Source organism: Streptomyces sp. Inha503 (genome assembly GCF_047215865.1).
Classification (GTDB): Bacteria; Actinomycetota; Actinomycetes; order Streptomycetales; family Streptomycetaceae; genus Streptomyces; species Streptomyces lycopersici.
Genome location: NZ_CP178360.1, coordinates 56,014 through 286,699 on the forward strand (window position 1 = coordinate 56,014; position 230,686 = coordinate 286,699).

At 69.8% G+C, this 230,686-nt stretch carries 166 protein-coding genes and 20 pseudogenes (2 of these 186 running past the window's edge); 84 read left to right on the plus strand and 102 right to left on the minus strand.

Annotated elements, in window-relative coordinates:
* On the plus strand, nucleotides 1-193 hold the 3' end of the coding sequence (locus ACJX2R_RS00310; protein WP_413098174.1) for an NmrA/HSCARG family protein. 725 nt of this gene lie to the left of the window's left edge; 193 of the gene's 918 nt are visible here — the last part of the coding sequence; its start codon lies off the left edge, out of view; its stop codon occupies nucleotides 191-193.
* Between the two features lie 501 nt (nucleotides 194-694).
* Here the strand turns inward: ACJX2R_RS00310 and ACJX2R_RS00315 are convergent.
* The 3 genes from ACJX2R_RS00315 to ACJX2R_RS00325 all read right to left on the minus strand — a co-directional run bounded on the left by ACJX2R_RS00315 (nucleotide 695) and on the right by ACJX2R_RS00325 (nucleotide 8,783).
* Nucleotides 695-2,458 (minus strand): sulfatase, encoded by a 1,764-nt coding sequence (locus tag ACJX2R_RS00315; RefSeq protein WP_413098175.1) that lies wholly within the window; start codon nucleotides 2,456-2,458, stop codon nucleotides 695-697.
* Between the two features lie 30 nt (nucleotides 2,459-2,488).
* Entirely contained in the window at nucleotides 2,489-3,808 is a 1,320-nt protein-coding gene (locus ACJX2R_RS00320; RefSeq protein WP_413098176.1) for a hypothetical protein, read from the minus strand.
* A gap of 1,375 nt (nucleotides 3,809-5,183) precedes the next feature.
* Nucleotides 5,184-8,783 (minus strand): SDR family NAD(P)-dependent oxidoreductase, encoded by a 3,600-nt coding sequence (locus ACJX2R_RS00325; protein WP_413098177.1) that lies wholly within the window; start codon nucleotides 8,781-8,783, stop codon nucleotides 5,184-5,186.
* Between ACJX2R_RS00325 and ACJX2R_RS00330 the strand changes: the two genes are divergently transcribed.
* Complete coding sequence (locus ACJX2R_RS00330; RefSeq protein ID WP_413098178.1) at nucleotides 8,782-9,480, plus strand: ABC transporter ATP-binding protein; 699 nt, start codon at nucleotides 8,782-8,784, stop codon at nucleotides 9,478-9,480. The two genes, ACJX2R_RS00325 and ACJX2R_RS00330, sit on opposite strands and share 2 nt — an antisense overlap.
* Nucleotides 9,480-11,999 (plus strand): FtsX-like permease family protein, encoded by a 2,520-nt coding sequence (locus ACJX2R_RS00335; protein WP_413098179.1) that lies wholly within the window; start codon nucleotides 9,480-9,482, stop codon nucleotides 11,997-11,999. Before ACJX2R_RS00330 ends, ACJX2R_RS00335 begins: the two co-directional genes overlap by 1 nt.
* Before the next feature lie 157 nt (nucleotides 12,000-12,156).
* On the opposite strand, the pseudogene ACJX2R_RS00340 reads toward ACJX2R_RS00335, so the two are convergent.
* Nucleotides 12,157-12,546, minus strand: a pseudogene (locus ACJX2R_RS00340) (transposase); the annotation flags it as partial.
* A gap of 822 nt (nucleotides 12,547-13,368) precedes the next feature.
* On the opposite strand from ACJX2R_RS00340, the gene ACJX2R_RS00345 reads away from it, so the two are divergent.
* The 3 genes from ACJX2R_RS00345 (at nucleotide 13,369) to aac(3) (ending at nucleotide 15,163) form a co-directional block, all read left to right on the plus strand.
* Nucleotides 13,369-13,536 (plus strand): hypothetical protein, encoded by a 168-nt coding sequence (locus ACJX2R_RS00345; protein ID WP_413098180.1) that lies wholly within the window; start codon nucleotides 13,369-13,371, stop codon nucleotides 13,534-13,536.
* Nucleotides 13,537-13,891: 355 nt separating this feature from the next.
* Nucleotides 13,892-14,059: a hypothetical protein gene (locus ACJX2R_RS00350; protein ID WP_413098181.1), complete on the plus strand. Its 168-nt coding sequence runs from the start codon at nucleotides 13,892-13,894 to the stop codon at nucleotides 14,057-14,059.
* Between the two features lie 255 nt (nucleotides 14,060-14,314).
* On the plus strand, nucleotides 14,315-15,163 hold the full coding sequence (gene aac(3), locus ACJX2R_RS00355) for an aminoglycoside 3-N-acetyltransferase (RefSeq protein WP_413098182.1): 849 nt from the start codon (nucleotides 14,315-14,317) through the stop codon (nucleotides 15,161-15,163).
* Nucleotides 15,164-15,558: 395 nt separating this feature from the next.
* Here aac(3) and ACJX2R_RS00360 read toward each other — a convergent pair.
* The 3 genes and pseudogenes from ACJX2R_RS00360 to ACJX2R_RS00370 form a co-directional block, all read right to left on the minus strand.
* A pseudogene (locus ACJX2R_RS00360) lies at nucleotides 15,559-16,456 on the minus strand (transposase family protein).
* A 713-nt stretch (nucleotides 16,457-17,169) separates the two neighbouring features.
* Nucleotides 17,170-17,730, minus strand: a complete 561-nt coding sequence (locus ACJX2R_RS00365) for an isochorismatase family protein (RefSeq protein WP_413098183.1) — start codon at nucleotides 17,728-17,730, stop codon at nucleotides 17,170-17,172.
* Between the two features lie 278 nt (nucleotides 17,731-18,008).
* Complete coding sequence (locus ACJX2R_RS00370; RefSeq protein ID WP_413098184.1) at nucleotides 18,009-18,260, minus strand: hypothetical protein; 252 nt, start codon at nucleotides 18,258-18,260, stop codon at nucleotides 18,009-18,011.
* Between the two features lie 578 nt (nucleotides 18,261-18,838).
* Between ACJX2R_RS00370 and ACJX2R_RS00375 the strand changes: the two are divergent.
* Nucleotides 18,839-19,294: pseudogene (locus ACJX2R_RS00375) on the plus strand (Ku protein); the annotation flags it as partial.
* Between the two features lie 111 nt (nucleotides 19,295-19,405).
* On the opposite strand, the gene ACJX2R_RS00380 reads toward ACJX2R_RS00375, so the two are convergent.
* The 5 genes from ACJX2R_RS00380 to ACJX2R_RS00400 all read right to left on the minus strand — a co-directional run bounded on the left by ACJX2R_RS00380 (nucleotide 19,406) and on the right by ACJX2R_RS00400 (nucleotide 21,863).
* Complete coding sequence (locus tag ACJX2R_RS00380; protein WP_413098185.1) at nucleotides 19,406-20,392, minus strand: serine hydrolase domain-containing protein; 987 nt, start codon at nucleotides 20,390-20,392, stop codon at nucleotides 19,406-19,408.
* Entirely contained in the window at nucleotides 20,389-20,625 is a 237-nt protein-coding gene (locus tag ACJX2R_RS00385; protein ID WP_413098186.1) for a helix-turn-helix domain-containing protein, read from the minus strand. The genes ACJX2R_RS00380 and ACJX2R_RS00385 overlap by 4 nt, the downstream gene beginning before the upstream one ends.
* A gap of 31 nt (nucleotides 20,626-20,656) precedes the next feature.
* Nucleotides 20,657-21,163: a hypothetical protein gene (locus ACJX2R_RS00390; RefSeq protein WP_413098187.1), complete on the minus strand. Its 507-nt coding sequence runs from the start codon at nucleotides 21,161-21,163 to the stop codon at nucleotides 20,657-20,659.
* Between the two features lie 110 nt (nucleotides 21,164-21,273).
* The gene (locus ACJX2R_RS00395; protein ID WP_413098188.1) at nucleotides 21,274-21,642 is read right to left on the minus strand and encodes a toxin Doc; all 369 of its coding nucleotides are present in this window, start codon (nucleotides 21,640-21,642) and stop codon (nucleotides 21,274-21,276) included.
* Complete coding sequence (locus ACJX2R_RS00400; RefSeq protein WP_413098189.1) at nucleotides 21,642-21,863, minus strand: hypothetical protein; 222 nt, start codon at nucleotides 21,861-21,863, stop codon at nucleotides 21,642-21,644. Before ACJX2R_RS00400 ends, ACJX2R_RS00395 begins: the two co-directional genes overlap by 1 nt.
* Nucleotides 21,864-21,882: 19 nt before the next feature.
* On the opposite strand from ACJX2R_RS00400, the gene ACJX2R_RS00405 reads away from it, so the two are divergent.
* Nucleotides 21,883-22,404, plus strand: coding sequence for a putative quinol monooxygenase (locus ACJX2R_RS00405; protein WP_413098190.1), 522 nt, complete (start codon nucleotides 21,883-21,885; stop codon nucleotides 22,402-22,404).
* A 103-nt stretch (nucleotides 22,405-22,507) separates the two neighbouring features.
* Here the strand turns inward: ACJX2R_RS00405 and ACJX2R_RS00410 are convergent, their stop codons facing one another.
* Nucleotides 22,508-22,714 carry a hypothetical protein gene (locus ACJX2R_RS00410; RefSeq protein WP_413106172.1) on the minus strand — a complete coding sequence of 69 codons (207 nt, stop codon included), beginning with the start codon at nucleotides 22,712-22,714 and terminating at the stop codon, nucleotides 22,508-22,510.
* A 251-nt stretch (nucleotides 22,715-22,965) separates the two neighbouring features.
* Between ACJX2R_RS00410 and ACJX2R_RS00415 the strand changes: the two genes are divergently transcribed.
* Nucleotides 22,966-23,109, plus strand: coding sequence for a hypothetical protein (locus ACJX2R_RS00415; RefSeq protein ID WP_413106173.1), 144 nt, complete (start codon nucleotides 22,966-22,968; stop codon nucleotides 23,107-23,109).
* On the opposite strand, the pseudogene ACJX2R_RS00420 reads toward ACJX2R_RS00415, so the two are convergent.
* Nucleotides 23,076-23,355, minus strand: a pseudogene (locus tag ACJX2R_RS00420) (protein-L-isoaspartate O-methyltransferase); the annotation flags it as partial. The gene ACJX2R_RS00415 and the pseudogene ACJX2R_RS00420 overlap by 34 nt on opposite strands.
* Here ACJX2R_RS00420 and ACJX2R_RS00425 point away from each other — a divergent pair.
* Entirely contained in the window at nucleotides 23,300-23,440 is a 141-nt protein-coding gene (locus ACJX2R_RS00425) for a hypothetical protein (RefSeq protein WP_413106174.1), read from the plus strand. The pseudogene ACJX2R_RS00420 and the gene ACJX2R_RS00425 overlap by 56 nt on opposite strands.
* 745 nt (nucleotides 23,441-24,185) lie before the next feature.
* Here ACJX2R_RS00425 and ACJX2R_RS00430 read toward each other — a convergent pair.
* The gene (locus ACJX2R_RS00430) at nucleotides 24,186-25,619 is read right to left on the minus strand and encodes a S8 family peptidase (RefSeq protein ID WP_413098191.1); all 1,434 of its coding nucleotides are present in this window, start codon (nucleotides 25,617-25,619) and stop codon (nucleotides 24,186-24,188) included.
* A 297-nt stretch (nucleotides 25,620-25,916) separates the two neighbouring features.
* On the opposite strand from ACJX2R_RS00430, the gene ACJX2R_RS00435 reads away from it, so the two are divergent.
* The 4 genes and pseudogenes from ACJX2R_RS00435 to ACJX2R_RS00450 form a co-directional block, all read left to right on the plus strand.
* Complete coding sequence (locus tag ACJX2R_RS00435) at nucleotides 25,917-26,414, plus strand: hypothetical protein (RefSeq protein ID WP_413098192.1); 498 nt, start codon at nucleotides 25,917-25,919, stop codon at nucleotides 26,412-26,414.
* A gap of 41 nt (nucleotides 26,415-26,455) precedes the next feature.
* Nucleotides 26,456-27,127: a DUF642 domain-containing protein gene (locus tag ACJX2R_RS00440; RefSeq protein WP_413098193.1), complete on the plus strand. Its 672-nt coding sequence runs from the start codon at nucleotides 26,456-26,458 to the stop codon at nucleotides 27,125-27,127.
* 483 nt (nucleotides 27,128-27,610) lie between these two features.
* A pseudogene (locus ACJX2R_RS00445) lies at nucleotides 27,611-28,582 on the plus strand (HAD-IC family P-type ATPase); the annotation flags it as partial.
* A 3-nt stretch (nucleotides 28,583-28,585) separates the two neighbouring features.
* Nucleotides 28,586-28,800: pseudogene (locus ACJX2R_RS00450) on the plus strand (potassium-transporting ATPase subunit C); the annotation flags it as partial.
* Between the two features lie 78 nt (nucleotides 28,801-28,878).
* On the opposite strand, the pseudogene ACJX2R_RS00455 reads toward ACJX2R_RS00450, so the two are convergent.
* Both ACJX2R_RS00455 and ACJX2R_RS00460 read right to left on the minus strand, forming a co-directional pair.
* Nucleotides 28,879-29,226 (minus strand): annotated as a pseudogene (locus tag ACJX2R_RS00455) (DDE-type integrase/transposase/recombinase); the annotation flags it as partial.
* Between the two features lie 579 nt (nucleotides 29,227-29,805).
* Nucleotides 29,806-31,041 carry an alpha/beta hydrolase family protein gene (locus ACJX2R_RS00460; protein ID WP_413098194.1) on the minus strand — a complete coding sequence of 412 codons (1,236 nt, stop codon included), beginning with the start codon at nucleotides 31,039-31,041 and terminating at the stop codon, nucleotides 29,806-29,808.
* Nucleotides 31,042-31,399: 358 nt separating this feature from the next.
* Between ACJX2R_RS00460 and ACJX2R_RS00465 the strand changes: the two genes are divergently transcribed.
* Both ACJX2R_RS00465 and ACJX2R_RS00470 read left to right on the plus strand, forming a co-directional pair.
* Complete coding sequence (locus tag ACJX2R_RS00465; RefSeq protein WP_413105737.1) at nucleotides 31,400-31,975, plus strand: helix-turn-helix domain-containing protein; 576 nt, start codon at nucleotides 31,400-31,402, stop codon at nucleotides 31,973-31,975.
* Nucleotides 31,976-32,219: 244 nt separating this feature from the next.
* Nucleotides 32,220-32,444: a hypothetical protein gene (locus tag ACJX2R_RS00470; protein ID WP_413105738.1), complete on the plus strand. Its 225-nt coding sequence runs from the start codon at nucleotides 32,220-32,222 to the stop codon at nucleotides 32,442-32,444.
* 103 nt (nucleotides 32,445-32,547) lie between these two features.
* Here ACJX2R_RS00470 and ACJX2R_RS00475 read toward each other — a convergent pair whose 3' ends face one another.
* A complete protein-coding gene (locus ACJX2R_RS00475) occupies nucleotides 32,548-33,108 on the minus strand; it encodes a TetR/AcrR family transcriptional regulator C-terminal domain-containing protein (protein ID WP_413105739.1) in 561 nt (186 codons plus the stop codon).
* Nucleotides 33,109-33,187: 79 nt separating this feature from the next.
* Here ACJX2R_RS00475 and ACJX2R_RS00480 point away from each other — a divergent pair, with 79 nt between their 5' ends.
* The gene (locus ACJX2R_RS00480) at nucleotides 33,188-34,438 is read left to right on the plus strand and encodes an FAD-dependent monooxygenase (RefSeq protein WP_413098195.1); all 1,251 of its coding nucleotides are present in this window, start codon (nucleotides 33,188-33,190) and stop codon (nucleotides 34,436-34,438) included.
* Nucleotides 34,439-34,612: 174 nt separating this feature from the next.
* On the opposite strand, the gene ACJX2R_RS00485 is transcribed toward ACJX2R_RS00480, so the two are convergent.
* Nucleotides 34,613-34,741 carry a hypothetical protein gene (locus ACJX2R_RS00485; RefSeq protein ID WP_413098196.1) on the minus strand — a complete coding sequence of 43 codons (129 nt, stop codon included), beginning with the start codon at nucleotides 34,739-34,741 and terminating at the stop codon, nucleotides 34,613-34,615.
* A gap of 269 nt (nucleotides 34,742-35,010) precedes the next feature.
* Here ACJX2R_RS00485 and ACJX2R_RS00490 point away from each other — a divergent pair, with 269 nt between their 5' ends.
* Nucleotides 35,011-36,018 (plus strand): hypothetical protein, encoded by a 1,008-nt coding sequence (locus tag ACJX2R_RS00490; protein ID WP_413098197.1) that lies wholly within the window; start codon nucleotides 35,011-35,013, stop codon nucleotides 36,016-36,018.
* An 88-nt stretch (nucleotides 36,019-36,106) separates the two neighbouring features.
* Here ACJX2R_RS00490 and ACJX2R_RS00495 read toward each other — a convergent pair whose 3' ends face one another.
* Nucleotides 36,107-36,265: a hypothetical protein gene (locus ACJX2R_RS00495; protein WP_413098198.1), complete on the minus strand. Its 159-nt coding sequence runs from the start codon at nucleotides 36,263-36,265 to the stop codon at nucleotides 36,107-36,109.
* A gap of 470 nt (nucleotides 36,266-36,735) precedes the next feature.
* Between ACJX2R_RS00495 and ACJX2R_RS00500 the strand changes: the two genes are divergently transcribed.
* Nucleotides 36,736-37,227, plus strand: coding sequence for a GNAT family N-acetyltransferase (locus tag ACJX2R_RS00500; RefSeq protein ID WP_413098199.1), 492 nt, complete (start codon nucleotides 36,736-36,738; stop codon nucleotides 37,225-37,227).
* A 356-nt stretch (nucleotides 37,228-37,583) separates the two neighbouring features.
* Nucleotides 37,584-37,889, plus strand: a complete 306-nt coding sequence (locus ACJX2R_RS00505; RefSeq protein ID WP_413098200.1) for a hypothetical protein — start codon at nucleotides 37,584-37,586, stop codon at nucleotides 37,887-37,889.
* Here ACJX2R_RS00505 and ACJX2R_RS00510 read toward each other — a convergent pair.
* The 3 genes from ACJX2R_RS00510 to ACJX2R_RS00520 all read right to left on the minus strand — a co-directional run bounded on the left by ACJX2R_RS00510 (nucleotide 37,882) and on the right by ACJX2R_RS00520 (nucleotide 39,445).
* Nucleotides 37,882-38,076, minus strand: coding sequence for a hypothetical protein (locus ACJX2R_RS00510; protein ID WP_413098201.1), 195 nt, complete (start codon nucleotides 38,074-38,076; stop codon nucleotides 37,882-37,884). The genes ACJX2R_RS00505 and ACJX2R_RS00510 overlap by 8 nt on opposite strands.
* Before the next feature lie 138 nt (nucleotides 38,077-38,214).
* Nucleotides 38,215-38,505, minus strand: a complete 291-nt coding sequence (locus tag ACJX2R_RS00515) for a hypothetical protein (RefSeq protein WP_413098202.1) — start codon at nucleotides 38,503-38,505, stop codon at nucleotides 38,215-38,217.
* A 103-nt stretch (nucleotides 38,506-38,608) separates the two neighbouring features.
* Nucleotides 38,609-39,445 (minus strand): NAD(P)H-binding protein, encoded by an 837-nt coding sequence (locus ACJX2R_RS00520; RefSeq protein WP_413098203.1) that lies wholly within the window; start codon nucleotides 39,443-39,445, stop codon nucleotides 38,609-38,611.
* 35 nt (nucleotides 39,446-39,480) lie between these two features.
* Here ACJX2R_RS00520 and ACJX2R_RS00525 point away from each other — a divergent pair.
* Nucleotides 39,481-39,729: pseudogene (locus ACJX2R_RS00525) on the plus strand (cupin domain-containing protein); the annotation flags it as partial.
* Nucleotides 39,730-39,827: 98 nt separating this feature from the next.
* Nucleotides 39,828-41,069, plus strand: a complete 1,242-nt coding sequence (locus ACJX2R_RS00530) for an IS701 family transposase (protein ID WP_413098204.1) — start codon at nucleotides 39,828-39,830, stop codon at nucleotides 41,067-41,069.
* Between the two features lie 187 nt (nucleotides 41,070-41,256).
* Here ACJX2R_RS00530 and ACJX2R_RS00535 read toward each other — a convergent pair whose 3' ends face one another.
* The 4 genes from ACJX2R_RS00535 to ACJX2R_RS00550 all read right to left on the minus strand — a co-directional run bounded on the left by ACJX2R_RS00535 (nucleotide 41,257) and on the right by ACJX2R_RS00550 (nucleotide 45,469).
* Nucleotides 41,257-42,522 (minus strand): IS701 family transposase, encoded by a 1,266-nt coding sequence (locus tag ACJX2R_RS00535; protein WP_413105740.1) that lies wholly within the window; start codon nucleotides 42,520-42,522, stop codon nucleotides 41,257-41,259.
* A gap of 141 nt (nucleotides 42,523-42,663) precedes the next feature.
* Nucleotides 42,664-43,773, minus strand: coding sequence for an alkene reductase (locus ACJX2R_RS00540; protein WP_413098205.1), 1,110 nt, complete (start codon nucleotides 43,771-43,773; stop codon nucleotides 42,664-42,666).
* Nucleotides 43,774-43,838: 65 nt separating this feature from the next.
* Nucleotides 43,839-44,441, minus strand: a complete 603-nt coding sequence (locus ACJX2R_RS00545) for an NADPH-dependent F420 reductase (protein WP_413098206.1) — start codon at nucleotides 44,439-44,441, stop codon at nucleotides 43,839-43,841.
* Entirely contained in the window at nucleotides 44,441-45,469 is a 1,029-nt protein-coding gene (locus ACJX2R_RS00550; protein ID WP_413098207.1) for a zinc-binding dehydrogenase, read from the minus strand. The genes ACJX2R_RS00545 and ACJX2R_RS00550 overlap by 1 nt, the downstream gene beginning before the upstream one ends.
* Nucleotides 45,470-45,567: 98 nt before the next feature.
* On the opposite strand from ACJX2R_RS00550, the gene ACJX2R_RS00555 reads away from it, so the two are divergent.
* Nucleotides 45,568-46,167, plus strand: a complete 600-nt coding sequence (locus ACJX2R_RS00555) for a TetR/AcrR family transcriptional regulator (protein ID WP_413098208.1) — start codon at nucleotides 45,568-45,570, stop codon at nucleotides 46,165-46,167.
* A gap of 152 nt (nucleotides 46,168-46,319) precedes the next feature.
* Here the strand turns inward: ACJX2R_RS00555 and ACJX2R_RS00560 are convergent, their stop codons facing one another.
* The 3 genes from ACJX2R_RS00560 to ACJX2R_RS00570 form a co-directional block, all read right to left on the minus strand.
* A complete protein-coding gene (locus tag ACJX2R_RS00560; protein WP_413098209.1) occupies nucleotides 46,320-46,958 on the minus strand; it encodes a hypothetical protein in 639 nt (212 codons plus the stop codon).
* 306 nt (nucleotides 46,959-47,264) lie between these two features.
* On the minus strand, nucleotides 47,265-48,164 hold the full coding sequence (locus tag ACJX2R_RS00565; RefSeq protein ID WP_413098210.1) for an arginase family protein: 900 nt from the start codon (nucleotides 48,162-48,164) through the stop codon (nucleotides 47,265-47,267).
* A gap of 173 nt (nucleotides 48,165-48,337) precedes the next feature.
* Complete coding sequence (locus ACJX2R_RS00570; protein WP_413098211.1) at nucleotides 48,338-49,057, minus strand: HAD family hydrolase; 720 nt, start codon at nucleotides 49,055-49,057, stop codon at nucleotides 48,338-48,340.
* Nucleotides 49,058-50,322: 1,265 nt separating this feature from the next.
* Between ACJX2R_RS00570 and ACJX2R_RS00575 the strand changes: the two genes are divergently transcribed.
* The gene (locus ACJX2R_RS00575; RefSeq protein ID WP_413098212.1) at nucleotides 50,323-50,808 is read left to right on the plus strand and encodes a pyridoxamine 5'-phosphate oxidase family protein; all 486 of its coding nucleotides are present in this window, start codon (nucleotides 50,323-50,325) and stop codon (nucleotides 50,806-50,808) included.
* A gap of 173 nt (nucleotides 50,809-50,981) precedes the next feature.
* Here the strand turns inward: ACJX2R_RS00575 and ACJX2R_RS00580 are convergent, their stop codons facing one another.
* Both ACJX2R_RS00580 and ACJX2R_RS00585 read right to left on the minus strand, forming a co-directional pair.
* Entirely contained in the window at nucleotides 50,982-51,278 is a 297-nt protein-coding gene (locus tag ACJX2R_RS00580) for a type II toxin-antitoxin system Phd/YefM family antitoxin (protein WP_413105741.1), read from the minus strand.
* A gap of 237 nt (nucleotides 51,279-51,515) precedes the next feature.
* A complete protein-coding gene (locus ACJX2R_RS00585; protein WP_413098213.1) occupies nucleotides 51,516-52,352 on the minus strand; it encodes a hypothetical protein in 837 nt (278 codons plus the stop codon).
* Between the two features lie 561 nt (nucleotides 52,353-52,913).
* Between ACJX2R_RS00585 and ACJX2R_RS00590 the strand changes: the two genes are divergently transcribed.
* From ACJX2R_RS00590 to ACJX2R_RS00620, 7 genes and pseudogenes are all read left to right on the plus strand, one after another.
* Nucleotides 52,914-53,321 (plus strand): site-specific integrase, encoded by a 408-nt coding sequence (locus tag ACJX2R_RS00590; protein ID WP_413098214.1) that lies wholly within the window; start codon nucleotides 52,914-52,916, stop codon nucleotides 53,319-53,321.
* Between the two features lie 172 nt (nucleotides 53,322-53,493).
* A complete protein-coding gene (locus tag ACJX2R_RS00595) occupies nucleotides 53,494-53,991 on the plus strand; it encodes an SDR family oxidoreductase (protein WP_413098215.1) in 498 nt (165 codons plus the stop codon).
* A 71-nt stretch (nucleotides 53,992-54,062) separates the two neighbouring features.
* Nucleotides 54,063-54,347, plus strand: a complete 285-nt coding sequence (locus tag ACJX2R_RS00600; protein WP_413098216.1) for a hypothetical protein — start codon at nucleotides 54,063-54,065, stop codon at nucleotides 54,345-54,347.
* Between the two features lie 33 nt (nucleotides 54,348-54,380).
* Nucleotides 54,381-54,662 (plus strand): annotated as a pseudogene (locus ACJX2R_RS00605) (DUF6640 family protein); the annotation flags it as partial.
* Nucleotides 54,663-54,965: 303 nt separating this feature from the next.
* Nucleotides 54,966-55,756 (plus strand): annotated as a pseudogene (locus tag ACJX2R_RS00610) (integrase).
* Nucleotides 55,757-55,785: 29 nt separating this feature from the next.
* A complete protein-coding gene (locus ACJX2R_RS00615; protein WP_413098217.1) occupies nucleotides 55,786-56,043 on the plus strand; it encodes an aminotransferase class I/II-fold pyridoxal phosphate-dependent enzyme in 258 nt (85 codons plus the stop codon).
* Nucleotides 56,044-56,054: 11 nt separating this feature from the next.
* Nucleotides 56,055-56,804: pseudogene (locus tag ACJX2R_RS00620) on the plus strand (SDR family NAD(P)-dependent oxidoreductase).
* A gap of 313 nt (nucleotides 56,805-57,117) precedes the next feature.
* Here ACJX2R_RS00620 and ACJX2R_RS00625 read toward each other — a convergent pair.
* Nucleotides 57,118-59,955 (minus strand): family 78 glycoside hydrolase catalytic domain, encoded by a 2,838-nt coding sequence (locus tag ACJX2R_RS00625; RefSeq protein ID WP_413098218.1) that lies wholly within the window; start codon nucleotides 59,953-59,955, stop codon nucleotides 57,118-57,120.
* A 492-nt stretch (nucleotides 59,956-60,447) separates the two neighbouring features.
* Between ACJX2R_RS00625 and ACJX2R_RS00630 the strand changes: the two genes are divergently transcribed.
* From ACJX2R_RS00630 to ACJX2R_RS00665, 8 genes are all read left to right on the plus strand, one after another.
* Entirely contained in the window at nucleotides 60,448-61,932 is a 1,485-nt protein-coding gene (locus tag ACJX2R_RS00630) for an MFS transporter (protein WP_413098219.1), read from the plus strand.
* A 231-nt stretch (nucleotides 61,933-62,163) separates the two neighbouring features.
* Nucleotides 62,164-62,799: a TetR/AcrR family transcriptional regulator gene (locus tag ACJX2R_RS00635; protein WP_413098220.1), complete on the plus strand. Its 636-nt coding sequence runs from the start codon at nucleotides 62,164-62,166 to the stop codon at nucleotides 62,797-62,799.
* 298 nt (nucleotides 62,800-63,097) lie between these two features.
* On the plus strand, nucleotides 63,098-63,868 hold the full coding sequence (locus ACJX2R_RS00640) for an SDR family NAD(P)-dependent oxidoreductase (RefSeq protein WP_413098221.1): 771 nt from the start codon (nucleotides 63,098-63,100) through the stop codon (nucleotides 63,866-63,868).
* A gap of 433 nt (nucleotides 63,869-64,301) precedes the next feature.
* Complete coding sequence (locus ACJX2R_RS00645; RefSeq protein ID WP_413098222.1) at nucleotides 64,302-64,790, plus strand: hypothetical protein; 489 nt, start codon at nucleotides 64,302-64,304, stop codon at nucleotides 64,788-64,790.
* 165 nt (nucleotides 64,791-64,955) lie between these two features.
* Nucleotides 64,956-67,202 (plus strand): glycoside hydrolase family 3 C-terminal domain-containing protein, encoded by a 2,247-nt coding sequence (locus tag ACJX2R_RS00650; protein WP_413098223.1) that lies wholly within the window; start codon nucleotides 64,956-64,958, stop codon nucleotides 67,200-67,202.
* A 175-nt stretch (nucleotides 67,203-67,377) separates the two neighbouring features.
* Nucleotides 67,378-68,130 carry an SDR family NAD(P)-dependent oxidoreductase gene (locus tag ACJX2R_RS00655; RefSeq protein WP_413098224.1) on the plus strand — a complete coding sequence of 251 codons (753 nt, stop codon included), beginning with the start codon at nucleotides 67,378-67,380 and terminating at the stop codon, nucleotides 68,128-68,130.
* Nucleotides 68,127-68,867, plus strand: a complete 741-nt coding sequence (locus tag ACJX2R_RS00660; protein WP_413098225.1) for an LLM class flavin-dependent oxidoreductase — start codon at nucleotides 68,127-68,129, stop codon at nucleotides 68,865-68,867. Before ACJX2R_RS00655 ends, ACJX2R_RS00660 begins: the two co-directional genes overlap by 4 nt.
* 91 nt (nucleotides 68,868-68,958) lie before the next feature.
* The gene (locus ACJX2R_RS00665; protein WP_413098226.1) at nucleotides 68,959-69,426 is read left to right on the plus strand and encodes a nuclear transport factor 2 family protein; all 468 of its coding nucleotides are present in this window, start codon (nucleotides 68,959-68,961) and stop codon (nucleotides 69,424-69,426) included.
* On the opposite strand, the gene ACJX2R_RS00670 is transcribed toward ACJX2R_RS00665, so the two are convergent.
* From ACJX2R_RS00670 to ACJX2R_RS00690, 5 genes are all read right to left on the minus strand, one after another.
* Nucleotides 69,404-69,616 (minus strand): hypothetical protein, encoded by a 213-nt coding sequence (locus tag ACJX2R_RS00670; protein ID WP_413098227.1) that lies wholly within the window; start codon nucleotides 69,614-69,616, stop codon nucleotides 69,404-69,406. The genes ACJX2R_RS00665 and ACJX2R_RS00670 overlap by 23 nt on opposite strands.
* A gap of 11 nt (nucleotides 69,617-69,627) precedes the next feature.
* A complete protein-coding gene (locus ACJX2R_RS00675; protein WP_413098228.1) occupies nucleotides 69,628-70,047 on the minus strand; it encodes a hypothetical protein in 420 nt (139 codons plus the stop codon).
* 5 nt (nucleotides 70,048-70,052) lie between these two features.
* Nucleotides 70,053-71,636 (minus strand): FAD-binding protein, encoded by a 1,584-nt coding sequence (locus ACJX2R_RS00680; RefSeq protein WP_413098229.1) that lies wholly within the window; start codon nucleotides 71,634-71,636, stop codon nucleotides 70,053-70,055.
* Between the two features lie 244 nt (nucleotides 71,637-71,880).
* On the minus strand, nucleotides 71,881-73,074 hold the full coding sequence (locus tag ACJX2R_RS00685) for a flavin reductase (RefSeq protein WP_413098230.1): 1,194 nt from the start codon (nucleotides 73,072-73,074) through the stop codon (nucleotides 71,881-71,883).
* 56 nt (nucleotides 73,075-73,130) lie between these two features.
* Entirely contained in the window at nucleotides 73,131-74,411 is a 1,281-nt protein-coding gene (locus ACJX2R_RS00690) for an LLM class flavin-dependent oxidoreductase (RefSeq protein WP_413098231.1), read from the minus strand.
* A 148-nt stretch (nucleotides 74,412-74,559) separates the two neighbouring features.
* On the opposite strand from ACJX2R_RS00690, the gene ACJX2R_RS00695 reads away from it, so the two are divergent.
* Both ACJX2R_RS00695 and ACJX2R_RS00700 read left to right on the plus strand, forming a co-directional pair.
* Nucleotides 74,560-75,348, plus strand: coding sequence for an SDR family oxidoreductase (locus ACJX2R_RS00695; protein WP_413098232.1), 789 nt, complete (start codon nucleotides 74,560-74,562; stop codon nucleotides 75,346-75,348).
* 25 nt (nucleotides 75,349-75,373) lie between these two features.
* Nucleotides 75,374-76,594 (plus strand): acetyl-CoA C-acetyltransferase, encoded by a 1,221-nt coding sequence (locus tag ACJX2R_RS00700; protein ID WP_413098233.1) that lies wholly within the window; start codon nucleotides 75,374-75,376, stop codon nucleotides 76,592-76,594.
* Here the strand turns inward: ACJX2R_RS00700 and ACJX2R_RS00705 are convergent.
* A complete protein-coding gene (locus tag ACJX2R_RS00705) occupies nucleotides 76,587-78,200 on the minus strand; it encodes an AMP-binding protein (RefSeq protein WP_413098234.1) in 1,614 nt (537 codons plus the stop codon). The two genes, ACJX2R_RS00700 and ACJX2R_RS00705, sit on opposite strands and share 8 nt — an antisense overlap.
* Before the next feature lie 177 nt (nucleotides 78,201-78,377).
* On the opposite strand from ACJX2R_RS00705, the gene ACJX2R_RS00710 reads away from it, so the two are divergent.
* Entirely contained in the window at nucleotides 78,378-79,034 is a 657-nt protein-coding gene (locus tag ACJX2R_RS00710) for a TetR/AcrR family transcriptional regulator (protein ID WP_413098235.1), read from the plus strand.
* Here the strand turns inward: ACJX2R_RS00710 and ACJX2R_RS00715 are convergent.
* Both ACJX2R_RS00715 and ACJX2R_RS00720 read right to left on the minus strand, forming a co-directional pair.
* Nucleotides 79,024-79,773, minus strand: coding sequence for a CoA-transferase subunit beta (locus ACJX2R_RS00715; protein WP_413098236.1), 750 nt, complete (start codon nucleotides 79,771-79,773; stop codon nucleotides 79,024-79,026). The genes ACJX2R_RS00710 and ACJX2R_RS00715 overlap by 11 nt on opposite strands.
* A complete protein-coding gene (locus ACJX2R_RS00720; RefSeq protein ID WP_413098237.1) occupies nucleotides 79,770-80,648 on the minus strand; it encodes a CoA transferase subunit A in 879 nt (292 codons plus the stop codon). The genes ACJX2R_RS00715 and ACJX2R_RS00720 overlap by 4 nt, the downstream gene beginning before the upstream one ends.
* Nucleotides 80,649-80,795: 147 nt before the next feature.
* Here ACJX2R_RS00720 and ACJX2R_RS00725 point away from each other — a divergent pair, with 147 nt between their 5' ends.
* The 4 genes from ACJX2R_RS00725 to ACJX2R_RS00740 are packed head-to-tail and all read left to right on the plus strand — an operon-like array spanning nucleotide 80,796 to nucleotide 83,768.
* Entirely contained in the window at nucleotides 80,796-81,557 is a 762-nt protein-coding gene (locus tag ACJX2R_RS00725) for an SDR family NAD(P)-dependent oxidoreductase (protein WP_413098238.1), read from the plus strand.
* Nucleotides 81,554-82,432 (plus strand): aldo/keto reductase, encoded by an 879-nt coding sequence (locus ACJX2R_RS00730; protein WP_413098239.1) that lies wholly within the window; start codon nucleotides 81,554-81,556, stop codon nucleotides 82,430-82,432. The genes ACJX2R_RS00725 and ACJX2R_RS00730 overlap by 4 nt, the downstream gene beginning before the upstream one ends.
* A gap of 10 nt (nucleotides 82,433-82,442) precedes the next feature.
* Nucleotides 82,443-83,183 carry an SDR family NAD(P)-dependent oxidoreductase gene (locus ACJX2R_RS00735; protein WP_413098240.1) on the plus strand — a complete coding sequence of 247 codons (741 nt, stop codon included), beginning with the start codon at nucleotides 82,443-82,445 and terminating at the stop codon, nucleotides 83,181-83,183.
* A gap of 18 nt (nucleotides 83,184-83,201) precedes the next feature.
* On the plus strand, nucleotides 83,202-83,768 hold the full coding sequence (locus tag ACJX2R_RS00740) for a PaaI family thioesterase (protein ID WP_413098241.1): 567 nt from the start codon (nucleotides 83,202-83,204) through the stop codon (nucleotides 83,766-83,768).
* On the opposite strand, the gene ACJX2R_RS00745 is transcribed toward ACJX2R_RS00740, so the two are convergent.
* Nucleotides 83,746-84,867, minus strand: coding sequence for an acyl-CoA dehydrogenase family protein (locus ACJX2R_RS00745; protein ID WP_413098242.1), 1,122 nt, complete (start codon nucleotides 84,865-84,867; stop codon nucleotides 83,746-83,748). The genes ACJX2R_RS00740 and ACJX2R_RS00745 overlap by 23 nt on opposite strands.
* 46 nt (nucleotides 84,868-84,913) lie before the next feature.
* The gene (locus tag ACJX2R_RS00750; protein ID WP_413098243.1) at nucleotides 84,914-85,816 is read right to left on the minus strand and encodes an enoyl-CoA hydratase; all 903 of its coding nucleotides are present in this window, start codon (nucleotides 85,814-85,816) and stop codon (nucleotides 84,914-84,916) included.
* A 119-nt stretch (nucleotides 85,817-85,935) separates the two neighbouring features.
* Between ACJX2R_RS00750 and ACJX2R_RS00755 the strand changes: the two genes are divergently transcribed.
* From ACJX2R_RS00755 to ACJX2R_RS00765, 3 genes are read left to right on the plus strand one after another with little or no spacing between them, the layout of a single operon-like run.
* Nucleotides 85,936-87,132 (plus strand): acyl-CoA dehydrogenase family protein, encoded by a 1,197-nt coding sequence (locus ACJX2R_RS00755; protein WP_413098244.1) that lies wholly within the window; start codon nucleotides 85,936-85,938, stop codon nucleotides 87,130-87,132.
* A complete protein-coding gene (locus ACJX2R_RS00760) occupies nucleotides 87,129-87,932 on the plus strand; it encodes an SDR family oxidoreductase (RefSeq protein WP_413098245.1) in 804 nt (267 codons plus the stop codon). Before ACJX2R_RS00755 ends, ACJX2R_RS00760 begins: the two co-directional genes overlap by 4 nt.
* 29 nt (nucleotides 87,933-87,961) lie before the next feature.
* Complete coding sequence (locus ACJX2R_RS00765; RefSeq protein WP_413098246.1) at nucleotides 87,962-89,113, plus strand: acetyl-CoA C-acetyltransferase; 1,152 nt, start codon at nucleotides 87,962-87,964, stop codon at nucleotides 89,111-89,113.
* 29 nt (nucleotides 89,114-89,142) lie between these two features.
* Here ACJX2R_RS00765 and ACJX2R_RS00770 read toward each other — a convergent pair whose 3' ends face one another.
* From ACJX2R_RS00770 to ACJX2R_RS00780, 3 genes are all read right to left on the minus strand, one after another.
* The gene (locus ACJX2R_RS00770; protein ID WP_413098247.1) at nucleotides 89,143-89,937 is read right to left on the minus strand and encodes a family 1 glycosylhydrolase; all 795 of its coding nucleotides are present in this window, start codon (nucleotides 89,935-89,937) and stop codon (nucleotides 89,143-89,145) included.
* A gap of 171 nt (nucleotides 89,938-90,108) precedes the next feature.
* Nucleotides 90,109-91,158: a hypothetical protein gene (locus tag ACJX2R_RS00775; protein ID WP_413098248.1), complete on the minus strand. Its 1,050-nt coding sequence runs from the start codon at nucleotides 91,156-91,158 to the stop codon at nucleotides 90,109-90,111.
* A 33-nt stretch (nucleotides 91,159-91,191) separates the two neighbouring features.
* On the minus strand, nucleotides 91,192-91,584 hold the full coding sequence (locus ACJX2R_RS00780; protein WP_413098249.1) for a VOC family protein: 393 nt from the start codon (nucleotides 91,582-91,584) through the stop codon (nucleotides 91,192-91,194).
* Between the two features lie 369 nt (nucleotides 91,585-91,953).
* Here ACJX2R_RS00780 and ACJX2R_RS00785 point away from each other — a divergent pair, with 369 nt between their 5' ends.
* The gene (locus ACJX2R_RS00785; protein ID WP_413098250.1) at nucleotides 91,954-92,655 is read left to right on the plus strand and encodes an MFS transporter; all 702 of its coding nucleotides are present in this window, start codon (nucleotides 91,954-91,956) and stop codon (nucleotides 92,653-92,655) included.
* On the opposite strand, the gene ACJX2R_RS00790 is transcribed toward ACJX2R_RS00785, so the two are convergent.
* Nucleotides 92,630-92,785 carry a hypothetical protein gene (locus tag ACJX2R_RS00790; RefSeq protein WP_413098251.1) on the minus strand — a complete coding sequence of 52 codons (156 nt, stop codon included), beginning with the start codon at nucleotides 92,783-92,785 and terminating at the stop codon, nucleotides 92,630-92,632. The genes ACJX2R_RS00785 and ACJX2R_RS00790 overlap by 26 nt on opposite strands.
* 311 nt (nucleotides 92,786-93,096) lie before the next feature.
* Between ACJX2R_RS00790 and ACJX2R_RS00795 the strand changes: the two genes are divergently transcribed.
* The 7 genes from ACJX2R_RS00795 (at nucleotide 93,097) to ACJX2R_RS00825 (ending at nucleotide 101,179) form a co-directional block, all read left to right on the plus strand.
* Entirely contained in the window at nucleotides 93,097-94,053 is a 957-nt protein-coding gene (locus ACJX2R_RS00795) for an alpha/beta hydrolase (RefSeq protein ID WP_413098252.1), read from the plus strand.
* A 75-nt stretch (nucleotides 94,054-94,128) separates the two neighbouring features.
* Nucleotides 94,129-96,120 carry a flavin-containing monooxygenase gene (locus ACJX2R_RS00800; RefSeq protein ID WP_413098253.1) on the plus strand — a complete coding sequence of 664 codons (1,992 nt, stop codon included), beginning with the start codon at nucleotides 94,129-94,131 and terminating at the stop codon, nucleotides 96,118-96,120.
* A gap of 13 nt (nucleotides 96,121-96,133) precedes the next feature.
* Nucleotides 96,134-96,880 carry an SDR family NAD(P)-dependent oxidoreductase gene (locus tag ACJX2R_RS00805; RefSeq protein ID WP_413098254.1) on the plus strand — a complete coding sequence of 249 codons (747 nt, stop codon included), beginning with the start codon at nucleotides 96,134-96,136 and terminating at the stop codon, nucleotides 96,878-96,880.
* A gap of 43 nt (nucleotides 96,881-96,923) precedes the next feature.
* Nucleotides 96,924-98,207: a CaiB/BaiF CoA transferase family protein gene (locus ACJX2R_RS00810; protein ID WP_413098255.1), complete on the plus strand. Its 1,284-nt coding sequence runs from the start codon at nucleotides 96,924-96,926 to the stop codon at nucleotides 98,205-98,207.
* Nucleotides 98,183-98,965 (plus strand): enoyl-CoA hydratase/isomerase family protein, encoded by a 783-nt coding sequence (locus tag ACJX2R_RS00815; protein WP_413098256.1) that lies wholly within the window; start codon nucleotides 98,183-98,185, stop codon nucleotides 98,963-98,965. Before ACJX2R_RS00810 ends, ACJX2R_RS00815 begins: the two co-directional genes overlap by 25 nt.
* 73 nt (nucleotides 98,966-99,038) lie before the next feature.
* Entirely contained in the window at nucleotides 99,039-100,157 is a 1,119-nt protein-coding gene (locus ACJX2R_RS00820; RefSeq protein WP_413098257.1) for an acyl-CoA dehydrogenase family protein, read from the plus strand.
* Nucleotides 100,154-101,179 (plus strand): acyl-CoA dehydrogenase family protein, encoded by a 1,026-nt coding sequence (locus ACJX2R_RS00825; RefSeq protein ID WP_413098258.1) that lies wholly within the window; start codon nucleotides 100,154-100,156, stop codon nucleotides 101,177-101,179. The genes ACJX2R_RS00820 and ACJX2R_RS00825 overlap by 4 nt, the downstream gene beginning before the upstream one ends.
* A gap of 29 nt (nucleotides 101,180-101,208) precedes the next feature.
* Here the strand turns inward: ACJX2R_RS00825 and ACJX2R_RS00830 are convergent, their stop codons facing one another.
* The 3 genes from ACJX2R_RS00830 to ACJX2R_RS00840 all read right to left on the minus strand — a co-directional run bounded on the left by ACJX2R_RS00830 (nucleotide 101,209) and on the right by ACJX2R_RS00840 (nucleotide 104,363).
* Nucleotides 101,209-101,925: a hypothetical protein gene (locus ACJX2R_RS00830; RefSeq protein ID WP_413098259.1), complete on the minus strand. Its 717-nt coding sequence runs from the start codon at nucleotides 101,923-101,925 to the stop codon at nucleotides 101,209-101,211.
* Between the two features lie 48 nt (nucleotides 101,926-101,973).
* Complete coding sequence (locus ACJX2R_RS00835) at nucleotides 101,974-102,840, minus strand: SDR family NAD(P)-dependent oxidoreductase (RefSeq protein WP_413098260.1); 867 nt, start codon at nucleotides 102,838-102,840, stop codon at nucleotides 101,974-101,976.
* Nucleotides 102,841-102,902: 62 nt separating this feature from the next.
* Nucleotides 102,903-104,363 carry an FAD-dependent oxidoreductase gene (locus ACJX2R_RS00840; RefSeq protein WP_413098261.1) on the minus strand — a complete coding sequence of 487 codons (1,461 nt, stop codon included), beginning with the start codon at nucleotides 104,361-104,363 and terminating at the stop codon, nucleotides 102,903-102,905.
* A 273-nt stretch (nucleotides 104,364-104,636) separates the two neighbouring features.
* On the opposite strand from ACJX2R_RS00840, the gene ACJX2R_RS00845 reads away from it, so the two are divergent.
* Genes ACJX2R_RS00845 through ACJX2R_RS00870 form a run of 6 tightly spaced genes read left to right on the plus strand, consistent with a single transcriptional unit; the run spans nucleotide 104,637 to nucleotide 110,405 of the window.
* Complete coding sequence (locus tag ACJX2R_RS00845; protein ID WP_413098262.1) at nucleotides 104,637-105,464, plus strand: MaoC/PaaZ C-terminal domain-containing protein; 828 nt, start codon at nucleotides 104,637-104,639, stop codon at nucleotides 105,462-105,464.
* Nucleotides 105,461-106,543 (plus strand): NAD(P)H-dependent flavin oxidoreductase, encoded by a 1,083-nt coding sequence (locus ACJX2R_RS00850; RefSeq protein ID WP_413098263.1) that lies wholly within the window; start codon nucleotides 105,461-105,463, stop codon nucleotides 106,541-106,543. Before ACJX2R_RS00845 ends, ACJX2R_RS00850 begins: the two co-directional genes overlap by 4 nt.
* Nucleotides 106,544-106,590: 47 nt before the next feature.
* Nucleotides 106,591-107,349 (plus strand): enoyl-CoA hydratase family protein, encoded by a 759-nt coding sequence (locus ACJX2R_RS00855; protein ID WP_413098264.1) that lies wholly within the window; start codon nucleotides 106,591-106,593, stop codon nucleotides 107,347-107,349.
* A 3-nt stretch (nucleotides 107,350-107,352) separates the two neighbouring features.
* A complete protein-coding gene (locus tag ACJX2R_RS00860; protein WP_413098265.1) occupies nucleotides 107,353-108,483 on the plus strand; it encodes an acyl-CoA dehydrogenase family protein in 1,131 nt (376 codons plus the stop codon).
* 9 nt (nucleotides 108,484-108,492) lie between these two features.
* Nucleotides 108,493-109,527, plus strand: a complete 1,035-nt coding sequence (locus tag ACJX2R_RS00865; protein ID WP_413098266.1) for an acyl-CoA dehydrogenase family protein — start codon at nucleotides 108,493-108,495, stop codon at nucleotides 109,525-109,527.
* Nucleotides 109,524-110,405 (plus strand): SDR family oxidoreductase, encoded by an 882-nt coding sequence (locus tag ACJX2R_RS00870; protein WP_413098267.1) that lies wholly within the window; start codon nucleotides 109,524-109,526, stop codon nucleotides 110,403-110,405. The genes ACJX2R_RS00865 and ACJX2R_RS00870 overlap by 4 nt, the downstream gene beginning before the upstream one ends.
* Before the next feature lie 21 nt (nucleotides 110,406-110,426).
* Here ACJX2R_RS00870 and ACJX2R_RS00875 read toward each other — a convergent pair whose 3' ends face one another.
* The 4 genes from ACJX2R_RS00875 to ACJX2R_RS00890 are packed head-to-tail and all read right to left on the minus strand — an operon-like array spanning nucleotide 110,427 to nucleotide 113,434.
* The gene (locus ACJX2R_RS00875) at nucleotides 110,427-110,930 is read right to left on the minus strand and encodes a flavin reductase family protein (RefSeq protein WP_413098268.1); all 504 of its coding nucleotides are present in this window, start codon (nucleotides 110,928-110,930) and stop codon (nucleotides 110,427-110,429) included.
* Between the two features lie 34 nt (nucleotides 110,931-110,964).
* The gene (locus ACJX2R_RS00880) at nucleotides 110,965-111,993 is read right to left on the minus strand and encodes a 2Fe-2S iron-sulfur cluster-binding protein (RefSeq protein WP_413098269.1); all 1,029 of its coding nucleotides are present in this window, start codon (nucleotides 111,991-111,993) and stop codon (nucleotides 110,965-110,967) included.
* A complete protein-coding gene (locus ACJX2R_RS00885; protein WP_413098270.1) occupies nucleotides 111,990-112,220 on the minus strand; it encodes a ferredoxin in 231 nt (76 codons plus the stop codon). Before ACJX2R_RS00885 ends, ACJX2R_RS00880 begins: the two co-directional genes overlap by 4 nt.
* A 47-nt stretch (nucleotides 112,221-112,267) precedes the next feature.
* A complete protein-coding gene (locus ACJX2R_RS00890; protein WP_413098271.1) occupies nucleotides 112,268-113,434 on the minus strand; it encodes a Rieske 2Fe-2S domain-containing protein in 1,167 nt (388 codons plus the stop codon).
* A 306-nt stretch (nucleotides 113,435-113,740) separates the two neighbouring features.
* On the opposite strand from ACJX2R_RS00890, the gene ACJX2R_RS00895 reads away from it, so the two are divergent.
* The 5 genes and pseudogenes from ACJX2R_RS00895 (at nucleotide 113,741) to ACJX2R_RS00915 (ending at nucleotide 117,298) form a co-directional block, all read left to right on the plus strand.
* On the plus strand, nucleotides 113,741-114,925 hold the full coding sequence (locus tag ACJX2R_RS00895; RefSeq protein WP_413098272.1) for an acyl-CoA dehydrogenase family protein: 1,185 nt from the start codon (nucleotides 113,741-113,743) through the stop codon (nucleotides 114,923-114,925).
* A gap of 59 nt (nucleotides 114,926-114,984) precedes the next feature.
* Nucleotides 114,985-115,872 (plus strand): VOC family protein, encoded by an 888-nt coding sequence (locus tag ACJX2R_RS00900; protein WP_413098273.1) that lies wholly within the window; start codon nucleotides 114,985-114,987, stop codon nucleotides 115,870-115,872.
* Between the two features lie 100 nt (nucleotides 115,873-115,972).
* Nucleotides 115,973-116,176: an FAD-binding protein gene (locus ACJX2R_RS00905; RefSeq protein WP_413098274.1), complete on the plus strand. Its 204-nt coding sequence runs from the start codon at nucleotides 115,973-115,975 to the stop codon at nucleotides 116,174-116,176.
* Nucleotides 116,177-116,205: 29 nt separating this feature from the next.
* Nucleotides 116,206-116,625 (plus strand): annotated as a pseudogene (locus ACJX2R_RS00910) (FAD-binding protein); the annotation flags it as partial.
* A 244-nt stretch (nucleotides 116,626-116,869) separates the two neighbouring features.
* Nucleotides 116,870-117,298: an FAD-binding protein gene (locus tag ACJX2R_RS00915; protein WP_413098275.1), complete on the plus strand. Its 429-nt coding sequence runs from the start codon at nucleotides 116,870-116,872 to the stop codon at nucleotides 117,296-117,298.
* 25 nt (nucleotides 117,299-117,323) lie between these two features.
* Here the strand turns inward: ACJX2R_RS00915 and ACJX2R_RS00920 are convergent, their stop codons facing one another.
* The 10 genes from ACJX2R_RS00920 to ACJX2R_RS00965 form a co-directional block, all read right to left on the minus strand.
* Nucleotides 117,324-117,935 carry a TetR/AcrR family transcriptional regulator gene (locus ACJX2R_RS00920; RefSeq protein WP_413098276.1) on the minus strand — a complete coding sequence of 204 codons (612 nt, stop codon included), beginning with the start codon at nucleotides 117,933-117,935 and terminating at the stop codon, nucleotides 117,324-117,326.
* An 82-nt stretch (nucleotides 117,936-118,017) separates the two neighbouring features.
* Nucleotides 118,018-118,917, minus strand: a complete 900-nt coding sequence (locus ACJX2R_RS00925) for an alpha/beta fold hydrolase (RefSeq protein ID WP_413098277.1) — start codon at nucleotides 118,915-118,917, stop codon at nucleotides 118,018-118,020.
* Between the two features lie 112 nt (nucleotides 118,918-119,029).
* Nucleotides 119,030-119,908 carry an IclR family transcriptional regulator gene (locus ACJX2R_RS00930; protein ID WP_413098278.1) on the minus strand — a complete coding sequence of 293 codons (879 nt, stop codon included), beginning with the start codon at nucleotides 119,906-119,908 and terminating at the stop codon, nucleotides 119,030-119,032.
* Nucleotides 119,909-120,083: 175 nt separating this feature from the next.
* Nucleotides 120,084-121,121, minus strand: coding sequence for a 4-hydroxy-2-oxovalerate aldolase (dmpG, locus tag ACJX2R_RS00935; protein ID WP_413098279.1), 1,038 nt, complete (start codon nucleotides 121,119-121,121; stop codon nucleotides 120,084-120,086).
* Nucleotides 121,118-122,068, minus strand: a complete 951-nt coding sequence (locus ACJX2R_RS00940; protein ID WP_413098280.1) for an acetaldehyde dehydrogenase (acetylating) — start codon at nucleotides 122,066-122,068, stop codon at nucleotides 121,118-121,120. Before ACJX2R_RS00940 ends, dmpG begins: the two co-directional genes overlap by 4 nt.
* A gap of 7 nt (nucleotides 122,069-122,075) precedes the next feature.
* Nucleotides 122,076-122,897, minus strand: coding sequence for a 2-keto-4-pentenoate hydratase (locus tag ACJX2R_RS00945; RefSeq protein WP_413098281.1), 822 nt, complete (start codon nucleotides 122,895-122,897; stop codon nucleotides 122,076-122,078).
* A 218-nt stretch (nucleotides 122,898-123,115) separates the two neighbouring features.
* Entirely contained in the window at nucleotides 123,116-124,330 is a 1,215-nt protein-coding gene (locus tag ACJX2R_RS00950; protein WP_413098282.1) for a cytochrome P450, read from the minus strand.
* A gap of 120 nt (nucleotides 124,331-124,450) precedes the next feature.
* The gene (locus ACJX2R_RS00955; protein WP_413098283.1) at nucleotides 124,451-124,669 is read right to left on the minus strand and encodes a ferredoxin; all 219 of its coding nucleotides are present in this window, start codon (nucleotides 124,667-124,669) and stop codon (nucleotides 124,451-124,453) included.
* Between the two features lie 65 nt (nucleotides 124,670-124,734).
* Nucleotides 124,735-125,631, minus strand: coding sequence for an SDR family NAD(P)-dependent oxidoreductase (locus ACJX2R_RS00960; protein ID WP_413098284.1), 897 nt, complete (start codon nucleotides 125,629-125,631; stop codon nucleotides 124,735-124,737).
* Nucleotides 125,632-125,689: 58 nt separating this feature from the next.
* The gene (locus ACJX2R_RS00965) at nucleotides 125,690-126,586 is read right to left on the minus strand and encodes an SMP-30/gluconolactonase/LRE family protein (protein WP_413098285.1); all 897 of its coding nucleotides are present in this window, start codon (nucleotides 126,584-126,586) and stop codon (nucleotides 125,690-125,692) included.
* Nucleotides 126,587-126,943: 357 nt separating this feature from the next.
* Between ACJX2R_RS00965 and ACJX2R_RS00970 the strand changes: the two genes are divergently transcribed.
* Nucleotides 126,944-127,435 (plus strand): MarR family winged helix-turn-helix transcriptional regulator, encoded by a 492-nt coding sequence (locus tag ACJX2R_RS00970; protein ID WP_413098286.1) that lies wholly within the window; start codon nucleotides 126,944-126,946, stop codon nucleotides 127,433-127,435.
* A gap of 255 nt (nucleotides 127,436-127,690) precedes the next feature.
* Here the strand turns inward: ACJX2R_RS00970 and ACJX2R_RS00975 are convergent, their stop codons facing one another.
* Entirely contained in the window at nucleotides 127,691-128,614 is a 924-nt protein-coding gene (locus ACJX2R_RS00975; RefSeq protein WP_413098287.1) for a DNA methyltransferase, read from the minus strand.
* A 558-nt stretch (nucleotides 128,615-129,172) separates the two neighbouring features.
* On the opposite strand from ACJX2R_RS00975, the pseudogene ACJX2R_RS00980 reads away from it, so the two are divergent.
* Nucleotides 129,173-129,325 (plus strand): annotated as a pseudogene (locus ACJX2R_RS00980) (IS5/IS1182 family transposase); the annotation flags it as partial.
* Here ACJX2R_RS00980 and ACJX2R_RS00985 read toward each other — a convergent pair.
* Nucleotides 129,310-129,906 (minus strand): hypothetical protein, encoded by a 597-nt coding sequence (locus ACJX2R_RS00985; RefSeq protein ID WP_413098288.1) that lies wholly within the window; start codon nucleotides 129,904-129,906, stop codon nucleotides 129,310-129,312. The pseudogene ACJX2R_RS00980 and the gene ACJX2R_RS00985 overlap by 16 nt on opposite strands.
* A gap of 329 nt (nucleotides 129,907-130,235) precedes the next feature.
* Between ACJX2R_RS00985 and ACJX2R_RS00990 the strand changes: the two genes are divergently transcribed.
* Nucleotides 130,236-131,621, plus strand: a complete 1,386-nt coding sequence (locus ACJX2R_RS00990) for an MFS transporter (protein ID WP_413098289.1) — start codon at nucleotides 130,236-130,238, stop codon at nucleotides 131,619-131,621.
* Between the two features lie 83 nt (nucleotides 131,622-131,704).
* On the opposite strand, the gene ACJX2R_RS00995 is transcribed toward ACJX2R_RS00990, so the two are convergent.
* The 12 genes from ACJX2R_RS00995 to ACJX2R_RS01050 form a co-directional block, all read right to left on the minus strand.
* Nucleotides 131,705-133,210 (minus strand): PucR family transcriptional regulator, encoded by a 1,506-nt coding sequence (locus tag ACJX2R_RS00995; protein WP_413098290.1) that lies wholly within the window; start codon nucleotides 133,208-133,210, stop codon nucleotides 131,705-131,707.
* An 81-nt stretch (nucleotides 133,211-133,291) separates the two neighbouring features.
* A complete protein-coding gene (locus tag ACJX2R_RS01000; RefSeq protein ID WP_413098291.1) occupies nucleotides 133,292-133,507 on the minus strand; it encodes an acetyl-CoA carboxylase biotin carboxyl carrier protein subunit in 216 nt (71 codons plus the stop codon).
* A 21-nt stretch (nucleotides 133,508-133,528) separates the two neighbouring features.
* On the minus strand, nucleotides 133,529-134,320 hold the full coding sequence (locus tag ACJX2R_RS01005; protein WP_413098292.1) for an MBL fold metallo-hydrolase: 792 nt from the start codon (nucleotides 134,318-134,320) through the stop codon (nucleotides 133,529-133,531).
* Nucleotides 134,317-135,651 (minus strand): acetyl/propionyl/methylcrotonyl-CoA carboxylase subunit alpha, encoded by a 1,335-nt coding sequence (locus ACJX2R_RS01010; protein WP_413098293.1) that lies wholly within the window; start codon nucleotides 135,649-135,651, stop codon nucleotides 134,317-134,319. The genes ACJX2R_RS01005 and ACJX2R_RS01010 overlap by 4 nt, the downstream gene beginning before the upstream one ends.
* A 10-nt stretch (nucleotides 135,652-135,661) precedes the next feature.
* Nucleotides 135,662-136,270, minus strand: a complete 609-nt coding sequence (locus tag ACJX2R_RS01015) for an NUDIX hydrolase (RefSeq protein ID WP_413098294.1) — start codon at nucleotides 136,268-136,270, stop codon at nucleotides 135,662-135,664.
* Nucleotides 136,267-137,007 (minus strand): SDR family NAD(P)-dependent oxidoreductase, encoded by a 741-nt coding sequence (locus tag ACJX2R_RS01020; protein WP_413098295.1) that lies wholly within the window; start codon nucleotides 137,005-137,007, stop codon nucleotides 136,267-136,269. Before ACJX2R_RS01020 ends, ACJX2R_RS01015 begins: the two co-directional genes overlap by 4 nt.
* Nucleotides 137,004-137,456, minus strand: coding sequence for a MaoC family dehydratase (locus ACJX2R_RS01025; RefSeq protein ID WP_413098296.1), 453 nt, complete (start codon nucleotides 137,454-137,456; stop codon nucleotides 137,004-137,006). The genes ACJX2R_RS01020 and ACJX2R_RS01025 overlap by 4 nt, the downstream gene beginning before the upstream one ends.
* Nucleotides 137,453-137,869 carry a Zn-ribbon domain-containing OB-fold protein gene (locus ACJX2R_RS01030; protein ID WP_413098297.1) on the minus strand — a complete coding sequence of 139 codons (417 nt, stop codon included), beginning with the start codon at nucleotides 137,867-137,869 and terminating at the stop codon, nucleotides 137,453-137,455. Before ACJX2R_RS01030 ends, ACJX2R_RS01025 begins: the two co-directional genes overlap by 4 nt.
* Nucleotides 137,870-137,877: 8 nt before the next feature.
* Entirely contained in the window at nucleotides 137,878-139,050 is a 1,173-nt protein-coding gene (locus tag ACJX2R_RS01035; RefSeq protein ID WP_413098298.1) for a thiolase C-terminal domain-containing protein, read from the minus strand.
* A gap of 46 nt (nucleotides 139,051-139,096) precedes the next feature.
* Nucleotides 139,097-140,662 carry an acyl-CoA carboxylase subunit beta gene (locus ACJX2R_RS01040; RefSeq protein WP_413098299.1) on the minus strand — a complete coding sequence of 522 codons (1,566 nt, stop codon included), beginning with the start codon at nucleotides 140,660-140,662 and terminating at the stop codon, nucleotides 139,097-139,099.
* Nucleotides 140,659-142,191, minus strand: a complete 1,533-nt coding sequence (locus ACJX2R_RS01045; protein WP_413098300.1) for a class I adenylate-forming enzyme family protein — start codon at nucleotides 142,189-142,191, stop codon at nucleotides 140,659-140,661. The genes ACJX2R_RS01040 and ACJX2R_RS01045 overlap by 4 nt, the downstream gene beginning before the upstream one ends.
* Before the next feature lie 25 nt (nucleotides 142,192-142,216).
* A complete protein-coding gene (locus tag ACJX2R_RS01050) occupies nucleotides 142,217-142,885 on the minus strand; it encodes a TetR/AcrR family transcriptional regulator (protein WP_413098301.1) in 669 nt (222 codons plus the stop codon).
* A 255-nt stretch (nucleotides 142,886-143,140) separates the two neighbouring features.
* Here ACJX2R_RS01050 and ACJX2R_RS01055 point away from each other — a divergent pair, with 255 nt between their 5' ends.
* Nucleotides 143,141-143,734, plus strand: a complete 594-nt coding sequence (locus ACJX2R_RS01055; RefSeq protein WP_413098302.1) for a biotin transporter BioY — start codon at nucleotides 143,141-143,143, stop codon at nucleotides 143,732-143,734.
* Between the two features lie 93 nt (nucleotides 143,735-143,827).
* Here ACJX2R_RS01055 and ACJX2R_RS01060 read toward each other — a convergent pair whose 3' ends face one another.
* Nucleotides 143,828-144,739 (minus strand): bifunctional methylenetetrahydrofolate dehydrogenase/methenyltetrahydrofolate cyclohydrolase, encoded by a 912-nt coding sequence (locus ACJX2R_RS01060; RefSeq protein ID WP_413098303.1) that lies wholly within the window; start codon nucleotides 144,737-144,739, stop codon nucleotides 143,828-143,830.
* A gap of 272 nt (nucleotides 144,740-145,011) precedes the next feature.
* Here ACJX2R_RS01060 and ACJX2R_RS01065 point away from each other — a divergent pair, with 272 nt between their 5' ends.
* The 5 genes and pseudogenes from ACJX2R_RS01065 to ACJX2R_RS01085 all read left to right on the plus strand — a co-directional run bounded on the left by ACJX2R_RS01065 (nucleotide 145,012) and on the right by ACJX2R_RS01085 (nucleotide 149,491).
* Nucleotides 145,012-147,459, plus strand: coding sequence for a GcvT family protein (locus tag ACJX2R_RS01065; RefSeq protein ID WP_413098304.1), 2,448 nt, complete (start codon nucleotides 145,012-145,014; stop codon nucleotides 147,457-147,459).
* Nucleotides 147,459-148,310: a formyltetrahydrofolate deformylase gene (gene purU / locus ACJX2R_RS01070; RefSeq protein WP_413098305.1), complete on the plus strand. Its 852-nt coding sequence runs from the start codon at nucleotides 147,459-147,461 to the stop codon at nucleotides 148,308-148,310. Before ACJX2R_RS01065 ends, purU begins: the two co-directional genes overlap by 1 nt.
* A 95-nt stretch (nucleotides 148,311-148,405) precedes the next feature.
* Nucleotides 148,406-148,665 (plus strand): annotated as a pseudogene (locus tag ACJX2R_RS01075) (electron transfer flavoprotein subunit beta); the annotation flags it as partial.
* Entirely contained in the window at nucleotides 148,665-149,123 is a 459-nt protein-coding gene (locus ACJX2R_RS01080) for a hypothetical protein (protein ID WP_413106175.1), read from the plus strand. The pseudogene ACJX2R_RS01075 and the gene ACJX2R_RS01080, both read left to right, overlap by 1 nt.
* Before the next feature lie 212 nt (nucleotides 149,124-149,335).
* The gene (locus tag ACJX2R_RS01085) at nucleotides 149,336-149,491 is read left to right on the plus strand and encodes a hypothetical protein (RefSeq protein WP_413098306.1); all 156 of its coding nucleotides are present in this window, start codon (nucleotides 149,336-149,338) and stop codon (nucleotides 149,489-149,491) included.
* Between the two features lie 42 nt (nucleotides 149,492-149,533).
* On the opposite strand, the gene ACJX2R_RS01090 is transcribed toward ACJX2R_RS01085, so the two are convergent.
* Both ACJX2R_RS01090 and ACJX2R_RS01095 read right to left on the minus strand, forming a co-directional pair.
* On the minus strand, nucleotides 149,534-149,839 hold the full coding sequence (locus ACJX2R_RS01090) for a transposase (RefSeq protein WP_413098307.1): 306 nt from the start codon (nucleotides 149,837-149,839) through the stop codon (nucleotides 149,534-149,536).
* A gap of 19 nt (nucleotides 149,840-149,858) precedes the next feature.
* A pseudogene (locus ACJX2R_RS01095) lies at nucleotides 149,859-150,945 on the minus strand (IS110 family transposase).
* A gap of 1,050 nt (nucleotides 150,946-151,995) precedes the next feature.
* On the opposite strand from ACJX2R_RS01095, the gene pdhA reads away from it, so the two are divergent.
* From pdhA to ACJX2R_RS01110, 3 genes are read left to right on the plus strand one after another with little or no spacing between them, the layout of a single operon-like run.
* The gene (pdhA, locus tag ACJX2R_RS01100; protein WP_413098308.1) at nucleotides 151,996-153,120 is read left to right on the plus strand and encodes a pyruvate dehydrogenase (acetyl-transferring) E1 component subunit alpha; all 1,125 of its coding nucleotides are present in this window, start codon (nucleotides 151,996-151,998) and stop codon (nucleotides 153,118-153,120) included.
* A gap of 1 nt (nucleotide 153,121) precedes the next feature.
* On the plus strand, nucleotides 153,122-154,138 hold the full coding sequence (locus ACJX2R_RS01105) for an alpha-ketoacid dehydrogenase subunit beta (protein WP_413098309.1): 1,017 nt from the start codon (nucleotides 153,122-153,124) through the stop codon (nucleotides 154,136-154,138).
* Nucleotides 154,135-155,475, plus strand: a complete 1,341-nt coding sequence (locus tag ACJX2R_RS01110; protein ID WP_413098310.1) for a dihydrolipoamide acetyltransferase family protein — start codon at nucleotides 154,135-154,137, stop codon at nucleotides 155,473-155,475. The genes ACJX2R_RS01105 and ACJX2R_RS01110 overlap by 4 nt, the downstream gene beginning before the upstream one ends.
* Nucleotides 155,476-155,527: 52 nt before the next feature.
* Here the strand turns inward: ACJX2R_RS01110 and ACJX2R_RS01115 are convergent, their stop codons facing one another.
* The 15 genes and pseudogenes from ACJX2R_RS01115 to ACJX2R_RS01185 form a co-directional block, all read right to left on the minus strand.
* On the minus strand, nucleotides 155,528-156,916 hold the full coding sequence (locus tag ACJX2R_RS01115; RefSeq protein WP_413098311.1) for an FAD-dependent oxidoreductase: 1,389 nt from the start codon (nucleotides 156,914-156,916) through the stop codon (nucleotides 155,528-155,530).
* Nucleotides 156,913-161,952 (minus strand): annotated as a pseudogene (locus ACJX2R_RS01120) (beta-ketoacyl synthase N-terminal-like domain-containing protein); the annotation flags it as partial. The gene ACJX2R_RS01115 and the pseudogene ACJX2R_RS01120, both read right to left, overlap by 4 nt.
* 101 nt (nucleotides 161,953-162,053) lie before the next feature.
* The gene (locus tag ACJX2R_RS01125; RefSeq protein WP_413098312.1) at nucleotides 162,054-166,616 is read right to left on the minus strand and encodes a type I polyketide synthase; all 4,563 of its coding nucleotides are present in this window, start codon (nucleotides 166,614-166,616) and stop codon (nucleotides 162,054-162,056) included.
* 30 nt (nucleotides 166,617-166,646) lie between these two features.
* A complete protein-coding gene (locus ACJX2R_RS01130; RefSeq protein WP_413098313.1) occupies nucleotides 166,647-177,314 on the minus strand; it encodes an SDR family NAD(P)-dependent oxidoreductase in 10,668 nt (3,555 codons plus the stop codon).
* A 36-nt stretch (nucleotides 177,315-177,350) separates the two neighbouring features.
* A complete protein-coding gene (locus ACJX2R_RS01135; protein ID WP_413098314.1) occupies nucleotides 177,351-188,738 on the minus strand; it encodes an SDR family NAD(P)-dependent oxidoreductase in 11,388 nt (3,795 codons plus the stop codon).
* A gap of 279 nt (nucleotides 188,739-189,017) precedes the next feature.
* Nucleotides 189,018-204,920: pseudogene (locus ACJX2R_RS01140) on the minus strand (SDR family NAD(P)-dependent oxidoreductase); the annotation flags it as partial.
* A 42-nt stretch (nucleotides 204,921-204,962) separates the two neighbouring features.
* Nucleotides 204,963-210,470 (minus strand): annotated as a pseudogene (locus ACJX2R_RS01145) (SDR family NAD(P)-dependent oxidoreductase); the annotation flags it as partial.
* 887 nt (nucleotides 210,471-211,357) lie between these two features.
* Nucleotides 211,358-211,842, minus strand: a pseudogene (locus ACJX2R_RS01150) (transposase family protein); the annotation flags it as partial.
* A gap of 202 nt (nucleotides 211,843-212,044) precedes the next feature.
* Nucleotides 212,045-214,450, minus strand: coding sequence for a glycoside hydrolase family 44 protein (locus tag ACJX2R_RS01155; protein ID WP_413098315.1), 2,406 nt, complete (start codon nucleotides 214,448-214,450; stop codon nucleotides 212,045-212,047).
* Nucleotides 214,451-214,898: 448 nt separating this feature from the next.
* The gene (locus ACJX2R_RS01160; protein ID WP_413098316.1) at nucleotides 214,899-216,770 is read right to left on the minus strand and encodes an RICIN domain-containing protein; all 1,872 of its coding nucleotides are present in this window, start codon (nucleotides 216,768-216,770) and stop codon (nucleotides 214,899-214,901) included.
* Between the two features lie 181 nt (nucleotides 216,771-216,951).
* Nucleotides 216,952-218,715 (minus strand): amylo-alpha-1,6-glucosidase, encoded by a 1,764-nt coding sequence (locus ACJX2R_RS01165; protein WP_413098317.1) that lies wholly within the window; start codon nucleotides 218,713-218,715, stop codon nucleotides 216,952-216,954.
* Nucleotides 218,716-218,782: 67 nt separating this feature from the next.
* Nucleotides 218,783-219,607 carry a carbohydrate ABC transporter permease gene (locus tag ACJX2R_RS01170; protein ID WP_413098318.1) on the minus strand — a complete coding sequence of 275 codons (825 nt, stop codon included), beginning with the start codon at nucleotides 219,605-219,607 and terminating at the stop codon, nucleotides 218,783-218,785.
* Nucleotides 219,604-220,593 carry a carbohydrate ABC transporter permease gene (locus ACJX2R_RS01175; RefSeq protein ID WP_413098319.1) on the minus strand — a complete coding sequence of 330 codons (990 nt, stop codon included), beginning with the start codon at nucleotides 220,591-220,593 and terminating at the stop codon, nucleotides 219,604-219,606. Before ACJX2R_RS01175 ends, ACJX2R_RS01170 begins: the two co-directional genes overlap by 4 nt.
* 31 nt (nucleotides 220,594-220,624) lie before the next feature.
* On the minus strand, nucleotides 220,625-221,869 hold the full coding sequence (locus ACJX2R_RS01180) for an extracellular solute-binding protein (RefSeq protein ID WP_413098320.1): 1,245 nt from the start codon (nucleotides 221,867-221,869) through the stop codon (nucleotides 220,625-220,627).
* Nucleotides 221,870-222,039: 170 nt separating this feature from the next.
* Nucleotides 222,040-223,098, minus strand: a complete 1,059-nt coding sequence (locus ACJX2R_RS01185; protein ID WP_413098321.1) for a LacI family DNA-binding transcriptional regulator — start codon at nucleotides 223,096-223,098, stop codon at nucleotides 222,040-222,042.
* Between the two features lie 917 nt (nucleotides 223,099-224,015).
* Here ACJX2R_RS01185 and ACJX2R_RS01190 point away from each other — a divergent pair.
* Nucleotides 224,016-225,201 (plus strand): annotated as a pseudogene (locus tag ACJX2R_RS01190) (MFS transporter).
* A 41-nt stretch (nucleotides 225,202-225,242) separates the two neighbouring features.
* On the opposite strand, the gene ACJX2R_RS01195 reads toward ACJX2R_RS01190, so the two are convergent.
* The 6 genes from ACJX2R_RS01195 to ACJX2R_RS01220 all read right to left on the minus strand — a co-directional run bounded on the left by ACJX2R_RS01195 (nucleotide 225,243) and on the right by ACJX2R_RS01220 (nucleotide 229,005).
* Nucleotides 225,243-225,551, minus strand: coding sequence for a hypothetical protein (locus tag ACJX2R_RS01195; protein ID WP_413098322.1), 309 nt, complete (start codon nucleotides 225,549-225,551; stop codon nucleotides 225,243-225,245).
* Between the two features lie 203 nt (nucleotides 225,552-225,754).
* Nucleotides 225,755-225,994, minus strand: a complete 240-nt coding sequence (locus tag ACJX2R_RS01200; protein ID WP_262705091.1) for a hypothetical protein — start codon at nucleotides 225,992-225,994, stop codon at nucleotides 225,755-225,757.
* Nucleotides 225,991-226,854, minus strand: coding sequence for a prolipoprotein diacylglyceryl transferase (lgt, locus tag ACJX2R_RS01205; RefSeq protein ID WP_413098323.1), 864 nt, complete (start codon nucleotides 226,852-226,854; stop codon nucleotides 225,991-225,993). Before lgt ends, ACJX2R_RS01200 begins: the two co-directional genes overlap by 4 nt.
* Before the next feature lie 336 nt (nucleotides 226,855-227,190).
* Nucleotides 227,191-228,099 carry a M56 family metallopeptidase gene (locus ACJX2R_RS01210; RefSeq protein ID WP_413098324.1) on the minus strand — a complete coding sequence of 303 codons (909 nt, stop codon included), beginning with the start codon at nucleotides 228,097-228,099 and terminating at the stop codon, nucleotides 227,191-227,193.
* Nucleotides 228,096-228,464, minus strand: coding sequence for a BlaI/MecI/CopY family transcriptional regulator (locus ACJX2R_RS01215; protein WP_262706053.1), 369 nt, complete (start codon nucleotides 228,462-228,464; stop codon nucleotides 228,096-228,098). The genes ACJX2R_RS01210 and ACJX2R_RS01215 overlap by 4 nt, the downstream gene beginning before the upstream one ends.
* Nucleotides 228,448-229,005 (minus strand): hypothetical protein, encoded by a 558-nt coding sequence (locus tag ACJX2R_RS01220; protein ID WP_413098325.1) that lies wholly within the window; start codon nucleotides 229,003-229,005, stop codon nucleotides 228,448-228,450. The genes ACJX2R_RS01215 and ACJX2R_RS01220 overlap by 17 nt, the downstream gene beginning before the upstream one ends.
* 134 nt (nucleotides 229,006-229,139) lie before the next feature.
* On the opposite strand from ACJX2R_RS01220, the gene ACJX2R_RS01225 reads away from it, so the two are divergent.
* The 3 genes from ACJX2R_RS01225 to ACJX2R_RS01235 all read left to right on the plus strand — a co-directional run.
* Entirely contained in the window at nucleotides 229,140-229,592 is a 453-nt protein-coding gene (locus ACJX2R_RS01225) for a DUF6153 family protein (RefSeq protein ID WP_413098326.1), read from the plus strand.
* 85 nt (nucleotides 229,593-229,677) lie between these two features.
* Nucleotides 229,678-230,388 carry a DUF305 domain-containing protein gene (locus ACJX2R_RS01230; protein WP_413098327.1) on the plus strand — a complete coding sequence of 237 codons (711 nt, stop codon included), beginning with the start codon at nucleotides 229,678-229,680 and terminating at the stop codon, nucleotides 230,386-230,388.
* A gap of 134 nt (nucleotides 230,389-230,522) precedes the next feature.
* On the plus strand, nucleotides 230,523-230,686 hold the 5' end (the start) of the coding sequence (locus ACJX2R_RS01235; RefSeq protein WP_413105742.1) for a F510_1955 family glycosylhydrolase. It continues 697 nt past the right edge of the window; the window shows 164 of its 861 coding nt (coding positions 1-164); it begins with the start codon at nucleotides 230,523-230,525; the stop codon falls past the right edge of the window.

A 230,686-nucleotide genomic window follows, 5' to 3' on the forward strand; every position in this document is an offset into this window, starting at 1 on the left:
GGCACAGGACGAGGTCCTCGGCAAGTTGGCAGCACTCGTTGACGACGGCAGGCTGGCGGGAAACGCGAACCTCGACGCGTTGCGCGCGGAGTTTCCCTTCTTGCTGCGTTTCGACCGCTGGCTGGAGGGCCCTGGTGCGGGCCTCCTCGATGAGGCGCTCCGTTCCACGAACACGGGCATCGCTCCGCGCTGAACGAGGCCCTGTGTGCAATCCGGTCAGACCCGAGCGGCCGGCTTCACCTCGACCAGCGGCTCGGGGAAGGCCAACCGAGAGATACCGATCGTCGTACTCGCCACCTGCGGAGCAGGCCGTGGCGGTCCCCCAGGGAGCGGACCGCCACGGCCTCGAAGCGGCTGAGGCGGGAATCAAGACAGACCTAACGAAGTCCTACTGGCCGAGTTGGCTGACCAGCAGGACGAGAAACGGGCGGCGCCTGCTCGTCCGCAACGGCTACCACCAGCCAAGGTCGGTCACCACCGCCGCGGGAGCCGTCGAAGAGTTCGGGGCTTGAAGTAGGCGTGGGCGCATATTGCGGGCGAGCTGGGTGACCCATGCGCCTGTTCGGGCCACAGTGACGAGATCGTCGAGCGCTACGCACCCGGCAGCGCCGCCCCCGACGGACTGACGCGCCCCTGTCGGGTGCCCCCACGCGAGAGACACCCGACAGGCGCTCACCCTGCCCGCCACACCACCTCACTTCGGCTCAGGCAACTCCCGGACGTTCGTGTTGCATTCGTCGCCGGTACACCCCTGGAGCTTTGTCAGCGCCTTCTCCAGCGCCTTCCGGACCTCCGCGTACGCAGGGTCGTCGTGCTTCGAACTCATCTCGTACGGGTCGGTCTTGAGGTCGTAGAGTTCCCTTCCGCCCTTGGTATAGCGCACGTACAGATACCGCTCCGTGCGGATGGACTCGTACGCGGCGGAGTAGACCTGCCCGTGCCTGGGCGGCCGCTTCCGGGTCTTCCCGGGCGAAGCCTCACCGTCCTGGTCCAAGTCGCCCTTGGCGGCCTGCCGTCCGGACGCGGCGTCGGCGCCCGAAGACGGGGGGTTCTCGCCGACCGGACTGCGCCGCGCGCCCTCCGCCGCCTCGTGCAGGATCGGCCGGTCGGTGTGCCGACTCGGATCGCGCGCGAACGGCAGCAGAGACCGACCGTCGAGTGTGAGCCCCGGCTTGGCTCCGCCGATGTCCGCGATCGTCGCGGCGAGATCGACGTTGCTGCTCATCTCGCGCGACGGAGTGCCGCCCTCGATCCCGGGGCCGCGCAGCATCATCGGCACGTGCCCCGACGCCTCGTGCGGCAGGAACTTCCCGGTGGGCACATTGTGTTGACCGAAGAAGAAGCCGTTGTCCGAGGCGAAGAGCAGATATGTGTTGTCGAGCTGCCCTGCCTCGCGCAGCGTGGATACGAGCTTCCCGACGGCTTCGTCCACGGCGAGCAGCGCCTCCAGCCGCCCTCGGTAGCTCTGGGTGATCTCTTTCGTGGTCTCCTGGTCCTGGCCCAGCTTCGGGTAGTCGCGCAGGAACTGCGGCTTGTCGGACATGTCGCCCTCGCCGTACGCGGGCATCTCGGGCAGCGGCTCGTCGGCGAACTTGCCCTTGTGCCGCGGCGCGGGCCGGGGAGCGGGCCCCACCTGTGGCCTGTCCGCCTCCTTCGCCGCGTCCGCTTCCTCTGCCTTTTCCTCTGTCTTGCCCGGGCCCGGCTGCTTACTCCCGCCCTGCTTCTTCCTGCCGTCCAGGAGCTCCCCGTGCGGCGCGAGGAACGCCACGTCCAGGAAGAACGGCTTGCCCTGCGCCGACTTGCGCTTGATGAAGTCGGCGGCCTTGTCACGGTACACGTCCGTCTGGTACAGCTTCGGATCCTCGACGTTCGGGTTCCCGTACGTCTTGAGTTTGCCGTTCTCGTTGAGCCGGTACCCCCACATCCGGTACGTCGTCGGATCCACCGAGCCGCGCCACTCGTCCCAGCCGGGCGGCACCTCCTTGGGGTTCCTCTTGCCGTAGCCGTTCGGGTACTTGCCGATGTGCGAGGTCACATACCCGGCCTTCTGCATCCAGACCGGCAGCGTGTTCTTGTGGTTGAGCTTCGCGTAGCCGCCCTGCGGTGACGAGTTGTGCCGCACGCCGTTGTTGTGCGCGAACTGGCCGCTGAGGAACGTCGATCGCGAAGGACAGCACAGCGGCATCGACGGGTAGTACCGCTCGAACGTCACTCCCCCGTCCCCGAAGACCTCGCGCGTGCGGTCCATCACGCGCATGGACTCCAGCCACTGATCGTCGGTCATAATCATGACGACGTTGGGCTTCCGCTTCGCCTCCGAGCCCCCGTCGTCCCCGATCCCGGCCCATCCGTACCGCTCAGCGGCAAGCCCGCACGCAACCACCGCGAGAGTGGCGGCCAGCGCAACCCATATCCTCGCCCAGCTCCCCGGACCACGCCGGAAGGGCGTCCCTTCCATCCCGTTCTCCGTCCTGCGCTCCGACCGGTCCTACATGCACGCCTTTGTCGGATGCACAGGGACGCGGTCCTGTTCGCGCCGCAGAGACGTGAAGTCGTCGAAGACGGTGTAGTTGTGCGGGAGTTCGCCGCCCCCGTCGTACTGAACGGTGAGGGGGACGTACAGGCTGTTCAGCATCCAGGGCTTCTTGTCCTTGTCGATGCCCGTCACCATCGCCTTCCCCTGCATCGCACCGTACGTGGCTACGGCCAACTTGCCCGTCTCCCGGTACTTCCGCACCTCATCCCGCATGAAGTGCTTGCGACTCTCGAACCACGGGCTCATCCGCAGGAAATCGTTCCACTGCTTCTGCGTGAAGGGCTGTTCCGCGGCGAGCTTGAGAAGCTGCCACACCTTCGTCTCCCGGGTGATGTCCAGATCCTTCCCGTAGGCATCGACGAAGTCCGCGGGAATGGCCCTGGTCATCTGCTTCTCATAGTGGTTTACCAGCGAGAACTCGGTGACGAGGAACTTCTTGCCGTCGTCGAGCCTGGGAAGTACGTAGTCGAGGTACTTCTGGGCGGCCTGAGCCGACGTCACGTGCGGATGGATGTCCAGACCCTCGAGCTGTGGAGTCTCGTTGACGAACTCGATCCAGTCCCTGGTCGCGTCCGAGATCATTTGGGGATCGTCGAGGTGGTTGAGGGCTCCCATGTAGAGATGCGTCCGGCAGCCGTCAGGGAATTGCTTCTCCCGATAGGCAATGACGTGTTTGGCCACCCCCTGGTAGAAGGGGTTCAGCTTCGTCAGCCGCTCCTCCTTGTGGGTTTCGAGGAAGGGCTCGTTGCCGACGGTGAGGATGTCCACCTTGTCCAGTACGGTCTTCAACACCTCGTCAACCGCGGCCAGTTCGGCCTTCATCTCTTCCCCCGTCGGGGAAGGGACCGTCTGGTTTTCCTTGCTGAACTGGAATTTCAGCGCCAGGATCGTACCGAACCCCTGTTCGCGCAACTCAAGGAGCCTCCGGATCGCCCGCTGCTGCGACGGGTCCGCGCCGTCCTTGATGGTGTCCATCAGTACGAAGCCGCGCACCCAGGTTGCGCCGAGCGCGTTCAGCACGGTCTTGTCCACTCGGGTCGGGTCCTCATTGAAGTTTGCCCCCAGTACACCGCTCGGGCCGACGACTTCAGCGCGGTTCTGCGGGGCATCCGCAGCCTTGGTCTTCTTCGCCGAGTCCTCCTGGCTGCCTTGGCCTTCCTCCTTGCAGCCGACAGCCAGGAAGGCCCCGGCAGAGGCCCCCAGCAGCCATCGCCGCGAGATCGGGTTCCCTCCCCGGGCGGGCCGGTCCCCGGTGTCCTGGTTGATCTCCATGGCACAACTCCCTCTCGAGACAAGCGGATCCGACGGTCATCGGATCCGAAGCGGCCGTCAGCGGCGCACGAACGCCGATCAGGCGTCGGCCTGGGTCCGCTCGCGGAAGGAGAGGGCCTCGGCCTCGCCGTGTGCGGCCGGCCGATGCACCCCGTGCGGAAGGCACCCTGAAGAACACCCCGTGCTGCCCGCGCGGACTTGAGGATCCCGTCCGCGTCGTCCGCGTCGGCGTCGCCACTTGTGTGCGGCGCGACCAGCGCCTGGCGCCCAGTTACGCAGACCGCAGGTCGGGGGTCGGACGCTGACCGCAGCGCGGTTCCGCTTCCTGTGTCTGTGCGGCGTCGTGTCTGCCGGCCGACCCCTGCCACAGCCGGAGCACGTACGGCGTAGTGACGACTCGCATGCGGACAGCATGCCAAGGCCGAGGATTTTTGACAACACTCGGATATAATTCCAACCCTCGCCGGCCGTCGGCTCATGCATGGATTTCGTAGCCGGTGAACGCCCCTTGCCGGGCTGGGCCAGGGCTCCGCAGGCTGACACATTGACAGGCACTACGCCCCGACACGGCGTGGACAGCGACCGGGGCGCATATCAACGCTCGAACGAGGAACCGTTCCGCCGCCCATCCCGTCTCCATGGTCAATGCGGCACCTCGACGAGAGAAGTCTCGGGGTGCCGTGGAGGCATCCTCCACACCGTCGTCCGGGCCGACCACCGAGGCGGAGGCACTACGACAGCTTGGCCCTGCGCCTCGCGCGTGAGAACCCCGGATGGGGGTACCGCCGGATCCACGGCGAACTACTCAGCCTGGGACACGAGATCGGCGCTTCGACCGTCCGTGCTCAGACGGCGGCCTTCACTTCGTCCAGGTCACGACCGACGACGAGCGGACCTGTCCATCCCCCCCCTGTCGCACTTCGTTCTCGAAGGCCGCGTAGTCCTCGTCGCTCTCCGGCGCGGGAATGAGGTGGGTCAGCACGAGTTGGCCCACCCCGGGCCCGGTCGGCCAACGCGCCGAGGGCGACGGTGTCGGTGTGGTAGCTGAAGATGGTCTCGATAACCGGGTGTCGCCCGAGACGACGATGGTGGCGTCCGGGGTGGTCACGCGGTAGGCGACCGCCTCCTCGACGGGTTCGTCCGACCCGACACAGCAGCGCCACACCAACAACGGCCCCGCCAACACTCATCCTGCGGACACTACCCCTCCCAAACCAAGCAATCCCCGGACTCATCGACATCACCACCGACATCCCCCACCCAGCTCACCACCCGACGCAGTCAGCCCTCCCCCACCCACCGAACCACCCCCACCACTGAGGCGGCAGCAGGGGACGACGTCATGGCGTTCGACACCCGAATCTGCGCCGCCCCGTCACATCCGACTGACCGGGGCGGGCTCATCGGCTCCCCCATAGCCGAGTCGGCCCAGGACCCGATGGGCCAGGGCGTCGATCCCGCTCGCATGGGTGATCTCCATCGGCGAGAACTCGCAGCCGAACCGTCGGCGCAGCGCTTGTGCCAGCTCCGTGGCCATCAGCGAGTCGACCCCCAGCTGGTCCATCGGGCGGGACCGGTCCAGGCTGTCCTTCGGGTAGTGCAGTACGGCGGACAGCACTTCGGCCAGAGCATCACAGACCAGGGTGTGCGCCTCTTCCGGGGCGGCCTCGCCCAGAAGCCGCCGCAGGCCCTCGGGGTCCGACTGGGTGTCACCCGCCGCGTCCGACGGCAGGAGAACCGCGAAGCGCGGGGCGTCCACGGCGGGCAGCATCCAGCGCACCAGGCTCCAGTCCGAGCGATCGACGAACACCACCGAGGTGTCATCGCCGATCATCTCGTCGAGGGCGAGGAATGCTTCGTCCGTGCTGATGGGGAGCCAGCCGCGCTGTGTCATGGCGTCGAGCAGGCCTTCCCTGACCACGTAGCCCGCATCGCTGACCGGGCCGTACACCATGGCGAGCGCGGATTCACCGGCGGCACGGCGGAGGCGCATGACAGCCTCGAGGAACAGGTTGGCCGCGCCGTAGTGGGCCTGTTGCACATTGCCGATGGTTCCGGCGCCGGAGGAGTAGACGGCGAAGAAGTCCAGATTCCTGCCCCGCGTCGCCTCGTCCAGTAAGAGCCCGCCCAGCAGTTTCGGTGCCAGTACCTCGCGCAGTTGACGTTCCGAGAGCTCGGGCAGCGGTCCGTCGTCCAGCACCATGGCACCGTGCACCACGCCCTTCAGCGGATGTCCGCCGGCGTCGATGTCCCGTATGAGCGCGCGTACCTGCCGCGGGTCGGTGATGTCCACCGCATAGGCCATCGCCTTGGTGCCCATCGCGGCGAGCTCGGACAGCAGCGTGTCCGCGCCCGGGGTCTGGGCTCCGCGACGCCCCACCAGGGCCAGGTGCCGGGTGCCGGCCCGCGCCAGGTGGAGGGCAGTGGCGGCGCCGAGGCCGCCGAGTCCACCCGTGATCAGGACGGTGCCCTCCGCTCCGGTCGGCCCGGGATCCGCGCCCGCCCTGCGTACGGGTGGGGCGGCGCGCTCCAGCGGAGGTGGCGTGTCGAAGGAGAGCACGACCTTGCCCAGGTGGCGCGAGCGACGCATGGCCTGGAACGCCTCGTCGGCGCGCTCGGCCGGATAGACTTGGTGGGGCAGTGGCCGGTAGCGGCCGGCACTGATATGTGCGGCCATCTCGGCGAAGGCGGAGTCGGCGGATGGCAGTCCCCGGGTGAGCAGTTGGTGTGCGTCCACACCGAAGTAGGCGAGGTTGTTGCGGAACGGGCGCAGCATCAGGGGCGTGGCCGCGTAGATGTCGCGCTTGCCCAGTTCGATGAACCGGCCGCCGGGGCGCAACAGCTCCAGACTGCGCGGGATCGCCTCTCCTGCCAGCGAGTTGAGGACGACATCGATGCCTTCCCCTTGGGTGAGTGCGGTGATCTGATCGGCGAATTCCAGGCTCCGCGAGTCCAATACGTGGTCGGCGCCGAGCATCCGCAGCAGTTCCCGCTTGCCGGGTGTGCCCGCGGTGGCGATGACGCGGCTGCCCTGTTCGGACGCGTACTGGAGGGCGGCGAGGCCGATACCGCCGGCGGCGCCGTGTACCAGCAGCGTTTCCCCTGGGGCAAGATGCGCCAGCCGGGCCAGGCTGTGCTGGACGGTGTAGCAGACCACCGGCAGCGTGGTCGCCTGGGCGTACGTCATGCCTTCTGGAATCGGCCCCGTCTGCTCGGCACGGGCCAGCACATGGGTGCCCAGGCAGTTTGCCCCGATGGCGTAGACGCGCCGGCCCGGCGCGAGGTGTGTGACGCCCTCGCCCACGGCCGTGATCTCCCCGGCACACTCCAGGCCGAGCGCGATGCCCTCTGCGGTGACGGTCTCGCCACCCGGGGGGTAGATGCCTACGGCCATCATCACATCGCGGTAGTTCAGGGCCGCGGCGCGTACGGCGATGGCCACCTCGCCGGGGCCCGGCGGGGTCTCGGGCCGTGCCTCCCAGCGCAGCCGGTGGTGAGTGCCGGGGGTATCCACGCGCAGTGTCCGCGGCACGGTGGGGGCGCCTGTCCGCTCTCCGTGCGGCCTGGGCCGGTGATGTACGAGCCGGGACGCGAACCGGCCTCCCGGGGTGAGCAACATCTCCTCCTCCCCGTCGGGGCGCAGCAGTTCCCGGGCGAGACGTCGCGCGTCGGCGGTGGGGCCGGATCCCCTCCGCAGGGAGAGTCGGCGAACGGTGGCGCGGGGCTGTTCGTTGGCCAGCGTTCGGCATGCGCCCCAGGCCACCGCGTCCCCCGGTGCGTCGGTCGGCTCCGGGGCGGACAGGGCGCCGCTGGGCCGGGTGACCAGTGACAGGGTCGGGGTCGCGGCCGACGGCAGCTCGCGGCAGTCGGCGGCGAGGGCACGCAGCAGGTTCATACGGCGCACTGCCTGTTCCAGCACGTCCTCGGCTTGGCGGGGCGTGTCCTCGTCCAGCAGCAGTACGAGGTGCGGGGTCCGCGCCTCATGCGGCACTTGCCCAGTCCACTGCCCGGCTCGGTCGCCGGTCCCGATCACCTGCACTTGTTGTCCGGCGGCCTCGGTCAGGCAGGTGACAAGTTCTCGGGTCAGTGTGGCGGTGGGCCGCTCGGCAGCGATCAGCCAATGGTCGCTGTGGCCTTGTGGGAGGGGTTCGGGAGCGGGGAGCGGGGAATCCCCGCGGCGGGCCAGCAGTACGGAGTGGCGGCCGACTGCCGACTGGTCGTCTTCGTCCGCGTCCTCGTTCAGCCGGGTCACCTCGGCGAAGCCGCACTCCACCAGCAGTGACTCCCAGGCAGAGACCGGCAGCAGGGGCGAGGCGGTGCGCAGCTCCGTGTCGCTGAACGACCAGAAGCTGTCCAGCAGGCCAAAGCACAAGGCGAGCAGTTCGGCGTCATGGATCTCCGTGGCCAGCAGTTGCCCGCCCTGGGCGAGCAGGTCCCGGACACGGCGGAGGGTGCGGCGCAAGTCGCTCGTCGCATGCAGGACATTGGTGGCGATCACCAGGTCGAAGGCGCCTTGTGGTGTGCCCTGCTCGCCGGGGTCGAGATCCAGGTCCAGTGCCCGGTACTCGACGAAGTCATACGCCGCGAAGCGGGCCTGCGCACGGGCGAAGAAGGAGGGAGAGACGTCGCTGAAGACGTAGGTGGTGCGCTCGGGGGGCAGCAGGGGCAGCAGCACCGCTGTGGTGGCGCCGGTGCCCGCGCCCACTTCCAGCACCCGTAGCGGCCGGTCGGCCGGCCACTGTGCCACCAGAGCGCGCAGCAGGGCTGCGGAGCGCTGATGGTCGGAGTGCAGCGCCGGATAATGTCCGTAGAAGTGTTCCATCAGATGCTGGTCGGGCTCGGCGAACAGCATCTCCAAAGCGTCCTCCGCGCCCCGCAGCACGGCCGGAAGGTGCAGGCCGCACCGGGCGAAGAGCGTGGCGGCCATGGCCTGCCCCGGGTACCGCTCCACCGTGGCCCCGAGGTTGTCCAACATGGATTCCAAAGTCATCCTGCGCGGTCAAAACCTTCGCCGGGAGTTCAGCAGCGGCGATACGACGGTGACGGCGGTGAAGAACTGCACCGTGGAGATCGCCGCCCATGAGTTCGTCGCCATCGTGGGCAAGAGCGGAAGTGGCAAGTCCACATTGGTCAATCTGCTGTCGGGATTGGACGTTCCCACCTCCGGTACCGTCACCCTGCTCGGCAAGGATCTCTCCACGTTGAGTGAGAAGGAGCTGGCCGGGCTTCGGGCCAGGCATATCGGCTTCGTCCTACAGAAAGACAACCTCGTCCCCTCCCTGACCATCGAGGAAAACGTCGCCGCCCCGCTGGTGATGGGCGGTACGAGGCTGTCGGTCGCTCTCCGGCGAGCACGGGCGACCCTCGACGACGTCGGTCTCGGACACCGTGCGGACCGGTGGCCGAGCGAGGTGTCCGACGGCGAGGCACAGCGCGCCGCGGTCGCCCGGGCCTGTGCCGGTTCCCCCGCCGTGGTGTTCGCGGACGAACCCACCGGCGCACTCGACGAGGAGAACGGCAAACGGGTCCGGGAGATCTTCCGCCGGCTGACCGCAGAGCACGGTGCCGCCGGGGTGATCATCACGCACGACATGGATCTCGCCGACGAGGCCGACATCATCATCACCATCTCCAATGGTGAGACCACCGGTCGCGTGGACAGGAGGACCTGATGGCGCTCGACGCCGCACGGCTGGTCGCCCGCTCGCTGTCCCGGAGCTGGCGAGCACGGCCCGCCAAAATGGTGTCGGCGATCGCCGCGGGAGTCGGCGGGGTCCTCCTGACCACGGCCATGCTGCTGGTATCGGGGTCCGTCCTGGACGCCACGAAAGGGGCATCCATCTCGGCGATCCGCCAGGACATCATCGCGGTGGAGGCGAGGACGACCGGGGGGATGTCCGACGGCACCGTGCGACGGATCAAGGAGCGCACCGGTCGGCGAACCTCCAGTGCTCTGGTGATCAGCACGGCGGTGGGCGGTACGGGCCAGAAGATGACGCCGGCCATTGTGTACGGAGTCGAGCAGAACCTGGGAGAGTTCGTCGACGAGCGGCTCCGCGACCAGATCCGCAGGATGCCGCTCACCGAACCGGACGGGATCTATCTGACCCGGGCATGGGCCGACGCCCGCGGGCTGCGGCCCGGGGACACGCTGCGGGTGAGTTCTCCCTCCGGGGCCATCCGGTGGAAGGTCACCGGGCTGCTGGACGGGGATGTCGCCAATCATGGCTCGGTCGTCATCGCACCGCTGCCGGCGGTCGCCGCGGCGTTCGACCGAGGAACCCACATCGATGTTCTCCTGGTGGATCCAGGTGCGCACGACCCCGCCGCCGTTCGGACCGCCGCCCGGGAGGCCGCGGACGGCTCCGGAGGAGTGATGAGCCCCACCAAGCTCTTCTCCGGCTATAACAAGCAGTTCCGGACGGCGCTGATCATTCTGGCGATGTTCGTGGTGATCGCGGTAGTCACCGCGGCCGTCGTGCTCTACCTCGCCTGGCGGCTCGCGCTGAACGACGCGCGGCCCACCCTGGCGAGGATGCGACTCGTCGGAGTGCGCACAAAGGACCTGATGCTCGGCTCGGCCGCAGTGATGGTCCCGGTACTGCTGGCGAGTTACGCGATCGGCGCGGCCCTCGGCGTCCTGGTCGGCATCCGGATGAGTTCCTTCACCAAGCAGATCACCGAACTGACCCAGCAGGCAGTGGCCCCAGGGGTGCTCTGGCGAACGCCCGTCACCGGATCCTTTGTCGCGGCGCTGCTGATGTTCGGCGCGGCCTGGCTCTCCGGATTGCGCCACTTCGTCAAGATCGCTCCGATCGACGCGGTGACCGGACGGGACGAGTCGGCGCCCCGGCCCGGCGGAGCCAGATCTCCGTTGCTGACCGGAATGGCCTTCGTCGTCCTGGGCTGGGGCATCGTACTCATCGCTCCGGAAGAAATCCGGATGGCGGCGCTGCTTCCCTTACTGGGGGGCGCAGCGCTGCTCAGCATCGTCCTGCCGGTCGCCATCGGCGGCTTGCTGCGCAGCGGCGAACCGCGTGCGGTCCGTATGCTCGCCGGCCGGCAACTCCAGATCGCATGGCGGCGCAACGCGACACTGAGCGTGGCCTTCGCGGTGGCCATCATGACGGCCCTGTGCATGGCGGGCGTGGCCGGCAGCATCAAGGAAACGGTCGGGGCCTCGGTCGAACGATGGACGCCCGCACAGCTCTACGTCCAGGCGGCACGCGTCGGTCACAACCTCCAGAACGAGATGTTTCCCGCCTCCTTCGAGGAGGAGTTGCGGTCGGTGGACGGTGTGGACGCGACATGCTCCTACTCCTACTCCAACGTCGGTATCGGCGACCGGCGCGTCCAGATGTGGAGCTGGGGGGCGACAAGACCGTGCGAAGCCCTCACCGACCTGCGGGTGAGCCGAGGTTCCCGGGACTTTCTGACCAGGTTGGGGAGGGACGAGATCGCGATCTCGTCGAACTTCGCGCGGACCCGGCACATGTCCGTTGGCAGCACCGTGCGGATGCCGCTGCCCACAGGCCACCGAACGGTCACGGTCAAGGCCGTGGTCGACGACTCGGCGTCGGACGGCGGGATGATCATCGCCGGGTCGCGGCTCTACCACGAAGTGACGGCGAGCTCCGGTTCCTACGCGTTCTACGTCGCACTGCGCCCAGGCGCCGACGCCGCCAAGGTCAAGCGGTCGATCGAGAACCTCTTCGGCACACACCACCCCAGGGCAGTGGTACTCACCCAACACCAGCTGCGCACCATCTTCGCTTCCATCGTGGCGCGGCTGGTGAGCGCCTTCGAGGCGTTCGCGTGGGTGATGTTCGTGCTCGCCGTGCTGGTCGGTGCCACCACGCTCGCATCGGGTTTCGGGGAACGACAACACGCACTGGCGCTGACCCGGCTGACGGGGGCCACCGCGAAACTGGTCGGCAGACAGATCGTTCTCGAGTCCCTGCTGGTCGCGGTCGCCGCCTGGGCGGTTGCGATGCCCGTCGGTCTTCTGTCCATCAGGCCGATGCTCGACGCCCAGGCTCTGCAGAGCGGTGTGCTCCCCCCGGTCACGGTACCCATGTGGCTGACCGCCTTGAGCCTGCCGCTGGTGACCCTGTGCATCCTGCTCGCCTTGCTGATCGCCAATCCCAAGCGGGCCAATACCCCGCTCCGCGCATTACTCGCCCAGGAGTGAAGCATCGCGGGTGGGCATCCGCGCACCCCATGGGCCTTGGGAGTCCGCCGCACCGGCGACGATCCCCGAGAGGGTGCCATGATTCCTTGAACGTCGGCACCAGCCGTATCCGTCGCCGTCGGCAAAAATCTTGGCAGTTCGCCATGCGACGTAGGCGTCGCCCCAGGGCGAACCATCGGATGCCGAGCTGTTCGGCCTGTGCGGCGGCGTCGTCGCCCGGCGCCACACGCAGTGCGTCCAGTGGTGCGGTCCACGAGCTGCGGCCCGCCTCCAGCACGCAGATGATCGAGTACGGCCATCCGGGGACGGGAATGTGCTGGTTCTTGCCGCGTCCGCACATGTGGCACAGGCACAGGATCCGCTGCGGTGAGGTGTGGGCGTCGGGACGCAGCCAGCAGGGGATGTCGGCGGCCAGCACCAGCCGGCCATCCGCCGCCCGTGGCAGCGGCACCGCAGCCAGCGCCCGCCGCAGCCGGGCGATGTCCACCCGGCCCGCGGCCAGGGCGTCAAAGAGCCCGCCGTGTCCGCGGCGATACTCGCCGACCAGGAGTACGGCTTTCCCGTCTTGGGGTTGTGGGTGGTCCGGAAGGCGTCGACGGCCGCACTCATGTCGGCCAGTTGCAGCTTGTGAGGTTCTTCTCCGTCGCGACGGTCAGCGAGTCCAGCCGATGCGATTCCGGCTGCCTGGACCACGAACCGCAAGTCTATGACGGTGGGCCTTACCTGTCGCCCGTATTCCTTGGTGAGCTCTCTCAGCCACTTCTGCCGGATCACGGTGAAGTCGATGGTGCCGGTGACCGCGCGATACTGGCGGTTTTTGGCCGCGATCAGTCCGCCGGGAAGCCCGGTTCCAGGTCCAGCAGTGAGCGTAGTCCGGCAGGAAGAAGCGGGATCAGAGAACGAACTCGCCCCGGGACCAGGACGACGTCAAGCTTGTCGCCCTGGTGCAAGGCGTAGAGGATTTCGGTTCGTACTTCTGGAGACGCTGGCCGGAGGGTGAATTGCGCCTTACCGATTCCATGGTTTGGGCCGCTGTGCTGGTTGCCCCGTCGGATACCCGGTATGTGGACGGTGTCGAAGTCCTGCGGATATCCCTTGCTCCGCCGGTCATGCGTACAACCAGAGCGGTAGCTGTTGAACGATTCCACTGGTGCCAGCGCACCAGTTCAAGAAGCGGCTGATCCGCGCTAGGTAGTTCCGCTGCGTGTGGGGTGAGCGACCACGGGCCCTCAGCGGAACTGTCATCGAATACCGCACCACCGAACAGCTTCTGCAATCCCACGCCGACCTGTGGCTCACCAGATTGACGGGCCTGCGGCCCGGAATCCCCGAGAGAATCTGGGCTGATCTTCTTGAGCAGGCGCACCAGGTGCTGAGCGCCCGCATCGATGGCCATGACACCGGCGAAGACAGCCCACTGGCGAGCGTGGTGACGACGGTGGACATGGCACGCCGGTATGCCGCCGAAGGCAACCTCCAGCAGGCCACGGTCCCCCTCAGCTACGCCGAACCCTCGCCCTCCGGCTGTGACGCCTGAACGACGGAATCCTCGACACTTTCCAGCGCGCCACCTGCCTCTCTGGGGCCCCTCCAGCCGTGTTGAACCTCGGCGCCCCGGAAGCGCCTCCGGCGCGGGCCCGGGGCCGGGTTCGACGTTCGGCGAGCGCGATGTCGTGGGGAGACGACACGGAGCGAGGCAGTAGCCGACGGACACGGCCCCCTGATCCCGCAGCCCAAGGCGACCGCGGAGGAGCTACGTGCGGCGCTGGCGCAGATCGCGCCGAGCCAGGTGGCCGCATTCGATGCCGACCGGACGAAAGCTCGATGGCGGCCGCTCGTGAGCATGTGGACGCGGCGCCGATGCGGCGATTCCTGCGGCAGTGGCGTTGACCGTGGCGATCGAACGCCACCCCGCCCGCGCAGCACGCCTGCGCGAGCTGGAGGCACGCGCCGCGCAAGTGGAGGACCTGACAGAGGCCCGGACAATCGCCGCCGAGGTGTCTGCCATCCAGACCGAGGCGGCGGGCGAGGCGGGTATCGACCGGCGGGCTGGCGGTTGACCGGCGAGAGCCGGTGGCGGTGGGAGTACGAGCCCGACTTCGAGCACGTGGCGAAGGGAAGCCTGAACGCGTCATCGCTGAAGTGGAGAGACTCGCCGGACAGCTCGTCGACCTAGCCGAGATGGGGATCGACGTCACCGACATCGGAGACGGCCCGCGTCCAGGGGGTGCCGACGGCGTGCGGCGCCTTCCCCTCCTCGATGAGGCATCAATTCAGTTGCCCAGGATGCGTGGCTCAGGGATATGTTCGCGATCATGAACGAAATGGACTTACTCAAGCGCTCCGGCGGTCCTGTACTCCGAAGCCGGATCAGCCGTGACCTGACCGCGCTCGGCCTCGCAGACGGCGACATCGTCATGTTCCACACCCGCATGTCCGCCATCGGCTACGTGGCCGGAGGACCGCAGACCATCATCGGCGCTCTCCATGACGTGGTCGGAGCGCGGGGAACCCTCATGGTGACCTGCGGCTGGAATGACGCGCCCCCCTATGACTTTGCCACATGGCCACAGGGCTGGCAGTCCGCCTTGCGTGCGGAACATCCCGCTTACGACCCTGGCATCAGCGAGGCAGACCACAACAACGGCCGCCTCCCCGAAGCGCTGCGCCGCTGGCCCGGAGCCGTTCGGAGCCGTCATCCGGACGTCAGTTTCGCGGCTCTGGGAGCGGCGGCAGCCGAGCTGATGGCCGACCACCCCTGGGACGATCCCCATGGCCCGAACAGCCCCCTTGCACGGCTGGTCGCCCGCGGCGGCCGGGTCCTTCTGATCGGCGCTCCTTTGGACACCATGACGCTGCTGCACCATGCCGAGGCGCTCGCCAAGGCCCCCGGCAAGCGGTTCGTGGATTACGAACAGCCCATCCTCGTGCAGGGTCAGCGGGTCTGGCGCCGCTTCCACGACATCGACTCGGAGGACGGGGCTTTCGACTACTCGGCAGTGGTGTCCGAAGGGCAAGAGCCGTTCGAAGCGATCGCCTGGGACATGCTCGCCGCGGGAATCGGCAGGCAGGGCACGGTCGGCGCTGCCGAAAGCTATCTGTTCGAGGCCGCGGAAGTCATCGACTTCGCCACTGCCTGGATCGAGTACAAACTGAACAGGTAGAGACGCATGAGAGGTATCCGCACGTCTCCGGGCCCGCTGCGATCAAGAGGCATAGCCAGGGCAGCCAGAGCTGGTCAGCTCGCCCGAAGAGAGCCGGGCCCTTCCGGACCGCGCCTGTCAGGGACACGGACCGACAGGGCCCGGTGACACACACGCTATCGCTACCTGCGGCTTCACGATCACAGACACTCATAACCCGACGCAGACCGGGGCAGAAGTTACCCGATAGGGGTGGCCTCACTCTCATTACCAACCATGAAGCCGCGAGGATGTCAATCGCATTCACGAACGGAGCAATGCGATCCCCCTTCCCGCTGCCCGAATGGCCCTCGCCCGGCTAACGAGTTGGTGCGTGATAGCGGGTGAGGCGTGTCTCGCCTGGTCGTGGCCTGTTTTTAGGCGGTGATGGTGCGGTCGGAGACGAGGCCGGCGATGGCGCGGTAGGTGTCGGGAAGGCGGTCGCGTGGTGGGTCCAGCGCGTTAGTTGTTTCCAGCGTTTGTGGTCAGCCAGGGCGTGTTCGACCGTGATGCGGTCGGAGGAGTGCACGTGACCGTCGCGTTCCCACTGCTCGACTCTGCCGGGCAGTGCTCCCGGACGCGGTCTTCTTGGTGGTGTGATCGCTTGCCCGCGGTGGTCGCGGCTCAGGCCGAGGCAGCCGTCGTCCAGGAGGACCCCGACGTCGGGGAAGTACGGGAAGCAGATGCCGATACCCTCGTCGCGGGCGGCCGTGGCATCGTGCATACGACCAGGCCGCAGGGTGTCGGTCCATAACGTGCGGCCCCGCCGGTCAGCGATGACGGTGGCCTTCATGGTGTTCTGTTTCTTCTTCCCGGAAACAGATGCGCGCCGTCCACCGCGGCCGGCCGGTGGCCGGCGTACCTGGATCTCGGTGGCATCCAGCCGCAGCTCGATGCCTTCGGCCTGGGCGCAGGCGAACACGTCGGCCATAGTCCGTAATCGCAAGTCGGGGCGGTCGGGGACTGCGCACCCCCGCTCGGCCAGAAGCGTACGTATCTCCGCGATCGCACGGGTGACGGTGGAGCGGTCGACGCCGAACAGCAGCCCCCGTACCGAGTGCGGCAGGTCGTGCCGCAGACGGATCAGCGTGGCCACCAGCCGGTCGACGAAGACCAGCTGGTGGCGGGCGCCGGCTCCCGCGGCCCGCTTTCTGGCCCCACCTCGCGCAGCATGACGGCGACCCTCGACCCGGCTTGCCACGGCACCGCCAGCTCCTCGACCAGACACGCAAGATGACGCCGAGAGATCCCCGTGAACAGCCGGTGCGCCAGCATCGCCCGATTGACCGTGATCGCCACAGACGGATCATGCCACCGGCCAGGTACGACACCTCACCCGCTATCACGCACCAACACGTTAAAAAAACGGAACTGCGCCCTCACCTGAGAAAGTACTGGACCACCCCACCCCGGGCGAACGCGGAGTTCGCGGCCCGGATGGAAGACGTACTGGCCGTCTACGCCCAGCCTTTTGACCCGGCACGTCCGGTGGTGTGCATGGACGAGAAGTCCTACCAGCTCCTCAACCATGCCCGCGACCCGCTCCCGGCCCGCCCCGGCCACGACGCCCGCCAGGACAGCGAGTACATCCGCCGCGGCACGAGCTCAATTCGGCCATGCTGGCCAGGGCCCGGGGGCTGGCGGCGTCCTCACGCAACCGGGCGACTTCCGCCTCCAGCTCACTGATCCGTGCGACCTTGCCCTCCAACTCTTCCAGCCGGTGCCGCAACTCGTCGCTCATGCCGTCATTCTCTCAGGCCGCGCCACCATCGTGTACGGCGGCTTCCTGGCAGTTCCGGCCGACAGCCGGCTCGGCCAGGTAGAGCCAACGGCTGGCGTCACCGCCGCGCAGGCCACCCTGGATCCGGCCGTATCTGTGGTCGGGTAGCCGGATCACAACACGCGTGTGACTGAGCGGCCGAGTTGGTGAGCGCTTGAGTTGGCCCGGGTGAGCGTCGTGGCCGGTCCGCAGGGCGCAACTCAAGTCGTCAGGATGTGCCTGCGAAGACGACGTCCTTGGTCTCGACCGCCCCAGCCGTCCGCCCCGGCGCCGTCTGGTAGGTCCAGTACAGGTTCGTGTGCGCGATGACCTGGTCCGGCGGCGGCGCACCCCATGCTGTCTTGTCGCCCGTCGTGTGGGCGTCGCTGACCAGGGTCGCGTCGTACCCTCTGGCGAACGCGCCGTGGAGCGTCGAGCGGATGCACGCGTCGGTCTCCGCGCCGACGACGACGAGCCGCCCAACACCGAGGCCCGACAGCACGGTCTCCAAAGTGGTGTCCTCGAAGGAGTCGCCGTAGCTCTTCTCGACGAGCGGCTCGGCGTCCCCTGGAGTGAGCTCCGGGACGATCCGCCAATCGTCGCTCCCCCTCGTGAGCTCCTCGTCGGAGTGCTGGACCCAGACGACCGGCGCCTCTTCCTGCCGCGCCCGCTCGACGAGGCTGGCGACGTTCGCGACGACCACGTCGCGCTGGTGGACCCCTTCGACGACACCCATCTGGACGTCGACGACAAGGAGCGCGGTGTTTGGCCGACTCTCCAATGTGGTCATGATCCTCCTTTACTCGCGCTGGGCTCGTGTCTACGCACGGTAGCCCCACCCACCGACAGCGGGCCGGACGTCGACCAGCGCCGCCGCCTCGGGCTTGCGTAAACCACGCAGGTGAGCAAGGCGACCTCTGCCCTGCGGGCCAACCACGAGGCTCACCCGGGCCAACTCAACCGCTCACGGGCCATCTCAAGGACTCAGTCACAACGACACACCGGGCGTCAGCTCACCGCCCTCATCGGAAATCGAGCAGGCATATCATTCCGGGCTACGGCCAGAGCCTACGACTTCCCCCGGACCTGCTCTCCACGCAGGAAGAACTCCACCAGGTCGCCGCCGCCCTCACCGCGCTCCTCGAGGGCCTCCCGTGGCCCGTTGAGCCGCACCCGGGGCTCAGTGACCCCGACATCTGGCGCCCGCGGCAGCGCCCCGCGACCGACGGCTGGTCCGAGGAGGACCAGAAGGAGGTACATCGGCTGCGGGACCGGCAGCGGGAGCTGACCATCACCGTCGTCACCCAGCCTTCTGGGCAAACTTCGAGGGCCCGGACCTCGTCACCGTGCGGATACAGCTCAAGCACACCCATGCCGCCACCTCCGCCGCGTAGCCGTGGACGCCTTCAGCCCCGACACCCCGGACCCGGACGCCCCCGGGCCTCCGGCGTGGGTCGAGCTGGCTGACGGCCAGAGCGTCACCGCCCAGGTCGTCGACCGCCGCGGCGCCGGGGGCGGCTGGTGGTACGAGGTGCGTTTGCCCGTATGGGCCGAGGTGGAGCTGCCGAACCGCATCACGGTCGAGCCCGACACGATCGTGACGCGCATCCCCGCCCACCTGATCAGCGCCATCGAGGGCACCGACTACTCCGCCGTACCGACCCGTCGGAAACACCGGGCACTCCGACCGCCCCACTCCTCCCCCACCGCCCCGGCAGGCCGGTGGAGCGTGCAGCACCTGCCCGCGCCCGCCGGCCGCCCCGACGCAACCCAGCCGGGCCCCGCTCTAGTACCTGCGTCAGGCTGGCAGCGGGCTGAGCTGAGCACTCTGTCGCTGGCGTGCCTACGCTGGGACATCCCAGGGGGACACAGCAGGTGTCCCATGTCCCGTTTGGAGCGTGTCTGTCACCTTCGGTTTGGTGACGATTTCAGTGAAGATGTACTCAGCGACCGAGGATCACTCGATCCGGTTCCGGCAGATCCACTCGCCTGATCATGGCCTCATCCGCAACCGGAAGGTGTACGAGCTGGACGGGCAAGTCCTCGAACAGCACGAGATCGGCCGAGCCTACGAAGCGTCGAAGGACCTGCTCGTGCCCGTCACCGATGAGGACCTGGACAACCTGCCGCTGCCCACGGCCCGGGCTATCGACGTGCAGGCATTCGTTCCCGAGGAGCGTCTCGACGCCATCCGCTACGGCAAGCCGTACTACCTCGAGGGAGACGGCGCCGTCGCCGCCAAGCCGTATACCCTGCTGCGGGAAGCCCTCAAGCGCAGCGACAAAGTCGCCGTCGCGAAGTTCACCTTCCACGGACGCGAGCGCCTCGGTGCCCTCCGCGTCGTCGACGATGCTACTGGTGATGTCGGATATGGGAACTGGCTGAATGCCCTGAGACCGAGAGGCGTCTTTTAGGGGCCGACCGTAAGTGTCCGCTAATGACAGGTGTATCTTGCTCGCTTGATGTCATCGGCCGTTGTTGTTGCTGTACTCGGCCAGGAGTGAGAATCCGTGACGGTCGATCGGTGCGGCGGTGGCCGAGAGGAAGACGACGCCGGTGCCGGTGCCACGGTCGAGTCCGAGCCAGGACCGGAAGCCACCGGTACCGCCGTTGTGCCAGGTAATCGGCCGGTCTTTGACCTTGATCGTGATCCACGCGGCGCCGATGCGGGCGCCCACGCCGAATGGGGCGACCGGATCGAGCGCGGCGACGCCCGGGGCACTGCCGTCGAGCACCGCTGCTGTGAAGCGGGCCATGCTGGTGATGGAAGCCCGGACGCCGCCTGCCGGTCCGAATCCCTCGCCAGTCCAGGGTTGCCGTGGCTGTCCGCGGCGGCTTCTTCCGGTGAGCGCCCCGGGCCGAAGCTGGTCGGCCGTCCCGGGAACGTAGAAACAGTCGAGTTCCAGCGGGGTAGCGATGCGCCGGTGGACGAGCTCGGCATAGGTCGTCCCGGCGGCGTGGGCGAGGGCGTGGCCGAGAAGCTCGAAGCCGAAGTTCGAGTAGCGGGACTGCGGCTTGCCCACCGCGACACCTCGGGCCTGGTCGAGGAGCTGTTCGAGGTCCTGGCCGTAGGGGTTGATTCCGTGTCGCCACAGGGCGATGGTGCGCCGCCAGGGTCGCGCGGATTTCGGCAGACTCGGTAGGCCGGACCGATGCGTGCTCAACGAATGCAGTGTCACCCGCGCGGCGGGCGCGTCACCGAACGGCAACAGGTCGCCGAGGGTCGTGTCGGGGCCGATTTCGTCTCGTGCGAGGGCCTCGGCATACAGCAGCCCGGTGACGGCCTTCGCTATCGAACCAATCTCGAAGTCGGCATCGAGGTCGGCTCCTCGGCCGGCCACTGTCATGCCCTGAGGCGAGACCGCAGCCGCCGCGGCGACCGGGTGGCGCATGCCCAGGAGTTCGCCGAGCCTGGCAGCGAGTCGCTTGTCGCCGTGGATCGCGGCGGTCATGACCGGTCGCCGAACAGTCTCCGACCGCCGTGCTTTTTGTGGACCGCCTGCTTCGAGACGCCCAGGACAGCGGCGATCTGCGGCCACGTGGCGCCGTTGTTGCGTGCGCGGCGTACCAGCACCGCTTCGATACGTTCCATCTCGGCGCGGAGTTGCGCCACGGCACTCAACCCCACCAACGGCTCGTCATCGGCCGTCGACGTCGCGAGCTTGGTCAGCTGTTCTACATCCATGCGTCAACCGTAGTTGACCACCCATAGCTCGTCAACGAAAGTTGACGAAGGCTGCCAGAAGCCACCCCGGATTCCGTCGGCGGGCCAGGTCGGTGGCGTAGGTGGTGCGGTTGGCGGCGGCTTCGGCGGACCAGCGTTCGGCTGAGTTGATGTTCAGGCCGAGGAGGCGAGCGAGGACGACGGGCGGGAGTGCGGCGGTGAGTTCGATCAGGGTTGTGTTGCGGGCGGGTCGGGCGCGGATTCCGAGCTTGTTGAGGGAGATGGTCAGGCGGGATGCGGAGATCGGTTCTCCGGCGCTGAGTCCGGGGATCAGCCAGGGGTGGTCGGGTGTGCGGCGGAGGGTGCCGTGTCCGTGACGGCGGTCGGCGAGGTCCAGGACGAGCTGGGCCAGGGGGTCGGGCAGGGCGGTCGGCACCGGGCCGAGGGCGAGGTGGACGGTGTCGTCGGAGCGGGTGATCGTAGCCGAGCGCGGGCGGCGGCACGGGCCTGCTCCTGGCTCGCTGTGACCACCTGCGCGCAGCGTGGTGGCATCTGGCACAGGAAGAAGGCCCGATCTCCGGTGGCCCGGGGTTCGGGCCCTGCCCTCTTGAAGAAGGCGTTCAGCCGACGTTCGGGTCCTGGTCGACCAGCCGCGTGAGTACGGGCCTGTCAGATGCGCCAGGAGCGGAGGCGGTCGGCGGCGTCGAACTCGGTAGCCTTGCCGCCGGTGATCTCCCGCACGAGGTCGATCAGCCCGCCGTACGGTGCGTTGACGCCGTGGCCGGAGGCGTCCATGTAAGCGACGGCCACCATGCAGCCGTACAGCTCGTTCCGTACCGGAAGCGGGCGCAGCTGGACAATGGTGTGCAGGAGCACCGCCGCCCGCCACGGGGCGTCGGGTTCATATCCCATGGCCGGGGTGTTGACGCGATGCCTGGCCACCGCGGCCACCAGGCCGGAGTACTCACGGACCGAGACGTCCGCCATTCGCGCGGCCTGGACCTCCAACAGCCAGGGCACATCGATGTAGAGCTCCATCAGGCAGCGCGCGTTCCCGGAGCCTCTTCGGGGAACGCCTGGTCGAACTCCGCCACGTTCTCATCGTAGAAGGCGACCGCGGTGGCGAGGAACGTTCGACGCGTCCGCTCGCGCAGGCTCGCATCGCGCACGTATTCCTCAGTGGGGACACCGGCGTCCCGGGCCGCCGCCTCCAGGGCGCGCAGTTCCTGGTCGCTGAATTCCACTCGCAGCTCGGCCATGGATAGACAGTACCGGACCATGGCAGACCAGGAGGCTCGATCGGCGAGCACCCGGGGGACTCGTGTTCCCATTCGCTCGCCAGCGACCCTGCTCGTCAACAGAGAGCCCGACTTGGTCGTGCAGCATCACAGGCCGGGCGATGAGTTCCGCGGATGCCGGAAGTCCACACACGTGGGCTGCCTATTCGGCCCAGCCCCTTGCCAGGGGGCTTACGTCCCTGGGGATGCGAGAGAAGGGAAGAGCGGCGTGTCGGTGATCGTGGCCGGGAAGTTGTACGTGGACCCCAAGGACAGGGATCGCTTCGTCGAAGGGCACCGCCCTATCGTGGAGGCCGCCCGCAGTCACCCAGGATGCCTCGACTTGTCCATCTCACCCGACCCGATCGAGCCGGGCCGGGTGAACAACTTCGAGCACTGGGAGTCGCAGGAGGCCCTCGATGTCTTCCGGGCGGTGGCACCGCGCCCCTCCGTATCCGTGGACATCAAGGACGACCGGGTACTCAAGCACGAGATCTCGCATACCGGGCCGCCCTTCGACTGACGGGTCCGGCCGGCGACATCGCCCTCGCCTGTAGTGCAATCATCTGGCGAGGGCGTTTCGCTGATCCGTGGTCGCGCGCGGCATGGCCCAATGGGATCGGCTTCTATACCGCGGCCCGGCCGCGGCTCTGGATCGGCCATTGCGGCCCCGCTGCCGGGTCCCGGCACCATACGTACTGGTGCTCGGGCTCCACGGTCATCTCGAAGTCGTACAGGGTCGGCTGTCCCTCGTTCAGCCACCAGTCCCAGGCAGGCTCCAGTTCGTCGGCCAGGTTCGTCGGCCAGGCGCCGCGGGCCGCCCTGATAGGCAATGGCCTGCCCGTCGGGGAGTGTGGTGAGCGTGGCCCAGGAGGCGACGCCATCGTGGATCCACACGTTCACGCCGTCGTCGTCCACGCCCGTGCTGATGCGCACGCCGGGGAGGTGGATACGCAGCGCGAACAGCAGGTGCGCATCGTCCTTCAACGGGTGCAGGTCCCGTGCGAAGGGCCGTTCGCCGTCGGCAGGGCCGGTGCCGCGCACGTGCGGCCAGCTGCTCGCGGGCGGCGTGCCGCGGGCAGGCATGAACGTAGCCAGCCCCCGCATCCACCCCACGGCCGAGCGGTGGTCGTCGGCGACGGTCAGCGCGACGTGCCCCAGCCGCCCCCACGGGGTGACGATCCTCCCGCCCGGCCGCGTCTGCTCCACCCACACCCAGGGCACCTGATCGACGGCACACGTGGAGACCACCCGGCCATACGGCACGCCGGACAGCCAGCCGGGCCAGTTCGTCGTCCACCTCAACGCTGACCACTCGCCCAGGGTCCGCGCGCCAGGCGAGGAGGGCCGCGTTCCAGCCCGTCCCGGCCCCCAGCTCAAGGACGCGGTGGCCCGGTTCGAGCATCAGGGAGTCGAGCATGTCCACCACGATCGACGCACACGACAGGCTCGAGGAGGGCGCGCCGTCGGTGATCTGGGTGACGGCCGCGTCGAAGGGCCGGCCGTACACCGCGGCGGCCCACCGAGTGGGGTCGGCGCCGCGGTCGAGCGGCTGGTAGGCGTGGCCATCCCAGTGCCACAGCCGGTCCGGCGCGAAGGCGTGCCGCGGTACGGCGGCGACGGCCTGCCGCGTCCACGGCGAGCGGGCAGGCCACAGTCCGTGCTGGTCCATGGCCTCGTCCAGCCGCTGCCGCAAGGAGTCGTAGTCGGCCACGCGGCTACTTCCGGTGTGTCCCGGACGGCAGCGGAGGCGGCGGCACCTGCCCGTCCGAGTTGTTCGGCGGCGTCCCCTGCCCTGGATGAGGATCCGGTTTGCCGTGCTTGCTCACGACCCACTCCAGATTCCTCACTTCTGTAACCGCGTCATGATGACGCGATATCAGGCACAGCGGTAGAGCGCGCGGGAGCGCCGACCGGGGCAACGACATGGCCGCCATCGCCTGGCGTCGTCTCCCCCGTCTCCTGGCGCGTCGGCCATGCCAGCGCGCTGGGAGCCGCCGCCAGTCAGGGGCAGGTGTCGAGGTCAGTGCGGCATGTTCTTCCTCGTCCGTGGTGAGGGCGTCAGACCGCTGCCGGGCTCACGTGATGCATACCGGATGACGCACACCAGCCCGGGTGGCCCAACCCGGGCTGGTGCGAGGCGGCGCGGTGCGAGCCGCCTCGCAGTGGCTGTCCCCAGCCGCGTCACCTTCCGCTCACGTCTGCGGCCGCCGGTCGGATGGCGCCGTTGCCAGGGGCCATGGGCCGATGTGCACGGCGGCCCGGGTGGGCGATAGCGGCTCCCGGAGGGGGCCTTCGGATACGTCATGGTCGCACGGATCGGACCGCCTTGGCGGCGTCGGCGAGTCCGGCGCCGCAGTTGCTGCCGCAGCTTGGCATGGGCCGGGCGGTGGTGGTGATCGCCTGCTCGATCTGGGCCGGGGTCAGGTTGGGGTTGCGCTGGAGGAGGAGGGCGGCCAGGGCTGAGATGTGCGGGGCGGCCATGCTCGTGCCGTACAGGTACCCGTAGGTCTCACGGCCGGGATCGGTTTTCCCCTGGTTGTAGGTAGATCCGATGTCGTCGGGCCCACCGATCCCGCCTCCCTTCCCTCCGGGGGCCGTGATGTCGATGCGGCTGCCGTAGTTGGAGTACTGCGCGCGCTCGGCGTTGCGGTTACTTGCCGCGACGGTGATGACGTTGGTGCAGTTTCCGGGCGCGTAGTCGGAGGCGTTGGCGTTGTCGTTGCCCGCGGAGACCACCACGGTGACGCCACGGCGGGCCGCGGCGTTGATGGAGTCCTGGAAGAACGGGGAGCAGGGGGCCTTGTATCCCAGGCTCATATTGACGACCTTTGACGGCGCAGGGTTGTCCGGAACATCCGGTACTGATCCGCCTGAGGCCCAGATGAGGGCTTCGCCGATGTCGGCTTCCGTGCCACCGCAGGCGCCGAGCGCCCGCACGGGCTGGACTTTGGCGTCATAGGCGGTGGAGGCGACGCCTTTGCCGTTGTTCGTCTGTGCCGCGATCGTTCCGGCGACATGTGTTCCGTGCCAACTGGAAGGTACGGCGTGATCGAAGGGGGCGGGACAATAGCCTTCCAGTCTCCAGGTTCCCGGGTCGTGGTAGTTGTCGTCGCGTCCGTCGCCGTCCCGGGCGCTTTTCGGATCTGAGACGAAGTCGTAGCCGTCGACGATGTTGGCGTCGAGGTCGGAGTGTGTGGCATAGCCCGAATCGATCACCGCGACCTGGACGCCTTTGCCGGTCGACAGCGGCCAGGCGTCGGGGACGTTCATGCCGCCCCGCTCCTCGTACAGGTCCCACTGGAGGGGGTATAGCGGGTCGTCGGGGGCGGCCATGGGATACACGGTGGCGTCGGGCTGTGCGTATGCCACGTCCTTGTCGGCGGTAAGCCGTGAGGTGATCTTGTGGAGGTCGCCCGGCGCCACCGGTTCTTTGAGGTCGAGCAGTACGGCGCCGGTGGCCAGCCGCCGTTCGAATCGCACCGCCTGTTCGCCGGCTGCCTGGGGCTGAGCCTCGATGGACTTCCGGACGGCGGCATCGGAACGGGCTTGGGCCGTACCGGGCTTGTAGCCGACGATCAGCCGGCGTACTTCCGGCTGACCGTGATCGGAGCCGGGTGAGGGGGCCGCGGGTCCGGCGGGATGTGCCGTAGCAGGCGCGGCCAGTACCCCGGTGCCCAGCAGCGCGGAAAGCGCCGCTGCCAGCGCAGCCGTGCGCGTATAGCGAGAGAGATTCACGAAGATTCCTTCCTTCGCATAACAGGGGAGGCGTCGCTCAGGTGCGGCATTCCGATGAAAGTTCGGGGCGCCTCAGTACGGCTCGACGCTTGCTTGAAGAGGCCAGGAGAAAGGTTTCACTGGTGCGGAGTGATGTTTTTTCTGCTTGCACCATGGAGATTCCCGGGATAGTGCGGCCGGGTTCACCCGAGGCACGAGAGGGAAATTCGAGCGTTTTCCTTGCTGTCTTCATCTCCGACTCAAGTGGCCCGAGGGACAGACAGCCGCTTATCTCTGCGCACCCGTGGAAAGGACAGCATGTATTCCATCACCAGTATCAAGGCCGAGGTCTACACCGCCGCCGAGTCGGCCCCGACGACCACCAGCCTGGTGTTCCTCGGCTTCGGCGGCCGGGAGTTCCGTCTGGACACCGCCAGCGATGGAGACTTCACCGGCCCCGTCAACACGGTCTTCATCCTGGGCGGGCCAGGTGCCAATGTGCTCAACCCCCAGCGCAACGACCCCACACGCCCCCAGATCACCACCCGCGATCTGGAGCGGCCGGTGTACCTCCGGCTCGGCCCGGCCGGCGCCGCCCCGGAGTGGGTGCTGGAGTACGCCAAGGTCACCGCCTACGGCCCCAGCAATGAACCGCTGGCGACCTGGAACACTCCCGCGCTCCGCGACAACACCGAGCCCAAAACCCGCAAGATCTGGCTCGGCGACCCCTACGGCCTCATCTACTACCTCACCCGCGACGCCGGATCCCCCACACCGACCCCCACCCCGGAGCCTCCCGAGCCCCAGTCCGCCTGACCCGGCCAGGCGCGCCGGACCTACCGAACGAAGGACACATCGTGAAGCACACCGCCCGCACTGCCCGCACTGCCCGCACTGCCCGCACCGCCCGCACCGCCCGCCCCGCCATGCTGCTGGCCACCACCACGGTCACCTGTCTGGCCCTGGCCGACCCCGCAGCCGCCGTCGGCCCCAACCTCATCGTCAACGGCACCTTCGCCCGCCCCGCCGTCCTCGACGGACCGCTCAACTACCAGTACGTCAACGCCTTCAACAACTCCATCCTGGACGGCTGGAACGTGGTGAGGGGAGACGTCGACATCTTCAGCAAGTCCCTGGCCAAAGCACCAACCCGCCACCAGGCCGTCAACCTCTCCGGCACCGTGCCCGGCACCATCAGCCAGGACTTCCAGACCACCCCCGGCTACTGGTACACCGTCACCTGGAAGCACTCCCGCGACACCTGGCCCGCCTGCGCCTACACCCCCGACCAGCCGTATGAGGTCAGCATCATCAACGTCGATGTCCGCCGCTACCAGCCCCAAGGCGAACCCGGCGACTGGCGCACCCCGCCCCCCATCACCTTCCGGGCCACCGACTACACCCACACCCTCCAGTTCGCCTCGACCATCTCCCCGCCGTCCGTCTGCGGCGCACTGGTCACCGACGTCGACGTCCGCCAGTCCGGAGGATCGATCCCCGAGCCACCCGAGCCCGACTCCACCTCCTGACACCGCCCTCAGCACCGGGCCCCGGTCCACAGCACTCGGCCCGTCCGCCACGAGGTCGACGGGCCGTCAGCCCACGCACAGTCCCACCCCGGACAACGGCACCCAGAGGGCCGGGACAGCAGCCGGGACCCCATCCGTCGCCCATCGCAGGCGGCGGCCGTGCGTGAGGAGGAGCCGGCTTGCCGGGTTCCAGAGTCGGGTGGCCCGTTTGTGGACGCCGGGACCGGTCCCCGGCGACGTGGACGGGCTTGGGGCATGGCATGGTGGCGAGGCTCGGAGCCCGTTGCGAACCGTTTGGTGTAACGGCTCTCTTTCACGGCGTGCAGACGGTGCGACAGATTGACCCGCGCCAGTGAGACGAGCAGTGAGCGACGGAGGTGCGAGATGGAGCCGACCAGCCGAGGCACCGGCCAGGGCGTTTCCATCTCTGGCCGATGGGCCGTTACCGCATCATCAGCCTCAGCAGCTCGCTGACCGGCTGGCGTTACGTCGGCGGAGTGGGTACCCCTCACGGCCCAGACCCGCATGTCCGGCGTTGACCTCGTCGAGAACGGGGCTCACCGCAAGGTCCGCAAGGGCGCCAGCGGTTCGGTCATCTCCTGGGTCCGCGAGCGCGGCGGGAACGTACCGGAGGACGCTGCCGCCCTGGCCAACCGGATCTCCGAAGAGGGCGGCACGCCCTTGCTGGTCGCGGTCGAGGGTGCCGACGGCGCCCGGGTGCTGGGCGTGATCCACCTCAAGGACGTCGTCAAGGAGGGCATGCGGGAGCGGTTCGAGGAGCTGCGCCGGATGGGCATCAAGACCGTGATGATCACCGGTGACAATCCGCTGACCGCCAGGGCGATCGCCGAGGAGGCGGGGGTGGACGACTTCCTGGCGGAGGCCGCGCCCGAGGACAAGATGGCCCTCATCAAGCGCGAGCAGGCGGGCGGCAAGCTCGTGGCGATGACCGGCGACGGCACCAACGACGCCCCGGCGCTCGCCCAGGCCGATGTCGGCGTGGCCATGAACATCGGCACCTCGGCCGCCAAGGAGGCCGGGAACATGGTCGACCTGGACTCCAACCCCACCAAGCTCATCGAGGCCGTCGAGATCGGCAAACAGCTGCTGATCACCCGCGGAGCGCTGACCACCTTCTCGATCGCCAACGACGTCGCGAAGTACTTCGCGATCATCCCCGCGATGTTCGCCGCGGCCTACCCAAGCCCGGACAAGCTCAACATCATGGGCCTTGGCTCCGCGGAGTCCGCGATCCTGTCCGCGGTCGTCTTCAACGCACTGATCATCATCGCCCTGGTCCCGCTCGCCCTCAAAGGCGTGCAGTACCGGCCGGTGAACGCGGACAAGATGCTCCGCCGCAACCTGGGCGTCTACGGCCTCAGTGGCCTGATCGCGCCCTTCATCGGCATCAAACTCATCGACCTGCTCATCTCCTTGCTTCCCGGGATCGGGTGACCCATGAACACCTCTGTACACGGCGCTGTCCGACTGGTCTGGGCGTCGCTTCGCGCACTCCTCGTGCTGACCGTCGTGACCGGGATCGTCTACCCCTTGGCCGTCACGGGCATCGCCGAGGCAGCCTTCAACAACAAGGCCAAGGCTCGATGGTCACTGTGCAGGGCAGGGAGATCGGCTCGTCCCTGATCGGACAGAGCTGGAACATCAAAGACACCGACAAGCCGGACCCGAAGTGGTTCCAGCCGCACCCCTCCCACAGCGGCTACGATCCGCTGACCACCGTGCATGTGGTTCGCGACCTGCCAGCCGACAATCATCCGCGAGTACACGTCCAGGACGAACGCCACGTACACCCAGCCGGACCAGGTGCGCACATACGTCATGTCCGCCACCCACGCGCTCGCGGCTTTGAGGATCTCATTCGCCCGCCTCAACTCTGCTACTTCTTTGCGGAGTTGCTTCAGTTCCTCGTTCTCGGCGGTGGTCAGCCGGTCGTCGCGTTCGCCGGCGTCCGCCTCGGCCTGGCGAACCCAGCCACGCCGGGCTTCCCTGTGGATGCCCAGGTCTTTGGCGACATGCGCGATCGGCCGGCCCCGTGGTGCGGACCTCGCGGACGGCCCGCTCGCGGAGCTCGTCCGGATATTTACGTGGTGCTGGCACTGCTCGTGGTTCTCCTTCGGACCAGGATCATAAGCCTGGCTTCAGGGACTCCACGAATCCGGGGTCAGCTCAGATCGCATGCGACAGGACAACCAGATCAGCCCGTTACCTGTCACCAGCAGCACATGAAGCAGACCGGGTGTCATCGGCTCCGCCTCCCCTGCGGGTTCCTGCGCTTCCCAACAGTCTCGGCGGACAGTGCGAGAGACCAGCGTGCCAGCACTGGTGGGCCATCCGCGACGCGGTGTGGCCATCGGGGAAAGACCGCCGTGGGCGAGCGTAGCGAGTCGCGGGGGTGAGCCAGTTCCGCAACGTCGTCCGTACGGGCGAAGACGGCGCTCAGGATGCGACCGGGCCGTGCCATACGGAGGGCGACGGTCAGTGGCACCGAGACGAACGCCCCACGGCCCGGCACCGTGCGCCCGTGATGTGCGCGAACCGTCCGGCGGTTTTCCCGGTGGCGCCGACGAGATCTTCACCGTCCGGTGGCCGAGCGGCCGGCGGTTGCAGGCCCAGGCCACCACGTCAGGCACCGGCGCCGTGAGGCGTCGCCTCCCTACTCAATCGATGAAACGCACCTCCGGGTAGACGCTGGAAGGGCCGTTCAACAGGTCTTGGGGCCGGCCCCGCAGGTGTTGGTCGAAGAAGGCGGTGATGAAGGCACGCTGGGCGGCGGTACTGCGCTCGGGGTCCACCGTGCCGATGTACTGCTCGCGGAGTTGGGCGGGGACGTCCAGGCGCTCGTCCAGGGTCGGCACGAACGACTGGGCATCGGTGTAACCGAAGTGGCTGCCCTCTTCCAGGCTCAGGTCGCGTTTCCAGCCTGTCGAGTGGTGCCAGAAGGACCGCCAGGACGGCTTGTTGAGGTGCGTCTGATCGGCCTTGCCCATGAGCATGAACGGACGGTCCAGTCCGCTTCGCGCCACGGGAAGGAATTCGCTGTCGTTGAACTGAAGTGTGCCGTCCATGTTGATACCCGCGTCGATACGGCGGTCCACGCGCATGGTCTCAGCCGCGGTAACACCCCCGCCCGAATGTCCGTACATCCCGATCCGCTCCAGGTTCAGCGCCTTCCCCAGCCCCTTGGGCAGTCGGCGCCCCTCTGCGTCCGGGTTCCGCCCGCGGTGCAGCACGGCGAGCTGATTGAGAACGAAGCGCGTGTCACGCACCCGGGTGTCCACGGCCGTCTTCAGTCCTTCGACGCCGGACATCGGCTTCTGTAGTTCGACCCGGCCCTGGGGAAACTCCACCGCACGGGCCTCGTACGTGTGATCCACGGTGACGACGACATAGCCACGGCTCGCCAGCTCCACCGCTGTCGAGGTGCCGAGTGTCCGGGAAACCTTCAATCCCGGTGAGTACAGCACGACGGGCCGGCCCTCACGGTGGTCGACGGGGGCCATCGCGGCTGCCTCCGTGCGGATGCCGGCCCAGTCCACCTGGCCGGGCGCGGCCAGGCCGAAGGAGCCGGATTCGTCCACGTAACGCGCGACGCCGGGAGGCATGTACGGCTGACGCGGATACTCCTTCGCCCTACGGGCCGGGTACCAGACGCTGACCATCAGCTCCCGGTCTTTGTCGGTGACCCAGGGGTCGCGCCGATCGCGGTCGACAAGATGGAGCTCGGTGCTCCCGACCGGCTGCTGCCCCGTAGACGCCGGCAGCTCAAACCGCACACCCGCATGAGCACGGGGCGGGGGCGGAGCGGAGGGCGCGGCGGAGGCCGCAGCCCCTGCCGCGATGATCAGACAGAGGGCAAGAGGCACGGTGGTGGTCACGACCGGTTGAGTTCGCATGGCGCCCAATCTCCGCCCGGGCCGGCGCTCAGGACATCGGCCGCCAGGTGGACTCGCCCCTGGCATCCCCCCAGGAACTCCTCACCAACTCATCAGGGTCGGCCCTGCACACGGGAATCTTGAGGCAACCGCATTTCCCAGCGCCCAGTGCCGCGACCGACGCCGGCGCCTGAGAGGCGAGGGGCGTACGCCCCCGGTATACCAGCCAGCACCGCGCAGCACGCCTTGTCGTTGAGGGCACCAAGCCTGTGCTACTCCAATCGTCTGGGGCCCAGCAGCTAGTGCTGCGTTCCGCTTTTGCTGGGTATATGTCCTGATGGCGGGGTAGTTGGTGAAGCTCGGGGGCGGGTGTTTGCCGATGGTTTTACGGGCACGGCCGGGGCGTGATGAGGACGAACGAGCCGTCGTTCGCCGGTTGTCGCGGGCACGGAAGGCTCCCCGTGATGCAGTGATGCGGGCCCGGATGATCGAGCTGAGCTGGTTGGGCCTGCGGGTGCCGGCGATCGCCGTTGAGCTGAGCTGCAGCCAGAAAACTGTGCGGTGCTGGCTGCACCGCTTCAATCGCTCAGGTCTGCAAGGCCTGGACGATCTGGGCGGTCAGGGCCGCAAGCGGCGGATCACCGAAGAGCAACGCTCAAGGATCATCTCCCTGGTGAAAACCATGCTGCCGGGACGGCTGAGGTGGGAACCGGTCGGAGAGCTGTGGGCCTTCGACGAGCCCGGGCCACCCGAGTGGACCCTGGACTCCCTGACCACGGCAGCACGGGCCCAGGGGATCGAGGTGGGGCGCAGTCAGGTCCGCCGTATCCTGCTCGCCGAACGCGTGCGCTGGCGTCGCAACCGGTCCTGGACGAGGTCGAAGGACCCGGACTTCGTCCCAAAAAGACACGGATCATCGGCCTCTACACCCACCCACCCGACGACGCGACGGTGATCTGTGCCGACCAAGCTGGGGCCGGGGTCCCGCGGACCTTCCCGCCCGCACCTGCCTGGTCACCCGACGGGCACCGGATCAAAGCGGAACTCGACTACACCCGCGGACCGGAGAAGACCTGGGTCCACGGTGGTCTGCGCCCCTTTCGACGGCCAGGCCGTCACCATGACCGCTTCCTCCCGCAACAGCGTCTTCTACCAGGCAACTCCTCCAACAGCTCGAGGACGCCAACCCGCACGGGCAGATCTGGATCGTCACCGACAACCCGTCCTCCCACAACAGCCTGTCCACCCGGACCCGGCTGGAGGACCACCCCCGCATCCACCACGCCTTCATCCCCGTCGGCGCCTGCTGGCTCAACCTCCAGGAAGGCTGGTGGCGCATCTTCCGCAAAGCCGCCCTCACCGGCCGGCCATTCGCCAACCGCGACGACATCACGTACGCCACGACCCTGGCCACCGACCAGTGATGGCGCTATGTGAAAACGGCCATCCCCTGCTCGGGGTACCCCACATCTGCTCAGTGGATCTCCCCACCCATAGAGCGCCTGACCTGGAAGACCAGTCGACTCCCTACACCCCGGTGCGGTGCACCAGGCCATTCAGGATGAGGGCGAGGCCCGCCTCGAACGCCGACTCGTGATCGATCACCGGCACGTCAGCCGGTAGATCCGCGCCGTCACCGGGGCCGTCGTCCGCCTGCTCTTCCAGGACGCTGCCGACGGTGAAACGGCTGGCGGCCAGCATGGCCATCTGCGCGTCCCGCTCGGGCACGCCGGAAGTGACGAGGAAGTCCATCTTGCGGCGGATCCGGTCGAGGTCGCCGGTGGGGATGCTGCCGGCGTGGAGCCGTGCGCCGTCCCGGCGCATCAGCAGGGCGCGCCTGAAGCTGCGCGTATTGTCCGCGAACCAGTCGCGCCAGTCGTCGCCGGGTGTCGGCAGGGGCGCGGTCGCATGGGGTTCCATCGCCGCCTCCGCCATGGCGGAGAGGAGGTCCTTCTTGGTGCGGAAGTACCAGTAGAGCGACGGCTGCTCCACGTTCAGTCGCTTCGCCAGCCTTCTCGTGCTGACGGCATCCAGCCCGACCTCGTCGAGCAGACCGAGCGCCTCGGTGATGACGGCTTCGCGGTTCATCTTGGTCACGTTGACAACCTATCGCTGATAGATGACCCTCGAAAGGAATCTTTCACTGATAGATTTTTGGAGGAACGGCATGACGAAGGGATCGGGCAAGCAGCCCCTGCGGGTTCTCATCGCCGGAGGTGGAATCGCGGGGCAGGCCCTGGCCTTCTGGCTGACCCGGGGCGGACACCGGGTGACCGTCGTCGAACGCTCTCCGGAGCTGCGGGCCGCCGGGGCCCAGGTCGATCTGCGGGGGCAGGGCATCGAGGCCGTCAAGCGCATGGGGCTTCTCGACGCCGTCCGCGGCAAGCTCGTGGACGAGGCGGGCGTCGCCTTCATCGACGCCCACGGCAAGGCCAAGGCGACGATCCGGGCCAACACATCAGGGAAGGGCCGACAGACCCTCACGTCCGAGTACGAGATCATGCGCGGGGACCTGGTGCGCATCCTGCACGATGCGGCGAAGGGCGACACCGAGTACGTCTTCGGCAAGAGCGTGGACGGCTTCGAACAGGACGAACATAAGGTCGTCGCGCACTTCTCCGACGACTCCTCCGGCGAATACGACCTCCTGATCGGCGCCGACGGGCAAGGATCGCGCATCCGGCAAGCGATCCTCCCGGAGAACTTCGACCCGTACTGGCGGGTGGGCATCCACATGGCCTACTGGTTCATTCCGCGCACCGCGTCCGACAGCAACATCCGGGACACCTACATGATCCAGGGCGGCCGCCAGATCATGCGCCGCAGCCACAACCCGACCGAGACCCAGGTGTACTTCGTCATACGGGAAGAATCCGAGGAAGCCTCGGCGATGCACCGCACGCCCGTCGAGCGCCAGCACGAGTTCTGGGCGAGCAGGTTCCACGATGCCGGATGGCAGACCGAACGTTTCATCGAGGGCATGAAGACCAGCCCGTTCTTCTACTCCCAGGAGATCGTCCAGGTCCGCACCGACACCTGGTCCAAGGGCCGCGTGGTCCTGGCCGGTGACGCCGCCCACTGCGCCTCCCCCTACAGCGGCATGGGCATCTCCGGCGGCCTGGTCGGCGCCTACGTCCTAGCCGGCGAGATCAACCGCCACCCCGCCGACCTGCCGACCGCGCTAACGAATTACGACCGCGCACTGCGGCCCTTCGTCAACGAGATCCAGGGCGAAGTCAACCCGCGCCTGCTGCGCCTGGGCATGCCGATGACCCAGCGTGCGATCGATGCCTTCCAGGCCATCACGGCACTCGCCTGCTTCCTGCACGTCCCCGACCTCGCCGCGCGCGTTTCGAAGGAGGACCGCGGCGGCAACTGGCAGCTCCCCGAGAACCCAGCACCGACCAGCACCGCCTGAATGCCATCCTCCTCGCCTGCGCGTAAGCGGGGCCAGCACGGAGAGCCGCCGCAGGCGCCCATGACCGGGCGGCCCGTTCCGGTCGGTCAGGTTGCGCGGGGAATGCCTCGCCCGGGGGTGGCGGAGGCGAGGCGGCCGGGTTGCCCGCCACCGAGCGACCCGGCCTTGTAGGGGTCACATGCGGGGCGGGACCGAGGGGGTGTGCGGGTGCTTGCCCCGCACCGGCGGCGCGGCCTGGAGGAGCGGGATCAGCTGGGTGACATCGTTGCGGTTACCATCGCGGTCGGCGAGTCGATAGCCCATCACTTCCTCAGTCAGCGGACCGGGTGGCCCCGGCGCGGTAGTCGATGGCGAGCGTAGTCGTTCAATTTCCGCCTTTTCACGGCAGCAGCTCGGGGAAGCGGTCCCCTACCGTCGCCGAGATGCACCATATGGGCGAATATGTTCTTATGTGTAGAAAGAGTGAGTGCCATGTGGCCTGACGCCTCGTCGACCCCGCCTCTCGACAGGATGATGAGCAATCGCCGTCTATGGCCGTTCAAAGTGTAGTGGAATTCGAAACGGAGAAACCGATGAGTGCTGTGCATGTTCCCGTGGAACGGGCCCTGCAACTCGAAAAGGGATATACGTCGATAGCTTCCAGGCGTATGAAATGGTGGGACGGAGGCATAGAGTCCATAGTGCTGTTCTACAACAGCACCAGCGGCGAGGGGAAACGCTTTATAAGTAGTGCACTATTGGATGATCCGCCCGATCCAGGGAAAGTTGGGTCGTTTAGCATCGACAAGGGGTGGGACTTCTTCGTTCTTGTCTCGGTGGGCGGCAACTACTACGCCCAGACGTACCGTGGCGACGGTAGCCACGCCATTTACCAGGTGAAGACCGATGGTTCTCCCGACCCAGTCACTGGCCCCCTACCGGGTGGCAAAAACGACGTCTGGGGCTCTGGATGGACCTCTGTGGAGCCCTTCATGACAAGCGGACAGCAATGGCTGTTCCTCTACAACAAAGTGACCGGCGAAAGGAAGTTCCGGCGTTACAACGAGGAGCTCGGCACTGAGAACGTAGACGAAACGCAGAGCAGCAGTCAGAATTTCAAAATCGGCCCCGGATTCACGTCGATCTCGGCTGCCGAGTTTCCGGCGGACGACCCGTCTGGGACGCCCCTCATCATCCTGTACACGCAGGACGACGGCAGCAGCTTGACCTGTAAGGTGCAGCAAGTGAACGGCAAGGTGGAGTTGGCGAACGGGCCACAACCCACCAACCTCTTCCGGGAACCGAAATACACAAATCAGTTGGTCTTCGTCGACCCTGACCGTACTTATGTACTGAACTACGCGTCTGGCAGCGGCAAAGCCCGTAATTCCATCGTGTCGTTGGATAGCCGCACCCTCACCCCGAACCATATGAGAAGTGACTGGCCCCCCAACTACAGCTCATGCGTCGCTTTCGACGCATCGCCCGCATCCGACTGGCACAGTCATCGATACTCGCTCGTGCTGCTCTATGACATCAAGAGTGGCACAGCGCAAAGGTTCAATGCTGCCTTTCTGGTCAGTGAGGAAGAGCCGCCGTAGCCGCTGGCATCCTGCCGCCGCCGGAGTAACCGGGGAACCATGCGCGCCCGCGCCATCGCACTCACTACTGCCATTTTGTGCCTGCCATTCACCGCAGGTGGTCGCCTGTGGGGTCCGCTTGGCCCCATGTCTCGACGGCCACGCCGTCGGCGTGGTGGTCGTAGAGGAACCTGTCGACCAGGGCCAGGGCGTTCCCGTGCTGGTAGTCCTCACCCGGCGGAAGCACCGGGCGCCCCGACCGTCCCACTCCTCCCCCGCCGCCCCGGCGGGCCGGTGGAGCGTGCAGCACCTGCGATGGAGACAGGCCCGGGATGCGGAACGCAGCGGACTGAAGTTCGGCCAGCAGGGCCCGGCGGTCGTGATGCTGAAACCGGAGTCGTCGTCGGCAGCTGCGGCGCAAGCGGTGCCGATCAGGCCGACGGCAGCCAGGGCGATAGCGACGACTGCGGAGCGAATTCACACGGTGGGATTCCTCCTGCGAATAGCAGGGGCTCGACTACATGGAGACTCCCCTGAGATGCCGGTTGCGCTCTTGCGACAGCGCACGGCAACACCTGGCGAACAGCGTCGGCGGCGGCCACGGCCTGGTCCTCGCGCTCCGTCCGTTCCTGGGAGCCGCACGCGCAGCATCCCGGCGGGCCTGCTCCGCGGCGGCTTGCCCGTGCCGCCCTCGAAGACCTCAGCCATCGCTGCCGTCGACCGGGGACTATCAGATGCATGACACGCCCGACGCGCACCCAGCCGCCCCGGTTGTGGGCGGTGACGCCCGCCCGCTACGGCAACCCCGATGTACAGCAGCTCCTCCGGCAATTGCACGCCACTCAGCTGGAGATGTACGGCTACGCCGACGATCCCACCGATACCCCGGCCGAGGACTACGCCCCGCCCCAAGGCCTCTTCCTCCTCGCCCGGGAGGCCACCGCCCGCCCGACCGGCTGCGGTGGATGGCGCACCCTGGACGCGAGCACCGCCGAAGCCAAACGCATGTACGTGCACCCCGATACCCGCGGCCAGTCACTCGGCCGAGAACTCCTGCTCCGCCTCGAGACCGACGCCCGTCTCCGCGGATACACGCACATACGACTGGGGACCGGCGTGGCCAACGTGGCAGCCCTCACGCTCTACCGACACAGCGGCTACCTCCCCATCGCTCCATACCGCCCAGGACGAGACCCCCAGATCAACCGGGCATTACGCAAGGCGCTGTAATCGTCGAGCGCCCGAGAACAATGTGGACACTGCCGTCTGCTCACCGGGGCTCTGCCTCAGGCGCAGGTGGCGAACATGCCGTCCAAGGCCGAGCGTTCCGCTGGGTCATCATCATCGTCATGCCCACCACCGTGGCCGGGCCCGGCTACCGCGGGGCCTCACCTGAGGGGATTCACCCCACGGGTGGCTGCCTCCAGAGCTCCTCAAGCCCGGTGTGCAGAGCAGGCACACCACCGCCATGAAGAAGAATGTCGGCAGCGATCACGAAGGGGGCGCCGTGCGGCTGACGATCAACACCGAGACGGACACCTACGAGCAGACGATAGCCGCCGTCCCTGATACCCGGTGCCCGCGCGGTGCTGCGACGGATCACCGACCTGGGCGGCACCGCCTCGTTCGACGAAGTGCAACAGCACTTCGCCGACCATCCGACCACCCCGATGGAGAAAGCAAAGATCGGCGGCGGAACCCTCACCAGCATCCCGGCAGTACAGCGCCGCATCGGCCCGGCCGGCTCGGCCCGGCTGCTCCAGCGGGACGAACGGGCCCGGCTGCTCTACCACATCGACCCGGCACTGGTGGAAGGGCTCCGGCGAGCCTTCGCGATCGCCGATGCCCGGCCCGACCTGCTGCGCGCTGAACCCACGCCACGCGTCACCTGACGCGGGGGCGCCACGCCGCTCGGTTGTCGCGGGGTGGTCGGTACAGCTGGATGCGGGTGAGGACGATGTACGGCGGGTCGGCGTCAGCAACGATGACGTACTCGGCGACGCCGAGTACACCGTCCCGGCCGAGCAGCATGCCTCTTTGCTGGGGCCACTTCATCGAGGCGGTGCTGCCCGGCACCATGCCCCGCGTCTCGTTGATCTGAACCGTGGCGGCGATGATCGCCCCGAAGACCTCACCCGGCAGGATAAGTCGGCCAGCAGCGCGTCCACCTCTTCGGACAGTTCACACGGCCAGTCTCCCGGCTCCTGGCCGTGCGACTCACTCAACGGGCAGCCCAGCCGCCTGGCGGCGCGCGATGGCCGCCGCGACGCTCTTCGTGGGCAGGGTGCCGTTCAGCGCGGCCTCGGTGAGCCGGCCACCGGACGGGTCGGTGTCGAGCATCGCCTCGCACCACCAGCGGCGCAGGACCCCCTCGGCGTCCTCCGGCGCGGCCGCCAGGAGCTCGCGGTAGAACTCCATCCGCCGCTCGCCATCGAGTGCGGCCGCGATGCCCTCGATTCTGTCGCCTCCCGTACCGGTCCGTCGACCGGATCGGCGTTGCGCTGGCATTCGTGAGCCGCGTCGGTGCTCATCGCCCGCCCCTCACTGGTCGCATTCAAGCAGCGCAACGCGCGGGACACGCACAGTCCGCTGCGTAGGAGCCGCCGGGCGCTCATCGCCGCCAGGCTCCCGCCGCTGCGGCCCGCACGACATAGTCCTCAAAGGTTCGGGGCGCCCGTCCCAGCACGGTGGCGAGGTCATTGGTCGTCGCGGCGATCAGCCCGCGTTCCATCAACACGAACATCTCGGCGACGTGGCGGGCATCGTCCTCGCTCAAGCCGTCCTCGACCAGCGTCGTGGCGTACTCGGCGGGGGAGATCTGCCGGTAGGCGAGGGGCCGCCCGGACGCCCGGGAGATCAGCTCAACCGCCTCACCGAAGGTGAGCGCACGTGGTCCGGTCAGCTCGTAGACCCGTCCGGCGTGCCGACCGGGCTCGGTCAGTACCGCGGCCGCGGCGTCGGCGACGTCCTCGACGTCGATGAACGACTCGGGAACCACGCCGGCCGGGAGCGCCAGCTCCCCGGCGACCAGCGGGGCGTGGAAGACGTCCTCGTCGAAGTTCTGAGCGAAGTTCGACGGCCGCAGGACGGTCCACTCCAGCGCCGAGCCGCGCACGGCGTCCTCGGCCGACCGCATGTCCAGCCCGAACGTGGAGTCGCCCCAGGTGTCGGCGCCGCGCCCGGAGAGCAGGACCAGCCGCCGTACTCCGGCGGCCTCGGCCCGGGCCACGAACTCGTGCACCGGGCCCGGCACGCGCGGGGCCACCACGTAGGCGACGGCGATACCCCGCAGGGCCGCATCCCAGCTGCCGGGGTCGGACCAGTCGAACCGGGCCCGGCTCGACCGGGAGGCGGCACGCACCGGCGTGCCGCGCAGCCGCAGCCGGGCGGCGATCCGCCGGCCGGTCTTGCCTGTTGCGCCGAGGATGAGAGTGGTGTCGTTGCTCATGATGCCGATTGAACACCGCCGACTCGGACGATCCCATGGGTGAGAAGCCAGATCGCCTGTGTATTCGTCTAACCTTGGTGGAGTCCGACGCGTTCAGTGACCTGATCCGCGGGGTGCGAGCCCACGGCTCGTTGTTCGGCAGCTCGACCCTGTCCCCGCCCTGGTCCCTGCACTTCGTGGACGGCGCGCCGCTGACTCTGTGCACCGTCCTCACCGGGTAGGGCTGGGTGGCGCCGGAGCACCGTCTGCCCGAGCCGCTAGTACTCCAGTCGCAGATCGCTATCGTCGCTGGTCAGGAGCGTGTCTGTGAGTGTACTTGCCTGACGTTCTGTCAGGTTGTGTGAGTTCGTGACTTCGGGTGCGACGGGCCGTTGTACTGGTCATGCAAGACGATGTGCAGCTCGATGCCTGGGCGGCTGAACTGGAAGAACTGCTCGTGCGTATCGGCCACCGGTTCGGGCGGGTGGACTTACGGCGGCGGATGCGGGCGTATGTGCACGGCTTGCTAGGGCCGGTGGGCCGGAAGAACAGCTGGCAGTTGGCCGAGCATGCTGGTCACCGCACTCCCGCCGGGTTGCAGCATCTGCTGAGCCGGGCCTGCTGGGACCCCGACGAGATACGTGATGACCTGCAAGAATACGTCGCAGAGAAGCTCGGGGCTCCGACGGGGGTGCTCATTGTCGACGACACAGGGTTCCTCAAGAAAGGCACTGTCTCGGCCGGGGTCCAGCGGCAGTATTCCGGCACCGCCGGACGCACCGAGAACTGCCAGATAGGTGTCTTCGCCGCCTACGCATCACCCAAGGGCCGGGCCCTGGTGGACCGGGAGCTGTACCTGCCGAAGTCCTGGACGTCCGACGCGGGCCGCTGCCGGGCGGCGAAGATCCCCGAGGAGCGGGGGTTCGCCACCAAGGGCGAACTGGCCAAGGCGATGGTCGCCCGAGCCCTGGCCTCTCCGCTGCCGATCACGTGGGTGACCGCGGATTCGGCCTACGGCCAGGAATGGCGCTTCCGCCGCATGCTGGAGGAGGCCGGCGTCGGCTATGTCCTGGCCGTGCCGAAGTCGCAGCAGGTACACGCCCTGGGGCGCATTGACTTCGCCATCGCCCAGGCGCCCGAAGAAGCCTGGGAACGCCACTCCTGCGGCAGCGGCGCGAAGGGGCCACGTGTCTATGACTGGGCAGCGGCCCAACTGCCCGCCATCGAGGAATTCGACGGCGATCAGCCCACCCATCAACGATGGGTACTGGCCCGACGCAGCCTGGCCCGCCCGGAGGAGATCGCCTACTACCTCGCCTACGCAGCCGGCGGCACCGCCGTCGCTGAACTGGTGCGCGTCGCCGGAACTCGCTGGGCGATCGAGGAAGCCTTCCAGGCCGCGAAGAACGAGTGTGGGCTGGACCAGTACGAGGTCCGTCGGTATCCGGGCTGGTACCGGCACATCACCCTGGCCATGCTCACCCACGCCTTCCTCGCCGCCATGGCAGCCGCCGCGGGGCCGGAAAGGGGGGCCGCAGAAACGCTTCCGACTTCCTCGCACCGCTCACCGTGGCAGAAATCCGGCGACTCATGGCAGCTGGTCACTCCTCGTCGGCACACCTTCAGCACACCGGCCACGCGATGAGCTGGTCCTGGTGGCGACGCCGACACCAGGCCATCGCCCGCCACTGCCACTACCGCCGTCGCACCCGAAGTCACGAACTCACACAACCTGACAGAACGTCAGGCAAGTACACTCACAGACACGCTCCTGACCAGCGACGATAGCGATCTGCGACTGGAGTACTAGTACTCCAGTGCGGTTTCGTGATCTACCCAGTGGGTTCGCTGGTGGTCCGTCGTCGGTAGTGGCTGCGCCGGGCTGTGGCCTGGTGGCGTCTGCGCCAGATTGACCAGTGCAGGAGCCTGGCCGCTGTCACGGCCGGTGGGGTGAAGACGGCGGCGAGCAGGTGGCGGATTTCCGGGACGGTCAGCGTGATCGGATCGCGGATGTGGGCAAGGTGGTGCGTGCTGGCGGTCCGATCGGGGGCAGCGTCGGCGGCGAGGGCGGTCAGGAAGGCCAGGGCGAGCATGGCGAGGGTGATGTGCCGGTGCCATGAGGTCCAGTGCCTGACCTGGTAGTGGTCGAGTCCGACCTGGCCCTTGGCGGACTGGAAGCATTCCTCGACGCTCCAACGGACGCCGGCGACGCGGACCAGTTCGGCCAGGGGCACTTCGGTGGGTGACCAGCACAGGTAGAAGGCGAGTTCGCCGGTGATGTGGTTGCGGCGGATGAGCAGGTGGTGGCTGTCGGTGCCGAGGTGTATCCAGGCCCAGTCGTAGTGGCGCGGGCCCTTGGCGCCGTTGCCTGCGCTGTGCCGCTGCCAGGCGGTGGCGGGCAGGCGGCCGGCGACGGTGTCCGCGCGGATGGTGGTGCGGCCGTGGTTGATCCGCACCCGCGTTGAGCAGGCGACGGCCATCACGTAGCCGGTCCCACGTGCCTCCAGGGCGGCACGAAGCTGCGGGTCCTGTCCGTAGACTTCGTCGCCGGTCACCCACGATGCCTGCGCCCCGGCGTCCAGCGCGGCGGCGATCATCTCCCGGGCCAGGCGGGGTTTGGTCTGAAACCGCACCTCCTCGGGTATCCCCGCCGCGTGGCGGCGCTCGGCGTCAGCGCACCAGGAGTGCTCGGGCAGGTAGAGCCTGCGGTCGATCAGCGTCCGCCCCCGGCTGGTGACATAGGCGAGGAAGACCCCGACCTGGGAGTTCTCGATGCGGCCCGCAGTGCTGGTGTACTGGCGCTGGACGCCCGCCGAAGCCCGGCCCTTCTTCACGAAGCCGGTCTCGTCCACGATCAGCACACCGCCGTCGGCGCCGAGGTGTTCGACGGCGTAAGCGCGGATGTCGTCGCGGACAGCGTCGGCGTCCCAGCGGGCGTAGCGCAGCAGGCGCTGCATCGGCCCCGGCCGGGCCAGGCCGGCCTGTTCGGCCAGCTGCCAGCAGTTCTTCCGCTCGGCACGTGACAGCAGCCCGAGCAGATAGGAGCGGGCACTCGCCCGGGGTTCAACCCGGCCGAAATGTCCCGCGATCCGGGCCATGGCCCGGTCGAACATCGCCCGCCAGCGGGCGGGGTCTACGCTATGGCCAGCGGCCACCGCACGATCTTTGTCCACACACCAACCGATGATCACGCGGTGGCCGTACCGTTCCCGGCCGGGCACGGCCACAAGACTGGAGTATTAGGAGCCGGTCACTGTGGGGTAGTCCGTGTATCCCTCCGCGCCACCCGCGAAGTGCGTGTCGCGGTTGTCGGCGGCGAGAGGGTTGCCGTGGGTGAATCGATCGACAAGGTCTGGATTGGCGATGAAGGGGGCGCCGAAGGAGACCGCGTCGGCCAGTTGCCGTTCGAGGATCTCGTTGCCGCTCGCTTGTGTGAAGCCGAGGTTGGCGATGATGGCGCCGTGGTAGTGGGCGCGGTAGCGGGTGAATGCGGTGAGGGTGTCGGTTCCCGTGTTGGGTTCCGGGCCGAGGAGGTGGAGGTAGGCCAGGTTGCTGTCGTTGAGGCGCTTGAGGAGCTGGTCGTACTCGTCCATCGTCTCGGCATCTGCTGTGAAGGCAGGCCCGTGATTCCAGTAGGGGGAGAGTTTGATTCCGATGCGGTCGCTGCCCCACACGCTGCTGACGGCGTCCACGATGTCGAGGAGGAACTGGGCCCGCTTTTCACTGCTGCCGCCGTAGGCGTCGGTGCGCTGGTTGAGCCGTGGGTTGAGGAACTGGGCTACCAGATGGGACACCTGCGCGTGGATCTCCAGGCCGTCGAATCCGGCGTGCAGGGCGTTGGCGGCTGCCTGCCGGTAGGCGCCGATCGTGGTGGCGATCTCTGCGGCGCTCAGGGCACGTGGGGTGAGGGAGTCCTTCGGGCCGTCGGGGGTGAAGGACATCTCGTGGGGATTGATCGCCGAAGGGCCTGCGGGAAGCCTGCCGCCGTGGTGATCCGGGTGGGAGGCGGCGCCGGCGTGGCCGAGTTGCGAGACGATCCTGCCTCCCGCGGAGTGCACGGCTTCGGTGACCTTGGTCCAGCCGGCGGTCTGGGCGTCGGTGTAGATGCCGGGGACGTTGATGAAGCCGATCGCGTCCGTGCTGACCCAGGTCCCTTCGCTGATGACCAGGCCGGCGCCGGCGCGCTGCGTGTAGTAGGTGGCGTGCAGGTCGGTGGGGGCCAGTTCCTCGTTGTCGGCCCGGGAGCGCGTCATGGGAGCCATGACGACGCGGTTGGGCAGCTTGAGCGCGCCCAGTTGAACAGGCTCCAGGAGGGGCTGGGTGCCGGGTACTGAGGTCAGGTCGGACATGAACATCTCTTTCGTAATGGAAGGCGCTCCGCGCGGACACGAGGAGCACGAGCGGGTTGGTGGGATCAGTCCTGCTTGAGGGCGTGGAGGGCGGACAGGGGACCGCCGAGCTGGATGAGGCGTCCTCCCTCGCGCAGCGTTCCGAGGTCGACGGGGGCGAAGCCGAACTCGGAGGTCAGGTCTCTCACGGTGTTTTTGGCGTCGGCGTCGTCGCCGGCGAGGAACAGCACCTGCCGCCCCGCCTCGTGGCGGGGATCGGGTGCGATGAACTGCCCGTAGAGGGCGTTGAAAGCCTTGACCACGCGCGCGCCGGGAAGCAGGGAGGCCACGTATTCGCTCCCTGTGAGGTCGCCCAGGTCGGCGATCTTCAGGTTCGGGGGATAGGAGGCGAACTGGTTGGTGGCGTCGATGACGATGGTCTTGTCCAGGCGGCGGAGCCCGGCGACGGCGTCAGGGATCTGCGGCCAGGGGACCGCGAGCACGACGAGGTCCGCGACGGCGGCCTCCGCAGGGGTTGCGGCCGTCGCGAGAGCGCCGAGGTCCTTGACCAGCGGGGCCAGGGAGGCAGGTCCTCGGCTGTTGCTGAGCACGACCTCGTGGCCGTAACGGATCGCATGCCGGGCGATGGCCTGGGCGACTTCTCCAGCTCCGAGCATTCCGATCTTCATCAGGCGGCCTCGTTTCCGGAGTCGGCCGTCTGCGGTGTGGTGAGCAGGACGGTTCCGCTCTTGGCCGGGCGGCGGGCGTGCTCGACGGCCGGCTTGAAGTCGGCGAGGTCGTAGCTGGCCGCGACGTCAAGCAGGTCCGGCGTGCTCTGCGCCAGGTCCTGGGCGAAGGCGACATCCTCAGCCCGCTCCCTGGGGGTGCGGCTCATCCAGTGCAGTATCGACACTCCCCGCACCGTCAGCTCCCGCGCCATGAGAGGCAGCGCCTCAAACGGTGTCGTGCCGGAACTCAGATGTCCGTAGGAGATCAGAGTGCCGCCGTCGGCGAGCAGTTCGGCGAGGTCCTGGGTCATGGCACCGCCGACACAGTCGAGGACCACATGGACGCCCCGCTCGCCGGCATGGCGGCGGACTTGCCCCTGCCAGTCGTCGTCGCATGTCGCGATCACGGGCTGGGAGGGGTACAACGTCCGCACCTTCTCGGCACCGGAGGTGCTGCGCACGAGGTTGATCAACTGCAGGTCGTGCCGGACCGCGGCTGCGCTGACCAACCTGCCGATGGACGAGCCGGCGGCGGTCTGAAGAACCGGACCCGTCTGCCCGCGCAGGGCTTTCTCTATCGCGCGATACAGCATGCACAGCGTCAGCGGGTTGACCAGCATTAGGGCCGCGGTCTCGTCGCTGACTCCGGCTGGCACCGGCACTGCCAGATCGGCTGGGACCACGACGAAGTCGCTCCATGTTCCCGGCGCCGGGAAAACCGCCACCCGCTGACCTGGGCGCAGTGTGCGGACGTCCGCTCCGACGCTCTCGACGACGCCCATCCCCTCCACTCCGGGAGTCCGGGCCCCCGACTGCTGTTCGGGCTGCCCCGGCAGACCCTCCACACCGACCAGGTCCCCCGGATGGATGGGCCGGACCAGCATGCGGACCAGAACCTCTCCGCTGCCGGGAGTCGGCCGGCGGACCTCCTCCCTCAGGGTCAGTACCTGTGCGGCTTCCCCTTGCCGCGTGTACTCCACGGTGCGCATAAGCGCCTCCACTCACTCTTTGATGATGGACACCATTAAACAGAATGATGAGAGATAACATTGAAAACGTCAAATACTGCCGACGCAGGAGGGCGGCCATGCCGCGGATCACCAGGGAAGACAAGGCCAGGAACCGGCAGAACATCATCGAGGCGGCAGGACGCATGTTCCGATCGCAGGGCGTCGATTCCGTAGGGATCGCCGAACTGATGAAGGAAGCAGGCCTGACCCACGGCGGCTTCTACAACCACTTCGCATCCAAAGGCGATCTGGCCGCCGAGGCATGCGGTGCCTCGTTCGAAGCCTCTCTGAGCGCTCTGGACCAGGCCCTTGAGGAAGGCGCCGATCTCACCGGCCCACCGCTGAAGCGAGTGGTGGACAACTACCTTTCGGCCGCCCACCGCGACGCCCCGGACGGCGGCTGTCCCTCCGCCTCCCTGGTCACCGACGCCGGACGGCACAGCGACACGGTCCAGCGCGCCTACGCGAGCGGCGTGGAGGGATACCTCACCGGCTTCGCCCGGGAGTTCGCCCGCGAGCACGAAGGGGAGAGCACCTCACAGGAGGCGCGGGACCGTGCGGTGCTGCTGTTCAGCCGACTCGTAGGGGCAATGGCCCTCGCCCGCGCAGTGAGCCACGTCCAGCCTGAACTGTCCGACGAGATTCTGCGGACCTGCCGCGCCCACGCTCTCGACTGACCGACTGACCGACTGTCAGCTAGAGGGAGTGCTCACGCTCGTGCGCCGACTGGTGCAGGGGACAGCTGCCGAGAGGACAGCTGTCATCTTCCGCCAGGCAGCCGCTGGAGAGGGCTACTGATCTCCGGCAACCCACCACCTGGTTGCCGCTCCTACCGAGTCTTCGGTGTAGCGGGCTGCCGTCGGATGCGAGCCCCTTGAGATCGTTTGGTGCGGTGAGCCTCGCGCTTATCCGGAGCCCACGAGACCATCGTCGTGCGCGGTCCCGCGACGTTCACCTTCGTCGACGAGCCAGGCACCCGGGCCGATGAGCCTGCCCAGCCGTCACGCGTCACGAAACCGCGGTTCGGGGATGTCGGGGCAGGCCCCCTCAGCTCGGCACACGCCAGCCGGGTGTCACAGCGGTGATCCATCGTGCGAGCGGCGGCGATCACACGGCTACTGTCCGCAGCCGCCGCCCGCGCCGCCTTCGCCCGCAGCTCCTCGACCGCGGCCTGCCCCTCGCCGAAGGCTTCTTCCGGCTCGCGCAGGGAGGAGGCAACGTTCTGCTGCTCGATGGCGGCCGCGGTCCTCGGGTCGAGGACCCGTTCCGGCCTGCTGGCCTGGTGGGCTGCCAGCGCCTGCTGGTAGCCGGGCGACGCGGCCTCCCGCGTATGGACCGGCGCCTCGGGCGCGGCCGACCACAGGTCCGGGTCGGCGACCGCTGAACCGGAATCCGCGTCGCCGGGTGCGGGCGGCAGGACATATAGGATGCGCACGTTCGCGCCCGGCACCTTCGCGTTGGCCGCCACGATCAGCTTCGGCGCGCTCCATGAGCTACCCGTCGCCCGGCCGCCTGAGGGTGTGGAGGCATCGCCAGGTCGGCAGTGGCGTAGTAGCTCGGCAAGTTGGACAGGCCGAAGTCAGGTACCTGGTCGTACTTCTCCAGCATGCCGCACACCATCAAAGAGCTGTTCCAGGCGGCAAGGTCGGTCGTGTCCTCCCAGGTAGTCTCCGGAACGACGGAGTGAAAGGTACGCCACCCGAACACCGGGACGCCCGACCCATCCGGTTCAGGGTCCTCATGGAAAGACTGGAGTACTGCGCACCGTCGCCGGTCAGGGCCGGGCGAGAGCCACGACGAGCAGGTCGGCGAGCAGGGCCGCGCAGGAGCCGTCCGGGTCGAGGTCGGGGTCGTAGATGGTGACGTTGAGCCCCACGCACCGGTGCGAGCCGACCAACGTCCGCAGCAGCGGCACGAGTTCGCCGGACAGCAGCCCGCCGTCGTCGGGGCTGTCCACGGCGGGCATCACCGACGGATCCAGGACGTCGGCGTCCAGGTGCACCCAGAAGCCGTCAAGAGCAGTTGCCTCCAGCGTTCGCAGCGCCGCGTCAGCCGCCTGCTGGGGGCCGCGCTCCCGGATCTCCCCCACCGTCGTGCTCGCAATGCCCGAGTCCGTGAGTTCGGCGCGCTCCATGTCGTAGTCCCGGATGCCGAGGAGCTGGACGTCGCTCTCCCGCACGTATGGCCGCAGCCCTTCGAGGTCCGTGAGATCCGCCTGCCCGCGGCCGGTCGCGAGAGCCAGCTCCTCACCACCGGCGGCGCCGACGTGGTCGGAGTTGCCGGGGTGCCGAAAGTCGGCGGACCCGTCGATCACGGCGATCCCGTAACGCCCGATGCGGCGCAGCGCGAGCGAGGCGCCGAGCTGGATGGAGCAGTCCCCGCCCAGGACCACGGGAAAGTCCTCATCCCGCACGTGCCCTTCGATGCGGTCGGCGAGTTTGCGGGTGTACGCGGCGATGGCCCCCGCGTGGAACACTCCGTCGCCCTCTTTCCAGTCCCCGCGGTCATAACGGGGCGGCACGACGACGCCCCCTTCGTCGGCACCGAGCCGCGCCAGCAGCCGCTGTTCGCGCAGGGCACCGGCCAGCTTGTAGCACCCAGGCACGGCCCCTTCTACAGGCGGCTTGAGCCCGAGATTCGACGGGGCATCAAGGAGTACGAGACGACGGCGCATCGCCCCATTGTGACGAGGTGGCCCCCACCATTGCAGGGGCGGGGTGGGGGCCGGCTGTCAGTCGACCGCCCACCCCTCCGTCATCACCTGCGACCACGCGGCGATTCGGTACGTCCTGGACGGCACTCGACCGCATGTGATTCGGCGTTGTGACGCCACGGGGCCGAGACGCCTCACTGCGCGGCCGTCTCGCGGCGGCTCTCCGCCCCGGCAAGCCGTAGGATTGCCGTCAGTCCCCGGGGCACGCGCACGTCACGCTCGCTCGGCAGCAGGTACACCGGCAACCCAGCGCGCGCCGCCGCGCCGTCCTTGACAGGATCATCGCCAACGAACAGCACCCGTCCGGCCGAAAGGTTCAAACGCTCGCAGGCGACGCCGAAGATGGCAGGGTCGGGCTTCGCCAGCCCGACCTCGCAGGAGAGCACCACCGCGTTGAGCTGATCCAGCACACCGGTGCGCTGGAAGATCGGTCGGATATCCCAGCCGATGTTGCTCAGCACGCCCGTGCACACGCCTGCGCCACTGAGCGCCTCGAGTACCGGAAGCGTGTCGGGATACGGGAGCCAGGCGTCGTTGTCGGTCAGGCAGTCGTAGAGCGCCTCCACCAGCGGTGGCTCGAACGGTCCAGCGTCGGCGAACAGCCCCGTCCAGATCCGCCGGTGCGCCTCGGGCGAAAGGTCGCATCCTTCTTTCGCCGCGCCGCGCTCCGGCGCGTCCACGTACGCCAATGTCCGTCGGATCAGCGTCGCCGCGACCTGCTCGTCAAGCGTGATGCCGCGGTCCCAGGCCTTCGCCACCAGCCGTGGCGCCGTGAGCACGCCCGTGTCATCGAACAGTGTCCCCGCGAAGTCGAAGAGGACCCCAAGGACTCCTCCTTCGTCAGGTTCGCTCACTGGTGCACCATCCTCCTGTGTCGGTGATCTCGATGGGTCACTGCTGCACCTGAGGCGCCGCTGGGCTACCGCCCAGTTCGCCTGACCGGCAAGGTCCATCATGAGTTCCGCGGAGTCTGGCGGTGACCCGGGACGTGCCGTCGACAGGGCTGAGCACCGAACGGTGAGCGGACGGGCAGCCACGTCCTGGCGCCGCAGCACAAGGGCGGCCCTCCCTACTGAGAAGCAAGCGATGAGGCCGTCGTGAAGTATGCCCCACCATGTCGTGCCGGTCAGGCCCACAGCCGCCCGCATCCTCCGCAACCTGTACGCCTGCTTCAGCGCGGCGACTGATCACCCGAGCTCCCTGGCTCGGGCAACGATCAGGCGGCGAACAGCGGCAAGCCAGCTTGAGGGAGGGCTACGATCGAAGCGCGGATGACTCTTAAAGCATGACGCAAAGGGCCCCGATCCCGGGCTCGACCCCCGGTCTCAGGGCCCCATCCGCGATACAGCCAGTAAGCCCGGCCGTTCTGAGTCCGGCCGGGCTTACCGCTGCTGCCCGCCCCGGTACGACCGAGCCCCACACGCTCCTGTGTCAGGAGAAGCGCTGCACCACGAGGGTGGCGACGCCCGCCTCCTGGTCGTCACCATCGTCAGCGGTCGTCTGCCCTTCCACGTGAACCTCCGTAGCGTCCGAGGAGCCCAGCTGGGCCGGACCTTCACCGGGTGGTGAAGCGCCAAGACAGACGCCACGAAAGAACAGTCCCAAGCATAGAGGCGCGCTTTCCGCCCCCTGGCCTGCGTGACCACAACCCCCGTGCACCTTAGGGCCGTTGCGGAAGGTGCCCAGAGGGGAAATAGTCATCTGACCAGCAGCGAATCGACGTTTGACAGATTTAACAACTCGGCGGTGTCCCGGCCTGGCATGGCGGCCAGTCCAGGGCACGGGACCCCACCAACGAAGAGGTTGACGCAGTCTGCGATACCACTGTATGACCGTACAGTTACTTTTTGTATCCATTCGTCGCGGGTACGCTTACGCCGTTGCCGATCTCTTCGCAGGCCAGGGCGGTCCGTAAATCCGGTCCGGCCAGGGCCCTTGGGCGTCAGGTGAGGCCGGCGGAGGCGTTGTCGTCCCATCCGTCGTTCCTGGATGGCTCGGGGGCCACGAGTTGGGCGGCGAGAGACGGATTTCCGGCCGTGGTGTCGAGAACGGGGCGACGGCTCCGTCCCAGGGACATGAGCGGCCACGAGGGGCCACGTGGCAGAGGAGGGCGACGATCATGGACCCCAGGCAGGTCGAGCAGGAGCTGGCCGACGCCCACGAGCTGTTGAACCAGGCGTCCATGGCGCGGCTGGCATACAACGGACTCGACGGGTTGCCACGCGTCATCCCGATCGGCATCTTCTGGACGGGCGAGGAGATCGTCATGTCCACCGCGGCCACGGCGCCGAAGGTAAAAGCGCTGTCCGCACGCCCCGAGGTCGCCCTGACCATCGACGCCGGTGACAGCCCAGGCTCGGCCAAGACGCTGTCGGTGCGCGGCGTGGTGCACCTGACCATCGTCGACGGGGTCGTGCCGGAATACCTCGCGGCCGCGCGGAAGAATTTCGACGCCGCGTACGCGGCCGAGTTCGAGCGGAACTGCCAGGCCATGTACGACCAGATGGCGCGTATCGCGGTCGAGCCGCAGTGGGCGCGGTTCTACGACTTCGGCGCCGGCCGAGTGCCGCAGTTCCTCGCCGAACTCGCCAAGAAGTCGAGCTGACCATCCCGCGGCGGAGATTTCTGACCGCGTGATCCCTACGGTTACGGCACCAACGTCATGAGGCGACACGGCTAGATGGTCCCGGGCACGTCGGTCAGCTGGTTCGGCCGATGTGGATCTTGAGGAACCGGGCGGCGCGTTCACCGCGCCCTCGTCCCAGATGATCGTGTAGGTCAGGAAACGTGCCCCAGCCCGAGCTGGGCACGCACCTGCTCGTGCGGCACGCCGGTGGTCTCGCCGGACGCCTGCCGCGCCCGGTACTGCGCCACGGCAAGGGCGTCCTCGAGGTCGGCTAGTTCCTGCGGGTTGATCAGGACCGCCGCCGGCTGGCCATGGTCGGTGATGGTGGTGCGCTCACGGGCATGGGACGCGCCACGCATCAGCGACCCGAACCGGGCCCGCGCCTCCGTATCTACGTCGAGCGTCCCCTTCCCGGCCCCGCGCCCGGCGGCATAACGCTGACCAGCCAGTGCCGCCGTGATCACCGGGACTGGTGAGGCGCGGCGGGAGGAGGGACAGCAGAACCGGGGCAGGCGGCCCGCCCGTGACGCAAGCACCGGGGACAACGCACCGACGCCACCCGGGAGCGCGTGCCGAGGCCGGGCAGGGCCAGTCACCCGGCAAGGGGAGGGCCGTGAACCGCTGGGTCGGTATTGTGTCGCTGCGCGAGACCCCGCCGCCGACACCCGTGCACCGCATCGCGCTCGCTATCGAGGCCGCGGGGGTCGTTCGATCGCGCGGCGGGCCTTGGCTCGCTTCCTTCGGCCGGGGATCGCAGAGCAGGCTTCCGCAAGCAGGGTGTATGCAGGAGCAGTGGCCCGCGGCTCACTCGCTGGCTCTGTAGACGGGTGCGGCTCGGGCGAGGTGGCTTCTGCTGCGTTCATCTCGGTCGGCGGCTGGTCGCTCGGTGTCGGCGCTGGCGGTCGCGGCGCAGCTGGTGGGGTGGCGGGTGGTGCGGACTGGCGGGCCGTACGCCGTCGACGGGCCTCGGCCTGGGCGTGGCCGCGCTGCGCGGCCGTGACCGGGGGTGGGCAGCGTGGTGGGGTGGCCTGGTCCTCGTCGGTGGTCCAGTACGCGAGTTGCCAGTGCTCACCCGCCCACATGCGCAGCTGGGGCAGGTACCCACCGTTGAAGACTTCCCATCCGGCGCCCACGGCCAGGACGTGGGACCCTGGGGCGAGGGGTTCGATCAGGGTGGGGTGCTCGGAGCGGACTGCCACGTGGAAGGCGCCGCCGACTGCGGGCACGTCCAGCGCGAGAGCGATATAGGGGCGGCCCTGGCGGTCGCGGTTGACGCGCTGAACCGTGCCGAGAACGGCGATGGGGTAGGTGAACACCTCATCCCGGCGGCACGGCTGGAACAACTCGGCACACGACTCCGCGGTGGGCCCGTAGCAGAACCGGCCCCACGGGATCAGGCCGCCGCCGTGGGGCCGGACCTTGAAGCGCTTGACCAAGTCTCTATCGAAGTCGTGCACCATCAGCAGCTGAGCGATCTTGACCGCACTGTCCACCGCCGGCGGCAGAAAGGGCCGCACCGTCATGACGGAGTGCCGGACGACGTCGGGAACTGAGACATCCGTGTCAGATCGTGCGCCAAGCGTTCGTCGGATAACGCCCTATTATCCGCGGGAGCTTGGTTCGTCACCTGCGGTGACGTTTGCGGTGCCCATCGTCGTGCAGTTGCCGGCCGGGAAGGCGTTGACCGTCCGCGCGGCGGCCGACGCCTTCCTCGACTCGCTTCGCAACCCGAACACCGTCCGCAGCTACGCGACCGGCGTCGGCAAGACCACCGAGCGCATCGGTGAGGCTCCCCCGCTGGAGTCGGTCGCGGACGACGAGATCGGCGAGGCCCTGGGCAGGCGGTGCCGGACTCCGAGACCCCGGGCCCGCTCGAAGATGGCCGTGGACCGGCTCATCGCCCGGCGTGAGGTCTACCTGCGGGAGAAGACACTGTGGCGGATGCTCTACGAGACCGCCGCCCGCGCGGAGGAGATCCTCGGCGTGAACCTCCAGGACTTGGACCTGCCGCACGCCGCTGCCCGGTCAAGGCCAAGGGTGCCCGGAGCAAGGCCCGCCGCCGGGGCCAGGCCCGCGAGAACTTCGTGCTGGAGACCCTCTACCGGGACGCCGGCACCGCCCGGCTCCTGCCCCGCCCGCTGCGCGGCCGCACCCGCGGGCCGGTGTTCGTCGCCCACCGCCGCCCCGGCCCGGGGAAGGTCGTCAGCCCGCGCGACATGTGCCCGGACACCGGCCTGGCCCGCCTCTCCCACGAGGCCCGCGCCCTGATGGACGAGCACACGGCCGTACGCGGGCCGGGAACTGGCTGGGACCTGCACGAATACCGCCACTCCACCCTCACCCACCTCGGAGAACAGGTCACCTCCCTGCTGATGCTGATGGCCAAGTCCCGACACAAGAAGCCGGAGAACGTCCGCCGCTACTTCAAGCCGTCCCCCGAGGCGATCTCGGAGCTGACCAGCCTGCTCGCCCCGGGCAGCACGCGGCGCTGACCTGGTTGCTTCACCGGAATGTTGAGTGACTGGCCAGCAGGCTGCGGCGCGGCGGCGGGCCGATGCCGTCCGCATGCCGTATGCTCGTGGATGTCGAGGTGAAGCGTCGGAACGCCTCGATGCCGGTGTCGGCTCCATGGCGCGTAGTCCTACGCGAAGTGGAGCTTTTTCCATGTCTGACTCCAACAGCCGGCCCACCCTCGTCATGGGCGCCCGCGGCAGTATCGGGACGTACGTCCTCAGCACGCTGCGTGAGCAGGGCCTGCCGGTACGCGCCTCAGCCCGCAAACCGCAGCCGCGGCAGTTCCCGGGTGACGTCGAGGTGATCGCCGCGGACCTCGGCGACCCGGCCAGCCTGCGCACCGCCTTCGCCGGTGTGCGCCAGGTCTTCCTCTACGCCCACCACGACGGTACGGACGGTGTGATCGCTGCCGCCCGGGCCGCCGGGGTGGAACAGCTCGTGCTGATGTCCTCGGGCAGCGTGATCCACCCGACCTCGGCGGGCAACACCATCACCGAGGAGCACCGGGCGATCGAGAACGCGTTCGCGGCGGCATCCGATTTGACCGTGGTGCCGGTGCGGCCGCTGGTGCTGGCGACCAACGCGCTGAACTGGGCCTGGCCGATCAAGGCCGGCAACACCGTGGCGCTGACAAGCCCGATGCCCTGACCGCTCCGATCCACGAACGTGACATCGCCGCAGTCGCCGTCGCGGCACTGACGGGGAACACCGCGCCGCAGGTGAGCGGCCTGCTGACCGGCCCGGAGCGCATGAGCCAGCGCGATCAGGTTGCCCGGATCGCGGCCGCCACCGGCAAGGACATTACCGTAACCGAACTCTCCCGCAACGAGGCTGCGGGCCAGTTCTCGCGGTTCATGCCCGCCGAGGAGGCCGAGGCGGTGCTGCGGTTCCTCGACGACGCCGACGCCGGCAACTCGCCCGCCACCGACACCGTCACGCAGGTCACAGGCCGCCCGGCGACCGGGTTCGACGTCTGGGCGGCGGACCACGCCGCCGACTTCTGAACACGCGCCGAGGGAGTTAGGAGATTCCACAACGCGCAGACCATGAGCATGGGCGCGGCGCTGAGCGGGGCGGCTCTGGCCGCGATCTGGGGTAGGGGACCCTGGACGACGGGACGGCTCCAGGTCGCAGTCGGCGCCGCCTCCATGTACTGGGTGACACAGCTGTCCGCATCCGCGTATCCCGGTGTGGCGATGGCAGACCCGCCCGCCCGGTCCACCAGGAACGGGCCGCAGACCGCCGTCGCCGCCACCTCACTGACGCTCAATCTCGTCGCGGTACTCCTGGAACGCAGGCGGTGCCTGGGCGGCCGCTGAGAGCAGTGCCCGAGGCACCTCCCCTGCGTCGTGCTCAGAAGCTGTTGCCTTTTCGCTCTTGAGCGGTGGCAGTCGAACGCGGGTTCCCGGTCGGGTGATCCTGCCGGGGCGAGGGCATGAGGAAGGGACCTCCTGAACAGCTCGTGGGTGTCGAATCCATACAGCAACAGGAAGCCCCAGTGCCGCAGCCTTCCGTGTCGATGGCCGTGCAGTCCAACTCTGCGGGTGCCGGTAAATTATCCACGCAGGTCGGAAGCCTGATCGCGGATCTTCGGCTCTCCTTGTCATTCGCCCCAAGTGCTGATGAGCGACAAAGAGAAGGACATCGAGATCCTCGTTCTCCGGCACCAACTGCTGGTCCTACAGCGTCAGGTCGGCAAGCCGACCTTCACCGACAGCGACCGGCCATCCTCGCCGGCCTGCTCCACCACCTCCCCAAAGACAGACTGCGGCGCCTTCTGCTGCTGGTCCGCCCCGAGACGGTGTTGCGCTGGCATCGCGAGCTGCTCAGGCGGCGCCATGCCGCGGCCCGCGTACCCAGGCGACGTGGACGCCCACGCACCATCCGGTCGATCCGCGTCCTGATTCTGCGCCTGGCCAGGGAGAATGCCGCGTGGGGATACCGCCGGATCCACGGCGAACTCGCCGCGCCGGGGATCAAGGTCGCCGCCTCCACAGTCTGGGAGATCCTCCGCAATCACGGCATCCCACCCGCCCCCGAACGGCAGAACACCACCTGGACCGACTTCCTCCGCAGTCAGGCCAAGGCTCTGCTCGCCTGCGATCTGTTCGAAGTCCGCACGCTGACGGGGGGCCTGGACCTCGAAGACGCAGGCAGCAAGGCGAAGTTCCTCATCCGCGACCGCCTGCCGCACCGAACTGCTGGACCGGACCCTGATCTGGAACCAGAGCCACCTCCTCCACGCGCACCGTCCACACAGGGCCCTGACACAAGCCGCCCCTGCCGCCCGCTACCCACACCCATCACCCATCACCCATCACCCATCACCCAACAAGCCCAACTCAACCACCTCGAAGTCCGCCGACGAGACCGACTGTGCGGAACCCTCCACCAGTACCAGCACGCCGCCTGAGCTGCGCGGATGATTTATCGGCACCTGCAATGCGCAGCACGGACCCGGACGGCGGGATCTTTCTCTGGCTCACCTTCGCCGGAGCGTACGCCGGCCTCGACACGCAGAAGCTGTTCGAATCCGCCCTGCGGCACGGCGTGGCCTACATCCCCGGACCGGCGTTCTCCGCGACCGGCGCCTTCGGCGACGCGCTGCGTCTGTGCTTCGCCACCTCCTCGCCCGAGCGCATCGAAGAGGGCGTCGCCCGCCTCAGGGCCGCCGATGAGCTTCTGGGGGACCGCCCATGAACAGCGCACCGATGACGACGCCTTCTGTAGCCGTGGTCACCGGGGCGACCTCCGGTATCGGCGCGGCCACCGCCAGGCGGCTGCACCGGGACGGTTTCACCGTGGTGATCACGGGCCGCAGCGCCGAACGCGGCGAAGCCCTCGCCCGCGAACTCGGTTACCGCGCCCACTTCCTGGCGGCCGACCTCACCGACGAAGGCGAACCCGAGCGCCTGTTCCATCACATCGCGGCTCACATCGGCGATGTGAGTGCGGTGGTCAACAACACGGCCGCCGACCACACGGGTGACCTGCTGGAGGTACCGGGCAAGGAGGTGCGTGAAACCTTCGAGATCAACACGTTCTCGGCGGTCGCCATCCTACAGGCAGCAGGCCGTGCCATGCGGGAGACCGGAGGTGGTGCGATCGTCAACGTCACCTCCCGGCTGGCTTCCATCGGCGTGCCGACGATGGGCGTCTACAGCGCGAGCAAGGGCGCGATCAAGGCTCTGACCACGGCGGCGGCCGTTGAGCTGGCGCCGTAGGGCATCCGCGTCAACGCCGTCGCCCCCGGTATGACCCGCACCCCGCTGTACGAGACGTGGCTTGCCGAGCAGGAGGACTTGCAGGCCGTGGCCGGCGATGTCGTCGACGGCATTCCGCTGGCCCGCCTGGCCACGCCGGACGCTGTCGCCGGCGCGATCAGCTTCCTCGCCTCCCAGGACGCCGTGTACATCACCGGCGCCACCCTGCCCGTCGACGGCGGACACACCGCCCGCTGACCGGCCGTGAGCGCCCGCACCGCTCACACCCCCTGATCCGCGCCTCATCCGCACATCCGGGAGACACTCATGCCCAGCAACAGTCACTCCGTTCTGGACGGCCCCGCTCTGTGGAGCGCTCAGGCCCACATGCCCTCCGTTCTCGGCCGCCAACTGGTCGTTGAGCGCGCCGAAGGCTCCCATGTGTTCACCGCCGACGGCCGACGGCTGTTCGTCGCCTGCAAGCTCGCCCGCCGCCATTGGCAGCGCGAGGGCCGCACCGGTCTCCGGTCGCCTCCCGGCGCCCGGAGCGGGCGGCTCGCTGAGCCGTGGGTCAGTCGCGCCCCTCCAGGGCCGCGAATCTCTCCTCCAGATCGGCCAGGAAGCCGTCGCCACCAGGCAGCATCCCGGCGATGGCCCGGACGGTTGTGCCCGTGGGGGCGCCGGAGCCGCTCTCGATGAAGGCGGCGGCCTCCGGGACGTACGCGATGAGCAGGTCCTTGAAGGCGCGGGCAGCCTCCTCACGGCCCAGCAGCTCGTCCACGGTCATGTCCACCGACAGCGGCACCCGCTCATCGGTGTCGTTGCGGAACGGCACCGTCCAGATGTGGCGGCCCGAGCCCGCCTCGACGGTTTGGCCGTCGCCGGGCAGGATCACCTCGGCGGTCGTGTTCGGCGGGACGAGTGCCTTGACCGTGAGCTCGGTTCCGGCCAGGGACCAGGACACCTCCGCCTCACCGTAGGGGGTGCGCAAGCGGGCTTCGGTGTGGGTGAGGCCGCCGCCCGGCCGCGGCTCGATGCGCAGGCGGCGATAGCCGGGCGCGGCGGGCGCGAGACCGGCGACCGTGCGGTGCAGCCAGTCGGCGACCGCGCCCAGCGCATAGTGGTTGAAGGAGTTCATGCCGCCGGGGTTCAGAGTGCCGTCGGGCAGCAGGCTGTCCCAGCGCTCCCAGACAGTCGTGGCACCCATGGTGACCGGGTAGAGCCAGGACGGGCACTCCCGCTGGAGCAGCAGCCGGTAGGCGGTGTCGATGTGCCCGGCACGGGTGAGGGCGTCGCAGATCAGCGGGGTGCCGACGAAACCGGTTGCGATCTTGTGTCCATTGGCGCGAACCAGCTGGGCCAGCCGTTCGCCCGCCCGGGTGCGCTGGGTGTCGGACTCCAGCAGGTCGAAGCAGAGGGCGAGCGCGTACGCGGTCGGAGCGTCGGACATCATCCGGCCCGCGCCGGTGACGTACTCCGCCCGGAAGGCGGCGCGGATCCGGTCGGCCAGCGTCCGGTAGCGCTCGGCGTCCTCGGCCCGGCCCAGGAGCTCGGCGGTGCGGGCGACGATGCCGGTGGAGCGGAAGAAGTAGGCAGTGGCGACCAGTTCACCGGGGGTCGCGGCAGCATCCGGGCGGCCGGCGGGGGCCGTCGGGTCGAGCCAGTCGCCGAACTGGAAGCCGCTGTCCCACAGCAGGTCCTCCCCCGCGAGCGAGGCCACGTGATCCACCCAGGCGCGCATCGAGTCGTACTGCGTGGCGAGGATCCCGGTGTCGCCGTAGCGCTCGTACAGCACCCACGGCACGACCGTGGCCGCGTCGCCCCAGGCCGCGGTGGGGGTGTCGGCACCAGGGACGACCTTCGGCACGACGAAGGGGACGACGCCGTTCTCGCTCTGCTCTGCGGCGAGGTCCGCCAGCCAGGAGCCGAGGAAGCCCGCACTGTCGTAGAGGAACGAGGCGGTGGGCGAGAAGACCTGGATGTCGCCGGTCCAGCCCAGGCGCTCGTCACGCTGCGGGCAGTCGGTGGGGACGTCGAGGAAGTTGCCGCGCATGCCCCACAGGACGTTCTTGTGCAGGCGGTTGACCAGGTCGTCCGAGCAGGAGAAGTGGCCGGTGCGCGTGAGGTCGGAGTGGAGGACGACGGCGGTCACGGCGGTGGCCGGGTCGAAGCCGTCGGGGGCGCCGGTGATCTCGGCGTAGCGGAAGCCGTGGAAGGTGAAGCGCGGTTCGTAGACCTCGGTCCCCTGCCCGCGCAGAGTGTAGGTGTCAGTCGCGGCGGCGGTGCGCAGCGGCCGGGTGCACAGTTCGCCCTCCTCCAGGACTTCCGCGTGCCGCAGGGTGACGCGGGTGCCGGCCTCGCCGGACACGGTCAGGCGAAGCCAACCGACCAGGTTCTGCCCGAAGTCGACGACCGTCTTGCCCGACGGCGAGGTGGTCACCGCGACCGGGGAGATTTCTTCGATACGGCGCACGGGCGGCCCGTCGGGGGCCACGAGGGTGCCCAGGTCCCGTTCCAGCACGCGCACCCTGGCCCAGTCGGCGTCGTCGTGGCCGGGGTCGGACCAGCCGGAGCGCTCCAGCCGGGCGTCGTAGACCTCGCCGTCGTAGAGGCTGGAGGAGACGACCGGACCGGTGGCGGCCCGCCACGAGTCGTCGGTCACCACCCGCTGCGTCGCGCCGTCCTCGTACTCCACCTCCAGCTGGGCCAGGAAGGCCAGCTGATCGCCGTAGATGGCGCGGGTCTTGCCGTCGAAGCCGATACGGCCGCGGAACCAGCCGTCGCCGAGGACCGCGCCGAGGACGTTGCGGCCGGGGCGCAGCAGGGCGGCGACGTCGTAGGTCTGGTAGCGCAGGCGCTTGTCGTACGCCGTCCAGCCGGGCGCGAGCACGTGGTCGCCGATCCGGCCGCCGTTGAGCTCGGCCTCGTAGACGCCGAGGGCGGTGGCGTACAGACGGGCCGAGCGGACGGAACCGCGCAGCTCGAACTCGCGGCGCAGCAGCGGCGAGGGCTGGTCGGTCTGCGCGTCCTCGTCCCAGTCAGGGGTGACGAAGACAGCCGACCAGTCCGCGGGTGAGAGCAGGCCCGTCTCAACGGACGCCGGTTCACTCCACGGGGAGACCACGCCGTCGGAGTCCGTCACGCGCACCCGGACCGTGGCGCGGCTGCGGGAGGCGAGGGGCTCGAACGGCCAGGGCACGAGGACGGAGTCGGCCGAGTCGACTTCGACGGTGGTGGTGCCGTCGGTGGTCAGCTCGATCTCGTACGTCGTCTGGTGCCAGCCCTGGGCATCGGTGAGCGTCGTCCACGACAGCCGGGGGCGGTCTGTTCCGATTCCCAGCGCGTCGCGCACGTGCTCGAACCTGACATCCGTCACGGTGCCCGGCTGGTTACGGGTTTCCTGCCTCACGAAGCGTCCTCACTTATCAGGCCGGGCACGGGGTGTGCGCACGTCCATCCTGAGCCACCGGCCACTGAAACGATTCAAGTAGATGGGCCGAGATTCTTTGACTGAAACCCTAGCCATCAATCCCGAACGACGCTAGGTTTCCAGCCTGTGAACTTCGGGTTCATTCCTTGATCCGACCAGTTCAGACACCTGAGCCCAGGGATGGCCTCTCCCGCCGATCCTGCTCGCACGAGGCGAAGTCGGCCGCGGGCACAGGCTTGACACCCGGGGAGGCTCTTCCCACTGATGGCCGCCACGGAATTTGAAAGGTTCCAGCCTCCGGCCATGGGCGCTCCCCCACCACCCATTCTCCCCGGAAGCGCCGCCGCCCCCGCCGGGGCCGCTTCCGCCGGCACCGCACGTCGTTCCCGGCCGCTCCGTGGCCGACGTGGTCACCCTCGCAGGACCGCCGAGCCGCGTGGTCCTCCCCCTCCGACGAGAGGTCACATCGCTGTGTCTTCTTCCACCACCCCCACCCCGGCCACATCCGTTCCGGTCGACCCACCCGGAGGTTCCGGGCTGGGAGCCCGCCTGGCGCTCATCGCGCTCGCGCTGATGTGGCCGACCCAGTTCGTGTCCCTGGCCGGTCTGCTCGGCGGGAACGCCCAGGCCTCCGTCGCCCAGCACTTCCACACGACGGAGATCGGCTGGTTCATCCTGGTCAACGCCCTGGTCGCGGCGGTGATCACCCCGTTCGTCGTGAAGCTCGCCGACTTCTACGGCAAGCGCAACGTCATGATCGCCATCACCGTGCTGGGTCTGGTCGGCGACATCGTCGCGGCGCTGGCCACCAGCTACACCATGCTGCTGGTCGGCCGCGGCATCGCGGGCTTCTACGGCCCCATCGCAGCTCTCGCCTATGCCAGTGTCCGCGAGCTGTTCCCGCCCAAGCAGGTCGGCGCGGCCAGCGGAATGATCGGCAGCGGCATCGCCTTCGTGGCCCTCGGCGGCCCCTTCCTCACCGGCTGGCTGCTGGACACCTACGGCTTCCGTGGCGTGCTGTGGGCGCTGGCCGCCGCCACCGCCATCGGGCTGCTGCTCCTGCTCGCCGTCGTGCCCGAGACCCCGCAGCGCGTGGAGCGCACGAAGGTGAACTGGCTCGGCGGCGCCCTGCTCGGCGGCGGCTCGGCAGCTCTCACGTACGGCATCGGCAAGGGCGGCGAGTGGGGCTGGACCGACACCGGCACGCTCGCCTTCATGCTCAGTGGTGTCGCGGTCGTGCTGCTGTACGTGGTGGCCGACACGAAGAGCGCGCACCCGCTGTTCGATCTGACGATGATGACCCGGCGGTCGGTCTGGACGGTGATGCTGGCCACTTCCGTCGTCGCCGCCACTGTCTACGGCACGGGCGTCATCAGCCAGTTGCTGGTCCTCTTCCCCAAGATCCCGCAGGTCTCCGACGGTCTGGGCATGACAGCCACCCACTTCGCGGTCATCGGCATCCCCTCCAGCGTCCTCATCCTGCTCGTCGGTTTCGGCACCGGTGTCGCCCTGCGCAAGGTGGACGCCCGGCTTCCGCTGGGGCTCGGCGCCCTGCTCGCCGCCGTCGGCTTTCTGATGCAGCGGCAGTGGCACTACACCGACACCCAGCTGATGCTGCTGGGCACGGTCTCCGCCCTGGCCATGGGCATGATCGTGGCATCCGTCCCCGTGCTGATCATCGAGGCGGTGACGCCGGAGGAGCAGGCCACCGCCAACGGGCTGCAGAGCATGATCCAGGGAGTGCTGACGACAGTCATCACCCAGGTCGTGTACGTGGTCCTGGCCCAGGACAGCACAGTCGTCCAGGGCACCCGCTTCTACCTCGACGCCGGTTACAAGAACGCCATGCTCTTCGGCGCCGGCCTCGCCGTCCTCGGACTGCTCGCCGCGGTGCTCGTTCCGCGGCTGCGCCGGGCACAGGACGTCGAGGCCGGAGCGGCCGTCACCGCCTCCTGACCGCACCACTGCGGACTCCGGAACCGCCTGCGACCGCCGGCCCACCGCGGCGGCTGATCGGCTTCGCCGCAGTCGAGACGAGGCCGGACCACGGGTTCCGGAGTTCATCGGCTGCCTGTGGGGCGCTCAGCGGCGGACATACGCCTCTCACGGCCGCAGTCCCTCGGTCGTCGTGATCGCAGCCGGTGCCCCGTCAGCTCAGAGGGGTCATGGGTGAAGTACGGTCAGAGCGTGACGACACCACGTAAGCCCCGGGGTCCCTACCGCAAGGGACTCGAACGCCGACAGCAGATCCTGCGGGCGGCCCTGGAGGTCTTCAGCGAGCACGGCGAGCGCGGCGCGTCCCTCAAGGAGATCGCCGACCGTGTGGGCATGTCGCAGGCCGGGGTGCTGCACTACTTCGACTCCCGCGAGGAACTGCTGCTGGCCGTGCTCGCCGAGCGGGACGCCCTGGATGTCGAGGCGACCGCCGATGTGACGTCGCCCGGCGAGGCGGTCGCCAGGACCGCGGCCCACAACGCCCGGCAGCGGGGTCTGGTGGATCTGTTCGTCACCCTGTCCGCCGCGGCGTCGGATCCGGACCATCCCGCCCACGCGTTCTTCACCCGCCGGTACGCCGACCTGAGGGAGCGGATCGAGGACGGGCTGCGCAAGGCCCAGGAGCGGGACGAGGTCCGCACGGACGTCCGGCCCGACCACATGGCGCGGATGCTGCTCGCCCTGTCGGACGGGCTCCAGTTGCAGTGGCTGGTGGATCCGAGCGTCGACATGGCGGAGACGGTCCAGGCGTTCAACCTGATGTGCCTGGGTCCGGCCGTCACAGGCGACGGCGATACGCCGGAGGCGGCTGCCCGCGACCGCGGCTGAGCCTCCGGAGGTCTCTCCCTGCCCGCTCTTCCTGCCCTCTTGCTCCCCCGCAGACCGCGTGGTCGCCATGTGGTCCGCGAGGAATGCCCCGCGCACGCCTCCGAAGTCTTATGACATCCACACCCTCGAAAACCTAGCTTCACTCGCTTTTTGGCTTTAGAGTCGTCCGACGAAGCGTGCGCGAAGTGGCGCGCACAGCGCCGCGTCCCCACACCTGCGACGCCCGCACCGGGCGCGTCCCTTCCGCGCGCCTGCCGCGCCGGACCCCTCCCCCCTCAAGAAGTACGAGGTAACCCACATGGACCGTCTGGACGATCGACGCGTTTTCGTCACCGGCGCCGCTTCCGGCATCGGCCGTGCGACGACCCTGCGACTCCTGGCCGAGGGCGCCCGCGTCGTCGCCACCGACGTGGCCGAGGACGGGCTGGCGGAGACCGCGGCCCTCGCTGCCAAGGCCGGCGCCGGCGACCGGCTCGACACCGCCGCCCTGGACGTGTCCGACGAGACCGCGGTGAACACGGTCGTGGCGGAAGCCGTCGCCGGGCTCGGCGGCCTTGACGCCCTGGTCAACGTCGCGGGCATGCTGCGCGGCGCGCACACACACGAGTGCTCGCTCGACCTGTGGAACCGCGTCATCGCCGTGAATCTCACCGGCACGTTTCTCGTCACCCGGGCCGCGCTGCCCGCCCTGCTGGAGACGGGCAACGGCGTGGTGGTCAACTTCAGCTCCACCTCGGCGCAGTTCGCCCACCCGTTCATGGCCGCGTACTCGGCGAGCAAGGGCGGCATCCTCTCCTTCACGCACGCCATCGCCCAGGAATACGGCAAGCAGGGCCTGCGCGCCGTGAACATCAACCCGGGCAGCATCGCCAGCGGCATCACCGAGAACATCTTCTCGCTGGTGCCCGAGGACACGGACTGGAACCTCTTCACCAAGCTCACCCCCGCCCTCGGGGAGGGCTTCGGCTCCCCCGACACCGTTGCCGGCGTGGTCGCCATGCTCGTCTCGGACGACGGCGCCTTCATCACCGGCACTGAGATCCGCATCGACGGCGGCACCCACCAGTGAGCTGACCTCCGGGCACGTCCCTGTCGCGCGCCCGAACCCACCCCATCACACCACCACCTCGCACCACACATGGACGTGCCCGAACGGCCGGAGGCCGAAGCAATGTCGCGACCCGCAGTCGAATTGCCGCCTGCCGTCGAGGAGTCGAGGCCTCCGCACGACGGCCGGGCCCCGGTCGGCAACCGTTTCATCATCCTCTATGTGATCGCGTACCTGGGCCTGTACCTCGCAGTGATGACCGCGATGCTGGTGTCGTCGGCGATCCAGCTGGAGCGCGTCAACCCCGACGGCAAGGCCACCAGCCTGGGCCTGGTGGTGGGCATCGGCACCTTCGTGAGCATCGTGGGCGGGCTGGTCTTCGGCGTGCTGAGCGACAACACCACCGCCCGCCTGGGCCGACGCAAACCCTGGATCCTCGCCGGCATGCCGGCGCTTGGCGGGAGCCGTCGCGACCGGTCTGGCCTCGACGGTCTCCGGCGTGCTGGCCGGGTTCGTCGTCAGCCGGCTGGGACTCAGCGCGATCATGAATGCGCCGCTGGCGATCCTGCCCGACCAGGTTCCGGAGCGACAGCGCGGCAAGGTCTCGGGGCTGCTCGGCTTCACCGCGCAGATCGCCGGTGTCATCGGCTTCCAGCTGGCCGACCCGCTGGGGAGCTCCGGTCCGCTGCTCTTCCTCGTCCCGGCGGTAGGCCGGACCTGGGTGGGCCGGTTCCTGGTCCAGCTGAGCCTGATGTTCCTGACGACCTATCAGCTCTACTTCCTCACCGACCACCTGGGTTACGAGCTGGACGAAGTCACCCGGCTACTCGCCCTCACTGGCGGCGTGGGCCTGGTCATGCCCTGCCCCAGTCGGTCGCCCCGCTCATCGCACCGGGCCTGCCGGCGATCGGCGGTGGCGACAACTACACGCTGCTCTTCCTGACAGCGTCAGGCGTGGCGATCGCCGGCGGGTTGACGGTGCGCCCGATCCGCGGTGTCCGCTGAGCCTCACGGCCGAGACCGATGTCCGCCGCCACGCGGCGCCCTCCGCTCTCCCCACCCGCCCCCGCAAACCCGGCAATCCCGAGGAACCCGAGGAATCCACACCATGCCCCACAGCCCCGCCGACGCCCCTTCCGGCCTCGACGAGAAGACCTCGCTGCTCTCCGGCCGTGACTTGTGGTCCACCGAGGCCGACGAGAAGGCGGGCATCCCTTCCCTCGTGCTCTCCGACGGCCCGCACGGCGTCCGCCGTCAGCGGGCCGAGTCCGACCACCTCGGGCTCCACGCCAGCGAACCCGCCACCTGCTTCCCGCCCGCCGTGGCCCTCGCCTCCAGCTGGGACCCCGCCCTCCTGCGCCGCCTCGGCGAGGCGCTGGGCCGCGAGGCACGCTCGCTCGGTGTGGACGTGCTGCTGGGGCCGGGCGTCAACATCAAGCGCTCCCCGCTGTGTGGACGCAACTTCGAGTACTTCTCGGAGGATCCGCTGCTCAGCGGGGTGCTCGGGGCCGCCCACGCCCAGGGGGTGCAGAGCCAGGGCGTCGGCTCCTCGGTCAAGCACTTCGCGGCCAACACCCAGGAGACCGACCGGATGCGCGTCAGCGCCGACGTCGACGAGCGCACCCTGCGCGAGATCTACCTGCCGGCCTTCGAACGCGTGGTCACCGAAGCGCTGCCGACCACCGTCATGTGCTCCTACAACAAGGTCAACGGAGTGTACGCCGCGGAGAACCGCTGGCTGCTCACCCAGGTACTGCGCGAGGAATGGGGTTTCGAGGGCCTCGTCGTCTCCGACTGGGGTGCCGTCGGCGACCGCGTCGCCGCACTGCTCGCGGGCACCGACCTGGAGATGCCCGGCAACGGCGGCGGCACCGACGCCGAGGTGGCCGCGGCGGTGCGCGCGGGCACCCTGGACGAGGCGGTCGTGGACACCGCCGTCGCGCGACTGCGTGCGCTGGCCGCACAGGTACGGGCGGAGGCCGCCACGGCCGAGGTCGACCACGAGGCTCAGCACCGGCTCGCCCGCGAGATCGCCGCCGACTGCCTCGTACTACTGAAGAACCGGGAGCGGACCCTGCCGCTCGCGCCCACCGGCCGGGTCGCCGTCATCGGCGAGTTCGCGCAGACCCTGAGGTACCAGGGCGGTGGCAGCTCCCACGTCAACGCCACCCGTGTCGACAGTCCACTGGACGAGCTGCGCGCCCAACTCCCGGACGTCCAGGTCGACTTCGCCCAAGGGTACGACACGGCCGGGCAGCCCGACGCGGCCCAGCTGCGCGAGACGGCCGTCGCCCTCGCGGCGCAGGCCGACACCTCCGTCCTCGTCGTCGGCCTGCGCGAGGCCGACGAGTCCGAGGGGTTCGACCGCGAGCACATCCACCTCCCGGACGACCAGGTCGAGCTGATCCATGCCGTGGCCCGGGCGGCCCGGCGTACCGTCGTCGTGCTGCTCAACGGCGGTGTCGTGAGCCTGGAAGGCTGGCACGACGAGGTGGACGCCGTAGTGGAGGCGTGGCTGCCCGGCCAGGCCGGCGGCGGGGCGGTCGCGGACGTGCTCACCGGACGGGTCAACCCGTCCGGCCGCCTCGCCGAGACCATCCCGTTCCGGCTCCAGGACACCCCGTCCTTCCTCAACTTCCCCGGAGAGCAGGGGCATGTGCGCTACGGCGAGGGCGTGATGGTCGGCTATCGCTACTACGAGACCGCCGACGTCCCCGTCCGCTACCCGTTCGGCCACGGCCTGAGCTACACCACCTTCGAGCAGAGCGGCCTCCGTGCCACCGCCACCGGCCCCGACGCGGCGAGGGCCACCGTCACGGTCACCAACACCGGCGACCGTTTCGGCAAGCACGCCGTCCAGGTCTATGTGGCCGCACCCAGGCGCCCGGTCAGCAACCCGGCCCGGGAACTGCGAGGCTTCGCCAAGGTGGCACTCGCGCCCGGCGAGAGCACGGAGGTCGTCATCGAGCTCGACCGGCGGGCCTTCGCCTACTGGGACATCACCCGCGACGACTGGACCGTGGCCACGGGCCGGTACGAGGTCCAGCTGTGCGAGAACGCGCACGACGTCCTCGCCTCGATCCCGCTGGATCTGGAGGGAGACCAGGTGGCGAAGCCGCTCACCCTGGACTCCACGGTCGGCGAGTGGTTCGGCCACCCGGCGGCCGGCCCGGCCCTGACCGAGGCGATGGCAGCCGGGATGACCGAAGAGCAGGCCGCCGCCGCCTCGGAAAACGCGGACGCGATGCGCATGGTCGAGTCCATGCCCATGCGCCAGTTCCTCGGCTTCCTGCCGGTCCCGCTCCCGGACGACTTCCTGGAACAGCTCATGGACCTCAGCCGCACACCTGTGTGAGCGCAGCCGGAATCCGCGCCACTCGGCTCCGCCCCCGTACCGCTCGCCGGAGGGGGTGGAGCCTTCGCCGTACCGCGCCCCCGCACGGCACCCCGGTATCGGACTGCCCGCGCGGCACTCCCGCTGGGTGGGAAGGACGCGAGGCCGATGCCGCACGGCCCGGCACAGTGCCGAAGTGCCGGGCGGGCGCAGCCGCCCGGCGTACGGGCATCGGTGCGAGGGAGACGAGGAACGCGGTCAACCACAGCGGGAGCGGGGGCCGGGCCCGCTGCGGGCCACCGCGGACCGGGTCGCGCGGGCGCACGGCGTTCAGGTCCGCACCGTCGCGGGCGACCTGCTCGACCCGGACGTGATCCAGCGGATCCGTGGCGAGTCGGCCGACCTCGACGTCGGCACCTTCATCTACAACGCGGGGGCCAACGCCTACGGGTCCGAGTTCGTCGAGGGGGATCTCGCCGCCTTCCAGAAGGTCATCGACCTCAACATCACCCGCCAGCTGGAACTGACACGGCACTTCGGCGCCCGCCTCAAGAAGCGCGGCAAGGACGCAGTCGTCCTGATCGGTTCGCTGTCCGGATACGTCGGCCACGAGGGGATCAGCATCTACGCCGCCGCCAAGGCCTTCGAGCGGATCTTCGCCGAGGGCCTGTGGGTGGAGCTGCGGCCCCATGGCGTGCACGTGCTGCATCCGGTACTCGGTGTGACCCGTACCCCGGCGATGGAACGGCTCGGGCTGCGCATGGACCTTCCGGGACTGGACGTCGCCGACCCCGGGAACGTCGCCGAGGAGATCCTCACCCTGCTCGGCAATGGTCCCGTCCAGGTCGTGGGCGGCAACGAGGAGCGGGTCAGAGGGTCCTGCGGCCCGGACCGGGCGCGCCTGGTCACCGAGGTCGCGGAAGGCATGCGCGCGATGAGCCCGCCGTGACGGCGCGCGAACGGCCGCCGCGCCTGGGGGTGGTCAGCCCGGTCGTGCTGCGCGTGCCGGGCGCACACTCGCCGTGGGAGGCGACGGCCGGTGTCGCCGAACTGGCCACCGTCGCGCAGGCCGCCGACGAACTCGGCTACGACCATCTGACGTGCAGCGAACACGTGGCGGTCCCGGTGGAGGTGGCGAAGCGGCGCGGCGGAACGTACTGGGACCCGCTGTCCACATTCGGCTATCTCGCCGCCCGCACCCACCGACTGCTGGGCGCCGAGTTCGTAGAACGCGGCACCCGCGCCGACGACGCGCTCGCCGCGCTGCGGGCCTCCCTCTCGCGGGCCGAACCGGAGTACCACGGCAGCCACTACGACTACTCCGGCCTCCTGGTCGAACCGCACGCGGTACAGCCCCGGTTGCCCCTGTGGATCGGCGGCTCGACCCGGCGCTCACTGCGGCGTGCGCTCGAACTGGGCGACGGCTGGGCTCCGTTCGACCTCAGCTTCGCCCAGCTGAGCGGACTTCTGGACGGGGCGGAACCGCCGGACGGCTTCGAGATGGTGCTCTCTCCCGCCCGGCCCCTCGACCCCGCCTGCGATCCCGAAGGCGCCGCGCGCCTCCTCCGGCAGGCCCGGAAGGCGGGCGCCACGATCGTCGGCGTCCGCGTCGCCGCCGATTCGGCCGACCACTACTGCGCCCAGCTGGAGCACCTGGCCCAAGTGGCCGAAGCCGTCGGACCGTGACCGTGTCCGGCCCGTGTGAAGGGAACACCACGGTGACGCACACGCCCTCCGCCCCCGACCGCATCGCCCGACTGGAGCGGCGCCTGGCGAATTGGAGGACGAGCGGGCCATCGCCCGGCTTCTGGCCTCCTACGGTCCGCTCGTCGACAGCGGCAGCGCCGAGCAGGTCGCGTCGCTCTGGGAACCCCTTGGCGTATACGACGTGGACGAACTGCCGATGGACGGCCGGAAGGAGATCGTCGCGATGGTGCGCGGCGACCTCCACCAGGGCATCATCACGGGTGGCAGCGCCCACCTGCTCGGGCCGCACCAGATCACTGTGGACGGCGACACGGCGGTGGCCATCGGCCACTCGCTGCTGGTCCGCCACGAGGACGGCCGCTTCGTCATCGCCCGCGCCACGGCCCACCACTGGCGTCTGCGCCGTGGCCCGGACGGCTGGCAGGTGGTGCGCCGTGTCGCCCGTGTGCTCGACGGCCGGGCCGAGGTCCGCGCGCTGCTCGCGCTGGCGGTGGACCCGGCCGACTCCTCCCCTGTCACCAGTCCTGCCAGGGCATGATCGCGTTCAGCAGTCCTGTCACCAGTCCTGCCAGGGCGTAATCGCCCTCAGCGGTGGCGTGCCGCTGGCTGTACGCGAAGGAGAAGGTCCACCCTCCGGCCACTCCGGGGATGCTCAGAAGGCCCGGCATACCCACGCTGTCGTGCCACCGGAAGGCGCGTTCGGCGGCGAGGGAATGCGACTCCCGCACCTGGGTGAGCGTCAGCCGCACGCCCCGGCTGGGCGGAAGGGCAGCGCCTGCCCGGACACGAGGGCGCGGGGTGCCACGTATCCCTTCACCGGTGTGAAGAAGCCGAGGAACGGCCTCTCGACATAGGCGAGTTCGGGACGGCGTCCCCACTGGTAGGACTTTCGGCGAGCTGATTCCATTCGGCGACGCCGCGTTCCACCGGGGGCCCGGAACCAGTACATGGCGATGAAGTCGAGCGCCGCATAGGCCTGGTCGGCGGTGTGAGTCAGCTCGGCGCAGTCGGGGGTCCGCGCCCAGCGCTCGCCCCAGACGACTCCGGGCAGTGCCAGGTTCTCGGGGCGGTGGTCGAGTTGGTGCCACTCGTTGTAGTCGCGGTAACGGGATGGGTCCGTGAGGCGTACGAAGGAGAAGAAGGCGAGCGGCGAGAACACGGCGGCTACCTCGCTTCCCGGGATCGGCCGGCCATGTGCCGTGCGGCGAGGTGCCCGAAGACCATCGCCGAGCCGATCGGGGTGCCCGGCCCGGGGTAGAACGGGCCCGCCACCGAGGCCATGCTGTTGCCGGCCGCGTACAGGCCCTGGATCACCGACCCGTCGACCCGCAGGACGCGGGCCGACGGGTCCGTGCGCAGACCTCCCTTGGTGCCGAGGTCGCCCAGGACGAGCCGGATCGCGTGGAAGGGACCGTGCTCGATCGGTGTCAGGGCGGGGTTGGGGCCCTTCCCGTCGGCGAAGAAGGTGTCGTACGCGTCCTCGCCCCGGTGGAAGTCCGCGTCGACGCCGTCGCGCGCGTAGCCGTTGAAGACGTGGACGGTCTCCGCGAGTCCGCCCGCGTCGATCCCGGTCGCCGCGGCCAGCTCCGCAAGGGTGTCGGCGGTGTGCCAGAGGCCCGCCCCGGCATGGGACTTGCGATCCGGCGGAACCACCACGATACCGGGCGGCTCCTCGCCCCATCGCCCGTCGAAGACCCACCACACCGGCCGGTCCGGTGCGTCGCCGGCCCCGGCCTCGAGCATCGCGCGGCCCATCCGGTCGTAGGCGAGGGATTCGTTGGCGAAGCGGCGGCCGTCGCCGGTCACGAAGATTCCGCCGCGGAAACCCAGGGCGAAGTTGGCCGAGCCGTCGGGAAAGAGCACCGACGGGCACCACCAGGACTCCCCCAGCAGTGCGGTGTCCGCCCCGATCGCCCGGCCCGCCAGGATGGCGTCGCCCGTATTGCCGCCGGGCGCACCCATGGTCCAGTCGGCGCCGTGGAACCCCTGCCACTCGCGCCGCAGCGCGTGACTGGCCTCGAAGCCGCCGGCCGCGAGCAAGACACCCGCGTGTGCCCGGACGCGTAGTGCCCCTCCCTGGTCGGCGGTGCTCAGCTCGGCGCCGAGGACGGCTCCGTCGGAGCCGGTGACCAGCCGGGTGAGGGCGGTCCGCAAGAGGCACTGCCCGCGCCCGGTGGCGCGCAGCGCCGCGAGCAGCCGGGCGATCAGCGCGCGTCCGTCGGTGAAGGGCCCCTGCGGGCCGGTGATGCCGAGGCGTTGTTCCCAGGCGGTGGGCCTGACGGCCCGCAGCAGGTCGTCGTCCGCGTCAGCGGCGGGGTACTCCACCGGGAAGACGCCGCGGCCGAGCGGGAAACGGCCGGGCGCCTCGAAGTAGTCGGGAAACGGCCGGTGTTCGAAGCGGATGCGCGGGTCCTTCTCCAGGAAGGCGACGGTGGGTCCGGCATGGTCGATGTAGGCGTCCTGCGTCTCGGCCGGAGCGCTGTCGCCGACGACGGCCCGGAAGTACGTCCGGCCGAGTTCGGCCGAGTCCTCGAGCCCGGCGCGGAACTGGGCGGGGTTGCCCGGCAGCCACAGGCACGCGCCCGCGTACGCGGTGGTGCCGCCGTAGCACTCCGTCTTCTCGACGACCAGTGTGTCCAGGCCCAGGGCGGCGGCGGTGTAGGCGCCCGTGAGGCCGCCTCCCCCGGAGCCGATCACGAGGACCTCGCACTCCTCGTCCCAGTCGGATGTCGTCGCCTCGTCGGTCATCGCTCGGCGCCTCCTCGGATCGTGCGGGATGGTTGGGAAGTCGGACGTCACCAGCGGGGCGCGGTGACGCCGCGGAGCATGTGCATGCCTCCGGAAGGTGGTGCGGGCCGCCGCCGGCTCGCAGTCTGTGGTCACGGGCGCGCGGGCGCGAGAACCAGTCCCGCAGAACGGGAGGAGGCGGGTTCCGTGGGGCCGGCGGTTGCGCTCCGGGTGCGCTCGCGGGCGGGCCCAGTGCATGCTCATGTCATCTGACAGGCGTGGGGCGCCGTCCGCCGATGGCCGCCGTGACCGCGTCGGCTGTTTCGATCAGTCGCCTGCGCCATGTCTCGACCAGCGCCCAGGTCGCCCCGGGCTCCATGCCGAACAACACCAGAACCTGGACGACCGCACGGTCCGGCCCGTGGACGGGGGCGGCGATGACCCGTACGTCGTGGCGGGCGGTGGGGTCCAGGTCCACGGGTTCGTACCGGTCCAGGAGCTCGTCGAGCAGGCGGCTCACCCGCAGGTCGAGTTCGGGCGTGCGCGGGACCCCGGAAAAGCCCTCGACCTGCGTCCAGACCGCGCGGTGTCGGGGCGAGACGAGCCCGAGGGACCACTGGCGCCGGCTGACCTGTTCCACCATGCGACGGCAGTCCGCGCGGTCGGCCTCGGAGACGGGGCGCGGCAGCCGGGAGATCCATGCCTCGACGGCTCCCTCTCCCGCCCGGGCGACGAAGAGCGTGCCGTATGGCGGCATCAGGGGCAGCCTTCGGCCCACATGGACGCGCACGGCGGTTCCCCTGGCGCCCGCGGCGGCGACGACCACGAGTTCGTCTCCGGTTACCGCCTGGGCGTAGCATTCCAGGCCGAGTTCGTCCGCGAGTTTCTGCATGTGGTCGCGTGCCAGGTCCGCGAGGCGGATATGCGCCGAGAGTTCGCTCTGGAACGGCGCGACGAGGCTGCCGGCGGCGAAGGCGCCGTATCCGCCCTGGAAGAACAGCAGCGGTGAGGTCGGGTTCTGCACGCCCAGACCGGTCACCCGGCCGAGCACGATGTAATGGTCTCCGGCCTCGAAGACCTCGCCGGGCTCGCAGTCGATCCAGGCCACCGCGCCGGACAGGACGGGTGCCCCGGACGGGCCCGGCTGCCAGTCGACGCCCTCGAACTTCCGTGCCGCCTTCGAGGCGAACCGGCGGCACAGGTCCTCCTGCTCGGCCGCCAGGACGTTCACACAGAAGGTCTCGGCTGACGACAGGCGGGCGTAGGAGTTGGACTTCTTGTCGGGCAGGAACGCCACGAGCGGCGGGTCCAGGGACACCGAGGTGAAGGAGCCGACGACCATGCCGACGGGCTCGCCGTCCGGGGTGAGGGCGGTCACCACGGCCACACCCGTCGGGTAGTGGGCGAGCACGGTGCGAAAACTCTGGGAATCGAGGGGCTGAGAACCGACAGGGCTCATGATCCACGCTTCTTTCGAGGTCGACGGCGGTGCACTCGGTCACGGGCGCCCGGCCGTCAGCCGCTCAGGTGCTCGCGCAGGGTGCCGCCCTGGTACTCCTTGCGGAACAGGCCGCGGTCCTGGAGCCGCGGTACGACCTCCGCCACGAAGTCCCGCAGCCCGCCCGGGAGGTCGGCCGGTATCACGTTGAACCCGTCGGCCGCGTGCGTCTCGAACCAGTGCGCCATGTCGTCGGCGACCCGGTCGGGGGTGCCGACGAGACAGCGATGGCCGATGCTGAGGCCGACACGCTGGATCACCTGGCTGATCGTCAGCTTCTCGTCGAGAGCGGTGCTGATCAGCAGGGCCGGCCGTGAGACGCCGGCGTGTGCGGGCAGTTGCTTCCGTACGTCGGGGAACGGCTCGTCCAGGTCGTAACCGCTGAGGTCGATTCCGCCGAACGCCTGGCGCATGAACGACAGCGTCGCCTCCGGGCTGATCAACGAGCCGAGCTCACGAGCGAGTTCGCGCGCCTCGTCCTCGGTACGGCCGAGGACGGGGGTCAGGCCGGGCAGGACCTTGACGTCGTGCGGCGAGCGTCCCTTGGCCGCGGAGAGCTCCCGGACGGTGCGCACCAGCGTCCGTGCGGCGTCCGGGTCGTACTGGGTGGTGAAGACCATGTCGGCGAAGCGGGCGGCGAGGTTCAGGCCGGTGGGAGAGGATCCCGCCTGGGCGAGCAGCGGCCGGCCCTGCGGCGGACGCGGCAGGGTGAGCGGCCCGCGCACCTGGAAGTGCTTGCCCCGGTGGCCGATCTGGTGGATGCGGTCACGGTCCGCGTAGACGCCCGAGGCCCGGTCGGCGGCGATCGCGCCGGGTTCCCAGCTGTCCCAGAGTTTCAGCACGACCTCGACGAACTCCTCGCCGCGTTCGTACCGGGCCTCGTGCTCGGGCAGTTCGGCCGACCCGTAGTTTCCCGAGGCGCCGGCGATGGCGGTGGTGACGATGTTCCACCCGGCGCGGCCGTTGCTCAGGTGGTCGAGCGTGGCGAACTGGCGGGCGACGGTGAACGGGTCGTTGTACGTCGTGGAGCTGGTGCCGATGAGCCCGATCCGTGAGGTGACGGCCGAGAGCGCGGACAGGACGGACACCGGGTCCGGGCGCTCGCCCACGTCGGAGCCGATGGAGTCGGGGAGCACGAGGGCGTCGGCGACGAAGACCGCGTCCAGCTTGCCCTCTTCGGCCGTACGCGCGGTTTCGGCCCAGTGCTCCAGGGTGTGCAGCCGCCCGGGTGAGGTGCGCGGTGATTTCCAGACGGAGTGGGCGGCGCCGAGCCCCTGGGCGAACACGGCAAGGTGCATGGAACGTTGCTGGTTTCCGGATTCCACGGGTGACTCCTCATAGCAGGACGGGGCACGCGACCCGCAGTCGAGCTTAGCCAAGCAAATGCTTGGTCACCATACCGAACCGACCTAGCGTTTGATTGGTATGCGCGGCTAGGGTGTCGGTATGCCGCTCCATTTGGACATGTCGGGGAAGGTCGTCCTGGTCACCGGAGGCACCAGAGGTGTGGGCGACGGCATCGTGGAGGTGTTTCTGCGGGCGGGCGCCCAGGTGGAGGTCTGCGGCCGGACCACCCCCCGGGACGGGAGACCGGCGCGCTTCAGCCAGGTCGACGTGCGCGACCCGGAGCAGGTGGAGCGGTGGGTCGGGGAGGTCGCCGGGCGGCATGGCCGCCTCGATGTGGCGGTGAACAACGCCGGCGGCGCACCGTTCGCCGACTTCGCGGCCGCCTCCCCCCGCTTCCACCGCAAGGTCACCGACCTCAACTTCCTGGCCCCGGTCTACGTCAGCCGCGCGGTCGTCCCGGTCATGGACGCCCAGGACGACGGTGGTGTCGTCCTCAACATCACCTCCATCAGCGCCCGGCGTCCCAGCCCCGGGTCGGCGGTCTACGGCGCGGCGAAGGCCGCCCTGGAGAGCCTGACCACCACGCTGGCCGTGGAGTGGGCGCCCCGGGTGCGGGTGAACGCGGTCAGCTGCGGGCTCGTGGCGACACCGGGGTCGACGGACCACTACGGCGACGCGGAGCAGACCGCCCGGGTCGCGGCGACGATCCCGCGCGGGGTCTTCGCCCGGCCCGACGACATCGGGGCGGCCTGCCTCCTGCTCGCCTCTCCTTACGCCGCGCACATCACCGGCGCCGTGCTGAACGTGGACGGCGGCGGCGAGTGGCCGGCCTTCCTGCGGCACTCGCCGAACACCGCGGCACTGGGCACGAAGTCACCCAAGCGATGAATCCCCCGACCGAGGGAGCCTCCTCATGCCCGAAGCAGTCATCGTGTCCGCCGTCCGCTCCCCCATCGGGCGGGCGAACAAAGGATCCCTCAAGGACCTGCGGCCCGACGACATCGGCGCGCAGATCGTCCGCGCCGCGCTCGCCGGGGTAGCGGCGCTGGATCCGCCCGAGGTCGCGGACCTGATGCTGGGATGCGCCCAGCCGGCCGGCGAACAGGGCTACAACCTCGCCCGGATGACGGCCCTGCGGCTCGGGCTCGACACCGTCCCGGGCACAACGGTCCAGCGTTACTGCTCCTCGTCGATGCAGACGACACGTATGGCCTTCCACGCCATCAGGGCGGGGGAGGGGGACGCGTTCGTGTCGGCCGGGGTGGAGATGGTCTCCCGGTTCGGCAGGGGCAAGGCCGACGGGATGCCGGACACCCGCAACCCGGTGTACGCGGAGGCGGCCGAACGTACCGCGCGGCGGGCCGCGGGCGACGAGTCCGGCTGGACGGACCCGCGGGTGGCCGGTGAACTGCCCGACGTCTACGTCGGGATGGGCGACACGGCCGAGAACGTGGCGCTGATGTGCGGGGTCTCCCGGCGTGAGCAGGACGAGTTCGCCGTGCGCAGCCATCGGTTGGCCGAGGCCGCCGGCGCCCGGGGTTTCTGGAAGCGGGACATCACCCCGGTCACACTCCCGGACGGGAGCGTGGTCACCGCCGACGACGGGCCCCGCAAGGGAGTGACGCTGGAGAAGGTGTCGGCCCTGAAGCCGGTGTTCCGCCCCGAGGGCACCGTCACCGCCGCGAACTGCTGCCCGCTCAACGACGGGGCCGCGGCATTGGTCGTCATGAGCGACCGGCGCGCGGCCGAGCTGGGCATCGCCCCGCTGGCCCGGATCGTCTCCACCGGGGTGTCGGCGCTCAGCCCCGAGATCATGGGCCTGGGACCCGTCGAGGCAAGCCGTCAGGCGCTGGAGCGCGCCGGACTCACCGTGGGCGACATCGACCTGGTCGAGTTCAACGAGGCGTTCGCAGCCCAGGCGATCCCCACCGTACGGCAGCTGAAGGTGGACCCGGAGCGGGTCAACGTCAACGGCGGCGCCATCGCGCTCGGCCACCCCTTCGGCATGACGGGGGCGCGGATCACCACCACGCTGATCCACGCCCTCCAGGAGCGGGACGGGCGCTTCGGTCTGGTGGCCATGTGCGTGGCCGGCGGCCAGGGCATGGCCATGGTGATCGAACGGCTCAGCTGAGCCGTTCCCGCAGCCCGGTCTTGAGGATCTTGCCGCTGGCGTTCCGGGGCAGTTCGGCCACCACGATCACCTTGCGGGGCACCTTGAAGTTGGCCAGCCGCTCCTTGCAGTAGGCGATCAGGTCCGCCTCTACCGGATCGGCCCGGCGGCGTGGCGCCACATAGGCGCAGGGCACGGCCCCGAGCCGCGCGTCGACCATGCCGACCACAGCGGACTCGGCCACGTGCGGATGGCCGGCCAGGGTGTTCTCGACCTCGGCGGGGTACACGTTGAAGCCACCGACGATGATCACGTCCTTGATCCGGTCGGTGATCTTCAGACAGCCGTGCTCGTCGAGCCGGCCGACGTCACCGGTGCGGAACCAGCCATCGGCGTCGATGGCGGCCCGGGTCGCGGCCTCGTCCTCGAAGTAGCCGAGCATCACGTTGTCGCCGCGCAGCAGGACCTCGCCGTCCTGACCGGTGGCCACGTCCTTGCCGTCCGCGTCCACCACCCGTATCCCGATGCCCGGCACGGCGGGGCCCGTCGTCTGCTCCACATGGGCGGGATCCTCGCCGGGCCGGGACCGGGTCGCCACGGTGCACTCGGTCAGGCCGTACGCCTGCGCGACGGTGTCGAAACCCAACTCCTCGCGCATGCGCCGGAACAGCGACTCGGGGACAGTGGCGGCCCCGGCGGTCGCGAAACGCAGGGAGGACAGGTCGAACTCCGGCAGCCTCGGATGGTCCAGGAGGGAGACGAAGATCGTTGGCGCGCCGGGGAGCACGGAGATACGGGCCGACTGGATCAGCGCCAGGAGCCGGCCCGCGTCGAACGTGGCCACCGGATGGATGGTGGTGCCGGCGGTGAGCGCGGCGATCACCCCGGCCTTGTAGCCGAAGCCGTGGAAGAACGGGTTGACGATCGCGTAACGGTCGGCGGGGCTCAGCGCGGCACCCTCCGCCCAGACCTGGGCCGCCCCGATGGTCTGCCGGTGCGCGCTCATCACGCCCTTGGGCACGCCTGTGGTGCCCGAGGTGAACATGATGTCGCAGATATCGTCGGGGCCGACCGCCCGCGCGATTCGCGCCCCGTCCTTCTCTGCGACCTCGTCCGCGCGGGAGGTGAAGTCGGCCCAGGACAGGGCCTCGGCCGAGGACCGGTCGGCATCGATGTCCACCACGGTGCGCAGCCAGGGCAGTCCTGGAACGGGGCCGGTCTCGCCCGGTTCCGCCTCCTCGGCCGCGGCGGCGCGGAGCATCGCCGCGTAATCGACCCCGAGGAAGCCATTCGCGAGGACGAGCGCCGAGGCCCGTGCGCGCCTCAGGATGACGGCGGCCTCGTGGCCGCGGTAGCGGGTGTTCATGGGTACGGCGGACGCGCCCGCGCACTGCGCGCCCAGCAGGGCGAGGACGAACTCCAGGCGGTTGGGTGCCCAGACGGCGACCCGGTCCCCCGGCCGGACTCCCACGGCCGTGTAGGCCCGTGCGGTGCTCAGGGCCAGCTCCGCCAGCTGCCGGTAGCCGATCCGTGTCGGGCCGTCGACGACGGCCGGATGGTCCCCGTACCGCTCTGCCACCTGGGCCAGCAGCCGGGGAATGGTCGAGGGAGCCGGCGTAGCGCTCACGTAGGTCCTCCAAACAACCAAATGCTTGGTAGATATGCTTGGGCAGTGCAGAACTCCGGCCGATGACCCGCAAGCCGCCGTCCCGTTCAGCGGGACGGCGCCGTGGCGGATCTGTGGCAGGATTCGATCAAACGATTGCCGACCGGTGGCCGGGCCCCGGTGGAAGGGACGAACGACATGGCGGCACGACGCCCCGCCGGGGCCGCGGCTCCCACGCGGACCGCGGCCAGGAACGGCCGCGCGAAGGGCGGCAGCAGCGGTTCGGTGCGCCGGGCGGAGCTGCTGGAGATCGCCGCGGGCCTGTTCGCCACCCGAGGCTTCACCCAGACCACCGTCCGGGACATCGCCGATGAGGCGGGCATCCTGTCGGGCAGTCTCTACCACCACTTCAGCTCCAAGGAGGAGATGCTCGACGAGATCCTCCGCGACTTCCTCGGGCGGCTCCACGAGCGCTTCGCGGAGATCGAGAAGGAGGTCAAGGACCCCAAGGAGGTCCTCGACCGGCTCATCGCGCACTCCTTCACCACCATCCACGTGACGCCGCAGGCCGTCGCGCTCTACCAGAACGAGGCTGACGCGCTGAGCGGACAGCCCGGTTTCGAGTACGTCGACCAGTTGGGCAAGAAGATCGAGAAGATCTGGCTGCGGGCGCTCACCACCGGCCAGAAGTCCGGGATCTTCCGGAGCGATGTCGACGTGAACCTGACCTACCGGTTCATCCGGGACACCGTGTGGTGCACCGTGCGGTGGTACCGCCCGCGCGGCAAGTTCCGCGCCGAAGCCGTGGCCGAGCAGTACCTCCGCGTCCTGTACGGCGGTCTCGTCACCGAGTGACGGGCACCTCGCGGTCGCGCAGTCCCCGCGGGTCGACGACCTCGCGGATCAGGCGCAGTTCGGTGGCGCCGGGCAGACGGGTCTCGGTGGCGCCGGCCGTGTCGATCTCGAAGCCGGTGTTCTCCTGAACCTCCTGCGCGGTGACGCCCGGGTGCAGCGAGCGCACACGCAGCCGTCCGTCGTCCCGGTAGCCGAGGACCGCCAGGTTGGTGATCACCACGCCGAGATGGTGGAACCTCAGGCCCTGGGCCCGGTCGTTGCCGACGCCGCAAACCACGTCGACCCTCTCCACGAACACCTTCGGGGTGTGCCGGGCCACCCAGTAGTCGGTGCGGTGGTTGGCCGTATTGCCCGGTGCCCCGCGCACGCCGATCAACTGGCGCGCGGGGCGCCGCCAGTCGCCGATGAGGGAGATGTTCTGGTTGCCGTACCGGTCAAGCTGGCTGGCCCCCATCATGCTCTGCCGCCGCCCGCCGGCGACGATGTCGAAGACCCGCCGGTAGGGCACCCAGCCCTCGACGACGCCCCCGTCGGCGGCGGTCCCGCCCAGCGGCGGCGGCTCGCTCATGAAGTACGCCTCGCCGTCGGTCAGGACCAGATCCGGGCTGGTCGTCAGGCGGGCGAGCCGAGCCCCGATCGCGGGCAACACACCGACCGCGTGCGCTAGCACCTCTCCGGCACCGCGCCACGCGTCGGCGCACGCCACGGCGCACACCTCGGCTCGGGTGATGTCCGTCATCGGCCGTCCCCCTGTTCACTCCGGCGCGCGTGGAACTCGGCCACGGCCTCGTGGTATTCCTGTTCGTCGCCGTCGAGGAACGTCTTGCGGAACAGCTCCCACGGCCCGGCGCCCCGCGCCGCCGACGCGTAGTGCGCCTGGAAGACCTCGTCCCGCCCGTAGTCGGGATCGCAGGAGGTGAAGTGAGCGCCGTGGGGTGTCTCGATGACCCCGTTAACGAAGAGGCGGCTGATCAGCAGCGACTGCACGGGCCCGGCGGCGAGCAGTTCACCGGGGGCTACGATCCGCTCGGTGCTCACGTAGCAGCGGTCGGCCGCCATCGCGTACAGGTCGTCGAAGTACGGGTCCGGGCCGAGGTACTGCGCGTTGCCCGCCGCGTCGGCGCGGTTGACGTGCACCAGGGCGACGTCGAGCCGCAGGGCCTTCATCGCGACGTATTCCTCGCCGGAGTACGGGGAGGCGATGGTCGCCAGGTCGGGGTTCATGGTGAGGACGTCGGAGCCCAGGCCCGCCCGGATGGGCAGGAAGTCCAGCCGGTTCGCGGCGGCGCGCAGGCCGGTGACGAACATGCCCTCGTCGTACTCGGCGGTCTCGATGTCGCCCTTCTCCCGTACGGCACGGAAGTGCGGGTCGAGCGGGATGGTGTCCAGCGAGACGAAGCCGTAGACCAGCTTGCGGACCTTGCCCGCCGCGCACAGCAGCCCGACGTCCGGGCCGCCGAGGGTGACGACGGTCAGATCCCGCACGTCGGTCCGCAGGAGTTCACGGACCAGCGCCATCGGTTTGCGCCGCGACCCCCATCCGCCGATACCGATCGTCATGCCCGACTCGATGGTCCGGGCGAAGTCCTCCAGGGACATCGTCTTGTCCCCCATGGGTAGCTCCTCTCACACACGGAGAGCCGAATCATATGAATGCGTAACCTAGCGCTTGCTTGGCTTCCATGGGTCTACCTAGCAAGCAATTGTTAGGTTAAGTTGATCGTGCCGACAACTCCTCGGACACCGGGAATGGGTGGAACGATGGCCGACAGTGCGGGACATGCCGTGGTGACAGGTGGCAGCAGCGGTATCGGCCTGGCCGTGGTCGGCCGACTGCTCGGCAGAGGACTCGGCGTGACCGTTGTGGACACGCAGCCGATGCGTGCCCGGCCCGGGTCGGCAAGGGAAGCGGTGCTCCAGGAGTTCCTCGTGGACGTGACGGACGAGAAGGCCATGCGGGAAGCGCTCGACGAGGCCGCCGCACGGGCCGGTACGGCGCCGAACCTGCTGGTCACGAGCCACGGGATCCGGGGCGGTTTCGTACCGGCTCTCGACCTCGATCTCGCCGTCTGCCGCCGTGTGCTGGACGTCCACGCGACGGGGACGCTGGTCGCGGCCAGGTCCCTGGTGCGGTGCATGGAGCGGGCGCCCGGCGGCCCACCGCCGGGCGGCTCGATCGTGACCGTCTCGTCCACGACCGCCTACGGGGGCTGGGCGAACCAGGCCGACTACGGGGTCGCCAAGGCCGCGGTGCGCCAGCTCACCCAGAACCTCGCCGTCGAGTGGGCCCCGCGCGGGATACGGGTGAACAGCGTCGCCCCGGGCCACACGCTGACCCCCATGGTCCAGGAGATGATCGACCAGGGCTACGACGTGAGCCCCACGGAGGCCCGCACGCCGCTCGGCCGTCTCTGCACTCCGGACGAGATGGCTGCCGCCATCGAGTTCCTGCTCATGGACGCCTCGTTCTCGACGGGTGTGTGCATGCCCGTTGACGGCGGCTGGACGGCGGTGGGCAAATGAGCGAGGAAACGAAGAGGACCCGTCGGCTCGGTGATGTCGCGGTCTTCCCTGTGGGCATGGGCGCGATGACCCTGACGCAGGTTCCCGGCTACGACGAGGCGCGCGCGATCCGCACCGTCCACGCGGCCGTGGACGCCGGGGTGACGTTGTTCGACACGGCGGATGTCTACGGGCCGGGTGCCGGATACGGCGTGAACGAGTCAATGCTGGCCAAGGCGCTCGCGCGCTACCCCGGTCCGACCGACCACGTGATCGTGTCGACCAAGGGCGGGCACCTGCGGCCCGGCGACCAGACTTGGGACACCGACGGCCGGCCCGAACACCTGCGCCGCGCCTGCGAGGACTCCCTGCGCCGCCTGGGCCTGGACGCACTGCCGCTGTACCTGCACCACCGCCCCGACCCGAAGGTTCCCTACGCCGACAGCGTGGGCGCGCTGCGCGACCTCCACGAAGCCGGCCTGATCCGGTGCGCCGGGATCTCCAACGCCGATCCGGAGCAGATCCGACTCGCGCACGGAATCCTCGGCGACGCGCTGGTCGCGGTGGAGAACGCGTTCTCGCCGGGATTCCGGTCCAGCGAACCGGAGATGGAGCTCTGCGAGGATCTGGGGCTGGCCTTTCTGGCCTGGGGTCCGTTCGGCGGGATGCGCCAGGCGAAGGGCCTCGGGGCGAGGTTCGGCGCGTTCGAGGCGATCGCCCGGGAGCGGGGCGTCAGCCCGCACCGGGTGGTGCTCGCCTGGCAGTTGCACAAGTCGCCGGCGGTGATCCCGATCCCGGGGGCCAGTCGGCCGGAGTCGGTCCGGGACTCCACGGCAGCGGCCGGTCTCACCCTCACCACCGAGGAATTCGAGCGGCTGGAACGCGACGCGGAGTAAGGAGCCGGCGATGGCCGACCAGTTCATCGATCTGCGGGACAAGACCGCCTTCGTCACTGGAGCCGCCCAGGGACAGGGCGCGGCGCACGCCCGGACGCTGGCAGACCTCGGAGCACGGGTCGTTCTGACCGATCTCAGCGAGCCCGCGGTGCGGGCCGTCGCCGACGGGATCGACGGCGAGACGCTGGCCTGTTCGCTGGACGTCGGGAGCACGAGCGCGTGGGCCGAGGCGATGGGCCGGGCGGCGGACCGGTTCGGGCAGGTCGACGTGCTCGTCAACAACGCCGGCATCCTGATCAAGGAGCCGCTCACCGAGCTCACCGAGGAGAACCTGGTGGCCACCCTGCGGGTGAACCTCGTCGGGGCCATCCTGGGCATGCAGGCGGTCGTTCCCCTGATGCGCGAGCGCGGGGGGTCCATCATCAACATCGCGTCCACCGCCGGTCTCGGCGGCTACCCCGGCGGACTCGCCTACTCCGCGTCGAAGTGGGCGCTGCGCGGAGCCACCCGATCGGCCGCCGGGGAACTGGGCCCGCTCGGCATAAGGGTCAACTGTGTCTGTCCCGGCGCGATCGACACCGCGATGATCACGGACGAGACCCGGGCGGGCGGCGGAGCGGTCGCCGGGCAGCCGATTCCCCGGGTCGGCACCCCCTCCGAAGTCGCCGCGATGGTGGCCTTCCTGGCCAGTGACGCCGCGCGTTACTGCACGGGCCAGGACTTCGTCGTCGACGGCGGACAGTCGTCGTAGCGGGCCGGGAGGCGTCGGGTGAGTCACCGGGAACGGGAGCGGCTGGTCGAGGCCACCCGTGGGCTGGCCTACGCCGTGGCCGTGACGGACGTGGCCCCCGAGGAGCTGGACCGGGTCGCCCAGGCCCTCACCTTACTCACTCGGATACTGGGGAAGCAGGCCGGGACGCGGTGCGTTCCGCTGCCCGTGACGGAGACCGTGGGCGTTCCCCGGGTGCTGCTCGACCGGTTCAATCCGGTGCACGTCCCGTTGGAGGTGTCCTTTCCCGACGACGGCGGCGCCGAGGCCGCCGTCGTCATGAACGCCCTGTACGAGGGCCCCACAGACTCTGTGCACGGCGGGATCAGCGCACTGCTGATGGACAACCTGCTGGGCATCCTCGTCCAGTCCAAGGGGCTGCTGTGCGTCACCGGGACTCTGACGGTGCGCTACCTCGCCCGCACGCCCCTCAACCGGCCCCTGCGGTTGCGCTCGGAGCTCGTGGAGCGCTCCGGGCGCAAGGTCACCGTCACCGGGTGGATCGCATGCGACGGTGTGCGCACCGTCGAGGCCGACGCCGTATTCATCGAGGTGCCGCACCGATGACATGCCGGAACAGCCTCTGACGGTGCTCATGCGGCTGGCCGAACAGCTGGGACGTCGCGTGGGCCCGCTTGAACACCATCTGGGCGTCGTGTTCCCAGGTGATCGCGATCCCGCCGTGCAGCTGGACGGTCTCCGCGGCCACCTTGTTGAGCGCCTCGGAACACCAGGCCTTCGCGAGGGCCGCCCGCTCGGGCAGCTCCGGCAGCCGCTGTGCGGCGGCCCAGCACGCCGCCCAGGAAGCCGACCTGGCCGTCTCGACCTCGACCAGCATGTCGGCCATGCGGTGTTTGAGTGCCTGGAACGACCCGATGGGGCGGCCGAACTGGACGCGCTCCTTGCTGTGGGCGACCGTCATGTCCAGAGCTCGCTGAGCGGTGCCGACTTGGAGCGCGGTCACCGCGACGGCGGCGATGTCGTGCAGGGTCCCGAGCAGGCCGGCCACGTCGAGCGCCAGCGGGGTGCCCGGGACGCCGTCGAACTCCACCCTGGCCAGGCTCACGGTGGTGTCCATCGCCGGCGTGGGCGTGACGCGAACCCGGCCGTCGGCCGGGTCCACCTCGAAGAGGCCCACCGGTCCCGGCCCCGTCCCGGCGACGACCAGGAGGGTGCGGGCCGCCATGCCGTCGAGGACCAGGGTGGCGGATCCGGACAGGGCCCACGTGCCCCCTCCCGTGGCGCGTACATCACTGCGGTCGGTCCGCCAGCGGCCGTCCGCTCCGGCCCAGCAGACGGCCGCCACCCGGGTGCCGTCGGCGATACCGGGCAACAGCCGCGCGCACGCCTCCTCGTTCCCGCTCAGCAGCAGCGCCTGGGCGGCGAGCACGCCCGAGCCGAGCAGCGGCGAAGGCGTGAGCGCCGCACCCAGCTGCTCCAGCACGACATGTGTCTCGACCAGGGTGAACCCGGCGCCGCCGTACCGCTCGGGGATCGCCAGGCTCGCCACGCCCACCTGGTCGCACAGCGTGCGCCACAGGCTCTCGTCGTAGCCCGGCGCCCGCGCGACGGCCCGGCGCACCGCGCCGCTGTCGCTGCGCCGGGCGAGCAGGTGCCGTACGGTCGCGGCCAGTTCGTCCTGTTCTTCGGTGAGCGCGAACGTCATCTGATCGCCCTTCTGGGAGATTCCTCAGTCGGACGGGTGCCGGATCTCACGCGCTGCCCGCGGACGCCTGCCGTCCCGAGTCCCGCATCGCCCGTGCGTCCATACCCGCCAGGGAGTCGACGCCGACCTCGGCGTTGTGGGAGTGCGCGGCGTGGTGCAGGCCGAAGACCGAGTCCATGCCCGTGCGCATGCCCTGTAGGTCCTCGGCCTGGTTGATCGCCCTCTTGGCCAGCGCCAGGCCGAAGCGGGGCATCGCGCTGATCCGCTCGGCCAGCGCGAACACCGTCGACTCCAGCTCCTCGCGGGGCACCACGTGGTTGACCATGCCGAGCTGATGGGCCCGCTGCGCGCTGAAGCGGTCCCCGGTGTACAGGAACTCCTTGGCGGCGCGCGGGTTCATCACCCACGGGTGAGCGAAGAACTCGACGCCTGGGATGCCCATCCGCACGACCGGATCGCAGAAGTACGCGTCCTGAGAGGCGACGATGAAGTCGCAGGACCAGGCCAGCATCAGCCCTCCCGCGATGCATGCACCCTGCACCATCGCGATCATCGGCTTGGGAATCTCGCGCCAGCGGCGGCACATCCCCAGGTAGACCTCGGACTCGCGGGCGAGGCGGGAGTCGACGCCCTGTTTGCCGGTGTGGTCCCACATGATGACGGCCTTGCGTTCGAAGCTCTCGTGGATGTCCCGGCCCGGTGTGCCGATGTCGTGACCACCGCTGAAGTGCTCGCCGCTGCCCGCCAGGACGACGACCTTCACCGCGTCGTCGTCGACCGCCCGGGCGAAGGCGGCGTCGAGGGCGTACGTCACCTTCGAGTTCTGGGCGTTGCGATACCGGGGGCGGTTCACCGTCACCACGGCGACGGGGCCGCGGACTTCGTAGATGACGACCTGCTCCTCGACCTGCACGACTTCCTCGGCGGGACGGCTCTCCGCAGCGGACATGCCGGCTCCTTCACTGGGCCCCTGGGCATTTACCAAACAAGTGCTTGGTGGGGTAGTGTAGGCGACGCCCCAGCTCCCGACCAGCACCACAGAACCGACGCCCACTTCGAGGGGGATTCGTGGACCTGGCCCGCTCTTCAGAGGACGAAGCTTTCCGGCGGGAGGTACGGGACTGGCTCGAAACGCATCTGTACGGCGACTTCTCCGGCATCCGCGGACTGGGCGGCTCGGGCCGCGAACACGAGGCCTACGAGGAACGGCTCGCCTGGGACCGGCACCTGGCCGCGCACGGCTGGACCTGTGTCGGCTGGCCCGAGGAGTACGGCGGCCGAGGGCTGACCCTGACACAGCAGGTGATCTTCCACGAGGAGTACGCCAGGGCCGACGGGCCCGCCCGCGTCAACCACCTGGGCGAGGAGCTGCTCGGCCCCACCCTCATCGCCTTCGGCACCCAGGAGCAGAAGGACCGGTTCCTGCCGAAGATCCGCCTGGTCGAGGAGCTGTGGTGCCAGGGCTACTCCGAGCCCGGCGCCGGCTCCGACCTGGCGTCCGTGTCCACCCGGGCCCGTCTGGAGCGAGCCACGGGCCCGGACCTGCCGGACCAGTGGGTGATCGACGGCCAGAAGGTGTGGACATCGCTGGCGCACTTGGCCGACTGGTGTTTCGTGGTCGCCCGGACCGAGCCGGGCTCCGTGCGGCACGCCGGGCTGTCCTATCTGCTGGTGCCGATGCGGCAGGACGGCGTCGACGTACGGCCCATCCGGCAGCTCACCGGCACCTCGGAGTTCAACGAGGTGTTCTTCGACGGCGCCAGGACCGACGCCTCACTCGTCGTCGGCGCCCTGGGCGACGGTTGGAAGGTCGCCATGGCCACACTCGGGTTCGAACGGGGCGTCTCCACACTCGGCCAGCAGATCGGCTTCGCCCGCGAGTTGGAGCAGGTGGTGGCGCTGGCCCGGCACACCGGAGCGATCGACGATCCCGCGATCCAGGATCGGATCACCCGTGCCCACATGGGGCTTGAAGTGATCAGGTTGAACGCGCTGCGCATGCTCGCCGGTCAGGGTTCCCTCAGACCCGAGGTCTCCATCGCCAAGCTGCTGTGGGGAACCTGGCACCGAGCCCTCGGCGAGCTGGCCATGGAGGTGGCGGGTGCCTCCTCGCTCACCGCCCAGGCACCGCCGTACGAACTCGACGCGTTCCAGCGCCTGTTCCTCTTCAGCCGGGCCGACACCGTCTACGGCGGTTCGAACGAGATCCAGCGCAACATCATCGCCGAGCGGGTGCTCGGCCTGCCCAGGGAGCCGAAGGGATGAGCATGAGAAGAGCCGAGCAGGCTCCGCCCGACTACGTGCCCGGACACGGTCTGCTCACGGACCGGACCGTGGTCGTCACCGCGGCGGCCGGGGCGGGGATCGGCTCCGCGGTCGTGCGCCGGTGTCTTGAGGAAGGGGCGCGTGCCGTAGTGCTCGGCGACGTCCACGAGCGCCGGCTCGACGAGGCCCGGGAGGAGTTGGCCATGGAGTTCGGGGCTGACCGGGTGGCCGCGGTCGTCTGCGACGTGACCCGCGAGGAACAGGTGCACGCCCTGCTGGACGCGGCAGAGCCGTTCGGCGGGGTGGACGTGATGGTCAACAACGCGGGCCTCGGCGGCACCCGCTCCGTGCTGGAGATGACCGACGAGGAGTGGTCCAGGGTCCTGGACATCACCCTCACCGGCACCTTCCGCTGCGTACGCGCCGCCGGCAACCGAATGGTCCGCGCCGGCCGCAAAGGCGTCATCGTCAACAACGCCTCGGTGGTCGGCTGGCGGGCTCAGGAGGGGCAGGCGCACTACGCGGCTGCCAAGGCCGGGGTCATGGCTCTGACCCGCAGCGCCGCCGCGGACCTCGCCGCCCACGGGATACGGGTCAACGCGGTCTCGCCGAGCCTGGCCCTCCACCCGTTCCTGGCGAAGGTCACCACCGAGGAGTTCCTCGACGAGCTCAAGGGCCGGGAGGCGTTCGGACGGGCCGCGGAACCCTGGGAGGTCGCCAACGCCATGGTGTTCCTCGCCAGCGCCTACTCGTCCTACATGACCGGCGAGGTCGTGTCCGTGAGCAGCCAGCACGCCTGAGAGCGACACCCCCGAGAAGGAGGCAGACCGTGGCGGAGGCCTACATCATCGACGCCGTGCGCACACCTGTGGGGCGTCGCGGCGGATCCCTGTCCGCCGTCCACTCGGCCGACCTGGCGGCCCACGCGATCGGCGCACTGATGCGGCGGTCGGGTGTCGACCCGGCCGCCGTCGACGATGTCATCCTGGGCTGCAACGACGCCATCGGTTCCCAGGCCGGTGACATCGCCCGCACCGCCTGGCTGGTGGCCGGTCTGCCCGACCACGTCCCGGGCGTGACGATCGACCGGCAGTGCGGCTCCAGCCAGCAGGCGGTGCACTTCGCGGCACAGGGGGTGATGTCCGGCACCGCCGACCTCGTCGTCGCCGGCGGCGTGCAGAACATGTCCGCCGTTCCGATCTCCGCCTCCATGACCCTCGGCGAGCAGTACGGCTTCACCACACCGTTCGCCGAGTCGCCGGGCTGGCTCGCACGCTACGGCGACCAGGAGGTCTCGCAGTTCCGAGCCGCCGAGATGATCGCGGAGAAGTGGCGGCTGCCGCGTGAGGAGATGGAGTCCTTCGCGCTGCGCAGCCACCGGCGGGCGGTGACCGCGATCGAGCAGGGGCGGTTCAAGGGCGAGATCGAGCCGGTCGGGGACTTCGACAGCGACGAGTGCCCGCGCCGTGACACCTCACCTCAGAAGATGGCCGCCCTCGCCCCCCTGCGCGAGGGCGGCCGGATCACCGCCGCGCTGGCCTCCCAGATCAGCGATGCGGCCTCGGCCGTGCTGGTGGCCTCCGAGCGGGCGGTGCGCGAGCACGGTCTCGCCCCGCGCGCCCGCGTCCACCATCTGTCGGTGTACGCCGACGACCCGGTGTGGATGCTGACCGGCCCCATCGCCGCCACCCGCCGTGCCCTGGGCAGGGCCGGGATGACCATCGACGACATCGACCTGTTCGAGGTGAACGAGGCCTTCGCCTCCGTCGTGCTGGCCTGGGCCGCGGTGACCGGCGCGGACCCGGACAAGATCAACGTCAACGGCGGCGCCATCGCCCTCGGCCACCCCATCGGCGCCACCGGCACCCGGCTGCTGACCACGCTCCTGAACGAACTGGAGCGCACCGGCGGCCGCTACGGGCTACAGACGATGTGTGAGGGCGGCGGTCAGTCCAACGTGACCATCATCGAACGGCTCTGATCAGCGGCCGGAGGGCCTGGTCGCCCCCGTTACACCTCGGCGCCGTTACCACGAGCGATGCCGCCCAGCCGGGCGAGGCTGGGTTTGGGGGTGCGCTCAAAAGTGGTGCGGTCGACAGCGATGAGGCCGAACGTCATGGCGTAGCCCGAGTGCCATTCGAAGTTGTCGAGCAGGAACTGGGACCCACCGGCTTCGCGGACGTGGTCGACGATTTCTTCTCCGCCCTCTGCTGCCTGGAAATCGATGAGGGCGAGCGTCCAGCCGACCTTCGCGGATGGTGCGGTGCCCGGTGCGCCGCCGACCCGCCGGGCGAAGTCGTCCTTGACGTTCGGGCTGACGCGGGCGACGGCGCCGATGTCCTCCATCGCGGCCGTGGGGACCGTGTCGCCCATGGTCATCAGCGCGCCGAGGTTGGGCTCGTTCAGGGTGCAGTGCCAGGTGACGGCGTCACCGAAGTGGGCCGCGACGGTCCCGCAGCAGCGGGCGAACACCGCAGGCGCATCCGGGCTGCCCCAGGCGCCGTCACGAGCAAACCACGCGGCCACGGGGAAGTGGTTGAGGGTCACCACCGGGGTGACACCCGCGTCCCGGCACGTGGCGGCCATGCGCAGGTAGTGGTCAAGTTCCGCGCGCGAGAACACGCCCGGCTCCGATTCGATCCGCACCCACTCGACGCTGAACCGATATGTGTCCAGCCCGGCCCCGGCCAGCAGCGCGATGTCCTCGCCGTGCGTGTTGTTGCCCTCGATCTGGTGAGCGGCTGTCGCGGCTCCCCACAGGAAGCCCCCGGGGAACACGGTCGCGGCGGTGCGTGGGGAGGTCAAGGCGCGCCTTCCGGATCGGGTGCTGAATCGCTCGCCGAGACCAGAAGCAAAAGCCGAACATGCAAGGTTTTCACTCAAGGGTGGCTTCTCGCGCGCCCTCGCCGCGGCATACTTACAGAGCCCACCCGAATGGCCACGCCGTGGCACCCCGTCCGACCGGCCACCGCCAAATCATGCGGCGCGGACGTCCAACGGCGCCTCGGCCGGGTAGACGCGAGGGGCCATGGCGTAGGTGTCCGTGAGCAGGGCGACGAAGCCACGGTCGGTCATCGGGTCGGACGGCTCGCGGAACCGCACCCCGCGCGCCCGGAGGTCGGCCATCAGCACCTCGAAGACCTTGTCGAAGGTGAGGTCGTCGGTGTGATCCAGATAGCGGGTCACATCGGCCAGGTCGTCGAAGGCCAGCGCGGTGTAGTGGAACAGCGTCCGTGTGTCGCGGTGCGGGAACCGTGCGATCTCCGTGTCGCCGTCCTTGACGACCCACTCGTCCTCGCCGTCCGCCGACAGCAGCGAGCCCATGGTCAGAGCCGGGAGGTCGCGCCGGTCACGCGGACCGTTGGCCTCGCGGCGGTGGTACATCCGGGAGTTGTCGGAGACGACCGCCGTGTTGTGGAACGGTGCCGGAAGCCGGCGCGGGGGCAGTTCCGGGCCATCGGGCCAGTAGGTGAATCCGCCGTCCAGGCCGGAGTCGTAGAAGTAGGTGATCACCTGCCCGGACTTGACCTCCCATGCGTCGAACAGGCCCGACTTGGCCATGATGCTCATCAGCCATGTCGGGGCGTTGACCGAACTGATCCCGCGCCAGTTGCCGCTGTCGAAGTGCCCGGCGTCGAAACTGTTCGAGGGCCCGCACAGGTTGAAGAGCATGTGGTGGGCGAAGCCGTAGCGGGCCTTGTGCAACCGCAGGACGGGGTCGAGGAGCATGCGGCTGAAGTAGAGGTCGTGGACGTCGGCGTGGAGCACCGCGCCTTCCCTGGCGAGGTAGCCGCGGAAGACGGGAGCGGTGAAGTCGGAGAGCCGGGCGTCGGGGCAGCGGTCCTTCGCCCCGGAGACCGCGAGGTACTCCTCGGCGGAGGCGAAGTGGTGCGCGAGCACGAGCCGCCAGGGGCCGTCCCGGCGCACGACCCCGAACAGGGTGTCGACCTCCTGGGGCGTGTAGAAGTCCTGGATGACCTGGGGCGGGGCAGCAGGTGTCAGTGGATGGGGTTTCACGGCGGCCATCGGCAGTCCCTTCCGAGGTAGGTGGGTGGGCCCTCACAGCGACTGGACGAGTTCGAGCCGATGGCCCTCGGGATCGAGCACGAAGGCCACCTTGATGGCGAACTCGGTTACGCCCACGGGCGGCTGGGCGACGGTGCCACCTGCCTCGACGGCCCGGCGCACGGTGTCCTCCAGGTCGGGCACGCTGAAACCGAGGACGGCCTCCCCGGGCGCCGGCTTGGGCCGGTTCAGGTAGTGCAGCAGGACCAGTGTGGGATCGCCGCCACCGGCCGAGGTCATGATGATCTCCTCCAGGGTGTCGTCCCCCTCGCCGTGGCGGAACCGGTACTTCTCCGCCATCCCCAGCACCGAGGAGTAGAAGGCGAACTGGGACTCGGTGTCGGTCACGAGGATCTTGCTGAAGTGGAAACGGGCGTCGTGGGTCATGGCAGCCCCTCCTTCCCTGCGGAGTATGGCCATCATTCTTGAGCGTAAACAAGCACTTGCTCGGTTTTCGTCCGAGCCGTTGACGCCCGATGGCCCCGACCTGAAACTGACCAAGTGCTTGATTGGTAAGCGGTTGAGCACGCTGAAACCGCCTTCGTCACCCCCCTCACCGCTCCGTGCCGTTCCACCTCGGCAAGGGCCCTGACGCGCCTCGGCCGCGAAGCCCGCCGACCGGCGATCCGGAGCGGACCTGCTCTCTCCCCCCTGCCGCGGACCGGCGCGGCGCGATCGGACTGCCGGACATCGCCGCGGAGTTCCGCACGACGCAGGTCGTGCTGGTGATGACGGTGGTGTTCGTGGCCTCCCCTGGTGTTTTTGCCGGTCACCGGCAGGCTCGCGGACCTTTACGGCAAGAAACGGGCCGGCTACGGCCTCATGCGGGACATCCTGCCCGCGCGGCTGGTGCCTCTGGGCGTCGGCGGCATCGGGATCGGCACCGGGGTCTCCGTCCTCGTCGGGCCGCTGCTGGGCGGATACCTCATCGACCACCACGGCTTCCGCAGCGCCTTCTGGTTCGAGCTGTGCTACGCGGTCGTGGCGGCGCTGCTCGTCCTGCTGGCGGTCCCGGAGAGCCGGGTGCGCGAGCGGAGCCGCGTCGACGTCCTCGGCGGTGTGCTGCTCGGCCCGGGCATGGCGGCGGTGGTGTACGCCGTGGTGGAGACGGCCCTGCTGCCGGTCCTGGTCCCGTTGGGTGCCGCGCTCCTGGCGCTGTTCGCCGTGGTCGACCGGCGGCGCGAAGAGCCGCTGGTGAGCATGCGGCTACTGGGCAGCCCACGGGTGTGGTGGCCGCTGCTCGCCGCCGGCACCGGCATGTACGCGTTGACGGCCGGCACCACGCTCCTGTCCGAGATGGTGTCCCTCACGTACCCGGCGTCGCCGACCGCGGCCTCGGCTGGACGGCCCTGGAGTTCGGGCTGTACGTGGGCGCTCCGTACGGGCTCGTCGGCGCGCCGACCGGGCTCCCGGCGGGCTGGGTGTGCCGCCGTCACTCGCCCCGCGCCGCACTGCTGACCGCGGTGCCGGCGACGACGGCCGGGCTCGTGGTGCTGCTGGCCGCCTCGGCGTGGCGAACGGGATCGGCTCGGCCGTCATCAGCACCATCACCGCACGGCACACCCAACTCGCCCAGGGCGGTGGCCATGAGGTGGTCACCGGTGACACCGGTTTCGAGTTGTCGTTGCTCGCACTGCTCGCGGGAGGTGTCGTCTCCGTCGTACTGGCCCTGATCAGGCGGCCTGAGCGCAGCCGGAGCCTTCCGCTCGGTCCCGGTCAGCGGGAGCTCTGGTCCGTGTGCCGCGCCGCAGTGGATCAGACTGCGGAACGGGACCCACGAGACCGCTCGGCGCCGTCACGCCGAGCGAGTGGGCGAGGTCCACCGCGGTCCGTGAGCGCACAGGACACGGTCCCGACCGGTCTCCCGTGTGTTCAGCCTTGATACGGAGGGGTTCGACGATGTCCCGGTACGTTCCCGAGCCCGACCCGGATGCCGCCGCGTTGTACGAGCTGCGGCGTGCGCAACGCCGGGGCGGCATGCGCGAGACGGGGCTGGAAGCCATGCGCGCCGTGCTGGAGGCCATGCCGCATCCGCCCGAGACGCCGAAGATGGCCGCCGTGGAGGACATGGAGATCCCGTGCGGGCACGGTCTTCTGCCGATCCGCGTGTACAGCCCCACCGCGGACGCCGAACTGCCGGCGATCGTGTACTTCCACGGCGGCGGCATGGTCATGGGCAGCAACCACTCCTTTGAGCCGTTCGCGCGGGCGATCGCCGAGTACACGGGGCACCGGGTGTGCGCCGTCGACTACCACCTCGCCCCCGAGCACCCACCGCCAGGGCAGATCGACGACGCCTGGGCGGCCACCGAGTGGGTGGCAGGGCACGCCTCGGAGCTGGGCGTGCTCCCCGACCGGATCTCGGTCGCCGGCGACAGCGCGGGCGGGACCCTCGCGGCGCTCGTCGCGCTGCGGGCCCGCGACCGCGGCGGTCCCCGGCTGTTCTGCCAGATCCTGATGTACGGCGGGCTCGACCGAGACATGGCCGCCGCCTCGGTGCGGGAGCTGGCCGACGCGCCCGGGCTGACCCGCGACGACATCGTCTTCCTGTGGGGCCTCGCCAGGGCGGACCGGCCGGAGCCGCGTGGCTCCGACGAGGTCCCCGCCTACGCCGAGGACCTCGTAGGGCTCCCTCCCGCGATCATCGCCGTGGGTGGGCTCGACCCGACGCGTGACTGGTCGGAGCACTATGCGGCGCGGCTCCGCGACGCGGGTGTGCAGACCACGCTGACCCGGTACCCCGGAGTGGGCCATGGCTTCCTCATGCAGCTGTACCACCTCGCACGTGGCCGGCAGGCGCTGGCCGAGATCGGCGGCCTGCTGCGGGCCAAGGTGGCGCACCCGCTGTCCTGGTGAGTGACCCGCCCGGAACCGCCGCCACCGCGCCGCGCTCCCCGAGCCTCCCGCCCACTCTCCCCGATGCGAGGACCCATGACCACGTCCGTCATCCCCGATGACCGGCCGACCCGGGTGGTGCACTCGGTGCACGACGCGGATCCCGCACAGTTGCGTGCCGCGATCGACGCCGTGGAGCCGGGCCCCCTGCTGATGACGCTGGTGCACGCGACCGGCGACCGCTCGCTGCTCACCGAGTTCCGGGGCCGCCTCGCCGCGGCCAAGGCGACCCGGCCCGAGCGGAGGCTCCCGGCCGGCCAGTACCCGAAGGAGGTCGCCGACGAGGTGCGCCGACGCGCCCACGACATCCTGCCCAGCGGACTGGCCCCCGCGCTGCCGATCCCGGACGAGGACCTTTTCCTCGAGATGGCGCGGGTGGCCACCGACGACGCGATCGGCCCGGAGTACGAGCCCTATCTGCGGGAGCAGGCCGGGTTCGCCTGCCTTCCCGAGCCCGCCTTGAGCCACCGGCCGGTACCGCCGGGTTTCCGGGTCGCGGTGGTGGGCGCCGGGATGATCGGCATCAACGCGGCGGTGAAGCTGGCCGAGGCCGGGTTCGAGTACCGGGTATTCGAGGCGGGTGACGACATCGGCGGGACGTGGGCGCGCAACACCTACCCGGGCGCGGCCGTGGACACCCCGAGCCACTTCTACTCGTACTCCTTCGAACTCAACCCGGACTGGTCGAAGTTCTATCCGACGGGCCCTGAGTACCTGCGCTATCTGCACCATGTCGTGGACAAGTACGGGATCCGGGACAACATCGCCCTGTCCCACCGGGTGCTCGGCTGCGTCTGGGTCGACGAGCGGCAGATGTGGCGGGTCAGTGTGGCGGGGCCCGACGGGGCTACCGAGGTGTACGAGGCGAACGCGGTGATCACCGCGACCGGGATTCTCAACAGCCCGTCCATCCCCGAGGTACCGGGTCTGGAATCGTTCGCCGGTGCCACGATGCACACCGCCGAGTGGGACGACTCCGTCGACCTGGACGGCAGGCGTTTGGTGGTGCTCGGCACCGGATGCACCTCGGTACAGGTCGTGGCGAGCCTCGCCGGCCGGGCCGCACACCTGGACGTCGTCTTCCGCCAGCCGCACTGGATCGCCCCCGAGCGGACCGTGGTGAGCGGGGTCGACGACGCCACCCGGTGGGCCATGCGGCACATCCCCTACTACCAGCAGTGGTACCGGCTGGTCACGCACTGGTTCACCGCCGACAAGAGTTTCGCGATCCCCAGGATCGACGAGGAGTGGTACGCCACCCATGTCTCCGCCTCACCGGCCAACGACGCCCTGATGCAGATCTGCCTGGCGCACCTGCGCGAGGAACTGGGCGACCGGCCGGACCTGGTGGAGATGCTCACCCCCGACTTCCCGCCGTTCGCCAAGCGCATCGTGAAGGACCCGGGTTTCCTGGCCGCGGTCCGCCGCGACGACGTGGCGCTGCACCGCGCGTCGTTCGAGCGGATCGAGCCGGACGGGGTGCGCCTGACGAACGGGGAGTTCCTCCCGGCGGACGTGATCATCTGGGCCACCGGGTTCCGGCTGGAGTACCTCGGCTTCCTCGACATCATCGGCCGCGACGGGGGCACGCTGGCCGAGCGGTGGGACGGCGGCCGCGACCCGCGCGCGTACCTGGGTATCACCGTTCCCGGCTTCCCCAACTTCTTCGCCACCGCGGGGCCGAACGCCGCCCCCAACCACGGCGGCGGGCACAACGTGACCAGCGAGGAACACGTCCACTACGCCGTCGAGTGCCTTCGCTACCTGGTGGACCACCGATACACGGCGATGGAGCCGACGCCGGAGGCGACCCGGGAGTACAACGAGCGGGTCGACGCCGAACTGGACCGGACGGTGTGGCAACACCCCGGCACCGCGAACGGCTACTACCGCAACGCCGCCGGACGCGCCTGGGTCACCTGCCCCTGGCGACTCGTCGACTACTGGTCGATGCTGCGCGCGCCCGATCCCGACGCCCTGTTGCTGCACCGGGGGCCGACCGCACCGGCTGCCCGCGAAAGGGGATGACCAGGAGATGACGATGTTCGACCTCACGGGCCATGTGGCCCTGGTGACCGGAGCGGGCCAGAACGCCGGGGCCGGGATCGCCCGCGCGCTGGCGGAGCAGGGCGCCGCGGTCGCGGTCAACGACCTCCGCCCCGAGCGGGCCGGGGCGACGTGTGCCGAGATCGAGAAGGCTGGGCGCACCGCCACGCCGGTGCCGTTCGACGTCACCGACCTCGACGCCGTACGGAAAGGGGTCGCCCGGGCCCGGGACGCGCTGGGCGGGCCCGTCGACATCCTGGTGAACAACGCCGGGATCCCGGGCGACATGGGCTACGGGCCGTTCCGGGACATCGAGCCCGGACGGTGGCACGGGCCGGTCGAGATCAACCTGTTCGGGGCGATGAACTGCGTGCACAGCGTCCTGCCCGGCATGCGTGAGGTGAGCTGGGGACGCATCGTGCAGATCTCCTCGGGCGCCGGCCGGACCGGCCTGTCGATCGGGGTGTCGCTCTACGGATCCGGCAAGAGCGGCGTCGAGGGCTTCATCCGGCACATCTCCCAGGAGGAGGCGACTGCCGGGATCACCGCGAACACGCTGGCGCTCGGGCTGATGCAGAGCGCGGGCGGGCCGGGCGTCGCCGACATCGCGGCGGGCATTCCCGTCGGGCGCCTCGGCCGGCCCGAGGACGTGGGGGCGGCCGTCGCCTTCCTCGCCTCGCCCGAGGCGTCCTGGTTGACCGGTCAGACGATCGATCTCAACGGCGGCAGCGTCACCCGCTGAGCGTCCGGGCGTCACGGACCGACCGGAAGAAGGGCCAGGGACTGTGGGGTTCCCGCTGGCAGGCGTACGCGTCATCGACGTGAGTTCCACGTTCATGGGGCCGTACTGCACGATGCTCCTCGCCCAGTGGGGAGCCGAGGTGATCAAGGTGGAGGCGCCGGGCGGCGATGTGGTCAGGAAGATCGGGGACGTACGCGGCACCTCCATGGGCCCGGTCTTCCTCAACGTCAACCGGGGCAAGCGCAGCGTGCTGCTCGACCTGAAGCAGGACGGCGGGCGCGCGGTTCTGGAGCGCCTGGTGGCGGGCGCGGACGTCGTGGTGCACAACCTCAGGCCGGAGGCCGCCGAGCGCCTGGGCCTGTCGGCGGACGCCGTCCTGCGGGCCAACCCGCGTGCCGTGCACTGTGCGTTCCGCGGCTTCGCCGCCGGCGGTCCGTACGCGGACCGGCCCGCTTACGACGACGTCATCCAGGCGGCCAGTGGCATGGCCGCCGTGCAGGGGGGAGCCGGTGGCGCGGAGTACGTCCGCACCGCCGCGGCGGACAAGACCGTCGGTCTGATGGGGGCGGCGGCCGTACTGGCGGCGCTGCGGGGCCGCGACGCCACGGGCGAGGGCCAGGTGGTGGAGGTACCCATGCTGGAGACCATGGCCGGCTTCATGCTGCTCGAACAGCAGGGCGGCTGGGTGTTCGACCCGCCAGCCGGTCCGGCGGGATACGCCCGCACGGCCTCGCCGCATCGCAGGCCCTGCCGGACCAAGGATGGGCATCTGGCCGTGATGATCTACACGGATGCCCAGTGGCGCGCGTTCTTCGCATGCATAGGCCGGCCGGAACTCGCCGGCGAACCCAAATACCGCACCATCCGTGAGCGCACCGAGCACATCGACGAGCTGTACGCGCTTCTCAACGCCGAGATGGCGACCAGGACGACCGACGAGTGGCTGGCCGAGTTGGAGCGGCGGGACGTCCCCGCCGCCCGGGTCAACACGGTCACCGACCTGTTCACCGACCCGCATCTGACGGCCACCGGCTTCTTCGAGAAAGTCGACCATCCCAGCGAAGGTCCCCTCCGGCTGCCACGACAGCCCGTGCGCTTCGGCCCCGCCCCGTTCCCGGGAGACCACGGCGAGCGCATGCCGCACGCGCCGCTGCTGGGCGAGCACAGCCTCGACGTGGCGCGCGAGGCCGGTCTCGACGAGCACGAGATCGAACGCCTCGTCACCTCGGGGGCGCTGGGCGTGCCCGGCAGGGGGCGGCACACGCAGGACACCGGTGAGACGAACGGCGGACAAGGACGACGATGGCAGACCTGGAATACTCCGTGAAGGACCACATCGCCACGATTCTGCTGAATCGACCGCACCGCAGGAACGCGTTCACCCTGGCCATGGTCGACGCCTGGGCGGACTGCCTGCGCCGGGCCGAGGACGATCCTCAGGTGCGCGTCATCGTCGTCACCGGTGCGGGCGGCGCCTTCTGTTCCGGGGTGGACCTCTCCGACTTCAAGGGGGAGCGGCGCGATCCGCTGGGCGAGAAGGAACTGCTGACCCGGCGGGTGCACCGGGTGGCGCTGACGCTGGAGGACGTCTCCAAGCCAGTGCTCGCCGCGGTCGACGGCCCGGCCGTGGGCGCCGGGATGGACATGGCGCTGCTGTGCGACATGCGGTTCGCGTCGCGCGCCGCACGGTTCAGCGAGGGCTACATCAGGGTCGGGCTCCTCCCGGGTGACGGCGGGTGCTGGCTGCTGCCGCGCGCGGTCGGCACCTCGACGGCGTTGCGCCTGCTGTGGACCGGCGACTTCGTGGCGGCCGAGGAGGCACTGCGGATCGGGCTCGTCGAGGAGGTGTTCGAGGTGGACGAACTCCTCGACGCCGTGTACGCCTTCGCCGGACGCCTCGTCGAACGGCCTCCGGCCGCCATCCAGTTGATCAAGCGTGCGGTGCGGCAGGGCGCCCGCCACGACCTGCGGACCGCGCTCGACCTCATCTCCTCCCACCAGGCCGTGATCACGTCGACCCGGGACTCGGCCGAGGCGTACACCGCCTTCCGGGAGAAGCGGCCGGGGCTCTTCACCGGCCGCTGATCGCAGCGCCCTGCGGCCCCCTTCGCCGTACGCCCCGACGCCCCCGTCGTACATCCCCATGAAAGGCCCCGCCATGAACCGATCCGCGCCCCTGGAGGGCTGCGCCGAACTGCGGACCCGGGTCAGGGAGCTCACCGCGTCCTGGCGGTCCGCCGGCCGGTACGTGCCGCGCAGCGACTCCTGGCTGCGCTCGTTCGACCCGGAGTTCAGCAAGGCGCTCGCCGCGGACGGACTGATCGCCATGACGTTTCCGAGGGAGTTCGGTGGCGCGGGGCGCAGCAATCTCGAGCGGCTGGCCGTCACCGAGGAGCTGCTGCGAGCGGGGGCGCCCGTCGCGGCGCACTGGATCGGCGACCGGCAGATCGGACCGGCGGTCCTGCGGCACGGCAGCCGTGCGCTACAGGAGGAGATCCTGCCGGCGATCGCGTCCGCCGAGGCCGTGTTCTGCCTGGGGATGAGCGAGCCCGAGGCCGGCTCGGACCTCGCCGCCGTACGGACGTCCGCGACCGCGGTCGACGGGGGATGGCTGATCTCCGGGCACAAGATCTGGACGAGTCACGCGCACCGGGCGACGCACGCCTACGTGCTGGCGCGGACCGCGCGGACGGAGCGCAAGCACGAAGGGCTGACCGAGTTCGTCCTCGACATGCACGCCGACGGCGTCTCCACGACACCGATCGTGGACCTCGCCGGTGAACACCACTTCAACGAGGTGCGCTTCGAGGAGGTGTTCGTCCCTGCGCACCGGGTGATCGGCGAGGTCGGCAACGGCTGGCGGCAGGTGGTCGAGCAGCTGTCGTTCGAGCGGGGCGGCGCAGAACGGGTCCTGTCCAGCTATCCCGTCCTCGTCGAGCTGATCGCCCACGCCGCCGAGGGGGATGACAGGGAACTCAGGTCGCTCCTGGGATCGTTGGTGGCCCGGCTGGCGGTGCTGCGGCGCCTGTGCTGGGACGTGGCCGGGTCCATGGATGCGGGGAGGGCGCCGGTGCGGGAGGCAGCCGCGCTGAAGTACCTGGGGAACGCCTTCGAGCACGACGTCATCGAAGCGTTGCGCCGCACCGGTTCCTGCCGCGAGCCCTCCCCCGACGGCGTCTACGGACAGGCGCTGCTCGCCTCTCCCGGCTTTGGGTTGCGCGGCGGCGCGGCCGAGGTCCTGCTGTCCCTCATCGCCCGTGAGGAGAACCGGTCATGAGCGAGTACACCACGGAACTGCGCGAACTGGTGGGATCCGTCGTCCCGGACGACGGCAGTACGCCGACCCCCGGCCGGGCGAGGGAGGTGTGGGCCCGGCTGCGCGAACTGGGGCTGCCGAGGATCGGCACGCCCGAGGACTGCGGCGGATCGGGCGGCACCCTGGACGACCTGCTGGTGGTCGTCCAGGCGCTGGCCGCACGCGGCGTCGGCGTGCCGGTGGTCGAGGCCTCGGTGGCGGATTGGGTAATCGGCCACGTCCGGCCGCTGGACGACGCACTCGCCACCGTGGCCCTGGAGAACCCGTCGCGGGCGGTCTCGGTGGACACCGACGGGAGGATCATGGGGGAACTCAGGGCCGTGCCCTGGGCGCGGGACGCGACACTCCTCGTGGTCGCCGGGCAGGGACGGGAGACGATGCTCGTCGACCTGCGGCACGAGTCGGTGACCGTGGAGGAGGGCGAGAACCTGGCCGGGGAGCCACGGGACACGGTGCTGCTGGACGGCGCTCCGGCCACGCCTGTCGCCTCCGGCCCCGGGTACGAGGCGGTCCGCTCGCGCCTGGCCCTGCTGTGGTCGGCCGCCGTGACCGGCGCCGCGCACGGCGCGTACCGGCTGACCAAGGCCTACGTCTCCGGGCGGCGGCAGTTCGACGCACCCTTGCTGCGGCTCCCGGCGGTGTCCTCCGGGCTGGCGCTGATGAGGGTTCAGCTGGTGCAGGCGGACGCGGCCCTGGCGCTGGCCCGGGACGCGGTGGCGACGGCCGGCGCCGGGGATGCGGCCGTGGCCTCGGCCCGCGTCACCACGGCCCGGACCGCGTCCGAGGCGGCCCGCCTGGCACACCAGTTGCACGGCGCCATGGGCGTCACCCAGGAGTACCCACTGCACCACTTCACCCGTCGGCTGTGGGCGTGGCGCGATGCTGTGGCGGCCGAACACGAGTGGGCCGGTGAACTCGGCACAGTGGCCGCGGAGTCGGGCGAGGATGCCGTCTGGACCCGGCTGACCGCCACCGGCAGGTGAGAAGCCGCGCTTGTCCCGCTCCGGCGAGGCTAGGAAATGGGTGAGTTGAACGCGTTGCGCTCGCGGCCCGGACCGGTGAAGACGAAGTCCAGCTCCACCACCGAGCCGAACAGGCTGAGCCCCGTGGCGAACAGATCGGTGCGGATGTGTACCTGGACGCCGTGCCGCCCGTAGGCGTACTCCTCCGTCCGGGAGAACACCTCGGAGGCCGCCATGCGCTCGTCGATCTCCCGGTCGCCGTCCTCGCCACGGGCCTTGAGAATCTGCATGCCCTGGATGCGGGAGCCGAACTCGGCCTTCGATGCCATCTCCGCGTGCAGCCCGGTCACCGCGGCCTCCAGGTCCTCCAGCCGGCCGTAGTGGAGGCCGAAGTGCAGGTACGACTCCGGCCATTGGGCCCGCTGGTCGAGGAAGGCGGTCAGCGCCGGGTGCGGGGCGTGGGTGCCGAGGCCCAGTTGCTTCGCGATGACGGCCTCCAGTTCGAGCTGGGCGGGCTTCAGCGCGAAGAGGTAGACGATGTTGTCGGCGCGGGCCGGGGTGTCCCGGTCCATCGCGATGACGTACAGCGGTTCGTCGGAGAACTGGTTGGGGAACTCCTGGACCCGGGCGCCGAGCAGTTCGAAGAACCGGGTCGCGAGGGCCCGCTCGCCCGGCCGGAAGTGGAGGGCGAGGTGGCCCAGGCTCGTGCTGGGCAGGGGTACGGTCGCTGCCGGTGTGCGCTCGGGCGCGGTGTTCGGCGACGTCATGGCGTGGTCATCTCCTCGTGACGCGGGTGCGCGGCGGGCGGGGCTGGTTCACTTCGGCCGCGGGGCGGTGAAGCGGCTGCGGGCGGCGGCCGGCGACCGCCGCGCGGCCAGTTGTTCCGCGCGGGCGCGCATGGCGGCCAGGACCGATCCGGGCTGGGTGACGATGTAGAACTCGCCGTCCGCGGCCTGTTGCAGGATGGTCTCGGCCGCCTCCTGCGGGCTGATGGCCCGCTCACGGACCTGGAACATGGCCTCCCGCTCTTGTTCGGCGGCGGTCAGGTCGCCGCTGTCGACCCCGCCCGCGTCGTCGAAGATGCGGGAGGTCACGGCCCCGGGCAGCACGGCGCTCACGTGGATGTGCCGGGCGCCGGCCAGGGCGACCTCCTGGTGCAGGCACTCGGTCATGGAGAGGACGGCGTGCTTGCTCATGATGTACGGCGTCTGTAGCGGCCACGCGGTGACGGCGCCGATGGACGCCATGTTCAGGACCCACGCCGGTTCGGACTGGGTCAACAGGTGGGGCATGAAGGCCCGGATGCCGTGGAAGACACCGTTGATGTTGATCGCCACGAGACGTTCCCAGTTGACCACCGGGGTGTCCCAGAGGTAGCCGAACTGGAGCACGCCCGCGTTGTTGACGAGCAGGCGGAGCGGCCCCGACTCCTTGGTCACGCGGTCCGCCAGATTCTGTACGGCGGCCGCGTCCCGTACGTCGACGACCGCGGGGGTAGCGCGTCCGCCGTCGTCCGTTATATCCGAACACGTCCGCTCCAGAGCGGTCTCGTCGACATCGGCGAGCACGACGTTCATCCCGAGCGCCAGTGCGGCGTGCCGGGCGAGTCCCGCTCCCACACCGGCGGCCGCGCCGGTGATCACCGCTGTGCCGCCGCCGAACACCTCGGCCGATCCCGCCATCGTCTCCCCTTTCCCCTCTCCTGACGTGTCTCCGCACGACGAGCGCCACCGCGCCTGGTGTGTCACCGTCGCGCCGCCGCCCGTCCGGCTCTGCGGCCGAAGAAGCTCCCGTCGCCCAGGGAGATGCCGCTGGCGTACCCGCCAGCGGCGACACCGGCGGTCGTACGGCCCGCCGCGTACAGGCCCGCGATCGGCTCGCCGTCGACGTCGAGGACGGCGCCGTCGACGTCGGTGCGCAGCCCGCCGAGGGTGAACCCGGACGTCTGGCCGCGCAGGTCGTAGACGCCGTAGGGCGGGCGCAGCGGCCGTACCCACGCGGCCGCCTTGTGGTGCACCGGGTCGTGGCCCTCTGCGGCGTGCCGGTTGTACAGGGCGAGCGTCGCCGCCAGCGCGCCGGACGGCACCTCCATGGCCTCCTCCAGTTCGGCCGGGTCGTCGCTCACCCAGCGGGGCTGGGGCGGTGGCAGCGTCGCCGACGGCGCCCGGCCGGCCGTCGCGGCCTCGGCGCCCTCCTCGTCGACGACGGCGAAGCCCTGGCTGCCGTGGCGCATCAGCAGTTCCTGGCCGATCCGGCCCGGGTACGTGTCCTCGTTGATCACGCGCTCGCCCCTGGCATTGACCACGATCCCCCGGATCATCAGGCCGGGGTCGGTGTGGACGGCGGCCTCGCAGGACCACAGGTGGGCGACGTCCGCACCGAGGGCCTGAGCGGCGCGGATCGCGCGGCCGTCGTGCTGCTCCACGGCCGAGCCGGGCCGCCCGCTGAGCGCCGGAACGTGCCGGGCGATCATGTCGGCGTCGTAGGTGAAGCCTCCGGCCGCGAGCACGACACCGCGCCGCGCCCGGATCGCCACCTCTTCGCCGAGGCCGCGGGCGATCACCCCGCACACCCGTCCGTCGTCGGCCACGACGAGCCGCTGGAAGCGGGTGTCGTAGCGGACGCGGGCGCCGGACTCCTCGGCGGTGGTGGCCAGGTGCAGCATGAGCAGGTATCCGGCGCCGCGTTCGCCGGTGCGTTTGTCCGCCATCCGCGGCAGGTGTCCGCGGGGCGCGGGCGGGGCGATGTCGGCGAACGGGTGCGCGTTCTCCCCGCCGGAGTACATCAGCCCCTCGTCCCCGGGAGGCTCCCACGCCGGCCGGTCGAAGAAGGCCGCGCGGAACGGTACTCCGCACCGCACCAGCCAGTCGAAGTGTTCGACGCTGCGCTCGGCGTAGACCGCGATCTTCGCGGCGTCGGCCGCGGGGCCCATGGCCGCGGTCAGGAAACGGTGCATGGCCTCCGGGGTGTCGTGGAATCCGCAGGCCCGTTGCAGTCCGGTGCCGCCGCCGAGGTAGATGAATCCGCCCGCGAGGGCGGCGGCGCCGCCCCAGCCCCCGGTGTGTTCCACGACGAGCACGTCCGCGCCCTCGGCCGCGGCGCCGATCGCGGCGGCCGCTCCGGCGACGCCGTATCCGACGACCACGACCTCGGCCTCATCAGCCCACTCGCGGACCCCGGCGGCGCGCAGCGGTCGCGCGGTCATGCCGACCGCCCTGGCGCGCCGACCGCCGAAGGTCCCCGTCTCGTCCGGCGGGGGTTGTGCCGACGCTCCAGAGCGATCCGCATCTCCGGCTCCCTTCTCCACCGCACCTCCCTACCGTGCACGTCCGGGCGGAGGCATCGACGGATCTCGCTGAGCGGGAGCCGGGCGGGAGCCGGGGGCGCTCACCGACCTGGCGGCGGCGCCATTGACTCGTGCCGAGCTCGTTCCCTACGCTCCATCAACCAAGCGAGCGCTTGATTGGGAGAGGGTGCGATGGACCAGCAGGAACTGGAGCCGGCCGGCCGATGGCGGGGCCGTGAACTCGGCAGCAGGGCGGTCTCGTACGACGAGCGGGACGCGATGCTCTACGCCCTGGCCGTGGGCGCCCACCCGGTCGACGACCTGGACCTGGTCTTCGAACGCGAACTGCGCGTACTGCCCACCTTCGCCCTGACCCTCGCCCAATGGGCACCGGACGTGCTGGCGAGCCGGGGGGCTTTCGGCGACGCCGCCGCGCTGCACGGCGCACAGCGACTGACGGTCCACAAGCCGCTGCCACCGTCCGGTGAGGTGACGTGCTCGGCCACCGTTGCCGAGGTGTGGGACAAGGGTGGGGCCGCGGTGTTCGACGTGGCGGTGGACAGCGCGTACTTCCACGCGGTGTGGTCGGTCTTCGCCCCGGGCCGCGGCGGATTCGGCGGCGTGCGGGGGCCGGGCCGTCCGTCCGCACCCGAGCAAGTCCCCACCCACCGGGTGCGGTTGGAGACCATTCCCGCCCAGGCGGCCCTGTACCGGCTCACCGGGGACCGGCACCTCATCCACATCGACCCCACAGCCGCCGCGGCCATCGGGCAGCCGCGCCCGATCCTGCACGGACTGTGCACCCTGGCCGGCACCGCACTGCGGCTCGCCGACGCCCTCGGCGCCCACCCCGCCGAACTGGCCGAGTTGGAGGGTCGGTTCGCCGCACCGGTCCTGCCGGGTGACACGCTCGACATCACCGCCTGGCAGGACGGGGACCGAGCCGCCTTCGAGGTCGCGCGGGCGGGCGAAATTGTGCTGTCCGGGGGCCGGATCCGCTTCCAGGGAGACTCGGCATGACCGCCCCCATCCACCCCGCCCTGCACACACCCCTGTGCGACCTGGTCGGCGTCCGCTACCCGATCGTGCAGACCGGTATGGGATATGTCTCCGGCCCCGAGCTCACCGCGGCCACCGCGGCGGCCGGCGGCCTGGGCATCCTGGCCAGTGCGACCCTCACCCTGGAGCAGACCCGCGACGCGATCCGCGCCGTCCGGGAGCGCACCGACGCGCCGTTCGGTGTGAACATGCGAGGTGACGCGCCCGACGTCCTGGAGCGCGGAGACCTCCTGGTGCGCGAGGGTGTGAAGATCGCGTCCTTCGCGCTGGCGCCCAACGAATACGTCATCCGCAAGCTGAAGGACTCCGGTCTGGTCGTCATCCCGTCCATCGGCGCCCGCCGTCACGCCGAGAAGGTTCAGGCGTGGGGGGTGGACGCCGTCGTCGTGCAGGGCGGCGAAGGCGGCGGCCACACCGGCGGCGTGCCGACCTCGATCCTGGTCCCCCAGATCGTGGACGCGGTCGACATCCCGGTCATCGCGGCCGGCGGCTTCCGGGACGGCCGCGGACTGGTCGCCGCGCTCGCGCAGGGCGCCGTGGGTATCGCGATGGGCACCCGCTTCCTGCTGACCAGCGACAGCATCGTGCGCGACTCGGTCAAGGCCGAGTACCTGGGGCGCGGAGTCACCGACACCGTCGTCACCCCGGTCCTCGACGGCATCCCGCAGCGCGTGCTGCGCACCGCGCCGGTGGAACGGCTGCTGAAGGAACGGGCACCGGCTCGCCTCGCCCGTTCGCTGCGGCACGCGATCGCCTTCCGGAAGGTGTCCGGCATCCCGTGGCCCGACATGGTCCGCGAGGGGCTCGCCATGCGCCGCGGCCACGGCCTGGGCTGGTCCCAGGTACTGATGGCGGCGAACACCCCGATGATGCTGCGCGCCAGCATGGTCGACGGCAGAACGGACCTGGGCACCCTGGCCTCCGGGCAGGTGGTGGGCGTGATCGAGGACCTGCCCAGCTGCAAGGAGCTCATCGAGCGCATCATCGCCGAGGCCGACGCCGTCCTCACCCGCCTGACCAACGCCGGAGCCGAGCGGTGACCGCCACCGACCGGTCCGCGCCGCCGCCCGTGGCACCAGGAGATCGTATGGGCCCCGAATTCATCAGGACCGCCGTCGACGAGCGCGGCATCGCCGAGGTCGTCGTCGACTGCCCACCGGTCAACGCCCTGCCGGTGGCGGGCTGGTACCGGCTGGCGGCGACGATCGGGCGACTCGGCGCCGACCCGGACGTGCGGGTGGTGCTGCTGCGCGCCGAAGGCCGCGGCTTCAACGCCGGCGTGGACATCAAGGAACTCCAGGCCGACAGCGGCCACACCGCCATTATCGGCGTGAACCGCGGCTGCTTCGCCGCCTTCGCCGCCATCTACGACTGCGCGGTGCCGGTCGTCTCCGCGGTGCACGGCTTCTGCCTGGGCGGCGGAATCGGTCTGGTCGGCAACTCGGATGTGATCGTCGCGTCCGAGGACGCCTACTTCGGGCTGCCCGAGGTGGACCGCGGCGCGCTGGGCGCCGCAACGCACCTGTCCCGGCTCGTCCCCCAGCACAAGGCCCGCGCCATGATGTACACCTGCGCCACCGCGAGCGCCGCCGAACTGCACGCCTTCGGATCCGTCCTGGACGTCGTATCGAACGACCGGTTGCGCGAGCGGGCCCTCGACGTCGCGCGCGAGATCGCCGAAAAGAATCCGGCGGTGATCCGCGCCGCCAAGGAGGCCTTCAACGGCATCGACCTGTGGGACGTCAAGCGCAGTTACCGCTACGAGCAGGGCTTCACCTTCGAGATCAACCTCTCCGGCGTGGCGCACCAGGTCCGGGACAGCTTCGGACGGAGCGGGGAGGCATAGGCGATGGACCTCACCTGGAGTCCCGAGGAGGAGGCGTTCCGCGAGGAGGCACGGGAATGGCTCGCGCGCAACGTACCGAAGAACCCGCTCCCGTCGGGCGACACCCGTGAGGGGTTCGCCGCCCACCTGGAGTGGGAGCGCGCGCTTTTCGAGGCCCGCTGGTCGGTCGTGTCCTGGCCCGAGGAGTACGGCGGTCGGGACGCGTCCCTGTGGCAGTGGCTGATCTTCGAAGACGAGTACTACCGCGCCGGCGCTCCCGCCAGGGTCACGCAGAACGGCATCTTCCTGCTGGCTCCCACCCTCTTCGCTTTCGGTACCGAGGAGCAGCAGCGCCGCATCCTGCCGCGGATGGCCGCCGCCCAGGACCTGTGGGCGCAGGGCTGGTCGGAGCCCGGGGCCGGCAGCGACCTGGCCGCCACCCGCAGCCGCGCGGTCCGCGACGAGGCCGCCGACGGCTGGCGACTGACCGGCCAGAAGACCTGGACGACCCGCGGGGCCTTCTGCACCCACCTGTTCGGCCTCTTCCGCACCGACCCGGACGCCGGACGCCACCGCGGCCTCACCTACTTCCTCCTCCCCCTGGACGCCCCCGGTGTCACGGTCCGGGGCTTCGAACGCCTCGACGGCGACGAGGGGTTCGCCGACGTGTTCCTCGACGACGTCTTCGTCCCCGACGCCGACGTGCTCGGCGAGGTCGGGGAGGGCTGGCGGGTGGCCATGGCGACGACCGGGTCCGAGCGCGGGCTGACCCTGCGCTCCCCCGGCCGCTTCCTGCACTCCGCCGACCGGCTGCTCGACCTGGCGCGGGCGAAGGGGCCGGGGGCACACCGGGACCGGGTCGTGCAGTCGTGGATCGAGGCGCAGGCGTACGAGCTGTTCACCCTGGAGCAGGTCACCTCGATCGTCGAGGGACGGCAGGTCGGCGCGGAGTCCAGCCTGAACAAGCTGTTCTGGTCCCAGCTCGACATCGCCCTGCACGAGACAGCCGTCGACCTGCTGGGGCCGGAAGCCGAGTTGGACGGCCCATGGAGCCGCGGCTTCCTCTTCTCCCTGGCAGGCCCCATCTACGCCGGGTCGAACGAGATCCAGCGCAACATCGTCGCCGAGCGGCTGCTCGGCCTGCCGAGGAGGTGACCGGAAGCGATGCGCTTCGCCGTAGCCGAACAGGACACGGCCCTTGCCGAGGCGGCCGGCGAAATACTGGCCAAGCGGGCGGGCTCCGAGCAGATCAGGGCCGGCTGGCCCGGCGGCCGTACCGAAGACCTCGACGCCGTGTGGCGCACCCTCGCCCAGGTCGGGATCACCGCCACCCTGGTCCCCGAGGGTCCGGGCGGCCTCGGACTCGACGAGAATGCCTTGCCCCCGCTGATGGAGGCCCTGGGCCGCAGTGGCCTTCCGGTGCCCGCCGCGGAGACGGTGGCCGTGGGCGCTCCGCTGCTGGCCGCCGCCGAAGCGCCCCAACTGTCCTCTGTGCTGGACGGATCAGCGCTTCTCACGGTTTCCCTCAGCTCCGACGCCCCGGTCCCCTTCGCCGCCCGCGCCGATCTGATCGCCGTACTGGACCACGACAGGTTGCGGCTGTTCACCCGCGACGAGGTGCACATCGAACCGCTCGACTCGGTAGACGGCTCCCGTGGGTCGGCCCGGGTCGCCCCCCGAGTCGGCGGAGGACTGTTGCTGGCCGAAGGGCCGGAGGCACTGGCCGTCGCACGGCGACGCGGTGTGCTGGCCACGTCCGCCCTGCTGGTCGGGCTCAGTGAACGGATGCTCGAACTGACCGTGACCTACGTCCAGCAGCGCCACCAGTTCGGGGTACCGGTCGGCTCGTTCCAGGCGGTCAAGCACGCCCTGGCCGACGTGGAGCTGGCGGTGCGGTTCGCCCGCCCGGCGGTCCTCGCGGCGGGCTGGGCGCAGGCGGCCGGGGATCCGGAGGCAGCCGTGCGTACGTCGATGGCCAAGGTGCTCGCCTCGGACGCGGCCCGCGAGGCGGCCCGTACGGCGATCCAGTGCCACGGTGCCATGGGCTACACCACCGAGTACGACCTCCACCTGTACGCCAAGCGGGCCTGGGCGCTGGCGGCGGACTGGGGCGGCCCGGCGGAGCACCGGGAGTTCATCGCGCGGCGGCTCGGTCTCGCCGACGCGGCCGGCATTGTCAGCGAAGGAGCGGTAACGTGAGCGGAATCTGTCGGGACCGGGTCGTCGTCGTGACCGGAGCGGGCCAGGGTCTGGGCCGCGAACACGCCCTCGCGCTGGCCGCGGAGGGGGCCCTGGTTGTGGTCAACGACCTCGGCGAGTCGGCGAAGGCCGTGGCCGAGGAGATCAACGCGGCTGGTGGCACCGCTGTCGCCGATCTCGGCGACGTCAGCGACTGGGGTTACGCAAAGGAGCTGATCGGCGGTGCCATCAGCAGGTTCGGCACCCTGGACGCGCTGGTGAACAACGCGGGCATCAACCGCGACCGGATGCTGGTGTCCATGACCGAGGCCGAGTGGGACCTGGTCCTGAAGGTCAACCTCAAGGGGCACGCCGCACCGCTGCGGCACGCCGCCGCGTACTGGCGCGAGCGGAGCAAGCAGGGCCACCCGGTGGACGCCCGCATCGTCAACACCAGTTCCGGCGCCGGGCTGATGGGCAGCGTCGGCCAGGGCAACTACGGTGCCGCGAAGGCCGGCATCACCACGCTCACTGTGATCGCGGCCGCCGAACTGGCCCGGTACGGCGTCACGGTGAACGCGATCGCCCCTTCCGCCCGCACCCCGATGACCGAGGCGGTCGGGGCGTTCGCCGAGAAGATGCGCGTGCCGGAGTCCGGCTTCGACGCCATGCACCCGGGCAATGTCTCGCCGCTCGTCGTGTGGCTGGCCTCCGCCGACTCGGGCGAGGTCACCGGGCGGGTCTTCGAGGCCGAGGGGGGTGTGATCAGCGTCGCCGACGGCTGGCAGCACGGGCCGCGGCGGGTCCGCGAGCGCCGCTGGTCTCCCGCCGAGGTCGGCCCGGCCGTGCGGGAGATGCTCACCGAAGCACCCGCTCAGGCCCCGGTCTACGGGGCCTGAGCGGGGCATGGGCACACGCGCTCAGCGTCGGCTCGGTGTGAGCGCCGCAACCGGTACGTCGTGGCCGCCCCGGAAATAGAGCAGAGGTCCGTCCTGCCGCTCGACGCGTAGCTCCCGCACCCGGCCCACGACGATGTCGTGGTCGCCGCCGTCGTACACGGCCTCGATCGTGCAGCCGAGCCACGCCAGGACGCCGTCGAGCACGACGGTCCCACCGGGCGTGCGGCGGGAGCCGACCGCGTCGAACTTGGGCGCGGACGTGCTGCCGAACGCCTCACAGACCTCGCGCTGGTCCTCGGCCAGGACGTTGACCCCGAAGCGGCCGGAGCGGCGGATGCGCGGCCAACTCGTGGAGGCCCGCCCCGGGCAGAACAGCACCAGGGGCGGGTCGAGGGACAGCGACGAGAACGCCTGGCAGGCCAGGCCGAGCTGATCGTCGCCGTCGAGGCCGGTGATCACGGTGACTCCGGTGGCGAACTGCCCCAGGGCGGTGCGGAACACCGTCGCGTTCACGCTGGGCAGCATCGGACCTCCTTCGGTGGGCGGTGAGCCGGTCGGCTCAGTCGTAGACGACCTCGACGTGTTCCGTGAGCGGTACCGCCTGGCAGGCCAGGACGTAACCCTCGGCGAGGTCTTCGTCTTCCAGCACGGTGTTGCGCAGCAGCTTCACCTCGCCGTCGACGACCCGGCAGGCGCAGGCGCTGCACGCGCCCTCCCGGCAGGAGAACGGGGCGTCGAGGTCCTGGGCGCGCAGCAGGTCGAGCAGGGTGGTGCGGGCCGGCCACGGGAACGTCCGCCGCTCACCGTCGAGCTCGACGGTCACGGTCGTGGCGCCCGCCTGGTCGGAGGGCGGCTCCTGAGGCGCCGCGGCCAGGCTCACGAACGGGTCCGACGCGAGCGACCGATACTCCTCGGTCAGCACCCTGGCCCGGTCCATTCCCAGCTGCCGAAGCGCCTCGTCCGACACCCGCATGAAGGGGGCCGGTCCGCAGAGCATCGCGGCGTCGGCCCCGGCCCAGGAGCGGACCAGGGCCGCCAGCCGGTTCGCGTCGGGCAGGCCGTAAAGCGTCTCCAGCCAGTGGACCACCTGGATCCGGTCCGGATACTCCTCGGTCAGGCGCCGCAGTCCGGCCGCGAAGATCACCGACCGTTCGTCGCGGTTGGCGTACACCAGCACGGCCTTCCCGCCCTCGCGGGCCCGCGCCCGCAGGATCGACATCACCGGGGTGATGCCGCTGCCCGCCGCGAACAGCAGCAGGTCGCGGTGGCCGGGCGCGGGCGTGAACCGGCCGGCCGGGGGCAGCACGTCGATCGTGTCACCGGGGCGGAGCCGGTCGCAGATCCAGTTCGACGCCACGCCGCCGGGCACCCGTTTGACCGTGACGGTCGGGCGGGCGTCCCCCGGAGCGCTGGACAGCGAGTAGCAGCGGGCCGCCCAGCCATCCGGCGCCGGAACACGCAGGGTCAGGAACTGGCCGGGCCGGTAGAGGAGTTCGCCGCTCTCCTCGGCGTGGAAGGCGACGGACACCGCGTCGTCCGTCTCCGGTGTCACCTCGGCCACGCGCAGCGTGCGGATCGGGCCGGTCACTGATCGACCACCGCCAGCTCCCCCGCGCTCACCGCGCGTTCGATCGCCGCCCGCAGCCGGGTGCAGGTCGGGATCACTGCGGTCCTGGGCGGCCCGTCGACGGCGAGGGCTTCGGTGAACTCCACGCAGCCCTCGGCCCCGTCGGGCCACTGCACGGAGGTCTGCGCCAGGCTGCTCTTGCGCACCAGTACGGTGGTGGCGCAGCGCTCGCACGACACGGGGTGCACATGGGACGTCCTTTCCGGGTCCGCCAGCGGGGCCCGCTCGCTCACGCTCACGCGGGTCGGAGCGGCACGCCGCCCTGGCGCTTGAGGTTGTCCTCGACCTCACGGGTCCAGAACTCCACGGCGCGGTCCGTGTCCAGCTCGAACTCGAAGCGGTTGGTCATCTCCGGGGTGACGTCCTCGACATCGACGTAGAACTGCTCGTACCAGCGCCTGAGTTGATAGACGGGACCGTCTTCCTCGCACAGCAGCGGGTTGTCGATCCTGGTCTTGTTCCGCCAGATCTCGACGTCCTGGAGGAAGCCGGCCTCGACGCCCTTGGCGGTGGCCGCGGCGATCTGCTGGGCCGCCTCGTCCGACTGGCCCGGCTGCTTCTTGACGATGCAGCCCCATTGGAGGACGAAGCCGGTCGGGCTCACCGGGTAGTGGCAATTGATCAGGACGGTCTCGGTGTCGATGAGCCCATTGGAGCCGTACAGCCAGTCGATCATGTACGAGGGTCCGAAGTACGTCGCCTCGGACCGGCTCGTGCGCTTCTGCTCGCCCTCGGCCGTGGAGTAGTTCGTGCCGAAGCTGACGTCGTCACGGGCGGTGGAACGCATGTACTGGGTCGCGAGGTGGCCCTCGAAGACGTTCTTGAAGTACACGGGGAAGGAGTAGTGCACGTAGAAGAAGTGGGCCATGTCGACCACGTTGTCCACGATCTCGCGGCAGTGGGAGCCCTCGATCAGGAGCGAGTTCCACGTCCAGTCCGACCATTCGTCACAGAAGGCGGCGTCGATCCGCGGGATCTCCAGTTCGGGCGGCGGCGGGTTGCCCTGGGGGTCGTGGTAGACGAACAGCTGCCGGTTCTGCTCCAGGACCGGCCAGGCCTTCGTCCGCGCTCGCGGGGGTACGCGCCGCGAGTACGGGATGCTCGCGCAGCGACCGTTGCCGGACCAGCGCCAGTCGTGGAAGGGGCAGGCGACCTCGTCGCCCTTCACGGTGCCCTGGGTCAGGTCGCCGCCCATGTGCGGGCAGTAGCCGTCGAGGACCTTCAGTTCGCCGGTGCTGTCGGCGAAGACCACGAGTTTGGTGCCGAACGCCTGGACGGCGTGCGGCTTGCCGTCCCGGAACGTGTCGGCGAGGCCCAGGCAGTGCCAGCCCCGCGCGTACCGGGTAGGGGGCGCTCCGGCCTCGATGACACGGACACCGTCGTCCGACTCGACTGTTGCCATCGCTCCTCCATGTGTGCGTGGCAGTGGCTCTTCACTCGGTGGCGACGTCGCGGCCCGTCGGCTCCCGGGCGTCGCTCCCGGCCGTCATCGTGCGAACCGGACGGCTGCGCCGGGAAAGCGGGCTCCCGCTGACCGGGACGGATGGACCGCGAGCCGTCGTGGACCGCGTGCGGCCGCCTCACACGGCCGACGGTCCCGGTCACCGGGAGCACCCGTGCGCGGTCCGGGTCGGCCCCGCCTAGCGTCGGGCCGACCGGGGCGACGGCACCGCGAGGGCCGGTTCGCGGCGAGGATCGGAGGTTGTGGATGGCGCACGAAGTGGTCCGCCGGGTCGAAGAGGTCTCGACGCTCCTTGCGGCGACGGCCGAGGAGACGGAGGGCCTGGGCAGGCTCTCGGACGAGAGCGTCAAACTCATCCGTCAGGCGGGGGTCATGCGGCTGTTGCAGCCGACGGACTTCGGCGGTTACGCGGCCCACCCGCGGGACTTCGCCGAAGCCGTCATGGCAGTGGCCCGGCACTGCGGGTCCACCGGCTGGGTGTGCGGCGTCGGCGGCGTGCACCCGTGGGAGATGGCGTTGATGGACCGCAGGCTACAGACCGAGGTGTGGGGCAGCGACCCCGACACCTGGATCGCCTCGCCGTACGCGCCCCAGGGCATCGCCACGCCGGTCGACGGCGGCTACACCTTGAAGGGGCGCTGGAACTTCTCCTCCGGCACCGACCACTGTGACTGGATCTTCCTCGGTGCGCTGGTCGGCGGCCCCGACGGCAGGCCGCAACAGCCGGTGAGGGGGCTGCACGTCGTGCTGCCCCGCTCCGACTACACAATCGTGCCGGACTCCTGGGACGTGATCGGCCTGAGCGGAACCGGCAGCAAGGACGTCGTCGTGGACGGAGCCTTCGTCCCCGCCTACCGCACCATCGACGGCGCGGAGGTCGCCGAGGGCGAGAAGGCGGCGGAACGCGCGGGCCGCTCGGACACCGTGTACCGGCTGCCGTTCTGGGCGATGTTCCCGCTCGGCATCACCGCGGCCGTGGTCGGCATCGCCGAGGGCGCGCTCGCCGCCCATCTCGACTACCAGCGCGAGCGCGTCACGGCCATGGGCGCGAGGATCAAGGACGACCCGTACGTCATGTCCGCCATCTCGGAGGCGGCCGCCGAGATCGGCGCCTCGCGCATCCAGCTCCTCGACGGCATCAGCCGGCTGTACGACAAGGCCGACGCCGGGGGGCCGATCACCTTCGATGACCGGGCAGTCATACGGCGCAACCAGACCCGGTGCGCCTGGCGCGCGGTGGCCGCCGTCGACGAGATCTTCGCCCGCTCCGGCGGGAACGCGGTGCGCCGGCACAACGTGATGCAGCGCTTCTGGCGCGATGCCCACGTCGGCCTCCAGCACGCCATCCACACCCCCGGCTCGATCTACCACGCCTCCGCGCTCACCTCCATGGGCATCGAGCCCGAGGGACCGCTGCGCGCCCTGATCTGACCTGGGGCGCCCCCTACAGACCGACCGACGTGCACAGAACAGGAACAGAGGGGAACACCATGGGCGACATCAGCTCGCTGGGCTACGTCAGGGTCCTGGCCGCCGACATGACGGCCTGGCGCGCCTTCGCCTTCGAGACGGCCGGCTTCGCCGAGGGCAGCGGCCCGGAGCCGGGGGCGCTGTACCTGCGCATGGACGAGCGCAACGGCCGGATCGTGATCCGGCCCGGCGAGGAGGACCGGGTCGAGGCGGTCGGCTGGGAGGTACGCGACCATCTGGCGCTCGGCCGAGTGCGGCGGGCCGTCGAGGCGGCGGGTATCGCGACCAAGCCGCTGGCGCAGGAGGACTGCGACCTGCGCCGGGTGGAGGCGGCCTTCGCGTTCGAGGCACCGGGCGGTACGCCGGTCGAGATCTTCCACGGCCCCGCTCTGGACCACAGCCCGCTCGCCACGCCTTACGGCAACCGCTTCGTCACCGGCAAGCTGGGCGCGGGCCACGTCGTGGTCCCCGTAGGCGACCTGGACGGCGCCTTCGGCTTCTACACCGAGACGCTCGGCTTCCTGCCACGCGGCGCGTTCCGGCTGCCCGCCCCGCCCGAATCCGGCCCGGTCCGGCTGCGCTTCCTCGGTGTGGGCGCCCGCCACCACAGCCTCGCCCTGCTGCCCTCGCCGGAGCTCAAGGCGCCCGCGCTGGTGCACATCATGGTCGAGTGCGAGACCCTCGACGAGGTCGGACGCGCCCTGGACCGGGTCCTCAAGGCGGGTTACCACCTGTCGTCCACGCTGGGCCGGCACACGAACGACAAGATGATCTCCTTCTACGTACGCACGCCCGGCGGCTGGGACCTGGAGATCGGCTGCGAGGGACTGCTGGTCGACGAGACCGCGTACACCGCCGAGGAGATCACCGCCGACAGCTACTGGGGGCACAGCTGGGACTTCAGCTGACCCGAGGACGCGGTTCCGTTGACCGGGATTGCGCCTCGCCCGAACGGCCGGAACCGCCGAGGCCCGAGCGGCAACAGGCTCACACTCATTCGGAGGTTCCATGTCCGCCACGCCTTCCGCTCCCGGCCCCGGCCCGAAGGAACCGGACACCACCCCCTGGGACGAGGTGGTGGACATCCTCGTGGCCGGCAGCGGCGCGGCCGGCATGGTCGGTGCCATCACCGCGCACGACGCCGGACTGTCCTCGCTCGTCGTGGAGAAGGCTGCTGTGTTCGGCGGTTCGACCGCGCCGGGCCCGAGGTGATGGAGATGCCGCACCGCGTGAGCCGGCACATGGAGTTCAGTTGGTGTCCCGGCTACTCGGACTACCACCCCGAGGAGCCCGGCGGACGACCGCTGGGCCGCACCATCGAGCCCCGGCCCATCGACGCCCGGCTGCTCGGCGAGGACGAACAGTATCTGAAGGGCATGGACGTACCCACGCCGATGGGCCTGTGGCTCACCGGGTACGAGGCACGGGTGCTGATGATGCTGCGGCGCGACCCGAAGTCCTGGCGGATGCTCCCCCTCGCGGGCTGGCGCGTGGTGTCCAACCTCTTCCGCCGCCGCATGAAGACACTCGGCGCGGCACTGATCGCCCGTCTGCGCCTGACCATGAAGGACCTCGGCATCCCCCTGTGGCTGCGGGCACCGGTGACACGTCTCGTCGTCGAGGACGGGCGGGTGACCGGCGCCGTCATCGAGCGCGACGGCCGCGCACTTCGCGTGTGGGCCCGGCACGGCGTACTGCTCGCCACGGGGGCTTCGACCACGACACGGCCATGCGCGAGGCCCACCTGCCCTCGCACGGCCGACCCGACCACAGCATGGGCGCGCCCTCGAACACGGGAGACGGCCACCGCCTGGGCGAACAGGTGGGGGCCGCCCGAAGGAGTGGTACGACTCCGGCCTGGTCATCAAGGCGGGGACGCTGACCGGGCTCGCCCGGGCGATCGGCGTGCCCGCGGACACGCTGAAGCAGACCGTGGAGCGCTTCAACACGTCCGCCCGCGAGGGCAAGGACCGGGACTTCGGGCGCGGCGGCAGCGCGTACGACCACTACTACGGCGATCCCACACTGCCCAACCCGGTGCTCGACACCATCGACGGCGGGCCGTACTACGCGGTCCGTCTGGAGGCGGGAGACCTCGGAACCAAGGGAGGGCTAGTCACCGACGCCGCCGGACGGGTACTGCGCCCGGACGGCGGGGTGGTCGAGGACCTGTACGCGTCCGGTAACGTGTCCGCCTCCGTCATGGGGAACGACTACGCGGGCGCGGGCGCCACGATCGGCCCCGCGATGGTGTTCGCCCATCTCGCTGTCCGGGATGTGGCCGAGCACGCGCTCCGGACGGCACCGGTGAACGGGCAGGCTCCTGCCTCCTAGGATCTGGTCCCCTGCCGCCCCGTGCTCACCCCGCCGGCGTGTCCCGCGCCAACAGCAGCCGCGCGGCCAGCGCGATCTGATACCGCGCCTCGGCGGCAGAGGTCCGCCCGCTCAGGTTGGAGAAGAGCACGCCCCACCAGCCGTACACGAGCATCCGGACGGCCGTGACCCGCTCTTGCCCCGGATCGTCCTCGCCGAGCGTGCGCAGGATCGCGCGGTACAAGTGGGACTCGGCCACCGGCGCCTGCGGCTGCGACGGGTCGGCGTAGTCGGCCGCGGCCGCCCGGACCATCGACCCGCACAGCAGCGGCTGCTCCATGAGACGGCGGGTCAGGGCCACCAGCCGCTCTCCCACGATCTCGACGGCGTCCCCGTCCTCGGCCGGCCACTCCTCCTTGACGAAGAGCTCGACGCGCGCCACGTACACGGCGGCGAAGAGCTGCACCTTGGACGGGAAGTATCGGTAGAGCGTAGTGAGCGACACGTCGGCCGCCTTGGCGACCTCCTGCATCTGCACGTGTTCGTACGCGGTCCGGGCCCCCAGCTCGGCCGCCACCTCCAGAATGCGGTCCCAGCGTGCGACCTGGCGTTGTGAAGAGGGTGACGCGGGCTTGCGCGCCTCGGTGAGTCGTGGCACCGGTCCGCTCTCCCAACCTTCTGTGATCCGTTCCCTCCAGGATAAGGGCGGCCCGGCCCACATCCGGTGGTGTTCCACGCAGTCAGGAGTCCTCACCCGGCCGAGTGAGGAAGGCCAGCACGGCGCTCTCCCAGGCCTCCTTCTGCTCGATCATCACCCAGTGCCCGCATTCGGGGAGCACGTGCAGCTCCGCCTTGGGCATGGTGCGCATGGGCAGCAGCGCCATGTCCAGGGGACTGACCCGGTCGTCGCGCCCCCAGGTGATGAGGGTCGGTGCGGTGATCCGGTGCAGCAGCGCCCAGTACGGCGGCTGCTCACCGGCCTGGGCCGCCGCCATGCTCGCGGCCAGCGCCTTGCGTCCGTACATCCGGCGGGCGGCTGCCAGCGTCTCCGCGTCGGTGGCCTGGGCCCAGCGTTCCGCCACCATCTCGTCCGTGACGATCACGGGGTCGTACACCATCGCGTGCATCCATCGCACCAGGGCTTCGCGGGTCGGGTTCTCCGTGAAATCCATGAGCAGGTTGATGCCCTCGCCGGGGGCCGGGCTGAGCAGGCTGTGCCCCAGGCCCCCCACCGTCACGATGCGCCGGAACAGTCCGGGTCGGAGGATCGCCAGATTCGCCGCGACGATGCCGCCCATCGAGTTGCCCACCACGTCCACCCGGTCCAGGCCCAGCCCGGCCAGGAAGCCCAGGACGGCCTTCGGCGCGACCGCCATCGGGTGCTCCTCGGTCGGGTCGCTGACTCCGAAACCCGGGAACTCCAGGACGAGGCAGCGGAAGTGGCGGGCGAACGCGGCGAGGTTGCCTCCGTAGTTGCGCCAGCCGGTCACCCCGGGACCCGAGCCGTGGAGCAGCAGCAGAGGCGGCCCGTCGCCGACCTCGTGGTAGCGCAGTACGCCCTGGTCCGTCGACAGTTCGCGCAGTGTCTCGGTGTAGCCGGGCAGCTCGGCCGCCTCGGCCCCCTGGAACGACTCGGTCATGGTCCTCGCCACCTCTGTCTCGGGAACACGGTCGCACCGGAAACTAACGACGGTCACGGGAGCCCGCCTCGGCACATCCCGGACAGCGGGACCTGGGAGCAGCCGGTACGGACTACTCGCGTCCGTCGGCGCGTGCCGATGCCATCGCCGGCGCCCTGCGCTCCGCCACCTGGATCCGCCCAGGTGCCGCGTCGATCCCCAACCGCCATGATCTGGAGGCGAGTTCGTCCATGACGCCGCGGGCGGCACTGAGCGCGAGGGGCGCCAGCCGCTCCAAGGGCGCGCGCATCTCCCCCACCAGGGAGAGCGCGCCGATGGGGCCGGACGGCCCGCGCAGGGCGATGCCGATACAGCCGATGCCCCCGAAGCACTCGCCCCGCTCATAGGCCAGTCCATGACGGGCCCGGATCCGGCCGAGCTCCTCGTGGAGCTGCATACGCCCGGCGATGCTGCGCACCGTGCGCGAAGGGATGCCGGTCGCATAGCCTTCGTCGACGCGCTCGGGCTCGAGCCAGGCGAGCATGGCCTTGCCCAGGGCGGTGCAATGAGCCGGCGCACGCCCGCCGACGCGTGAAGGGACGTCCACAGCGGACCTGCCGCCCACTTTGTCGAGGTAGTAGACCTCGGTCTCCTCCAGCACCGCGAGGTGCACCACCAGTCCGGTACGGATGGCCAGTTCGTGCAGCGTCGGGGCCGCGGCGGCGCGTAGCGTGGCGTGGCTTGCCTCCCTGCCACCGAGCCCGAGGGCACGCCGTCCGAGCCGGTAGCCCGCCGTCATGTGCTCGAGCCAGCGCATGCCCACCAGTTGGTCGAGGATCCGGTGCGCCGTGGAACGCGGCAGACCGGTGCGGTCCGAGATCTCCTCCAGGGTCAGCCGTATCTGCGGATACTCGAAGAGATCCATGATCAACGTGATCCGCTCGACCATCGACGGGGGCGGCGCCTCCCGCTGAGGCGTGGACCCGGCAATCCGACTCAGCTCTGAGTTCATGCCAGTACCTCTCGGCGAAACCAGAATGAAATCCAGTTTTCACGCTAGCAGCGAGCTCAGCGGCTGAAAAGGTTCCGGTGAGCAGGAAGTCGGTGAACTCACGCGCAAGCGGCGCGGGGCGGGAAGGCGCCCCGTAGAGCCCTTCCCGCCCCGCGCTCGGCAGGCCGCGGCCTGTTCACCCCACGCGCTGCGCCCCGGCGAGGTCCAGGGCGATGTCCACGATCATGTCCTCCTGGCCGCCCACCAGCCCGCGCCGCCCGACCTCCAGGAGGATCGTGCGGGCATCGAGCCCGTAGCGTGCGGCCGCGGATTCGGCGTGGCGCAGGAAACTGGAGTAGGCGCCCGCGTACCCGAGCGTGAGTGTTTCCCGGTCGACGCGCACGGGCCGGTCCTGCAACGGCCGTACGAGGTCGTCGGCGGCGTCCTGTAGGGCGAACAGGTCGCAGTCATGCTTCCAGCCGTAGAGGCTCGCCACCGCGACGAACGGCTCGATCGGACAGTTCCCCGCCCCGGCCCCCTGCCCGGCGAGGGAGGCATCCACGCGGATCGCTCCCTCCTCCACCGCCACCACGGAGTTGGCGACCGACAGGGAGAGGTTCTCGTGGGCGTGGATGCCGATCTGGGTCGTCTCGTCCAGTACGTCGCGGTAGGCGCGGATCCGGTCGCGGACGCCCCGCATGGTGAGGCGTCCGCCGGAGTCCGTGACGTACACGCAGTGGGCGCCGTAGGACTCCATCAGGGCAGCCTGGCGGGCCAGTTCGGCCGGAAGCGCCATATGGGCCATCATCAGGAATCCGGAGACGTCCATGCCCAGTTCGCGTGCCGTGGCGATGTGCTGGGCCGCGACGTCCGCCTCGGTGCAGTGGGTGGCCACCCGCACCGAGCGCACGCCGAGGGCGTAGGCCTGTTCGAGTTCGGCGATCGTGCCGATGCCGGGCAGCAGCAGGGAGGTGAGGACCGCGTTCTCGACGGCGCCCGCCGCGGCCTCGATCCACTCCCAGTCGCTGTGGCTGCCGGGGCCGTAGTTGAGGCTGCCGCCGGCCAGTCCGTCGCCGTGGGCCACTTCGATGGCGTCCACGCCGGCGGCGTCGAGGGCACGCACGATGCGGGTGACGTCGGCGGGCTGGATCCGGTGCCGGATGGCGTGCATGCCGTCCCGCAGGGTGACGTCCTGAACGTAGAGGCGGGGCGCGGGCTCGGTGGCGTCGGTCATCGGGTCACCTCGGTGAGGACACGCTCGGCGACGCGCTCGCCGACGCGGAGGGCGGCGGAGGTCATGATGTCGAGGTTGCCGGCGTAGGCGGGCAGGTAGTGGGCCGCGCCCTCGACCTCCAGGAAGACGGTGACCTTGGTGGTGACCTCGGGCGCGCCAGGCGGCAGCAGGGTGTGCACGGGCTCGCCCGGCGGCACCGGGGTGAACTGGACCTCCTGCTTGAGCCGGTAGCCGGGCACGTACTCGGCGACGGCCGCCACCATGGCGGTGACGGAGCCGGCGACCGCCTGCTCGTCCACATCACCGGTCAGGCAGTAGACGGTGTCCCGCATGATCAGGGGTGGTTCTGCGGGGTTGAGGACGATGACCGCCTTGCCGCGCAGGGCGCCCCCGACGGAGGCGATGGCGGCGGAGGTGGTCTCGGTGAACTCGTCGATGTTGGCGCGGGTGCCCGGTCCCGCCGAGCGGGAGGCGATCGACGCGACGATCTCCGCGTAGGCGACCGGGGTGATCCGGCTGATGGCATGCACGATGGGAATGGTGGCCTGGCCCCCGCAGGTCACCATGTTGAGGTTCGTCGCGGACCTCTCCAGGTGTTCGTCCAGGTTGACCGGCGGCACCACGTACGGGCCGAGGGCGGACGGGGTGAGGTCCACCAGAACCTTGCCGTGGGGTGCGAGCCGCTTGGCGTTCTCGACGTGGGCCTTGGCGGAGGTGGCGTCGAAAACGATGCCGATGTCCTCGAACCCCTCCATCGTGATCAGGCCGTCCACCCCCTCGGCGGTCGTGGGCACCTTGAGCCGGGCGGCACGGGCGAGCCCGTCCGAGGCGGGATCGATCCCCACCGTGGCGGCCATCTCCAGGCGGTCGGAGAGCCGCATCACTTTGATCATCAGGTCGGTGCCGATGTTCCCCGAACCGATGACGGCGACCTTGGTCTTCTTCACCTCGACCTCACTGAGTGCTGGTGAACGTGGCTGACACGGAACCGAGCGCGGAGATCTCGGCGTGCACGACGGCTCCCGGGCCGACCGGCACCAGAGGGCCGAGCGCCCCCGAGAGCACGACCTGCCCGGCGCGCAGCGGATCCCCGAACTCGCGCGCGGTGCGCGCGAGCCAGAGCAGGGCTTCGAGCGGGTCGCCCAGACAGGCAGCCCCGTCGCCCGTCGAGGCCTCGTGGCCGTCGAGGGTCATCGCCATGGAGACCTCGCGCGGCTCGAAGCGGTCCAGCGGGACCCGCTCGGGGCCCAGGACGAAGAGGCCGGACGAGGCGTTGTCGGCGACCGTGTCCGTGATGGCGATGTCCCATCCGGCGATCCGGCTGTCGACGATCTCCAGGGCCGCGCGGGCGTGGTCGACCGCCCCACGCACCTGGCCCAGGTCCAGGCCCGCCATGTCCAGGTCCGCGCCGAGGACGAAGGCGATCTCGGCCTCGACCCGGGGCTGGAGCAGCCGCTCGCTGGGCACGGCGGCGGCCCGGTCCGACACGTCCATGTCGTCGAAGAGCATCCCGAAGTCCGGCCGGTCCACGCCCACTTGGCGCTGCACCGCCGCCGAGGTCAGGCCGATCTTACGGCCGGCCACCCGTGCGCCGCGGGCCAGCCTGTCCTGGGCGAGGCGCTGCTGCGCCGCGTACGCGGCGGCGATGTCCGTCGGCCCGAGGAGGTCCCGGACGGGGGCGCAGGGGCGGCGCTCCGCCTCGGCGCGGGCCAGCCGCGCGGACACCGCGGACACCGCGGCCCGGTCCGCCACGGCCACTTGCACACGTTCTGCCATCCGGCTCCTCTTCCTCCCAGCTCGGCGTCGGCCCTCGGGTCGGGACGTCCTGCTCCGCGCGGCCCAGACTGATCGCCGCCGCCGTGGCGGGCCATGCGAGGTTTCGCTCAGTGGGACCGGGCACGGAGCAGGACGCACGAGCCGCAGCTCAGCTCACGCCGTCGGCCGGGAGCCGACAACCGCCACGCGCCGGGGCAGGACATTCGGCGACAGCGCGCTCACCAGGCCACGGGCAGGCTGCTGGTGCCGCCGGTCAGGGTCTCCGTGATGTCGACGGCCGCGCCCGTCAGCCGCAGGGTGGGCAGGCGGCGGAAGACGGTGGACAGGGCCACCTGGAGCTCCATCCTGGCCAGGGGTGCGCCCAGGCAGTGGTGCAGGCCGTGGCTGAGCGTCAGGTGCGGGTTGGGCTTGCGTGTGATGTCGAAGGCGTGCGGGGTCTCGAAGACGTTCTCGTCGTGGTTGGCCGCCGAGATGTCGACGAGCACGCACTCGCCCTCGCGGATCAGCTGTCCGTCGATCTCGACGTCCTCGCTCGCCATATGCGGGGGCAGGCCCGCCCCGCCGGCGACCGGCTGCCCCTGCACGAAGCCACCGTGGCGGAGAGTCTCCTCGACCAGGGTGGGGGTGATCGTGTCGATGTCCGTCAGGAGCAGCTTGAGGTGCTCGGGGTTGTGCAGCATCGACGTGACGCCGAGGGTGATGAAGTTGGCGGTGTTGTCGAAGCCTCCCACCAGGATGAGCATCGCGATGGGGAGGATCTCCTCGTCCGTGAGCGAGTCGTCCTTCTGCTCGGCCGCGGCCAACGTGCTCAGCAGATCCTCCTGCGGCTCGGCGCGGCGCTGTGCGATCAGGGCCGCGAGGTAGCCGTACAGTTCGGCACTGCTCTGAGTGATCTGCTCCTCCGTCATCCCGGAGACCGCCAGCAGGGCATGCGACCAGGTGATGAACTTGTCCCGGTCGTCCTCGGGAACGCCGATCAGCTCGCACAGGACCCGGATCGGGAAAGGAATGGCGAACTCCTTCGCGAAGTCACCCTCGCCGCGCCCGTCGGCGGTCATCCGGTCGAGCAGTGAGTCAGCCATCTCCTGTGCCCGCAGGCGGAGTTGCTTGACCCGGCGGGCGGTGAACGCGCGGGCCACCAGGCGGCGCAGCCGGGTGTGCTCGGGCGGATCGGCCCACTGAAACGTCTGCAACAGGAAGGGCGGGAACTGAACGAAGTAGGGCACTTCGCGCTCGCGGAAGGGCCGGCGGACGAAGCGGCGGTCCTCCAGCATCCGTTTGGCCGCGGCGTGCCGGTGGATCACCCACACGTCGCCGCCGTACGGCATGGTCATCTTGGTCATCGGCCGGTCCGCGCGCACCTTGCGGAAGGCTTCCAGCGCCTCCTCCGGCGGCAGGGGCGGGAACGGGAACGGCGGGGTCTCACTGGTCATCGGGCGTCTCCTCCGACGGATGCCGATACGGATCACGGGTATGGACGGGTATGCGGGGAGCGAGTGGCGAGGCTCTACGGGCATCCCGTCAGACGGCTCGGCGGCCCCGGCAGAGGGGGCTCATTCGACGAACTCGCCGTTCTCGTCATGGACGAGGACGGCCGCCGCGGGGCACAGGGCGACCACGTCCCGCAGTTCCTCCGCGGGCTCCACGCGACCGGCGAGGGGACGGGACGTGCCGTTCTCGACGACGAAGTGCGCGGGGGCGATGGACACGCAGACGCCGGAGCCGAGACAGGCCGCGCCGTCCACCTCCACGGTCCATGTCTCGTCGGCCATGGGGCTTCCGGCTTCCTTCCTGATGCGGGGGTGGCGGGGTTGTGGACGTACGGAATCGGCGGCCGTCAGGAATCCGGCTGGGGCGGCATCAGCTCGGCGGGACGGGCGCCGTCGGGGCTGAGAATCTCGTCGATCCGCTCGGCGACCGTCTCGGGGGTGAGGCCCGGGTCGGTGATGCCCGTGGTGTTGACCATGACCATGCGGTTCACTTGGCCGCCCGCGACGTTGAAGACCTCTCCGTTGACCGCGCAGGTCTCGTGGGCCAGGTACGCCGCGACCGGCGAAACCAGCTCGGGGGGCATGCTGGTCATCATGTACTCGAGCATCCCGGGCGGCAGGGTGTCGCCGGTGAGCTCGGCCATACGGGTCCCGGCCCCGGGAGCCACCGCGTTCACCTTGATGCCGGCTGCCTGGCCGACGACAGCGAGATTGCGGGTCAGGCCATAGACGGCGCCCTTGGCGGAGCCGTAGTGGACCATGTCGGGCACGCCCAGCAGGGAGGCCGACACGGTGTTGACGATGCGTCCGTGGCCGGAGGCCGCCAGGTGCGGCCAGGCGGCGCGGGTGACCAGGAGGCTCCCGAGGTAGTGAACGTCCAGGTAGCGCCGGTACGTCTCGGGCGTGGCCTCGTCGAAGGGGATCGGCCGGAAGATGCCGGCGTTGTTGATCACGGCGTCCAGCCGGCCGAAGGAGTCCACGGCAGCCTGGACGATCGCGGCGGCGCCCTCCTCGGTGGCGACCGACTCGGCCGAGGCCACGGCGGTGCCACCGGCCTCGGCGATCTCCTTGACGACCTCCTCCGCCGGTCCCGCCGAGGGGTTCTCTCCGTCGGTGTCGCCACCGGGGTCGCAGACGACCACCGCGGCACCCCGTGCGGCCAGCAGCTTGGCGTGCGCGCGGCCTATACCGCGCCCGGCGCCGGTGACGATGACCGCGCGTCCGGTGAAGTCGAGTCGTGCCATGGCGTACCTCGTCGCTCTCGTCGTTGAGTCGGGGTGGGGGCGGCACTCCGGTTGACGTTCAGGGCCGCGTGGTGCCGCCGGGCACGTCGACGTGGGCGGTCCAGATCGAACCGCGGCCCTCGGCACGGGACTTCTCACGGTCGAAGACCTCGACCCCACAGGCGATGAACAGGGTCCTGCGGTCCGAGCCGCCGAGCGCGCACGCGACGCCCATGCCCGCCTGTTCCGCGGGCAGTTTGACGGAGGCCATGACCGGGCCGCTCTCGACGACCCTCAGTACCCCGCTGATGGGGGACGCACCCCAGACCGCGCCCTCGGCGTCGACGCACATCCCGTCCATCATGATCTGGTCGTCGAAGAAGGTTCGGCGGGCTCCGAGCGAACCGTCGCCCTTGATCTCCAGAGCGGTCAGGCGCATACCGTCGACTTCGGCGGTGATCAAGGTTCGGCCGTCCGCCGTGATGCCCATGCCGTTGGCCCCGTCGAAGAGGCCGCCCTCCTCGGCGACACGCGGGGTACCGTCCGGCTCCACGACCAGCAGCGGGGCCTTGGCCGGGGTCTCTCCGGCGAAGAGGTTGTAACCGAGCTGGCTGATGTAGGCGCGACCGTGGGCGTCCACCACCATGTCGTTGATGGGGCTCGCGGCCAGGTCCCGCAGGTCGGCGTACACCTCGGTGGTGCTGCCGTCGTGCACCAGGACGACCTGCTCCCACATGGAGTTGACAAGCAGGCGGCCGTCCGGCAGGAAGCCGGCACCGGCGCAGACGACCTCCTCGTCGACCAGGCTCCTGCGGCCGTTCAGGTCGAGGAAGGTGTCGGCCTGCCCGTCCTCGGTGACGGTCACGACACGGTGGTTGTACATGTCTGAGAAGTAGAAGCGCCCGTCGTGCCAGCGAGGACATTCGGTCCAGCTGTAGCCGGTGATCAGCCGCTGGGCCTCGTATGTGACGGTCATGCGTACCTCCATGGGATGAGGACGGGTTGCGGGTCGTGCGCGGGTGGCGCAGCCGCCTGCTCGACGCAGCGCGCATGACGTTCACGAAGGGGTGGTGCCTGGTTCCGCGGTGGGTGCCCGCGCCGCCGCACACGGGCCTCCGCCCCCAGACGCGGCTGCGGGAGACCGGGGCCATTTGCTGTCCAGAGGACATTAAAACTGACGCGCACCCACGGCAAGAGGGGCGTCACGACGAGATGGCACAACTCTCTCTCCGGGTCCGCTGTACCTTCGCGCGACCGGGTGGGATCATGTCCGGACGACAGCTCTACTGGACGACGACCACCACCGGACGGCAGAGGAAGGACACGGGGAGACATGGCACGGGCGACCACCCGCAAGATCACGGGCGCAACGGACGCCGCGGAACTGACGTCGATCCACGACTCCTTCTCCAGCATCCTGACCCGGTGGTCCGCGGCCAGCATCCAGGACGTGATCCTCGTCCGCGCCCGGGCGGACATCGACCCTGCGGCGATGACCGTCCTCAACGTCCTGGTGCGCTCCGGCGGTTCGGCCCGTCCGTCCTACGTCGCCCGGCAGACCGGGACGGGCGCCTCGAACGTCAGCAAGGTCCTGGCGAGGATGGAGGCCCAGGGCCTGGTCGTGCGGGCGACGGACCCGGCGGACCAGCGGGCCACCAGCATCACGGTGACACCGGCCGGGCAGCGTGTCCACCACGCCATCGTGGACACGTCGAACGCCATGCTGGCCGAGATCTTGCACGACTGGTCCAGCGCGGACGTCAAGCAGTTCAGTACCCTGCTGGCCCGCTACGCCGGGACCCTACAGGACGCGGTCTTTCGCTGACCGTTCACATCCCGCGGCGCTCCACCGAGCGCAGGGCGGGGCGCGCCCGACGAGGGACGTTCCGCCCCCGGAGCACCAGGCACCCCGTCCAGCGAGCAGGCGGCCCGCGCGCCACGACGGCCCGCGTTCAGCCGTTGGCCGCAGTGGTGGTGAGGGTGATGGTCGTGCGGCCGCTGCGGGTGCCGGTGAATGTTCCACGCAGGTGAGAGCCTGTTCAGAGATCTTCGACCTCGGCCGACGCTCACCCCGGCATCTTCACCTGCACAAGGCCCCGACGGCGCGCCAGTTCTTCGGATGGCTCGGCCGCAAACATGCGGCACCGGGTGGAAGGAGCTCCGTCGCCGCTACTGCGACGGCGGATGGTTGCCACACGACGGGAACGTCGTTCTGTTCCACCCGGGCTCGGTAGTCACCATGCGATACCGGCCCAGGGGAACGACCATTCCGTCGCGCCGACCCAGCACGACCTGAGGGGATCGCAAAGCTGCACGAGCTCGTCGCGAAGCACGGCAGCGAGGACGTTGACCCCGCCGAAATGAACGTGGGGATCACATGTCCCGGCAAGTCGAGCAGATCGTCGCGGCTGTGGCGTCGCGGGAGCACGACGATCACATGGCTGCCGGGTCGCATCAGCGGCTGGCACCGGGCCAGTAGTGCATGGAGGCGATCCGCGGCCGCGTCCTCCTCAGTGTCCGTGCCGGTGCTCGTATCGAGCTCTTCTACTGGGTACGCGCGGGGGCGCCGGGTGGGGCGCCAGGTGGTCAGGAGCAGGTCACTGCGGCCGGCCAACCCGGCATGGTGCGTGGCGGTGTCGTCGGGTGGATGGTCGAGCACCGTTGCATCCGACACAGCGCCATCGCGTTTGGCGGCGGTGATGTTGGCGCAGGCGATGGGCCTCCACTGACGGTGTCCGGTGATCCCGATGGTGTGTCGTCCGGCACGCAGGGCCTCAACCAGGACGGTGCCGGCGCCGCAGTCGGGATCGAGCACCGTATCACCGGGGCGGGTATACGCAGCGATGGCGTAGGCGGCGATCGCCGGGGGGATGCGGGCCGCGTCCTGGAGTGTGGCGGGAACGTAGGGGCCTCGTGCGAGTTGGAGGTGCCCGTCGTGCTGCCCGGTGGTCCACACCGAGAGCGGCGGACCCACCCAGCACAGCGGCGGGAATTGGCGGGTCATCGGCGCGTCTCCCCAGCCGCGGTGTGCGCCTCGGTACGAGGGCGCGTGAACAAGTACAGGTCGGAGTGGACGCGGACATGGTGTGTCCCCACGCCGTCGCTCCGGGAGTGCCGGGGCATGGCCGCCGCGCGGGTTCGAGGGGTAGTCAGGGTGCCGTGACGAACGGGGACCTCGAGCAGCACGACATGGTCCAGGACGATGAGCCCCTCACAGTGCACGGTGTGCGTCAGCAGGCTGCTGGGGTCGATCAGGCACCCAAGGTCGTAGCGCTCCGGACCGACTGCGATCGAGTTCGGGTCCGCAGGCAGATCGGTGTGAGTCGGTGTCGGGTCGTCGCGGGCTTGCCGGGCGGGCGCGGCCATGAGGGCATCGGGGGCTGCGCCCACAGGTGGCGGCCTGGACCGTAGCGGCCGACGGTCGCCGTCAGCCAGGCGAACCAGGTCCGCTCGCCGGGCCGGCCCCTGCCGAACTTGCCGTTGTCGCCAGTGTCCAGGGCACCGGGAGGGAGCACGTTGCCCTGGACCGGGGTCGTCATGCGGACCAGCAGCCCCGCATGGCGTCCTGCCCCGCAGGTGGATCGTTGAGAGAACGCTGGCCTGGATCATGCACGCCCGCCGTCACGCCCGCGACTACGAACGGCTCGTCCAGCACTCCGAGACCTTGATCACCTGTGGGAGCTGGAGGGGCGTCCGGCGTTACTGCCGGGAGTGAGGTGATGAGTCGTCCAACGGCGGCGGATCGTCGTGCAGGACGGTGCCGATGCCAGGGGCGTCCCAGCAGGCCTGCCCGATCTGCGCACGGGCCGGAGCCGTCGTGAGAAGGCACCCCTTGTCCGCGGCCTGACCGGTCACGAGTTCGAAGTCGACCAGCCCGCCCGAACGGAAGCGTTCAGTCTTGCTTGAGCAGATGCAGTGCCGACAAGGGCCTACCGTCTGCGTCGTCTCCGACCAGGAACAGCACCTGGCAGCCCGCGGACATGATGTGGATCCAGCCTCGGACGTCTGGGCAAGGAGTTCGTCGGCGCCGAGATGCGCCCGGCGCTCGAGGCCAGCCGCGACCGCGACATCCGGCGGGATTCCCGTCTGGCTCAGCCCGATGAGTCGACCAGCACCGCCGTCCCCGGCGTCGGCGGGTGCGCATACGCGACGCTCCACCGCCAACAGCTTCACCGCGGCGTCGATGTCACACAGGTCGGCGGCGTCAATCCGGCGCCACTGCCTGGTGCACCGCCCCTCGGACGGCCGTTGCGGCGGCGTGCGGTCTCGCGCGGAATGTTCCTGTGTGTTCTCCACCAGCTGGTCGTGATCTTGAACACCATCCCCCCGCTCGTCCACACGGCAGTTCCGTGATCTACGGCTCGGCGGTCTGGCAACTGTGGGGAATCGAGCCGAAGGCCGCCTGACGCATCGCACAGGGCCACACCGTGGTGTTGCGCGATCTGCGGATAGAAGCTGCACGCGCATGGCCGCCACAGTTGTGACCCACCCCTGACGGGGTTGATGTCGAGGCCATGCGGCAGTAACCGGAGATGCCGGGGCGGTGTTCGTTTCTGCGCTGGTCGGCGTGCTCGTCGTGGTGCTTCGGCGACGAATCTCTGATCGCCGGATCGAGGAGGAACCTTTTGCCACGCAACGTTATCGACGATGCGCCGATGAGCTCATTCCACTGGCGGGTATCGCTGCTTTCTGCGGGCGGCCCCTTCCTCGACGGATGGGTGCTCAGCATCATCGGCATCGTCCTCATCCAGGCCGAGCCAGCGCTCGACATGTCCAGCCTTGACGTGGCGCTCACCGGCTCGATGGCACTGGCGGGCATGCTCGTGGGCGGCTTCTTCGGCGGCTACCTGTGCGACCGGCTGGGCAGGAAGACCACCTACACCATTGACCTTGTCGCCTTCCTCGTCTGCTCCGTCTTGTCAGCGATGGTGACCGATGCCTGGCAGCTCATCACCCTGCGCTTCATCGTCGGTATGGCCGTGGGAGCCGATTACCCCATCGCGGCGTCTCTGCTGGCCGAGTTCGTACCGCGCCGCCGCCGCGGAGCACTGCTCGCCTCGCTGGTCACGGCATGGTTTGTCGGTTCGACCGTGTCCTACGCGATCGGCTACTGGCTCGCGGGCTTTGGTGACAGCAGCTGGCGGTGGATGCTCTTCAGCGCTGCCGTACCCGCCCTGGTGATCGTCCTGCTGCGCACCAGCATCCCGGAGTCGCCACGGTGGCTGCTCAGCCGTGGGCGTCGGAAGGAGGCCGAAGAGGTCCTCAAGCGGGTTTTCGGTCCTCAGGCCAGTGTCGACGATATGGACGAGCCCGCGGCGAGCGCCTCCATCGGCCGTGTCTTGCGGCGCAACGGGTATTCGGGACGCATACTCTTCGTCATCGCCTTTCAGACCGCGCAGATCGTTCCGCTCTATGCCATCTACGCGTACCTCCCGCGGATGCTGGAGGATTTCGGATTCTCCGGTGACGACATCAGCTACGTCGGAGGCATCCTCTCCAGCATCGTCATCCTGATCGGCGCGATCGCCGGCAGCCTCGTCATGGACAGGTGGGGGCGCCGACCGGTGCTCATTCTGCCCTTCATCCCCATGGTCGGTGCTCTGCTGCTCCTGGGAGTCGCCCCGAACAGTGCAACGGCGGCCATCGTCGTCGGTCTCGGTGTCTACTGCCTCTTCTCCGGGATTACCGGACTGCTGGTGTGGCCCTATCCCGGTGAGCTGTTCCCCACAGAGGTGCGCAGCACCGCGATCGGCCTGATCACGGCGATCACGAGGATCGGGGCCGCAGGCGGCACCTTCCTGGCGCCGCTGTCGATGTCCGGCTTGGGGATCCACATCACCATGATCATCGGGGCCGGCATCACCGCGGCAGGCCTGGTCGTCAGCATCATCTGGGCCCCCGAGACGAAGGGACGTTCCCTGGCGGAGACGTCCGCGCCGGGCGCGCTGCGTCAGCGGCCGGAGACAGATCAGGGCACCGCCATCGTCTCGGCGGGCGACCCTGCACCCTGAGTGCGGCTCCCACAGTGGGGTTGGGCGGGCGGCCTCTATCGCCGCCCGCCCAACCCCGTCGCCCCGAGCGGGGAAACCGATCCTCAGCTGGTCTGAAGCAGCTTCCAGGTGCGCAGAGCGTAGAAGAGCTCCGCCTGGCTGGCGAAGTCGTGCAAGTCCATGGACGTCAGTGCTTCGATCTTCTTCATCCGGTAGGCGAGGGTCTGCTTGTGCACGCCGAGCCTCTTCGCACCTTCCTGCCATGACCTGTTGGCCTCGAAGAACACCGAAAGAGAGTGCAGGAGGTCCGTGTCGTTGCGGTCGTCGTACTCGAGCAGGGGGCCGAGCAGCCGCGCTACGACCGCCTCACCTTCGGCCACCGTCCTGGGCATGAAGGACGAGCCGTGTGCTCCGTAGACCGCGAAGCGGTTCTGTGTCTCACGAGCGCCCTCCAGAGCCCAGCGGGCCTCTCGGAAGGCGTCCGGGAAACGTGACGGCGACGAAACGGGCCGACTCACACCGACCACTGCGGGCGGTGCGGGGATGACGTCCTGCAGTGGCTCGGCGAACTCCTGCTCGCGGAGCAGGACCATGTGTGTCTCCTCGGCCGCGGCGTAGGCGCTGCGCATGTCGAGGACGGCCAGCGCTCGGGCAAGATCCTCCCCGTTGGCCGCATCGGCACATTCCCAGGCGCTGATCCTCCATGGCCCACCCCCCAGCCCGAGGGACGAGAGCTGCGCGCTTGCCGCTTCCGGGGCGAGGCTGCCTTCCAACAGGCGACGGGCCAGCGTCGCACGCTGTTCTCGTTCTCGCGACGCCTGCGCTTCGCAACGCTCGACCTCCATCTCGACGATCATGGCTGCGTGCTGGGCGAGGACCGGGTCCGGCTGTTCGTCGGCCCCCCTCGCGCAGACGACGAGGGCGGCTGCAACGTCCCGGCCTACCGGCAGGACCAGCGCCGGGACCTGCCCCGAGCCAACCCGGCTGAATGCCGGCAGCTGTCCCTTGTGCTCGTCGATCCTGGCAAGCGCCTCGGATCTGAGCTCGTCGCGCAGCCTGTGACGCGTGGGCAGGAGCTCGCGCCCTCGAACCGTGTCGATGACGTGCAGCTCTCCTCGGATGGCCCCTGCCAGCTCATCGAGCAACGTCGACGACGCGGTACGGCGCAGGTTGGCACGCCGCAGGACGTCGTAGAGCCGGAGGACCTGGGTGAGCCGCATGCTCGACCGGCTGTTGTTGCTGTCGGCGACGAAGCGAGCCACCGATACGAACGGCACGTTCCGCGCGGTGGTCAGGACCGGGAAGGCCAGCTCGTCGGCTACGGCCATGGCCTCCGCCGTCACCTCGGGCGCGACCAGTCCCTCGGCTACGGCGAGTCCTGCGATATCGGCTCTGGCCAGGTTGCGGATGAGCTCGGCCTGCGCGTCGGCGCCCGGCGGCAGGCCGTAGCCCGCCGTCATCAGCAGGTCACCGCTGCCGAGCCAGTTCCACGGATCGCCCAGTTCGCAGGTGTGCGCCCAGGTGACGAGGCGCTCCGCACCTGCGTGCCCCGCGATGATGCGCGTGCGCAGCATCGGGTCCTCGACCAGCGATTGGATGGTGAGGCTCATTGCGTCCTCCCGGGTCTAGACGAAGCAAGGATCACCGCACGGCACGCCCCGATGGAGTCGTATCGTGCGGTGCCGTGAACTTCAGCTCAGCGTCAGCAGGACGTGATCGGCCTCTACGCTGTCTCCCTCCACGATGTTGATCTCACCGACGGTGCCGGCCGAGGGCGAGACAACAGGGATCTCCATCTTCATGGACTCCAGCAGGATCAGTGGCTGGGCGTCGTCGACCTGCTCGCCTGCTTCGACGAGCACGCGGTAGACGGTGCCGACGACCTCCGACTTGATCTCGACGGACATAATGCTTCTCCTCTTCTTCACTCAGCAGCCGTGACTCGTCTGACGGGCTGCCAGGAATGCCCGGGCGGCCGCGGTGTTCTGAAGGGCACCTTCACGCAGCGCAGGGGTGATTCCTGGGTAGATGACGTCGACGAGTTCCTCGTCCGTCCGGGTGCGCTCAAGCAGCAATTGCTCGACTTGGCCGAGGCGCTCCCTCCGCCGGGCGGCGACGGCTTGGACGTCCCCGATCACATCGGTGCACACATGCCCATGGCCCGGCAGAATCCACTGCACGGACTCAGCGACTGCCGTGTCACGCAGCGTCTCCAGCGACGAGAGATAGCTGTCGAGCGATCCGTCGGGGAAGTCGAGCATGGTGGTCGAACCGCCCAGGACCGTGTCGCCGGTGAGTACGGCACGCGCCGACGGCGCGTAGAAGGACACCGAGTCCGAGGTGTGGCCCGGCGTATAGATGCAGTGGAGTTCCGCTTTACCGCTGCCGACGACGCTCCCTCCACGCAGTAGCGGCGCGTTCCGGCAGTGTCGGGCATCATGCGCATGGACCGGCACGTCCCATCGGCGGTGCGCGGCATCCACGGCGTCTGAGTGGTCGTCGTGGCCGTGCGTGACCACGATCGCCTCCAGACGGACTGCATGCAGCGCGAGCTGCTGATCGATGGCGCGGAGGTGGGCCGGGTCGTGAGGGCCGGGGTCCACCAGGACGGCGCAGCCACGACGGGTGTCCATCACGATCCAGGTGTTCGTGCCCGCGAGTGTGTACTGGTCGCTGTTGTCGGCTATGACAAGCGCGACATTGCCAGGTCCGGGTGTCACATGCGCTCCAGCGTGGTCGTGTCATAGTCCCCGCTGATCATGGCGGGGTTGTCCAGCAGGGACAGCAAGGTGGTCGCATTGGTCTTCACACCCTCGACCACGACCTCTGCCATGGCCGTACGAGCACGCTGTAGTGCCTCGGTCCTGTCGGAGCCGTAGGCGCAGATCTTGGCCAGCAGAGGGTCGTAGTGGGGGGACACCTGGTCGCCGGGCCGGTAGCCCGCGTCGACCCGCACCCCGGCTCCCTGCGGCATGTGCCACGCCGTGAGTGTTCCAGGCGAGGGGACGAAGGTTTTGGGGTCTTCGGCGTACAGACGCAATTCGAAGGCGTGTCCGGTGCTGTGCACGCTCTCGGTCTCGAACCCCGGCGCCTGGCCGGCGGCGATGCGAAGCTGTTCGGCCACCAGGTCGACGTCGTGTGTGAGCTCGGTGATCGGATGCTCCACCTGAAGACGGGTGTTCATCTCCAGGAAGACGAACTCCTGCGTGACCGGATTGACGAGAAACTCGACCGTGCCCGCGCCCCTGTAGCCGATGGCGCGGGCGGCCTCCCGGGCCGCCTGGGCCATCTTGGCTCGCGTGGCCGGACTGACACCCGGCGAGGGGGACTCCTCCAGCACCTTCTGGTGCCTGCGCTGGATGGAGCAGTCGCGGTCGCCGAGGGAGACGACCCTGCCGTCGCCCAGGCCGAGGATCTGCACCTCGACGTGACGGGCGGGCGAAATCAGTTGCTCCAGCAGAATGCTGGGATCGCCGAAGAATCGCTGCGCCCGGCTTCGGGCACCTTCGAACGCCCGCTCCAGCTCGTCAGCCGTGTGCACCGCGCTCATTCCGATTCCGCCGCCACCGGCGGCGGACTTCACCATCAGCGGATAGCCCACGTGCTCAGCACGGGCGAGGGCATCCGCCACATCGAGCACCGGCTGATCGGTGCCGCGGGCCACGGGAATACCCGCCTTCGCCATCAGATTGCGGGCCTGGATCTTGTCTCCCATCTGCTCGATGGCAGCGGCGGACGGGCCGACCCAGGCGATGCCGCGTGCGGTCACTTCCTCGGCGAACGACGCGTTCTCGGAGAGGAAGCCGTACCCGGGATGAATCGCGTCGGCCCCCTTCTCGACCGCTGCGGAAAGGACCGCACCGGCGTCGAGGTACGACTCGCGCGCCGGGGCAGGGCCTACACGCACCGCCTCGTCGGCCCACTCGACGTGAGCGGCGTCGCGGTCGGCGTCGGAGTAGATGGCGATCGTCCTGATGCCGAGGCTGCGGGCCGTGCGCATCACGCGAAGCGCGATCTCGCCACGGTTGGCGATCAGAAGTGAAGTGAACATGCGTGTCCTTTCACGGCGCGGCGTCGTCGGCGACGAAGGCTGGCGGGGCGACGTGGGAGACGCGCCTGACCCTCCCGTGAAGGGCCCAGTGCAGGAACTGCTCCACGATGGCACCGGTGGGGGCGAACAGATGGAAGGCGTCGAGCGCCAGTGCTTGGGCCATTCCGGCACTGGGGGCACCGAAGGGCTGTTGCTCAGGGCGGAACCAGGAGGCACTCGGCGCTTGCGCGGGCATTCGCACGACGAACACCTCGGCGACCTCGTCGTCGTTGCGCTGGAAGGCGGGACGCTCGTGCGCCACCAACACCACGGGCGTGATGACCATCTCCGCACTGAGTGGGTAGTCGTCGAGCATGTCCGCCACCTGCCACGCGTCGGAGGCCACGCCGACTTCTTCGTGCGTTTCCCGCAGCGCTGACTGGGCCGGGTCCTCGCCGGGCTCGCACCGGCCACCCGGCAGTGCAAGCTGCCCTGCGTGCTGGCGCATGCCTTTGCTGCGCTGGGTGAGCACGAACCCGTACCCGTCTCCGTCAGGCACCACGGCCACGGCGACGGCAGCGCGCTGGGTACCGGAGACGATGCGGCGGGGGAACGGCCGGCCCGGAACGGCGAGGTTCACGTGGAGCCCCCGTCGACTGCCAGCAGTTGCCCGGTGATGTAGCTGCTGTCCTCGGACAGCAGGAAGGTTATGGCGGCAGCCACTTCTTCCGGCCGGCCCAGGCGGGACAGAGGGATGGAGGGCAGCCAGGACTCGCGGATGTGCTCAGGCACGGCCTGCACCATGGGGGTGTCGATCGATCCGGGTGCCACAGCGTTGCATCGGATCTGGTGCCTGGCGTGCTCCTTCGCAACAGTCTTCGTCAGACCAACGACGCCGGCCTTGGCGGCGGCATAGTTGACCTGACCGAACTCCCCGTTGCGCGACTCCGAGGACAGGTTGACGATCGACCCCCCGCCGTTCCGCTTCAGCACGGGAACGAGATGCTGGCAGCCGAGCCACACACCGGTGAGGTTGACGTTCAGCGCCAGGTGCCAGTCCTCGTCGCTCATCTTCACCAGCGTGCGGTCCCTTGTCACACCGGCGTTGTTGACCAACCCGTGGACGGCTCCCCACTCGTCCAGGACTCGCTTGCGCAGCGCTTCCCAGCCGTCCCGACTGGTGACGTCGAGGCCGATGTGACCGGCTCGTCCTCCCGTGCGACGGACTTCGTTCGCGACCGCACTGGCGCTTTCCTCGTCGATGTCGGCGACGATGGGCACACCACCGTCCCGCCCGATGCGCACGGCGGTGGCGCGGCCGATGCCCGATCCGCCACCCGTCACAACGATGACGCGGGCTTCCAGCCGCTTGCTCACGGCGCCACCCCCTCGCCGCCGACCAGGTAGGTGTCCTTGCCTTCCTGTAGCACCTCTCCGCGATGGTTGATGACCTGCGAGCTCACGACGACGATGCCGGTGCCGGGCCGGGACCGGCTCGCTCGCAGGGACTCGATCCACGACCGCTGGTGGATGGTGTCGCCTGGATACGCGGGTGCGAGCATCTTCCGCTCGACGTTCAGGTAGGCGAGAATCGCCCACTCGTCCAGCCCGGGGGTGCGCAGGCCGCTGGTGACGGCCAGCACCAGCAGACCGTGGGCGATTCTGCCGTCGAACTCGGTGTTGGACCGTACCCACGTCTCGTCGATGTGCAGCGGGTTGTAGTCACCGCTGAGGCCAGCGAAGGACATGATGTCAGCTTCCGTGAGGGTGCGCCCGCTTGAGCGATAGCGCGCACCTTCCTTGAGATCGCCGAAGTGGAAGCTCATGTTTGCTCCTCGGCAGGCTCGAAGTACGGCAGCACCGTCTCGCCGTCGTGCACGAAGACGACGCGTACGCGCTGCTCGCAGTGCACCTGGTGGGGGTCGGTATTCACGATGCGGGTGGTCACCCGGGGGCCTTCGGCCAGCTCCACTACTGCGAGTACGTAGGGGCAGTCGTCGGCGAACTCGGCGTTGGCGGTGCGGTGCACGACGGTGAAGGTGTGCACGGTGCCGAAACCGCTCGCCTCCACCCAGCTCACGCCGCAGTCGAGCGTTCCCAGGGCGTGTCCGCGCGGGTACCATTGCAGCCCACCGTCGTGATCACGCCTCTGGATCAGGAATCGTCCTTCACGTGCCGCGTCGAACCACTCCTGGGAGAGCGTGTCGACGATGGGACGTGGCTTTTCGACCTGCGTCATACGACGAGTCACACTCCCAAGATCATGGTGGCGGTGGCGGACAGCGAGCCTCCGGTGGCGCTGACCAGGCAGTTCTCCAGGCTGTCGATCTGTGCTCCGGGGGACTCGCCACGCAGCAGCCGAACTCCCTCGATGGTGGCCAGAGCACCCCGGCGGCCGGGGTGGTTGGAGGACAGGCCGCCGCCGTCGGTGTTAATCGGCAGTCGGCCGGTTGGCGCGATGTTCCCGTCCTGGACGTAGCCTCCGACCTCCCCCTTGGGCACGAACCCCAGGTCTTCCAGGGCCATGGCCACGGTGATGGTGAAGGAGTCGTACAGCTGGGCGGCCTGGATGTCCTGAGGGCCCATGCCCGCAGCGGCGTATGCGTCCGCTCCCGACCGCTTGGTCGCGGTGGAGGTGAAGTCGGGCATCTGATTCATCTGGACCTGCCCGACCGCTTCTCCGAAGCCCAGCACCCGTACGGGCCGTTTGGGCAGGTCCCTGGCCCGCTCGGTGGCAGCGAGTACGAATGCGCCGCCCGAGTCGGTGACTACGCAGCAGTCGAATTTGTGCAATGGAGAGGAGATCATGCTCGAGCTGACGACGTCCTCGACCGTGAGAGGACCGCGGTAGCGGGCGTGCTCGTTCTTGGACGCGTTCTCCCGACACTGGACGGCGATGGCGGCGAGCTGCTCTGATGTGGTGCCGTATTCGTGCATGTGCCGCTGAGCGGCCAGCGCATAGGTCGAGACGGTGGACGGGCCGAATGGGACCTCCCATTGGCCGGGCCCGGTGGCGTTGGTGTTGTAGTCCGGGTAGGGCAGCGGGCCGGAACGTCCGCACGCCCCGTAGCTGACGACGGCGACCTCGCACAGCCCGGCCTCGATAGCGGCCACGGCGTGGCCTGCGTGGGCCACGAATGCCGCGCCTCCCAGGTCGGTCGAGTCGAACCACCTGGGTTGCAGGCCGACGTACTCGGCGACCTCGGCGATCGACAATTGCCAGCCGGCTTCCGGCGGGAACGTCGCCGTGGTGGCGAATCCGTCCACGTCGGCCACGGACAGACCCGCGTCGGAAAGCGCCCCGGCGATCACCTCGGCGTGGATCTGGAAGGGGTGGATACCCGGTGCCTTACGGCGCGGGGATTCGTATGCGCCGACGATCGAGACCCTGCCGCTGGGGAAGCGGCGTGATTGAGGCATTGTTCCTCCCGGTGTTGATGTGCATGCCGACGGACCGCCGGATGATTCATGGACGTACGCTCGGGCCGGTCTTGGGTCCCGGACGAGAGGTCTGACGGGCGACCTTGAGCAGCCGACCGAGGTACCGGCGGGTGTCGCGGGGGTCGATCATCTCCTCGACCCCGAACTTCTCCACGGTGCGCCAGGCCGAGGTCTGCTCGGCGAAGCGTTCGAGGAGTTCCCGCCGCTTGGCGGCCGGATCCTCCGCGGCGGCGATCTCCTGGCGGAAGGCCGATTCGACGCCGCCCTGCACGGGCATGTCGCCCCACGTGCCGCTCGGCCAGGCGAGCCGGATGCTGCGCTTGTTGGGCGACCCGGTGGCCTGGCCGGCCAGGCCGTAGGAGCGGCGGACCTGCACCGTGTAGACCGGCACGGTCGCGCGGTGGATGGACTCCACGGCGCGGGCTCCCTTACGCAGGACGCCCGCGCGTTCCGCGTCCGGCCCGATCATGAAGCCGGGCACGTCGACGAAGTACACGATCGGCAGGTTGAAGGTGTCGCATATCTCGACGAAACGGGTCTGCTTCTCTGAAGAGTGCTCGTCCATCGCCCCGGCCAGGTGCCGGTTGTCGGTGGCGAGGACTCCGACGGGATGGCCGTCGATCCGGGCAAGGCCGGACCTGATCGACCGTCCGTAGTCGGGCGTCATCTCGAAGAAGGAATCGTCGTCGACGACGGAGCAGATGAGCGCGTGTGCGTCGTAGGCCCGGCGACCGTTCGGGGAGACGATCGCGAGGATGTCGTCCGAGCCGCGCTCCGCGGAATCCTCCCCTGCGATCCGAGGCGGCAGTTCGTCCACGTTCGACGGCAGGTAGGACAGGAAGGTCCGCAACTGATCGATCGCTTCCTGTTCGGTCTCCACCGCGTTGTCGATCAGGCCTGACTGACGCGCGTGGACCTGCCACCCGCCGAGCTCCATCTTGTCGACCTCCAGGCCCAGTGACTGCTTGACCAGAGGAGGACCGCCGGCGAAGAGGCAGCCGTTGTCCTTCGTCATGACCGAGAAGTGCGAGATGGCCGCCCGGGCAGCACTACTGCCCGCCGTCGGCCCCAGCACCGCCGTCACCACGGGGACGGAGGACATCAGGTCGAAGACCGGGAAAACGGGCACCGTCGCCAGCAGCTCGGGGTAGCCCTTCTCCTGCTGCAACTCGACGCTGCCTCCCACCCCCTGCATCAGCAGCACCAGGGGGATGCCGTAGCCGAGCGCGGTCTCTTCGATAAAGCCGCCCCACGAGCCCTTGTAGCGGGCCAGGTGGATTCCTACACCGCCGCCCTGGACCGTGAAGTCTTCGGCACCCACCGCAACCGGCCGGCCGTCGATTTCCGCCAGACCGCACAGGAAGGTGGCCGGCAGAGCGCTGCCGCCCTCGCCGGGGGTGGTGACGAAGGTGCCGAACTCCAAGAAGGTGCCTGGATCAGCCAGTGCGTCGATACGCTCCCGGGCGGTCATACGCCCTGCATCGCGCTCACGCCGCACGCGGCGCTCGCCACCGCCTGACAGTGCGGCACGGCGCCGGCTCTCCAGGTCATCGAGCAGCGTTTCCCACTGCGCGTCGGGCTTGGCCTTCACGACACACCTCCGGTGTGCTGCCCCACAACCTGGGACAGCTCGGCTTTGACGACTTTCCCGGACGGGTTTCTGGGCAGTTCGGAGAGGAACACCACATGCTTGGGCTTCTTGTACGAGGCCAACCGGGCTCTGACGAAGTCCCGGACGTCGTCGGCCGCCAGTGCCGCGCCCGGCTTGGGCACCACGCAGGCGCACACCGCTTCGCCGGCCTCGGCGTCGGGGACGCCCACCACAGCTGCGTCGAGGATGTCCGTGTGCTCGCTCAGGGCGATCTCGATCTCCGCCGGGTACACGTTCTGTCCCTTGGAGATGATCACGTCCTTGGAACGGCCTTCGATGTAGAGGTAGCCACCAGAATCGATACGTCCGAGATCACCCATTTTCAGCCAGCCGTGAGTGAAGGCCGACTGTGTCAGCTCGGGCGCGTTCCAGTAGCCGCTCACCACGGACGGCCCACACGTGACGACTTCGCCGACGGTGCCTACAGGAGCGATTCGCCCCAGATTGTCGACCACCGCGAACGTCTGGCCGCCGGCCGGCCGACCGACCGAGCCGGGACGTTCCCATATCTCGTCGTCGCTGAGCAGGGAGACGATCCCGGATTCGGTCGATCCGTACGCCACGAACAGGTGCGGCTTCGGCCAGCGGTCCTTGAATCGCCGCAACAGCGGCGCAGGACAACTCTCGCCGCCGGTGACGACGCACCGCAGCGAGCCGAGCGGGAGCGGAGCGAGGTCGTCGGCTGCCAGCATCGGCTCCATCATCGAGGGATAGATCAACGCGTGCGTGACCTGCCACCGGCTCATCAGCTCGGCCATGCGCGCGGGCTTCCAACCCCGGCTGGGCATGATGGTCACTGTGCCGCCGGCCAGGAACGTGGGGATGCTCTGCTCGTTGAGCGCGGCGGTGTTGTACATGGGGCCGGTGAGCATCGTCACCGGTGCGCCGGCCATCCCGGTGTAGAGAACGGACTGCTGCATTGCGCACCACATGATGTTTCGGTGACGCATCTCCACCCCCTTGGGGCGGCCTGTCGTGCCCGACGTGTACAGCAGCATCTGGATCTCGCTGAAGCCGTACGCGGCGAGGGAGGCGTCGGCCAGTAGCCGCTCGTAGAGCGGCCCGCACGCCTTCGCCTCCAGCTCCACGACGGTGGGGCGCGGCGACGAGGAGCGCTCCAGACCGGCTTCGAGTGCCGGTCGCAGCTCGGGCTCGGTGAACACCACAGCCGGAGCGCTGTCGTCGTGCACGAAGCCGATCTCCCGCTCCGTGAAGCGGAAGTTGACTGGCGCCATCACGAGGCCCGCATAGGCGCAGGCGAAGTAGATCTCGAAGGTCTCGCCGCGGTTGAACAGGTGGACGCCCACCCGGTCGCCTGCTTTCAGTCCCAGGTCACGTAGCCCTGCCGCAAGCCGAAGCGCGCGATCGCGCAGTTCCCCGTAGGTGCGTCGGCCGTCGGGCCACTCAAGCGCCAACGCCTGCGGGTCGATGTGGCCTGGCAGTGTGTGGTTCCCCAGGAGCCAGGACACGTTGACGGATGGGTTGGGGAGCGAATCAGCCGTTATCATCGTCTTCCTCCTGAATGGCCCAAGTCCTGCCGGGCACGGATACCGCGGTGCCGGTCTCGCGCCCGCCGGGTGCGAGACGGTTGACCCACTCCCGGATCGGGGAGCCCCTGCGCAGCCTCTCCAAGGACGACTGGTTGAAGATGGCGTGGATGCTCAGCCCATCGGTGAGCGCTACGAGATCCGCCGCTGCCGCGTCGGCATCGAGCGTCGGGTCGAGGTCGCCGAGCTGTTGCGCGGCCCGGACCGCGCGGGCCGTCTGTCGGCGCCAGGCCGCAAGGTAGCCGTCGATCTCCGTCATTACCGCCGAGTCCGTCGCGGCTTCGGCGTAGAAGAAGACGAAGATCCTGGTCAGCGCGAGCCGCCGACGGTCGAGGGGAAGCTCCTCCTCGAGGATCGCTTCCACCGACTGCCGACCCACCATGGTGCGGCTGATGGCGCGCTGCCGCTCGGCAGCAATCTCGCTGGCCCGCCTCAGCCCGCCCAAAAGGAGGTCGTCGCGGTTCTTGAAGTAGTGTCCGAGAACTCCGGTGGACCAACCGCTTCGGTCGGCGACCGCCCGGAAGGTGACGGCGTTGGTGCCGCTCTCCGCCACGATGTCCAGCAGGGCTTCGGCGATCTCCCGCCGCCGTGCTTGACGGTCGACGACCTTCGGCATGGATCCTCCTTCGCAGCCGGCCAGAGCACGCCGGCGAGCCGCCTTCTTTTTGAGACGCATGTAATTTTTAACTACAGTCGGCGACTCTGCCAAGAGGTGATTTCGACCTTCTCTCCCGGACGGCCGCCTGTCGACCCACCAGTCAGCACGCGAGAACGGTCGAATCGGAGGACGCGGGAAGACCTTGACAGTCTCGGCAAGGGTCACTGACGCTGCAACTACACGAGACATGTGTCTTAAAAAGAGGGAGACTCCATGAGTATCACCGCACTGACCCCAGGCCTCAGGCCGGGCGTGCTCGCCGACCGCGTCCCGGGCGCAGCCATGCTGGGAGACGCGCTGACGATAGCCGCTGGTGCTGGAGCCACCGGCCTCTGCGCGCAGATCGCCCTTCTCACTCCGCTGAGCCCGGTGCCGTTCACCTTGCAGACTTTCGCCGTGCTGGTCGTCGGCGCGGCACTCGGCCCCATGCGCGGGGTGGCCGCCATGCTCCTGTACGTGGGTGTGGGAACCTTGGGCCTCCCATGGTTTGCGGGCCAGTCCGGTGGCTGGCACGGGCACACCTTCGGATATCTCCTCGGTTCGGTACTGGCCGCCGCGCTTGTCGGGGAGTCGGCCCGCCGGGGTCACGACCGAAGTGTCGGCCGTACGCTCGCGGCGATGGCCACAGGCCATGCCGTCATCTACGCAGTCGGCGCGCTTTGGCTGTCCGCCAGTCTCCACGTCGGGCTGGGCCAGTCGCTCACCCAGGGCGTTGTGCCGTTCCTCGTCACGGACAGCCTCAAGATCGCGGCAGCAGCGGGGATCCTCCCGCTCGTCTGGCGCATCTTGCAGCGGGGCGGCCGCTGACCGCCGCAGCGACGCCGGTGCGGGAGTGGGCCGCGGCTCCACGCAGCCTCACTCCCGCCCGGGTTCAGTCCAGCGCCGACGGCACATGGGCTGTCAGGAAACGGCGACGCGCTCGATGCTGGCGTCCGGGGCCACACTCGTCCGATTGATGTCCGCCCGCCGCTCCGCCAGCTCCACGACGTTCTTGAGCAGCATCGCGCGCGTCATAGGGCCTACGCCGCCGGTCGCGCGCGTCCATTTGCCGGCCACGTGCTCGACGCCCGGGTGCACATCGCCCAGGATGCCCTCGACTGTGCGGGTGATGCCGACGGACAGCACGGTCGCACCGGGCCTCACCCAGTACGGCTGTACCAGATGCGCCACACCCGCAGCAGCGATCACCACGTCGGCGACCCGTGTGTGGGCGGCCACATCCACCGTGGCCTCGTGGCACATCGTCACCGTCGCGTGCTCCGTCGGGCGGGTCAGCATCAGGCCGAGCGGACGCCCGACCGTGATGCCACAGCCGATCACGCAGAACTGCGCGCCGCGGACCGGCACCTCCTCCCGGCGCAGCAGATCCAGGATCCCTCGCGGGGTGCACGGCAGCGGTGCCGACCTCCCCAGCACCAGTCGGCCCAGGTTCGACGGATGCAGGCCGTCAGCGTCCTTGTCCGGGTCGATTGTTTCAAGCACCGCAGCGGTATCGATGTGGGCGGGTAGCGGCAGTTGCACGATGAACCCCGTACAGCGGGGATCGGCATTCATGCTCCGGACTTCTTCAAGGAGCCGGTCCTGAGATATGTCGGCCGGAAGATCTACCCGGATGGAATCGATTCCGACCTGCGCACAGTCACGGTGCTTGCCCGCCACGTAGGTGCGGGATGCCGGATCGTCACCCACGAGGACCGTGCCCAGGCCGGGCCTGATCCCTTGGGCTGCCAACCGCTCGATGCGGCACCTGATCTCCCCTTTCACCTCCTGGGCCGCGAGATTGCCGTCGATGACAGCCGCTGTGTGATGCACCGGTCCTTCCCTTCGTATGCAGTCGTGAGGACACTTCCGCGCCCAGCGTGGGCCGACCATGTCAAGCCGCGGCTCCATTCGGTATTGGCCGATGACATGACACGAGGCCGGCGAGTACGGGGATCGTCCAGGTCGTGGCCGGGGGCGCCTGATCGCGCAGTTCTTCCCCGGCTGAGCGATCTACCAGGAGCTCGCAGCCGGTTTGGTTCATCGGCGCATGGAATGCGCAGGACCCGCGGAACGACAGTGGTACCCGAACGGAAGGTGATCACATGGCAGTTACACCACCCGAACGCGCACAGGTCGTCATTGTCGGCGGTGGAATCATCGGCACCAGTACCGCTTATCACCTCGCTCGGCGGGGCTGGACGGATGTGGTGCTGCTGGAGCAGAACACCCTGACCTCGGGCACCACGTGGCACGCGGCCGGCCTGGTGGCCCAGATGCGCGCCACTCATGGCACGCGCGAAGTCGTGCGACGCAGTGTGGAGATCTTCAAGTCCCTCGAGCAGGACACCGGATTCTCCACCGGATTCGTGGAGACGGGGACTCTGCACCTGGCCACGTCGGCTGACCGGCTCGAGGAGCTGAAACGGCAGGGTGCTGCGGCCGCCGTCAACGGCATCGAGACCCATGTCCTTGATGTGGCGGAAACTCTGGCCAGGCATCCGCTGCTCGACGGCGAGGGGCTGCACGGCAGCCTCTTCTTCCCCACAGACGGCCGCGGAAGCGCCACCGACACGACGATCTCACTGGCCCGTGGTGCCGGCGGCCGCGGTGTCCGCATCCTCGAGGGCATCAGCGTCGATGACGTGATCGTCCACAACGGCAAGGCGACGGGTGTACGCACCGCACAAGGCGACATCGAAGCCGAGTACGTCGTCAACGCCACCGGGATGTGGGGGCGCGAATTCGGCGCCAGAGCAGGCGTTGAAGTGCCGCTCCAGGCCTTGGCCCACTATTACGTCGTCACCGAGGCCATCGAGGGGCTGCAACGAAACCTGCCGACCATCAAGAGCGGCGATGAGCACGCCTACGTAAAGGACGAGGCGGGAGCCCTCATGGTGGGGTTCTTCGAGCCCGGCAGCTACGCCTGGGGCGCGAAGGGGATCCCGCAGAATAAGGGCTTCGTCCACCTTCCCGAGGACTGGGACCACCTGGGCCCGTACTACGAGCGAATGCTGCGGCGGCTGCCTGTGCTGGAAGACGTCGGCATCCGGCTGCACTTCTGCGGGCCCGAGAGCTTCACGCCCGACGGGCAGTTCCACCTCGGCGAGGCCCCGCTCCTGCGCAATTACTTCGTGGCAGCCGGCTTCAACTCCGTCGGCTTCCTCTCCGGCCCCGGTGCGGGATCGGTCCTGGCGGACTGGATCATCGACGGCCACAACCCGGTGGACATGCCCGAGACCGAACCATCCCGAGTGCAGAGGCACGAAACCAACCGCAGGTTCCTTGAGCGGCGCGTCGTGGAGACACTGGACCTCGCGTACGCCCTTCACTACCCCTTCGAGCAGCGGACCACCGCCCGTCCCCTGCGGATCAGCCCTCTGCACAACAAGACACAGGCCGCCGGCGCCGTCTTCGGCGAGCTGGCGGGATGGGAACGAGCCAACTGGTACGCGCCGGAAGGGGTGCCGCGCCGCTACGACTACTCCTTTGCCCGCCAAAACTGGTTCGAGCACTCCGCGGCGGAGCACCGCGCCGTCCGGGAGCGGGTAGGCGTGATCGACACCTCGTCGTTCGGCAAGCTGCTCGTCCAGGGCCGGGACGCGATGCAGGTCCTTCAGCGCCTCTCAACCAACGACATCGACACCGCCCCAGGCCGCATCACGTACACGCAGTGGCTCAACGAGCTAGGCGGAATCGAGAGCGACGTCACCATCACCCGGCTTGCGCGTGACGAGTTCCTCGTCCTTTCCGGGCCGACGACCATCCGCCGGGACCTTGCCCACCTGCGGCGTCACATCGGTCAGGACGAGTTCTGCACAGTCGCCGACCAAACGGGGACCATGGCGATGCTCGCGGTGATGGGTCCCGATACCCGCCGTCTCCTGCAACCGCTCACGGACGTGGACCTGTCGAACGAGGCGTTTCCCTTCGGCACGTCCGCCGAGATCGATCTGGGGTTCGGCTTTGTCCGGGCGACACGCGTGACCTATGTCGGTGAACTGGGCTGGGAGCTGCTGATACCCACCGACATTGCCCACCACGTCTGGGATGTTCTGTTTGAGGCCGGTGCGCCACTCGGCCTCAAACCGGTCGGCTATCACGCTCTCAACTCCTTGCGTCTGGAGAAGGCGTTCCGCAGCTGGGGCCATGACGTGTCCTCCAGGGACAACTTGCTCGAGGCAGGGCTTGGCTTCACTGCCAAGTGGGACAAGCCGGGCGGTTTCATCGGCCGGGAGTCCCTGCTGAAGGCTAAGGAGGCGGGTATCTCGCGACGCCTCGTGCAGTTCGTCCTCGACGATCCGGAGCCGCTGCTGTTCCACGACGAGCCCGTCTACCGTGACGGCCGCCTCGTCGGACGGGTTGCTTCCGCGCAGTACGGACACACCCTGGGTGCCTCGGCCGCTCTCGGCTGGGTCACCGCCCCCGACGTGGTCGGTCGTGACTGGTTCACGGAGGGCTCCTACGCCATCGACGTCGCCGGACTGCACGTACCGGCGACGGCATCGCTGCGCCCCCTGTACGACCCGAAGTCTGAAAGGACGAAGTCCTGATGAGCAGCGTCGTCGTGACCCTCTCGTGCGAGGACCGGCCCGGCATCGTCGCATCCGTCGCCGGATTCCTCACGGACCGTGGCTTCAGCATCCGCTCCAGCCAGCAGTTCGGCGACGAGGAGACCGGTCTGTTCTTCATGCGCGTGCACGCGGCCACCGAGGAGACCGTCGACCTGACGCACCTGAGAACGCAGTTCCGATCCATCACCGAGCCGATGGCCATGGACGCTGCAATGCACGACCATGACGAGCCACACCGGCTGCTCGTCATGGTCTCCAAGCAGGGCCACTGCCTCAACGACCTGCTCCACCGCGCCCGCACGGGATCGCTGCCCGCCCAGATTGCCGCCGTCGTCTCCAACCATGACGACCTGCGCGGGCTCGTGGAATGGCACGGCATCCCCTACCACCATGTACCCGTAGGACCAAAGACGAAGGCGGCCGCCGAAGAAGAGCTCCTCAAACTCGTCGCCACCTACGATGCCGACACGGTCGTGCTCGCCCGATACATGCAGATCCTCTCGGATCGGCTGTGCCAGGAACTGCGCGGACGCGCCATCAATATCCACCACAGCCTTCTACCGAGCTTCAAGGGCGCACGACCCTACTTCCAAGCCCACGCCCGCGGCGTGAAGGTCGTCGGTGCCACAGCTCACTACGTCACCGCCGACCTCGATGAAGGACCCATCATCGAGCAGGAGTTCGCCAGGGTCCACCACAGCGATTCCGTGGCCGATCTCACCGAGATCGGGAAGGACTTGGAAGCGCTCGCGCTCGCCCGCGGGGTATCGGCCCACGCAGAACACAGAGTGATCATCAACGGCGGCAAGACCGTCGTCTTCCGCCGATGAAGGATGACCGGCAGTGACAAGAGCGTCATCGGCGCCGCTTTCCGCGTGCAGTCGATGCCGCACGATCAAAACTACTCTCAGGAGCCTCGGACGGAATGCTCAGGATCGTTGTCTGTGTGAAGTACGTGCCCGACGTCACCAGCGACCGCCATTTCCCGGAGGACCTGACGACCGGCCGGGAGGCCGTGAACGGTCTGCTGTCGGAGCTGGACGAGTACGCGTCGAGCAGGCGTTGCAGATCGCCGACGAGGCGGACGACACGGAGATCACTGAGCTGACCGTGGGTCCGGGGGACGCCCGGGACGCGCTGCGTAAGGCGCTGTCGACGGGCGCGGACAAAGCGGTGCGGTTGGAGTGGACTCGGTCGCTGTTGCCGAAGCCCGGCTTCAGGCCGCTCAAGATCGTCTGGCGCGCGAGAAGGCTGCCAAACGTGAGCAGATCGAAGCCATGCGAGAAAGAATCCGGCTCTTCGAGGCCGGCCACGGACCCAAGCCTGTACTCGGTCCGTTCAGCTTCGACGAGGACCGTGGACGCGAGGTCGCCCGCGCCAAGCGGTGGGTGGTGCGGGCCGAGAACGAACTGGCAAGGGCGCGCTCGGCCCAGGCCAACGCCATGGACCAGCACGCTACGACTACCGCGCAGGTCACACCCGGCGGCGGCAAACGTGGACCACGGGACAACACTGTCAAAGACAAGCCGCCGCAGGTCCGGCGCAACGTCACCGATCCCGACAGCCGACAGAGGCAAGGGGCCGACGGCGGCGCCCTGCGCAGGGTTACAACGCCCAGCTGGCCGTCGGGGCCGACGGATTGATCCTGGCCTGCGAACTTGTCCAGGACCGCAATGACCGGCGACAGCTCAAGCCGATGATGCCCGTGGCCGTCGAGGCAGCCCTCGCCGTCCACCAGGCCCGCTGCCTGCGTCAATGCCCGGATCCGGGCGGGTGCTGCATCGAAGCGTTCGCATCGCTTACAGGCGCTGGGGTCTTATCCGCAACCGGGTGCGGTCAGACGTCGTGCCCATGCGTGACGGACTGGATCGGCACGTTCTTGTTCGCCAACGGCTACTGGAGGCAGGAAAACCTGAACGCCCCCGGGCCCGACCGCCTCATCGCGCCGGGAAAGGCCCGGGACCTGCCGCAGGTGGATCACACCGCGAAGCCCCCGCCCCTGGCTGCCTGAGGGGAATCCAACCGACAGGAAGACCAGTACCGGCGTCTGCATTTACCGGGACGGACAGCCATGCGCCGGAGACGCCCAGGGCATCCAGGTTGGAAACGGCGCCCCATCGTTGCTGCGCAGCCCGAACGAAAACGCAACAGGCTCCGTGCCCGCCCGGGTGTCCCACTCACGCGGGCGGTAGCCGTTGCGGTGGTTGACGCGCTCCTCGCTGACCTGGCCGTACTCGGCACCGCATACGGCATCGGCGTCGGCGGACATCAGTGCGTCGGCGAATGTTTTGACCATCGCGCGGAGTAGATCTGGACTCGCCGAAGCGAGATTGTCCTCGGTCAGGGCGTGCAGAGGCACACTGATGCCCCTATGGATGTCAACCGGTGGTCGTCGGCAGCTGTGTGCGGATGATGATTGGGTAAAGCTCGCGGGCGATGTAGCGCTTGAGGCACCGGATGACTTCGCGGCGGGTTTTACCTTGGGCGACGCGTTGCTGCATGTAGATCTGGGTGCGGGAATCCCAGCGCAAGCGGCTGAGCACGATGGTGTAGAGAGCGGCGTTGGCTTGTCGGTCGCCGCCCCGGTTGAGCCTGCGGCGCTGGGTTTTCCCAGATGAGGCGTCGACAGGACTGACGCCGGCCAGCGCGGCGAACGCGGCCTTGCTGTGGAGACGCTCAGGGTTGTCGCCCGCGGCAATGAGCAGGGTGGCTGCGGTGTCGGGGCCCACACCGTGCTGGTTCAGCAGGGCAGGCGCCGCGGCTCGTACTACCTCCTTCATCCGGGTGTTGAGCTCCTCGATCTCTTCGCTGAGGGCATGAATGCGGCGGGCAAGCAGCCGCAGCGTGTGCCGCGTCGCAGGCAGTGGAGACAGTGCCGGGGTCGAGCACGGCGCACTCGCGGATGAGGCGTGGGGTGCTCAGGGCGGACAAGTGCTCTCGCAGCGCGGGTTCAGTGGCGACGAGGACGGCCTTCAGCTGATTGATCGCTTGAGTGCGCGACTTGATGGCGGATGCCTTGGCCAGTTTGAACAGGCGGAGCATCTCCGCGGGACCGCCGCTGGTCTTCGCGGTGGCAGTCGCCCGGCCGGACAGGACGGCCTGTGCGGCCGCTTGGGCGTCGACAGCGTCGGACTTGCCATGGCGGCGGCGGGCCTGCCGGTCTGGCCGATTGACTTCCGTGACCGTGATGCCTTCGGTGTGCAAGTAGCGGGTCAGGGCGGCGCCGTAGGAACCGGTGCATTCCACTCCTGCACGTTGCAAATCTCCGAACGAACGTGCCCAGGCGAGGAGCTGCTGGTAGCCGTCGGCCGTGGCCGGGAAGTCTTGAGTGGCCAGCACAGCCCCAAGGGCGGTAACGACGGCCGCGACATGGGCATCCTTATGGGTATCCACACCGAGCACGACCTCCTCCGAAGCCGAAAGGGCGCTGGTGAGGACGGGGTGATCGTGGGCCGTGCTGAGCACATTCGCCTGCCTTCATCGCGGGAGCACAGGTGACTGCCGTCAAGCTGGAAGCGGTCAGGACTGTGACGGTGCCTGTTGCGAAAGCCCCTATTGGGACACGTCCACCAGTCCGGCGGCAGCAAGTCGCGCCCCGGTCAGCGGCCGACGGATCAGTGTCAGGACACGGAGCCAGTCAGGTGCCGGGTCAGGCCGCCTTCCGGGATGCCGTCACATCCTCACAGTCAGGTGCGGTCATCGTGCTGATCTCCTTCAAGATCTTCGTCTTCTCGAAGGATCAGCCGGTGGCCGTCTGTCTATACGGGCCCTCACCCCGACGCCGAGGAAAACCCCCGGATCAGGCGGAACCCGGTCCACCAATTCCAAAGACGCAACCCCCGCCGGTCGCAGAATCCGCAGGTCAACCGTCAAAAGCTGCTCACTTCCAGGAGAGCCGCAACAGCCGCAACCGCCAATCCTTCCGGTTCAGGCGCCATTTGATCCTGCTGCCGATCACTCCGATGACACTTCCCGTGCACACGGCGGCCGTTGACGCGCGATCGCGATCGATGTAAGGATCCGAGCGGGCTGGACAAGCCACTCGGGGGAGGCATTATGGACACGTTCCAGTTCAGCGGTTCCGGCGAAGCCGTCCCGGTCTTCCGGGCATCTCGCGCCCAGCGAAGAATGCTCTTCCTGGAGGAGATCGCAGCGGGTGCGCCGACTTCTCACAACCCTATCCGCCGTCGGCTGAACCTCGTGCCGGTCAGCTCGGCCGGGCAACCGGGGTGGACTGTGGGGGATGTCCGGTCCGCCGAGACGGCGCATGCGCGATGGGTCACCGAGCCGCTCACCATGACCATGTACCGCAGCGTCGTGGACGGCCGGTCGCTGGGCGTTCTCCTCGGAGCGCCGGCCCGGGGACACTGACGTGCCCTGGCCGGTCGGTAGCGACGACCCTGGCCGTTGATCTCCCCGTCGTCCGTTCCCGAGCCCGCTCGGGAACGGACGACCCCCGCACGCACCTGGCGACCAGTCACCCGACCGTTCACGCCACAGAGAGCGAGCCCCTTCATGTCCGGCACGGCCGCAGCGTCCGTACCCCGTCTCCGACCAGCGGCGGAAGCGCTGCTGCCGTCGTCGGTCCCCGTACAGCTCGTTACCGAGGCCGGTCGGGCGTCCCCGGCGCCCTCGGACTACCCCGAACCCCCGGCGGAGCAACTGCGCGAGACATACCGGCAGATGGTGGTGGGCCGACGCTTCGACCAGCAGGCGTCCGCGCTGGCCCGGCAGGGGCGGCTCGCCGTCTACCCCTCGAGTCGGGGTCAGGAGGCCTGCCAGATCGCCGGAGTCCTCGCGCTGCGGGAGCAGGACTGGCTTTTTCCCACCTACCGGGACACGGTGGCCATGGTGGCGCGCGGCGTGGACCCGGTGGAGGCCCTGACCCTGCTGCGCGGTGACTGGCACTGCGGCTTCGATCCCGTGGTGGCCCGGGTAGCGCCCCCGTGCACACCGCTGGCCACCCAGCTGCTGCACGCCACGGGGATGGCGGACGCCCTGCGCCGCAAGGACGAGAACGGGGTGGTGATGGCCTTCGTCGGGGACGGCGGAACGAGTGAGGGCGACTTCCACGAGGCGCTGAACTTCGCGGCGGTGTTCCGGGCGCCCGTCGTCTTCCTCATCCAGAACAATCAGTACGCGATCTCCGTACCGCTCGACAGGCAGACCGCCTCACCGGCCCTGGCGTACAAGGGCGTCGGCCACGGAATGCGTTCCGAGCAAGTGGACGGCAACGATCCGGTGGCCACGCTCTCGGTGCTGACCGCTGCTGTCGAGCACGCCCGGTCCGGACGCGGTCCCTTCCTCGTGGAGGCCCACACCTACCGGGTGGACGGGCACACCAACGCCGACGATCCCCGGCGCTACCGGACCGACGACGAGGTGCGGCGGCGGAGCGCGGCGGACCCGGTGCCGCGTCTGGAGACCTATCTGCGTGACCGGGGTGTCCTCACGGACCAGGACGTCGACGCCGTACGGGCGGAGGCCGAGGAACGGGCCGCCGCTCTGCGGACCCGCATGGCCGCCGAGAGCCCGCTGGACCCGCTCGAACTCTTCGAGCACGTCTACGCCGAGCCCACACCCCAACTGCTGGAGCAGCGCGATCAGTTGGCCGCCGAACTGAAGGGCACCGAGAGCTGACATGGGTACGGCCACGATGGCGCAGGCCCTCAACACGGCCCTGCGCGACGCGCTGCGCGAAGACGAGCACGTGCTGGTGTTCGGGGAGGACGTCGGCCGCCTCGGCGGTGTCTTCCGCATCACCGACGGGCTGACGGACGCGTTCGGGGAACAGCGCTGCTTCGACACGCCACTCGCCGAGTCCGGTCTCGTCGGGCTCGCGGTGGGCCTGGCGATGGGCGGGTTCCGCCCGGTGGTGGAGATCCAGTTCGACGCCTTCGCGTATCCGGCGTTCGAGCAGATCACCTCGCATGTGGCGAAGATGCGCAACCGCACCCGGGGTCGCGTGGCGCTGCCGATGGTGCTGCGCATCCCGTACGGCGGCGGGATCGGCGGCGTCGAGCACCACAGCGACTCCAGCGAGGCGTACTACGCCCACACCCCGGGGTTGAAGGTCGTCACCCCGGCCACCGTCGAGGATGCCTACTGGCTCCTGCGGGATGCCGTACGCGATCCGGACCCGGTCGTGTTCCTGGAGCCCAAGAAGCTGTACTGGTCCAAGCAGGACATCGACTTGGAGCGACGGGGCACGGCGGCCCTCGGCCGGGCGGTGGTGCGGCGCCCGGGACGCGATGCCACGCTGGTCGCCTACGGTCCCTCGGTTCCGGTCGCGCTCGACGCGGCGGCCGAGGCGGCGCGGGAAGGACTCGACCTGGAAGTCGTGGACCTGCGCACGCTCGTGCCGTTCGACGACGAGACGGTGGTGGCGTCGGTGCGGCGGACCGGCCGGTGCGTGGTCGTCCAGGAGGCGCAGGGGTTCGCGGCGGCCGGTGCCGAGATCGTCGCGCGTGTGCAGGAGCGTTGCTTCCACTCATTGGCCGCTCCCGTCCTGCGCGTCGCCGGCTTCGACATCCCGTACCCGCCGCCCAAGTTGGAGCATGTCCATCTGCCCGGCGTGGACCGGGTGCTGGCGGCGGTGCACCGACTCCAGTACGACGACGAGCCGGACACCCGGCATCTCGCTCGGGGGGTCGCATGACCACCGCCCCGGAACGCCGGGTCTTCACCCTGCCCGACCTCGGCGAAGGGCTCACCGAGGCGGAGGTCGTCGCGTGGCGAGTGGCCGTGGGTTCCACCGTCGACGTCGATCAGGTGGTGGTGGAGGTCGAGACCGCGAAGGCGACCGTCGAGGTGCCGGTGCCGTACGCCGGGACCGTGCTGGAACTGCACGCCGACGTGGGGGCGGTGCTGGCGGTCGGCGCGCCACTCATCTCCGTGGGACGGGTGGCCCCGTCCGGCGCCGCCCGAGGGGAACCACCGGCTCGCCAGGACGACGGGGAACACCACGGGACCGGGAGCGGCCATGTCCTCGTCGGATACGGAACGGACCATGCCCCGGCCGGCCGACGCCGACGCGCCAGAAGTGCCGCCGTGCCGTCCGGGCGGACCGGGCCGACCGGTGGCGCGCCTGCGCAGGCTGAGCGGCCCGATGGCGCCGGCCGGGCGGCCGCACCGTTGGTGATCTCCCCTCTGGTCCGCTCGCTCGCGCGGAAACACGGTGTCGATGTCGCCCGGCTCTCGCCCAGCGGGCCGCACGGAATCGTCCTGCGCCGCGACGTCGAGCAAGCCATGGCGCAGGCCGCCCAACCCGCCACGGCAGACACCCCCGCGGCACAGGCGCCCGACAGCGTGATGCGCATCCCCCTGAAAGGCCGGCTGAGAACCGCGGCCGAGAAGCTGTCCCGCAGCGGCGCAGCCCCGTGTGTCACCACGTGGGTGGATGTGGACGCGACCGGTCTGCTGCGGATGCGCGAGAACCTCCGAGCCTCGGAACCCGGCCAGCACATCGGTCTCATGGCGCTTCTGGCACGTATCTGCGTCGTGGGGCTCTCCAGGTTCCCGGAACTGAACTCGACGGTGGACGAGGAGCGGGGCGAGATCGTCCGCTTCTCCGGCATAGGCTTGGGCTTCGCCGCTCAGACCGAACGCGGTCTCGTCGTCCCCGTGGTACGCGACGCGCATCGGATGACGATGGCCGAACTGGCGGCCGAACTCACCCGCCTGACCGGGGAGGCGCGCTCCGGCGGCCTGCGGCCCCAGGCGTTGACCGGAGGAACGTTCACGCTCAACAATTACGGCGTCTTCGGCGTCGACGGTTCCACACCGCTCCTCAACCACCCCGAAGCGGCGATGCTGGGCGTCGGCCGCATCGCCGACAAACCCTGGGCGGTCGACGGAAGGCTCGCCGTCCGCAAGGTGACCCAGCTCTCCCTGACTTTCGACCACCGTGTCTGCGACGGCGGCACCGCAGGTGGTTTCCTGCGCTACGTCGCGGACTGCGTGAAGCGCCCCGCGAATCTCCCGGCGGAGCCGTGACCCGGCATGTGACCCCACCCCCGTCGGCGCGGTCACCTGATCGGGCGGGGCCTCATGCGCGGCTGTCAGCACATCCGGCAGACGGGAGTTCGCCGGGTTTGATCGGCGGTTCCGCCGGCGGCTCGGGCACGGGCCCGCGCCGGGCGTCGAGAATTCTCGAAGAGATGACACCGGCCGGGGATTCCGACAGTGTGTTGATGGCATACGATGCCGCGCTGACGACCGGGTCGACGAGCGCCAGTCTTTCCAGCGCGTCGGAGATCCCCGAGGACACGTCCGGGCTTCGATCCGCCAACTGGACGCGAGCTCCCGGATAGCGGATGTCCTGCCGCGTCGCGAGGGCCCACGCGTCCCGCACCCCCTCGGCGACGGCCTGTTGTGCCTTTCTCGCGACAGTGCCCCCTTCAGGGTCGGCGGCCAGCACCCGTTCCAGAGCCCTGGCCCCGATGGCCGCGCAGCTCATTCCGTGGCCGTAGACGGGGTTGAAGGCCGCGAGCGCGTCACCGAGCACGAGCAGGCCTTCCGGCCAGCGGCTGACGCGGTCGTAGTGCACCCGCCGGTTCACCGTGCTGCGTGACGAATAGATCCCGGTCAGCGGTTCGGCGTCCTCGATGAGCTCGCCGATGAGCGAATGCCGGAGACTGTGCGCGAACGTGAGGAACCCGGCCTCGTCGACGGGGGGTTCCCCGCCCCGCGTGCCGGAGACCGTGACGATCCACTGGCCGTTCTCAACGGGCAGCAGTACGCCGTTGCGGCCTGGTTCGGCCGAGTCCGGGGCCGACATGATGGTGATGAGGGGAAAGGTGTGCGGTGTTCCCTCGGGCGCCTGGAATATCCGGGTCGCATAGACGAGACCGGAGTCCACCGAGTCACTCCTGACCGGCGGGATTCCCAGGCCCAGCAGCCAGTTCCGGGCCCGCGACGCGCGACCTGTCGTGTCCACGACTAGATCCGCGGACACGGTTTCGCCGCCGTTTTCCCCGCGTACATCGGCACCGGTGACACGGGACGCGTCGCCGAGCAGGCGCACGGTTTCGGTACCGGTGCGGACCACGATGCGTTCGTCGCGGAGTACCTGCCGGCGGACCACCCAGTCCAGCAGCGGCCTGCCGCAGGAAACCAGGAAATGGGAGGCGGGGAACCGGGTCTGCCAGCCGTGCGCGGTGAGCGCAACCAGGTCCTCCGGCAGCCCGATCCGCCGTGCTCCGGCCTCGTACAGGGCGGCCAGGGTGCCCGGCACCAGCTCGTCGACGGCCTGCGCCCCGCCTGCCATCAGCAGGTGGGCGTGATGCGCCTGCGGGGTGCCCTTGCGGGGCAGCGGTCCGTCGGGCAGCCGGTCCCGCTCCACGACCGTCACCGCGGCGCAGTGGCGCGCGAGTGCGGCGGCGGTGAGCATCCCGGCGAGACCGCCGCCCAGAACCAACGCGTGGTCGAACTTCACTTCTTCTCCCCCTCAGTCCCGTGCGGTCCGAGCCACTCGTGGATCACTCGTGCTGTGTGCCCGGCGTGGTCTTCCAGCACGGTGAAGTGGTCACCGGGGACGTCGATGGTGACATCCATCAGGTTCCACGGTGCCAGCCCTGCGAGAGAAGCCTCCCCGCCCAGCGGCTCGGACGCGCGGACCAGCAGTGCAGGCGCGCCGACCCGGCCCGGTGCCCAGTCGAAGGAGAGGTACCGGGCCATCGCACCGATCCAGGCGTCGCCCCAGAGGTCTCCCGGCTCACCCCCCAGGCTGTTGTTGCGGCGCACCAGCTCCGGCAGCAGACGGACGAAAACACCGGTGTCCCGTTTTCCCGGCGCCCACTCCGGCAGATGGCTGTCGATCGCGACCACTCCCGTGAGCGCGGCATCCGAAGGTTCGAGGCGCTGGGCGACCGCGTGCGCCACGATTCCGCCCGAGGAATGTCCCAGCAACGCGAACGGCCGTCCGCGGGCGGCTGAGAGGACACTTTCGGCGTGGGCGGCCACAAGCGCGTCGAGGCTCCCGGGAAGCCGCTCGCCCCGGCGGAAGCCCGGTTGCGGCAGGACGATGACCTCGCGGATCCCCCGCAGCGAGCCCGCGATGCGCGCGAACTGATGGGCGCCCGACCGGCCGACGATCGCCGGGAAACAGATCAGCACCGTGTCCTCAGTGCCATCGGGGCCCTCGGCCAGCCGGACCGGCTCGACGGCCCCGCCTTCCTCGAAGGACGACCGGAAGTGCGAAAGCTGGTCGATCGCGGTGAGGAACCGCTCGGCCTCGCCGTCCTCCGCCGCTTTCACGAACATGGCCTCCAGTCCGTCCGCCTGCTCTCGCGCGGGGCCCTCCGGTTGCCGCGACGTCATCAGCGGCAGGAGGTACTTCGCCACGGCCGCGGGGGTCGGGTGGTTGAACACCAGCGTCCTCGGCAGTGTCAGCCCGGTCGCCCTGCCCAGCACCGTGCCGAGCTCCGTACCGGTCAGCGAGTCGAATCCGATCTCGAGGAACAACGAATCCGGCCGCACCGGAGCGGTGGACCGGTGCCCGAGCACGGAAGCCGCGCAGGCGCACACGAAGTCCGTCAGCCGCCCCTCCTGCTCGGCTTCCGGCAGGCCGTCCAGTGAAGGCGCGCCCGTTCCGGCGCTCTCCGGCGCGTCGACCAGCTCGTCGAACACCCGCAGGCCGCGGTCCGCGGCGAGGCGGGACCAGTCGGCATCGGCGATCAGGACGTCCGTCTCGCCGAGGTCCAGCGTGCGCTGGAATGCCTCGACCGCCGAGGGCACCGGGATCGGCCGGAGGGCTTCGCCCGGACCGTCTCCCGGGCCCCAGATGAGCAGGGTGGCGGGAAGGCCGAGGGCCTCGCGGCGCCGGACGAGCGCGGCGTGCGACTCGTGCACCGTCGCCGCGGGGCCGGTTCCCCACACGCCTTCGCCGGAGGAGACCAGAAGGAACAGGTCGAGATCGAGCCCGGCGGTGAGCTCGTGCAAAAGCTCAGCGGTCGCTTCGGGCCGTTCGGCGAGATGGACGACGCCGGTCAGCGGACAGTCGGCCGGCAGGGCAGCGAGTACGTGCGAGAGCTCCGCACCGTCGGCTTCGGTGCTCGGCACCCCGGCTTCCGCCAGCTCGGCATGGACCTCCTTCGCCGGTTCCCCGGCGAGCACGAGGTGTTCCGCGCCGGCACCGGCCAGCCAGCGCGCCACCGCCTGGGCGAGCGCGCTGTCGGCGCCGGACAGCAGGACCGTCCCACGTGCCTGCCACGGCGCGGTGAGCGAGCGCTCCGGCACCGGCGCGGGCACGACCCGGCGGACGAACGAGCCCGGACCGCGCACCAGGAACCGCCGCTCGCCGGCCGGCGCGGCCACCGCGGCCGCCACCCGGTCGGCCACCAGATCGTCCACGGCCTCCGGCAGCTCGATCACACCGCCGGTCGGGGGCGCGGGTTCGCCCGCGTTCCTGGTCAGCCGCCAGACCGGCGCTCCCGCAGCGCTGTTCTCCCCGCTGGTCATCTCTCGTGCCGAGAGAATCCCGTCCACGGGTTCCTCCGGCAGACCCGGCTCCCGGTACCGGACGACGGCACCGTGGCGCTCCATTGCTCGCGCGCACGCCGCGATCCCGTCGTCGCCCGGGTCCGCGTCGATCAGCCAGGTTCCGCCGAGGATCGGGGGGCCCGCGATGAAGCGGCGCCACTCGACGCGGTACCGCAGCGCGTCCGCGGTCCGCCGGTCCGCCTGCCGCTGCCGCCAGGCCGTCAAGGCGGGCAGGGCTTCGCGGAACGGCCGGTCGAGGTCGAAGTCCAGTGCGTTGCGCAACGCCTCAACGTCTTCCCGGTCGATGGCGTCCCAGAGCGGAGAGTCGGCCGTGTGACCTCCGGCCCGGGGATCGGGGCCGTCCACCCAGTAGCGCTCGCGCTGGAACGCGTACGTCGGCAGCTCCACATCGCGGCCCCGGCCCACCACCGCGGGCCAGTCCACGAACGCCCCGGCCACGAATGCCTCCGACAGCGAGGCCAGGAACCGCGCCCGCTCGTTCTCCTCGCGGCGCAGAGTACCCACGGCGGTGGCCTCGGCGCCCGCGGCGGCCGCCGTGTCCGCGAGGCTCATGGTCAGCACCGGATGCGGCGATACCTCGACGAACATCGTGTGCCCGTCCGCCAGCAGCGCGCGGGTCACCCGCTCGAACTCGATCGGCCGCCGTGCGTTCTCGTACCAGTATTCGGTGTCCAGTGCCGCGGGTTCCAGCGGGCCGCCGGTCACCGTCGAGTAGAACCGGACCTCCCCGCCTTCGCACGGCACGATCGGGCCGAGCAGATCGAGCAGCCGCTCCCGCAGGGGCTCGACCTGGGCGCAGTGCGAAGCTACGGTCGTCGATACGACACGCGCCCGCGCTCCCTCGGCCACGCATGATTCGACGAACCGCTCCAGCGCCGGAACCGTCCCGGCCACCGTGCACGCGCCAGGACCGTTGACCCCGGCGACGACCAGGCCCTCGTCCCCGCGGGCCAGCCGCTCCCGCACCCAGTCCGCACCGGCGCCCACCGAGGCGATCGCCCCCTTGCCGGCCAGTTCCTCGGCGAACAGCCGGCTGCGCACCGCGATCACCCGGACCGCGTCCTCCAGCGTGAGCAGACCGGCCACGCGGGCCGCCGCCACCTCGCCCTGCGAGTGCCCCACCACCGCGGCCACCCGGACACCGCAGGAGCGCCACAGCGCGGCCAGCGAGACCATGACCGCGAACAGCGCGGGTTGCAGCACCTCGATCCGGTCCAGTCCCGGGGCCCCGGGCTCGCCGCGGATCACGTCCACCACCGACCACGACGCGTACTGCCGGAACGCCGCGTCGCAGGCCGCCATCTCGGCCGCGAACACCTCGGAGCTGTCGAGCAGCCCCGCGGCCATCCCGGCCCACTGGGTGCCTTGTCCGGGAAAGACCATGACCACACCGTCCCGGCCGGTCCCCGAAACCCCGCTGACCGCGGCGGCGTCCGGGGTCCCGGTGGCGACCGAGGCCAGCCCGGCGAGCAGGCCCTCCCGATCGGCGCCAGTGACCACCGCCCGGTGCTCGAACACGCCGCGCGTGGTCGCCAGCGAGTGTGCGATGTCCACGGAGGACACATCCGGACGGGCGAGAGCGAACGCCCGCAACCGGGCCGCCTGTGCCCGCAGCGCCCCGGCCGAACGCGCCGAGACCACCCACGGCACCGGTCCGCCGGGTCCGTCCGCACCATCGGCACCTGCGGCCTCCGGCGCCTGTTCGAGGATCACATGGGCATTGGTGCCGCTGATCCCGAACGACGAGACGCCCGCGCGCCGCGGGCGCCCGGTCTCCGGCCACGTGGCTTCCTCGGCCGCCACCTCGACCGAACCGGTGCTCCAGTCCACTTCGGTGCTCGGCTCACGCACGTGCAGCGTGCGCGGGACGACTCCGTGCTGGAGCGCCAGCACGGTCTTGATCACCCCGGCGGCTCCGGCGGCGGCCTGGGTGTGCCCGATGTTCGACTTCAGCGAGCCCAGCAGCAACGGCCGCTCCCGGCCCTGCCCGTAGGTCGCCAGCAACGCCTGCGCCTCGATCGGGTCGCCCAGCCGCGTACCCGTGCCGTGCGCCTCCGCAACGTCCACATCGCGCGCTTCCACCCGTGCGTCCTCGAGAGCCTGCCGTATCACCCGTTGCTGCGCGGGGCCGCTGGGTGCGGTCAACCCGTTCGAGGAACCGTCCTGGTTCACCGCGGAACCGCGCACCACTGCCAGAATCCGGTGGCCACGGCTGACCGCGTCGGACAGCCGCTCGACCAGCAACAACGCGACACCTTCGGACAGGCCGGTGCCGTCCGCGCCATCCGCGAAGGCCTTGCACCGGGCGTCCCTGGCAATACCGCGCTGACGGCAGAATTCGACGAAGGTGGCGGGCGTCGACATCACCGTTACACCGCCGGCGAGCGCAAGGTCGCATTCCCCGGAGCGCAGCGAGCGGACGGCCAGGTGCAGCGCCACCAGCGACGAGGAGCACGCGGTGTCCACGGTGACCGCGGGCCCTTCCAGCCCCAGCGTGTAGGCCAGCCTGCCGGAGAGCACACTGGCCGAGGTCCCGGTGCCCAGCAGCCCGGCGAGGGAGTCCGGCACCTCGGTCAGCCACGAACCGTAGTCCTGGTAGTTACTGCCCACGAAGACCCCGGTGCCGCTCCCCCTCAGCGACGGCGGCTTCAGCCCGGCCCTTTCCAGCGTCTCCCACGACGTTTCCAGCAGCAGCCGTTGCTGCGGGTCCATCGCCAGTGCCTCGCGCGGGGAGACACCGAAGAAGCCCGCGTCGAAGTCGCCCGCCTGGTGCAGGAACCCGCCTTCCCGGACGTAGCAGGTGCCGACGCTCTCAGGGTCCGGGTCATACAGCGACTTCAGGTCCCAGCCGCGATCATCCGGGAAGTCCGAGATCGCGTCGCCGCCGGAGGACAGCAACCGCCACAGCTCGTCCGGCGTGGACACCCCGCCGGGCAGCCGGCAGCCCATGCCGATGATCGCGACGGGCTCCTGTGCACGCTCTTCGAGTGCGCGCACCCGCCGGTTGGCGGTCATCAGATCGGCGGTCACCTCCTTGAGGTAATGCCGCAGGGTCTCCTCGGTGGTCCCGCTCATCGTTCCCCCAACTCTTTGGTGATCAACGCGATCAACTCGTCGTCGTCGGCGTCGTGGACCATCGCCACGTCGGCGGCCGCATCCGCTGCGCCGGGGTCCCGCAACTGGTCGACCACGCTCTCCAGCCGCTTCCGCAGCCGGGTCCTCGTCTCCTGGTCCACATCCGGCTCGAGCACGTCCCTGGCCAGTGCGTCGACCGCGGCCAGCAGCCGCCCGCTCCCGTCCTCCGCCACCAGCCGGGTGGCCAGGTGCTTCGCCAGCTCGGCGGCCGACGGGTGGTCGAAGGCGAGCGTGGCGGGCAGTTTCAGGCCGGTGGCAGCGGCCAGCCCGTTGCGCAGTTCCACCGCCCGCACCGAGTCGAAGCCGATGTCCTGGAAGGCGCGTCCTGGCTCGGGGCTTTCGCCCGCCGGGTAGCCGAGCACCCTCGCCACCTGCGTGCGGACCAGGTCGAGGATCGCCTGCCGCTGCTCGCTCCTGGACAACCGGGCGAGCCGCTCGGCGAACGCAACCTCCGTGGCAGGCTCATCGGGACGGCGGGATTCCGCGATCAGCTCGAACATCCGTGTGGGCCGGGCGGCCACCGGACTGCGCGTCCAGTCGATGTCGACCACCAGTGGCGCGGGTTCCTCGCCCCCCACCGCCGGGGCGAGCACGGTGATCGCAAGCTCGGGATCCATCGCGGGCGCGCCACGGCGTTTCAGGTCGTCGGCCACCGCGACCGCCATACCCGCGTTGGCCCAGTGTCCCCAGGCCACCGAAGTGGCGGGCAGCCCGTCGGCGCGCCGGTGTGCGGCCAAGGCGTCGAGGTAGGCGTTGCCGGGGGCGTAGTTCCCCTGACCGGGGCCGCCGAGGACGCCCGCGGCGGAGGAGAAGAGCACGAACGCCTCGACCTCCCCGACCAGCTCGTGCAGGTTCCGCGCCCCGTCGACCTTGGGGCGCAGCGCGGTTTCGACCTGGTCCGGGGTCAGCGCGTGCAGCATGGCGTCGTCGAGCACGCCGGCCGTGTGCACCACGGCGGTCAGCTCCCCCGGCAGTTCGGCCAGCAGTTGGGCCACCTCATCGCGGTTGGCCACGTCGCACTCCGCCACGGACACTCCGGTGCCCATGGTGGACAGCTCTTCGCACAGTGCGGCGGCGCCCTCGGCGCGGGTGCCGTGCCTGCTGGTGAGCACCACGTGCGCGGCGCCGTTGGCCGCGAGCCAGCGGGCCACCCGCGCTCCCAGCCCGCCCGTGCCTCCGGTGACAAGCACAGTGCCTCGCGGGGTCCACTCCGCGCCCGGTGTATGCCGCGCCCGGCGGAGGCGACAGCCGAACACGCCGGTGGAGCGGATCGCGAGCTGGTCTTCGCCGATGTCCCCGGACAGGGCGGCGGCCAGGCGCCGCCCGGCCTGTTCGTCGACCTCGGCGGGGATGTCGACCAGCCCGCCCCAGCGGTCGGGGTGCTCCAGCGCGGCGATCCGGCCCATGCCCCACAGCAGGGCCTGCTCCGGCTGGGACACCGGTTCCGTGCGGTTGACGGCCACCGCACCCGAGGTCACGCACCACAGCGGCGCCCGGACACCGGCGTCGCCGAGCGCCTGCAAGAGGGTCACGGTCTCGGCCAGCGCCGCGCGACCGCGGCAGCCGAGCAGCGAGACCACGCCGCGCACGTTCCCCGGTACCTCGCGCAGCCTGGCAGCGAGCCGCTCACGGTCGGTACCGCCGACGGTCAGTCGCGTCACCTCGGCGCCCGCCATGGCCGCGGCAACCGCCGACGGCCATGTGACGTCCGGGTCTTCGGGGGTCAGGACGAGCCAGGTTCCGGAGAGCACCGGCGCCACGGGTTCGGGCACCGGCGTCCAGCCGACGCGGTAGAGCCAGGAGTCGGCCGCGGACCGGGCGTTCGGCACCGAGTCGGTGATTTCCGGCCAGTAACGCCTGCGCTGAAAGGCGTACGTCGGAAGGTCGGCCATGGCGCCCCCGCCGGCCACGCGTGGCCAGTCCACCGCCGCACCCGCGCCGAAGAGTTGGGCGAGAGCGCCGAGAAACCGCGGGCCTTCGTCCTCGTCCCGGCGCAACGTGCCGACAACAACCGCTTCGGTGCCCTCCGCGACCTGCTCGATCGCGGGGGTGAGCACCGGATGGGCGGACACCTCGACGAACGCGGTACGGCCGTCCGTCAAGGCGCCTGAGATGGCCTGCTGGAAGAGCACGGTCTGCCGGAGGTTGCGATACCAGTAGTCCGCATCCAGCCCCTCGGTATCGAGCACTCCCCCGGTCACCGTGGAATAGAACGGAATCTCACCCCGGACCGGCCGGATACCGGCCAGTTCCTCCCGCAACCGCCCCGCCAACACCTCGACCTGGTCCGAATGCGACGCGTAATCCACCGCAATCCGCCGCGCTCGCACCCCCTCCGCCTCCCAACGCACCAGCAACTCGGCCAGAACCTCGTCCTCCCCGGACACGATCACCGAACCCGGCCCATTCACCGCGGCAACACCCACCCCACCACCGAGCACCCCACGCACCACATCCTCGGAAAGCGAGACCGACACCATCCCACCACAGCCCGACAACGACTCCCCCACCAGACGACTGCGCACCACCACAACCCGCACCGCATCCTCCAACGACAACGCCCCCGCCACATAAGCAGCCGCCACCTCACCCTGCGAATGACCCACCACCCCCGCAACCCGCACACCACACGCCCGCCACAAAGCCGCCAACGACACCATCACCGCAAACAACACCGGCTGAAGAACCTCAACCCGATCCAGCCCCCAACCACCCCGCAACACATCCCGCACCGACCACGACACATACGCCGACAACACCACATCACACGCTGCCAACTCGGCAGCAAAAACCTCACACGAATCCAACAACCCAGCAGCCATACCCACCCACTGCGAACCCTGACCCGGGAACACCAACACCACACCATCACGCGCCGACCCACACGGCTCCACCACCGCCAACGAATCCAAACCCCGCAACAAGGCATCACGCCCAGCACCCACCACGACCGCACGATGCTCGAACACCGAACGCAACGCGAGCGCGCGGCCGACCTCTGCGGGCGTCAGCTCCGGATGCGCCACCACGTGGTCCCGCAGCCGGAGTGCTTGTGCGCGCAGCCCATCCCGGGACTTCGCCGACACCACCCACGGCACGACCCCCGCGACCAACGGCGCCCGTGTGTCCGTCTCGGACCGGACGTCCTCGGGTGCTTCGAGGACGACGTGGGCGTTGGTACCGCTGATCCCGAACGAGGACACCGCAGCGCGCCGCACCCGGCCCGACTCCGGCCAGGGCATCGGCTCCGCCGCCAGCGCCACCGCACCCGCGGACCAGTCGACCTCGGGCGACGGCTCGTCCACGTGCAGGGTCGGCGGCACCACACCGTGCCGCATCGCAAGCACCATCTTGAGCACACCCGCCACACCCGCGGCCGCCTGGGTGTGGCCGAGATTGGACTTCACCGAGCCGACCAGCAGCGGCCGCTCCCGATCCTGCCCGTAGGTCGCCAGCAACGCCTGGGCCTCGATCGGATCACCCAGTTTCGTGCCGGTTCCATGTGCCTCCACAACGTCCACATCGGACGGTTTCAGTTCCGCGTTCCGCAGAGCCTGCCGGATCACTCGCTGCTGTGACGGGCCGTTCGGCGCGGTCAACCCGTTCGACGCACCGTCCTGGTTCACCGCCGAACCCCGCACCACCGCCAGCACCCGATGCCCCTTGCGCCGGGCGACCGACAATCGCTCCACCACCAGTACGCCCACGCCCTCGCCCCAGCCGGTGCCGTCGGCCGCCGCCGCGAACGCCTTGCACCGGCCGTCGGCGGCCAGCCCGCCCTGCCGGGAGAACTCGAGGAACCCGCCCGGCGTGGACATCACCGTCACCCCACCCGCCAGCGCCAGGTCACACTCGCCCGAACGCAGTGCCTGCGCCGCCAGGTGCAATGCCACCAGCGAGGACGAACACGCGGTGTCCACAGTCACCGCGGGACCTTCGAGGCCCAGGGTGTAGGCGACCCGGCCGGAGATCACGCTGCTGGCATTGGTCGCCAGGTATCCGAATCCCTGGTCCGGGGTGTGCATCAGCAGGTTCGAGTAGTCCTGGCTGTTCACCCCGGCGAACACTCCGGTGGAACTTCCTTTGAGCGCCGTCGGGTCGATGCCCGAGCGTTCCAGTGCCTCCCAGGAAGCCTCCAGCAGCAGCCGCTGCTGCGGGTCCATCGCGGTCGCCTCGCGCGGCGAGATCCCGAAGAACCCCGCGTCGAAATCCGCCGCGTCGTAGACGAACCCGCCCTCTTGCGTGCTGGATACGTACTGCTCGAACCCGGCCACGTCCCAGCCGCGGTCCACCGGGAACCCCGCGATGGCGTCGCCACCCGACGACAGCAGTTGCCACAGCTCCTCCGGTGAAGCCACTCCGCCTGGCAGGCGGCAGGCCATGCCCACGATCGCCACCGGTTCCGGGGTGGCCGACTCCATCAGGCGCAGCCGGCGCCGGGCTTCGTACAGCTCGCTGGTGACCCATTTCAGGTGAGTCCGCAGCTCTTTCTCGCTCATGACGCATGACCCATCTCGTCGGCCGGGACTTCACGTGTCGTTTTTGAACTCGCTCTGGATGAAGCTGAACAGCTCGTCGTCGCTGGCCTCGTCCAGCATCGACCGGACGGCGCCAGACTCCTCCTGCTCGCCACCGGACCTGGACAGGATCAGGCCGGCCATCCGCCGCGCCTGTTCCCAGGCCGGGTCGTCGTCCGGCAGCGCCGCGAGTTTCTCTTCCAGCTGCCGCAAGACATCCGCCACTGCGAGCGGCGACGCCTGCGGGGGAGCGACCAGCTCGATGAGATAGTCGCTCAGCGCGACCGCGGTCGGGTAGTCGAAGAGCAGGGTCGCAGACAGCTTGAGCCCGGTCGCGGTGGTTATCCGATTGCGGAGCTCCACGGCGGTCACCGAGTCGAACCCGAGGTCCTTGAAGGGCCGGTCCGGCTCGATGGTCTGGTCCGGACGGTAACCGAGTACTTCGGCAACGTGGCCGGTCACCACCTCCAACAGAACCCTCTGCCGTTCGGCCTCGCCGAGCGGGGCGAGACGTTCGGCGAGCTTCGGGCCCTCGTCCGCCCTGGCCTCCCTGCGCGCGGCCCGCCGCGCTTCGGGCAGGCGGTCGACCAGCGGGCCCAAGTTCGCCAGTACCGAGGAACCCCAGTCCACGTCGATCACGACCGGGGCCGGGTCCCCCGCCGCGACCGCGTCTCCCAGTGCCGTGGTGGCCAGGTCCGGCGGCATCGCCGGCACGCCGCGGCGCAGCAGGTCTTCGGTGAGCGTCCCGGCCATTCCCGCGCCCGCCCAGTTTCCCCAGGCGATCGAGGTGGCCGGGAGGCCGAGGCCACGCCGGTGCACCGCCAGTGCGTCGAGGAAGGCGTTCGCGGCGGCGTAGTTGCCCTGGCCCGCGTTGCCGAAAACCCCGGCTGCGGAGGAGAACAGCACGAACGCCGACAGGTCCATCCCGGCGGTCAGCTCGTGCAGATTCCACGCGCCGTCTGCCTTGGGGCGCAGCACGGTGTCCACCTGCTCGGCGGTGAGCGAGTCCAGCACCCCGTCCTCGAGCACACCCGCGGCGTGCACGACGGCGGTCAACGGCACGTCCTCGGGAATCAGCGCCAACAATTCGGCCACCGCGGCACGGTCGGCCACGTCGCACGCGGTGATGGTGACGCGCACCCCGAGTGCGGCGAGCTCATCCCGAAGTTCGGCCGCGCCGCGCGCCGACATGCCCTGACGGCTTGTCAGCAGCAGGTGCTCGGCCCCATTGGCGGCCAGCCACCTGGCGACGTGCGGCCCGAGTCCGCCGGTGGCACCGGTGAGCAGCACGGTGCCGGACGGTGTCCACCGGGGTGCGCCGTCCGCCGGAACCACGCGGACCAGGCGACAGCCGAACAGACCCGCCTGCCGTATCGCGAGCTGGTTTTCCCCACTCGTACCGGATACCGCGGCAGCGAACCGCCGGAGGGCCTTCGCGTCCGCGTTCGCGGGCAGATCCACCAGCCCGCCCCAGCGGTCCGGCAACTCGATCGCGGCGACCCTGCCGAGCCCCCAGAGCAGCGCCTGCTCCGGATCGTCGACCCGGTCGGTGAGTCCGGTCGCGACGGCGCCGCGCGTGACGCACCACAGCGGTGCCCGGAGGCGCGTTTCGGCCAGGGTACGCAGCAACACCAGGGTGCCGTTCACGGCGGGGCGTCCCCAGTCGGCGAGCCACGACACGACCCCGGCGACCTCGGAGACGCCGGCCGCCGCCGCACGCACACGTTCGGCCACCGAAGCCTCGTCGGCGGAGTCGACCTCCACGCGCACCACATGGGCACCGGCCTCTGTGAGTGCCGCCACCTCGGTCTCCTCGTCGAACTCGTGCGGCACCACGGCCAGCCAGGTGCCGGTGAGCACGGATGCGCCGGGGTCGGCCAGCGGCACCCAGTCGATCCGGTACCGCCAGTGGTCCACGACCGAACCCGCCACACCGGCGGGCACAGCGGGAGGCTCCTGGTCCAGCCAGTGCCTGCTGCGCTGGAAGGCGTAGGTCGGCAGGTCGACCCGGGCGCCCGCGTCGATCACGGTCGTCCAGTCGAGGTCGATCCCGCCGCCGGCGAACGCCGTTCCCACCCCGGTGAGCACACTGCCGGCTTCGGGCTCGTCCGGGCAGAGCAACGGGACGGCCAGCGCGTCTTCGACTCCGCACTCGGCGACCAGGTTGGTCAGCACGGCGCCGGGCCCGGCCTCGAGGAAGGTCCGCACGCCGCGGTCCGCCAGGCAGGCCAGGCCGTCGGCGAACCGCACGGTTTCCCGGACATGCCTGCCCCAGTACTCCGGCGTGCGGATCTCGTCCCCGGCGACCGTGCCGGTCACGTTCGAAATCACCGGGATGCGCGGCGCGTCGAGCGAAAGCCCGGCCACGGCCCTGGTGAACGGGTCGACCACCGGGTCCATCAGCACCGAGTGGAACCCGTACCGCGTGCTCAGCCGCCGCACGCGGCGTCCTTGCCCACGCCACCACTGCTCGATCTCGGCCACGGCCGCTTCGTGGCCGGACACCACCACGGACGCCGGGCCGTTCACGGCCGCCACGTCCGCCCGGCCGGTGAACCCGGCCAGCATTTCCCGGACCTCGGCGTCGGTGGCCTCCACCGCCAGCATCGCGCCGGGTTCGGCGTCCTCGCTCATCATCCGCCCACGGGCGGCGACCAGGGCACAGGCATCGGCGAGGGAGAGCACACCCGAGACGTGGGCGGCGGCGATCTCACCGATCGAATGCCCCAGCACATAGTCCGGCCGGACACCCCAGGACTCCAGAAGCCGGAACAGGGCCACCTCGACGGCGAACAAACCGGCCTGTGCGTACATGGTCTCGTCGAGGAAGTGCTTTTCGGTGTCCGAGAGGGCGTCCGCCAGCGATACGTCCAGGTGCCCGTCGAACTCGGCGCAGATCTCGTCGAAGGCGGCCGTGAACACCTCGAACCGGGCCCGCAGCTCCCGGCCCATCCCGGCCCACTGCGCACCCTGGCCGGGAAACAGCAGGGCCACGCCCGCGCCGCCGGCCCTCGCAGTGGCGCCCGTCGCCACCGATCCAAGCCCGCGCACCAGCGTTTCGCGGTCCTCGCCGACGACCACCGCACGGTGGTCGAACAGGGCCCTGGTGCGTACCAGGGAAGCGGCCACGTCCACCGTGGACAGCCCGGGCCTTGCCATGACGAACTCCCGCAGGCGCGCGGCCTGTGCGCGGAGGCCCGCGGGGGACTTGGCCGAGAGCACCCACGGAATGGCTCCCGCCGAAGGGCAGGCGGGTTCGGGCTCCGCCGGTTCGGGGGCTTCGAGGACGACGTGGGCGTTGGTGCCGCTGATCCCGAACGAGGACACCCCCGCGCGCCGCACGCGTCCGGACTCCGGCCAGGCCATGGTTTCGGTCGCCAGCTCCACCGCTCCGGCCGACCAGTCCACCTCGGGGTTCGGCTCGTCCACGTGCAGTGTCTTGGGCGCCAGGCCGTGCCGCATCGCCAGCACCATCTTGATCACCCCGGCCACCCCCGCGGCCGCCTGCGTGTGCCCGATGTTCGACTTCAGCGAGCCCAGCAGCAGCGGGCGCTCCCGGTCCTGCCCGTAGGTCGCCAGCAACGCTTCGGCCTCGATCGGGTCGCCGAGCCGCGTACCCGTGCCATGTGCTTCGACAACGTCCACATCGGACGGTTTCAGCCCGGCGTTCTCCAGCGCCCGCCGGATGACCCGCTGCTGCGACGGGCCGCTGGGCGCGGTCAGGCCGTTGGACGCACCGTCCTGGTTCACCGCCGAACCCCGCACCGTCGCCAGCACCCGGTGCCCGTGCCGGCGGGCGTCGGACAGCCGCTCGGCGACCAGAACCCCGACGCCCTCGCCCCAGCCGGCGCCGTCCGCGGCCGCCGCGAAGGACTTGCACCGGCCGTCCGCCGCGGTGCCCCGCTGGCGGGAGAACTCCACGAAGGTGGAAGGCGTGGACATCACCGTCACCCCGCCCACCAGCGCGAGATCGCACTCGCCCGAGCGCAGCGCCTGCGCCGCCAGGTGCAGGGCCACCAGCGACGAGGAGCAGGCCGTGTCCACGGTGACCGCGGGCCCTTCGAATCCGAACGTGTAGGACACGCGTCCGGACAGCACGCTCGCGGCGTTGATGGCGAGGTACCCCGCGATGGCCTCCGGGTTGGTCATGAACCTTGCCGAGTAGTCCTGGCCGCTCAGTCCGGCGAACACCCCGGTGGAACTTCCCTTGAGCGCCAGCGGGTTCAGTCCGGCGCGTTCCAGCGCCTCCCAGGAGACCTCCAGCAGCAGCCGCTGCTGCGGGTCCATCGCGGCGGCCTCACGCGGGGAAATCCCGAAGAACTCCGCGTCGAACTCGGCAGCGTCGTAGACGAACCCGCCTACCTGCGTGGAGGACGAGCCCCGGCCGGGATCGTCACCGGACAGGCCGGTCAGATCCCAGTCGCGGTCCACCGGGAACCCCCCGATGGCGTCGGTGCCGGAGGACACCAGCTCCCAGAGGTCCTCCGGCGAGGCCACCCCGCCCGGCAGCCGGCAGGCCATGCCGACGAGCACGATCGGATCTTCGTCCACGGCCGTGGGCGCGGCCGTCACGGTGGCCGGAGCGGCGGACTCGCCGACGAGGACGGTGCGGAGGTGGTCGGCCAGTTCGGTGACCGTGGGGTGGTCGAAAACGAGGGTGGCGGGCAGCCGGAGGCCGGTCGCGGCGGTGAGCCGGTTGCGCAACTCGACCGCGGTCAGGGAGTCGAAGCCCAGGTCCTTGAACGCCCGCCCCGTTTCGACGTCCTCGGCGGAGCCGTGCCCGAGCACGGTCGCGGCGTGCGTGCGCACCAGGTCGAGCACCAGCTCACTGCGCTCGGGCTCGGCCATCGCGGCAAGCCGGCGCGCCAGGCCGGAACCGGACGCCGTCACCTCGACCCGGCGAGCCCGCACCCGGACCAGGTCACGCAGGATCGGCGGCACTTCCGCCCCCTCGGCGACGCGGGGCGAGAAGTTGCTGGCCACCAGGTAGGGGCTACCGGTCTCCAGCGCCGCGTCGAACAGGGCGAGGCCGTGGGCGCTGGTCAGCGGCCGCAGCCCGGCACCGGTGATCCGGGAGAGGTCCCGGCCGGCCATGTGTCCGGTCATGGCGCTGCGGTCCTCCCACAGCCCCCAGGCGATGGACGTCCCGGGGAGGCCCTGGGCGTGGCGGCGTCGCATGAGTGCGTCGAGGAAGGTGTTCGCGGCCGCGTAGTTTCCCTGTCCCGGGCCGCCGAAGGTGCCCGCGGCGGAGGAGAAGACCACAAAGGCGGCGAGGTCCATCTCACGGGTCAGCTCATCCAGAACCACAGCGGCATCGACCTTCGGACGGAACACCCTCGCGACCCGCTCCGGAGTCAGCGACTCCAGCACCCCGTCATCCAGCACACCCGCCGCATGAATCACACCACTCAACCGCTGCCCCGCCAGCACCCCCGCAGCAGCCTCACGATCAGCCATATCCGCCGCCACCACCCGCACCCGCGCACCCAACCCGACCAACTCATCCCTCAACCCCACCGCACCGGGAGCATCCAGACCCCGACGACTGACCAGCACCAGATCCCTCACACCATGCTCGGCCACCAAATGCCGCGCCACATGCCCACCCAACATCCCCGTACCACCCGTGACCAACACCGCGCCACCCGACAACGAACGCGGAACAGTCAGCACCAACTTCCCCACATGCCTCGCCTGAGACAAAAACCGAAACGCCTCACCAGCCTGCCGCACATCCCAAGCCGTCCTCGGCAACGGCCACAACACACCCCGCCCAAAAAGCTCCAACAACTCCCCCAACATCTCCCGAACCCGATCCGGACCCGCCTCACCCAACTCAAACGCCCGATACCAAACCCCATCCGGCTCCCGAACATCCGTCTTCCCCATCTCCACAAAACGCCCACCAGGCCCCAGCAACCGCATCGACGCATCCACAAACTCACCCGACAACGAATTCAGCACCACATCCACCTCAGGAAACACCGACCCGAAATCAAGCGTCCGCGACGAAGCAATCCGGGCCGGATCAACACCCATCCCGGCCACCACCGACTGCTTCGCCGGACTCGCCGTCGCAAACACCTCACAACCCCAATACCGCGCCAACTGCACCGCAGCCATCCCCACACCACCAGCAGCCGCATGCACCAACACCGACTCACCAGCACGCACACCCGCCACATCACGCAACGCATAAAACGCCGTCAAAAACACAATCGGCACCGACGCCGCCTCAGCAAAACTCCAACCCACCGGAATCCGCGCCACCGCCCGCGCATCAGCCACCGCCACCGGACCAAAAGCACCCGTGAAACCCCCGAAAACCCGATCACCCACCGCCAAACCCTCAACCCCCGGACCCAACTCACACACCACACCAGCACCCTCACCACCCAGCGGCCCAGGATCACCCGGATACATCCCCAGCACACTCAACGCATCCCGGAAATTCACCCCAGCCGCACGAACCTCAATCCGCACCTCACCACAAGCCAACTCCCGCACCGACTCCGGAGCAGACACCACCGCCAGATTCTCCACCGTCCCCCGACCCGTCACATCCACCCGCCACGACACACCCTCCGGCGCCCGCAGGCCGGGGCGGGCCCTGGCCAACCGCGCCACGAACGGCTCGCCGCCACGGACCGCGATCTCCGGCTCCCCCGAAGCCACCGCGGACGGCAGCACCGCCGCCGACTCCGGTCGGTCGTCCACGTCCACCAGCGTGAACCGCCCCGGGTGCTCGCTGCGCGCCGAACGCACCAGCCCCCAGACCGCGGCGTGGTCCGCATCGGACAGAGGGTCGCCTCCGCCGACGGACATCGCGCCCCGGGTCACGAGCACGAGCCGTCCGCTGTCGAACCGGGTGGCCCAGGTCTTCAGCAGCGCCAGCACCCTCGTGGTCTCCTCCACCGCGGAGCCGCCCGGTGGCAGGCCCACCAGGACGTCCCCGGCGCCATCCCACTCCTCGAGGGACTGGATGGACTGGAGGGACGATGCCTCCCCGAGCGCCAGGCCGTCGGCGCCCAGCACCACCGGGCGAGCGTCGGCCGCGTCGCCGGGGCGTTCCAGGGCAACCCAGTCCACGCTGAACAGACCGTCCCGCACCGGCGCCGACGCGCCCAGCTGGGCCCGGTCCACCGCACGCAGCGCAAGGGACTCCACCGACAGCACCTCGCGGCCGTCGCCGTCCGCGGCAGCCAGGGAAACCGTGCCGTCGGAGCCGGTGCTCAGTCGCACCCGCAGCGTCGTCGCGCCCACCGCGCGCAGCTCGACCCCGCTCCACGAGAACGGCAGGCCGATGCCGTCGCCCGGGCCGTCCTCCAACGCGGCGACACCCATCGGGTGCATGACCGCGTCCAGCAGGGCCGGGTGCACGAGGTGGCCGGTCCCGTCGGCCTCGTCCAGGGCCACCTCGGCGAACGTCTCGTCACCCCGCCGCCAGGCGGCCCGCAACCCCTGGAATGCCGGACCGTACTCGTATCCGGCCCCGGCGAACCGGTCGTAAGCATCGTGCACATCGAGGGCATCGGCGGCCGGCGGCCACGTCAGCGCCCAGTCACCGGAGCCCGGAGCGCCCTCCGCCGCGCTCAGGACCCCGCTGGCGTGCCGCACCCACTCGCGCTCGTCGGGAGCCCCGGTGTCCACGGCGGAATAGATGGTGACCGGCCAGAGCCCGTCGTCTCCCGGGCGGTCCAGCACCACGCGCAGGTCACGGGTCTCGTTCTCACGGAGCACCATCGGCGCGTGCAGGGTCAGCTCGTCGACGCGGGTGCAGCCGACCCGCTCACCGGCGCGTAGCACCAATTCCAGCAGGGCGGCCCCCGGGGCGAGCACCGTACCGAGGACGGCGTGATCGGCCAGCCATGGCTGCTGGGCGAGCGAGACCTGACCGGCGAACAACCAGCCCGCGGGTCCCTCGACACCCGGGCCCAGCAGGCGATCGCCGTGCTGGTCGCCCACTTCCAGCCAGTACCGAGTGTGCTGGAAGGCGTAGGTCGGCAGATCCAGCCGGGCACCGGTGCCCACCACGCCGGACCAGTCCACCGCGACCCCGGTGACGAAAGCCTCGCCGAGGGAGGCGAGGAATCGCGTCACGTCGTCGGTGTCCCGGCGCAGGGTGCCGACCGCGGCGACGGCCACATCCGCGGCGTCCGCGATCGCCTCGATCCCGGGGGCCAGCACCGGATGGGGGGACACCTCGACGAACGCGGTGTGGCCCTCGTCGAGCAGGTTCTGGACGGTCTGCTGGAACAGAACCGTGTCGCGCAGGTTGCGGTACCAGTAGTCCGCATCCAGTCGTTCGGTGTCGAGCACTCCCCCGGTCACCGTGGAGTAGAACGGAACCGAGCCCGCCCGGGGCCGGATGCCGGCCAGTTCCTCCAGCAACCGCTCGGCCAGCACCTCGACCTGGGCCGAATGCGAGGCGAAGGCCGCAGCGATCCGGCGGGCGCGCACTCCTTCGGCTTCCCAGCGTGTCAGCAGTTCGGTCAGGGCCCCCTCCTCGCCGGAGATCGCGACCGACTCCGGCCCGTTGACCGCGGCGATGCTTGCCCGGCCGTCAAGCGCCTCCCGTACCTGGTCCTCGGGAAGCGACACGGACACCATGCCGCCCCTGTCCGACAAGGACTCCGCGGCCAGACGGCTGCGCACCGCCACGATCCGTGCCGCGTCCTCCAGTGACAACGCACCCGCGACGTAAGCGGCCGCGACCTCACCCTGCGAATGGCCGACCACTCCGGCAACCCGCACACCACACGCCCGCCACAAAGCCGCCAACGACACCATCACCGCGAACAACACCGGCTGAAGAACCTCAACCCGATCCAGCCCCCGTCCACCCCGCAGCACATCCCGCACCGACCACGACACATACGCCGACAACGCCACATCACACGCCGCCAACTCGGCGGCGAACACCTCGGACGAATCCAGCAGGCCGACGGCCATCCCCGCCCACTGCGAACCCTGACCCGGGAACACCAGCACCACACCTCGCTCGGCGCCGGCCACACCCGAGACGACATCCGCGGCGGGGACCCCGCCCGCCAGTGAGGCCAAGCCAGCCATCAGCGAGTCGCGGTCGGCGCCCAGCACGACTGCGCGGTGCTCGAACACCGAACGCGTCGAAGCCAGCGAGAACCCCACATCGACGGGCGAGAATTCCGGATGCGCCATCACGTGGTCCCGCAGCCGCGCGGCCTGTGCGCGCAGCCCGGCGGCGGACTTCGCCGACACCACCCACGGTGTCGCGGCACCGGGGAACTGCCCCGGGACCGGCTCGGTCTGCCCCTCCTCCGTGGGCGCCTGTTCGATGACGGCGTGGACGTTGGTACCGCTCACCCCGAAAGAGGACACTCCTGCCCGGCGCGGATGCCCGGTCTCCGGCCACGCTGCCGATTCCGTCACCAGCCGCACCGATCCCGCCGACCAGTCCACCCGTGGGTTCGGCTCGTCCACGTGCAGCGTGGGCGGCACCACTCCGTGCCGCATCGCCAGCACCATCTTGATCAGACCGGCCGCCCCGGCCGCGGCCTGGGTGTGCCCGATGTTCGACTTCAGCGAGCCCAGCAGCAGCGGTCGCTCCCGGTCCTGCCCATAGGTGGCCAGCAGGGCCTCGGCTTCGATCGGGTCACCCAGGGCAGTGCCCGTGCCATGAGCTTCGACGACGTCCACATCGGACGGTGACAGGCCGGAGCTCTCCAGCGCTTGCCGGATGACCCGTCGCTGCGACGGGCCGTTCGGCGCGGTCAGACCGTTCGATGCCCCGTCCTGATTCACCGCGGACCCCCGCAGCACGGCCAGCACCCGGTGTCCCTTCCGCACCGCGTCGGAGAGCCGTTCCACCACCAGAACCGCGACGCCCTCGCTCCAGCCGGTGCCGTCCGCGGTCGCGGCGAAGGACTTGGACCGGCCGTCCGCGGCCAGCCCGCGCTGGCGGGAGAACTCCACGAACCCGCTGGGTGTGGCCATCACCGTCGACCCGCCTGCCAGCGCCATGTCGCATTCGCCCGAGCGCAGCGCCTGTGCCGCCAGGTGCAGCGCCACCAGTGACGAGGAGCACGCCGTGTCCAGAGTCACCGCCGGGCCTTGGAGCCCGAGGATGTACGAGATCCGTCCGGACGCGAGGCTGCCCACGTTGCCGTTGCCGAAGAGACCTTCCAGCTCTGCCGGCGCCTGCTGGAACCGTGTCGCGTAGTCCTGGTAGATCACGCCCGCGAAAACGCCGGTGGAACTTCCCCGCAGCGACAGGGGGTCGATCCCGGCGCGTTCCAGCGCCTCCCAGGAAACCTCCAGCAGCAGCCGCTGCTGCGGGTCCATCGCGGTCGCCTCGCGCGGCGAGATCCCGAAGAACCCCGCGTCGAAATCCGCCGCGTCGTGGAGGAAACCGCCCTCCCGCACATAGGTCTTCCCCGGCCGGTCCGGGTCGGGATCGAACAGCCCGTCGAGGTCCCAGCCTCGGTCGGTGGGGAAGCCGGTGATGCCTTCGCCGCCGGAGGACACCAGATCCCACAGAGCCTCGGGCGAGGCGACACCACCGGGCAGACGGCATCCCATGCCCACGATCGCCACCGGCTCCTGCTTGGCCAGCCGCAGGTCCATCAGCCGCTGCCGGGTGTCCTGTAGTTCGGCGGTCACCTTGCGGAGGTAACTGCGGAGCTTGTCTTCGTCAGCCATTGTGTTCCTTCGGTTGCGGTGCTGGTGTGGCCGACGTCAGTCGAGGCCGAGGTCGTTGTCGATGAAGCTGAAGATCTCGTCGTCGTCCACCGAGTCGAGGTCCCGCTTGGCGCCGGGGCTTCCCCCGCTGAGGCTCAGCACCAGGTTCTGGGCCCTGGTCAGCAGCCTGATGCGCTCGGGTGAGTCCTCCTCCAGCTCGGCCACCGCGGCCGCCAGCTCGTCGAAACGGGCCTGGAGCGGCGCGACCGTGCCGCGCTGGTTCAGTTCGCCGGCGAGGTACCCGGCCAGGTCACGCGCCGTGGGGTAGTCGAAGACCACCGTCGCGGGCAGCCGTACACCGGTCGCGGTCGTGAGCCGGTTGCGCAACTCCACCGCGGTGAGCGAGTCGAAGCCCAGCTCCTGGAACGGCCGGTTCTCGTCGATGGCCGTGCCGGGCGCGTGCCCGAGTACCGCGGTGACGTGCTTGAGGACCATGTCGCGCAGTACCCGGCGCCGTTCCTCCTGGTCGAGACCGGTGAGCCTGGTCTTCAGCCGCGCCGGGTCGTCGGCGGCGTCAGCCCGCTTCACGGCCGGGCGGACCAGGCCACGCAGCAGCGGCGGCACGGTCTCGGCGGTGCGCAATGCCGACGGGTTGAGCCGAGTGGCGACCACAGACGGCCGGTCCGCCGCCTGCGCCGCGTCGAACAGGGCCAGCCCCTCCGGTGTGGTCAGGGGCAGCAGGCCGGTTTCGGTCATCCGCTTGAGGTCGCGGTCGGCGAGGCCGCCGGTCAGCTCGCTGCGTTCGGACCACATGCCCCAGGCGACCGAGACCGCGGGCAGCCCCCGGGACCGGCGGTGTGCCGCCAGCGCGTCGAGGAACGCGTTGGCCGCCGCGTAGTTCGCCTGCCCCATACCGCCGAACACCCCGGAGGCCGAGGAGAACAGCACGAAGGCGGCGAGGTCCATGCCCTCGGTCAGCTCGTGCAGGACCAGTGCCGCATCCACCTTCGGGCGGAACACGCGGGCCAGCTGATCCGCGGTGAGCGAGCCGAGCACCCCGTCGTCGAGTACGCCCGCGGTGTGGACCACCCCGGTGAGCGGGTGCCCGGCCGGGATCGCCGCCAGCACCTCCTCCGCCGCGGTACGGTCCGCCAGGTCCGCCGCCACGATCCGCACCGTGGCCCCGAGGCCGGTCAGCTCCTCCAGAAGTGCCGCCGCACCCGGGGCGTCCGGCCCGCGGCGGCTCACCAGCACGAGGTCCAGCACACCGTGCTCGGTCACCAGATGCCGGGCCACCCGTGAGCCCAGGGTGCCGGTGCCTCCGGTGACCAGCACGGTGCCGCCCGTACGCCAGGCGGGCGCGGCCGGGGGCGCCGCCACCCGGGCCAGCCTCGGCACCATGACCTGCCCGGCGCGGACGGCGAGCTGTGGTTCACCCGTGCTCAGCGCGGAGGCCACCGCCCGGGGGGATGCCGGGTGCTCGTCGAGATCGAGCAGGACGATCCGGTCCGGATGCTCGCCCTGCGCCGAGCGCGCGAGCCCCCACACCGCGGCGTGCGCGAGATTTCCGCCGGTGGCGTCCCGGGTGACGAGCACGAGCCGGGCATCGGCGAAGCGCGGCTCCTCGACCCAGGCGCGGAGCAGGCCGAGTGCCCTCGCCGACTCCGCGAACACCGTCTCCGCGGTGGCCCCGGTCCGGGGTTCCCATCCCACCAGGACCAGGGTCGCGTCGTCCTGGACGTCGTCCAGGGTCTCCGGGCGTTCGGCACCCACCTGGAGTGCCTCGGCGAGACCGAGTTCGTCGGTGCCGAGCACGACCCAGCGGTTCACCGGCAGGACATCCGGGGCGTCCAGGGGAACCCAGTCCACGCCGAACAAACCGTCCCGTGCCGGTTCGAGCTGCGCGCGGTCCACCGGACGGGACACCAGCGACTCCAGCGTCACAGCCCGCTGGCCGGTGGCGTCCGCGGCGACCAGGGAGATCCGACCGTCGCCGGAGGTCAACCGCACTCGCAGCTCCCTCGCCTCGGGTACATGGATGGACACACCGCTCCAGGAGAACGGCAGCCCCGCCTCGTCGCCGGGGGCGGCCACACCCACGGGGTGCAGCGCCGTGTCCAGCAGCGCCGGGTGGATCAGGGAACCGGTGTTGTCCACATCGTCCGGCAACTCGACCTCGGCGAAAATCTCTTCACCCCGGCGCCAGACCGCCCGCACCCCCTGGAACACCGGCCCGTACTCATACCCCGCCTCGGCAAACCGCTCATACACACCACCCACACCCACCACATCCGCACCCGACGGCGGCCACACAACCGCCCAATCACACACAGCCGACTCCACAACCCCCTCCGCCAGCACCCCCTCAGCATGACAAGTCCACTCCCGCGAACCGGAATCCCCCGCCACACCCGAACCCACAGACGAATGCACCACAACCGAGCGACGCCCCGCCCCATCCCGGCCACCAACCTCCACCCGCACATCCAAAAACTCACCATCACGCACCACCACCGGCGCCCGCAACGTCAACTCATCCAACCTGCCACACCCCACACGCACCCCCGCCCGCAACACCCACTCCACCAACGCAGCACCCGGAACCAACACCACACCCAACACCACATGATCAGCCAGCCACGGCTGCAACCCCAACGACAACCGACCACCGAACAACCAACCACCCCAACCAGGCAACTCCTCCCCCAAACCCAACACATCCCCCGACCCACCCCCAGACGACAACCAAAAACGCCTGCGCTGAAACGCATACGTCGGCAAATCCACCCCGCAACCAGACCCCACCACACGACTCCACCCAACCCCGCCCCCCGCCACAAAAACCTCACCCAACGCCGCCAAAAACCGCGTCACATCATCGTGCCCCCGACGCAACGTCCCCACCACCACACCATCAACCCCCGCAGCCTCCACCGCCTCCTCAATCCCGGGAACGAGCACCGGATGCGGCGACACCTCGACGAACGTTCGGTGGCCACCGGCGAGGGCGCTCTCGACGCCTTGCTGGAACCGGACGGGCTGCCGGAGGTTGCGGTACCAGTACTCCGCATCCAGCTCTTCGGCGTCGACCACGCCCCCGGTCACCGTCGAATAGAACGGAACCTCGCCCCGGCGAGGCCAGATGTCGGCCAGTTCGTCCCGCAACCGCTCAGCGAGCACCTCCACCTGGCGCGAGTGCGACGCAAAGTCCATCGCGATCCGCCGGGCGCGCACGCCTTCGGCTTCCCAGCCCGCCAGCAACCGGGCCAGCACGTCGTTCTCCCCGGCCACCACCACTGAGCTCGGTCCGTTCACCGCGGCGATCTCCGCTCCGTCGGGGAGCGACCCCCGCACGACCTCCTCGGGAAGCGACACCGAAACCACTCCGCCCTTGCCGGACAAGGACTCCGCGATGAGCCGGCTGCGCACCGCCACGATGTGTGCCGCGTCCTCCAAGGACAACGCACCCGCGGCACAGGCGGCGGCCACCTCACCCTGCGAATGCCCGATCACCCCGGCGATCCGCACGCCACTCGCCCGCCACACCGCGGCCAGCGAAACCATCACCGCGAACAACACCGGCTGCACCACATCGGCCCGGTCCAGCTCGGCCCCGTCTCGCAGCACGTCCTGTACGGACCAAGAGATGTGCGCCGACAGCGCCTCGTCACAGGCCGCCAGCTCGGTGGCGAAGATCTCGCAGGTGTCCAGCAGGCCCACGGCCATCCCGGCCCACTGCGAACCCTGGCCGGGGAACACCAGCACCACGCCGTCGTCCGACGCCGCGCCGACGACGACCCCGGTGCCGGGCACTCCCGCTGCCACCGAGTTCAAGCCGCTCAACAGGGTCTCGCGATCAGCACCGAGCACCACCGCACGATGCTCGAAGACCGAACGTGTGGTCGCGAGCGAGGAACCCACGTCCTCGGGCGACAGTTCCGGACGCGATGTCACGAAGCCCGCCAGCCGGGAGGCCTGGGCCCGCAGGGCTTCGGCGGACTTCGCCGAGACGACCCAGGGGGTGGCTCCCACGAGAAATCCGTCTTCGGGCTCCCGGGCGGGTTCCTCCGGCGGCGCCTCAAGGATGACGTGGGCATTGGTGCCGCTGATCCCGAACGAGGACACCCCCGCGCGCCGCACGCGCCCGGACTCCGGCCAGGCCGTGGTTTCGGTCGCCAGCTCCACCGCTCCGGCCGACCAGTCCACCTCCGGCGAAGGCTCGTCCACATGCAGGGTCTTGGGCATCAGCCCGTGCCGCATCGCCAGCACCATCTTGAGCACCCCGGCGATCCCGGACGCACCCTGGGTATGCCCGATGTTCGACTTCACCGAGCCCAGCAGCAGCGGGCGCTCCCGATCCTGCCCGTAGGTCGCCAGCAACGCCTGCGCCTCGATCGGGTCACCCAGCCGGGTACCCGTGCCGTGCGCCTCGACAACGTCCACATCGGACGGTTCCAGCCCGGCGTTCTCCAGCGCCCGCCGGATGACCCGCTGCTGCGACGGACCATTGGGCGCGGTCAGGCCGTTGGACGCGCCGTCCTGGTTCACCGCCGAACCCCGCAGCACCGCGAGAACCCGATGGCCGTTGCGCCGAGCGTCCGACAGCCGCTCCACCGCCACGAGACCGGCGCCCTCGCCCCAGGCGGTGCCGTCGGCCGACGCGGCGAACGCCTTGCACCGGCCGTCGACGGCGAGTCCCCGCTGACGGGAGAAGCTGACGAAGGCCCCCGGCGTGGACATGACGGTCACCCCGCCCGCCAACGCGAGATCGCATTCGCCCGAGCGCAGCGCCTGCGCCGCCAGGTGCAGGGCCACCAGCGACGAGGAGCACGCCGTGTCCACGGTGACCGCCGGGCCTTCGAGGCCCAGGGTGTAGGCCACCCGGCCGGAGGCGACACTGGCCGTGTTGCCGTTGCCGAAGTACCCCTCCAGATCGTCCGGCGCCTGCTGGAACCTCGACGCGTAGTCCTGGTAGATCAGCCCGGCGAACACCCCGGTCGCGGTTCCCTTAAGCGACAAGGGATCGATACCCGAACGCTCCAGCGCCTCCCAGGAAACCTCCAGCAGCAGCCGCTGCTGTGGGTCCATCGCAATCGCCTCACGCGGGGAGATGCCGAAGAACTCCGCATCGAAGTTCGCCGCGTCGTGGAGGAAACCGCCCTCGCGCACATACGACGTGCCCGCCCGGTCCGGATCGGGATCGAACAACCCCTCCAGGTCCCAGCCGCGGTCGGCGGGGAGACCGGACATCGCGTCGCCGCCTGAGGACACCAGAGACCAGAAGTCGTCCGGCGAGGCGACCCCGCCGGGCAGCCGGCAAGCCATGCCGACGATGACCACCGGGTCCTCGTCCCGCACCACCGAGGACGCGTGCTCCGGGCCGGCCACCGTGCCGACCAATCGCTCGACCAGGTACTGGGCCAGCGCGGCCGACGAGGGATAGTCGAAGACCACCGTCGCGGGCAGCCGCAGCCCGGTCGCGGTGGCCAGCCGGTTGCGCAACTCGACCGCGGTCAGGGAGTCGAAGCCCAGGTCCTTGAACGCCCGGCCGCCGTCGACGGCCTCACCGGAGCCGTGCCCGAGCACGGTCGCGGCGTGCGTGCGCACCAGGTCGAGCATCAGCTGCCGGCGCTCGGGCTCGGCCATCGCGGCGAGCCGGTCCGCCGTCCCGGAACCGGACGCCGCCACCTCCGCGCGACGGGGCCGGGCCCGCACCAGGCCCCGCAGGATCGGCGGCACTTCCGCCCCCTCGGCGGTGCGGAGCGAGAAGTTGCTGGCCACCAGGTAGGGGCGGCCGGTGTTCAGCGCCGCGTCGAGTAGGGCCAGGCCTTCTTCGGTACTCATGGGACGCAGCCCGGCACCGGTGATACGGGAGAGGTCCCGGCTCGCCAAGTGTCCGGTCATGGCGCTGCGGTCCTCCCACAGCCCCCAGGCGATGGACGTCCCGGGGAGGCCCTGGGCGTGGCGGCGCTGCATCAGCGCGTCGAGGGCGGCGTTCGCCGCGGCATAGCCGCCCTGTCCCGGGCCGCCGAAAGTGCCCGCGGCGGAGGAGAAGACCACAAAGGCGGCGAGGTCCATCTCACGGGTCAGCTCATCCAGAACCACAGCAGCATCGACCTTCGGACGGAACACCCTCGCAACCCGCTCCGCAGTCAACGACTCCAACACCCCGTCATCCAGCACACCCGCCGCATGAATCACACCACTCAACCGCTGCCCCGCCAACACCCCCGCAACAGCCTCACGATCAGCCATATCCGCCGCCACCACCCGCACCCGCGCACCCAAACCAACCAACTCATCCCTCAACCCCACCGCACCGGGAGCCTCCAGACCCCGACGACTGACCAGCACCAGATCCCTCACACCATGCTCGGCCACCAAATGCCGCGCCACATGCCCACCCAACGTCCCGGTGCCGCCGGTGATCAGCACCGCACCGCCGGACAACGGGCGCGGAACAGTCAGCACCAACTTCCCGACATGCCTCGCCTGAGACAAAAACCGAAACGCCTCACCAGCCTGCCGCACATCCCACACCGTCCTCGGCAACGGCCACAACACACCCCGCCCAAAAAGCTCCAACAACTCCCCCAACATCTCCCGAACCCGATCCGGACCCGCCTCACCCAACTCAAACGCCCGATACCAAACCCCATCCGGCTCCCGAACATCCGTCTTCCCCATCTCCACAAAACGCCCACCACGCCCCAGCAACCGCATCGACGCATCCACAAACTCACCCGACAACGAATTCAACACCACATCCACCTCAGGAAACACCGACCCGAAATCAAGCGTCCGCGACGAAGCAATCCGGGCCGGATCAACACCCATCCCGGCCACCACCGACTGCTTCGCCGGACTCGCCGTCGCAAACACCTCACAACCCCAATACCGCGCCAACTGCACCGCAGCCATCCCCACACCACCAGCAGCCGCATGCACCAACACCGACTCACCAGCACGCACACCCGCCACATCACGCAACGCATAAAACGCCGTCAAAAACACAATCGGCACCGACGCCGCCTCAGCAAAACTCCAACCCACCGGAATCCGCGCCACAAGACGACCATCCGCCACCACGACCGCCCCGAAAGCACCCCCGAACATCCCGAACACCCGGTCACCCACCGCCAAACCCACCACCCCCGGACCAACCTCGACCACCACACCCGCACCCTCACTGCCCAACAGGCCCGGATCACCCGGATACATCCCCAGCACATTCAGCACATCCCGGAAATTCACCCCAGCCGCACGAACCTCAATCCGCACCTCACCACAAGCCAACTCCCGCACCGACTCCGGAGCAGACACCACCGCCAGATTCTCCACCGTCCCCCGACTCGTCACATCCACCCGCCACGACACACCCTCCGGCAACTCCAGACCACCACCCACCCGCACCAGCCGCGGCACCCGCACCTCACCCGCACGAACCGCCACCTCCGGCTCACCCACACCCAACACCGAAGGCAACGCACCCAACGACTCCGGACGACCATCCACATCCACCAACACAAACCGCCCCGGATGCTCACTCAACGCCGAACGCACCAAACCCCACACAGCGCCACCCGCGACATCAGTAACCGCATCACCCGCCACTGCCGCCACCGCGCCCCGCGTCACAACCACCAACCGCCCGTCGCCGGGATCGGCAATCCAGGACTGGAGAACATCCAGAAGCCGAGCGGCGCCGGCACCCGGTTCCTCGTCCGCGAAGGCCGGAAGGGCGTACACGTCGGCCGAAGACGGGTCACCCAGTGGCACACCGGCGTTGCGGATCTGCTCGGCGAATCCAGCATCGTCGGTGCCGGTCACAGCCCAGGTCTCCCGTCCGGACGTGCCGGACACGGTGAGCGGCGCCCACTCGACGGTGAACAATCCGTTCCGCGCCGGGCCCGCGGTCCGCAGCTTCACCGGGTCCACGGGCCGCGCCTCCAGGGAGCCGACCCCGGCCACCACCCTGCCGTCTGTTCCTGCGGCCTCCAGCGAGAGCCGGTTCCCGACGGTCAGCCGGACCCGCAGGGTGTTCGCACCCACCGCGTGCACGGCCACATCGCCCCAGGAGAACGGCAGGCGGACGCCCTCATCCGGACCCGCCGCCAGCGATGGGTGCAGCGCGGCGTCGAGCAGTGCGGGATGGATCAGGAAGCGGGTGGTGTCGGCCTCGTCGGGCAGTGCGATCTCAGCGAAGATCTCTTCGCCGCGTCGCCACACCGACCGCATGCCCTGGAACATCGGCCCGTACTCGTACCCGGAGGCGGCGAACCGCTCGTACGCGTCGTGGACGTCCACGGGTTCGGCGCCCGCAGGGGGCCAGGACAGCGCCCAATCGCACACCCCGCCGTCGTCATTCTCGGCGCTCAGGGTTCCGTCCGCGTGCTGGATCCACTCGCGCTCGTCGGAGTCGCCGGTGTCCACACTGGAATGAATGCTGATCGGCCACAGCCCGTCGTCGTCAGGCCGGTCCAGCACCACGCGCACGTCCCGGGTTTCACCTTCGCACAGGATCATCGGCTCCTGTAGGGTCAGCTCGCCGACCCGGGTGCAGCCCACCCGTTCACCGGCCCGCAGTGCCAGTTCCACCAGCGCAGCGCCAGGGGCGAGGACGGTGCCGAGGACGGTGTGCTCTGCCAGCCATGGCTGCTGGGCGAGCGAGACCTGGCCGGCGAACAACCAGCCCGCGGGTCCTTCGACGGCTGCCCCGAGCATCGAGTCATGCGACTCGCTCTCGTCCAGCCAGTACCGGGTGCGCTGGAAGGCGTAGGTCGGCAGGTCCAGCCGGGCTCCCGTGCCGACCACCCGCGACCAGTCCACCGTCGCGCCCGCGGTGAACACCTCGCCCACCGACGTCAGGAACCGGGTGGCGTCGTGCTCGTCGCGCCGCAGGGTGCCGACCACCACGGCCGCGGCGTCCTCGGCCGCCAGTGTCTGCTCGATCCCCGGGAGCAGCACCGGATGCGGGGAGCACTCGACAAAGGCGGTGTTCCCGTCTTCGACCGTGCTGGTGATGGCCTGCTGGAAGAGCACGGTCTGCCGGAGGTTGCGATACCAGTAGTCCGCATCCAGCCCCTCGGTATCGAGCACTCCCCCGGTCACCGTGGAATAGAACGGAACCGTGCCCGCCCGCGGCCGGATGTCCGCCAGCGAAGCACGCAAGCGCTCTTCCAAGACACCCACCTGGTCCGAATGCGACGCGTAATCCACCGCAATCCGCCGCGCTCGCACCCCCTCCGCCTCCCAACGCACCAGCAACTCGGCCAGAACCTCGTCCTCCCCGGACACGATCACCGAACCCGGCCCATTCACCGCGGCAACACCCACCCCACCACCGAGCACCCCACGCACCACATCCTCGGAAAGCGAGACCGACACCATCCCACCACAGCCCGACAACGACTCCCCCACCAGACGACTGCGCACCACCACAACCCGCACCGCATCCTCCAACGACAACGCCCCCGCCACATAAGCAGCCGCCACCTCACCCTGCGAATGACCCACCACCCCCGCAACCCGCACACCACACGCCCGCCACAAAGCCGCCAACGACACCATCACCACAAACAACACCGGCTGCACCACATCCACCCGATCCAGCCCCCACCCACCCCGCAACACATCCCGCACCGACCACGACACATACGCCGACAACACCACATCACACGCCGCCAACTCGGCAGCAAAAACCTCACACGAATCCAACAACCCAGCAGCCATACCCACCCACTGCGAACCCTGACCCGGGAACACCAACACCACACCATCACGCGCCGACCCACACGGCTCCACCACCGCCAACGAATCCAAACCCCGCAACAAGGCATCACGCCCAGCACCCACCACGACCGCACGATGCTCGAACACCGAACGCGACGAAGCCAGCGAGAACCCCACATCGACGGGCGACAGCTCCGGATGTGCCACCACGTGGTCCCGCAGCCGCGCGGCCTGTGCCCGAAGTCCCTCGGCCGACCGTGCCGACACCACCCACGGCACGGCGCCGGTCACCAACGGGCGCGCCGGGTCCTCGGCGTCTGTTTCGGATCGGGTCTCGGGCGCCGCCTCGAGCACGACGTGCGCGTTCGTGCCGCTGATACCGAACGAGGAAACCCCCGACCGCCGCGCGTGCTCCGTCTGCGGCCACGGCATCTGCTCGACCGGCAGTTCCACCGATCCCGCCGACCAGTCCACTTCCCTCGTCGGCTCATCGACGTGCAGCGTGGGCGGCACCACGCCATGCCGCATCGCCAGCACCATCTTGATCACACCAGTCACCCCGGCCGCGGCCTGCGTGTGCCCGATGTTCGACTTCACCGAGCCCAGCAGCAGCGGGCGCTCCCGGCCCTGCCCGTAGGTCGCCAGCAACGCCTGCGCCTCGATCGGGTCACCCAGACGCGTACCCGTTCCGTGCGCCTCCACGACGTCCACATCGGACGGAGCCACCCGCGCGTTCGCCAGCGCACTGCGGATCACGCGTTGCTGCGCCGGACCGTTCGGCGCGGAGAGCCCGTTCGACGCACCGTCCTGGTTCACCGCCGAACCCCGCACCACGGCCAGCACCCGATGCCCGTGCCGGTCCGCGTCGGACAGTCGTTCCACCAGGAGCACCGCGACGCCCTCGGACAATCCTGTGCCGTCGGCGGCCGCGGCAAAGGCCTTGCACCGGGCGTCCGGCGCCAGGCCCTGCTGACGGGAGAACTCCACCAGTCCGGCCGGAGTCGCCATCACCGCCGCCCCGCCGGCCAGTGCCAGGTCGCACTCCCCGGAGCGCAACGACTGCACCGCCAGATGCAACGCCACCAGCGAAGACGAGCAGGCGGTGTCCACCGTCACCGCCGGGCCTTCGAGCCCCAGCGTGTACGCCACCCGCCCGGAGGCGAGGCTACCGACATTGCCGCTGCCGAGATAGCCCTCCAGTTCCTCCGGCACCTGCTGGAACCGCGTCGAATAGTCGTGGTAAACGAGGCCGGAGAACACTCCGGTGGCGCTGCCCTTGAGTGAGCGCGGTGTGATACCCGCGCGCTCGATGGCCTCCCACGACGCCTCCAGCAGCAGCCGCTGCTGCGGGTCCATGCCGGTCGCCTCACGCGGCGAGATCCCGAAGAACCCCGCGTCGAAATCCCCGGCGTCGTAGAGGAAACCGCCCTCGCTCACCGAAGAGGTACCGGCCCGGCCCGATTCGCGATCCACCAGCTTTTCGAGGTCCCAGCCGCGGTCGGCCGGGAACTTTGAGATGGCGTCGCCGCCGGAGGACACCAGCTCCCACAGGTCGTCGGGCGAGGCGATACCACCGGGCAGGCGGCACGCCATCCCGACGATCGCGATCGGGTCGGTCTGTGCGGACTCCGCCTCGTGCAGCCGACGGCGGGTCTCGCGCAGGTCGGTCGTCACCTGCTTCAGAAAGTAACGAAGCCTGTCCTCGGTGGACATGGAACCCCTCCCCTGGGGACTGCTCTGGCGAATCGGGAACTACTCAGTGATGCCGAACTCGTCGCCGAGCAGGCTGAACATCTCGTCGTCGGTCACGTTGTCGAGTTCGGTTTCCACGCGTGCCTCATCGGCGCCTCCTTCCAGCTTCCACAGCACGCTCTGGAGGCGGTTGACGAGTTTTTCGCGGGTGGTCCCGTCAGGTGTCCCGGAAGCGAGAAGCCGCTCCAGCCCCCCGACACTCGAAAGCAGGGCACTCCCGATCCCGGAACCATCACCCGCCAACAAGTCCATGAGGTGGTCGGTGAGCGACTCCGCGGTGGGGTGATCGAAGGCGAGTGTCGCGGGCAAGGAGAGGCCGGTCGCGGTCGCGAGCCGGTTGCGCAGTTCGACCGCCGTCACCGACTCGAAACCGAGGTCCTTGAACGCCCGGTCCGTTTCGACGGCGTCGGCGGACGGGTAGCCGAGCACCATCGCGACCTGCGTGCGCACCAGCATCAGCACCGCCGCCCGTTGCTCCTCCGCGGGCAGGCCGGCCAGCCGCGAGGCGAGCCCGGTGTCCTCGGCGGTGTGCCGGGCCACGGGCAGTGCGGGGGCCTGAGCGCTGGGGCGTGGTGCCTCGGCACTGTCCACCTCGGACAGGTCGACGGGACGCAGAGCGAGGGAGTCCACTGACATCACCGGCAACCCACCGGGGTCGGTCACCTGCACCGCGACCCGGTCGTCCTGCCGGTGGAGGCGGACCCGGGCGGAGATGGCGCCGATGGCGTGCACCCCGATACCGGTCCAGGCGAACGGCATCCTGCTCGCCGTATGCTCAGCGTCCGCCGTCATGAGCGCGCCCAGCGGCTGCAAGGCCGCGTCGATCAGCACCGGATGCACGAGGAACCGGCCACTTTCCGTGTCTTCCGGCAGGCCGATCTCAGCGAAGACCTCGTCGCCGCGCTGCCAGACCGACCGGACACCCCGGAACAGCGGCCCGTACTCGAATCCGGCGTCGGCCAGGCGTTCGTAGATGTCCTCCGCCTGGATCGCTTCGGCGTCGGCCGGTGGCCAGGCCTTCGCCCAGCCCCAGGAGCCCGGTGTGTCGGCGGGCGCGAGGAAGCCACCCGAGTGCTGGACCCAGCCACCGTCCCTGGCGCTGGAGTGGATGGCCACCGGTCGGCGGCCGGTTTCGTCCGGACCCTCGACCAGCACCTGGATGTCCCGGGTTTCGCCCGGTCGCAGCACGATCGGCGCCCGCATGGTCAGCTCGGCCACGCGCGGACACCCGGCCCGCTCACCGGCCCGCAGGGCCAGTTCCACCAGGGCCGCGCCGGGCACGAGCGCCACGCCGCGCACGACGTGGTCGGCGAGCCACGGGTGCAGATCCAGCGAGAGGCGGCCGGTGAGCAGCCAGCCGTCCACCGTCGGAAGCCGGGTCACCGTGCCCGCGGCCAGTACGTCGCTCACCGGGCCGGTCGTGTCCAGCCAGTACCTCTCGTGCTGGAACGCGTAGGTGGGCAGGTCGACGCGGGTACCGGTTCCCGACACCCGGCCCCAGTCCACCGCGGCGCCGGCGGTGAACGCCTCCGCGAGGGACGTCAGGAACCTCGTCGCGTCGTCGGTGTCCCGGCGCAGTGTGCCGACCACGTTCATGGGCGTACCCGCGGCGGTCTGCTCGATCGCGGCGGTCAGCACGGGATGCGGGGATGCCTCGACGAAGGCGCTGTTGCCCTCGGCGAGCGCGCTGCGGACTCCCTGCTCGAAGCGGACGGTCTCGCGAAGGTTTCGGTACCAGTAGTCCGCGTCGAGCCCCTCGGTGTCGAGCATGTCGCCGGTCACCGTGGAATAGAACGGGACTTCGCTCCGGCGGGGCCGGATGCCGGCCAGTTCCTCCCGCAACGGCTCGGCCACCATCTCCACCTGGGGCGAGTGTGAGGCGTAGTCCACGGCGATCCGCCGCGCCCGCACGCCCTCGGCCTCCCAGCTCGCGAGCAACCCGGTCAGCGCATCGTCGTCACCGGAGACCACCACCGAGTCCGGGCCGTTCACCGCCGCGACGTCCACCCGGCCGTCAAGTGCCTCCCGCACCATGTGCTCGGGCAGCGACACCGAGGCCATCGCGCCCTTGTCCGACAAGCACTCCGCCACCAGACGGCTGCGCACCGCAACGATCCGCGCCGCGTCCTCCAGCGACAGGGCCCCCGCGACGTAAGCGGCCGCCACCTCCCCCTGGGAGTGACCGAGTACCCCCGAGACCCGGACACCACTGGCCCGCCAGAGCCCGGCCAGCGACACCATCACCGCGAACAGCACCGGCTGCACCACATCCACGCGATCCAGAGCGGCAGCGCTCCGCAGCACATCCCGCACCGACCAGGACACGTGTGCCGACAACGCCTCATCACACGCCGCCAGCTCGGCGGCAAAAACCTCAGACGAATCCAGCAGACCGGCGGCCATCCCCGCCCACTGGGAGCCCTGACCGGGGAACACCAGCACCACACCGCGTTCCGCGGACACCGCGCCGGCCCTGCCACGGACGACACCCACCGACTCGTGTCCAGCCACCACCGAGGCCAGGCCGCCGAGCAGCGTATCCCGGTCGGGCCCCAGCACCACCGCGCGGTGCTCGAACACCGAACGCGACGCCAGCGAGTGAGCGACGTCCGCGGGCGGCAGCTCCAGGCGTGGCTTCAGGAAGCCCTCCAGCCGCGCGGCCTGCGCTTGCAGCCCCTCGGCCGACCGCGCCGACACCACCCACGGTACGACTCCCGCGACCAACGGCGCCCGCGTCTCCACTTCGGGCTCACCCTGCTCGGGCGCTTCGAGGACGACGTGGGCATTGGTGCCGCTGATCCCGAACGACGAGACACCCGCGCGCCGCACCCGGCCCGACTCCGGCCAGGCGGACGCCTCGGTCACCAGCCGCACCGCACCGGCCGACCAGTCGACCTCAGGCGACGGCTCGGCCACGTGCAAGGTCGGCGGCACCAGGCCGTGCCGCATCGCGAGCACCGTCTTGATCACCCCGGTCACCCCGGCCGCGGCCTGGGTGTGCCCGATGTTCGACTTCACCGAGCCCAGCAGCAGCGGGCGCTCCCGGTCCTGCCCATAGGTCGCCAGCAATGCCTGCGCCTCGATCGGGTCACCGAGTCGCGTACCGGTGCCGTGTGCCTCCACGACGTCGACGTCCGACGGTTTCAATTCCGCGTTCGCCAGAGCCTGGCGGATCACCCGTTGCTGGGACGGGCCGTTGGGCGCGGTGAGACCGTTCGAGGCGCCGTCCTGGTTGATGGCCGAACCACGCAGTACGGCCAGCACCCGGTGGCCCCGGCGGCGGGCGGCGGACAGGCGCTCCACGGCCACCACGGCAACGCCTTCGGCCAGACCGGTCCCGTCGGCCGCCCCGGCGAACGCCTTGCACCGGCCGTCCGGCGCGAGTCCGCGCTGGCGGGAGAAGTCCACCAGCGCGGCCGGGGTTGACATCACCGTCGCCCCGCCCGCCAGCGCCAGGTCGCATTCGCCCGACCGCAGCGCCTGGGCCGCCATGTGCAGGGCCACCAGTGAAGACGAGCATGCCGTGTCCACGGTGACCGCCGGGCCTTCGAGCCCCAGCGCGTAGGCCACCCGGCCGGAGACCACGCTGGCCGAGTTGGTGGCCAGGAACCCGCCGCCCTGTTCCTGGTTGTGCTGCACCATCGTGGCGTAGTCCTGGCTGCTCAGCCCGGTGAACACCCCCGTCGCACTGCCCTTGAGCGACAACGGGTCGATCCCGGCGCGTTCCAGCGCCTCCCAGGATGCCTCCAGCAGCAGCCGCTGCTGCGGGTCCATCGCGGCGGCCTCACGCGGGGAAATCCCGAAGAACCCCGCGTCGAACTCCCCGGCGTCATGGAGGAACCCGCCCTCACGCGTGGTGCACGTGCCGACCCGGTCGGATTCGGTGTGGAACAGGCCCTCGACATCCCAGCCACGGTCGACCGGCAGCACGGAGATCGCGTCCTCACCCGAGGACAACAGGTCCCAGAACTCCTCGGGGCTGGACACGCCACCCGGAAGGCGGCACGCCATACCGACGAGGACCACCGGGTCGGTGCCGGGCGCACTCTGCTCGACGGCCGTCACCGCCGGGGCCGCCGGCTCACCGGCGAACTGCGCACTGATGTGCTCGGCCAGCGCGGTCACCGTGGGGTAGTCGAAGACCGCGGTCGCGGGCAGCCGCAGCGTGGTGGCGGTGTTGAGCCGGTTGCGCAACTCGACCGCGGTCAGGGAGTCGAAGCCCAGGTCCTTGAACGCCCGGTCCGTGGCGATCTCCCCAGCCGAGTCGTGGCCGAGGGTCGTCGCCACATGCGTTCGGACCAGGTCCACCACCGCCCGCAGCCGTTCGGTGGCGTCCAGTCCCGCAAACCGCTTCGGCTTACCGGCGCGGGCCGCAAGCGCCCGCTTGGGGGCACGGCTTACGAGTTCGCGCAGCAGCGGGGGCGTCTCGCCGTTCGCCGGAGGGTGCACCCGGGCCGGGATCAGGGCCGGGCGCCCGCTCGCCAGCGCGGCGTCGAACAGCGCGAGACCTTCGCCGGTACTCAGCGGACGCAGCCCGACCCGGCTGATGCGGGCCAGATCCCGGCTCGCCAAGTGCCCGGTCATGGCGCTGCGGTCCTCCCACAGCCCCCAGGCGATGGACGTCCCGGGGAGGCCCTGGGCGTGGCGGCGCTGCATCAACGCGTCGAGGGCCGCGTTCGCCGCGGCATAGCCGCCCTGTCCCGGGCCGCCGAAGGTACCCGCGGCGGAGGAGAAGACCACAAAGGCGGCGAGGTCCATCTCACGGGTCAGCTCATCCAGAACCACAGCGGCATCGACCTTCGGACGGAACACCCTCGCAACCCGCTCCGGAGTCAGCGACTCCAGCACCCCGTCATCCAGCACACCCGCCGCATGAATCACACCACTCAACCGCTGCCCCGCCAGCACCCCCGCAGCAGCCTCACGATCAGCCATATCCGCCGCCACCACCCGCACCCGCGCACCCAACCCGACCAACTCATCCCTCAACCCCACCGCACCGGGAGCATCCAGACCCCGACGACTGACCAGCACCAGATCGGTCACGCCGTGCTCGGCCACCAAATGCCGGGCCACATGCCCACCCAACGTCCCGGTGCCGCCGGTGATCAGCACCGCACCGCCGGACAACGGGCGCGGGATGGTGAGCACGATCTTGCCGATGTGCCTGGCCTGAGACAAAAACCGAAACGCCTCACCAGCCTGCCGCACATCCCACACCGTCCTCGGCAACGGCCACAACACACCCCGCCCAAAAAGCTCCAACAACTCCCCCAACATCTCCCGAACCCGATCCGGACCCGCCTCACCCAACTCAAACGCCCGATACCAAACCCCATCCGGCTCCCGAACATCCGTCTTCCCCATCTCCACAAAACGCCCACCACGCCCCAGCAACCGCATCGACGCATCCACAAACTCACCCGACAACGAATTCAACACCACATCCACCTCAGGAAACACCGACCCGAAATCAAGCGTCCGCGACGAAGCAATCCGGGCCGGATCAACACCCATCCCGGCCACCACCGACTGCTTCGCCGGACTCGCCGTCGCAAACACCTCACAACCCCAATACCGCGCCAACTGCACCGCAGCCATCCCCACACCACCAGCAGCCGCATGCACCAACACCGACTCACCAGCACGCACACCCGCCACATCACGCAACGCATAAAACGCCGTCAAAAACACAATCGGCACCGACGCCGCCTCAGCAAAACTCCAACCCACCGGAATCCGCGCCACCGCCCGCGCATCAGCCACCGCCACCGGACCAAAAGCACCCGTGAAACCCCCGAAGACCCGATCACCCACCGCCAAACCCTCAACCCCCGGACCCAACTCACACACCACACCAGCACCCTCACCACCCAGCGGCCCAGGATCACCCGGATACATCCCCAGCACACTCAACGCATCCCGGAAATTCACCCCAGCCGCACGAACCTCAATCCGCACCTCACCACAAGCCAACTCCCGCACCGACTCCGGAGCAGACACCACCGCCAGATTCTCCACCGTCCCCCGACTCGTCACATCCACCCGCCACGACACACCCTCCGGCAACTCCAGACCACCACCCACCCGCACCAGCCGCGGCACCCGCACCTCACCCGCACGAACCGCCACCTCCGGCTCACCCACACCCAACACCGAAGGCAACGCACCCAACGACTCCGGACGACCATCCACATCCACCAACACAAACCGCCCCGGATGCTCACTCAACGCCGAACGCACCAAACCCCACACAGCGCCACCCGCGACATCAGTAACCGCATCACCCGCCACTGCCGCCACCGCGCCCCGCGTCACAACCACCAACCGTCCGTCGCCGGGATCGGCAATCCAGGACTGGAGCAGCGCCAGCACCCTCGTGGTCTCCTCCACCGGAGAACCACCCGGGGCCAGCCCCACCAGCGCGGTCTCGGCTCCGCCGAGGTCGTCGCGGGATTCGACCGGGACCCCCGCCGCCCGGAGCTCGTCCGCGAGTCCCAGTCCGTCACCGAGCACCACGCACTGTCCCGGAGCCGGCTCGCCGGAGACGGCGGGAATCCAGCGCACATCGAACAAACCGCCCCGAGCCGGGCCGGGGGCGAGCCTGGCGGGGTCCACCGGACGCAGCGCCAGCGACTCCACGGCCAGCACCTCGAGACCGGCACCGTCCGCGGCCGCCAAGGAGATCCGCCCATCGGTGTCCGTGCTGAGGCGGACTCGCAGCTCGACCGCGTCCGCCGCGTGCACGGTCACGCCGCTCCAGGAGAACGGCAGCCGCACTTGTGCCTCTTCGCTGTCCGAGGCGAGCAGGAACGGGTGCAGCGCGGCGTCAAGGAGTGCGGGGTGCACGATAAACCCTTCGCTCCCAGCCTCCTCCGGCAGCGCGATCTCGGCGAAGATCTCAGTGCCGCGACGCCAGAGTGCCCGTACCCCTCGGAAAGTCGGCCCGTACTCGTATCCGGCGTCGGCGGCCTGCTCGTAGAGGGTCGACGCGTCCACCGCCTCGGCGTCCGGCGGCCAGTTCGTCGCCCAGTCCATCGCCTGCCCGCCGTCGACAGCGGCGGACAGGATGCCGTCCGCGTGGCGGGTCCAGTCCTCGTTGCCGGGCGCCGCCGTGTAGACGGTGACCGCGCGGACTCCCTCGTCCGCCCCGGCCAGCACGACGCGCAGGTCGCGCTTCTCGCCTTCGCGCAGGACCAGTGGGCTGTGCAGGGTCAGCTCGGCCAGCCGCGCGCATCCCGCGCGCTCACCGGCTCGGAGCGCCAGTTCCACGAGCGCCGCGCCCGGTACCAGAACGGTTCCCCGAACGGCGTGCTCGGCCAGCCATGGCTGGGACTCCAGCGATACGTGGCCGGCGAACACCCATCCGCCGGTGCCGGGCTCCTCCACTGCCGTGCCGAGCATGTCCCTTGTCGAGGAGGCCGCTTCGAGCCAGTAGCGGTTGCGCTGGAACGCATAGGTGGGCAGCTCCACATGGGCACCCTGCCCGGCAATACGGCGCCAATCGACCGTGCAGCCGGCGGTGAAGGCCTCTGCCAGCGAGGTCAGGAATCGGGTGACGTCGTCCTCATCGCGGCGGAGTGTGCCGACGGCGGCGATGGGAACGCCCGCCGCTTCGGCGGTCTGCTCGACTCCCGCGAGCAGCACCGGATGGGGGGACACCTCGACGAAGGCCGTGTGCCCGTCTTCGAGCGCGCTGGTCACCGCCTGCTGGAAGAGAACTGTGTCGCGCAGGTTGCGGTACCAGTAATCGCCGTCGAGCCCCTCGGTGTCGAGCACTCCCCCGGTCACCGTGGAATAGAACGGAACCGTGCCCGCCCGCGGCCGGATGTCCGCCAGCGAAGCACGCAAACGCTCTTCCAAGACGCCCACCTGGTCCGAATGCGACGCGTAATCCACCGCAATCCGCCGCGCTCGCACCCCCTCCGCCTCCCAACGCACCAGCAACTCGGCCAGAACCTCGTCCTCCCCGGACACGATCACCGAACCCGGCCCATTCACCGCGGCAACACCCACCCCACCACCGAGCACCCCACGCACCACATCCTCGGAAAGCGAGACCGACACCATCCCACCACAGCCCGACAACGACTCCCCCACCAGACGACTGCGCACCACCACAACCCGCACCGCATCCTCCAACGACAACGCCCCCGCCACATAAGCAGCCGCCACCTCACCCTGCGAATGACCCACCACCCCCGCAACCCGCACACCACACGCCCGCCACAAAGCCGCCAACGACACCATCACCGCAAACAACACCGGCTGAAGAACCTCAACCCGATCCAGCCCCCACCCACCCCGCAACACATCCCGCACCGACCACGACACATACGCCGACAACACCACATCACACGCCGCCAACTCGGCAGCAAAAACCTCACACGAATCCAACAACCCAGCAGCCATACCCACCCACTGCGAACCCTGACCCGGGAACACCAGGAGGGCACCACGGTCGGCGGCCGCTATCCCCGTCGCGACACCGGGCGCGGGAGCCGCGGCCGCCACCGAGTCCAAGCCCCGCAGCAAGGGCTCGCGTTCCCGGCCGAGCACCACCGCGCGGTGCTCGAACGCCGAACGCGACGCCAGCGAAAACCCGATATCGGCGGGCGAGAAGTCCGCACGGGATGCCAGGAACTCGCGCAACCTCGCGGCCTGTGCCCGCAACCCCTCGGCCGACCGCGCCGACACCACCCACGGAACCGTCCCGGTCACCAGCCTCCCCGGCCTCGGTTCGGCCGGGGCCTCCGCCGGCGGCGCTTCGAGGATCAGGTGGGCGTTCGTCCCGCTGATGCCGAACGCGGAGATCCCCGCCCGCCGGGGACGCCCGAACTCCGGCCACGCGGCCGCCCCGGTCGCCAGTTCCACCGCGCCCGCCGACCAGTCCACCTCCGGCGCCGGCGCGTCGACGTGCAGGGTCGGCGGCACCACACCGTGCCGCATCGCCAGCACCATCTTGATCACACCGGCCACCCCGGCCGCGGCCTGCGTGTGCCCGATGTTCGACTTCACCGAGCCCAGCAGCAGCGGGCGCTCCCGGCCCTGCCCATAGGTCGCCAGCAGGGCCTCGGCTTCGATCGGGTCGCCGAGCCGGGTGCCCGTGCCATGCGCTTCGACAACATCCACATCGGAGACCGACAACCCGGCGTTCGCCAGCGCCCGCCGGATGACCCGTTGCTGCGACGGCCCGTTCGGCGCGGTCAGACCGTTGGACGCGCCGTCCTGGTTCACCGCCGAACCCCGCACCACGGCCAGGACCCGATGGCCGTTGCGCCGAGCGTCCGACAGCCGCTCCGCCACCACGACACCGACGCCCTCACCCCAGCCGGTGCCGTCCGCGGCCGCGGCGAAGGCCTTGCAGCGGCCGTCCGCGGCCAGCCCGCGCTGCCGCGAGAACTCGACGAATCCCATCGGCGTCGACATCACCGTCACCCCGCCGGCCACGGCGAGGTCGCACTCGCCCGAGCGCAGCGCCTGTGCCGCCAGGTGCAGGGCCACCAGCGACGACGAGCACGCGGTGTCCACCGTGACCGCGGGCCCTTCGAAGCCGAGTGTGTAGGCGACCCGGCCGGACACCACGCTGCCCGAGTTGGTGGCCAGGTACCCGTCGCTGCGCTGCGGGTTGCGCATCAGTACGGTCGAGTAGTCCTGGCTGCTCAGCCCGGCGAACACCCCGGTCGTGCTGCCGCGAAGGGACAGCGGGTCGATCCCGGATCGTTCCAGCGCCTCCCAGGACGCTTCGAGCAGGAGCCGCTGCTGCGGGTCCATGGTGGTGGCCTCGCGGGGCGAGACCCCGAAGAACTCGGCATCGAACTCGGTGGCGCGCTCGACGAATCCGCCCTCTCGGACGTAGGACTTCCCGACACTGTCGGGATCGGGATCGAACAGCCCCTCCAGGTCCCACCCGCGATCCGCGGGGAAGCCGGACATCGCGTCACCGCCGTAGGACAGCAGATCCCAGAACCCGTCCGGGTCGGACACTCCGCCGGGGAACCGGCACGCCATCCCGACGAGGACCACCGGATCGTCGTCGAGCCCGCGAGCGGCCATGACCGGGGTGACCTCGCCGGTCCTGCCCATCAGGCGGCCGACCAGGTACTCGGCGAGAAGCGCGGCCGACGGGTAGTCGAAGACCACGGCCGCGGGCAGCTTGAGGCCGGCCGCGTCGGCCAGGCGGTTGCGCAACTCGACCGCGGTGAGCGAGTCGAAACCCAGCTCCTTGAAGGCGCGGTCGGGCGGGAGCTCCTGCCCGGAGCCGTGCCCGAGCACGGTCGCGGCGTGCTCACGTACCACCTCGACGACCGTCCGCACCTGGTCGGCACGGGATAGTCCGGCCAGCCTCGCGGACAGGCCGCCGGTCTCGGCGCGCGTGGTGCTCGCCCGCTTGCGCGCGGGCCGGACCAAGCCGCGCAGCAGCGGCGGTGTGTCACCGGTGGACGAGGTCTGCACCCTGGCCGGGACCAGGAACGGCTTCCCGCTCGCCTGGGCGGCGTCGAACAGGGCGAGGCCTTCGTCCGTGCTCATCGGGCGCAGCCCGGTGCCGGTGATCCGGGATAGATCCTGACCGGCGAGGTGCCCGGTCATCGCGCTGCGGTCTTCCCACAGCCCCCAGGCCAGCGAAAGACCCGGCAGGCCCTCGGCCTTCCGGCGCTGCATCAGTGCGTCGAGGAAGGCGTTCGCGGCCGCGTAGTTTCCCTGTCCCGGGCCGCCGAAGGTGCCCGCGGCGGAGGAGAACGCCACGAAGGCGGCGAGGTCCATCTCACGGGTCAGCTCATCCAGAACCACAGCGGCATCGACCTTCGGACGGAACACCCTCGCAACCCGCTCCGCAGTCAGCGACTCCAGCACCCCGTCATCCAGCACACCCGCCGCATGAATCACACCACTCAACCGCTGCCCCGCCAGCACCCCCGCAGCAGCCTCACGATCAGCCATATCCGCCGCCACCACCCGCACCCGCGCACCCAACCCGACCAACTCATCCCTCAACCCCACCGCACCGGGAGCATCCAGACCCCGACGACTGACCAGCACCAGATCCCTCACACCATGCTCGGCCACCAAATGCCGCGCCACATGCCCACCCAACGTCCCGGTGCCGCCGGTGATCAGCACCGCACCGCCGGACAACGGGCGCGGGATGGTGAGCACGATCTTGCCGATGTGCCTGGCCTGCGCCAGAAACCGCAGCGCCGCACCGGCCTGGCGCACGTCCCACACGGTTGTCGGCAGCGGTCGCAGCACGCCCCGCTCGAAGAGGTCCAGAAGCTCCCGCAGCATCTCCTGGATCCGGTCCGGACCCGCCTCACCCACGTCAAAGGCCCGGTACCAGACCGCATCCGGCTGCCGGATGTCGGTCTTGCCCATCTCGAGAAAGCGCCCATCGGGCCCCAGCAACCGCATCGACGCGTCCACGAACTCACCCGACAGCGAGTTCAGCACCACATCCACCTCGGGGAACACCGACTCGAAGTCGAGGGTCCGCGACGAGGCGATCCGGGCCGGATCGACACCCATCCCGGCCACGATCCGCTGCTTGGCCGGTCCGGCCGTCGCATACACCTCACAGCCCCAATACCGCGCCAACTGCACCGCAGCCATCCCCACACCACCGGCGGCGGCATGCACCAACACCGACTCACCGGCACGTACACCCGCCAGATCACGCAGGCCGAAGTACGCGGTCAGGAAGACCACGGAAACCGAGGCCGCCTGGACGAAGGACCATCCCACCGGCATCGGTGCCACCAACCGCGCGTCGGTGACGGCGACGGAACCGAATGCTCCGGTGAACACGCCGAAAACCCGGTCTCCGACGGCGAAATCCACTACTCCGGGGCCGACCTCGGTGATGACACCGGCGCCCTCACTGCCCATCACCTCTTCACCGGGGACGACTCCGAGGCCGACGATCGCGTCCCGGAAGTTCACCCCGGCGGCACGGACCTCGATCCGCACCTCACCCGTGGCCGGCGGCCGCGCCGACTCCGGAGCGGGTACCACCGCAAGGTTCTCCAGGGTGCCGCTGCTGGTGACGTCCACCCGCCACGGCACGCCCTCCGGCAACCGCAGGCCACCACTCGAGCGCGCGAGCCGCGGCACCCGCACCTCACCCGCGCGGACCGCGACCTCGGGCTCGCCCAAGGCAACCGCGGCGCGCAACGCCTCGGCCGACTCCGGATGATCATCCAGGTCCACCAGGGTGAACCGGCCCGGATGTTCGCCTGTCGCCGAACGCACCAGACCCCATACGGCGCCACCGGCGACATCCCGCACGGCCTCGCCCGCGCCCGCGCTGACCGCGCCCCGGGTCACGAGCACCAACCGCGTGTCCTCCAGGCGTGCGTCACCGGTCCAAGCCCGCACCAGTTCCAGCACGCGAACGGTCTCGGCACGGACGGACTCCGCCCCGGTCTCCCCGCCGGAGACCGAGGTCACCACCACATCCGCGGCCACCGCGCGGTCCACCGTCTCCGCCGTCAGCCTGTCGATGGTGAGCCAGCGGCCGGTGCCGGAGGAACCGGATGTCTCGGCGGCAACCCATTCGACCTCGAACAGGCTGTCCGAAGCGGACACCGCGGCCGAGCGGCGCAGCTGCGCCGGATCAACCGGCCTGGCCAGCAGCGAGCCGACGGTGGCGACCAACGCGCCCTCCGGGTCGGCGGCGACCAGCGACAGCCGGTCGTCCCCGGCCCGGGTGAGCCTGACCCGCAAGGTGGTGGCGCCCACCGCGTGCACGGCCACATCGCTCCAGGAGAACGGCAGGCGCACGGCGTCCCGGCCGGTGAGGGAGTCCAGCAGGAAGGGGTGGAGGGCGGCGTCGAGCAACGCCGGGTGCATCAGGTGATCGTCGTGATCGCCCTCCTCCAACTCGACCTCGGCGAAAATCTCTTCACCCCGGCGCCAGACCGCCCGCACCCCCTGGAACACCGGCCCGTACTCATACCCCGCCTCGGCAAACCGCTCATACACACCACCCACACCCACCACATCCGCACCCGACGGCGGCCACACAACCGCCCAATCACACACAGCCGACTCCACAACCCCCTCCGCCAGCACCCCCTCAGCATGACAAGTCCACTCCCGCGAACCGGAATCCCCCACCGCACCCGAACCCACAGACGAATGCACCACAACCGAGCGACGCCCCGCCCCATCCCGGCCACCAACCTCCACCCGCACATCCAAAAACTCACCATCACGCACCACCACCGGCGCCCGCAACGTCAACTCATCCAACCTGCCACACCCCACACGCACCCCCGCCCGCAACACCCACTCCACCAACGCAGCACCCGGAACCAACACCACACCCAACACCACATGATCAGCCAGCCACGGCTGCAACCCCAACGACAACCGACCACCGAACAACCAACCACCCCAACCAGGCAACTCCTCCCCCAAACCCAACACATCCCCCGACCCACCCCCAGACGACAACCAAAAACGCCTGCGCTGAAACGCATACGTCGGCAAATCCACCCCGCAACCAGACCCCACCACACGACTCCACCCAACCCCGCCCCCCGCCACAAAAACCTCACCCAACGCCGCCAAAAACCGCGTCACATCATCGTGCCCCCGACGCAACGTCCCCACCACCACACCATCAACCCCCGCAGCCTCCACCGCCTCCTCAATCCCGGGAACGAGCACCGGATGCGGCGACACCTCGACGAAGGCCCGCGCGCCGAGCGCCTGGATGGTCTGGTGGAACCGGACGGGCTGCCGGAGGTTGCGGTACCAGTACTCCGCATCCAGCTCTTCGGTGGCGAGCACGCCCCCGGTCACCGTCGAATAGAACGGAACCGAACCCCGCCGCGGGGCGATACCGGCGAGCGACTCCCGGAGCCGGCCCGCGAGCGCATCCACCTGGGCCGAGTGCGAGGCGTAGTCCACCGCGACCCGCCGTGCCCGCACACCGCCGGCCTCCCACTCGGCGAGCAGCTGGTCCAGTGCCACGTCCTCACCGGAGACCACGGTCGCCTCCGGCCCGTTCACCGCGGCGATGTCCACCCCCGTCCTGGCCCCGATCGACTCCCGTACCGCCTGCTCCGGCAGGGAGACCGCCACCATCCCGCCACGGCCGGACAGAGACTCCGCCACCAGGCGGCTGCGCACCGCCACCACCCGCGCGGCGTCCGCCATGGTGAGCCCACCGGCGACATACGCGGCCGCGATCTCGCCCTGGGAATGCCCGGCCACCGCGGCGATCCGCACCCCGCTCGCCCGCCACAGAGCCGCCAGCGAGACCAGCACCGCGAACAGCACCGGCTGCACCACGTCCACCCGGTCCAGATCGGCAGCGCTCCGCAGCAGGTCCCGCACCGACCATGGCAGATACGCGGACAACGCCTCATCACACGCCGCCATCTCGGCGGCGAAGGTCTCCGAAGAGTCCAGCAGACCGGCGGCCATTCCGGCCCACTGCGAGCCCTGCCCCGGGAACACCAGCACAACGCCGTCGCGGGCCGGTCCACGAGCCTCCACCGGGGAAACCGCGTCGAGCCCCTGCATCAAGGTGTCGCGGTCGGGGCCGAGCACCACCGCACGATGTTCGAACACCGAGCGCGACGCCAGTGAATGCGCGACGTCAACGGGCGACAGTTCCGGATTCGCCGCCAGATGGTCCCTCAACCGGGCGGCCTGCGCCCGCACCGCATCCGCGGACCTCGCCGACAGCACCCACGGCACGACACCCGACACCAGCGGCGCGACGGTGTCCACCGTGTCCGTCGCGGGACCGGCTTCGGTGCCCGCCTCCAGCACGACGTGCGCGTTCGTGCCGCTGATGCCGAATGAGGATACGGCGGACCGCCGGGGCCGCCCCGTCTCCGGCCACGCGGCCGGTTCCGTCGCCAACCGCACCGAACCGGCCGACCAGTCGACGTGCGGGCTGGGCTCGTCGACGTGCAGCGTCCGCGGCACCACGCCATGCCGCATCGCCAGCACCATCTTGATCACACCGGCCACCCCGGCCGCGGCCTGGGTGTGCCCGATGTTCGACTTCAGCGAACCCAGGAGCAGCGGGTGCTCCCGATCCTGCCCATAGGTTGCGAGCAACGCCTGTGCCTCAATGGGATCGCCCAGCCGCGTGCCCGTGCCGTGGGCGTCCACGACGTCCACATCGGCCGTGGTCAGCCGCGCGTTTGCCAGCGCCTGCCGGATCACCCGCTCCTGAGCGAGGTTGTTCGGTGCGGTCAGCCCGTTGGAGGCGCCGTCCTGGTTGACCGCGGTGCCCCGTACCACGGCCAGCACCCGGTGCCCCTGCCGCACCGCGTCGGAGAGCCGTTCCACCAGCAGAAGCCCGACTCCCTCGCTCCAGTTCGTGCCGTCGGCGGCGGCCGCGAAGGACTTGCACCGGCCGTCCGGAGCGAGCCCGCGCTGCCGGGAGAACTCCACGAAGGTCGACGGCGAGGCCATCACCGACACGCCACCGGCCAGCGCCAGGTCGCACTCCCCGGACCGCAGTGACCCCACGGCCTGATGCAACGCCACGAGCGAAGACGAGCAGGCGGTGTCGACCGTCACCGCCGGGCCTTCGAGCCCCAGTGTGTAGGCCAGCCGGCCGGAGGCCACGCTTCCCGCGTTGCCGCTGGTGAGAAAGCCCTCCAGCTCTTCGGGCCGCTCGACGAGCTGGTTCGCGTAGTCGTAGTACATGATCCCGGCGAACACCCCGGTCGCGCTGGAGCGCAGCGACCGCGGATCGATGCCGGCCCGCTCCAGCGTCTCCCAGGCGACCTCCAGCAGCAGCCGCTGCTGCGGGTCCATCGCAGTCGCCTCACGCGGCGAGATGCCGAAGAACTCCGCGTCGAAATCTCCCGCGTCGTAGAGGAAACCGCCTTCGCGGACGTAGGACTTGCCCACGCGGTCCGGGTCGGGATCGAACAGCTCGTCGAGGTTCCAGCCGCGGTCGGTGGGGAAGCCGGTGATGGCGTCGCCACCGGAAGCCACCAGGTCCCACAGGTCCTGGGGCGAGGCGACGCCGCCGGGCAGGCGGCAGCCCATGCCGACGATCGCCACCGGCTCGGTGGCAGCATCCACGCGTTCCTGGTGCTGTTTGCGCAGGCGCTCGTTCTCCTTGAGAGACGCACGCAACGCTTCGACCAGCCGGCCGTCCGCTTCTGACACTACTTCCCCCAGATTGCGACGTAGCAGATGCAGCAGGTTCTGTCAGCTGTTCAGTGCCTTCCGGATGAGTTCTTCGGCGCTCATCTCGTCCAGCGACCCGGCCTCGGCCGCCGGGCCGGAATCCTCGGCCACGGGGCAGGTCTCCTCGCCCGCGAGGGCGAGCAGGGTGTCCAGCAGCCCGGCCGCACGCAACCGGGCCACCGGTATGGACGCGAGCAGCCCGGCGAGTTCACGGTCCGTGCCGGGCTCGTCGTCCCGCAGGCCCAGCCCTTCCGCCAGATGGCCGGCGAGCAGCAGCGGCGAGGGATAGCTGAACACCACCGGCACCGCCAGCCGGAGCCCGGTGGCCTCGGCCAGGCCGTTGCGCAGCTCCACGGCCTTCAAGGAGTCGAAGCCCAGCTCCTTGAAATCCCGTTCCCTGTCGATGAGATCCGGTCCGGAGTAGCCCAGCGTGGTGGCGGCCTGTTCCCGGACGAGGTCCACGAGCGCGGTCTCACGATCGGCCTCAGCCATCCCGGCCAGTCGCGCGGCCAGTCCGGGGCCGCTCTCCCGGTGCGCCGCGGCCCGGCGCGGGGTGGACCCGCCCGCGTACAAGGACTTCAGGTTCAGGCGCGCGGGCGCGACCAGTGCGCGGCCGGCGCCTTGGGCCAGGTCCAGCAGCCGCAGGCCATCCTCGGTGGACAGTGGCGTCACCCCGGACTTGGACAGGCGGGCGACATCGCCCTCGCCGAGGTGCCGGGTCAACCCGCCGCGCCGCTCCCAGAACCCCCAGGCGAGGGAGGTGGCGGCCAGCCCCCGGGCCCGCCGGTGGCCAGCCAGCGCGTCGAGGAACGCGTTCGCCGCCGCGTAGTTGCCCTGACCCGCGGTGCCCAGGAGACCGGCCAGCGAGGAGAACAGCACGAAGGCGGACAGGTCCTGTCCCGCGGTCAGCTCGTGCAGGTTGACCGCGGCGTCCACCTTGGGTCGCAGCACGGTGGCGAGCCGCTCCGGGGTCAGTGCGTCGAGCGTTCCGTCGTCGAGCACCCCCGCCGCGTGGACGACGCCGGTCAGCGGATGCTCCGGCGGGATCTCGTCCAGCACCTTGGCGAGCGCGGCGCGGTCCGCCGCGTCACAGGCCACGACCCGGACCGACTCGACGCCCGCCGCGGCGAGGTCCTCGTACAGCCCCGGTGCCTCACCCCGCCTGCTGAGAAGGACCAGCCGGGACACGCCGTGCCTGGTGACGAGGTGTCGGGCCACCTCGGCGCCCAGTGCTCCGGTGCCGCCGGTGATGAGCACGGTGCCCCGCTCCGGCCACGCCGGACTCGCTGGTTCCGTGGTGAACATCCGGTTCAGGCGGGGCGTCAGCGCGGTGCCACGGCGGAGGGCCAGTTGCGGCTCGTCCGCCGGGAGCACGGCGGGCAGCGCCCGGACGGACAGCTCGTCGCTGTCGAGGTCCGCCAGCAGGAAACGGCCCGGATGCTCGGATTGCGCGGTGCGGACCAGGCCCCACACCGCGGCGTGGGCCGGATTGGCGACCCGGTCCCCGGTGTCCGCGGCCACCGCACCCCGGGTCAGGATCACCAGCCGGGACGCGGCGAATCGCTCGTCCCCGATCCACTGCTGGACCACGCCCAGTACGCGCTCGGCCGCCTCGTGCGCGGCTCCGGCATCGAGCAGGTCCGGCGGCTCCAGGCACATGACCACCAGCTCGGGCGGTACGGACACCTCGGACAGCGCGGACCAGGCATCGAGCCGGGCCCCCGCGCGGGTTACCGCGGATGCCACGCCGAACGGGTCGGCGCCCAGCAGCCCCCAGTGCGCCGGGACCTCGCCGGGCCGCACACCGTCGGTCCAGTCGACGCCGTACAGGTTCCCGTCGTCGGGCCGCATCAGCCGCGTGGTGTCCACCGGCCTCGCCACGAGCGACTCGATGGACAGAATCGGCTGCCCGCCGGGGTCGGCGGCTTCGACGGACACCGCGCCGTCCGAACCGGGCGCGAGGCGGACCCGTAACGTCGAGGCGCCCACCGCGTGCAGTGAGACGCCGGTCCAGGCGAAGGGAAGCCGGACGGTGTCGCCGCCGAATCCGGTCATGCCCCAGGCGTGCAGGGCGGCGTCGAGCAGCGCGGGGTGGATGCCGAACTCGTTCTCCCCCTGGACGGGCAGGCTCACTTCGGCGAAGGTCTCCTCCCCTCGGCGCCAGGCCGCTCGCAGTCCCTGGAACGCCGGACCGTACTCGTACCCGGCGTCCTCGAACCGCTCGTACACATCGCCGATATCGAGGGCGTCCGCTCCGGGCGGTGGCCACGGAACGGCCCAGCCGGTCGTTCCGGCCGAGGTGGTGTCGCTGAGGGTGCCCACGGCGTGTTCAGTCCAGGACGGCTCGTCCGTGGCGGGGCTCGAATAGACGGAGACCTGCCGTCGGCTGCCCGATCCGGTGACGGCCACCCGCAGATCCAGCGGCTCGCCCATGTGCAGCACCATCGGCGCCTGTAGGGTCAGTTCGTCCACACGGGGGCAGCCCGCCCGCGCCCCTGCGCGCAGGGCCAGCTCAGCCAGCGCCGCCCCCGGCGCGAGGATCGTGCCGCGCACCGCGTGATCGGCGAGCCAGGGCCGCGCGCTCGGACAGACCCGGCCGCTGAATACCCAGTCACCCGTCCGGGGCGACTGCACTCCGTCGTCCAGCATCGCCACCGCGGGGCCGGAGTCCAGCCAGTACCGGGTGCGCTGGAAGGCGTAGGTCGGCAGCTCGACGACGTTCGCCGAGCGGAAGGCAAGGCTCCAGTCCACCCGCTGCCCGCGCACATGCGCGGCCGCGAGCGCCCGTAGAAACGTTCCCGCGTCATCCTCGTCGCGCCGCAACGAGCCGAGAACCGTCGCCTCGACTCCGGCCTCTTGCAGCGTGGACTCGATCGGAACGGTGAGCACGGGATGCGGACCGACCTCGACGAAGGCCCGTGTGCCCTGGGTCGCGAGGCCGCGCACAGTGTCGTGGAACCTCACGGGCTCACGGAGGTTGCGCACCCAGTAGTCCGCGTCCAGGCCCCCGGTGTCGAGCAGGCCGCCGGTCACCGTGGAATAAAAGGGAATCGAGCCGCGCCGCGGCCGGATGCCTGCGAGGGCGTCCCGCAGCCGATCCGCCAGGACGTCCACCTGCGCCGAGTGCGAGGCGTAGTCGACCGGGATCCGCCTGGCCCGCACACCGGCACTCTCCCAGCCCGCCAGCAATGCGGTCAGCGCGTCGTCGGCACCGGACACCACGACCGAGTCCGGACCGTTCACCGCGGCGACCTCAGCACGGCCGTCCCACCCGGCAAGGCTTTCCACGACTTCCCGCTCGGGCAAGGAAACCGACACCATCCCGCCACGGCCGGACAGAGACTCCGCCACCAGGCGGCTGCGCACCGCCACCACCCGCGCGGCGTCCTCCAGCGACAACGCGCCCGCCACGTACGCTGCCGCGACCTCGCCCTGGGAGTGGCCCAGCACGCCGGTGACCCGGATCCCGTACTCCCGCCACAGCGCGGCCAGCGACACCATCACCGCGAACAGCACCGGCTGCACCACGTCCACCCGGTCCAGCCCCGGCGCGCCCCGCAACACATCCCGCACCGACCAGGACAGATACGCCGAAAACGCCTCGTCACAAGCCGCCAGCTCGTGTGCGAAAACCTCGGAGGTGTCCAGGAGCCCCGCGGCCATCCCGGCCCACTGCGAGCCCTGGCCGGGGAACACCAGAACCACGCCGCCACGCCCCCGCGCGCTGACACCCGTGACCACGCCGGGATCGGGCAGCCCCGCCGCAACCGAACCCAGCCCGCTCAGCAGGGCGCCGCGATCGGAGCCCAGCACCACCGCGCGATACTCGAACGCGGACCTGGTAGAAGCCAGGGAAAGGCCCACATCAGCAGGCGCGAGCTCCGGCCGCGCTGCGAGGAACTCGACCAGCTTGGCGGCCTGGCCGCGCAGCCCCTCGGCGGACCGCGCGGACACCACCCACGGCAGGAGGCCCTCGGACGGTACCGGCGGAGCCAGCGGTTCCTCCGCGGGCGCCTGTTCGAGTACGACGTGGACATTCGTGCCACTCGCCCCGAAGCCGGACACTCCGGCTCGTCGCGGACGACCCGTTTCCGGCCACTGCGTCGCCTCGCTGAGCACCCGCGCCGCCCCTGCCGACCAGTTCACCAGCGGCGTCGGCTCGTCCACGTGCAGGGTCCTCGGCGCCAGGCCGTGCCGCATCGCCAGCACCATCTTGATGACGCCGGCCACCCCCGCGGCGGCCTGCGTGTGCCCGATGTTGGACTTCAGCGAGCCCAGTAGCACCGGCTGGTCCCGCTCCTGCCCGTACGTAGCGAGCAGGGCCTGCGCCTCGATCGGATCGCCCAGCCGTGTCCCGGTCCCGTGCGCCTCCACCACGTCCACGTCCGAACCCGGCAAACGCGCGTTCGCCAGCGCCTGCCTGATGACCCTCTGCTGGGCCGGTCCGTTCGGCGCGGTCAGGCCGTTCGAAGCGCCGTCCTGGTTGATGGCCGAACCGCGGACCAGTGCCAGCACCCGTTGCCCCCGGCGGCGGGCGTCGGAAAGCCGTTCCAGCAGGACGAATCCCGCGCCCTCGCTCCAGCCGGTTCCGTTGGCGCCCGCGGCGAATGCCTTGCACCGGCCGTCCTCGGCGGTCGCGCGCATTTCGCTGAACGCGACCGGCAACGACGGGCCGCACATCACGGCAACCCCGCCGGCCAAGGCCAGATCGCACTCACCGGAACGCAACGACCGCGCAGCCCAGTGCAACGCCACCAGCGAGGCCGAGCAGGCGGTATCCACCGTCACCGTCGGCCCTTCCAGCCCCATGGTGTAGGCCACCCGGCCGGAGGCCACGCTGTTCACGGTGCCGAGGAAGAGGGGACCCGCACCGCCTTCGGGCGCGTTCATGACGCTCGGCCCGTAGTCCTGTGTGGAGACACCGGCGAAGACCCCGGTCCGGCTGCCCCGCAGCGAATGGGGATCGATGGCCGCTCGTTCCACCGCCTCCCAAGCGGTTTCGAGCAACAACCGCTGCTGCGGGTCCATCAGGAGGGCTTCCCGGGGGCTGATGCCGAAGAAGCCGGGGTCGAAGTCCGCGCAGCCGTCGACGAAACCACCCGCACCGGAATAAGAAGTGCCCTCCAGATCCCAGCCGCGGTCGAGGGGTGGCCCCGAGATCGCGTCGACCTCGTCGACCACCAGCCGCCAGAGGTCGTCGGGGGATGCCACGCCGCCGGGCAGCCTACAGGACATGCCGACGATCGCCACCGGGTCGTCCGCATCAACCGCGGCCTCAAGCGCCCCGTCGCCCACCTCGCCGGAACCGGCAAGCCGAAGACGCAAAAACCTGGCTACTTCAAGTGGCGTCGGATAGTCGAAGATCAGCGTCTCGGGCAACGAGAGTCCGGTACGCTCCGACAGTCGCGCGACGAATTCCGCGGAGCCGCGCCCGCGCAGACCGAAGTGCTGAAAGGTTTGATCTTCGCTCACCGCGGCCGGAGTGGCGTATCCCAACACTCCTGCCAGCTCGGCGCAAACAAGGTCCAGTTCCCAGGGGCAAGCGCCCCCGCCATCATTCCCCCGCACGGACGTGCATCCCCCATCGGACAAGCGCCTTGGGTGGTCAAAGCCTCCCGCGGAAGCCTTGCGCTGAAGGACCACCACATCAAAAAATCGGTACAGCTCCCGCCAGGCTAGCCGCCACACCCGTAACGCTCAACCGGTTCAGTCGAGACGAAGCTCACCGTAAATCGCGCCGCCCTTCGGCGTGTTGATTATTGACGTTGCGAGCAGTACCTACCCGTTCCAGGGCGTCCACGCGCCGTCCACCCGTGTAAATATCCTGTGCACGGACGGTCCGCATATACGGCGGGGATACCACGCGGGAGGCCTCTGCTTCTCGTGATGCTGCCGTAAATGCCGAGTTACGAAGCCCGGTACCGGGTTCTGTGCGGCACCTGTCCCACCCGTTGCCCGCGACGCGAATGGTCCGGAATGGATGCCGCCTAGTCCAAGGCGAGGAAGGCCGGGCTCATCGTCCGTGGTTGTGCATGACGTGTTTGGTGCGCGAGTAGTTGTTTTTGGTGCGCGAGTAGTCGTTCAGCGCGTAGATCGACAGGTCTCGGCCGTAGCCGGATCCCCTGAATCCACCCAGGGGATTTCGCCGGCCGACACGGGACGAGAGTTGACCCAGACGGTTCCGCAGAGACGCGCGGCGATGTCGTGACTGCGGCGAGCGTTCTCGGTCCGCACCGACGCCGACAGACCAACATGGGGCCGACCTCGACGTCCTCGCCGGAGCGCGGCTCATCGCCGACCAGGGACCGGACCTCGCTGACGGGCTGCTCGGTGAACCACGGCGACCGATTCGCGTGCGAGTACGCGGCAGGCGGCCCCGCATGCCTGGCCTGTTCCTCCTTCCAGGCCGGGAGCTACTCGCCCTTGATCCGGCGGTGCGGGATGACCAGGTCAGTGCCCTGGTAGCCGCCGTGCGCGACGGTCATCGTGGTACCGATGGCCTCCTTGACTCCGGATTCCTCCCAGCCGCGGGAGTCGTGGCGGTTGCCTGGCAGTGGCCGGCCGACCACGACGACCGGGCGGGAGTCGGCGTCGATCACGACCTGGTGGGCGGTGGAACAGCTGTAGTTCTTGGCTGCTCAGCGATGGTGCCGTCGCTGGTGGGCACCACGGTGCCGTCCACGATGAGCACGGTGTCCTGCCGCACCACCGGCGCAGTTGGAGCACAAACTTCGGGGCGAGATCGTCGATGATCCGGTCGGCGGCGGACTTGGAGACACCGAACCGCGGGTCGAGCCGGAGCATCGTCAAGTTCGTGCGCAAGTACCGCCGCGACCAGCAGAATACGGTCCTTCAGCGGCAGGCTCCACGACCGTCCGCGCCGCACCGTGTCGGCCGCGTCGTAGTACGTGGCGCCGATGTCGAGGGCCCGCTGCGCGGTCGACACATCGACGCCGCGCATGCTGAGCGCGTTCGCGGCGGACGCTTTGGCCGGCACGGTGAGCAAGGCCGCCGCCATGGCGATCACGGGGCGAGCAGGGCAACCTCGAGCGGGCGCATGCGCATGCGCCCGGGTCCGGGCCCGGGTCCGGGCCGGCACACGGTCACCGTGTCCTCATCCGATGCGGCACCGCGGCCGCGCCGGGCGCGTGGCCGACCGGGGCCGCGATATGGGCGGCGGCCACGGTGCCGGGGGCGGTGCAGGGCTTGCCGTTCAGGGTGAAGTCACGTGGCGCGGGGTTGCCGCCGGTGTAGGCGCCGTTGAAGCCGACGGTGGTGGAGCCGCCGGTGGCCAGGGTGGCGTTCCAGCCCGCGTCGTCGACGGTGACCGCGGTGGCGTTCTGGCGCCAGGTGCCGTTCCAGCCGCCTGCCACCTTCTGGTCACCGGTGAAGGAGAAGCCGAGACGCCAGCCGTTGAGGGTGGGGCCCTTGTTGGTGAGCGTGACGGTGGCCGTGAAGCCGGTGCCCCAGTCGTTGCCCACCGCGTAGCCGACCGTGCAGGTGGCCGCCGGGGCCGCGGCGGTGGTCACCCGGACCGGCGCCGATGGCGGGGAGCTGCGGCCTGCGGTGTCCTTGGCCACGACGCGGAAGGTGTAGGCGGTGGCCGGAGACAGTCCCGTGACGGTGGCGCTCGTGGCGGAGGCGTCGACCGTGGCGACCGGGGCTCCCGCGGTGTCGCCGGAGTACACCTGGTAGCTCGCCACCGGGGACGATCCGGCGGTGGACGCCCCCCAGGTGAGGGTGGCCCGGTCGGAACCGACGGCGGTGGCGGCCGGGGCGCCGGGCGCGGTGGGCGGCTTCGCCTCGGAGGATCCGGCGGGCAGGACGTACTCGGTTATGGAGTAGGCCGGGAAAGTGGTGGTGAAACCGCCGTCGGTCAGCGGCTGATCCGCCAGGTGCTTGATCGCGGTGACATCGTCCTGGCCGTACCGGTAGGCCTGCGCCGAGCCGCCCGGCGCGGTACCGCCGGTGACGGACACCGGGGCGGTCAGATCACCGGTGGTCTTGTTGACGACGATCACGGTCAGCGCCTTGTCGCCGCTGCGCTGGGCCGCGTAGACCGCGAGCTTGTCCTGGTCGGCGCTGGCGGCGTGGACCGCGGTGTCGCCGAAGGAGCCGCCGTTTCCGTCGTAGTTGCGGAACATGCGGAAGGCGAAGGCGCCGGGCTCGGTGGACGTCGGCGGATCCCACAGGGTGGCGAGGTCCAACCCCTCCCGTCCGAAGATGCCGAGCACGTCGGCCTGGGCGAGGGCCCCGTTGATGTGGTCCAGCGCGCCCCAGTTGTACTCGGTGATGGCGAGCTTGGTGCCCGGATAGTTCTCGTCGACCAGGGAGCGCATGCGCGGGATGAACTGGACGGGCTGGTTGATCCAGCTCTCGTCCACGTACGTGGGGTCCCACAGCTGCCGTGTGGAGCGCAGCCGCAGGGCCTGGGTCTCCGGGTCGACGTTGCCGCTGAACACCCCCGCCTGCTGGGGGTATATGTGCTCGTCGAAGTAGTCCAGGATGCGGCGGTCGTGCGTCTGCTCGTACGCCTTCATCTGCTGGAGGTACCAGGGGGCGAACAGCTGTCCGCCGTGGGCCGCCCGGTCGGGCGGGTCGGACCAGCAGTCGCCGCCCTTCTCGTTGCACGTCTTCTGGTCCAGGCCGGAGTAGACCAGGGAGTTGAAGCCCCAGCCGACCGGGCCGAGGGTCTTCGCCCCGGGGTCGGCGTCCTTGATGGCGGCGGCGGTGGCGTAGGTGCTTTCGCGCATCTCGTCGTAGCCCGTGCCCTCCGGGTGGACGTCCCGGTGGGTGCTCGACCACAGGTCGGGCTCGTTGTCGAGGTTGTAGAAACGGACCCCGCCGTCGTCCGCGGTGCCGTAGGTGCGGTTCAGATACTGCACCCAGCCCTTGGTGAACTCCGGACCGGCGGGGACGCTGGTCTCGGCCGGGTCGTTGCCGGTGACGTTCGTACCGTCGGTCTTCACACCGTTGCCGCAGTCCGGGCGCCACTGGGCGTCGTTCGCCTTCTGCGGGCCGTATTTGGCGATGCTGAAGCCGCAGGCGGCGTTGCGCGCCGCGGTCGTCCAGCCGCTCATCGGCACGGTCAGCACGGTGTCGGTGCCGGTGCGGCGGTTCTGCTCGACGAACTTGTCGGCCTCCGAGCCGTTCGGCAGGTCCGCGGTGCCGTTCTCGTAGTACAGGTTCTCGAAGTACCAGTCGGCGCCCGCGTTGTACGCGTCGAGCTTGTAGTTGTAACGGGTGGTGGCATTTCCACCCCACCGGCGGACCGGCAGGCGCAATTCCTTGGCCAGTGCCTCGTCGGCGAAGTTGATCCCGTAGATGTGCGGGTCGATCGCCTTGCGGCCGGTGGTGGTGTCGACGCTGAGGGCGGGGCCTTCCGGTGCGGCGGAGGAGGCGGCGGGCCGCACTCCCCCACCCGGTAAGGCGCTCGCCTGGTGGGGACCGGCCAGACCGGCGGCGGCCACCAGCAGCACCACGGCCGCCGGCGCGGCTCTCGGAGTCATGCGCCTCGGTCTCGAAGTCATGCGCGGGGGTCTCCTTCTCAACTGCCGTGCCGACGACGGGGACAGGACGACGAAACAGGAATGGGAGCGCTCCCACCCTGCGCATGGTCAGTGACCCCGGCGAGAGTGTCAACCGTCTCGACCGAACCCGGTCGCACCGGCCGCCGTCCCCGCACGTCGTGCGTCATACGCGCTGAGTCGAACCGGCGGCGAGGCGTCCGCGGTTCTTCCGCTTCCCTCCGGACGGCCGACGGCTGTTCGTCCGGACCTCCGTGGATGTCCGGATCTTCTTCCCAGGATGAAGCGTCCTCGTCCACCACGTGAAGAGCGCAGGAGCTGATGTCGCGGCCGCACCTGACCACGCGGTAACCCCGGGCAGCCCCGGAGGGGCTCCCCGGGGTTACCTGGCCGGAACCCCCTGGAGAAAGGGACGGGGCAGCGGGGCAGATCAGCTCATGCCCTGGAGGCGCCAGATCTGGTTCCTCTTGTTGTTCAGAGCACTCGCCGGGTCGCAGGTCCACTGGTGGACCTGCGCGCCGGGTGCGGTGGAGACCTGGCTGACGTCGACGCACTTGCCGCTGTGCGCGGCGACCAGCTGGTAGTCCTTGCTGTTGCCCAGCGCGGTCACGGGATTGAGGGTGAACATCTGGTTCGTGCCGCCGTTGCAGGTGTACTGCTGGACGGCTGCGCCATCGGCGGTGGAGGCGCCGGAGACTTCCAGGCACTTACCGCTGTGCTCGTTGACCACGGTGTAGGTGTTCGGGCGGCCGGCCACCGGCTTGAAGTCCAGCATCTGCTGGTAGCCGCCCTCGCAGGGGTACTGCTGGTACTGCGTGCTGTTGGTCATGCTGAGGTTGGTGTCGTCCAGGCACTGGCCGCTGTGCTGTGCCACCGCCACCGTGGAAACGGTGGTGTCGGACGGCGGCAGCAGCGTGACGGTGTAGCCGTCGGCGGCGTCCGTCCACGGCACGTGCACCGAGGCCGAGTTGCCGCTCACGGTCAGGGTCTGGTCGGAAACCGTCACCGGGCCGGTCACCGCACCGCCGCCGTTGTTCGGTATGCGCTGCACGACCGCGCGAACCCGGCTGTTCTCCACCACCGAGGTGGTGTCCAGGCGGTCGAGGTTGACGGTGACGTCGCCGGTGTTGCCGTTGCTGCCCAGCAGGATCTTCGCGTTGCGGGCGCCGTTGTCCTTGGCCGCCAGGCCGTCCGTGTTCGTACCGGGCGTGAACTTCACGATGTTGCCCGTCTGCGAGCCGTAGTAGCGGTACAGGAACCACTCCCCCAACGGCAGGTACCGGCCTCCGGTCTTCGTCAGCAGCTTCGCCTGGAAGTCGTGCAGGTTCGCGCCCCCGGCCCAGTTGGCACGAAGCCCGTCCGCCCCCGCGCGCTCCAGCCGTGAGATGTACCAGCCACCACGGCCCGGGTTCTGCTCGTTGGTGCCCGCGTACTCATTGACCTGGAAGGGACGGCTCGTGGTCATCGACCGCGCCGACAGCTTGGACCTCAAAGAGGTGCTGTCGGCGACCGGGTCACCGGGCAGGTCGTGCCAGCTGTAGACGTCCGGCTCGACGTTGTTCGCCTTCACGTAGTCCAGGTACGTGTTCCACCAGGTGTTGGAACTCGTGGGCCTGCCGCAGGTGCTCGCCCCCACGATGACCGCGCCGGGGATGGCGGCCCGAATCTTCTGGTAGGCGCGCTTCCACATCGCCAGGTACTGGGGCTGGCCGGAGCCCCAGAACATGGTGCAGTCGGGCTCGTTCCAGATGTCCCACTGGATGTCGGTCATCCCCGCGGCCCGGACGTCGGAGAGCAGACGGTCGTAGAAGGCGTCGAAACGGGACCAGTCGCCATTGTCGCCCGGGAACGTGGGAGTGGTGGTGCCGTCGGCGCCCCACAGGTCGTGCGGCAGCATGACGAACGTTCCGCCCAGCGCCTCGGTACGCCTGTACTGGGCGAGGGTGGAATTCCACCGGCGGTCGTACTTGCCGGCGACCCATCCGCCCGGGCTGTCCAGCTGGGCGCCGCCGGCCCGCATGAACTTCCACTTGATGTCTTTGTAGAAGTGGTCCTGGGGCAGCGAGCCGTTCTCGGTCATACCGTAGATAGTGCCCGAGGCCCGGTAGGTGGGCGCGCCACCGGCCGTGGCGAAGTCGACTGCCACGGTGGTGTCGGCGGCCTGGGCCGGCGCGCCGGGGAGTATGACGGCGGCCCAGACCGACGCCAACAGGGCGGCGAGAGCGGTGGTCCTGCGCGGGCGACGGCCTGCTGTGGGACCGGGCCGGCGGTTGCGTCCGGGTGGGGCCAGGTTGCGGGACATGCGCATGTGATCTCCCGGGAGGGTGAGTGGTGCCCGGGCCCCGGTGGGCCCGGGCGGCCTTCGGCAGCCGCCGTCCTGGCCGTGCGGGTGCCGGAGCTGGTGGGGCACCGCCGGGGGAAGGAGAGCGTCCGGCGGCGGGGCCGGTGGGTGTTGCCGCCTGGGCGAGGGCACACGGGTTGCCTCACACGCCGGTATGGGCGACGGATGTGGGCACGGTCTGCCGGAGTTCGTGGGCTTCGGCCAAGAGGAGATAGCAGGCGGCCGTCCAGGTGTAGGCGCGGTCGCGCAGGCCCGTCCCGGTGAGGGCGTCGAAGTTCTCCGCGAAGCCGTGGGTTTCGCACAGGGCCCGGAAGCGGGTGCTGATCTCGTCCGCGAGGCGGTCGTGGCCGCCGCGGCGCAGCCCGTCCTCGATGAGGACGGTGGCGGGCGCCCAGATCGGGCCGCGCCAGTAGCCGTCGGGGAGGTAGTGGGGCGAGTCGGGGAGTTCGGTGGCCAGTCCGTGCGGGGTCAGATGGGCTTCGATACGGGACGCCAGCACGGCGGAGACGTCTTCGGGCAGGTGCTCGCCCAGCACCATCGCCATGAGGTCCAGCAGGCTCGAGGTGCTCCAGGTCTTTGAGGTGTCGATGCCCCGGGCCACGAACCGCTCCCCCGTCCACAGCTCGTCGAGCATCGCCGCCTGGGTGGCCTCCGCGGTGCGGGTCCAGCGGCGGGCCTCGTGGGGAAAGCCCAGTTCGGTGGCCAGGACCGCGAGTTCGCGCAGTTGCAGGACGAGGAACGCCGCGAGGTCCGCGCTGACGATCACGCGCTCGGGGTCGAAGGTGGTGGCGTTGTCCCAGCCGCTGTCGTTGCCGTGCAGGTAGTGGGGCAGGGCGGCGCCGGGCGCGCGGCGCGAGGTGAGCCAGAACTCCGTCCAGCGCACCAACCTGCCGTAGGTCTCGGTGAGTTCCGTCCGGCCGAGGGGGTGGGGAAGTCTTCGGCGCAGGTGCCCCAGGGCCCAGCCGTGGATGGGCGGTTTGACGAAGTTGTAGAGGACCTCCGAGTGCGTCACCGAGTCGGGCAGGGCCCCGCTCTCGTCCTGGTGGTCGAACGGCAGCGAGAACTGGTCCCAGGCCAGCGCGGGCCCTCCGGGTCCCAGGGCGAGGGCGTTGAAGCAGTGGTCCCAGCTCCAGACCTTGTCCATCCAGTGCTTGGACATCAGTACCGCGGGCCTGGTGACCAGGGACGCCGGGCGGACCGTCGCCGACCACAGGACATACGCGGCGAGTTCGGCGGCCGGCGTGCCGGGTGAGCGCCAAGGGGCCACCGCCTCGGCGAAGGCGGCGAAGGCGCGCTCCGCGGCCTCCACGACCCCGTCGAACGTCTGCGACGGGGCATAGGGGCGTCGTGCGCTGTCCAGTTCCTCCACCGCCGCTTCCCAGACCCCGTCGGCATCCGCGGTGATCGTGAGACCACGGTCGCCGCTGCCGAGGGCCTGACCGCCCGACACCTCGGCGACGGAGCCCGACAGCAGGGTGACCCGGTAACGGCGCCCGGTCTCGTACGAGGTGAAGACGTACGCGCCGGCCACCGGGTCGTGGTGGAAGTAGGTGCCTGTGAAGGGGGTGAGTGCCTCTTCGGCCGCGGTGATGCGCAGGCCCAGCCCCTCGCCCCGGAGACGGACGGTGTCCGGTGACTCGTAGGCGCAACCGATCCTCCCGCCCGGATGAGCCCATCTGAGCAGGCCCGGCGTCGTCTCGACGCGGGTCTCGGCCCGGTCACCCGTCGCCGGGTCGCGGGGCACAAGACGCAGAACGGCGTGCATGCCGTTCTGGTGGGAGACCAGGTGGAGGTCCTCGGCGTACGTCTTCTCCGCCACCACAGGCGAGAGACCGAACCAGGAACCGTGTGTGCTGAACGGGATGTCGTGGACGGAGAAGGCCGGGCCGGATCGGGCGGCGGTCATGAGTCGTTACTCGTTTCTTCGACGGTGGGCGCGGCGGTGTGCCCGGAGGCGGAGCGGCGGGAGAAGATCAGTCCTTGACGGCTCCGGCCGTCACGCCGGCGGCGATGTAGCGCTGGGCGAGGACGAGGATCACCGTGGCGGGCAGCGAGGCCACGACGGCGGTCGCCATGATGGCGTTCCACTGCTGGTTGTTGTTGCCGATGTAGTGGTAGATGCCGAGCGTGATCGGCTCGTGGGCGCCGCCGTTCGCGAGGGTGCTGGCGAAGACGAAGTCGGACCAGGACCACAGGAACGCGAACAGCGACACCGTGACGAGAGCGTTGCGGCTCATGGGCAGCACGACAGACCGGAAGCTGCGCAGTGTCCCGGCTCCGTCCACCTGCGCTGCCTGGAGCAGTTCACCGGGGATGCCGGACATGAACGCGGTGAAGATCAGGACCGCGAACGGGACGGCCAGGGTGGAGTCCGCGACGATCAGGCCGGGCACGGACTGGAGCAGGCCGAGCTGGAGGTAGATGGCGTAGAAGCCCATCGCCATGATGATGCCGGGGATCATCTGGGCGACCAGGAGGACGAAACTGAGCAGGCCCCCGCCGCGGGGACGGAGTTTCGCCAGCGCGTAGCCGGCGGGCGCGGCCAGCGCCACCGTGAGCACGACCGTGCCCAGGCCGATGACCAGGCTCGTGGCGAGGTAGGGCAGTTGCTGGTTGAGTACGGTGCGGTAGCCGTCCAGGGTGCCGTGGACGGGGAACCAGTCGGGCGGCGACTTGCGCATGTGCTGGTCGCGGGTGAAGGACACATTGAGCATCCAGTAGACCGGGAACAGCATGATTGCGGTCAGCAGCAGACCGATGGCTGTCTTCCACCATGTGCGGCCCGTTCCTGGGTTCATGACAGTGCCTGCTTTCGCTGGACCCTCAGGTACACCAGTCCGAAGATCAGTGCTGCGACGACGAGCAGGTTCCCGACAGCCGCACCGGGGCCGAAGGCGGGCAGCAGGTTGCCGAAGCCGAGCCGGTAGGACCAGGTGGCGAAGGTGGTGGACGAGTCGGCCGGGCCCCCCTTGGTCATGATCCAGATGATGTCGAAAACCTTGAGCGTGTAGACCAGGCCCAGCAGCAGCGTGATGGCGGACACCGGGCGCAGCAGCGGGAAAGTGATGCTCCAGAAGCGCCGCCACGCGCTCGCGCCGTCGAGGGCGGCCGCCTCGTACAGGTTCGCGGGGATGGTTTGCAGACCGCTGTAGAGCACGACCAGGTTGAACGGCACGCCGATCCAGATGTTGGCGATGATGACGGAGGTCAGTGACCACGACGGTGAGGTCAGCCAGTTCACGGGGTTGGCGCCGACGGCGTGCAGGCCGGCGTTGATGACACCGGAGTCGCTGTTGAGCATCCACGACCAGGTGGAGGCCGACACGATCAATGGCAGCAGCCAGGGCACGAGGAACAGGGCCCGCAGGGTGGCCGACAGCCGGAAGTGCTGGTGGAAGAAGACCGCCAAGGCCAGGCCGATGGCGTATTGGAAGACCAGGCACATGGCGGTGAACACGATGGTGTGCGTCAGGGCGGGCCCGAAGGTCGGGTCGTCGAAGACTTTGTGGTAGTTCTCCAGTCCGGTGAACGGCGCGTTGCCCTGGACGAAGGAGCGGACGGTGTAGTCGCGAAGGCTCAGGTCGACGTTGCGGTAGAGCGGATAGGCGTAGAAGAGGGCGAGGTAGAGGGTCACGGGGGCGAGGAAGGCCCAGGCGGCCCACTGCTGTGAGGTGGGACGCCGGCGACGCGGCGCGGTGCGCGTCGGGAGCGGAGGGGCGGTGGCCGCCGCCCCGTTCCGGACAGGCGCCGGCCGGCGGTCCGGTGGGTGTGTCGTACGGTTCATCAACAAGCCCCAGGTCCGATTGGCTGACGGGTTACTTGACGGCCTCCTGCGCCGCGGTGAGCGCGTCCTTCGGCGAGTCCGCCCCGCTGAGGGCGGACTGGACCGCCTTCCACATCTGCTCCGAGATCTTGGGGTACTTGGTGCCGAGGTCGTCGCTGGTGCGTCCCTTGGCCGACTTGACCGCCTCGACCCAGGGCTTCAGCTTGGCATCGGACGCCACCTGCTTGTCCTGAACCGCACTGGTGGGCGCTACATAGGACAGAGTGGTGTCCGTGTCGTACAGGTTCTCGGTGCTCGTCAGGCAGGTCACCAGCTTCCGCGTGGTGGTGTACCGGCCTGTGTCGCCCTGGACCGGGACGGTGACGAACTCGCCGCCCGCCGGGGCGGGAGCGCTGCCTCCGTCGGCGCCCGGGATGGGCAGGACACCATAGTCGAAGCCCGCCTTTTCAGCGCCCGCCAGCTGCCAGGTGCCGTTCTCGGCGAACGCGTAGTCCCCGCTCGCGAACTCCTGCCAGCTGGTGGTCTGGGTGTTGTTGATGACCGAGTTGGGCGCGTAACCCTTCTTCAGCCAGTCGCTCCACAGAGACAGCGCCGACGCGGCCCCGGAGGAGTCGAGGTCGGTCAGCTTCGCGCCCGAGCCCCAGAACCACGGCAGGAACTGGAAGCTTCCCTCCTCGGTGCCGATCGCGGAGAAAGTGATGCCCTTCTTGCCGGCCTTCTTCACCTTCTCCAGCGCCGCGGTCAGCGACTTCCAGTCCTTGACCGACGCGATGTCGACGCCGGCCGCCTTCAGGACGTCCTTGTTGTAGTACAGGGCGAGGGTGTTGGCACCGATGGGGGTGCCGTACGTCTTGCCGCCCGGCTGACCGGCCGCGAGCAGGTTGCGGTCCACCTTCGAGGTGTCGACCTTGTTCTCGTCCGTCGTGGTGAGCGTGCCTGCCTCGGCGAGGGTCGAGACCACGGGGTTGTCGAGGACGAGGATGTCCGGGGAATTGTCCTGCTGGGCTGCCAGCAGCGCCTTGTTCGTCAGATCACTGGTGTCGAAGGCCGTCCGCTTGATCTTTACACCGGCCTCGCTGCCGCAGCCGTCCAGCAGCTTCGCCCAGGCCGAGTTCTTGGCGAACTGCGGGTACGGGTCCCAGAGGGTGTACGTGCCGCTGTCCGCTGCCTTCGCCGACGTGGTGCCCTCGCCGGAGGAGCATGCGGCGGTACCGACGGTAAGTGCGACGACGGTCATGGCGGTGGCGGTGAGGCGGCGTCTGGTGGCTTTGTTCATCGGGCCTTCCTTCGTGGTTTCAGGCATGGCAAGTGCCGGAGGAGCAAAGGGGCCGGCCGCGGGCGCCGCGGAGTCCGGAACGGCCGGTCGGGCGGTCGGTGACGAGGGCAGGAGGTGGGAGAAGGAGAGTGGGGTTCCCGGGATGGCGGGGATGCGGGAGGTTTGCCTGGTCAGGCGTTCGAGTCGACGCCCGGGGTCCTGTGCGGGTCCGTGGGCGAGCCGGTACCCACGGGGCCGGTGCTGGCGCGGAGCGAGATCGGCGGGGCGAGCAGATGGTGACGAGGCGGCGCGTCGGGGTGGTCGAGCCGCTCGACGAGCAGTTCCACGGCCAGTCGCCCCATCCGCGCCGCCGGCACGTCGGCCGCCGTGAGCTGCGGAGTCACCGTCTCGGCCCATCGGGAAGCCACGACGCCCGTGACGGAGAAGTCGCGCGGCACATGGAGGCCCGCATGGGCCAGACCCCGGTAGAGCCCGCCCAGTGCGGCCTCATTCAGTGTGACGAGGGCCGTGGTGGCGGGGACGTCGTGCAGGATCCGCTCCACACAGGTCTGCCCCGAGGGGGCATCGTCCTCGCAGGTGTACGCGCGGACGGTGAGTCCGCGCTCCGCGGCGGCCTTGGTGAAGCCGTCGAGCCCTCGGTGCGCGGACTCGTACCCGGCGCGCAGTAGCCGCTCGGGCCGGTTGACGAAGGCGATGCTGCGGTGGCCCAGGTCCGCGAGGTGGTGGACGCATGCCGCAGTCAGCGCGGTGTGGTCGAGGCCGACCCACCAGTCGCCGTCCGGCCGCGCGGTGCGGCCAATGCAGACGTAGGGGAAGTTCTCCGCGAGGAGGTGCTCGACGCGGTCGTCCTGAAGCCTGATCTCCATGAGGATCGCGCCGTCGACGCGTCGCTCCCCCAGCAGTCGCTGGAACGAGCGGTCGCTGTCCACGCCGCTCGGTGAGAGCAGAACGTCGTAGTCGTAGGCGGCTGCGGCCTCCACCACGCTGCCGATGAAGTCGAGTTGCATCCCGGTGTAGTGGTTGCCGGCGGGTGGGAAGACCAGACCGATGGTGCTGGTCCGGCCGTTGGCCAGGGCGCGTGCGCTCGCGTTGGGCCGGTAGCCCAGGTCCTTGATGACCCGCTGGATCTTCTCGCGGGTCTCCTGCGACACCGGGCGCTTGCCGCTCAGCGCGTACGACACGGTGCTCCGCGAGACACCGGCCCGCTTGGCGATCTCACCGATGTTCACGGGACTCCTCCATCGACTGCATCGAACCGGTTCGCGTGATGGGAAAGTAGGAGCTGACCGCATGGGTGTCAATGCCTTGGGCGCACTTCTTGAAACACCTCGGAAACCGGTACGCGCGTAACACGACCATCGCGCACCCTCCGCCCATCGCGTGGAGAGTACTGCTGGCCCGTTTCGCCGATGCTAGCTTCCGGCGAACCGGTTCGATGAATCCCCCGTTGCACCAGCCAGCCGTCGAAGCACACCCCCTGCCATAGCGAGCCAGGCGAACTCAGGTATGTCCCATCGTTTCGATCAGCGGTTCCGACAGCACCGACCGCCCCGCCACCCCCTCTTCGCGCCCTCATGGACAACACGGAGACTTCAGTGCGACGCAGGAGAAGAAGAACAGCAGGAGCAGGCACCGCGGCGATGGCCGTGGCGGGAACGTCACCCCCCATGCACGCCTGAGGCTGTACCGCCCGCGCGGGCTACCCGCCCCGCCGCTGGTGACGGCGGTACGGCAAGTGCCACGCGGACCAGGTAACCGTCACCCCCTACCGAGTGCGGGCGTGGCGCGCATCGTGGTGAGGTCGCCGGGCCGACCGCCGTCGTACGGGCCCTGGGCCAGGCTCATCCAGGGTGATGGGTCGGCTTCTCCCCAGGGACAGGGTTGGCTGTCCAGCTGGCGAGTACTTTGAGTCGGTCCTGCTTCGGTTTGGCCATCGGGTTGCCGCCGCCACGATCCGGCGCGTTCTGCGCCGCTCCGGTCTACCGCCCGCGCCGCAGCGCGCCTCCCAGCAGACCTGGCCCTCGTTCCTCCGCGCTCAGGCCCACACCCTGCTTGCCTGTGACTTCATGCACGTGGAGACCGCCTCCTCAAGCGGACGCACCTGTGGCAGCAGACCCGCTCCTTCCCGCCCGCCGCACGCCTGCTGATGGCCAACCAGTTCGCCATCAACCTCGCCTTCTACATGCTCATGCCCTACCTTGCCACCCACCTGTCCAACGGACTCGGCCTCGCCGCCTGGGCCGTCGGCCTCGTACTCGGCGTCCGCAACTCCTCCCACAGGGCATGTTCCTCATCGACGGGACCCTCGCCGACCGCCTCGGCTACAAGATCCCGATCATGACCGGATGCCTCCTGCGCACCGTGGGCCTCGGCCTGCTCGGCTGGGTCCACAACCTGCCCGCCCTCATTGCAGCCTCCGCCGCAACAGGATTCGCCGACGCCCTGTTCAACCCGGCCGTCCGCGCCTACCTCGCCACCGAAGCAGGCGAGCGGCGCGTGGACGCCTTCGCCACCTTCAACGTCTACTACCAGGCGGGCATGTTGCTCGGCTCACTAGTCGGCCTCGCCCTGCTGGCCGCCGGCTTTCGCCTCGTGGGCACGGTCGCCGCCGCCATCTTCGCCGCGCTCACCCTGCTGCAATGGCGCGCACTGCCCGCACGCCACCGCCATACGGAAGACCCCGGACACGACAGTGTGCTGGCCCAGTGGCGCCAGGTCGTGGCCAACCGGCAGTTCCTTCTCTTCCCCGCGGCGATGATCGGCTCCTACATTCTGACCTTCCAGATCTGCCTCGCGCTGCCGCTCGCCGCAGCCGACGCTCTCGGAGCCGAGGCAAGCGCAGTCACCAGCGGGCTGTTCATCGTCTCAGCCGCGGTTGCCGTGGCGGGCCAACTGCGGCTCACCAACTGGGCGAAGACCCGCTGACGGCCCCGCGAGGCCCTCGTACGCGGGCTGGCGGCCTTCGGGCTTGCATTCGTACCGCTCGCCCTCAGTCCGCGCGCTCCATCACAGCCGTCCTCGTGTCTTTGGTCGTGGCCGTGGTCCTGCTGGCGGCTGGATCCGCGATCGTCTACCCCTTCGAGATCGACACGGTCGTCGCCCTCTGCGGCAACCGCCTGGTTGCCACCCACTACGGCCTCTACAACACCGTTTCCGGCCTGGGCATCACGCTGGGCAACCTCGGCACCGGCGCACTCTGGGACTTCGCGCACCGCCATGACGCCACCTGGGTGGCTCTGGCCGCGACCGGGACAGCCTGCACGGCGGCGGTAGCAGTCCGCGCCCGCACCGGACGCCTCACCACACCACAGCGGCAGCCCGTCGCAGCGTAAGCCAGTGCAGCCAGCCGAGGCCCACAGCCGGCATGGTGTGATCATGGTGTGCGGTCGGTCGGCTGATGAACACGATCATGCGGCGGCGGGCACGGCCCGCCGCCGCATGCCTCAAAGGCGAGCAGTTCGTCCTCACTCATGCCGTGCGGGTGGATCCCGCGGACGGTGGGCCGGCCCAGGGTGAGGGTGCCAGTCTTGTCCAGTACCACAGTGCTCACCTGGCGCAGGGTCTGGAACGCCTCGCCGGTGCGCATGACGATGCCGATGCCGGCGGCGTCGCGGACGATGGCCAGCGGGTCGGCCGAGCGGATGAGGATGCCCGCCTGTGCGCCTTTGCCGGTGCCGACCATGACCGACAGGGGGTGGCCAAGCCCAGGGCGCAAGGGCAGGCGGTGATCGTCAGTTTTAGATGACAAGGGCGCGTACACAGCATCGCCCACCAGGGGTGCCCGGTCGGTGGACCGGGCACCTCGTCGTCGAGGCGAACGTCAGCCTCGGCTCGGCCGTCCTCAGCTGTATCCACCGGGTTGTGCTCTGCGAGGTAGTCGCGACCCTATTTGGCGTCGAAGACACCGGCCCGCCATGCCCCGACGACAACGACGAAAATGCTTCCTGCCAGATAGAAGGGTGAATGGCCACCCGGGAGGATTGTCACGGCATCGGTGAACTCCTCGATCCAGTTGACCACGAGCGTGATCAAGCTGAGCACGAGAAGGGCCCACCCTACGATCCGGGAGGTCCTGGAGCGGGTGTGCAGTCGGCCCACCTTGATCTTGTGCGCTTCTTTGGTCATACCGCGGTTCTCTCTTCCGGGTCGGGCTGTGCGGATACGGTGCCGGAGTCCGCCGAGTCGTTGCCCTCGTCTCGCCTCGCCGAACGGAGGAGGACGACGACGGCTGCGGAGAAGACAGCGATCGAGGTCCAGTCGTTCAGGCGGAGCCCACCGAAGGTGTGGGCCTCATCGATGCGCAGGTACTCGATCCAGAAGCGGCCGACTGTGTACGCGGCGGCGTAGAGGGCGAAGGTCTGGCCCTGCTTCATGGCGAATCGCCGGCCGACCCAGAGCAGCAGGAGGGCGACGCCGATGTTCCACAGCGATTCGTACAGAAAGGTTGGGTGGTACGTCGCGATGCCGGGGCTGGACCCCGGACGGTTCGCGGGGGCGATCTTCAGTCCCCATGGAAGCGTCGTCGGTCGCCCGTACAGCTCCTGGTTGAACCAGTTGCCCCAGCGCCCGATGGCCTGGGCCAGGGCGAGACCTGGGGCTACAGCGTCGGCGAAGTCGAGCAAGGAGATGCCTCGGCGGCGGCAACCGATCCAGGCGCCGAGCGCGCCGAGAGCAACGGCGCCCCAGATGCCCAGTCCGCCCTCCCAGAGCCGCAGCGCCTTCCACGGGTCGCCGCCTTCGCCGAAGTACGCGTCGGGACTGGTGATCACGTGGTACAGACGGCCGCCGACGATGCCGAACGGGACGGCCCAGATAGCGATGTCGTCGACTTCATGGCGGTCGCGCCCGCGGGCGGCCCAACGCGTTCGAGTGAGCCACACGGCCACGAAGATGCCCAGGATGATGCAGAAGGCGTACGCCCTCAGAGGCAGTGGCCCCAGGTGTACGACTCCTTGCGCCGGACTGGGCAGGTAAGCGAGTTGCATGCGGACAGCATAAGCGAAACCGCTAAGTTACTTAGCAAAGAATTCGACTGGATCACACCAAGCAAAGCACCTGAAGGTGTGCCATGAATACCCGCCGGTCCACACACCCACACAGCAACGATCAGCACAGCCCCTCGTCCGTCACACGCATCGTCGCCGCCCTGACGAGACAGCCCGTGCGGAGCTACCCCGATACTGGCCGCTAAGCGGCATAGCAGTATGCTGTCGTCAGCACCTCGCGAACCGGGAGTCTCTGCTCGAGCAGCGCCCCTGGCGCTGACAGGAAGGCGGGCCGGGGCTCCCGGGAGGTGCGGGACAGGAGTGGGGCTGGTGTGATCAGGGCCCGCAGGCCACCAGCAGTGGCAGCAGCGGAGCCGCGATACTGGCCACCACGACACCCAGCCATGTCACACGATGCGGCCGGGGCTGCGGCGTGAGGACGCGGCGCAGCCGGATGAGAGCCCCCTGCCCACCGGCTCCCAGAGCCGCTTGCGGCGCCTGGCCAGCCGCTACCTCACACAGCGCAGTCGCCAGCACATCCCTGGAGTGACATCGCAGGGCCCTGTCGTCCGCGATCATCTCCACCAGCAGCGCGGTCTGCTCCTTGGCGTGCCGGGCGAGCGGCAGGCCGGGAAAGGCGCGGGAGAACGCGTCGACGAGCAGGTGGAGCAGGTGGTGTCGGCCCTCGATATGAGCGCGCTCATGCTCCAGTACGGCACGCATCTGCGCCTCGGACAGAACCTCGAGGGCGCCCCGAGTGACGACGACACGGCGATGGCGTCCGGGCAGGCAGTAGACGGCCGGGGCCCCGTGGTCCACGACCGTGGCGGCGTATCCGGGGGCCGGCTCGCCGATCAAGGCGAGCATGTCGAGGTGCTGCTGCCGCGCCCGGCGCGCCCGCCAGGCGCACCGTACGAGCCAGCCGAAGGGCAATAGCACGATCACGGCGGGAGCGGCGAGCGCCAGGGCGTCCCTGAGCGTGGGCGCGGACCCGCCCGCAGGGGCGTCGGCGCCGATCCCGCAGGCGGTGAGCAACCCGACGAGGCCGTCATGCACATGCTGCTCGGTGAGGACCAGGTGGTACACCGTGAGCGCGGTGGCGACGACGAATGTCGCCATGAGCCCCTGCCATGCGAGGACCGCGCTGACCGGAGCATGGTGGGTCCACCGGGCTCGGGAGAGCAGAGGTGGCACCGCGGCGCCCACCAGGGCCGCGTATCCGGCCAGCGCCACAGCTGTGATCACGCATCGCTCCGCTTTTTGGCCGCTCGGAGGGCCGAGCGTAGTGCGTCTGCCTCTTCCGGTGTGATCTGTTCGATGAAACTGACCAGGGTTCCGGCCGGGTCCGGGTTGCCGCCGAGGGCCTCCTGCATCTGCGACGCCGTGTACTGCTGCCGGGTGCACGTGGGCTCGTACACCCAGGCCCGCCCCTCCTTGTGCCGTTTCAGCATGCCCTTGCTGTGCAGAATGTCGGCCACGGTCTTGACGGTGCTGTAGGCGATGGGCCGCTTCTTGCTGAGGTCTGTCAGTACGTCGCGTGCGGTCGCCGGCCGCCCCCAGGCCCACAGACGGTGCATGATCTCCGCCTCGAGCTCACCCAGCTGCCGCACGATCGCTCCCCTCGCCCCCGAAACGCGAACCCTCTGGTACCAGTGAGCGTTCATCGTAGTGGTCGGAGCCTTGGAGCTCTTCTGTGTCCCGCCCTGAGGATGCCGTCGGCACTGGGCACTCGGCGGCCGCACGCAGACGCCTCACCAGAGCGTGCACGAGCAACGCCAGCGAGGCCACGGCCAGGACCGGCTGTGCGGGGGCCCAGTACGACAGCGCTCCGCTCACCCCGAGGGCCAGCACCACCAGCTTGTTGCAGATCGGGCAGCCGACGGCGAACGCGGACAGCACGCCCGCGAACAGCGCCCGACGCCCTCGCGGCCCGTCGGTCCGCGCGGCCGGAGGCCCACCCACGTATGTCGCCACCAGGAGCCCCATGAGCAGCGATGACGCCACCCAGACCGGATAGTTCCACCACAGCACCGGGGTCATCCGGGTGTAGAAGGGTGTGGGTACGACTCCGGTCGGCACACCGATCGCGACACCGGCGATGAAGGCCACGGCCACCGCTACCACCCACTGACGTGGCGTCCACGTACGCATGCGCCAGCCTCCCTGCCGTTACCATTACTGCCAAACAGCTTAGTAGATTGCCCCCGATGCCCGACCCGCACAGCATGATCTGGTCCGCTTCGGTACTGTTCGGAGGGCGAAGCGACCACAGACGGAGCCACGACGTGCATGTGAGCCGATACGTACGAACAGGAGGTGCCCTCGGGCACCTGCTGCTCGTCGTCGTGCTCGCGATGGGCATTTTTATGATGCACTCGATGGGCCATCCCGACAGCGCCGCCGACACGAGCATGGGAGCGGCTCACACATCGGCCACGACCGCCCACCCAGGCGGGGGCATGTCCTCGCCGCAGGACGTTGTCGTCTCCTCGCACTCTTCAGATTCCCATCAGGACAGCAAGGCGTCCTCCCACTCCCCGGCCATGGGGATGGACATGGCCTCGCTGTGCGTGGCCGTGCTCGGCACGTGGATTCTCGCCGGTCTTCTCCGCGCGGTTCTGAGCCGCAGGACGGACTGGCTGGCACGGCTTCGCGATGGCGCCGTGGCGGCCCTGCGCCCCAATCCGCCTCCGCCCAGACCGCCTGACCTCGCTCAACTGTCAGTCCTGCGGATCTAGGCCGAACGCCACCGTGGGCGGCTCGCGCTGCCCGCTACCCCGTTCGCCAGCCTTTCCTCAGAACAGACACCACGAGGTTTTCGACATGACCGCCATCAAGCGCAGCACGCTCCGTCCGCGCGTCCGCCGCATCGCACTCGTCAGCACCGTCGCCGCCGCGGGCTTGGTTCTCGCCGCCTGTGGCAACGACGACGACATGAGTGGCATGGACCACGGGAGCAAGAGCAAGAGCTCCGCCTCGGCGAGCGCGACCACAGGGGAGAACCCCGCACCGGGCACGTTCAACGACGCGGACGTGAAGTTCGCGCAGATGATGATCCCCCACCATGAGCAGGCCGTCGAGATGTCCAAGCTCGCCGACGACCGCGCCGAGGACGCCAAGATCAAGACCCTCGCCGGGGACATCGAAAAGGCCCAGGATCCCGAGATCAAGAAGATGAAGTCCTGGCTCAAGGCATGGGGCAAGCCCGAGTCCGGCGACAGTATGCCCGGCATGGACCACGGCTCCGACAGCAGCATGCCCGGTATGGATCACGGCTCCAGCGGCTCTGACGACTCGGGTATGGCCGGGATGATGTCCGACAAGGACATGAAGGAGCTGAAGGCCGCCAAGGGAACGGACTTCGACAAGATGTTCGCGCAGATGATGATCGACCACCACAACGGGGCGATCGACATGGCCAAGAACGAGCAGAAGAGCGGCAAGAACGCCACCGCGAAGAAGCTCGCCGACGATGTCGTCAAGGGCCAGACCGCCGAGGTCAAGCAGCTCCAGGGCATCCTCGACAAGCTCTGATCCGATCACACACTGACCGCTTCGGGCTCAGCCGGTCGCTCCGGGAGCCCGGGGCGGTCGCCCCCTCCCCCTACTTGTGGGCCGCGCGCAGTCATGCCTCGGCCCACCCCCACGATTCCCGAGGACTCATGAAGATGCACCGCGCCGTCCAGGCAGCCACCGCCGTCGCCGTCGGGCTCACGCTGGCCGCCTGTTCCAGCGGTGACGGCGACATGGACGCGTCCCCCGCCGTCACCACGGTCAGTCACATCCACGGACTCGGGCTGGACCCGTCCGACCAGCGCCTGTACGTCGCGAC

Bases quoted from the DNA above. Each gene is read 5' to 3' on its own strand.
- ACJX2R_RS00680 (WP_413098229.1), bottom strand. From the start codon at position 71,636: ATGACCGACGAGGCGACGACATCCGACTGGGACGAGGAGTGCGAGGTC.
- ACJX2R_RS01195 (WP_413098322.1), bottom strand. From the start codon at position 225,551: ATGGTCGGCACCGGCAAAGGCGCACAGGCGGGCATCCTCATCCGCTCG.
- ACJX2R_RS00925 (WP_413098277.1), bottom strand. From the start codon at position 118,917: ATGACCGAGTCGTTCCAGGGGGCCGAGGCGGCCGAGCTGCCCGGCTAC.
- ACJX2R_RS00795 (WP_413098252.1), top strand. From the start codon at position 93,097: ATGTCCCGGTACGTTCCCGAGCCCGACCCGGATGCCGCCGCGTTGTAC.
- ACJX2R_RS01175 (WP_413098319.1), bottom strand. From the start codon at position 220,593: ATGAACCGTACGACACACCCACCGGACCGCCGGCCGGCGCCTGTCCGG.
- ACJX2R_RS00745 (WP_413098242.1), bottom strand. From the start codon at position 84,867: ATGACGTTCGCGCTCACCGAAGAACAGGACGAACTGGCCGCGACCGTA.
- ACJX2R_RS00900 (WP_413098273.1), top strand. From the start codon at position 114,985: ATGGGCGACATCAGCTCGCTGGGCTACGTCAGGGTCCTGGCCGCCGAC.
- ACJX2R_RS01025 (WP_413098296.1), bottom strand. From the start codon at position 137,456: ATGAGCTTCCACTTCGGCGATCTCAAGGAAGGTGCGCGCTATCGCTCA.
- ACJX2R_RS00965 (WP_413098285.1), bottom strand. From the start codon at position 126,586: ATGACCGTCACATACGAGGCCCAGCGGCTGATCACCGGCTACAGCTGG.
- ACJX2R_RS01125 (WP_413098312.1), bottom strand. From the start codon at position 166,616: ATGAGCGAGAAAGAGCTGCGGACTCACCTGAAATGGGTCACCAGCGAG.
- ACJX2R_RS00395 (WP_413098188.1), bottom strand. From the start codon at position 21,642: ATGGAGCTCTACATCGATGTGCCCTGGCTGTTGGAGGTCCAGGCCGCG.
- ACJX2R_RS00805 (WP_413098254.1), top strand. From the start codon at position 96,134: ATGTTCGACCTCACGGGCCATGTGGCCCTGGTGACCGGAGCGGGCCAG.
- ACJX2R_RS00695 (WP_413098232.1), top strand. From the start codon at position 74,560: ATGCCGCTCCATTTGGACATGTCGGGGAAGGTCGTCCTGGTCACCGGA.
- ACJX2R_RS00595 (WP_413098215.1), top strand. From the start codon at position 53,494: ATGTCTGACTCCAACAGCCGGCCCACCCTCGTCATGGGCGCCCGCGGC.
- ACJX2R_RS01010 (WP_413098293.1), bottom strand. From the start codon at position 135,651: ATGTTCACTTCACTTCTGATCGCCAACCGTGGCGAGATCGCGCTTCGC.
- ACJX2R_RS00650 (WP_413098223.1), top strand. From the start codon at position 64,956: ATGCCCCACAGCCCCGCCGACGCCCCTTCCGGCCTCGACGAGAAGACC.
- ACJX2R_RS01130 (WP_413098313.1), bottom strand. From the start codon at position 177,314: ATGGCTGACGAAGACAAGCTCCGCAGTTACCTCCGCAAGGTGACCGCC.
- ACJX2R_RS00835 (WP_413098260.1), bottom strand. From the start codon at position 102,840: ATGGCGGGATCGGCCGAGGTGTTCGGCGGCGGCACAGCGGTGATCACC.
- ACJX2R_RS01030 (WP_413098297.1), bottom strand. From the start codon at position 137,869: ATGACGCAGGTCGAAAAGCCACGTCCCATCGTCGACACGCTCTCCCAG.
- ACJX2R_RS00475 (WP_413105739.1), bottom strand. From the start codon at position 33,108: ATGAACCGCGAAGCCGTCATCACCGAGGCGCTCGGTCTGCTCGACGAG.
- ACJX2R_RS01180 (WP_413098320.1), bottom strand. From the start codon at position 221,869: ATGAACAAAGCCACCAGACGCCGCCTCACCGCCACCGCCATGACCGTC.
- ACJX2R_RS00515 (WP_413098202.1), bottom strand. From the start codon at position 38,505: ATGCCAGCGCAACGCCGATCCGGTCGACGGACCGGTACGGGAGGCGAC.
- ACJX2R_RS00380 (WP_413098185.1), bottom strand. From the start codon at position 20,392: ATGACCGCCGCGATCCACGGCGACAAGCGACTCGCTGCCAGGCTCGGC.
- ACJX2R_RS00510 (WP_413098201.1), bottom strand. From the start codon at position 38,076: ATGGTGCCGGGCAGCACCGCCTCGATGAAGTGGCCCCAGCAAAGAGGC.
- ACJX2R_RS00905 (WP_413098274.1), top strand. From the start codon at position 115,973: ATGTCCGCCACGCCTTCCGCTCCCGGCCCCGGCCCGAAGGAACCGGAC.
- purU (WP_413098305.1), top strand. From the start codon at position 147,459: ATGAGCAGCGTCGTCGTGACCCTCTCGTGCGAGGACCGGCCCGGCATC.
- ACJX2R_RS00575 (WP_413098212.1), top strand. From the start codon at position 50,323: ATGGACCCCAGGCAGGTCGAGCAGGAGCTGGCCGACGCCCACGAGCTG.
- ACJX2R_RS00400 (WP_413098189.1), bottom strand. From the start codon at position 21,863: ATGGCCGAGCTGCGAGTGGAATTCAGCGACCAGGAACTGCGCGCCCTG.
- ACJX2R_RS00950 (WP_413098282.1), bottom strand. From the start codon at position 124,330: ATGACCAGTGAGACCCCGCCGTTCCCGTTCCCGCCCCTGCCGCCGGAG.
- ACJX2R_RS00775 (WP_413098248.1), bottom strand. From the start codon at position 91,158: ATGGCCGCCGTGAAACCCCATCCACTGACACCTGCTGCCCCGCCCCAG.
- ACJX2R_RS00685 (WP_413098230.1), bottom strand. From the start codon at position 73,074: ATGAGCCCTGTCGGTTCTCAGCCCCTCGATTCCCAGAGTTTTCGCACC.
- ACJX2R_RS00715 (WP_413098236.1), bottom strand. From the start codon at position 79,773: ATGACGGACATCACCCGAGCCGAGGTGTGCGCCGTGGCGTGCGCCGAC.
- ACJX2R_RS00890 (WP_413098271.1), bottom strand. From the start codon at position 113,434: ATGGCAACAGTCGAGTCGGACGACGGTGTCCGTGTCATCGAGGCCGGA.
- ACJX2R_RS00845 (WP_413098262.1), top strand. From the start codon at position 104,637: ATGGACCAGCAGGAACTGGAGCCGGCCGGCCGATGGCGGGGCCGTGAA.
- ACJX2R_RS00730 (WP_413098239.1), top strand. From the start codon at position 81,554: ATGAGCGAGGAAACGAAGAGGACCCGTCGGCTCGGTGATGTCGCGGTC.
- ACJX2R_RS00945 (WP_413098281.1), bottom strand. From the start codon at position 122,897: ATGGCAGAACGTGTGCAAGTGGCCGTGGCGGACCGGGCCGCGGTGTCC.
- ACJX2R_RS01035 (WP_413098298.1), bottom strand. From the start codon at position 139,050: ATGCCTCAATCACGCCGCTTCCCCAGCGGCAGGGTCTCGATCGTCGGC.
- ACJX2R_RS00500 (WP_413098199.1), top strand. From the start codon at position 36,736: ATGACACGCCCGACGCGCACCCAGCCGCCCCGGTTGTGGGCGGTGACG.
- ACJX2R_RS00315 (WP_413098175.1), bottom strand. From the start codon at position 2,458: ATGGAAGGGACGCCCTTCCGGCGTGGTCCGGGGAGCTGGGCGAGGATA.
- ACJX2R_RS01135 (WP_413098314.1), bottom strand. From the start codon at position 188,738: ATGTCCACCGAGGACAGGCTTCGTTACTTTCTGAAGCAGGTGACGACC.
- ACJX2R_RS00485 (WP_413098196.1), bottom strand. From the start codon at position 34,741: ATGGGCTATCGACTCGCCGACCGCGATGGTAACCGCAACGATGTCACC.
- ACJX2R_RS00490 (WP_413098197.1), top strand. From the start codon at position 35,011: ATGAGTGCTGTGCATGTTCCCGTGGAACGGGCCCTGCAACTCGAAAAG.
- lgt (WP_413098323.1), bottom strand. From the start codon at position 226,854: ATGCAACTCGCTTACCTGCCCAGTCCGGCGCAAGGAGTCGTACACCTG.
- ACJX2R_RS00875 (WP_413098268.1), bottom strand. From the start codon at position 110,930: ATGCTGCCCAGCGTGAACGCGACGGTGTTCCGCACCGCCCTGGGGCAG.
- ACJX2R_RS00750 (WP_413098243.1), bottom strand. From the start codon at position 85,816: ATGTCCGCTGCGGAGAGCCGTCCCGCCGAGGAAGTCGTGCAGGTCGAG.
- ACJX2R_RS00800 (WP_413098253.1), top strand. From the start codon at position 94,129: ATGACCACGTCCGTCATCCCCGATGACCGGCCGACCCGGGTGGTGCAC.
- ACJX2R_RS01165 (WP_413098317.1), bottom strand. From the start codon at position 218,715: ATGACCGCCGCCCGATCCGGCCCGGCCTTCTCCGTCCACGACATCCCG.
- ACJX2R_RS00970 (WP_413098286.1), top strand. From the start codon at position 126,944: ATGGCACGGGCGACCACCCGCAAGATCACGGGCGCAACGGACGCCGCG.
- ACJX2R_RS01110 (WP_413098310.1), top strand. From the start codon at position 154,135: ATGACCACCGCCCCGGAACGCCGGGTCTTCACCCTGCCCGACCTCGGC.
- ACJX2R_RS00780 (WP_413098249.1), bottom strand. From the start codon at position 91,584: ATGACCCACGACGCCCGTTTCCACTTCAGCAAGATCCTCGTGACCGAC.
- ACJX2R_RS00855 (WP_413098264.1), top strand. From the start codon at position 106,591: ATGGGCCCCGAATTCATCAGGACCGCCGTCGACGAGCGCGGCATCGCC.
- ACJX2R_RS01065 (WP_413098304.1), top strand. From the start codon at position 145,012: ATGGCAGTTACACCACCCGAACGCGCACAGGTCGTCATTGTCGGCGGT.
- ACJX2R_RS00960 (WP_413098284.1), bottom strand. From the start codon at position 125,631: ATGGCACGACTCGACTTCACCGGACGCGCGGTCATCGTCACCGGCGCC.
- ACJX2R_RS00955 (WP_413098283.1), bottom strand. From the start codon at position 124,669: ATGGCCGACGAGACATGGACCGTGGAGGTGGACGGCGCGGCCTGTCTC.
- ACJX2R_RS00530 (WP_413098204.1), top strand. From the start codon at position 39,828: ATGCAAGACGATGTGCAGCTCGATGCCTGGGCGGCTGAACTGGAAGAA.
- ACJX2R_RS00790 (WP_413098251.1), bottom strand. From the start codon at position 92,785: ATGGCCACCGCCCTGGGCGAGTTGGGTGTGCCGTGCGGTGATGGTGCT.
- ACJX2R_RS00465 (WP_413105737.1), top strand. From the start codon at position 31,400: ATGGTTTTACGGGCACGGCCGGGGCGTGATGAGGACGAACGAGCCGTC.
- ACJX2R_RS00405 (WP_413098190.1), top strand. From the start codon at position 21,883: ATGGCAGACCAGGAGGCTCGATCGGCGAGCACCCGGGGGACTCGTGTT.
- ACJX2R_RS00585 (WP_413098213.1), bottom strand. From the start codon at position 52,352: ATGACGGTGCGGCCCTTTCTGCCGCCGGCGGTGGACAGTGCGGTCAAG.
- ACJX2R_RS00540 (WP_413098205.1), bottom strand. From the start codon at position 43,773: ATGTCCGACCTGACCTCAGTACCCGGCACCCAGCCCCTCCTGGAGCCT.
- ACJX2R_RS01220 (WP_413098325.1), bottom strand. From the start codon at position 229,005: ATGCGTACGTGGACGCCACGTCAGTGGGTGGTAGCGGTGGCCGTGGCC.
- ACJX2R_RS00535 (WP_413105740.1), bottom strand. From the start codon at position 42,522: ATGGCCCGGATCGCGGGACATTTCGGCCGGGTTGAACCCCGGGCGAGT.
- ACJX2R_RS00555 (WP_413098208.1), top strand. From the start codon at position 45,568: ATGCCGCGGATCACCAGGGAAGACAAGGCCAGGAACCGGCAGAACATC.
- ACJX2R_RS00710 (WP_413098235.1), top strand. From the start codon at position 78,378: ATGGCGGCACGACGCCCCGCCGGGGCCGCGGCTCCCACGCGGACCGCG.
- ACJX2R_RS00720 (WP_413098237.1), bottom strand. From the start codon at position 80,648: ATGGGGGACAAGACGATGTCCCTGGAGGACTTCGCCCGGACCATCGAG.
- ACJX2R_RS01160 (WP_413098316.1), bottom strand. From the start codon at position 216,770: ATGTCCCGCAACCTGGCCCCACCCGGACGCAACCGCCGGCCCGGTCCC.
- ACJX2R_RS00850 (WP_413098263.1), top strand. From the start codon at position 105,461: ATGACCGCCCCCATCCACCCCGCCCTGCACACACCCCTGTGCGACCTG.
- ACJX2R_RS01000 (WP_413098291.1), bottom strand. From the start codon at position 133,507: ATGTCCGTCGAGATCAAGTCGGAGGTCGTCGGCACCGTCTACCGCGTG.
- ACJX2R_RS00565 (WP_413098210.1), bottom strand. From the start codon at position 48,164: ATGCGCCGTCGTCTCGTACTCCTTGATGCCCCGTCGAATCTCGGGCTC.
- ACJX2R_RS00415 (WP_413106173.1), top strand. From the start codon at position 22,966: ATGAACGTAGCCAGCCCCCGCATCCACCCCACGGCCGAGCGGTGGTCG.
- ACJX2R_RS00895 (WP_413098272.1), top strand. From the start codon at position 113,741: ATGGCGCACGAAGTGGTCCGCCGGGTCGAAGAGGTCTCGACGCTCCTT.
- ACJX2R_RS01170 (WP_413098318.1), bottom strand. From the start codon at position 219,607: ATGAACCCAGGAACGGGCCGCACATGGTGGAAGACAGCCATCGGTCTG.
- ACJX2R_RS01105 (WP_413098309.1), top strand. From the start codon at position 153,122: ATGGGTACGGCCACGATGGCGCAGGCCCTCAACACGGCCCTGCGCGAC.
- ACJX2R_RS00320 (WP_413098176.1), bottom strand. From the start codon at position 3,808: ATGGAGATCAACCAGGACACCGGGGACCGGCCCGCCCGGGGAGGGAAC.
- ACJX2R_RS00825 (WP_413098258.1), top strand. From the start codon at position 100,154: ATGAGCGAGTACACCACGGAACTGCGCGAACTGGTGGGATCCGTCGTC.
- ACJX2R_RS00385 (WP_413098186.1), bottom strand. From the start codon at position 20,625: ATGGATGTAGAACAGCTGACCAAGCTCGCGACGTCGACGGCCGATGAC.
- ACJX2R_RS00435 (WP_413098192.1), top strand. From the start codon at position 25,917: ATGTATTCCATCACCAGTATCAAGGCCGAGGTCTACACCGCCGCCGAG.
- ACJX2R_RS00725 (WP_413098238.1), top strand. From the start codon at position 80,796: ATGGCCGACAGTGCGGGACATGCCGTGGTGACAGGTGGCAGCAGCGGT.
- ACJX2R_RS00640 (WP_413098221.1), top strand. From the start codon at position 63,098: ATGGACCGTCTGGACGATCGACGCGTTTTCGTCACCGGCGCCGCTTCC.
- ACJX2R_RS00995 (WP_413098290.1), bottom strand. From the start codon at position 133,210: ATGAGCCTCACCATCCAATCGCTGGTCGAGGACCCGATGCTGCGCACG.
- ACJX2R_RS01230 (WP_413098327.1), top strand. From the start codon at position 229,678: ATGACCGCCATCAAGCGCAGCACGCTCCGTCCGCGCGTCCGCCGCATC.
- ACJX2R_RS00520 (WP_413098203.1), bottom strand. From the start codon at position 39,445: ATGAGCAACGACACCACTCTCATCCTCGGCGCAACAGGCAAGACCGGC.
- ACJX2R_RS00735 (WP_413098240.1), top strand. From the start codon at position 82,443: ATGGCCGACCAGTTCATCGATCTGCGGGACAAGACCGCCTTCGTCACT.
- ACJX2R_RS00860 (WP_413098265.1), top strand. From the start codon at position 107,353: ATGGACCTCACCTGGAGTCCCGAGGAGGAGGCGTTCCGCGAGGAGGCA.
- ACJX2R_RS00545 (WP_413098206.1), bottom strand. From the start codon at position 44,441: ATGAAGATCGGAATGCTCGGAGCTGGAGAAGTCGCCCAGGCCATCGCC.
- ACJX2R_RS00840 (WP_413098261.1), bottom strand. From the start codon at position 104,363: ATGACCGCGCGACCGCTGCGCGCCGCCGGGGTCCGCGAGTGGGCTGAT.
- ACJX2R_RS00975 (WP_413098287.1), bottom strand. From the start codon at position 128,614: ATGACCCGCCAATTCCCGCCGCTGTGCTGGGTGGGTCCGCCGCTCTCG.
- ACJX2R_RS00815 (WP_413098256.1), top strand. From the start codon at position 98,183: ATGGCAGACCTGGAATACTCCGTGAAGGACCACATCGCCACGATTCTG.
- ACJX2R_RS00460 (WP_413098194.1), bottom strand. From the start codon at position 31,041: ATGCGAACTCAACCGGTCGTGACCACCACCGTGCCTCTTGCCCTCTGT.
- ACJX2R_RS00615 (WP_413098217.1), top strand. From the start codon at position 55,786: ATGCGCAGCACGGACCCGGACGGCGGGATCTTTCTCTGGCTCACCTTC.
- ACJX2R_RS00365 (WP_413098183.1), bottom strand. From the start codon at position 17,730: ATGACCACATTGGAGAGTCGGCCAAACACCGCGCTCCTTGTCGTCGAC.
- ACJX2R_RS00330 (WP_413098178.1), top strand. From the start codon at position 8,782: ATGGATTCCAAAGTCATCCTGCGCGGTCAAAACCTTCGCCGGGAGTTC.
- dmpG (WP_413098279.1), bottom strand. From the start codon at position 121,121: ATGACCGACGCCACCGAGCCCGCGCCCCGCCTCTACGTTCAGGACGTC.
- ACJX2R_RS00690 (WP_413098231.1), bottom strand. From the start codon at position 74,411: ATGCACCTTGCCGTGTTCGCCCAGGGGCTCGGCGCCGCCCACTCCGTC.
- ACJX2R_RS01050 (WP_413098301.1), bottom strand. From the start codon at position 142,885: ATGCCGAAGGTCGTCGACCGTCAAGCACGGCGGCGGGAGATCGCCGAA.
- ACJX2R_RS00830 (WP_413098259.1), bottom strand. From the start codon at position 101,925: ATGACGTCGCCGAACACCGCGCCCGAGCGCACACCGGCAGCGACCGTA.
- ACJX2R_RS00820 (WP_413098257.1), top strand. From the start codon at position 99,039: ATGAACCGATCCGCGCCCCTGGAGGGCTGCGCCGAACTGCGGACCCGG.
- ACJX2R_RS00930 (WP_413098278.1), bottom strand. From the start codon at position 119,908: ATGAACTCAGAGCTGAGTCGGATTGCCGGGTCCACGCCTCAGCGGGAG.
- ACJX2R_RS00325 (WP_413098177.1), bottom strand. From the start codon at position 8,783: ATGTTGGACAACCTCGGGGCCACGGTGGAGCGGTACCCGGGGCAGGCC.
- ACJX2R_RS00865 (WP_413098266.1), top strand. From the start codon at position 108,493: ATGCGCTTCGCCGTAGCCGAACAGGACACGGCCCTTGCCGAGGCGGCC.
- ACJX2R_RS00550 (WP_413098207.1), bottom strand. From the start codon at position 45,469: ATGCGCACCGTGGAGTACACGCGGCAAGGGGAAGCCGCACAGGTACTG.
- pdhA (WP_413098308.1), top strand. From the start codon at position 151,996: ATGTCCGGCACGGCCGCAGCGTCCGTACCCCGTCTCCGACCAGCGGCG.
- ACJX2R_RS00760 (WP_413098245.1), top strand. From the start codon at position 87,129: ATGAGCATGAGAAGAGCCGAGCAGGCTCCGCCCGACTACGTGCCCGGA.
- ACJX2R_RS01155 (WP_413098315.1), bottom strand. From the start codon at position 214,450: ATGACTCCGAGAGCCGCGCCGGCGGCCGTGGTGCTGCTGGTGGCCGCC.
- ACJX2R_RS01200 (WP_262705091.1), bottom strand. From the start codon at position 225,994: ATGACCAAAGAAGCGCACAAGATCAAGGTGGGCCGACTGCACACCCGC.
- ACJX2R_RS00700 (WP_413098233.1), top strand. From the start codon at position 75,374: ATGCCCGAAGCAGTCATCGTGTCCGCCGTCCGCTCCCCCATCGGGCGG.
- ACJX2R_RS00425 (WP_413106174.1), top strand. From the start codon at position 23,300: ATGTCCACCACGATCGACGCACACGACAGGCTCGAGGAGGGCGCGCCG.
- ACJX2R_RS00480 (WP_413098195.1), top strand. From the start codon at position 33,188: ATGACGAAGGGATCGGGCAAGCAGCCCCTGCGGGTTCTCATCGCCGGA.
- ACJX2R_RS00335 (WP_413098179.1), top strand. From the start codon at position 9,480: ATGGCGCTCGACGCCGCACGGCTGGTCGCCCGCTCGCTGTCCCGGAGC.
- ACJX2R_RS01055 (WP_413098302.1), top strand. From the start codon at position 143,141: ATGAGTATCACCGCACTGACCCCAGGCCTCAGGCCGGGCGTGCTCGCC.